Source organism: Nitrospirota bacterium, assembly GCA_016180645.1.
GTDB lineage: Bacteria > JACPQY01 > JACPQY01 > JACPQY01 > JACPQY01 > JACPAV01.
Window position 1 is genome coordinate 115,344 of the sequence record JACPAV010000003.1, and the last position, 217,045, is coordinate 332,388.

Consider the following 217,045-nt stretch of genomic DNA (forward strand, 5'->3'; position numbering starts at 1 on the left):
TCGCGCGCGGTTTCTTTCCCTTGACCGCCTCCGCGATGGCACGGATGTGCGCCGGCGTGGTTCCACAGCAGCCGCCCACCATGTTGATCAGCCCGCTCTCGGCGAATTCGGCCAGGATGGACGCCATCTGCTCCGGCGTCTGATCGTACCCTCCCAGCTCGTTCGGAAGCCCGGCGTTCGGATACGCGGTCAAATACACGCCGGCCAATCGCGACAAATCCCCAAGGTGTGGCCTCATTTCTTTCGCCCCCAGCGCGCAGTTCAGGCCCACGGAGCAGAGTTCGCCATGCGAAATGGAGATCCAGAAGGCCTCGGCGGTCTGACCCGAAAGCGTGCGCCCACTTTTGTCGACGATGGTCCCGGACACCATCAGCGGCCGGCGCTCCCCTCTCTCGTCGAACACTTGGTGGGCCGCAAAAATCGCCGCCTTGCAGTTGAGGGTGTCGAACACCGTCTCAATCAAGAGAAGATCGACCCCCCCCTCCATCAAACCGCGAATCTGCATTGCATAGGCTTCCACGAGCCGGGCGAACGTCACGGCTCTGAACCCCGGATCGTTTACGTTCGGCGACATCGAGGCCGTCCGGTTGGTCGGGCCGATCGCCCCGGCCACGAACCGCGGCCGATTCGGATCGTCCTTGGTGAACGCGTCGGCCTCCGCCCTTGCGAGTTTCGCCGCCGCCACGTTCAGCTCGTGCGCAAGAGCCTCCATGCCGTAGTCCGCGAGCGAAACGGCATTCGAGTTGAACGTATTCGTTTCGAGGATGTCCGCCCCGGCTTCGAGGTAGAGCCGGTGAATCCCGCCGATGATGGACGGCTGCGTGAGCGATAGAAGATCGTTGTTTCCCTTCAGATCCCGGCCGTGATTGGCGAATCGCGCCCCCCGGTACTGCGCCTCCGTCAGCTTGTGCGTCTGGATCATCGTTCCCATCGCGCCGTCGATGATCATGATCCGCTTCGAAAGAATCCCCCGGAGAAGATTCTCCACCGTTTCCCCGTCCCGCCCGATCACGCCGCCGACTCCGCCTGCTCCAGCACCCCGCCGGATCTCACGTCGACGACCGTCCTCTCCGCAAACGCCCGCTCCACCGGGTCCGCGAACGGCAGGGCCGATTCCACCCTCTCCGCCTCAACCTGAACGGGCCGCGTTTCGGGGTGTTTGGCCACGAACAGCGCGCAGCAGTCTTCGTAGGGAAGGATGGACGTCTCGTATGTGCCAATCTTCCTCGCCCGCTCGATGATTTCCGATTTGTCGAATCCGATGAGCGGTCGGAGGATGGGGACACTCACCGCCGATTGAATGACGCCGATCGAATCCAGTGTTTGACTCGCCACCTGCCCGAGACTCTCGCCCGTGACAAGTGCTTTCCCGTGGATCTCACCGCAGACCTTCTCCGCAATCCGGACGAACATCCGGCGCATGAGGGTGATCCGCATTGCCGGCGGCGCAGAAGCCCAGATGAGTTGCTGGAGCGGTGTGAAATTGATGATGTGGAGCCTGCGGGGACCGCCCCATTCGGAGAGGATTCGGCAAAGATCCTTCACCTTCTCCACCGCCTGAGGATTCGTGAACCCCGGCGTGTCGAAATGGATCGCGTCGATTTCAAGACCCCGCTTGAGGCCGTACCAGATCGCCACCGGACTGTCGATCCCGCCCGAAATCAACGCCAGCGCTCGGCCACTGGTTCCGACCGGCAATCCACCGGCACCATTGGGGTCGTCCACGTAGACCACGGCGCCCTTGTACCTCACTTCCACCTTCAGACAGATCGCCGGATCGTGGACATCAACACGAAGCCTCTCGAATGTCTTCAGCAAATGCTCCCCCAACAGTCGATTCATTTCCAGGGAACGCATGGGAAAGGTCTTGTCCACCCGACGCGCCTCGATCTTGAACGTCACCCGATCTTCCGGCCGGCCCTTCAGAGCATCGTCGATGATCTGCTCGGACGCAGGAACCATCTCCGCCCACGCTTTGCCCGTCCGATGCGATCCCACGGCGCTCATCAGGCCGAAGACTTTCCGCGCACGGTTGGCCGCGCCGCCGAGATGGTCAACGCGGCCATCAAGGGGTGAGACGTAGAGGCGGCGATCACCCTTTTCGAAATCCCAATCCCCGAGCGGCCGGAGCGCTTCCTTCACGTTTCCCATCAGCCTTTTCTCGAAAAAGGGCCGGTTGTCACCCTTGAGCACAAGTTCGCCCATCTTCAGAAGCAGAATCTGCATGCTGTGATCCTCACCCGCCCGGCCCGAAATGGCAAGGCGGTGGCGCCCACCACGGTAATTGCGTCATTCCCGCGAAAGCGGGAATCCAGACCCCGATTGGCCCCCCCCCCGTCCAAACCCAAGCGACGGGACATGCCAAACCCATCCCGCTGTGCTACCCTCCCCGGTCGCGATGCTCCGATATCACTTCAGACTCCTCTGGGTTTACCTGGTCTATCGGTTCCGGCCGAACCGGTCGGCGGTCACCCGGTACTCAGCGAAGGTTCGCTATCGGGACTGCGACATCAACGGCCACATGAACAACGCAGTCTACCTTTTCTACCTGGACGAGGCGCGCTTCGACCACTTCTTCCGCTCCGGACTTTTTCACCGGCTTCGCGAAGTGAAAGCGAGGCCCGTCGTGGGCCGCGTCGATATCTCCTACCGCCGCGAACTCCGCCCGCGGCAGCGTTTCACCATCGAGTCCTTCACCGAATCGATCGAAGGAAAACTGGTCTACGTGCGCCACAACTTCTACGTCGGCGCCACCCTCCACGCCTCCGCCAACGCCGGCCAACTCATCCTCCAGAACGGCAAAGTCATCGACCCCTCGTTCCTCACCGACATGATCCATCATCCCCAGTTGACACCCGCCGCCCTCTCTAAATAACCGGTGACAGTATACTCTAATTGGTCGTAATAGAGTATACTGTCACCGAATATACTTGGTCGAATGTCTTGCTCATAAGGGATGAAGGGCATCAAAGATGACCACGGAGCCTCCGACGCTAAGTTCAGGCGGCTCTGACGAAAGTGAAAACCGGCTTGGGCTTGGCTCCCCCACGGACCCTCACGACGGCGACTTTCCCCTGCTTGCGGCGTTCTCTCAGGATGCGTTGGTTGATTTCGTAGAGGAGCTTGTCGTCCTCCGGCAGGAAAACCAGGTCGGCAGCGGGTGGGATCTTGTCGAGCACTTCAGGATGGGCAAAGGCGAACAAGAGGAACTCGCGCAAGAGATCAAGATTTTTCCCAACGACTTCATCCTCTCTCATCGAGTCATCTCCCCCTCGTATCCGTTCCGGTGCCCTCGCCATGATGTCTTCATATCCTGTGTAACAGATAGGTATGCGATTGTGAAGTCTGTAGGGGTACATGCCATCGCTTGACACGCGCCGTCCTCTCTGCGTGAATCATTTTGTTTTGTGGTACTCTGACTCGGAATGATTTTCGCGCAGGTCGTTACGAGAGTGATCCGGGAGAAGCCTGTAGCGAAGGTTCTGACGAAGCTACACCGATCAACAGCCGCAGGCGGACTTCTCCAAGTGCCCTACCTCATCCCCTATGATTATTTCTTGGCCGACATGCCGGCGCTCCTGAGGGACCGTGACCAAGCACCCATCCTACAATTTCACCGCGTCTGGACGCTTGACCAACGTTGCCGATTGCAATACGCGAAGGACCCGTTTTTCTTTTCCGGGCAGCCGGATTTTTCGCAGATGCTGTGGAGCGAACCCCGTTCGTTCCCCATCACGTACACACGACCCGGAGAAGGCAGTTTTGAGGTGCAATACCCTCCCGCGATCGTGGATGCTTGCGAGTTCTGCCTCCCGGAATATAATCATTATCGAGATCAATAACGATGGCGGCTGTACGCGAGGTCAACGAAGTCGAGCAATTCAAGTTCCGGTTCCCGAAGGAAAAGAAAGTCACCCGACGGCGGGCCGAGGAATTGCGCAAGCTCTACCTGGTGAAGGGACCGCAGCAACGCTTTCCGGGTCTCTCGCCGGTAGAGACCTTAAAGCGTTTGTCGGGTCTCTTTGAGTTGGGCGGCGATGCGGTACAGGACACGCTCAACTACGAAGAAAACCCGTAGCAAACCGTCTCATGGCGGACGCTATTCTCGATACCAACATCCTGGTCGGGCTTCTCGTCAGGGACGACAGGCAACATCCCGAAGCCAGGCGGGTCATGAGCGCCTTGCCCCAAGATGCCACCCTCCTCTACTTGGACGTGGTGATGATGGAAGCGATAGGAGTTCTCCAGCGCAAGACGGAGAAGAAGCTTCAAGGTCGGCCCAAACAGGACCTGGCCGTGGCGATGGATCGGCAACTCAACGGCCTTGAAACGCAGGTTCCCACGGGTACGATTGTGCGTACGATGGCCGAGTGTGAACGGCGCTACGACGACATTGTTACCATGGTCAGGCATGAAGGCGTCCTCAATTTCGTGGACGCGTGGATCGCGATTTGGGCCCAGACGCACCAAGTGCTTTCAATCGTCAGCCTCGACCAGGATTTCGATCAGGTATCGTGGCTGACCCGGATTAAATAGGTCAGGCGACGCAATAACGGATTTCTCAAGAGCGGGTGGGTGCGCCGCCCCCTGAGTGCGAATAAGGTGCACGGTCTACGGTCGTCTCCCACGTTTCGGTCGGCGACACCCTCCACGCCTCCGCGAAAGCCGGCCAACTCATCCTTCGAAATGGAAAAGTCCTCGATCCCCTGTTCCTCAATGACATGATCCACCACCCCGATTCACTTGCCCGGGCCGACTCGCTGAAGGGTCCTTCGTCCGGCACCAAGATCGTTCCGTAAGGATTTATCCCTCTCCTGCATTCGTTTCCTTGAGACCCAAGGGCATGAGAAACACTCCCTCGCGCAGTCCTTGGCTCGATCCGCCGAGGGCTTGCATTGGAAACCGGGTTCTGGTAATCTGGACACTTCGATTCAGTTGAGTATGGAAATCAGTCATTCAGTGGAAACCCTATAAGGGTCTTTGAGTTCCCACCAGGAGAGCGACTCATCTCACTCCCTTCGTGTTTCGGGATCCGCAAAGCCAACCTGCAGGGATATTTCTATGCCGGCCCTACCCTATCGAGAGCCGGCGCAACAAGCCTTTAACTTAAGGAGGTAGAAAAGATGGGAAACAAGCTGTACATCGGAAACCTGCCCTATGACGTGAGTGAGGATGAATTGAACAGCCTCTTCAGCCAGGCCGGCAGTGTTTCCTCCGTGAAGATCATCAGTGATCGATTCACAGGCAAGTCCAGGGGCTTCGGATTCGTGGAAATGGGTAACGACGAAGAAGCGTCCAAGGCCGTCACCCAGTTCAACGGCTATACGCTGAAGCAGCGCGAGCTGAAGGTCAGCGAAGCCCGGCCCGAAACCCGTGACCGCGATGGTCGCGGCGGCGGCGGAGGTGGCGGCGGCCGAGGCGGTTTTGGCGGCGGCCGAGGCGGCTACGGCGGCGGGGGCGGAGACAGGGGAAACCGCAGATAACTCCCCCTGCCGGTCACGATCCGTTCGGGATCGGCATTTCAAGAGCGATTTCTTAGCGTCTCGGGCCGCCGAAGCGGCGGCCCGAGACGAACCATTCCCAGTACGAACGCATCTGCGCGGCGTCCGTCAATGCCGCAAACTCCTTCCAGCGTGCAACCATTTCTTTCCGGACGTGCCCGTACCCTCGGACCATGCCGCCTCCGTCGATCGCAAGCCGCGCTGCTTCCGGGGAGATCGCCGTGCACCGCTTCACGTGCCGGATGAAGTCGTCTGTGAGGCCCGTCTCCATCTCGAATCTGAAGGAGTACGGGCGCAGGGGCTTCAACCAGGTCATGGCTTTGAGGAGCATGAATCCGAGAAGCCGGCTGGTGTGCAAGCCCGTTTGGATCGACCATCCCTTGTGACCGATCATTCGATGGACCCAGCCACCGAGCCATCTCGGCAACAGCCCGTAGAATTCGTCGATCTCCGGCTTGAAGAAATCCTTGATGTCGTAGACGGAACCATCCGGAAGGCCGAAATATTCCTCGATCCGATCCAGCCGGCGGCGATCGGTCTTTAATTCCGCCACGCGGATCACGTCCTCGTAACACATCCGAGTGGCCAGCACCCGGCAGAATTCCGTGGCCACCTCTTCGGCCATCGGCGACCCTTTCTCCCGCGCTTCGCCCAGCACCTCACGTACGCGACCGAGGTAGAGCCGCACATAGTTCAACGATTGGTACTCTGCCAACTGCCGAGCCGCTTCCAGGAGAATGGGGCGCACCCCAGCTCCCGCCAGGGATTCAACCTCCGCCATGGCCGCCGTCCAGCGGGCATCCGGAGGTTCAGGCAAAGACGTCCGATTCGGCGCACCCGTGGCCCGCCTCACATCACTCCCACTGGGAATCATTCCGCCACCTACATGAAAATCCCGGAGGTTCCGGTCCACCTCGACTCCCACCCTCCGGATGGCCTCCTCGCAGGAAGAGCGGGATAGCGGCAGATACCCCGCTGCCGCCAAGGCACCCAACAAATGGGCGTTGGTCAGGCGACCCCCGAGTGCCCCAGCGTAAGCATCCAGCAATAATGCCCCGTGCGAATTCTCCTGTATGAATCCCTCGAATCGTTCAAGCGTGTAGGCATCCGATTCGAGGGAGAGCTTCTCGAACGTCGTGTAGTACCGGAAGTTGCTCGAAAGCAGATACGTCTCCGGTCCGCCGTACCCTTCTTCGAGCGCCCTGAGCAGTTCGAGAAATTCGTGGGCCACGATGAGGTGGACCCTTCCCTTTTCGGGAAATGGATTGAACCGGGCGTCCGGCCGGTCGGAGATCTCCATGTAGGACAGAGTACGCCCGGCGCGTTGCGACAGGCCCGGCAACGCCATGACATTTGGAAACAGCCCTTCGCCCAATGCAGCCATCGAAAGCCACTCGAGAAGCACCCCCGATCCAAGACCGCCAATGGAAGGAACGTAGATCCCCAAAGGAAATCGGAACGACACCGAGGGCGGGAGGCTGAATTCATTCCGGTACTGGGAGGCGGCGGTCCCCGCTCCCTCCGTCGCACCGTTCCCGGCCAACGCGCGAATGAGATGCCGTCGAAACCAAGACCGTTTGTGCTCCACCCATCCGGGGTTTTCGACCCGATCCACCTGGAAAAAGGAAGGACAAAGCCGCGCTACGTGCGCCACCTCCCCACACAGCCCGCACCCCACGCACGTCTGATCGATCCACGCGATCTTGTCCGCCCGCAGGGGATTGGGATTGTTTCGAACGGTGAGAGACGGACAGCCGTTCAAAGAGATACAGGAATGGTCGCCTGTACAGACGTCTTCATCTACACCCAACCGCCGCTCCACCCAGCGGCCACCGCCACGTACCGTATCCCCTCTCAACTTCTTGAGTTCGCGGCCCGCCTCCAAAGCGCAGGCCGCGTCGGAGATGATGACCTTCAACTCCTTGCGGCGACTTTCGAATGCCTCCTCGAAAACGTCCACGGACTTCTCCACATCATAGGGATCGATCGTTCGGATCCACTTCACTCCCATCCCCTTCAGCGTTTTTCGAATGGACAGCGGGGGCTCGCGGCGCAGCGGGCGGAGACGATGGAAGGGATTCTTCAACGGCCGTTCCTGCCGACGGGTGAAGACGACGGACGCACAACGGGCGGCGTGGATGCGTTAGGCTGATGCCCCGTCATCGCGGTGAAATGGTTGTAAAACAGGACCAGGATGCCGTCGTGATGGTTCTGAAGCGAATGGGCCACGCTGGTGGTCAACCCGCTGTGCCAAAACGTGCCATCCCCCATGAAGGAAATCGTACGCGCACCCGCAAGCTTCCCGAGCGCCCCGGCGTTTGCCAAGCCACTCCCCATCCCCGTGATTTCTGCCCGTAGATTGAAGGGGGCGACGTTCCCCAGCATGTAGCAGCCGAGGTCCGAACTGTAAATGAAGCGGGCCTCCGGATGGCGGCGCCTGAAAATCTTGACGGCCGAGAAAATCGGCCGCTCCGGGCATCCCGTGCAGAAAGTCGGCACGCGCTCCGGAACGGGGAGCGGCGACCGTACCTCCTCGGGGGGGCGCGGCTCGATGCGGAAGAACTCCGTCAACGCCCGTCGCACATGTTCCGGGTGGATCTCCCCGATTTCCGGCACCATCTCCTTGCCCACGAGCCGCGTGCGGATTCCCTTCACCTGCGCGGCCGTGCGAATGTCTTTCTCCACCAGATTCGGCATGCCCTCCTCGATGATCAGGACCCTTTCTTTCCCCTCGAGAAAGTCCCAGATTTCGTCCTCCACGAGGGGGAACAGCGCATGGAGGGATAGGACGGGACACCGGATTCCGAGATCCTCCATCGCACGCAGAACGACGTTGGTGAGGATGCCGTGCGTGATGATGCCGACCCTGCCGTTCCCATTTGAGAATCCCATCACGGGATTAAGCTGATTCCGGCGGATGAACTCCACGGCGCCCGGAAGACGGACGGTGAATTTTTCGAACTCCTGCCGCTGGGTGTAGGGCGGTAGCGGGATCTTTTCGTACAGTTCGCGGCGGATTTCCGGGCTTCGGGGGAATCGATTGCGTTCCGCCTTGACGACGCCCGTCATGTATCCCAGTCGCGCGCGCACCAGCACAATGACCGGCGTCCCCGCCGCCTCGGAGAGCTGAAAGGCCGTCTTGATGCATTCCGACACGTGTTGGAGGCTCGCGCCGGGATCGAGCAGCGGAAGGCCGAACTGGTGGGCGTACGACAGCGTCTTTTCCGCGACGATGGTATTGTTGCACCCGTAGTCCTCGCCAACGAGGATGACGGCCCCGCCCGTGACGCCGGCCGATGCCACGTGGGCGACGATGTCAGCCGCGAAATTGAGGCCGAGAACCTTGAAAGCTACCGCTCCGCGAATCCGGCTGCTGATCGAGGCCCGAAGGGCTGCCGCCGCCGAGGCTTCGTTGTTCGATTCCTCGATCACGACTCCCCGATCGGCAAGCCGCTGCTTCACGCGATGGACCACGTTGGTCACCGCCGAGGTCGGAGAGCCCGGAAAACTGGTGAAATACGAGATCCCACTTTCAAGGAGCGCCTTCACCACCACGATCGCCCCCCCCCCGAAGAATCGACCCTCCTCCTGGAACAGGAGTTTCTCAGGGGATTTGTCGAACAGGACTTCCCCTCCGACGAGGCCTCGTTTCTCCTCGAATTCCCTCAGTTCAATCGCCATCCGTTCCTCCACGGGCTGCGGCCCGAAGGTCCCTCATGCCCCACTTCCCCATTATATACCTCTGTGGTCCACAAGTACGAGAGGGTCCACCTCTCCCGGGGATATGGAAAAACTTCAGATCGAAAGAATGAATTCGCGGCCGGCCAGCCTCAGTCGATAGGCGTCGGCCTCAAAGTGAATGTGCCCGGCGAGGCGGTAATACGCCGCGCGGCTGAATCGAGCCTCAAACCGGCCTTCGCGCACCTTGCAGTAGGGGACGTGGTCGTTGGAGAAGCGGATGGTTTCGGGATGGAGGCCTTCACGGCTCCCGTCATTGAGCACCACGGTGCCGGTGCCCGACCCTGCTCCCGGGATTTCGATGTCATTCACGATGAACGCGGCATCCGCGATGGTGACGGGCACTTCGAAGAGGCCCGCCTTGACCACGGCATTTCCCTTCTCGTTTCGAGTGAGACTCTTGTAGAGGTAGCGGGAAACACCGGGATGTTTAACCGGCTCCCCTCGGACCCACCAGCGGCCGTCCGGCGATATCGCCAGGGTCAGATCGGCGTGATCGTGAATGAAGAGCGCCGGCATGATCTTCCCACCTCACGACCGTCCGAAAACGGAATACATCCAATCGCCCAGTCGGTTGAAGGAGTAGGCCGTGAGGCAGAGGAACAGGCTCGGGAAGAGAATCAGATGGGGATAGAATCGAAGGGCCGTCCACCCCTCGTTCGCCAGGACTCCCCAACTCGAATTCGGCGGGGCCAGGCCGATGCCGACAAAGCTCAGGTACGATTCCGTGATGATCGAGGCGGGAATTCGAAACGTCAACGTGACGATCAGGGTCGGCCAGGTGTTCGGGAGAATGTGACGAGTCAGAATTCCCAACATGGAGACACCGGTCGCCCGTGCCGCCTCCACGAACGGCTCGTGCTTGAGCTTGAGGACCTCACCACGGATGACGCGGGATACGGTCACACTGTTGACCAATGTGAGAGCCAGAAACACCCCGAACATATTCCGACCGAAGAACACCAACAGCAGGATGCAGATGAGCATGTCGGGCAGCGAATAGAACACATCGAGAAATCGCATCATGAGCTCGTCGATTCGGCGCCCTGAGTACCCGGATATTCCACCATAGACCATACCGAGGACGGTGGCCGCCACAGCCGATACCGTTCCCACCACCAGCGAAACCCGCGCCCCGTAGAAAATCCGGCTCATGAGATCACGACCGACGAAATCGGTCCCCATGAGATGTTTCGAGTACGGGCCCCGGAGAATGGCCTCCAGATCCTGGGAATCAAAACTGAACGGCGAAAGCACCCCGGCGAATACCGCGATCCCCACCATCAATGCGAGAAAGATGCACGGCATGACCGGAGGTCGGTTGTTCTTCACGTCCGCCCCCTCAGCCTGGGATCCACGATGGCCAGCAGGACGTCGGCGATCAGATTCGCCACGATGATCACAACGGCCAAGACCAGAGTCACACCCATGATCAGCGGATAGTCGCGGTTGGTCACCGCGGTCACGAAGAAGCGTCCCATCCCCGGAATCGCAAACATGTGCTCCACCACGAAGGAGCCGGTGATCAGAAAGGCCAGCAGAAGGCCGCTGTAGGAGACCACGGGAGTAATGGCGTTCCGGATGATGTACTGCATCACGACACGCCATTCCGGAACGCCCCGCCCCCGCGCGGCCCGGATGTAGTCTTTCAGCATCGTCTCGATGACGTTCGCTCTCGTCACGCGGGCGATGTAGGCCGTCGGCGCGGCCGCCAGCACGATCGACGGCATGACATAGTGCTTCCATGTGCCGATGAGGGCCGGCGGAAAGAGATGGAGCGTATGGGACAACAGGTACATCAACGCCGCGGCCATGACGAAAGAGGGAACTGAAAAGCCAAGGGCTGAGAAGGCGCTGACGAAACTGTCTTCGACCTTCCCGGCGCGGAGTCCGGCCAGGATGCCTCCGGCTATGCCGAAGATCAAGGCAAACACATAGGCCAACGCCCCCAATCGGGCGGAGACGGGAAACGTTTCGCGAATGATACGGGTAATGTCCCGGCCCAGATACTTGTAGGAAGGCCCCAAATCGCCCTGAGCCACTCCCTTGAGATAAAGCACGTACTGGGTCAGGAGCGGCTGGTCGAGATGGTACTTTGCCTCGACATTCTGCTTGATGGCCGGCGGCAGCACCTTGTCCCGGTCGAAGGGTCCGCCGGGGGCCACTTTCAATAGAAGGAACGTGACGGTCACGACGCCCCAGAGCGCGGGCACCGCCATCAAAATCCGCACGAGAATCGTCCGCATGGCCCCTTATTCCCTTAGCCGCCTGTACGAAAGATTCTTCACGTAGGTTACGTCCATTGCGTTCGGCAGGAACCCGCGCAGGTAGTCCTTGACCAGCATGTTCATGGTCGAGGTGAACAGCGGAATGATCGGAAGATCCTGTTGACAGAGGAGATTCTGCGCCTTGTTGTAGAGTTCCATACGAATCGATGGATCAAGTTCCTGCGCCGCCTGCTCGATCAACCGATCGAATTCGGCATTGGCCCATCCGGTCTTGTTGTTGCCGCTTCGGGCGGTGAACAGGTTCATGAAGTTATCCGGATCGGGATAGTCCGCTCCCCACCCGAGCCGGAAAAGCGGCGGGGGATCGGTATTGAGCTGGCTCAAATAGAATTTCCACTCCTGGTTGTCGAGCGTGATGTCCACGTTCAGGTGTTTCTTCCACTGGGACTGGAGGAAGGGCGCCACCAGGAGATTCTCCGGACTGGTGTTGAACACCGCTCGAATTTTTGGAAACCGCTCCCCTCCCGGATATCCGGCCTCCGCCAGCAGTTTTTGCGCCTTGGAAGGATTGAAGCCCAGCCCGATGCCGGGGTTGTAACCGAGCATTCCTTTGGGTATCCATGAGTTCGTGGGAGATTCGCCGCCCTTGAGGATTTCAGGAAGTTTGGTCTTATCAATGGCCATCGCAAAAGCTTTGCGCACCCGAACATCGCTGAAGGGAGGCTTCTTGATGTTGAAGCCGTAATAGTACCCTCGCAGAAACGGGAAGCTGACGAACTCGTCGTTCGTGCGGTAGGACGGGATGGCGTCCGGGGGCAGTTTCACCATGTCCAGGTACCCGGTTTCGTACAGGTTCAGAGCGGTGGTTTCGACTTCTACGACATAGAACGTGATTTTTTCGATCGGCGCCCGCTTGGCCCAGTACCGGGGATTCCCGCCCAGCACGAGCCGGTACTCATGACGCCATTCTTCGAGGCGGTAGGGGCCGTTGGTGACCATGTGTTCGGGTTCGGTCCACACTTCTCCGAACCGTTCGATCACGTCTTTCCGGAGCGGGAACGTCACCATGTATGTGGTAATCGCCAGGAGATAGGGGGTGGGCCTCCGGAGACGGACTTCAAGCTCGGTATCCGACAGTGCCCGAACGCCCACGGCCGACGGATCTTTCAGCTCCCCGCTGTTGTATTCGACGGCATTGACGAGATCATAGAGAAAATAGGCATATTCGGAGGCCGTTTCCGGAGCCAGAAGCCGCTTCCACGCGTACTCGAAATCGCCGGCCTTGACTGGCTGTCCGTCTGTCCATCGCGCCTCCGGGCGCAGGTGGAAGCGGTAGACGCGCCCGTCTTCCAGAATGTCCCACGATGCGGCCGCCGCGGGCACGGGATTCAGATCCGCATCAAATTCCGTGAGGCCGTCGAACAGATTCACAAGAACGCGGTGAGAGACGTTGTCCGTGGCCAGGCTGGGGTCCAGCGTCGGGGGTTCGTTGGCTAGGGCCAGCCGGATTTCGGAACGAAGATCCGATTCGCCCTGCGCGCAGCCGGAGAGGGTCAGGGCAAGAAAGCAGATCAACCCTGCCAGGCGGCCGTGAATCCGTTGGGGTCCGGCTGGGCGAGGCCCTAAGAGGGCCGGCCTCAGGGGTCGGGCGGTGGACCGCCGTCGCGTCGGGACGTACAGGATCTTGCTATCCTGCCTGCTCCCCCTGCTGTTTCTTCCGGGTGTCGACCAAGCGCTGCGCCAAATGCGTAGGCACCTCCTCGTAATGCGAGAAGCTGTAGTTGAATGCCCCGGCACCGCCGGTGATCGACGTCAACGCCCCCGCGTACGACATCACCTCCGGCATTGGCACTTGAGCTTTGATCACCCGTTCATCCCCTACTCCCTCCATACCCTGCACGCGGGCGCGGCGCGAATTCAGATCCGCCAGCACAGTACCCACGTGCTCTTCCGGAACCGTAACTTCCACCAGGACCACCGGTTCGAGCACCACCGGTGTGGCCATTTCCGCCGCCTTCTTGAACCCCATCGAACCGGCGATTCGAAAAGCCATGTCGGAAGAATCGACGTCATGATACTTGCCGTCGTATAGCGTCACGCGTATGTCCACGACGGGAAAACCCGCCAGGGGTCCCGCTTCCAACGCTTCTTGAACGCCCTTCTCCACCGACGGAATGAAATTTCTGGGAATGGCGCCACCAAAAATCTTGTCGACGAATTCGTACCCTGTCCCTCGCGGCAACGGCTCCACCTCCAACCAACACCAGCCGTATTGGCCGCGGCCGCCGGACTGGCGAACGTATTTGCCGTCCGCCTTGGCCTTCTTCTTCACGGTTTCCTTGTAGGGAATCTGAGGCGGGGCCTTGGCCACCTCCACGCCGAACTTTCGTTTCATCTTCTCCAACACCACTTCGATATGCACATCCCCCAGGCCCGACAGAATAAACTCCTTGGTCTGCTGCTCCCGGCGCAACGTGACCGTCATGTCTTCCTCCGTCAGCCGCGTGAGGGCCAAGCTCACTTTCTCCTCGTCTCCCTTGGACTTGGGCCAGATCGCGTAGGAAATAACCGGGCTCGGAAACGTGATGGAGCGAAGGAGCACCGGTTCCTTGACATCGCAGAGCGTGTCGCCTGTATGGGTGTTCTTGAGCTTTGCGACGGCAACGATCTCGCCGGGCCCGGCCGATTGCACCGAAGCTTGAGTCCTGCCCACGAAACGAAGGATGGCGCCTAGACGCTCCCGTTCCTTCTTGCGGGGGTTGAGCAGCGTCATGTCTTGCGAAACGGTGCCCGCGTAGATGCGAAAGAAGGAGAGATGGCCGATGTGTGGATCTGCAACCGTACGGAATACGATGGCGGTGGCCGGCGCTCCCGGATCGGCCTTCCGTTTGACGGGGGTCTTTCCGTCCTCTCCCGTCAGTTGGAGGTCGGGACGTTCCAGAGGCGAGGGCAGTAGATCCACCGCCGCGTCCAAGAGGGCCTGCACGCCATTCATGTTCGTTGCGCAGCCAATAAGCACGGGAAACAGCTTGCCGGCATGTACTCCCTTACGAAGGGCATTCACCAGTTGTGAGGGTTCTAGTGACTGACCGTCCAGGTACTTCTCGAGTAGCCCATCGTCCATTTCGGCGATCGACTCGATGGCCTTGTCTTTTGCCGCCTGAGCGTCCGCCTGTACCAGGCTGGGAATTGGAATTTCCTTGAGGTCCGCTTTTCCGGGCGCGGCAGTCGCCGGGTAGGCGAAGGCCTTTTGAGCCAGTACATCCACGTAGCCCGTTACGCGATTTCCCTCCCGGATGGGCAGGTGCAGCAGAACCAATCCTGGAGCCGCCAGCCCTTTCTTCAGGGCCTCGAGATCGAAGGGCGGCACTTCGCCGTCGATTTTGTTGAGAAACAGGAATCGGGGCACTTGGTTGTGTTCAAGAAGTTTCCAGATTTTCCTCGACTGGAATCTCACGCCATCACCGATCCCGAGTACAAAGATGGCCCCATCCACCACGCGAGCCGCCGCATAGGTGTCCGCCAGAAAATTGTCGTTTCCAGGAGTATCGATCATGTAGATCGTGTGCCCCTTCCATGCAAGATGCGCCGAGGAAGCCGAAACGGACACTTTGTGCTTGATGTCCTCCGGTTCGAAGTCCATCACCGTGTTTCCCTCGGGAACTTTTGCAAGCCGCGTGGTTGTGCCGCCGGCATAGAGGAGGGCCTCGCACAGCGAAGTTTTCCCCGTACCCGTCGGCGAGAAGAAACCGATCGTGCGGATCTTAGCCGTATCGCCCATTGTATAATCCTTCCATTAGTTTAGAGGACTTAGAACGAGTTGTCAATTTCCAGCCAGGGATGGTGCGGTACTCGGTGCCAGACGGTCGAGCGTGACGCGAGACCTGCCCATGCACCGAGTGCCAGCCAAGGATGGTGCGGCCCTTGTTCAATCGCCGACCAGGGATGGTCGGCTCTGAAGAACAAGGGAGACCGGCACACGCCATTTCATCGTCTGTCTTCAACCGAAGAGTTCCATAATCTCCTTCGGCTTCGCGAGATGTCGCGATTCGACCTTCACGTGGTCCCATTTTTCTGCTCCGATTTTCAGCTCAACGGCTCTGGCGATTTGCGGCAATCCCCAGACGGAACCGCCGGCGGTGAGCTTGCCCGCGCCCAAGTACTGCAGTAGCTCGACGCCCACGACGTCGACTGCAACGGGATCTGTCCCGGCCACCAAGATTCCGCCCTCGGCCAGCCGGCCCTTGTCCGGTCCTCCATCCACAAAGGCCTTTCGACCGTCCAGGATGAAAAGATCCGGCCTGACGACCAGAGCGATCTCCGCCAACCGCTCCTGGAAGCCGACGGGAAGGTGCATATGCGTTCGATTCAGCATGTCCACCAGTCCAACGCTGTTCTTGAGCGCCAGGGTGAATCCGGCTAGGAAGTGCGTGCGAAGCGTGGGTAGGCTAATGACGAAATCCACTTCGCTGAGAATACGCGGGAGCTTGAAAGGGGACAGCCAGTGGGTTTCCTCAGGCAAGATCACCGGATCCCAGGGTGAGAATTCAAGGGCGATCACATCGGCACCTGACTTCGACGCCGCCTCGAATAGTCCCGTCGCATTCATGCACTTGAGCGTATCCCGCCACACGCCGGAGCGATCGGCCATTACGATGCTTCGGATGCCTCGGTCCTTGAGCAGGAGAATCAGTTCGGAAACAAGATCCGGACTGGTTGTGGCGGGGTACGGCTTGGAAGAATTGATCGCGGGTTTGAGCAGGACGCGGTGGCCCGGCCGAAGGTGGCCAAGTCCATCGCACAGTCCGATGCATTCGGCCAGGGCCTCTCGAAGCGGCCGTGAGGACGCGCCGAGCGGCTTGCTCACGCCGGAGACCCCGACTCGTGACGGCAGCGGGCTTCGACGTTTTGGAACGAACGGTTCCGGGTGAGACTTAGCCTGCGGTTCGGGCTCCTCTCCCGGCATCGGGAAAGCCTGGTGGAGAAGGCCCGCGCCGACCCCTTTGAGGAACGCTCTCCGGTTCCACACCCCCATGATTGCGGATCATACCAGAATCATGATCCGCGATTCGAGACAGAAACCGGAAACCTCCCATGGAAGCCCACCGATCTCATCCGGCCAAATCAGCCGCGGGGAGTGTCAGGCGTCACAAACCAACGAGATGGCCAAGACACTCATGTCTGACCGCATAGCCCTTGACGACCCCTGCCGAAGGATCGTCCGAATATGAAACGGTAGGCGGACCGTACCTCCCGCCTCATATCTTGGGCGGCCAACAGAAAATTGTCCCGTGTCTACAGTTGACCCCAATATCCACCTCCCTCGAACAGCAATGGTGGAGTGGAGGGAGTCAGGCGGGGGTGGCCGGCCTAATCACGAGCAGTTCGAAAAGCCGCAGTCGAAGCAGGTTGGTTCCTTGCAGCCGCTCACGAACTCCACGTTCCGCGAGTAGCACTGGGGGCAGAGCGGTTCGTTTTCGCGAGCCGTGAGGCGTGAGTCGGTCGCTCCAGGCTCCTGCCTTCTCGCGGCACTTCCCCCATCGTGGGGGTCGTGAGGCGTGAGGACCGGAGCCGTCGCATTCGCGGTGCCATTCCCCTCCGAAGAATGACTCTTGCCGTTGGCCGCTCCGTTGTGTGAGTCCGTCGCGCCATTCTCCCGCTGGCCGGGCTGGGCGAGCTTCCCAATCTTAATGAGGTGATCTCGCAATACCTGCGAGATCGCGTGCGGGATGGAGTCGACCCGTGAAGGACCGAAGCCATACGGCTTGTCCCCTTTCACGGAGTTCAGGTGCTTGAGCAGCCGAACGGGATCGCCGCCGATCTCAAGGTACTTCGACAACAATATCCCGATAACGGCGGTAAGCCCCGAGATTTCCGTCCCCAGCGGGGGCAGATTGGTAAAAATGCGGTAAGGGCCGTTGTCATCATAGATGATGTTGACGTGAAGCGGACCATAACCGGTCGGCTTCTCGTAGTACTCGCTCGTCGTCCCGGACGCCACGCCCCGTGCCGGCTGTTTCTTCGACCCGGCCTCGGCCGACTTGTTCAGATTCAGCACCTGCTGGGCCTTGCTCCCATCGCGGTAGACCGTCAGGCCCTTACAACCGAGATCGTAGGCGAGGAGATAGGCCTTGGCCATCTGTTCCGGAGTTGTGTCGTTCGTACAGTTGATCGTTTTCGACACGGCGTTGTCGGTGCTTTTCTGGAACGCAGCCTGAATGCGGATGTGGTGTTCGAAAGACACATCGTGTGACGTGGGGAATAGGCTCTGGACGTCCTTCGGGATTTCAGGGATGCCCCGCACGGAGCCGTGGTTCTGGTTGATTTTCTCCCAGAGGTCCGTTTCGGTCAGGCCGAAGAACCCGTTCCGCGCCGCCACTTCCCGGAATGAGGGGTTGACCTCATAAAACACATCCTTCGGATCCGGCTTAGTGCCCTGTTTGACCGCGTCCAGCCCCTTCGCGTTGTACCGGGTGTACGAGATCGCGAAAAACGGCTCGATTCCACTCCCCTGCAGCCCCGCCGCGATCGCGATCGTGCCCGTTGGGGCGATCGTCGTCCGCGCGCAGTTCCGGGGCCTCCAGTCTTCTCCCCGAAAGTGGATGCTCTCCTTGTCGTGGATGGAATCCTTGAAGTTCGGGAAGACTCCGCGTTGACGCGCGAGCTCGACGGAGGCATCGAGCGACGTCTGATTGATGAAGCCCATGACTTTTTCGGCCATCTGGATGGCTTCATCGCCGTCGTATGGAATTCCAAGCCCGACCAGCATCTCCGCAAACCCCATGACACCGAGACCGATTCGGCGGTTGCCTTTCGCCATGAGCTCGATCTCCGGCGTGGGGTAGTTGTTCAGATCGATCACGTTGTCCAGGAAGTGAATCGACTCATTCACGATTTCGCTGAGCCCTTCCTCGTCCAACTGTCCGTTCCGTACGAACTTCGAGAGGGTGATGGAACCGAGGTTGCACGGTTCGTTGGGAAGAAGCGGTTGCTCGCCGCACGGGTTCGTGGCCTCGATCGGGCCGAGGGCCGGCGTGGGGTTCGAGTGTGAGTTGTTGATCCGGTCGAGAACGACATACCCCGGATCGCCGCACTTCCACGCGTAATCGATGATGAGATCGAAGAGCTCCCGCGCCTTCTCCCTGCCGGCCGGCTTCCGGGTCTTGGGATTGATGAGTTCGATCTCCTCGTCCTTGCGAACGGCATCGATGAACGCGGAATCGATGCCTACGGAGATATTGAAATTCTCCAGGATCCCTCCATTGCCCTTCATGGTGATGAACTCCCGGATATCCGGGTGGGTGTACGGCATGATCGCCATGTTCGCGCCGCGCCGGGTGCCGCCCTGCTTCACCTGCTCCGTGGCAATGTCGAAGATTTTCATGAACGACACAGGGCCCGAGGCAATCCCTTTCGTCGTCTTCACTTCGTCTTCCTTGGGACGGATCCGCCCGAAGGAGAAACCCGTGCCCCCGCCCGACTTGTGGATGAGCGCCTGGTTCTTGACCGATTCAAAAATGCCTTCAATGCTGTCCGGCACCGGTAGCACGTAGCACGCGGAAAGCTGCTGCAGAGCGCGCCCGGCGTTCATCAACGTCGGAGAGTTCGGCAGGAAAAAGAAGTTGGAAAGGAGGGCGTAGAACTTGTCGGCGGTCTCCTGGACGATCCGCCGCGCCTCGGCATCCTCTTCCACCAGGCGAAGCAGATTGTCCATGAACCGCCGGAAGTTCTTCTCCCGTTCTTCGTATTCGTGAATCCCCTGATGCAGCAGGACCATATCAACCGTGGCCCCGCACCCTCCGCTGCCATCCATGGCGCTCCGGGTACGACCAGCCGTCGTGGCGTCGCCCCCCACGTCCTTTTGAACCACCGTGTGACGGACGCCCTTCAGCCATTTCTCACGGGGGATCGAAGGCGAATGGAGAAGATCTCCGAGCGCGATGTTCCGAGCCACCCCCAGCAGCCAGGCTTCAACACTTTTCGCATCGCGCAGGTACTTGTCCCGGATGACCTTCAGTTGATTTTCCGAAAGCGGCAAGCCCTCCGGATTTCCGTCTGCCGTGGAATGAATTTGCAGTCTCCGACCTCGAGTCCTTCCCTGGGAGATCTCGAGAATCTCAGCCGTTTGAGCCATTGTCACTCCTTTCTGTCCTCCATGCGTTGGTATCGGGCCACTGGAATAGATCTAAATGTTGTGTCTTGTGAGGGCAGAATACCACATATGGTATGCCCTGTCAACCCGAATCTATTCCAGCCAATCCGTGCTATCGGTGGAACCGCATTTTCTGTCTGAGCTTCTTGTACTTATGCTTCTTGATTTTTCGCTTTCGCCATTTCTTAACACTACCCATGTGTCAACATCCTTTCTGGAACGATTTTCTGGTCAGACCGCATTCGACTGGAGCCCCCGATCCGGAAGGCTCTGCGATTTCCAAATCTTCATGTGTTCGAGGGCCCGCTCGGCGACTTCTCGACGGTTCCGGCGCCGGGCGGCCGCCGTATCCCTCATGGGAGGCATGAGCCCGTAGTTGATGTTCATCGGTTGAAAATGTTTGGGGTCCGCCGTGGTGATGTAATGGACGAGCGCCCCGATCGCGGTCGTCGGCGGGGGGACAACGGGCGGAAGGCCCTGGAGCATGCGGGCGGCGTTCGTTCCGGCCACCCAGCCCATGGCGGCCGATTCGATGTAGCCTTCCACGCCAACGAGTTGCCCCGCAATGAAAACGCCCTTTCGATCCTTCAGCTCCAGGTGCGGCTTCAGGAGGACCGGCGAATTGATGTACGTATTCCGATGCACGCTCCCAAAGCGCGCAAACTCCGCTTTTTCCAAGCCGGGTATCATGTGAAAGACTCTCTGCTGCTCAGGGTATTTCAGTTTCGTCTGGAAGCCAACCATATTGTACAAATGTCCGTACTTGTCCTCCGGCCGGAGTTGGACGACGGCGTACGGACGACGACCGGTCTTGGGATCGGTCAGACCGACCGGTTTCATCGGGCCGAACGCCAGGGTGTCCACCCCCCGGCGGGCCATTTCTTCCACCGGCAGGCAGCCCTCGAAGAACATGGGCTTCTCAAACGGTTTCAGGGCCACCGCTTCGGCCTTGAGAAGAGCGTCCACAAATCCGTAGTACCCATCCTTCTCGAATGGACAGTTCACGTAGTCCTCATTGTCCTCCTGATACCTCGACGCTTTGAAGCATTTCTCCATATCGATGGACTCCGCATCCACAATCGGAGAAATCGCATCGAAGAAATAGAGGAACTTTCCATGGGTCAGACGGATCAGGATCTCCGTCAGGCTCGGCGAGGTGAGCGGGCCGGTCGCGAAGACCGTCACGCCTTCGGGGAGCGACTGGACTTCCTCCCGGACCACCTCGATCAGCGGGTGGGACTCGATGCGTTCCGTGATCGTCTCCGCGAAAAGATTCCGGTCCACCGCCAGGGCCACTCCGGCCGGCACTTCATTTTTTGCGGCCGATTCCAGAATCAGGGATTCCAGGAGGATCATCTCCTGTTTGAGCAGTCCCGGTCCATTCTCCAATGACTTGGCCTTGAAGGAATTGGAGCAGACCAGCTCGGCCATCTTTCCGGAGGAGTGGGCAGCGGTCATGACTTTCGGGCGCATTTCGTATAGACGCACCTTCACCCCGAGCTGGGCGGCCTGCCAGGCGGCCTCGCTGCCGGCCAGCCCTGCCCCCACAACAGTCAGAGTCGTCTCACTCACGGAGTTCGGGACCTCCTCAAGATGCGAATACTTTTTCAGGTTTCCAGGACCGAACGGGTGCCGCAGACTTGGGTGGAGATGTCGGAGCAGTCTTCCCCGGAGGACCGCTTGCGGGGCGGGATGCAGATGCCACGGTCGGTTTGCTCGCCGTTCCAAGTTCGGCGGGTTTGCCCGTTCCTTGCGCCGGATTCGATGGCTGGGTTGCTCGGCTGTACGCCTCAGAGGTCGGATGCGCCCAGTCCAGAAGCTCCGTGGGAGATTTTTCACGGACCACCATCCCGAGTATGGACTTGGCGACTTCCTTCTGCGAGTGCTCCTCGCGCTGCCGCTGCTCCCCCTTGATCTGATGCAGTTCCGCCTCCATGCGGACCTCGAGATCGTGTCCTTCCTTCACGCGGGCCTTCTGCTCGATCAGGACGGCGGCCGCCCGCTTGTCCATGCGTTCCAATTCCCCATCCCAGTTCAGGATGAAATTGGACAGGCGACCCAGCAGGTTTCGGACTTCCTCTCCATTCAGCCCCTCTTCCAGGGACTCCCTTTCAAGCTCCAAGTCCCCCTCTTTCGCCGTTTTCTTTCTCGACCGAATAATAAGCGGTATCAGAGCGGCAAAAACCAGTGCTTCAGCCAGAAATATCCAGACCATCATTTCCCCCTTTCTCTTCCGTGAGCGCACCCTCCTGTTTGTTCTCCCCTTCCGCCGGTTCCACGGGAAGTGATTCCGTGTGGCGACAGTCCGGGAAGCCCGTGCAGGCCACGAACCGACCCCTCACCCCGAACCGAATGACCAATGGCTTTCCACATTTCGGATCCGGGCAATTTCGGCCGACCTCTTCAACAACCCCGCGCACGGTCCGCATTTCCACGGCCGCCCGGTCCAGGGCACGGGAGAATGGACCGTAGAATTCCCGGAGCGTCTCGACCCAATCGGCCTCCCCTTCTTCGATCTTGTCCAGTTTCTCCTCCATCTCCGCCGTGAATTGAAGATCGAGCACTTCCGGAAAACTTTCGATCAGCAATTCCGTGATGAGCTCCCCCAAGGCGCTCGGCTTGAACCGGCCCTTGTCCTTGTAAACGTAACCCCGAAGCTGAATGGTGGAAATGATGACCGCGTAGGTGGAGGGACGACCGATTCCCTTTTCCTCCAGTTCCTTGATGAGGGAGCTTTCGGAATAGCGCGGCGGGGGCTGGGTGAAATGTTGGCGATCCTCCAGGCCCAAGAGATCCAGCGTTTCTCCGACCTTCACCGTGGGAAGACGGGGATCCTCCTCGGAATCGGGGGCCTCCTCATCTTTCCCCTCGCGATAGAGCACAGTGAAGCCTTCAAATTTCACCGTCGAGCCGTTGGCCCGGAAAACGGCGCGGTGGCCCCCGCCGTTGGCCGGGCCCCTGGGAAGCTCTGCTTCAATGTCCACGCGTGTCTGATCCAGGATCGCATCGGCCATCTGTGAGGCCACGAAACGCTGCCAGACGATCTGATAAACCTTGAACTGCTCGTCGGTCAGGAAAGAGCGAAGGGCGTCGGGCGTCCGGCTCACATCGCTGGGCCGGATCGCCTCGTGCGCATCCTGTGCCGATTTCTTGTTGCGATAGGATCGGGCCTCGGCGGGAAGAAAAGACCGGTCAAACCGGGCACGAATGAAGGCGCGCGCGTCGTTCACGGCATCGGCTGAAATGCGGACGGAATCGGTTCTCATGTAGGTGATGAGGCCGGTCGGCCCTTCGTCTCCGATCGCGATGCCCTCGTACAGTTGCTGGGCGATCATCATCGTTTTCCGCGCCGGGTAATGGTACCGGCGGGCCGCCTCCCGCTGAAGCTCGCTGGTGATGAACGGCGGGGACGGGTGCCGCCGCAGCTCCTTCGTTTCCGTTTCACCCACCGTAAACGAGGCATGGGCGCTCAACTGTTCCTTGAGCGGCGCCATCTCCGCCTGAGTCATAATTCTCTCCCCGGGCTCCGGCTTGCCGTGGGCAATGCGCACGCCGTCCAGCTCTCGAAGGCGGGCCTTGAACGGCGGCGGTGATCCGGCTCTGAACTCCGCCGTGAGCGAGCCGTATTCGATGGGAACGAACTTGCGGATTTCTTTTTCGCGGTCGACGACCAGGCGAACGGCCACGGACTGGACCCGGCCGGCCGACAGCCCACGCTTCACCTTCTTCCAGAGCAACGGACTCAACTTGTAGCCCACGACGCGATCCAAAATTCGCCGGGCCTGCTGGGCATTGAACTTCTTGACGTCCAGTTCTTCGGGATGGGCGATGGCTTCTTTGACTTTCTTCGCGGTGATTTCGTGGAGGATCACCCGGTAAACGTGCTTTCTTTCTCCCTGCTCCGATTTGCGCCGGCCCCCCGCGGAGTCGGGCTTCCGGGTCTTTGGCGAGCCGGTATCGGAGCCGCCCGACGAATCGGCATGGGGATGGGTACCGCCATCGCGAACCTGTCCCGCCAAGTGCCAGGCAATGGCTTCGCCCTCGCGATCCGGGTCCGAGGCCAGATAAATTCTCTTGGCCTTCTTCGCGGCCGATCGGATCTCCTTGAGGATCTTTCCCTTTCCCCGGATGATGATGTAGTGGGGCTCGAAGTCCTTATCGACATCCACGCCGAACTTGGAGGCGGGAAGATCGATCACGTGACCCATGGAGGCCTTCACCGTGTACTTGTCGCCCAGGTACTTCTTCAGCGTTTTGGCCTTCGTCGGCGATTCGACGATCACGAGATTTTCGGACATCTTTGTATTCTCGTCGGAAACGCTTCCTGGGTCAAGTTCGCTGTTTGCGCCGCCGCGGAGGGGCCGAAAATCCGGCCAAGGGCCGCGCATCGAACGGCCCGGATACCCTAACACTCAATCAGTGGCGCCACGTTTACCCATGTGCTAACGTTCGCCGATGCGTCGGGTGCCCATCGAGAAAGCCGAGGCCGGCATGATCACCACGCAGCCCATCGTCAGCGAGAAGGGCATGGTGCTCTGCTCCAAGGGATCGCCGCTGACCGAAACCCTGATCGAGCGGCTTGGGAGACTCGGGATCAGATCCGTCGCGGTCGAGGGCGACGATCCAGTGGAAGGAACCACGGACCCGGTCCAGTCGCGTCTCGAAATCGACGAACGGTTTTCGAAGGTCGCCGATGATCCGCTGATGGCGGAGATCAAGAATCTCGTGGTCAAGATTCAACTGGGCTCCTGATCGGAACGCATGCCGATCGATCGCAAAGTTCTTCAGATCAAGATCCAGAATCTCAAGAACCTCCCTCCTCTTCCGGCCGCCATCCAGAGGGTCGGCCAGATGGTGGAGGATCCGAAAGTGACCACGCAGCAGCTTTCGGACGTTATTGCGAAGGATCAGGCGCTGGCCAGCCGCGTCCTGAGACTGGTCAATTCACCCCTGTATGGGTTTCCAGGCCGCATTTCGGAAATTTCCCATGCCATCGTGCTCCTCGGCTTCAATGTCATCAAGAGCCTCGCTTTCGGCACCTATGTTTCCGGGATCATGACCAAGGAGATCGAGGGATTGTGGGAGCATTCACTCGGTACCTCCCTTGCTGCGGGCATCCTGGCCCGCAAAGTTGGATTCCCCAAGCCCGATGAGGCCTCCGTGGCGGGACTCCTGCACGACGTCGGCAAAGCCGCGCTGAAAGTCCTGTTTCCCGCGGAGTACCGCCGCGTACTGCAAGTCGTCCAGGAAAAACAATGTTTCATCTTGGAGGCGGAGCGGGAGGTCCTGGGGGATTTCGACCACTGTCGCATGGGCGCCGAGTTGTGCCTTCGATGGAATCTTCCGGCAGGCTTGCGGGAAACGATTCTCCATCACCATGATCCGGCGCGAGTCCGGCAGGAGAAGGATCTGACGGCCATTGTTCACACGGCCGACGTACTGGCCCGCGCCTTCGGATTCGGATTCGCGGGTGACCCTTACGTTCCGGCTTTGGAAAAGAAAGCATGGGAAATGCTCAAATTGACGTGGGACGACCTTGAGAACGTTTCGAGAGACCTTCAGCAGAACCTGCACAAAGTCAAGGATTCCTTCCGGTCCTGACCTCCCTCCCGGAGATTTTCGGAGGCCCCCTGCGCCCGAGCCCGGAAAGGAGAAGGAATGTTCGACCCTTCCCCGCCGTTACCAAGCTCCGGTATATATCACCCTTGCGGTTCTCGGCTGCTTCCTGGCAGGTTGCTTCGGACAAGCGCCGGACACGGAGCTGGCCTTTCGTCTTTCCAATTCGTCCAGCGCAAAGGATGCCGACCTCCAAAGCCTGCGGGTGCGCCTGTACCGGGCCGCCGATATCCGTCCCCTGACCGAAACGACCGATCCCGCCAAGGTATGCACTTTTGCGGGCCAGGACCTCGTTCCCGACCTGCCGTTCCACGAAACGGATCTGAACTACAGCAGCCGGTCAGGCCTGCTGTTTCTCACTTTCGCGGGTGAGAAGCTCTCGCTGGTGGTCGATGCGTTCAGCATCACCAAGACGAAAGAGAAGGTCCTTGGGGCCCGGGGGATCAAGGCCGACATCAATGTTCAACTCGGTCGTCGATCCGACGCCGGCGAGATTCAACTCGTCGATCCGTTGGAAGCGAGTCGGCCGACAAATGTGCGGATTGCGGGTCGCTCCGGGCGGATCACAGCGGCTTGGGAGGCCGTTCCCGGGTCGACCGACTACCTCATTTGCATTGCACCCGCCGCGACGGGAGTGTTTCAGCCCCTCTTGGTGACGGACCATATTACCGAAATCAAGGAACTTCCCGCGAACAACCTGGGCATCGCGACCGCCATTCAGGACGGCACGAATTACCGATTGATGATGTTTGCTCACAATTCCGGCGGCCTCAGCCTTGCAGCCGAGTCTCCCGCGGAAACTCAGGACCCGGCCACGGCGGGAACAAAATACGCGGTGGAAACCTTCATGGCCACACCCCAGAAGAAGGTACCCAGCGCCGAGGCGCCCAAGCTGGTCACCGACAAGTCAGGCTATAGGGCGGAACTCGCCTGGGAAGCGGCCGAAGGCGCAACGGCGTACTGTTTGGATTCCGCGTGCTTGGAGGCGGGTGGGGCCACCTGCGATGTGAACCCCAAACTGGCGCATGCCTACTTGCCGGACACGAACGAGAAGAGCGCCGTGAGATGCGCGGGCGCCTCTTCTCTTACCCGGCGATGCCTTGGCGTGGGCATCACGGGGAACGCCACGGAATGCAAGTTCCTGTTGTACGCGGTGAACGAAGGCAACGGTGTCAGCGATCCCGAAACGATGACGCTGACGATACGCCCGTAGGCGGTGCTTTCCGGGGTCAGTTTCCTCCGCAGGAGGCAGCCGGGGGCGAGAGCCATCCGACCCGCGACGGGGCGGAGCCGACAAACGCCACTGCCTTCTCAATCTGGTTCGTGTCGACATTTCCGGCCTTGTCCTGTGCCCGGACGATGAAATAGAACTGGCTTGATCCCGTGAGGCCGGTGACTGTGTAGGATGACGCGCCTGCCGCCGTGGTGAAGGTCGGCGTGAACGAGCTCCCGCAGCAACCGCCGGACGTCGTCGCTTTGCAGACTTGGTACACGATATCGGTGGCCGGCGACACGTTGTCCGACGCGGAGGTCCATTTCAATTCCACCTGGCCGGCGCCGGACGCGGCGGCCGACGAGCAACCGCCGAAAGTGGGCGCCACCCGATCCACCGTCCATACGTAGCTCACCGGGGATGGGTCCACGCTTCCGGAGCCGTCCTTCGCGCGGCACAAGAACGTGTGCGCGCCGGAGCTGAGTTCAGCATAGTTTTGACTCGCCGGGCATTTCCTGAATGCCGTTCCGTCGAGCGCACACTCGAAGGTGGCGTTCACATCAGGGCTGGCGCACTTGAACTCAGCGTCGGGACTCTTCGTGAGCGAGGCCGGTTGGGAATCCAAGCGAGTCTCGGGAACGGCTGCGTCAACCGACTGCTTCAGGATTTCCTCCACAGACGGTCGGGCCTCTCCCTCGCCGACTTCGAGGGAAACGTCCTGTTTCTCGCTCCGCTCCGCGACCGGCTTACATCCACCGGAGGATGTTGGAGACGAGGCGAGGCAATCCGTAACCTTGACCTCCAGTTCAAGTTCTTTGTCCTTGAGACCTTTGGGGCACGTGAACGTCGCCAGCGGGCCGCCGTCCACTTCGAGCAACTTGCTCAAATCGGTCCCGTCTTCGGTCTTGAGAGTCCAGTCAAACTGGAGCTTGTCGCCCTCGGGATCGTTCGCCACGACAGTGACCAGGACTTTTTCGTCCGCCACCGGGGCCTGTGTGGAGGGCACCACCTGCATGATCGTCGGGGGCGCATTTTCCTTCCGGACTTCAACCGAAACTTCCACGGTCATCGATTGGCCCGCGGCGTCTTGAATCGTCACGGGCACCTCATAGAGATCTTCGGCCTCCGGGGCTTTCCAGGTAACGGTCACCGTCCCCTCCCCGTCTTTGATGGCCGAGCTCCCATCCGGTGTGGTCACCTCGCCTGCTTCAACCTCGGGCACGGTGAAGTCCACGGAACCTCCGTCATCGGCGACGACCACCTCGATCGTCACGGTCCCCCCGGGGGAAACGACCAGCGGTTCCACTTCAGCGGATTGCACCGTCGGAGGCACATCCTCAACCGGCACCGCCACGTCGACGACCTCCGTGGTGCCGGACTCCTCGGTCTGAACTTCAACCACTTCGCGGATCCCCCCGACCTCGGCAATTACTGAAACAAGGTCGTTCTCGGGAGCGCGTATCTCGTACTGCCCATTCTCATCCGTCGTATCGAAAGCGCCGAGGGAGGAAACAACTTCCGCTCCTTCCACGGGATCTCCCTGGGCGTCCTTGACTTCGCCCTGCACCAACGTGGCGGGATCATTGATGACGAGTTCAACCACCGCCGGCTCGCCCCCGGACGGCGGGGTGACGGACTGTGTGGCTGTCAAATCCTCGTCCAAGTCGCCATCCCGTTCATGCGCTTCCACCACGATGGAAGCTTCTTTGGGAACTTCAACCTCGAATCGGCCCTCGGCATCCGTGACCACGATAGCCGCATCGCCGGCCTCCACTTGCACACCCTTGATTCCGTTCCCTTCTTCGTCCACCACCCGGCCGACCAACGAAATTGTTTCCGTTGAGACCGTAACCTTCGGGACGCTCGCCACTTCCGAATCGCCGACCGCTACTTCCTGCGTCTGCGAGAATTCCGATCCGTCCGGGGTTCTGGCCACAACTTCCACGGTCACCGTGTCTTCACTCTTCGGCGCCAGGATCTCGTAGGTGCCGTCGAGAGCCGGCTCCACCACGTTCCCCTCAACAATGACCAGGGTCTCTTCAATCGGCTGATCTTCCGCCTTGGATTCAACCTTCCCGGTCAAGACGATTACGGGTGGAAGAACCACCTCGCCCAAATCGTGATGGGTCTCGCCATCGCCGCCGCCGACGGGAATGATGGTCGTCACTTCCGTCTCTCCCTCCAACGATTTCACGGCGAGGTCCACCGTGCCGCTTTCCGCGAGAACTTTGACTCCGCCATTGGAATCGATTTCGGCAGAGGTTCCCTCGGAGGTGACCACTTCACCTTCCGCGGGGGTCCCGTCTGCGTTCACGAGTTCGGCTTCCACTTCGACCGGTTCTTCCGTCTCCACGTCCTCCGCCGGAGCGCACCCCGATTCGGTCTTCTTGGCGGTCGCCTCGGTATCAATCAGGACTTCCTCCCTGCCTTTGCCTTTCTTATTCTTCTTTTTCTTGGCCTTTTTTTCCTTCTTCGCTTTGTGCTTCTCACCGTGGGCCGCCAGACCGGCCGTCAATTTCACCTGCTGTCCCTTGGGAACGTGGAGCTTGTATTTGCCCGAACCCTTTTCGACTTTTTCCTCCTTCAGGAATCCAGTGGCCAGCCCTTCCGCGCGTATCCACATCTCGTCCGCCGGATCGCCGTCCTCATCCACGACTCGGCCCTCCACGCAGGCTTCCTCATGCGTTTCCGCCACAACGATCCAGCCCGAGCCGGTAACGGCCACTTCCGCAAAAAGTTCGCGTTTCTCGCAGGCGCCCCGCTTGTCCCCATGTTTGAAATGGGACTCCGCGGCGTTGGGAGGAAGGACCAGGGTGTAGGAGTCCTCCGAACCCTCCTGAGAATGACAGAGTGTCACGTTTCCATCCTTCTTGCCCTTCTCTTCAGTCGATTTGTCCTCCTTGGGGTCGGACTCCACGAGGCGGGCCTCTCCGACTTTTTTCCATTCGCCCTTGCTCTCGTCGAACTCGAACTGGTCGAGATGGCGCTTTCCCCTGTCGAACTCTTCCAGATGTTTTTCCTGAATCGACTCCGGGACCTCGATGACCATCTTGGCCGGGGCTTCGGGGGTGACGACATCCTCCACTGCTTTTCCCTTCTCATCGGTCAGGTTGACGTGGACGAGAGCGACGGGCTCCAGCGCGACGGTTTTTTCCTCCTCATCGTCGGATTTCTTCTCCTTGGCCTCCATCTTCCCCGGAGAGACGTCCTGATCGACCTTGGGATCGGCCACGGCCACTTGCGCAACGACCTTCTTGGTTTCCTTACCTTTGTCATCCTTCCCTGCTCTTGCCACCGCCGCCCGGATGCCCGAAAGTGAGCTCGGGGGAAGTTTGAGGCGGACGGACCCGTTCGATGACAGCGCCGTGCCGGACGATCCGATCGAGAGGGTAGACGTCACCGGCAACAGCTTCGAGTTCACGGCCAGTCGAACCCCCTTGGAGAGACCGCCGCGAGAGATGGTTTGGTAAACCGGGGCGAAACCCGGCGTTCGGACCACCAGCTCCACATCGCCCTCTTCTGGAATGGACACGTCCGAAAACACATACTCCCCTGCGACGCCGGTACGGCCCTTCGCAGCCCGACCGGACGCACGGCGCACAATTTGAGAGGTCCCGCCGATGGCCGCTCCCTGTGAGCCGCCTCCCGCGGACATCAAAAGCACTTCGGCGCCCACGATCGGTTCTCCGGTCACGTTGTCCTTGGCTACGCCGCTGATCGTGAAACCCGATCCTTTGCTCTTGTCTTTTCCACCGGAAACAAACGTCACACCTTCACAGGACGTGATGACCGCAACCAGCGAGATCAGGCCGATCAACTTTTTCATGTAGGTCTCTCCGATCCGTTGTTTCTCCATGGTGGTCATGGCCTCCTCGGGGCCTGGATCCCCGAAAACACGGCCGCTTTCTCTATTTGGCTGGCGTCCACGTTTCCTGCCTTGTCCTTCGCCCGTACGACAAAATAGAAGGTGCTCGCTCCGCTCAAGCCGGTGACCGAGTAGGAGGTCGCCCCGGCGGAGGAGGTGTACGTCGGCGTGAATGAGCTGCCGCAGCAGCCGAACGACGTGGTGGTCTGACAGATCTGGTAGACGATTTCGTTTTGAGCGGAAACATTGTCCGTGCCCGCCGTCCACGCAAGGTCCGCCTTTCCCGCCGCCGCCGGTGTGGCCGACGATACCCCACCGAAAACGGGAGGTACCGTATCGACCGTGAACTTCACCTCCACCGGATCGGTCTTGTTCCCGGCCGGATCGGCGGCTTTCACTTTGCAGGAATGATCCCCATCTTTCAGATCGACAAACGAGAAGGGGGGCGAGCAGGGCTGGTACTCGCCGTTATCCAACTGGCACTCGTACTCGACATCCTCCTCGACTTCGGTGATGGGGAGCGAAACACCCTTGGTCGTTTTCTGGGCAGGTATGGATGGGTCGAATTTCAGCTTCGGCGGCTGGGTATCCAAGTCGACCGTGACGGTCAGAGGTTTCGGATCCTTGACGCCTGTTGGGGACACGGCTTGGACCGTGATCGTATGATCCCCGTCGGCCAACGGCTTGCCTTCGGCCAATTCCGCAAGCGTCGGTTTGGAAGAACAGGGTTTAGCGGGTCCTCCGTCGAGGGAGCACTCAAACGTCGCCTTGGGATTGTTGCTCTTGAGTTCGAGAGGCTGCGTGGCCGAGGCGACGGCTTTGGGTGGCTCTGCGGCCAACGTCGTTTCAGGAACCAGGGCCTGAGCCTCGGGTGGCCTGCCCTCGCCTTGCCCTACGTCGAGGTCCACGGTTTGCTTGTCCTTGTTTCCCTTGGGGTCCGTCACCTCAACGGTCAGTTCAAGTTCCGTCCCATCCGGGATGGAGGGCGTGACGAACGTCACGGTATCCGTCGTCGGATTTGTAAGAAGGGCCGTGTAGTCGGTTCCATCCGAATCCTTGAGAGTCCATTTGTGGGTGAGGGCGTCTGCATCCGGATCGCTTGCCGACACCGAAACCTGAACCTGCTCGCCCGGAATCGGGGCAAGGGTGCTGGGGTCCACTGCCGCGATATCCGGTGGAAGGTTTTCCGTTCGCACTTCCACGGTGGGGGTAACGTCCGTCTCGTTCCCCGACGAGTCCGTGATCGTGACGGGGATCTCGTACCAACCCGGCTCTGTCGGAGCGGTCCACTCCAGCTTGATGACACCATCCGACGGCACCGTCCCTTCCGGATTGGCTACTTTGCCCGCCACAGACTCATCCACTTCGAATTGGGCGCCGGACTTGTCATCCGCAACTACGATCTTGATTTCCAGATTCCCGCCCGGCTTGGCGGCGGGTGCGTCCGTGGAGACCGACTCCACTTGGGGTGGAGCATCTTCCACGTTCAACTGCACATCGAGGTGAGTAACGGATCCTTTTTCGCCCGTCGTGAAACCAACCTCTTCCTTGACGGATCCGAGGGCGAAAACGAGCGTCAGCTCTGAGTCCTTCGCAACGCTGATCTTGTAGCGGCCATTGGCGTCCGTCTCCGTTGATCCGCCGAGGGACGAGACCACCGAAACGCCCGCCAGCGGGATGCCGGTGGATTTCTTGGCTGCCGCTCGCGAAGGAGCCTTTGCTTTGGAGGGTTCACCGAAAGCGGGATCTCCCGTTCCCTTGGTCACGATCCCTTGGACGAAGGCCGGCCGGCCGTCGACTTGGAATTCGACTTCGACCGTTTCCTTGGCGGATTCGGAGTGTACGGTTTTCTCCAGCGTGGATTCGGACCTGGAAGCGCCGTCGCGCGTGACAGCCTCCAGCTCAAGATCGTCCTGATGGAGGACCTCGCCCTTGAAGCGGCCTTCGGAATCCGTGGTCAGGGCCTGACCGCCCTCCACCTGCACGATGGCGCCCGGTACGCCGTTGCCTTCGACGTCCACCACACGCCCAACCAACACTTGCTCCTCGGTCTTGATATTCTCGGTGGGCGCCTGTGTTTGCGTCGCGCCCTTGGTGTCAACTTGCACTTCCTGGCTGATGGGAAGGCCGGATTCCGTCACGCCCTCGATCACCAGATCGACCACCTCATCCGTCTTGGGGATCACCAAGGTGTAGTTGCCGTTCGGATCCGTCTTGACCGCATTGCCATTCGCCTCGACCACCGCATCGGAAAGAGGTTTCCCCGTGTCTCCCTCCGTCACCTTGCCGGTGATCACCGTGGGCTCCGGGATGGTCACCTCCCCCAGATCTTCGGTTACCCCCCCGGTCGTGGGCTCCACGGGAACAACCGTCGAGACTTCTTTTCCACCCACTTCGGTCACGATCCTCACCGTGTCGGTTGTCGGCGAGGCGGGCACGGAAAAAGTGCCATCCGGCTCGATGGGCGCCGAGGTCCCATCGGAGGTGACCACGGAGCCTGTGAGGGGATTCCCATTCTGATCCACGACCCGGCCTTCAATCGTCACCGGGTCGGCCACCTCGATCTCAGGGACTTTGAAGGCTTCACCGTCTTCGATCGGTTTCGAGGTATCGACGAGGACCGGAGTTTCGGACGTGGCCGGCTGGGTTTCCTGCTTGGTGCGACCGGTGGTCACTTTGACCATGTCGTCCTCGGGAACCCGGACCACGTATTCGCCGTTTTCGTCCGTGCGGGCGTGATTCACCGTATTGGTGGTCAGCCCTTCGGCGCGGACCCACGCATCCTCGACCGGCTTGCCCTCGTCATCCACAACTTTTCCTTGGAGGGGCACGGTCGGTTCCGGCGTCGCAACCAGAGTGGTGCAAGCGTGGGTGACTTGGGCTTCGATGAAAACTTTTCGTTTTTTCTCTTTTCCTTTTTTCTCTTCCACCACAATAAGGCGGGCGTCTTTCTCCTCCTGGATGAACTCGCCCGTGGCGGCGTTGTAGTGGAAGGCCATGGCGCTGCGCTCTCCTTCATCGTATTCCTTGAGCATTTTCTCCTGGAGGGAATCCGGAACAGCCAGGACCACCGATGCCGGATTCTCCTTGGTCACCGCCTGGGTCACGGCCACGTTGGTATCCGTGCGGACCTCGAAGTGGGCTTGGGCGATCGGCTGGAGCTGGAGGGAATCTTCCGCCTTCGCCTCTTTTTCTCCCTTCTCATCGCCTGGGCAGGCGCCTTCGGTATCGCCGTGATGGATGTGGGCATCCAGCGCAGAGGCCGTGACTTGCGTGGTCTTCAGAACTGAGGCATTCCCGGGTGGACGATGGCAGATGGTGATGAGTTTGACATCGAACTGTCCCGGCAGCAGGGCGGTATCTTGAGAAGGATCGCTGACCGACACATCGACGGCGATGCTTTTTGCGCCGGTCGCGAAGGCGGGATCCGCAGGAATATCGCATTTCGGGCTGCACTTGATATTGTCGGACAGTTGCAGGTGAAATGCGCCGTCCGGTGTGCGGACCTCTTTCTTCTCGTCCACCTTTTCCGAATGGGTGTACGGCTGGAGGGCCACTTCCGTGGCGTGGCTCTTGCCGCTCTTCAGTTCCTCGCGTGAAAGGTTCTTATTAATAGGGGCGAATCCGGGCGCAAAGATATTCAGAGCGGCATCGGTCCCTGCGGGAAGGTCGATTTCCGGAACCACATACTCGCCGGAGGGACCCGTCAGAACCTCGTACGTCTTCACTTCCCGACGGATGTGCGTTCGCCGCACGCCGGACGGCAGTACGCGCATCGGGCTGCAGCTCGATGGAGTCTGAGCGAGGGGGGCCAAGGCCGGGGACTCCCCTCTGGTCGGAGCGCGCGAAGGGAGGGCCGTAACAACATTCACCTGGACCGTGGCCCCCGAGATAGGCTTGCCGGTCAGATTATCCCGGACCACTCCGCTGAACATGAGGTCGGATTTCGGACCTTGGGCCTCTTGGGATGCCGACTTCAACTGAGTTGTCGTCTTGTCGGAGTCTTTGGATTCGCATGCACCGGCAAGGAGCATGAGCGCCAGGAATGCGGCGCCGCGAGGTTTCAGATCGAAACATTTCATCTTGCAAGCCTCCACATGGATAAACCCTCCTCCAATTCCGCGATTCTATCGGTCGTTGCGCTGCATGGTTTCATGGGCGGGACCCGTTGTCAATGAAACTTCCTCCCCATTTTTCTTCTTCAGGATCTCGTCGGCGACTTTCACAATAAACTTGAGTTTACCTGATGGAACTTGAAGTTGTCTGTGACGTATATCACCGCCCCCGCCCGACCGGTCCAAGGACTGGAGGACCATCCGGCGCTATGGTGATCAATGAGGCACGGGGGTGGAAAACGTGGAGGGAAGATGGCGGCCGATGGCCCTGAAAAAAACACTCCCGGCCGAGGCCGGGAGTGCTCTAAGATCCGTGGTTGCTACATTCCGGCGGCTTGGAGCGAGATGAGTCCCATCTCGCCTTGAGCGCGACCGAGCACGATGTCCTGGGACTCCTTTTTCGCTCGTTCCTCGGCGGCCTTCATGATCTCCCCCGATCTTTTCATTTCCTGGATTACCGAGTGGGACGTGGTGTAGTCTCCTTCGAGGAGGATGATCTGTTTTCCCAGCATTCTCTCCACGTTGACCACGAGGGGGCCTTGGAGATTGGCCGTCATTCCGGCTGGATTGCCGCGGGGGATGGTCACCAGGGCGAGAACCACGAGATCCTTTTCCGAACCCGGCCTGATTTCATCAAGATCATCCCTTTTGACGTTCACGTGGTAGTCCGGCCGGAACATCAGCGGATCGATGACGACGAAAGCAAGGTCGGCATTGTCCGCCGATTGCAGCCAGCGGAACGGAGTCTCTTTGTCGTGGTCCAGGAGCACGTAGCGTTTCTCGTTCGGGAAGCCGAAAAGCCCTGCGGGAAACGAGATGACCTTGTTGTCTTCGACCTCGATTGTGCCGAAGCGGGACGTCTTGATAATCATTCCGGTGTTCCTCCTTCCTTGGTTGAACTTTTCCCCGGTGTCTTTGGCCGGTCCTGGCCTTCGCCCTCGTGCCGACCGTTCCCCGTGGACGGGGCGGTCTCTTCTCCACTTCCGGGGGTTGGTGTTTTCTTCATGTCTTTCCAGATTTTCGAAATTTCTTCCAAACTCTTGGGCGCCTCCGCGGATTCGACCGTCGCTTCCTTTATCTTCTTGAAAATCTCCTCGCGATGGACGATGACGTTTTTCGGCGCTTCAATTCCCAGCCTGACCTGGGTGCCCCTGATCTCGATCACGACGAGCTTGATTTCCTCGCCTATCGTGATCCCTTCACCGACCTTCCTGGTCAAAACCAACATGGTTAGCCTTCCTTTGCTACGTAAGTTATCGGCAGGATAGAGGAAACCTTTACCGTGATCGGCCTTCCAAGGAGGAATTTTGTTCCGTTGCTCTGATTCGGCAAGACCCCCTCTTTCCGCGCGTTCGCGAGAGCCACCGCGTTCTGCTAGAGTTATCTATCATGGGTCGTTCGAGGCCTCTCCTCCTTTCGGTGGTTGTTCCCGTGTTTCGCCAAGCCGATACCGCGAGTCTGACCCTTCCGGTTCTAAGCCGCGTGTTACGATCCAGCCTTAAGGATTTCGAGATCGTTTGTGTGGACGACGGTAGCGGCGACGATACCCCCACGATGCTTCACATGGCCGCAGGAGAGGATCCTTCCATTCGTATCAAGGCGGAACGGAAACACCGTGGGCAGCACGGGGCCATTCTGGAGGGGTTGGCGGCCTCTCACGGCAAGTTCGTGGCCACGACGGATGCGGACTTGGAAGCGTCCCCCGAGTGGATCCCCGAGGCCCTGCGCCTGGCCCAGCGCGGTATTCACCTCGTGAATGGTGCCCGGAAGGGCTGGGATCGATCCTCCCTCGGCTCTCTCGCCATCCGAATTCCCCTGCGGCTGATGGGTTCGGAGCTTTGCAGGCTTACCGATCTTTCATCACCCTACAAACTCGTATCGCGCGAGCTTGCCGATGCGCTCCTCACGCTCCGCGGAGAGGATCATTTTCTCGCGCTGTTCGCGGCGCATTGGGGTCGGCCTTCTTGCGAGATTCCCCTGAAACAGAATCGAGAATACGCGGCGAGGACATCCTACGGCCTTTTCCGGCGGGCGCGCCTGTATGCAACGTTTCTCAGAGATCTTCGGCACGTCGTCCGTTGGGGGGGCCAACCCATTCCGGAGCGCCGAGCCACCGCCTAGCTCCAGCTCGCCGCGTCCGTGTACTTCAACCCGATATTGAATGAGTAAAGATTTCGACAGGGCCGCGTTGCGGAGCATCGTTCGCAGCCAAGCCTACCCACCCTACGCCGGATATCCGGGGTTCCGATCACGTCCGGAACTGCTGAAACATTTCCTTGCCTCGTGGGTTGGCGAGCGAATCTATGGGGAGTCGTTTCTCTCTTCCGCTCTGGGGGTCCATCAGAACGCCCGTGTGCTGGCGCTTGCCGAAAAGGATGCACTTCCCAGCCGATCCTTCGGATTCCCCATGGCACGGGCGACGCTCTGGGGAGCGCCGGACGAAAGAGCGGCGAAACGGGCGCTCCGGAATCTCGCTCGGCGGGCGGCGCAGGCCCGCATCCGGCATCTTTCGTGCAGGGTCGATGCCCGGGAGACCGCGTGGCGACGAGCTCTTCTTTCGCAAGGCTTCTACGCCGTGGATACGCTGGTCAGCTATGTGGCCGGTCGGACACGGCGTTCACCGCGATCGATCCGCTGGGGCGTACGAACTCGGACGGCGGATCGGCGCGACGAACCGGCGATCGTTCGGATTGCGAGATCCGCTTTTGTATGGGATCGGTTTCATTCCGATCCGCACCTCCCCGTCTCAGGGAGCAACGCCCTGTATGCCGAGTGGGCCAGGCTGTGTTGTCGAAAGGTTCTGGCCGACCACGTGAGAGTGGGGGTCCGGGGCGGCCGGGTGGCGGGATTCGTGGCTCACCGGCTTTTCTCGGATCTGGAGCGGCTGACCGGGCTGCGGATGTATGGACAGGGCCTTGGGGCGGGCCGGCCCGGATGCGGCGACGTGTACATGGCAGCGGTCACGGACGAGATCCGCGGCGTTTGGGACCACATGGACTTGATCGAGATCGAAACCCAGGCCCAGAATCATTCCCACCTTCGCCTCTTGACCCGTCTTGGATTCGCTCCCATGCGGACGAGCATGACCTATCACCGGTGGCTTTGGAGCTAGGAGAGGAGACGACTCTCCAGAGACGGATGCCTGCGCCCGGCGGCCATGTGAGGTCCAACAAGTCAATATTCAAGATTGACCCCGGTAGGCACGGTAGGGTTCGGGGGTCGTCAGGGGGCAATGGCTGCGGCCTTCCGCAGATATTTCTCATGGGCCGGCAGGTTACCGGCTTTCTCCGACAGCAGGGCAAGGTCGAGGAAGAACCACTGCCAATGGCCCTTCGTCCACCGATCCCGTGGCCATTCGATGTCCGGGGTGCGAGGGTGCCATCGCGCGTTCGAACCTTGCGGAGCCACACGGAAAGCGAATCCTAGCGGGACAAGATCGAACGATTCCAGGCCCGGCTCCAATCTGGACCAAAGCCCTTCCTTCCCCGGGATATGGTGGTGCCATCCGATTCCCGTGAAGAAGACGGGACGCTGAGGAAACTTGTCGGAAATCAGCAGCCTTAGGCGTTCCTTGGCCGGAATAGGTGTAGCGATCGAGCTTCGTTTCCATGAACGCGACCATTCCAGAACGAGTAGGCCGGAACTCAAGAGTTCCACGTCGGGTCTGCGGTTCTCAACCACCCGGACGGCCCACAACGGGAAGTAGGATAGCCCTGCGTGGGAAAAGAGGGTGGCCTTTCCCGGAAGTTCAGCCAGCAGCCGATCCGCGTAGGTCGTGGCGAAGCGGTCGTGACGGTAGCCCATGCTCGGCCGAAAGAGGACGCGCAGGGTAAGAGCCCCCGCCAGAGCGAGACCCACCCCTGCGACAATCTTCCATGCCGGCCAGCGGCGCAGAGTCTTCATCCGGCGCAGGGTCGATTTGTAGAGGACTGAGGTTCCCCAACAACACCATACGGTGACCAGCGCAGGGAAGACAAACGATTGACCGTCCGCCTCGTTGGTACCGTTGAACATTCTGACGAAAGCCATTGCGCCCGCGATCAGAATCATCCACAAGACTGGGAACGCGTGCGTACGGAGGCTCCCCAGCACACCTACCATCGCGGTCGCCGCCACGGCAAGGTGCAACGGATTGGGATAGAATTTTTCCAGGTAGTCGAGTGGATTTAGAACGGCCATCTGAGCCGGATGGGTTGCCAAGAACAGAAGTGACCGGAGTCGGGTATAGATCTCGAGATATTCGCGAATTCCCTCGAAGGTTTGCGATCGAGAAAGCAGATGGCTCACGTTCACTCCCGGCTCCTGTAGGGCTCGGACCGCCGAGGCCGCGAGAGGAGCCGCGGACACAACGAGGACTAGAATCAGAGCCATCGGGAGTCTGATCCGCCGCTCTCGGGACCTGATCCACGGGAAGAGGATCACGGGCAGCGCTGCGGCGGCCGGGGGGAAATAGGAGACGGCCAGCGAGAAGGTGGCCAGCGAGATCCAGCGCCGGCGCCATCGAGGAACGGTTGGTTCACCTGACTGAGAGATCAGGAGGGCCGACGAGACGGCGACCAGCAAGAGGTGAAAAAGCAAGGAGTTTTCCGCGACGCAGGACTGGTCAAGCGTGATGTCCCCCGAAGCGAACCATACGATCGGCAGTGAAGCCAGAGCCTGTCCCACGATGGCGGGCCGATCGACCCGCCGGCTCTCCCAGTTACGCAAGGCCATGCGGGTGACCATGAAGATGAATACCGCCGCGGTGATCACATTGAACAGTACGACTCTTGCGGCAATGTTTCCCAAGGGCATGAGCGCGAAAAATTTTCCGCACCACACATACAGGGCGTATCCGGACCCATGAAGAACCCCCCCCGTGAAGGCCCCGGCGATCATCTCGCCGCTGTCCATCCATGTTATGCCCGGGGCGGAGAGTGAAAGGTAGAAAACGAGGGCTAGGGTGTAAGGAAGAAAGGTCAGTTGCCGAACCTAGGGGAGGGTTTCGCAGCCGAAGAAGTTTTCGTCGTCGGGGGGATCGGATTCCTTGCGGAAGGTGAACCGCCACTCACGGGTGGATTCCAGTCCAGAAGCGTCGGTCGCGCGGACGCTGAGGATGTGATCTAGCGTGCGTGAGAGGCGGGCCGGATCGATCTCCATCTTCGGCTCGGTCATCTTCACTTCTTTTCCATCGAGGAAGTACGACGCCTTGATGTGGGTGAACGGCGTCTGGAAGTCGCTCACGTCGACGCGAAGCATGTTGCTATCCACGAAGTAGACCGGAACTTCATCGGGCCCGGTGACGTTCGCGTAGGCGGTGAGGCCGAAGAGACCGATTCTAGGGGGCTGGGTATCCACCTGGAAGGTGAACATGGCCGGGGTCGGATCCGCCAGCCCGGTTTGGTCGACGGCCTGAACTTCAAGAAGGTGAGTCCCTTCGAGAAGATACGGGAGTTGGATCACCGGTTCGGTCGTGACCCGCCAGACTCCACGGTCCAAACGCCAAGTGTAGTTGATCACACCGGAGCCGACCGCATAGACTTGGAGGCGGACGGGCTTTTCAGGGATGAGAGAGGCCCGGCGCGATTCCTCCGCGACAAATTGGAAGGTTGCCTCCGGTTGGCCCGTGAAGGGGTGGATGATGAAGGTTTCTGGGCCGGAGGCCGGCGTGAGGCGAGAAGAGAGAGGAGAGAGGCGGGAGGAGGCAGCAGACACACGGTCCATCCGGCGGGCGTAGGCCTTGAGGTTTTCGACGGCGCAGGGGTTGTCTCCGCCGCCGGCGCCGCCGGTGAGGAGTTGGAGGAGTTTGATCAGATCGAACGAGCCGGCGAAATTCCCGCTGCACGTCAGGTAGTCCGCCTTGCCGTTGCCGTCCAGGTCGGGGAAGCCTCCCGTGTCCGGTCCGGCGCTGATCATGTTGAAGCCCAGCCCCGCCAGTTGGATCTGCGTTTCGACCCACGCTTGGGCAGCGCCACCCATCAGATTGACCAGCACATCCGGGAAGGCGGAATCGAGCGAGGCGTAGTTGAGCGTGTAGGCCGGATCGAGCTCTTGATACCGGAACTGGACGTTCATCAGCTCGAGAGGATCGATGGCGACTTTGAGGCAGTCCACCGTTCCTCCCGCGAGGGGGTTGCACCCGGAGGTGAGGAAGGCCGCCTTGTTGGCGAAGACGCGGTTGGCTTCGGTAGCGGTTTTGAACTCCATATCGAGGGCTCCGCCCACGTCCATGCTCACGCCGAAAGCTTTCGTATCGGGATTGCCCCCGACCTGAATAAAGAAATCCGTGTAGATATTCCGGAAGGAGAAATTAATGTCCACGGGGCCGGCCGGGTAACAGCAGTTGAGCGGGTCGGAGCAGTAGGCCGCGTTCGCGGGGTTGGATGCATCTTTGCACAGGGCGGTGCAGCCGTAGGCGGCTCCCGGTTCCCCGCCGATGGCCGCGCAGACTTCCTTCGTGGCCACGTTGCCATCGCCGTAGGGCCTCCAGCGGATCTTCACGTGGCTGCCGGGGTCGGCTTGATCGTCGATCGGCGGGATGAGGTTGGCGAAGCTTTCCACTTTGAGGAACTGGGCCATATCGAGCGGCATCGGGATGGGCAGGCCGGTTTTGAGGCCGTCTTTGCTGACTTCGCACGAGACGAGGCCGGACTGCGCGATGGCACTGGTAATTTGATTGCCTACGTCCTGGCCCACCGAGCAGGCAAACCCGTCTGTATTGGTTGGAATTGTGAGGGAGCAGCACTTCGGGTAGGTGTTGGCCGCGCAACAATCTGGGAAGGGGCTGCACGTGGAGTTATCGCAGGTGCCGCCCGTCGCGCACGGGTGGGTCGGCTTGCAAAGCTTGTCCTGCACGTCAATCCGCGTTTTGATGATGTCCGGCGCGGCCTCCTGGACTTCGCAACCGAGGTCCATGATCATGGTCATGCGGTCATCGGCCGGAGCGGGCGACGGATTTTCGACTCTCAGGTGGGGATAGACCCCCAGATTGATCAGGGCATCGCCGCAGGCGAGGGTCCCATACTTGGGCGGCGCACTCTCGCCGAACTGGGCATTATAGGCCGGCGAGTTCACCTCGACCATGCCGTCGGGCGACTTTGGACTTCCACCCGGGCAAGGCGAGAGGGGGTCGGAGCCTCCGCCTTCGCAGTCGTAGCAATACCCATACCCCGCCTTGGCCGGATCATTCTGAACGCCCCACTTGCACCACGGATTCTTGATCGTGCCTGAGTAGGTGGGGCAAGCGTAGGCGGGCTCGGAGGCGAACATGCCGTTCATGTCCATGGGCAGGAACCCCGAGAATTGCTTTTGGATCGCGGACTGTAGCGCATTTTCCAGGGGAGCCTGTACGAATCCTGCCACGCAACTCCATTGCAATTCCAGCCCGAAACAGGGGTCAAAGAGGGAACCTTGCGGGTCTACCGTGAGGTTCGAGATGTCGATCGTGATGACGGGGTCGTCTCGACGCGCGTTGACGTTGTTCACGTCGACCTTGTCGGGGTTGATGACGATCGTCAACGGGAAAACGGCGAACTTGACGTTCATGGGGTTCTCGCACGTGCCGCAGATGGAGAGGGCTCCAACGTTCATCCTCGCGCGCAATTCCATCACCATATCGTAGAGAGTAATCTTGGCGTCAATATGCGGTTCGTTGGGATGGCCCGCACCGTGACTGTCTTTATAGGGTGTCATGGTCATCTTCGGCGGGCAACTGGCTGCGTCGCCGCAGTTGGTGTCCCCGTTGCAATCGTTACAATTGATGCCATCGGGGGGGGCGAGTGAAGCCGCCGAGTCAAAATAGATGACATGCCCGTCGTTGTTGCTGTCCCACGCGCAGATCCAGTCCAGATTGTCTTCACCCGGCAAGAGAGGGCACTGGTCCGCTCCTTGCATGAGGAGGCCGGACACGCCACTGGCGGGCGCGCCGCCCGGACATGGGCCTGCCATCATGCCTTTTTCCAGGAAGTCCCGCATTTCGGTGTTGTTGAGACCGGGTCCCATGAGTTGCTCGAGGATGTCGAAGGCCGGCCGCCGCAAGTCGAACAGGAGGGCGTCCTTGTTCATGACGGCTGGGGAGGCGAACGGCACGACGAGGCTGGGGACGGAGATCGACAACTTCGGCCGATAGCCGATGGACATGAGCATGATGATTCCGACGCAGGCGCCGAAGCCGAGCTTGCCCCAGGATAGTGGCGAGTGGCGAGTGGCGAGTGGCGAGTAGAGCCAGGAGAGGCGGAGGCCGTGCGGCCGAAGGCCGCGGGAGGCGGGACTCGTGAGCCCGTGAGCCCGCAAGTCCGTGAGCCGGTTTCGGAATTTGATCATAGCCCCTTCGGTTTCATTGTACTACGGGACCCGGAAGAACTCGAACTTGACGGCGCCCCGGTTTGCGCCGAGGTTTCGGACGAAGGCGAGGCCCATGTAGATTTCCTTTTCAGCCATCGCCACATCCATCACGGGGCTGGTGCCCGTGGAGCCGGGCGAATCCACCAGGAAATCCTGCCATTTCACCTTGCCGTCGTCCACGGAGCGCACCGCGACCTTGAGGGAGCCGAGCGTTTCGTCCGAGTAGGCCGCGATGGGGATCACGCTGGTGCCGGACTTTCCCGTGCGCTGGACAAGCGAGAGGTCGGCCCCGGCCCCGACCGGACTTTTCTTGCCGTCCACGATTTCATACGTCCATCCCACCTCGCCGTCGTAGAGGGCGTAGCGGAGTTGGCTGTTGAAGTCATCCCGATAGACCACATGGATTTTCTTGGGATTGAGGAGATCGAGTTTCATGGCCAGATGGCGGCCCAAGCCGCGCGTTCCCGCGGGGGCCGCGGGGATGTCGTTCTCGGGGTCGTCATCTTCCTGATTTCTCGCGGCGCCGGTATCGATGAAGGAGATGCACCAACCGGTTTCCGAGACCGTGCCTCCGTTTTCGGGATTGCAGAGGAGGGGATCGGCCACCGGCGTGCCGTTGGCTACATCTTTCACGGCCAGGCGCGGCAATCCCCCTTTGCCATCCCAGTACGCCAGATACACCACGCCGTTGTGAGCGGCGATGTTGATGTACTGGACCTCGCCGCTGGTCCCCGATTGTCCCTGCACGATCGGCCTGCCCTGTTCCACCAGCTCCGGCGCGGTGCCTCCCGGCTGGACGTATTTCACCGCCTGAACATCGGAATCCAAGTAGGCGATGTGAACGCGGCGAAGTTTCTTGTCGTCTTCCTCGATGGCGATACGGGCCCACTGGCCGACCGAGCCGGCGGTGTCGAGGTCGGAGCGGATGGACCACGGTTGACCCGGATCGCGGGTGGCGTACCGGATGTCCAGGTTGGTGCCGTCGAAATACGCGATGTGGGGCCGGCCTTGGGAATCGACGACCAGGGAGGGATAATCGCCCGCGTCGAACTGCTGGGGTGATTCACCGTCCACTATTTCGCTCGTCCACTTCTCCCCTTTTTCATCCACGTAGGCGTAGACGAGGTTCCGGTTGGATTGGTCGTAGTAGGCGATGTAGGGGTAGCCGTTGAAGAAGTCGATGGCGATCCGGCGCTGGCCGATGTCGGCCGTCAGATCGGAGACGTTCTTGTCTTTGATGGTGGGGAGGGGCGTGGGGAAGCCGGCGAAGGGGTCGGTGCGGCCGCAGCTCGCCGCGAGGATGAGAGCGGCGAGAGTGATGAGTGATGAGTGATGAGTGATGAGTTTCAAGATACCCCCCACCCTAACCCTCCCCCTCAAGGGGGGAGGGGAAATTACGGCCGAAGCCGGCGGCGGCCAGGAACGCCGCCAGCGTTGCACGTGACGCGTGACGCGTGACGCAGTACAGAGGCCGCCTCAAGGCGACCTCCTTTACTTCTTTCGCGAGCTGAGGGTGCGGCCGAGAACGAGAGCGATCAGGGCGAGGCCGAATCCGGAGAAGCCCCCGCCTGAGGCTCCAAGGACCATCACGCAGCCGCCGCCGCTCGCCTTGTTTTCCGGCACGTCCACGTTGAAGGTCTGGGACGCCGTTGTTCCATTCCCCGCGGGGTCCGAGGCCTGGACTTCCAGGACGTGATCGCCTTCGGAGGTTTCCGCAAGCTGAATGGTATCGCCCGCCGAAGCCGCCTGCCAGGCCGAGCCGTCCACCCGGTACTCGACTTTGAGTTCGGAGGCCGGGGCGACGAAGTCCGTCACGTTGAGTTGGAACCGAGGTTCGGCCACGTTCACTCGGGTCTGGCCATCCAAGCCGGAAATCTGGATGCTGGGCGGCAGGTGGTCCATCCAGAACGAGAGGGTGGCCGGCGTATCATCGATCACGCCGTTCACGTTCGTGCTGGCCACTTGAACGAGGTGATACCCTTCGAGGAGCGGCGGGAGTTCGATGGTATTGCTCTTGGTGAAGTGGTGCCAGGCGCCGCCGTCCAACCGGTAGCTGAACTGGATCTGATCCGGGCGGCTGAATCGGTCCACCGCATCCACCACGAGCGTGCTGCCGCCGTAGGGCGAGAGGCCGAAATCATCAGCCGATTTGTATTCGGCCATGAGGTCGATGGATTGCTCTTTTCGGCTGCCGAGTAGGATGAAGGTGTCGGGCGCGAGGAAATCGTAGTTCGCGGCCACCATGACCCCCGGTCTCGGTGGCGCGGCCACGGGGAAGCCTGCGGCGTTGCACATGTCTTTGATCATCGTGAGGATGTCCGCCATGTCCGCATCGGCTTCCAGCGTATCGATCACAAGGTCGCCGCAGAGGAGGCTCCAGATGTCATTGGCATTGAGGTAGTTCTCCGTGCGGCAGGCCGGGAGGACGCCGGGCGGAGCGGTGGCGGTGAGTTCAGCCGGAGTGCAGTCGTTGTCGAGGTCTTCGACCAGTTTCAGGAAGAGTGAGAACGTATCACCGGCCACGTTGGTGGAACCGACATCCGAGCCGTCAATTTTTCCATCCATGTTGGTGTCATAGATGGCCGCGACTTCGGGGTCATCCCCCGGAAGGCCGTTGAAGTCCGCCCCCTGTCCGCCGACGAAGTTCGTCGTGAGCGCGATGCCGCGGGGCGGCGTGGCGGTGGGATCACCCACGTTGAGGGCTGAACTGATATCGATGCGCGGCATGAGGTCCATCTGGAGAGCGCCGGAGAGGACGAGCGGTAGCAGTTCGGAGAGGACGCCTTCCACCTGTGCGTAGGGCGCGGAGGGGGTGGCGGGGTTGTACGTCCCAACCGGTACCAACTCAACGGCTTCGTTGTACCACAGGAAGGAGGAGACCATGGGATCCGCTTCCAAGGTGATGCGCGGGGCCATGGTGGTCACGTAGCAGCGGTCGTTCGGGGTGGTATCGGGCGGACCCTGGAGGCCCGGATTACACGAGGTATCGCGAAAGATTCCGACGCCCATGCTGAGCCGCGTGGCGAGGTCCAGGCCGAAGATTCGCTTCCAAGTGCCGGTACCGGTGGTATCGGCTTGGAGATCGAGGGTGAGATGAGGGATTCCGACGGTGAGACCGGTCTGGGCGTTGCCGTAGGGGTTGGTGGCCGGGAGGCCGATGTCGGGGCCGCCCGCCAGGATGAACGGCGTGTTGATGTATTTGGAACAGGGGGTGCCGCCGTTGCCGTCCTCGTAGCAACCGTCGGAGGGGTTCTTGAAGGTCGGTCGGATGACGAACCGCATGTTTTTGCCCGCAAGGTTGCCTTTGTTGGGGTCGACGAGGGACGGCATAAGGAGGCCGAACGTATCGGTGGAGAAGATATCGATGGGAAGCGCCCCGACGAGGTCTTTTACCAGCGCCGTATTTTTGTCGACCGACAGGCAGAGCGCGCCCGACTTGTAGGCGTTGAAGAGGATTTGTGAGAGGGCGTTCTGGTGGATACCCGCGCCGATGGAGTAGACGGGATCCGCCCCGTTCGGTGAGGTTGCGCCGAACAGTCCGACCGGGCTGGTGGTATTCCAGCTCAGGGAGGCGGGATCGTTGGCGCCCGCTCCGCAAGTCCAGACTTTCGTTGTGGGATCTTGGGTGCAGCCCGAGAGGCAGTTCGTGCCGGTGAAGCCCATGTCGAAGCCGAGACCGCCGATGAGCTGGAGGCCATCCGCTTCGTCGTCCTGCGCGGCGCTGGCGGGACTGTTGTACACGCCGTCGCCGTCCCAGTCGTCGTTGTCTTTCCCATTGGCGCCGCCCACTTCCGGCGTGCCGTCGTTATTGTCGTCGTCCGGGCCGGTGGCGATCATGCCGAAGTTGAGTTCTGCTCCCAGGTTGATCCAGGAGCCGGGCGCGAGAGGGTGTTCAATGGGAACGCCAATCGTGGTGCTGAGGTCGAGGAGGGGAAGTCCCTTCGAGAGGAAGTAGTTGATGGCGGAGTTGTAGCCCTGAGTCATGAACCGGAGCGTGTTGATTTCCAGGTAGGGCAGGAGATCGGCCATGAAGTGGGACGTGTCGCCCGAATCGCCGCTCTCGGGTTCGAGGCTGATCGTGAGGGCCGTATTGAGATCCAGTGGATCGAGGGTGAGGCCGATTTGCGTGCCGGAGGTGGTCATCGTGTTGGCCGAGGCGAACTTTCCGCCGAGGAGGCCCACGCCGGCCTTGAGATTGAGGTAGGGCAAGGTGCCCTTTCCGCCGAGGGAGAGGTAGCTGATGAACTTGTCCAGTTCGTCGTCGGCTTTTGCGGCGGCGTTGTCGTCCCCGTTGCCGCAGACATTGTCCACGCCGCAGCCGCAGAGGAGGTCTTTCCCGCAGCCGTCGGCCTTCGGGTTCGGCTTGGCCACCATGTCGAGGGTGAAGTTGTTGAGCTTGAAGACGATGTTGATGCGGTCGTCCACCGTTTTATTCGTGATGTCGGCCATCGTGTCCGCCACGCCGTCCGGACCGAGGGAGGCGGTCACCCTGACGTCAGGGGTGAAGTCCAGAGCCGTCCCGTCCCCTGCGTCCTTTGCGTCGTCCACGGCCCCGTCGTCGCAGGGGTTGCCGGCAACGCCGCCCGTGTCATAGTTGTGATCGCGGTCGTAGTAGAGTTGGGTGGCGGTGCAGGCTGGGAGATCGGCTGGGTCGTCACCGCCACCAGGGTTGCCCGCGCCTTGGCCGCAGTTTCCATCCGGGCCGCAATCGAGGACGTAGTATTTGAACTTGCAGAGGCCCGTATCGCCACTGTCTTGGCAGGCGGAAACACCCCATACGCAAGGGGGAGCGGCGCAGGTATCGCAGCCGATGTAGGTTTCGCCTGGATCCCAGTAGTGATTGGGCGTGGCGGCATTGCTATCGTGGTCGAAGCCTTTCCCCGCCACATCCCAGAAAACTTCGGTCTTCTGCCAGACCTTGTCGTTGTTGGCGTCGGTGTAGACTTCATTCGACGTGCAGGCGGCGTCGTTGTTCCGGTCGGTGGAGAAATCGCCGTCGGCGTCTTCGATGAAAAGGGCTACGCAGGCGTTCCCGATGAGAGGCACGGAGAGACAGGTATCCACAAGCGCATCCGTGCTGGAGAGGAGAGACTTGATCGCGTCTTTCGTGTTCGTGGCGGAGAGGAAATTGTTGAGAACGGTTTCGGCGTAATCGAAAACGTTGTTGTTCAGCCGGACGGAGAGCGTGTTGGGAACCGCGGGCGCTGGGGCCGCGGAAAGCCCCGGAGGAGGTGTGCCTGAGCCGCAGGATGAGGTCCCTCCCCCACCGCTGCTACAGGCAAAAATCACGAAACTTGCGGCGAAAACCGCGATCGTTTTACCACGAATTCCACCCCGCTCCGCTTCGCTTCGGGGGCGGCGAACTGAGCTGTTATTCGAACCAACGCCGATCATCTGCTCCTCCTCTCCTTATCCGATCACAGTGTGACCAGATAACGTTTCGAGTATAATTCCACGAAAATACGCGTCATGTCAACTACAAATAGCGCAAAAGCTCAGCCAAACTATTCAATTATGCGGTCGTCACATCCATGGAAAAAGCCCTGATTTCAAAGGGATGATTTTTATTATTCGGGAACTTAACAGTTCACATGCCATTGTTGTGACGAGCGTCATTTTTCACGAAAAAGGTGCGAAAGTAGTGAAAATTTTATCCGATTGTAGAACTGAGGTGTAAAGGAATTGAGCTATCGAGACAAGGTGTTTTTTTTCGGGGAGATCTGCGTCTTGGCCGCGTTGTGCGTGTGGCAATCGTGCGATGAATTCGACTCTTCCGCAACAACGTTTGCGACCGGGATCGAAGCCGCGGCCGTGCCGGAGCCGGCGTGCGAGGGGTGTCCGCGGACGCCGACGGACTTGAAAGTCACGAAGGGAAGCGGGACGCAGGTCGTTCTCGAGTTCAAGGACAACGCGAACAATGAGGATGGATTTGTTTTCGAGCGCCAGACCGACGGCGCGAGTTTTATTCCCGTCGGAAAAGCGCCGACGAACGTTTCCTGTTTGCTGGAGAACCCGACGCGGACCGGCCCGTGCTTCAGGGACAGCGATCCCGCGCTGACGACGGGCGTGACTTACACCTACCGCGCGCTGTCGTACCGGGAGTTTCTGTACTCGAACTACTCGAGCGCGATCGCGATTACGTTTCCGTAGAAGGCGCAGGCCAAATGCGTCCAACAGAATGCGTAGGGGAGGGTCTTCAGACCCTCCCGACAAGAGGGAGCATCTGAAGATGCTCCCCTACGAATCGGCATTCTGTCAGAGGCTCTAAAGCCTGCGGCTGCCAAGAGGGGGCAAAACCGCGATTACGTTCCCGTAGCCGCCGATTCTTGGGGAAGCGGCAGGGGAACCGCCGCGGCGGGGAGCGAGAGCTTTTCCGCCACATCCTCCCAATGGAGTTGCGGGATGAGCCGACGCCGAACATAGAGATCGAAGTGGCGGTAGGCGCCAAGGTGCATGAAGATTTCCTCTCTCATCCCTCCGCGCAAGCCGCGGGCCAGTCCGACGGTTCGCCAAAAAAGCTGACGCACTTTCCGTTCGCGGTGAGTGAGGAAGAAGACGGCTGTGCTCCACACCGTGCGGAGATTGTGACCGGCAAACCGTTCGCTGAACCGCTTCTTGTAGGGTGAGAGAGAGACGCGGGCGCGATCCACGAACTGTCGCATCCGGTCAAAGTACGCGCCGGGTTCGTAGATCCGCTCCAGGAGGGTGCGGTAGCCGTCGTAAAGTTGTTCCAGCGTCATCTGCTTGGGGATGATATTCGTGGCGGAGCAGTTGTTCATGAGGCTGCTTCCTTCCTCCCGGAGCCGTCCTTCCCTTTGGAGTCGCGCCCGCAGCGGAGTGCCGTGCGGAGCCTGGAGCATGCCGGCCATCACCACGGTGAGCCCGGCCTGCTGAATGAAGTCCACCTGCTCGTCGAAGATCGTCGCGTCGTCGTTGTCGAACCCGACGATCATCCCGGCCCAGACGACGATCCCGTAGGACTGGATCTTGCTGATGTGATCGACGAGGTTGCCGCCGGTGTTCTGCGTCTTGTTGGTCTCGCGCAGGCTGGCTTTTCGGGGAGTCTCGATTCCGATGAACACGCGGTGAAACCCGGCGCGGGCCATGAGGTTCATGAGCTCTTCATCGTAGGCGAGGTTGATCGTGACCTGGGTCATGAACGTCAGCGGTTTGCGGACGCGCGTTTGCAGTTCGACAATTTCCCGTAGGACGGCTTTCGCGTACTTGCGGTCGCCGATGAAATTATCGTCCGTGATGAAGAAGCTTTCGACTTGCCGGTCGGAGAGCATTTGCAGTTCGGTGATGACCTGATCCACGGGCTTTCGGCGGACCTTGTGGCCGTGGAGGACGATGATGTCGCAGAATTCGCAGTCGAACGGGCAGCCGCGGGTGGTCTGGATCGCGCCGACGCCGTAGGATTGGAGGGGCACGGTGTCCCACCGCGGAACGGGAGTGTGATCCATCGAAACGCTTTCCTTTTGCTCGTAGATGGAGCTCCACGACCCGGAGGCGTAGTCCTTCCAGAATTGGGGGAAGGTGTACTCCGCCTCCCCCAGGAAGAAGACGTCGGCGTAGGGCCGGAGTGAATCGGGATCCAGTGTGGCGTACGGTCCGCCGATGAGGACCAGTTTTCCGCGTTTGCGGAATTCGGTCGCCAGTTCGATCATGCGCGCGACCTGGAGGTTGTATCCGGTGATGCCGATGATGTCCGCATTGGTGTCAAGTGCGACCTCCTCCACGTTCTCATCGCAGCAAACCACTTCATGCTCGGGCGGCACGAGGGCGGCCAGGGTGGGGAGGGCCAGGTTCGGAAGAGAGTATCGCCGGCCCTGAAGCTGCTGGCCGTACCGCAGGCCCCAGAACGTATCGGGGCATTTCGGATTGATCAGGTATATTTTTGCCACAGGTTACCTCCGGTATATGTTCCTACTGATGTGCATATTTGCACCAGGGTAAACATTTATACCGGAATGTCAAGTCCCTGGCGTCCTTGACCGGCTTCGGGCGGGGGGATACCCTTCCTTCATGACCAGTCCCCTCATGCTTTCCGCCCAGAAACCCGGTTTAGCCAAGGCCCTGCCCTTGCGGGAACGCAAGCGGCAGCGCCTCCAGCAGGACATCTTCCGCGCGGGCATCGATCTGTTCATGCGCCGGGGCTATCAGCCGACGAGCGTGGAGGACATCTGCCAGCGCGCGGAGGTGAGCAAGCGGACGTTTTTCAACTATTTTCAGAGCAAGGATGAAATCCTCAGAAAGTACGCCGAACGCGGACTGGAGCTTGCCAAGCTCATGTTGGCCGAGCCACTTCGGAATTCAGAGATGGCGATGGATCGGATCCAGGACTTGCTCCGCGCGTTGATCGAGGAGGCGGAATCCAACCACGATTTTTATCGGGAGGTGTTTCACGATCTGCTCCGGGCGCATCTCGGCTTTTCCGCGGATGGACGCAAAGTGGAAGGTCTCACCTTCATGGACCTGATCATCCCACTGATGCGGGAGGGCCAGCGCCGGGGAGAGTTCAGCAAGCGTCAGAGGCCGGAAGTTCTTGCGGAGTCCATTTCCGGGATGTTCACCAGCGTGATTCTGAATTGGCTGAGGTCGGCTCGCCCCACCCCGCTGTTGCCGCGCTTCCGAGAGGCCATCGCCCTCTTCCTCCGCGGCGCGAGGCCCTAAATATTAGGTGACAGTATACTCTATTTGATTGAATAATAGTATACTGTCACCGATTATCCCGCTTGAGGATTTCAAACCGCTCCCCGATGACGCTCCGGAATTCCGGGGAGATTCCTTCCCAGTCGAGCACATCCACGCGAAAGGGCAGGTCCGAATCTTCGAAATCCGCGCATATCAAGGCGAGAGTTCGCTCGGGGACCCGCCCCGAGCCCACGATGGCCAGATCCAAATCGGATCGATCGTCGGCGCCATCGGCCACCCTGGACCCGAAGGCGCGAATCTCCGCCTCAGGGACGTGGCGGTTGAGAATCGCCCGAACGAGGTCCAAGTGATCAGGGCGAACATGGATCATGTCGCCCTCTTCCGCAGCAGCGCCAGCAGCTTGATCGCGTCGGCCAGGAATGCACGGGCTGCCTGGAATACTTCCGCTGCCTTCGTCTGGTCATACACGTGGCTCGTTAGGTTTCTCATTCGGAGATAGTAGAGCCACGTTTCCGCGTCCTCAAGCAGCCCTTGTTCGGATCCGGCGCGGAAGAGTTCCTTATTCGTCATCATGCCCACCCGCCCGAGGCCGTAGGCATCCAGAAAGCGCCTCAACATCTTCCAACACAATTCGAATGTGAACTCGAACCGTTGGATCACGCCGTCGCGAAGGACAACCTTCTCGGATGCGTCGTCCGCCAGTGAACTCGTCGAATACACGCGAAGGGCCTCTTCCAGGGAGGCCACGGCTTTTTCCAGGCTTGCCAGGCTGAGCTTCGCCATCCGCGCACCTTGATCTTACGTGTGCGCACTTCCTTCGGCAAGGGCTGGCGGTCGCATTCCGCCGCGGCACGGACGCCGGGTCAGGCGGACTTGATAGCGATGGGGCCTTCCAAGCTTGGAACGATGAACCGAAAACATTCCCCCCGGCTTCCGTGGATGTTTCCCCGGATCGAGCTCCGCGAACAATGATTCCGAAGGGTCGGCCCTGACTTTTCGCTTCGTTGAGCAATTGCCGCTTGAGTGTGGAGAAGGGAACCTTCCTGCCGGACGTCATGATCAGGTTTCCCATGCGCGCGACCGGCTTCTGAAAGGATCTCCAGCCAACCGGGCTTTCCGCCCGCCCGTGGCCATTGGAGTGTTGGAAACCCTTGATCGGAGTTCTCGACAGCAGGTAGTTCTTCAGAACACCTCTCTCAACGAGCGAGACCGCTTGTGCCGGAACCCCTTCCGAGTCATGAGAGTAGGCTCCGTTCAAGGTCTTGCCGTCGTAGCGTTCCCGTGTTGGGTCATCCACCACGGTCAGGAAATCGGGAAGAATTTTCTTCCCCAACCTGTCCTTGAATGTGTGTCCTTCCTCGGGCCGGCGCTGTCGTTCGCCTTCGAGCCGGTGGCCCAGCGCCTCATGGAGAAAGACACCGGCCACGTCACCGTCCAGGATGGCAGGCCCCGTATACGAAGCGATCTCTTCCGCCTCGGATCATGCGAGCAGCTCCGCGGCAAGCGCCTCCGCGTCCTGCGCCAGAGTGGGTTCATCGGGCATCTCTTGCGCCTCACGTCCGGCATGCCGTCGGAAACTGTCCAAGAGGATGCCATCCCGACTCATGGTCTTGCCGGCCAGATCGACCGTGTAGTAGGTGCCGGTAGTCTTCAGAGTTGTCCCTTCGGTGTTCACCAGGTAGTTGACGACTCGGTTCACCGGTACTTCCATCGTTGCGTCGATCACATGGGGATGCCCGGCCAATGTTCGAGTGGTTTTCTAGAGGGATGGTCGCCATGTCCCACAATGTCCAGGTATTTTCCCCGTAGTCCTCCTACGAGAATTCGTCCTCGGCGCTCACGCCGGAATTGTCAAGATCGTAGCTTCCCACGCGGACCTCAACGCCGGCCTGCCGATGGGGATGGAGCGAAGGGGGGGGGCTTGACGGCGCCATGCAAGCAAGTATATGCTTGCATGCATCATGTTCAGGGGGCTGTTCGCCAAGGAGCCGGACGTCAATGCCAAGGAGAGAATCCTGAAGGCCGCGTACGATCTTTTCCTCCGCGATGGGATTGAGACGACCCCTACCCGAAAAATCGCACAGGCTGCGAAGGTGAACGAGGTCACGTTGTTCCGGCATTTCCGCAGCAAGGACGGCCTCATCCGCGCGGTCATCGAGCGCCATGCGCCGTCCGTCGTCGCCGCCAAACTCGGGGACCTCGCGCCAACGGACGACCTCGAAGAAGATCTCTACCGGCTCACCCGCCGGATCATGGGGTTCCATACGGAGCACGCGGAGTTCTTCAGGTTCGTTTTCGTGAACCTTTCCAGGACGAAGCATCAGGACATCTTTCGAAATATCCCGACGCAATTCCTCGCGCATCAGAAGAAGTTTTTCGGCTCTCTCTGCCGCCGCCGGGGACTGGATTGCACGGCCGTCTGCATGGAGTACGTCGCCCCCATCGTCTTGCGATCGCTTCGACAGGTCTTCCTCGGAGATCCGTACCCCTTCCCGGGGGACGAGAAATTCGCCCGCACGCATGCTCGGATCTTCGCGGGGGCGCTGGGGGGCGAAAGCCGGAGTCGCAAATGACTCGCACATTCGAATGCCCGATACTATCGAGGCTAAGCCTCGATAGCGGCTATCGAGGCTTAGCCTCGATAGTGGTAGCCCTCATGTTGGGGGGCGTGGCTCAGCCGGTCAGCTCTGCCGCCGACGGCTCTCTCACCCTCGGCCAGGCCCTCGAATACGCGCGGAAGCACAGTCCGCAGCTCCGGGGCGCGGAGGCGGCCGTCGACGCGGCCCACGGCCAGCAGTGGGAAACGCTCGGCGAGTTCCTGCCCCAGATGCACTGGAACATGCAGTTCACCCGGAACAGCAAGGCGCCCCTCGGTTCGCTCGCCGGCGGAGGCGGGAGCGGCATCCGCCCCTCTTTCACGTCTCAGGAGTTCTATTCCGACAGTCTGGCCATTTCCCAGAAAGTCTTCACCTGGAAGATGGCGCCCGCTCTTCGGGCCTCGCAGGCCAATGTGCGCCGAACGGTCGAGGATCGTATGGCCGCCGAAAACGATCTCACGCATGATGCCACCACCGCGTTCTACGGCCTTCTCTATGCGCGTCAGACGGTCGTCATCGCCGAGCGCGCGGAGAGCGTCGCCCGGACCACCCATGAGACGAGCGAGAAGCTCTACAAGGAGGGAAAAGCCTCCAGCTTTGACGTGTCCCGCGCGAAAGTCCGATGGGTCAACAGCCGGACGGATGTCATTCGCGCGAGAAACGGACTTCGATTGGCCAGGGAGCGACTCGCCGTCCTGCTCGGATGGAACGACGCCGGCGCGCTCGAAATTCAGGGGTCGCTGGAACGACCGCCGGCCGCCATCGACCTTGCCGGCTCCTTGGACCGCGCCGAGAAGGACAGACCTGAGCTGGTCTCCATCCGAGCCCAGCAGACGCTTCTTCGCAGCAACGTGGAAGTTGCCCGGTCATTCCTGATCCCGAGCGTGTCGGCGGGTTTCAGCTACCAGTTCGAAGACCCGTCGCTCACTTCCAGCCCGGACTACAAGGCATGGGCCGCCACGGCCACGCTCGCGGTCCCGCTCTTCGACGGCCTCACATCGTACGGCCGTCTCTCCGCCGCGCGGGCCCAAGTGCGGAGGTCGCAGGCCGCCGAGCAGCAGATCCGCGAGGCGATCGATCTTGAGGTTCGCCAGGCTGTTCTCTCGCTTGGCGAGGCCGGCGAGCGCATCGAGGCCCAGCGGGAAAACGTCTCCACCGCGAAGGAGAACCTGAGGATCGCTCAGGAGCGATTTCGTCTGGGCCTGCTCTCGCTCCTGGATCTCAAGGACGCCGAACTGACATTAACGCAGGCGGAAACGGCGCATGCAGAAGCCCTGTTCCACTATCAACTTGCCGCGACCGATCTGGAACATGCGATGGGCGGGCCGATCGAACCGGGCCGCGAGTCCACCCCGAAAGGAGACTGATGTTGTGAAACCGGGAAAGATTGTGGCCATCCTCGTTGCCGCGGGAATCCTCGGCCTCGCCGGGTACCGCATTGTCGGACAGATCCGGAAGGGCAAAGCGCCCGCGGCGGACATGGCAGGGAAGTCCAAGGCCGTGCCCATCGCCGTCGCCACCGTGCAGAGGGTGGACATGGAGTCCATCCTCGAACTCACGGGCGACGTCCGGGGCCTGAACGAAGCACGCGTGTTTCCCAAGGTGCCGGGGAAGCTGATGCGCCGGGTGAAAGACGTGGGGGATACCGTACGGAAAGGCGAGACCCTAGTCATGGTGGACCGGGACGAGCCCGCGCTCGAATTCGCTCCGGGAGAAGTCACCTCTCCACTCGATGGAGTCATCACACGCTATTTCGTCGACCGGGGTGAGCTGGTCTCGCCCGCCACCCCGATTGCCGAGGTCGCGGAGATCTCGCCCGTGAAGGTGCTTGTTCGAGTGGGGGAGCGTGAACTCCCCCGCGTTCGCATGGGGCAGTCGGCCCGGTTCCGGGTGGACGCCTATCCCGGCCAGATCTTTCGAGGGACGGTGGCGCAGATTTCCGAGGCGCTGGGACTGGGCTCGCGCGCATCCGACGTGGAGATCCATCTCATGAACCCGGACAAGAAACTGAAGCCGGGGATGTTCGCGCGGGTGGAGCTGATCCTCGACCGCCATCCACACGCCCTGGCCGTTCCCGAGGAATCCCTGCTGGAAGTAGATGGCGAGAGTTTTGTGTACACCGTGCCCGACGGAATGGCCCGGAGGACCAGGGTGGAAATCGGTCTGCGTCAGTCGGGCCGGGTGGAAATCCTGAAGGGGCTCAGTGGGACGGAAAAAGTCGTCACCATCGGCTGGCAGAATCTGGCGGACGGCTCGGTGGTGGATGTGGTCGAAGAAGCGGAGGAGAATCAGCCTTGACTCTCCCGGATTTTGCCGTCAATCGTCCGGTGGCCGTCGCCATGCTTTATGTGGGACTGCTGGTCCTGTCGGTTGTCTCCTTCCTGCGGATGAGGATCGAACTCATGCCGGACATCACGTTCCCCACGCTCGGCCTCATCACCAGCTACCCTGGCGCAAGCGCAGAGGAGGTCGAGCAGAAGATCACCCGTCTGGTCGAATCCCAGGTCTCCATCGTGCGAGGCATGAAAGAGATCCAGTCCATTTCAAAAGAAGGGATATCGACGGTCCGCCTGAAATTCGACTGGGGGACCAACCTCGACGACGCCGCCAACGACGTGCGCGACCGGCTCGGCATTCTCAAGAACTTCCTTCCCGAAGGCGTGGACGAGCCGACGATCTTCCGGTTCGATCTGAAGGATCTTCCGGTTCTCATGATCGGCGCGCAGGCCGAGGAATCCTACCCGCGGCTGTTCCACATCCTGGACTCGGAAGTGTCCGACATGGTGAAACGCGTGCCGGGCGTGGGCAACGTCTTCGTCCGCGGCGGACTCGTTCGGCAGGTGAACGTGAATGTGGACAGGCAGCGGCTGGAAGCCCACCGGCTCACGCTCCTCGATCTCGCGCGCTCACTTCAGGCCAACAACATCACCCTCCCGGCAGGCGACATCTCCGTCGGACGCACCAACTACCTGCTCCGGGTGCCGGGCGAATTCGAATCGCTCGATCAAATCGCGCGGATTCCCGTCGGCTACGCTCAGGGTCGGACTTTGACTCTGGACGACGTGGCCGCCGTGGAAGACGGCCATTTCGACGAAAAAGAACGGGTGGAGATCAAGGGCCGTACAGGCGCGATTTTCTTCATCCAGAAGAGATCCGAGGCCAACACCGTTGAGGTGGCCGCCGCCGTGAAGGCCAAACTTCCGGAGATTCAGGCTCGATTGCCGCGGGACGTGAAGCTCCAAGTACTCATCGACAATTCGGTGAACGTCAAACGCAGCATCTACAACCTGCGCGAAGTGCTCTGGGTGGCGGTCGTGCTGATCGTCCTCGTCGTCCTGCTCTTTCTCCGGCAATGGCGGCCCGCCTTGATTGTGTGCACCTCGATCCCCGTTTCGCTCATCGACAGTTTCATGATCCAGTATTTCCTCGGCTACAGCATCAATTCGATCTCGCTCCTTGCGCTCACGATCGCGGTGGGTCTCGTGGTGGACGATGCCATCGTCGTGATGGAAAATCAGATCCGCCACCAGGATGAACTGAAGGAGCCGCCCCGAATCGCGGCCGTCAACGCGGCCAAGGAGGTCTCCCTCGCGATCGTGGCCTCCACGTTCACGTCGTGCATCGTATTTCTCCCGGTCGTCTTCGTCGGCGGCGTGGCCGGCGTGCTGTTCAAATCCCTCGCCCTGGTCATCTGCGTCACCCTCCTCCTCTCGCTGTTCGACGCGCTGACGCTCAACCCCATGCTCGGCGCCCTGCTGTTGAAAGGGGCCAAGCCGTCCACGAACGGGTTCTACGCCCGAACGGAACGCTGGTTTGTCGCTTTGGGCCAATCCTATCGATCCGCCATCGGGTGGGCGCTGGACCATCGCAAAACCGTGCTCGCGTCGGCCACGGTGCTGTTCTTCGGCAGCGCCGGGCTGGTCCGTTTTGTCGGCACCGAGTTCTTCCCCGAGTCCGATCAGGGCCAGCTACAAGCGGAATTTCAGCTCCCCGTCGGAACGCGCGTGGAAGCAACGCATGACGCGATGAACCAGTTTGAACAGGTCTACAACACTGTGGTGAAGCCCGAGTGGTCGCAGAACTACTTCTGGCGGGACGGACTCAACCCGAGGATGGGATTCGGCGGATTCATGGGCATGCGGGAGGATTCGAACATCGGTCGATTCCAGGCCGTCCTGGTGGAGAAATCGGAACGTCCCGTCGGCATGAAAGAGATCAACCAGAAGCTTCGGGAGGCCAGCGCGAGAATTCCCGGTCTCACCCGCGTCAATTTCTTCGCAGGGGATTTCATGAGCCGGATGCTGCTCGGGCGGGAGAAACCCCTGGCGGTGGACGTGTTCGGTTACGACCTCGGAAGGATGCACGACGTGGCGCGGAAGGTTGAATCCGCCCTGAAGACCACTCCAGGGATAGCCGATGCGAGCATTTCGCTCGATCTAAGGCGCCCGGAATATCACGTGGTGGTCGATCGCGCGAAGGCGGCCGCCCTCGGGATTCCCGTGAAGGACGTGGCCGATACGTTCAAGCTCGGCTTCTCCCAATCCCGCGCGAGCATCTACCGGGAGTTGGGCGAGGAGTACGACATCGTCATCCGGATGCGGGAGGAGGATCGACGCGACGAGCCGGACCTGACGGGACTGTTCGTGCGCTCGCCGGGCGGCGATCTCATCCGTCTCTCCAACCTCGCGCAATTCGAGAAGACCACGGGCCCGATCGAGATCGAACGGCAGGATCAGCAGCGGGTTATCCACGTCGAAGCCAACATCCAGGGAAGTTCCATCGGCCAGCTCGCCGCCAAGGTTCAAGAGAAGCTCGACCGCATCCCGCTGCCGCCGGGCGTGGTGGTGGCCATCGGCGGTTCGGTGAAAGAGCAGAAGGAATCCTTCCGCCTTCTGGGTCTGGCCCTCATCCTCGGCGTGCTCCTCACGTTCATGGTCATGGCGGCCCAATTCGAGTCCCTCCGGGCGCCGTTCGTGATCATGTTCTCCGTGCCCTTTGGTTTCGTCGGGGCCGTCTGGATGTTTCTCCTGACAGGCTTCCACCTGAACGTCTCAACCTTCATCGGGCTGATCATGATGGTGGGTCTGGTCGTGAAGAACGCCATCGTGTATCTGGACTACGCCATGAAGAAGGAACGCGAGGGCCTCCCTCTCCGGGAGGCGTTGATCGAGGCGGGCCGCGTGCGGCTCCGGCCGATCCTGATGACCGCATGCGCGATGATTTTCGGCCTGCTCCCCATGGCGCTGTCCACCCGCGAGGGATCCGAAACATGGCAGCCGCTCTCGCTCACCGTCATCGGCGGGCTGATCGTGTCCACCGCGGTGACCCTGATCCTGATTCCGACGCTCTATTACTCGATTTCCGGGCGGAAACGGAGATCGGCGCCCACCGCATGAGAGGTCATTCGAGCAATCTCCAGATGAGACACGCAATGACCAAGGGCCGCAGGCATAAAGCCTGCGCCTACCACTGGGGAATGCGTGCTCCGGTAGCCGCGGGCCATGTTCCATGCCGCACCGTCCATGGTGCGGCGACATATCATGGTCCCATACCCTCCGTGGCATGGGGCTTTAGCCCGCGTCTTTGCAGCGGGCTCTCGTTCTTGGCTATTGCCGCTTGGGGCGTGTTGTCTGCCCCACCCTTCACCTTCGCCCTTGATCTCGAGGAGGCCCTCCGCGAGGCCCGCAAGAATGCCGTGGAAATCGAGGAACCCCAGGCGGAACTGGAGCGGGCCAAGGCGGACGTTCGCGGCGTTCGAGCCATGTACGATTGGACGTTGTTCGGAAACTCCCGTTGGGCACAGGATCGCAGCGAACAAGCTTCGGCTTTCGCCGGCGACCGCCGGGACCAAGCCGTGGGCGAATTCGGCGCGCGTCGTCTGCTTCCCTCCGCCACGTTCTTCCAGGCGAGCGTGAAGCATCAGAGGGACTTCACGAAATTCCCGGCGATATCCGCAGTCGCGGGAGCCGACATTCCCGGCGGCGGGGGTGGCGCCACCGATTCCGCCCTTCCGACCGATGCGGCAGCGGCCGGCAACGGAGCCGGCTCGGTCTCCTCCCAAGCGCCCCCGATCCTCGATCCCTCGAAGTTCCAGACCTTCAATCCCGCCTATGGGACGCGGGCGGATTTCATCATCAAACAGCCCCTTTGGCGGAATTGGCTCGGCCGGGAGCTCCGACTACAGGAAGAAGTGGCCGGTATCGGGACGGTTCAGCCCGAGTACGATCGGCGAATCCGGTTGATTGCCGTCCAGGCCGAGACCGAGCAACTCTTCTGGGCCCTGGCGGGACTCGAGGCCCACATCGGCCTCACGCAAACGCTTCTCGACAAGTCCCGCCGCTTCGCCGATCTCATGCGCAAACGAACCGCGCTCGGGAGATCGGACGAAGTAGACGTAGCCACCGCGGACGCCGCCGTTATCGCCATGGAAGGAAATCTTCTGAACCTCGAAACGGCCGCCGACGATGTGCGGCACAGGCTGGCCATCCGCCTTGGGTCCTCGATGGATTTCGCAGACATCCGGACACCCTCTGAATCGCTAACCCGGACTCCTCTGGCCTCTCCCGCCGGTTCTTCAAAGGAGGCCAAGGATTCCGCACTGAAGACCCGGCAGGACTTGGCCTTGATCGCCGCCATGCGTCGATCGCTGGGTTCCCACACGGCCCTTGCCAATGAACAACAGAAGCCTGGAGTGTCGCTGATCGGGTCGATGGCCACGTCGGGATTGGAAGGTGACGCCGCGCCGTCCCTCGGCGATTCTGTCGACGACCCGCGGCATCTGACCTACTTCGTGGGATTGGAGTTCGAGATGAATCTGGATCGAACCGGCCCCCGCTCCAAGCGGGAATCGGTGTCCGCGCAGATTGCGGCTCTGAGCGCTCGCGCCCGCACGATTGAGCGGGATGCAAATCGCGAGATCGAACTCGCCTTCCAGGCCCTCGATTCCGCCGCCCGGAAGAAAGAGCTGGCCGAACGGCACATCCGAATCCTCGAAGAAAAAGTGCGGGCGGAGCGGGAGAAGTTCCAGCAGGCCAGGAGCGAGGAGGTCGTCGTCCTCCGCTATGAGATGGAAGTGCTCGGCGCGGAGGCCGATCGGATCACCGCCCTAAGAGAGGCGCGTGAGGCGGAAGCACGACTGCGGCTCGCCCTCCACGCCTACCCCACGGAATAGGTCATGCGTTTCGTCCAATTCACCCTCAAGCATTCGCTCCTGTTCAACCTGCTGACAGCCCTGGTCGTCGCCGTCGGACTCATCAAGACGTTCCAGATGCGGCGTGAGGCCTTCCCCGCGGTGGATTTCGACGTCGTCTTCATCCAAACGCCGTACCCGGGCGCGAGCCCCCAAGAGGTGGAACAGTATGTCACCGATCCCATCGAGGACGAAGTCGGACGCGTGGACGGCATCGAAGAACTCAACAGCTTCAGCGTCGAAGCGTTCAGCCTCATCTTCGTCCGCCTCGATCCCGATCTGAGCGAATCCGACAAGGACAAGGCCGTGACGGAAATCCAGCGGGCGGTGGACCGAGTGCGCGATCTCCCCCGGGATCTGCCCGAGCAGCCCCTCGTGAAAGAGATGAAGAGCGGCGACCAACCGATCATCGAAGTCGCCCTCTCGGGTGAGGTGCCCTACGCGCGACTTCACGAACTCTCGGACCGGTTGGCCGACCGAATCGAGGAACTTGAAGACGTGCAGGAAGTCCAGAAGCTCGGCTACCGGGAGAAGGAATTCTGGCTCGAGGTGGATCCAAAGAAGTTGGAGCACTACAACATCAGCCTCGGTTTCATTATCGGCACACTGGCGACGAGAAACGTGAGCCTCCCCGGCGGAGCGCTGAAATCCCCCGAAGGCGAATGGCTCGTCCGCACCCTGGGCGAAGTTCACCGGGCGGCCGAGATTGAGAACATCCTCCTCCGGGTGAACGACGCCGGAATCGGGATCCGGGTGAAGGACGTCGCCCGCGTCCGCGACACCTTCGAAGAAATCACCCGGGCCAACCGGACGAACGGGCACGAGTCCATCAACCTCTGGGTCCTGAAGGCCAAGGACGGGGACATCATCCGCATGGTGGACCAGGTGAAAGAGGTGGCCGACGATTTCGCGAAGACCGCCGGCGAGCCGAAACTCAAGATCGACTACATCAACGACATCAGCATCTTCGTTCGCAACCGGCTCCAGGTGCTCATCAGCAATGCTCTTTTCGGTTTGGTTCTCGTTCTGATCTGCCTTCTGATTTCCATGTCGAAGAGCATCGCCCTTGTCACCGCCTGGGGCATCCCCGTGGCCGTCCTGGGCACGATGATGATCATGGGATATACAGGACTCACGGTCAACCTCATCACCATGGTCGGCCTTGTCATCGTCGTCGGCATGCTCGTGGACGACGGCATCATCGTCGCCGAGAACATCTGGACCCACTATGAGCGGGGGGAGTCCGCCCGGGACGCGGTGGTGAACGGGACCAGCGAAGTGATCTGGCCGGTTACGTCCACGGTGCTGACCACGATCGCGGCGTTCCTGCCCCTCATGATGGTCTCAGGGATTTTCGGCAAGTTTCTCTCGAGCATGCCGAAGGTGGTCATGATCACCCTCTGCGTCAGCATGATCGAGGCCTTCGTTGCCCTGCCCTCCCACAGTTACAACATTCTGAGAGTGCGCGATTGGTGGTATCGGCGAAAGAACGCTTCTCCGGCCCTAGGCCCCGCCCCTGTAAAGCATTCGCGTGTGTTCGATACCCTCACCGAAGCCTACGGGAGCGTGCTCGCCGCATGCTTGAGGCTCCGCTACCTCCTCGTTTCCGCTCTCGTCGTTCTCCTGCTGTTCAGCCTCTGGTTCGCCCGGGAGAAGATGAAATTCATCCTGTTCCCGGCGGAGGGCATTGAGATCTTCTTCGTAAGAGCCGACTTGCCGTTGGGAACTTCACTCGAAGAAACTTCGGAAAAGTTCCGGACGCTTGAGGCCGTCGTCCAATCCCTGCCCCCCGAGGAACTGAGCAGTTTCGTGACGCACATCGGCATCCAGCAGAACGACCCGAATGATCCCTTTACGCATCGAGGGAGCTACCTCGGGCAGATGGTGGCCTTCCTCACGCCGGAAAAGGACCGGACGCGGACGGCGGATGAAATTGTGGAAGCCCTTCGGCCGAGTGCCGAGGCCACCGCAAAGCAGGAAGGATTCACCCGGCTGGTCTTCGAGCGGGCGCACACCGGCCCACCGGTCGGCAAACCCGTCGCCGTGCGCCTCAAGGGCGACGATCTGGGGATGCTCGATCGCGTCGCCGATGACGTCATGGTCCTTCTCGCGAAGACGCCCGGAGTGAGGGACGCGGACAAGAGTTACAAGCCGGGCAAGAAGGAGCTTCAGGTTATCGTCGACGAGGAGGCCGCCGCCCGTTCACTCCTCACCGTCCAGCAGATCGCGCTGCACGTGCAGGCGGCCCTCGGTGGGGCGGTCGCCACGACGATCCGGGAAGGCGGGGATCGAATCGACCTCCGCGTTCGTTACAAGGAGGAGGAGCGGAAACGGATCGCGAGCCTCTCCAAACTGTCCATTCCCAACGCCATGGGCCAATTGGTTCCGCTGGCAACCGTGGCGCGCCTCCAGCGAACCACCGGCATCAACTCCATCAGCCACCGCGACGAGAAGCGAACCATAACGGTTTCCGCCGGGATCGACGAAAAGGCCACCACCAGCGAACTCGTCAACAAGCAGATCGCGCCACTCTTGAAGGAGATGGAAGTTCGGAATCCCGGACTGATCGTGGAGGCCGGGGGCGAGTGGGAGGACACAGCGAAAAGCCTGGAGAGTCTCCGGGAAGCTTTTCTCGTCGCACTGGCGCTGATTTTCATCATCCTTGCCACTCAGTTCAAGAGCCTCACCCAGCCGTTCGTCGTGATGTCGACCATCCCTTTCGGGGTCATCGGCGTCATCTGGGCGTTTTACGCACACGACCTGCCGTTGAGCTTCATGGGTTTGATTGGAACGATTGGCCTTGCGGGGGTGGTGGTGAATGACGCCATCGTGCTCGTGAGTTTCCTCAACGACCTACGCGCGGAAGGCATGAACCCATTTGATGCCGCGGTGGCCGCGGGCAAGCGGCGCTGGCGGGCCGTCTGGCTCACGACGATAACGACCGTGGCCGGCCTTCTGCCCCTCGTCTACGGCATCGGCGGTTCCGACAAATTCCTTCGGCCTTCCGTCCTCGCCCTCGGCTACGGCCTTCTCTTCGCGACCATCCTGACGCTCTTCTTCATCCCCTGCGTCTACCTCATCCGGCTGGACGTGGGGAACCTCCTGCTGAGAGTTCTCGGACGCTCAAGGAGCTGACCATCGGCGTTTTGACACAAACACGGGTCAGTGGAACAATGAGAAACCATGGGGAGCAAGATTCGAAGCACGAATGGTTTCGAGGAAGCGTTCCGATACTACCGGAATGCCCGTGGGCTCCTCGCCCGGTGCGAGGTCAAGGACGACATCTACTCTGATATCAAGCCCGTCCAGGAGGCGTTCGGCACGGCGTGGCTGGCCATCGACAAGGCGATTAAGGCCGCTCTGTTGGAGAAGGGACTCCCTCCGAACAAGATACCCCGCTCTTGGGACGGGATTCGGGAAAACGTTGCGCGGCGACTGGCCTACCAGAACGGCAGGCTCATGAAACTTCTGAACACCGCCTACGACATGGTCCATCTCGGCGGGTACTATTGGGGGGATTTCAAGACCCCTGCGGCGGCCAAGGCCGCTTTCGACGTGGCCCGCCGCGCGATCGAAACCCTCTCCGGCCGGAAGATCGGGTAGAAGCGAAGGCGCAGAATCCGGTGGCATGGGAGCGACGTGATGACGCATGATCGCCTTTTTGGCCGGGCGGCATGGGGCTTCACCTTGGTCATTCTCACACTCGGCTCATGCGGACAGAAGGCACAAGTGCTTGAGCCCGGATTGGACGAGAATCCGGAGTGTCCGATGAAAGAGTTTTTTCCGATTGAGGACTCAGCGGGAAATCCACTGGTTCTGAAGATGATCGCGAGCGCGAGGTGCCCCCAGGGAGAAACACGTTGGTGTCACAATCACAAGGATGAAGTAGCCCAGACAGGATTGCGCCGAGGTAATGGCCCACTTTTCCATCACGTCAGTTGGGGCGACTCCATCTCCACATACTGGAACTCGCAAGGCCTTGTCATCGGATTTGGAGAAGGTTGGGAGTCTTACGGTATCGATCCAATTCGTTGGCTGGTTCTCCCCTGCTCCACACGACGGGGATCGCTGCATGAGTTCAGCTCGGGTCAGATCAACCTGTTTCCGTTCTCCGTGAACTTTAGGATGGAAATCACTGCTACGTCATCGGAAACGGTGACGATTCAAGAGATCTTCACGCAGGACCGCGAATCGACCCATGTTGAGCACTCAGGTGAACTCATCCTGAAATTGGGCAAAGGTCCGGTCAGATTCAGCGGCCAGACATTCGAGTGGTTCGGAGGGGAATTGAAAACGGACCAGCAGGTTTGGGTCGAGTTCGAAAACATTACCGGCCGTCCCTTCGATCCGCGGATCGAGACATTCTGAAGGAGCCGAAGAATCCAGGGGAACCCGGTCACTGGTGCACACTGCCTAGGTGCTCATTCGCACGAGAGGTGTCAGGCGCGAATTGTAAAGAGGCGCACGGGTTCGGCGCGGCCGCGGACCTGGGCCGGTTCGAGTTCGACGGCGCCGAAAGAGGCATCCAATGACTCGGCGACGGCGCCGGAAATCAGGAGGTCTGCGTTCCGTTCCTTGCACATGCTTTCCAATCGTGAGGCGACGTTCACGGTGTCACCCATCGCGGTGAATTCCGCCCGGGTGCGGCTGCCGATCAGGCCCACCACTGCTTCTCCCGCATGGAGGCCGATCCCCATCTTGAGGGTGGGCCGATTCTCGCGCTCACGCCGGGCGTTCGTTTCTCTGAGCGCCGCCCGGAGCGCCAGTGCGGCGCGGACGGCGTCCAACCGGTGCCACGGGTTCCGATCGGGCGCCCCGAAGATCGCGAACACCGCGTCGCCGATGAACTTGTTCACATGGCCGCCGTTCTTCTCGATTACGTCCACGCTCATCTGGAAGTGCTCGTTGATGAGTTCGACAAGCTGCTGAGGAGAAAGTTTCTCGGAGAGGGTTGTGAAACCCCTAAGATCGGTGAAGAGGACCGTGATTTCGCGCCGTTCGCCTTCCATCGCCACCCCCCCTTGCAGGGCGCGGCGCGTAAGAAAATCACCCGTAAACCGGCCGAATGTTTCCTGGAGCGACAGCTTTTCCTTGGAGTGGGTGTAGATCCTCCCGGCCTGTTGGCGTAGCGTGCGTGTCATGACGAGCGCCGCCCCGGTTCCGACCACCAACCACCCGACGATCGCCAAATCCTCCAGCCCGCGCAGGCCCAGAAACGCGTATTGAGCGGCTACGAGACCCATTCCCAATGCGCCCGAAACGACGCCCAGCCACGGCTGGTAGAGAAAGGAGGACAGGAACAGATTGAAGACCAACACATACGCGATCGGTCGAACTCCCGTGAACCAGACAAGCCCTGCCGCAAAGACCGAATTGACCAAATGCGCGCCGACCATGACCTGGAACGGGCAGGGTTTTCTGCGCTCGTGCCATCGCAGAAGGCCGTGCCCCATCGCGCCCAGAGCCGACCCGGCCGCGATTCTCCATCCCTGTTCCCTCGTCAGGAAAAGATAGGGGAATCCGAGACCCACCGTGAGCCCGACGGCCGCCAGGGAAAGATAGAGACGAAATTGCAGCGTGAGAATGGTGTGCCATCCCTCGCAGATTTCGGCCCGGAGTTCCGCGGCAATCGCGGGAGAGGCGGAGTTCGATTCGAGCGACAAGGAAAGAGGCGCTAGGAGGGCGACTGGAGGGCCGAGAGGCCGTTGGCGAATGTGGCGTACCCATAAAATGAGGCTACCGTGAACGCCGTTTCGACGAGCTCCTCGTCCGATGCCCCCTCGGCCTTCAACTTGTGCCCCATCGACCGGAGATGATTCGCATCGCCCGGCTTGGCGGCGCCTCGCGCCCATTCCACGAGACCGGCTCGTCGCGCATCGGGAATCTCCGGGGAGAGACGGCGCATTTCCCCTTCAACCTGATCTCGCGAACGCCCCAAACGGCCCAGAACCAGGATCTGAAGCTCCTTGAGATCAGGAGAGCCCAGACCCTCGGCCACGATCAATCCAAGGTAGGATTTCGTAACGGGCTGCAAGGCGCCCTGCTCCAGCATCCGCTGATACCGGCCCCACGTGGCTTCCAAGACGCCGGGCTGAAACGCCAGCGATTCAAAGAACCCCGGGCAACATCCCAAGAGCGGATGGCGGGTGATCTGCCCGAGGATGGGCTGGGCTTGGAGAGGCGGAGGCCCGTTCCCCGCATGGGAGGATTCCTTCCTGGCCTTCCGGTTCATCATGAATCGCATGACGGGAATGAGCGTCCTTCGGCCGAAACCGGAATTCGCTGCATTCACCATTCCATCGAGATCAATGTCGAGCGACGTGGCGAACCTTGTGCCGGTCCCCATGTGCGCGGCCAGCGCGATCACGGCGATGATTTCGTCGTCTTTGTATCCTGCATCCCGAACCTTGGCGGCATCCGCGCGACTGATCGTTTCAGGGGATCGGCTGAAGTGCCGGACAAAATCGAGGATGGCGCGGGTCTTCTCATCAAATTCCGCGGCCTCCATTTCCCGTTTCAGCGCATCGATCTCCCTCTCGGAGAACCCGCTCAGCCGAAGCATCATGGCCATCGCTCCCATGCAGTACGTACAACTGTGTTCCTGGGCGACAGCGTAGCAGACCAGATTCTTCAGCCGTTCCGGAAGGATCGAAGTGAAGTACAGGGCTTCCTCTTCCTTGAGCGCCGTCTCCAAGAGGTGGGTGTCATGAGCGAGAACCCGCATGGGATTCGGCACCGCCCCCGCGGCCGCCTTGATTCGCGCGAACATGCTCCGGGCCTCGGGCGACGCTTCCGAATCGGTCAATGGCTTGACTACGCTGGGCATTGTTGATTACCGTTCCGGTCCACAACCATACGACAGCCCGGATTTTTTCGCAATGGTCCGCCAACTATAGAGGCTAAGCCTCTATAGCGGCTATCGAGGCTTGGCCTCCATAGGCGTTCAGAGTTGGCTTGCCGTGTCATCCGGGTCATGCCAAGGTGAGCGCCATGAAATCCGCTCTGATGTATCTCGGTTGCGCGTTGGCGCTGGGGGTAACGCCGCTCTTTGAGAAACTCGCCTCGCGCGGCGCACCCTCGTGGATCATGATCGCCGTGCGGAGCCTGTTTGTGGGTCTTCTCTACTTCGCCGGCGCGTGGGCGTTTTCGGCGCACAAGGAGCTAGCCGGGGTGAAACCGATCCACTACCTGTGGATCGTCATCAGCGGCATCATCGGCCCGACGATCGGAATGTTCCTTTACTTCGAATTGCTCCGGAGCCAACCGACAGCGAAGGTCGTCGCCCTCACCGCCACCTATCCCGTCTTCACGGCGATCCTCGCCACGTTCGTCCTCCGCGAGCCGTTCACCGCCGTGCAGTTCCTCGGCATCGTCCTCACCTGCGCCGGCGTGGCCCTCGTCGCCCGGTAAGACTCCATAATCGGTGACAGTATATTCTATTATAGCCCATAATAGTATACGGTCACCCATTATCCCCGCTCACTTTCTCCACGTCGATTTCGTAGCGGCGGATTTCGCGGCGCATCTTGTTGTATTCCATCCCGATGATGCGGGACGCCTCTTTCACGTTGCCCTTCGCTGTCCGAAGCGCCTTCACCATGAGCGAAACGGTCAGATCCCGCACGGCATCATCATAGGGCGCCAGGGGAATATCTTTCGTGGCCGCCGCCTGCGCCCCCGTCGAAAACGGGAGCGGCTCCCCATCCGATACGGCGCTCGCATTGCGGCTGATCCAGTTTTCCAATTCGCGGATGTTCCCGCTCCAGGTGTGATTCTGGTAGCGGATCATCTCGCGCACTTCCGGCATCCATACATGCCGGTTGTACCGCATATTGAATTCCTCCAGGATAAACGAGACGAGCCAGGGGATGTCCTCCTTCCGTTCCCTGAGGGGCGGCATGTGAACGGGAATACCGTTCAGTCGGTAGAAAAGATCCTCACGAAAGGCCCCGGAGGCGATCAGTGACTTGAGGTCCCGGTTTGTCGCGGCGACAATCCGGACATCGATGGGAATCGATTCGTTCCCCCCGACCCGCTCGATGACGCGATCCTGAAGCACTCGCAGGAGTTTGACCTGAATCTCCGGGCGAAGGTCCCCAATTTCGTCCAGGAAAAGCGTCCCCAGATGGGCGCTTTCGAATTTCCCGAGCCGACGCTGGAGCGCGCCCGTAAACGCACCCTTCTCGTGACCGAACAGCTCGCTCTCCAACACGCCGGGCGCCAGGGCGCTGCAATTCACCGCCACAAACGCCTGCTTGGAACGCCGGCTGAACTTGTGAATCAACCGGGCCGCGAGTTCCTTCCCGCTCCCGCTCTCGCCCGTGACGAGCACCGGACTCTCCACCTGGCTCACGCGGGTTTTCACAAACTCTGAAATCTCCTTGAGTTTCGGGTTGCAGGTCACGAACGTGTACCGATCATCGATGTCCGCGGCGTATTTCCCGGCACTGTGCTTGATAACGGCGGAGACGAACGCCTGCGGCGACAGTTCAGAGAGCGAAGGGAGCACGAACGCGTTCGGGGCCTCGGGGACCGCGCTCCCGTCGGAACGCTCAACCACCGTCATGTCATACCGCGAGCGTGGGGAATCGTCCCTCTCCTCCAGGGTCGCGAATGAATCGACCTTGAACCACGGTGACACCTTTTTCAGCCACGCTTCGGAGGGCCGGGGACCCACCAGGGCGATAGCCGGTTTCGGCCACTTCAAGAGATCTTCTCCTCGCTCAACAGCGGGCACTCCCCCGTCCGGCGCAGTCGCGGCGGTCGGCCCAGGCTGCAACGCGGAAAGACGGTCCTGCGACTCCCCTTCGAGGAATCGCTCGTCCAGAAAACCTTTCAGCCACAAGCCGGCCAGCGTCAGGAGGAGCACGTCCGCTGAATAGGCTGCCGTCCTCCATGCCATGTTCGATGGGAGCCAGGGCTCGATCAAGGCCACCGAGACGTAGGCGAGAATCGCAAGCACGATGGCCACCGCACCGTAGAGGATTCCTTTGCGGAAACCTTCGCGGCTGAACGCCATGGAAGGCTCCATCACGCCCAGCAACCAGGCCACGCCCAGGAGCAGGATGCCCCCAAGCACGCTATCGAGCCGGACGAGACCGGAGAAGAGATCCTCCAGACGGCCGAGAGCGGAAACGAACATCGGAATTCCCAGCACCGTGGTGAGCAGCCCTGCCAGGAATAGGAGTCCAATCCAGAGCTTTTCCCGCCGATCCGAGGCGGACCGGTAGGCATGAAGCACGATGAAGGGCTCGACGGCGAAGTAGCCGATCGAGACGGTCGCATAGACAATCGCGCTCTGAAAAATATCGCTGAAATAGGCGGCATCGAGAACGCTCTCGCCGACCCGGAAATCGCGGTAGACGCTCATCGAGCGCAGGAGAACGTGGAAGAAGAACATCACGCCCGGAAGGTAGATGAGATAGACGAGCCAGGGACGCTTTTTCAGACCTGTCCGTTCCCGCGGATAGGAGAGGGAAAGGTGGAGAGAAACAGGCGGCAGGAAGAGCACCGGACCCATCCAGAGTTGGATGAGCCACGAATAGGGCATGAGTTGAACCCATTCCTGCAAGACGGTCAGCGCGGGAATGAGGGCACACCCCGTGAGGGCCAGGAGTTGGGCCACGCGGGCCTGCGGTTTCTTCCAGAGAGCCACAAAGCCCGCCACGAGGAAGACCAAGCCCGTCACGAACCCGAGCAGGGCCGGACCGAGTCTCCCGTAGGGCTGGAGCGTGAGTGGGCGCTCGATATGCACGCCCGAGTGCTCGACGGTGAACGTCACTTCCCGTCCCGCTTTGAGGGTCCGGCGAATGAGAAACAATTCCACGATCCCGTGGACATCCTTCCCATTCACGGAGACGATCGTGTCTCCTCTTTGGAATCCGGCCCGGCCCGCCGGACTCTCCGGATCCACCGAAGTCACCACGGGGCTGAGCGCCGTGTGAAATCCGGAATAAGGCGAGCGATAAAGAACGACAAGGGCCACGAAGGCGAGGAGTGTGCCTAGTACCGCCGGCACGCCCAGCCACAGGAGAGGACGCCGGTCCTTGTCCTCCAGCGTCTCGCGCCAACCCATGGTCACTCCGCGGTTCTTGGGGACACGGGTGCGAGACTGGCCCCTCCCAGGAATTCTTCCAAACTGATGATCCGCGTCTTGGGTCCCGGTTTGTAGGTAAAGGTCTCAACTTCGAATGCCTTTGCCTCTGCAAATCCTTCCAGCTTGATTTTGACCCTCTCTCCCATGGAGCCTTTCATTTCAAATCCGGTGAGGACGGGCGGATCACCCTTGACGTAGAGTTGGATGGGACCGGTCCGGGTTTCCGCCTTGGGCATGAGCAGGATCAGCCACTCGCCTTCTTTGCCCATCGCTGGGGTCACCTCGAACATTTTCTTGAAATCCCCCACCCCCGTGAGAAAGGCATAGCCCATCGGCCCGACCGCATCTGGAGCAAAGGCCCATGAAATCGCTTCATCCCGTTTCCAGTTGACGAGCCAGAGGTTCCGACCGTCAATGATGATGTCGCTCTTGTCCGGGTCTTCGTAGTCCCACCGCATCCTTGATGGGATCATGACATTGACCCGCCCCTTGCGGGTGAAGGGCACATCGGAGCGCGGCAAACGCGTTTCTTCGGAAAAACGAGCGGAGTATCCCTTGATGGAACGGTAGTAAGCCTGTACCCGATCGACGATGTCGCCCGAAGCGTGAGCCCGCGAACCCGTGAGCCCGTGAACCAGTGAACCAGTAAGAATGAGAAGGAAAGTCTGAGCGGGACGCCGGATCACGGGGTCACGGGGTCACTGGATCACGACTCACGGCCACCAAGGAGGCGAGCCGAATTCTCTGCACAGCGGATTCGTGATGCACGAGAGATGTCCGCCGGCGTTGACGCACTCCTCCAGGCTGTCCGTGACGAAACCGTCCAGCCGCTCCGAACCGGATTTCCGCCAGATGTCATCATTCACGAAACATTCGCACATCATGGCATCCGGATCGGTGGGCGTAACGTTGCGAATGTATCCGTAGCGGAAAAGCGTCCCCGCCTGCTGCTGCGCGGCCTGCGTCAAGTCGATATCCAGGTACCCGTTGCCTTTCGCGTGGTCGCCTTCGATGGACTCGTCTTCGAATCCATCAAGCCGACGATTGCCCTCCGGACCGTTCGCGTTCGTCTCCGGACAATAATTGTCTCCGGACGGATCGGGATTCTCGTAGGGATCGTAGCCGTCCTCGGAGGAATTGAAAATTCCTTTGCCGTCGGCGCCGTCCCTCCCGATATCCTCATAGGGTATCGGCAGGAGGTACCATGCGTGTTGATCGGCATTGTAGGGGCGGAAGCCGGAAAAGTACCGGCCGTCGCGCGTCTCTTTCGTCCACGACAGTTCCGAGATCAGCGGCGCCCGTGTGTTCTCGGTCCCTTCCTCGCCGGAGCCGAAGCACGTAGCGCCGGGATCCAGCACCATGCACGCCTGCTGCCGGAGCGCATATCCATAGGCCAGCCCGGATTTGACGAAAGCAAGATGGGTCAGGTGATCGATGTACCCTGCCGCTCTGGCGAGCGCCACGCCCGTGTTGATCGGCACGGTCATGTCCCCCGTGGAGACTTGGATCACCACTTTCTTCGGACCGACATCGGCGAGGGGACGCACGTTGTAGAACGGCGCGTAGTTGATGGGGTCGGCGCGCTCCATCACCGTTTGGGCCACGGAAGCCAGGAACGTCAGGTGCGATGAGTTACGGTCGGTCCCGAGCCCTTCCTGGCCTTTCTTGACCTTGAATTGAGCGCACGGCCAGCCGTATTGGCTCCGGACGTACCGGCAGGCATCCTGCGGAAGGACCACGGCCGGAAGGGTCAGACCATCCGCGGCTTCAGCGGGAACGGTGACCACAATGGTGTCGCCGGGATCGGCCGCCACACGCCCCGAGAAGTTCCCGCCTTTCACAAAATCCCACGCCGGATCATTTGGATTTGGACCGGCCGTGAATCGCCTCGCCTCGCCGGATCGCACGTTGTGAATGATCACCGTCGACCCGTCCAGAATCGGAAGCTCGCATTCCTCTTTGACGTCGCACGCGAGGTCTTTCACCTTCACCTTGCCGCCTTTGCCCCCGGTTTCGTTCACAGAAAGACCGATGACGCCGTCAAGGATCTGCCCGTCCTTCTCCACCGGACGCCCGACCACGGTCGTACCCACAATGCCGAAGTACACCCGCTTGGCCACGGAGCCGAGGCTCGTTCGGATGAGGATGTCCAGCAGCCCCCCCCCCGGAACGGTGAGCGCCGATCGGGTGACGAGCGGATCGACACCCGTCAGAATGCTGCCGATGATGCCGCCCAGGGACGTGCTCGTATAATAGATCTCGCGGTCCGGACCTCCGACGTCGCAGGTCCCGATCAGGCCGTTCGCGCCCACTTCCTCGTCCAGGTCAAAATTCCCCTCCATCATGTCCAACTTCCCGTTACGGTCGTTATCGCGGCAGAAGTTCTTGATCACGCGCGCGAACTGCATGGCATCCACGGCCGACTGACGGAAATGGTCGCGCGTCTTCTGAATATTCACATCGAAGAAGCTGTCTCCCTGGTCGCGCACGCCGTCGCCGTTCGTATCATGCGACCGCCCGTAGAAGAGGAGCGCACGGAAGAGGCCCACGCTCTTGAGCGCGTCCGACACCTCCCGGATGTGCTTGTACTGATCCCGTGGAGGCTCCAGCCCGATCATCGGGAAGATGCTCCCGTTCAGAATGGTCGTCGCCAACCCGGTGATCGCGGGCACGAGCGCGCTCACATCGATTCCCGCCACGTTGCCCAGACTTTCCGCATCGACGCCGAACGGTTCCAGAGCCTTGGCGACGTCATCCAAATTCGGGTCCCGATCCGTCGGCAAGTTTTCAAACAGGCGGAAGAGATCGAACAGCGGTCCGTGGCCGTAATAGTCCAGGCCCGCCGTGGCGATGCAATATCGCGCGAGGTAGTTTGCTTGGAATAGCGCCGTGAAGCCGGAAGCGGTGTTGCCGTGACCGTAGATGACCACGGGATACGGCGGGGGACCGCAGTTGTTTTCCCTGGTGGGTTTGGGAACGGTGATGACGAAGGGGATGCCTCGATCGCCGTCCCACGGGTCCTCCATCATGCGCGCGTCGAATTCTCCCGTCGCCGCGTTGAGCGAAAACACGCCCCGCTCGTTTTCGACGAACGAGGGTGAAATGAAACTTCCGAACACGGAGTAATCGACGTTGTGGAAGGCCGTCTGGTATTCGAGGGGAAGCGGCGCCTCGCCGATGGCGCCGGCCACCAGCGATTTCAGCGCGCCATTGAAGATATCGTTCACCAGCCCCGCGAGAAAGGAGCTCCGGAGGATGTAGGGGTTCTCATCCCGCTCGATGTCGGGCCGATCCTGGAAGCCGATGAGCTTGACGTCCCTCGCGTTGAGCGGTTCGCGCACGCTCAGATCGTAGAGGGTCAGGATTCGCGCCGGAAACATCTGCCGGAGCCGGGCGAACGGCCCTTGACCGTCCATCCCCTGCCGGATCTGGACGAGGTCGCACGAGACGCATTGCGTCGTGTAAGCCCACATGAAAGCCACTTCACTCTGGATCAAGCCAAAGCGGTCGAGGCCGTCCCACACGGGCCGCAGCGATTCGGTCTGGAAGACGTGGTTGATCGAGTCAAACGGCGATCGGATCGATTGGTCATTGAGATCGTGGATTCGAGTGGTGAGAATGACGGCGTATTTGGATTTCTCCACCAGCGGTTCCAGAGGTCTGAACAGAAGGGTGTTCGAGGAGTAGTCGAAAAACTCCCAGCGACTCCCCCTCGCCGGATCGGCCATTGGTTTTTTGCCGGATTCGAGCATCGCCTTGAGTTCAAGCGGTTTCTCCCGCCCCAAATTGAAGAGCGCGCGATTGAAGGGGTGGTACAGGAATGAGGGCCAGTTCTTGAGCGGATCGTTCGCCCAGTAGTCATCCGCGCCGCCCTTGACGTCGAACGGGAAGAACCCCTCCCCGAGGTCGACCGGCGATGCATCAAGAGTATCGATCCGGATCAGATAGACGCTGTTCGTCCGATCGGCGGGGTCCAGCGCGTTGTATCGGACCGTATTGACGTTGATCGGACCGTCGAAGGGCACGGTGATCGGCGCATACGTTCCGAAGCCGTCCAATTCATTGAGACCGCGGCGAACGCTGTTCTCCAGTTCCGTCGATGCGTCCAGCGGGAGATTGACCTTCAACCCCGTGATCGCATCCGGGTCGAAACGCGTGAGCACGTTGTTCGGAAAGGGAATCCGCGGATCGGGCTTGGCCAGCGGTTCCCACGCCACCTTCACTCCATCGCCCGTGCCACCGTTGACGTCCTTCGTGGGCCGCAGACCGGCAAGACCGACCCCGCTCCCGCCGAGGCCGTCGCAGGCGGACGTGAGGAGTGATGCGTGAAGCGTGACAAAGAGCGTGATGAGTGATGAGTGATGAGTGATGCGATGGATCAAGAATCGGGGTTTCACATCACTCATGGCACATCACCGTTCACGTCTTCCCGGGGTTTCACTTCACTCATCACACCTCACCCTTCACGTCTTCCTGGGGTTTCACATCACCCTTCACACTTCACGCTTTACGTTTCTCGATGAACGCCTTCACGCCCTCCGCCGCTTCCTGGGTCGTGGAGAGGTATTCGAACAGGCGGGATTCCAGTTCCAGTCCCTTCGAGGTCGGGAGTTCCATACTCTCCTTAACGGCCTGGAGGATGGCCGCCATGGCGGGACCGGCCTTCTGCGCCAGTTTCGCCGCAAGAGTGTCCGCCTCTTCCGCCAATTTTTCCGGCGGGACGACTTTCGTGACCAATCCCATCGCAAGGGCTTCCTGGGCGGTGACGAAATCACCGGTCAATGTCAGGTGCATCGCCCTCCCCACGCCGACGAGACGCGCAAGCCGCTGGGTGCCTCCCCAACCGGGCATGATTCCGAGGTTGATTTCCGGCAATCCCATTTTCGCCTTCTCCGATGCAATCCGGATGGAACAGGCGAGCGCAACTTCCATCCCTCCTCCCAACGCGAACCCGTTGATCGCCGCGATGGTCGGCTTCCGGCACGTTTCAATTTCTCGCGTCACCTTCTGCATCCGCTCGATGAACGCGCGGGATTTCGCCGGATCGCCGATGGGAATCTCCTTCACGTCCGCGCCCGCCACAAAGGCTTTGTCTCCCGCCCCGGTAAAGAGCCCAACCTTGACCTCCGGATCGCCCGCCAGCGTGGCGACGGCCTCATCCAATTCCCTGGCCGTGGCCTGATTGATGGCATTGAGGGCGTCGGGCCGGTTGAAGGTGATCTTGAGAACGGAGCCATTCGTTTCGGTCAGAACATTCGGCAAGAGATCCTCCTTCCGCCGAGCATTCTAGAGAGGCCGATCGGTCTTTGCAACGCAAAACCAGGCACGGCTCGGCGGCTTGACTTCACTCCGCGGAACGGTAGGATGGTCCACGAGGGCCTTGGTGCACAAATACGCGATGCTTCCGCTTGCCTTGGCTGCGTGGGGAGGATTTGCCTGCGGCGTGGAGCTGCCCGGCAACGAACAAGGCGCCAAGGGCCCTGAGGGCGAAGTGGAACACATCATCGACACCGCCCCTCCCGTCAAAATCACAACCCTCGGGGACGCGGTGAAATGGCTCGATCGCATCCCCGGTCCCATCTCACTCACCGAATCGTTCAAGAAAGAGGATGCGGACGAGGCCCTCAAGTTTTCCCTCCGCGAAGAAGCCCTCTCCATCATCGGACTAGGTCTATCGGTCGCCGCTCATCTGGATGAAAAGAACATCTTTCCCACTCCGGATGTGAAGGAGGGCGGCACAACGACGCCATCGGACGGCTGCGGAACCGACGGGAAGGCCGTTTCGCTGGGGCCATCCTGCCAAGCCTTCTATCAGAAGATATGCGCCTGCCCGGGACTCACGAAGGTCATGGCCGATTCGTGCAAGTCGATCTTGGCAGGAGGATCGGTTTGCGAGCTCGATTTGACGCTGGCGGATGAAGCCATGTGCGCAGACATTCTTGGACCAACCGGATTCGATGTCTGCCAGCTCCTCGGTGCGTCCTCCACGCCCGCCACGACTGCCGGGACCACACCCACAACCCGCAAGGCTTGGAGGTTTCCCTACAGGGCGGAAACCTCCTCCTCCGGCCCCGGCTCAGGCGGCTCACCCGCCACGGGAGCAACGCCATCCAAGTCCGCCGCCTGCCCTCAAGTGACAAACCGGTCGGACGCCGCCACCGGACTCGTGGATATCGCGATCACGGGCGGGTGCACCAACCCTCGCGGACCGATCGGGGAGACCGCATACGCCGGCACCATCACCCTCACCGGAAAATTGACGGATACCGAAGCCAATCTCCAGATTGCCGTGGCGGAACCCTTCACCCTCCAATCGAAATCGCTCACCCTGGCGGTCAGGGGTTCGGCCCATGCGCAGGGCGTGGCCGATCCGGCCGCCCAGACCGGCCGCTTGTCTACGGAGGGAGACCTGTGGGTGGATGTGGCCGGCACCGATCCCATGCCTCTCCTGGTCGGATCGCCGCAGATCGCATGGAAGACCGGGGAGACAGAAGCAAACGGGTCTCTAAGCTTCTCGCAATGGCTCGTCGACTCATCGGGGCGGGGGCGGATCGGCCCACCCGGTTGGAGGACGACCACGTTCGGCGCCGCCTACGATCACATGACTGTTCGTGTCGATCCCGCCGGCGTGTTCACCCTGGATGGAACCCTGCGGCTGTCGCAGACGGCCCAGGGAGGGAAACTCCTCCAAGCGAAGGACGAGGACGAGGTCCCGCCGGAAGGTTCGATCCAAGTCGTCATGAAGAAAGTAACGCGGAGCACGGACTGCGCGCTGGAGCCTCTCTCCGGCAAGGTCGAACTCAAGGGCGACAAGACCGCCACGGTGACCTTCAACGGCGGGGAAGATTGCGACGGAAGGGCCTTGATCGCCCTCGCGGATATTGCATCGGCGGAGGTATGCGTGATCGGCGGCCATTGCCCTGCCACGCTCTCCGAGGCCATCGCCGAGTTGGAAATCGCTCCCACGCTCGCCAAGAAGCCGACGGCGGCCACCACGGGCGCCACGGAGAAGGACCTGCTGGCGGCTCTGGCCCAGGCCACTCCCGAGGAGCTTGCCATCGACGCGAACGGAAACGGAACGACCGAGGGGGAAGACCTCCTCCGTCTGCTTCGGACCCGGATCGCCTTCGCGCCAAACGAAAGACCCGTTCCGGGCCAAACCCAAACGATCACTGAAGCGGCCCTGGAAAGACTCGCCGCCCTCGATCCGGCCCGTTTGGACGACGTCCGCTTTCTGCTTGTCGTTTACAATCTGGCCCAAACTCTGAAACCCATTACCGATTTCCTCGGCGCCATGACGGGCCTGTCTTCGGGCGGTTTGCCCGGCGCCAATACCTTCGTCAGCCCCGTGATCTCCATCGTCAGCCCGGATACCCCGTGCATCGAGGGAGGGCTCGCCCAATGCGGAAAAGATCTCGCCGGGACGGTCGCCGCCCTCGGAAATTCGATCGCCAAGCCCGGCGGCTACCGGCTGGGTCCCACCCCAATCGTCCTGGGAAGTTTCACCTTCGAGCTGGGCGGCCTCTACAACGAGGCGGCGTTCCGCACGCTCGGCGCCCTGGGTGAAGGCCTGCACTCCGCGATCTACTTCCTGGCGGCGCACGTGGACATCACCAGCCTTCTGAGCGAGGCCACGTACCTCATGGACAGTGGATTGAACTTCGATTTCGAAACGGCGGGCCAAGTGTTGACGACCATCGATCAGGTGGATGGGCTCATTCTGAAACTGCTGGGCGGTCCACTGAGTATCGCAGGAGGAGCAGACCGCCTCCGAACCGCCCGGGACAGCGCCGTGCAGGCATCGAAGTGGGTCCTGGGCGGCGGCACCGCCAAGCCGGCGCTGGTGACGGCTCTCGAAGCCGGCCGGGAGAAAGATGCCATCGTGCGGTTCGACGACGGCGGTGACGGCCTCCTGAACGGCTGTGACACCATCACCCTCAACATCCTGCCCCCAGCTTACAGCGCTCTCGCGTCCCTCCTTCTCCTTCAGACCGCGGCCGAAGGCTGCCCCACCGCGCCCCAAGGGCTGACGCTTCAGCTCCCTCGCACGCAGAATGGACGGGCCATCGACTACACAGGGCTCTTCCCGCGTCAAGCCGCCGTCCTCTCCAAGCTTCCCACCGTTCTCACCGACAAATCGAGCGGTCTGACCTCCCGCGAGGTCACCACACTCCTGTTCGATACCTTTGCCGACACGTTCGGAGACGCTTTCCAGATCTTTCCGGCCGTCCTCTTCGAGTCGGGCCTGAGCGCCCTCACCCCCGCGTCCACCGGCTCCGGCTCCACCACTCGGCTCGTCCTGGAAGCGGAGGTCAACGCGGATGCCCCGAAATGCCCCTACGGCCGTCCAACCGCCCCGGGATACACCTCAGCCTACGTCTGCCGGGACAAGCAAGGCGTGAAGGATTGGTCAGCCTCCCTCACCTTCGGCGACAGCGATCATTTTTCCGCCCAGCTCGCCAAGGACGGTCTTTTTGTAAACGAAGCGCTCCTGAACGCCGCGGGCGCGCCGGCGGACCACCTGTTCAGAGCGGCGAGAGGAGGAGGTTTCCTGCTCTACCTCCGAATGAAAGATCCCGCCTTGAAAGGACTCTTCAAGGCTTCCGACAGGCTGATCACGGAACTCACAAATACGAGCACCGGCGTGTGCAGCCGGACGATCGGCGCCGCCCCCGCCACGGGCTACGTTTCCACGGACGACCGTGTCATCAACGCTTTCGTCAACTGGGTCGAGATCCAGGCCGAAGTCTGCGGCGCCACGGGCCAGATGAGTTCGTACGCCTCTTCCCTCCTCGCCCGAGCATCCCAGTAGTGTAGAACCCCGACCTTCATGCGGCGGTGGCGGCGATCCCTCCTGGTCCTTCCCCCTGTGCGTATCCTGCGCCTCCGGCGAAAAGACGGATCGCCCGGCCCGCCCTGCGTCGATCGCCTCCGTGCGTGAATTGGGACCGCTCGAGACGACGACGGCCGTGAAGGGACGGGACGGCGGCAAGATCGAGTACGTCACCTACTTCCGTTCCACCGGCCCCTGGACGGGCGAAATCCGGCTCGTCGAGGTGGAACTCCAGTAGCGCCGGGCAAAGGACACCGACCCCGAAGCGTTCCGAAAAACTACTCCAGCTTCAAGACGGTAAGCTCGCGGAAGCGGTGGAAATCTCCGTCGTCCGTCAAGATCGAGTCGACACCGGACTCCCTGCATAGGGCGACGATCTGTGCATCAAATACCAGATTACCTCTCACTTCGTATTTCCGAATGGTCTCACCCAGAAGGCCGAGGAACCGATCACCGGGTAGAAGAACCCCTACATTCGGAGATTGGAGGAGTCTTCCGAGAGCTTCCGTCGCCTGATCGTGTGTACGCGGCTCCTTCAGAATGCCCGGGTGGGTCACCACGCGCAAGAATTCAGCCACGCAGAAGACCGGCAGGCCCCAAGGGTCGTCGCGCCCGGCCAGCTCCTTCAATTTTCCTGCGGCGAGGTCATGCTTGGGTGAGTCTTCCCAATGGGCGTACACCAGGATGTTGGTGTCAACAGCGACTATTTCCGACCCTCCATGATCTCGTAGAGGCTGTCCCGATCCGATAGATCCACCCCCGGCCTAAGTTCTCCCTTGAAGGTCAACAGCTTGAGCCGGAAGGGTTTCTGCTTCTTCGCCGGCGGGCGAAGAACCAACCGGAGGGCATCTTCGATGACGCGCGTAAGCGTCGTGCCCGCTTCCAGCGCCCGCCGCTTGGCCGCGCGCACGAGGCCGTCATCCAGATCCAGCGTCGTCCTCATGCAGATTTATGTATCATCTTTGCAGATATATGTCAATTCCGTAATGACGGTGACAGTATACTCTATTGGATGAAATAAAGTATACTGTCACCTATTATACTAGGGATTGACCGCGATGTACTTGAGGTCGGAATCCACCGTGGGGTCCAATGTGTAGCTGATATGAGGATTGCCGCCCGGATCAAGGGCGATCGAGCAGTACCGCCCGACGTTGCCGGTTGAATCCAGCCTCGTGTTCGTCCAGGCCCCCGACGTATTGGTCGAGTAGAGAAGGTCGAGATCCGTCACATCCTGGTGGCAGGCGTGGACTTTTCCGTTCGAGTCGACCTTGATGGAAGATTCCGGCGTTGTTGCGCCCGTCAGGAAGGCCATCGTCGAAACGACCCAGGAACCTGATGCATTGGTCGCATACCGCTGATCCGTATTGGCGTTGTCCCAGAACGATACGTGTGCCTTGTTGCCGGAGTCCAGTGCAATGGATGTTCCCGCGCCAGGCGCCGTATCGATCGTGGCCGCCACCCAGGCGCCCGAAGCATTGGTCGCATACTTCGGATCGGTATTGGTGACGTCGTAGTAAGCCACATAGGCCTTATTATCCGTGCCGACGGCGATACTCGCGTACGTCCCGACATTCCCCCCCGCATCGACGTTCGCCGTAATAACCCAGGATCCCGAGGCATTCGTGGCATACTCCAGATCCGCATCCGTCACATCGTAGTAGGCGATGTGGACCTTCCCGTTCGAGTCGAGTGCAAGGGATGTGTACTGTCCGAGGTCGGTGCCTGTATTGTCCACGGTGGTGGCGACCCACGAACCCGACGAATTGGTCGCGTATTTCAGGGCCGTATTGGTTGCATCGTAGTAGGAGATATGGGCCTTGTTGCTGGAATCGAGAGCCACGGAAGTATACTGGCCGACGTCGCCTCCGGTATCAACCGATTCAACCGTCCACGTTCCCGTCGTATTGTAGGCATACTTCAGGTCCCCATTGGTGACGTCATAGTAGGAGATGTGAGTCTTGCCGTTCGAGTCGACGGCGATGGCGGTGTATCGACCGGCGTTGCCCGTGACAACGGCGGCCTGGCTTACCACCATGATGCCATCCGAGGAATCGCAGCGGGAGTTCCCTACTTTGTCGAACGTTTTGACGTTGACGTAGTACGAGGTGCCTTGAGTCAGGGAGAGGGCGCCCAGACTGAACGAGGTGTTCAAACTGTTGCTCGCAAAAGCGGTGATATTTGAGGGCGAAGCACCGCTACAGGTGGTGGTTCCCACGGCGAACTCGTACCGGTCCACGCCGCTCGTATCGGAGGCCGTCGTCCAGCCGCCGGCAAGGGAGGTCGTTTTCGTCTGGATATCCTGGTCGCCGCCGATCGCATCCCGCACGGTGACGCTCCCAACACTCGTGTCGCAAGTGCGAGACGCCGCCGTTCCCGTTCCGTTATTTCCCTTCTTGTCCGTCGCCCGCATGTTGAGTGTCAGGCTCTGAGCGTCCGTGCAGGTGATCCCCGTCCAGGAACATGTCCCTCCCAGGAAAGTAGCAGTTGTCCACTCCGAATCGCACGTTCCGTCTGTGGATTTGCAGTATTCGCAGAGATCGATGCCGGAGCCGGATTCGGAGAAGTTCGCGCTCAGGTCGAACGGACTGTCCACATGAGTGACCGTCGCTGTACTCGTGACGTTGACCGTACCCGCCGACGGGGAAACCGTGTCCACGCCCCAAGCGGCCACCGCGGGCGAAAGATCCACGTTTCCGGCTCTGTCCGTCGCGCGGATCAACAGGCTGTAATTACCGGCCGCAAGGCCCTTGTCGGCGCGCGGCGATGTACAGGCCGTGTAGGCCGCTCCGTTAAAGCTGCATTCGAGCGCGGCGTCGGGCTCGTTGACCACGAATTCAAAGGAAGCCTCGGTCCCGGCCACATAACAGAACGTTCCCAAGCTGCAAGGCTGCATGGTGAGAGTCACCTCGGGTGGGCGTTTGTCGTTGAGGAAGAAGAACCGGTCGCTCTTGTTGCCGAAGGCGTCATAGACAATGAGATACAGGAGATCGTTTGCGTCGCCCTTGTTGTCGCCGAGGTCGATGGAATCGAAGGAGCCGTCGGAATTCGCCACACCCTCGGCGATCTTCTTGCGCAGGAGATCATCCTCATAGATCTTGATACTGGCCCCCGGCTCGACGGCCTTCGCCGCGCCGGAGATGGTGTCCGACTTGCCCGGCGCATTCATCGCGACCGTCACCAGGGAAGCGTCCGGCATGGGCGGACGGGTCGTGTCGATCCGCACGGTATTTCCCGGCTGGGCCACGGTGATCAAATGGAATGCGAACCCGGCCGATTTCCCGTCCGTCGCATTGGCCTCCACAATGAACACCCCCTGCTGCGATGGAGCTGTCCACTGGGTTTGGAAAGTCGGTATGGCCGGAGCGGCTTCAGTCGCGGTCGTCACGATATCGTTCTCGCGGCGCGGCGCCGAAGCCACAGCGGCGGCGGAGAGCGTTCCCCCGTTTGCCTTCCATCTTGCAAATAACGTGTCGTCTGAGTCCGGATCGGCCACCTCGGCCGTGAGAGTAATCGTTTCGCCGGGTTGGGCGGTGGGAACGCCCTTGATCTGTACCATCGGGGGTGTATTGGTCTGGCGGCCCTGGAAGTTGGCCACAAGAATCGTCACGTCCACGCTTTCCGTTGCGGACAGATCCACCCGCCTCGAATTCGAGCTGTATCCGGCGCGATTCGCCTGGATCACGTAGCTGATCGGCTGCAACCCCTTGAGGACGAAATTGCCGTTTCCGTCCGCCGTTGCTTTCTCCGAATCGGGGACGGTAGACACGATGGCGCCGCCGACACCCAATCCATCCGTGTCCACAACCTGTCCCGAGACCGTGCGGGGCTTCACTTCCGCCGGAGCATGAACCAACTGGACTTCCGCCAGCTTGGTGTCCGACTTCGCCTTGACCTCTACGCTCTCCCACTTGAACGCCTCGAAACCGGGGAACATGGCGGCGAGCGGATAGCGACCGACCGGAACATTGAGAAGAATGAAGCTGCCCTTTTCGTCCGTCTTGGCCGTAAAACTGGTTCCGGGCACAAAAACGTCCGTTCCGAGATGGTTCTTGGCATCGGACCGGAGTGCTTTCCCGGAGATGGACCCCGACTCCTCTAGTGCCTTGGCCGCCACCGCCACTACGTTCCCCGCGGCAATCACCACGCTCTGAGACACGGCGTAGGTTTGGCCGCTCCTGCCCTGCTTGCGAATGATGAGCAGGTACTCGCCCGGCGGAGCGCCCGCCAGTTGGTAATTGCCGTTCTCGTCGGAGTACGTGCAGAAGCTGGTTCCCTCAAGGCACACCTCAGCGCCCATGATCGTAGCCAAGCCGCTCGCCTGACGGACCACGCAATCGGGGTCCGGAACGGCGCAATCCGGATCGCAGGAACCGTTCGAGTATTTCTTTTCGGCAATGCAGACGTCCGGCGCGACTGACGCACAGTCCGTGCTGTCAGACAATTCGAAACAGGCCTTGAGAAGGCGTGGTAGCGGCGGGTCGTTCGTCCTATGCGGATCCAGATACTGGCCGTAGCCCGAACCGAACCGCCCCTTACTGAACTCGTCCTCCGCTCGCTGGTGCACACTCGCGAAATAGCTTGCCGCCGTATACCCGTCAAACCCCCAACTCTCGCAAATGCCGTTGGCCTGGTGCAGAACTAGAAACTCCTCCTGGCACTGATCCAAACGTCCCATAAACTCATCAATTTCATCCCAGCGAAGCCCTCCTGAGCGATACCCTTCGCTGAACGAGTCGATTTCATAAGACTCATTCCAGAGGCTGTCCACAACATAGCCACTCCGGGGATCGGGCAACCCACTGATTCGATGGGAATCCAAGTTCTTTCTCCATGTAGCCCAATCATCAAACGCGTATTCCTCGTATCCTAGATACACTGTAAACGCGGATTCCACGTCTGCTCCCCCCACTTTCACCTCGCCCAAACGGTATGCTCTCAGATAACTGTAGTAGATCCGAAGCAGGGCAAGTGAACCCGGATCGGGAAGCTTGCAATCCGGATCGAACTGCTGGCAGTTTCCATCGCAAACGTTGTCGCCGTACTTTTTCGACACCGCGCAAGGATCGAGGGACCCTTCTGCCACCGGATGGCGCGCCGGAACGGCCCGAACACCTTGCTCCGCGCCGCGTAAATCCATCCCCCGCACGCTGCCCCGGACTCCCCCGCGAACGCCCTGCTCGGCGCCCGTCAAGTCAATGGCCCGCCCCCCCTCCGCCTTCACCGATCCCTTCACGGCCCCGGTGCCCGGCGGAAGAGCGGCGGTCACCTCTCCGGCGCCGCCCGAGGACAGCTCCCCACTAACGTTTGGCAAAGTCCCCTGGTTCTTAGAGGCACTCTCCCCACCCTTGCTCTTGCCGCCGCTACAGCCGAGATTTGCCACGAGGGCAAGAAGACACGCGGCACACCAGAAGCTGCACACAACGGACAGCGGGGCACGGTGGACAATTTGAACGTTCATGGTTGGCCTCCTTTCGGCTTTGGCGCGATGCGCACACACTGTCGGCATAGACCGGGTCGAACTTAGCACGAAGAACCACAATAGTCTGTGACTCAGATCACACGTACCCCCACACTGTGGATCTTGGAGGTCACACTAATTGAACATGCCGCATGCCGGCACCCCCGCGGTCAACGAGGGAAACGCGGCGGGCGCTACGGGATGTTGTAGGCGAGGATCCGGTGGTTGCCGGAATCGACGACCCAGAGGCGGTCGCGGGCGGCATCGAAGGCCGCGCCCGTGGGGCTCGTCTGGCCGCCGGTATCGGTTTTGGCCGTGCTGGAGATCAGATCGGCCTGCCCGATTTCCGTCTTGGCTGAAAGTCCGTCTGCGAGCGAGCTGACGTCAAACAGGAGCGTCCGGTTGTTCCCCCTGTCCGCAACGAACAGCCAGTTGTTGTCCGTGTCGTATGCAAGTCCATTCGGCTGATTCATCTGGCCGGCCGAGAGGCCGCTCGCGCAGGTGCCGAAGCTGCCCTGTCCCAGGACATTCGCCGCTTCCTCCCCGTCCACAACAGTCGACACATCGTATACCACCACTCGGTTGTTGGTGGCGTCGGCCACGAAAAGAAGGGAGCCCGATCCGTTGAGGGCGAGTCGCTTCGCATCGTGGAATCGGGACCTGGAGCATTGGTTGGTATTGTTGTTGAAATTCGTCTGGCCGAGCACATTGACGGCCGCCTGACCGTCGGTGATCACGCCTCCCACGTTGAAGGTGAGGACACGGTTGTTTCCGACTCCCGCTCCGGCACCGCCTTCCACCGTGTAAAGCGTCCCGCCGCGCACGGCAACGTCCTCCGGCTGGTACATCTTGGATTGCGTCGTGCCGCTCGAAACGGTCGTCATGTCCGGCTGGCCAAGAACTTTTGCAGCGGGCTCGCCATTCGTTATGGAAGCCACGTCGTACATGAGGACGCGATTGTTGTTCGTGTCCGCCACGTAGAGCCGATTGTTTGTGGCGTCGTAGTCGATACCCTTGGGATTGTTCAGGGTCGTTGCGGTTGCGCCCGAGGCCGTCTCGCTGAAATTCCCCTGTCCAAGAACAAAATCGGCCGTTCGATCCGTGAGCAGCCTGTTCGCATTGAGGTTGAAGACGAGGATCCGGTTGTTGCTGCTGTCGCTCGCAAAGAGTCTGCCGTTGGTGAGATCCAGAGCCACATCGTTGGGACTCTCAAAGGCGCTGGCGCGGGGGTTCCCCGCCTCGTTCGCCGTGTAGATTGCCCCGGAAGCGTCAAAATGGCCGAGGAGATCGGAGGCGTTGGAGCCGGTCGTGAATGCGGCATAAACCATGACACGTTTGTTACCCGCGTCGACTACCCAGAGTTTTCCTGAGCCGGCGTCACCCACCAGCCCTGCCGGTGTGCTCATTCTGTTCGTGCCGACGGAGGCGGCCGAGTCCGTATAGTTTGCCTGGCCCAGAACGGCCGTCGCGGCCTCCGCATCCACGATCGCGTCCACGTCGAAAACCAGGACACGGTGGGCGTTCGAGCTTGCCTGAAAGAACTGTTTCGGAGCGGTCGCCACATAGGCCCCGCCCTGAACACCGCATGTGGCAGCCGACTGGCCGGCCCCTGGGCACCCGCAGGTCGTGAAGTTCGCCGCGCCAAGGACATTCGCCGCGTTCGGCCCGGGAGGCCCGCCGATGGGGAGTGCAAACACCAAGGTCCGATAGTTGTCCGATGCAAACAGTCTGCTCCCGGCGGTGTCCAGCGCGACACTCCGCGTTCCGAAGGAAAACCCGCTCTGCGTGCAGGAATCCGTATTGCTCGTGAGATCGGCCTGCCCGATCACTTTGGTCGCCGCTTCCCCGTCCGAAATGGCCGTGACGTCATACAACAGTATCCGATTGTTGGTCTTGTCCGCGGCGTACAGAATGTTTCCCGAGTAGGCCAGGCCGACCGGCATGTTCAGTCCGCAGGCGGTTACGCTCGTTCCCACGCCGTCCCCACAGCCCGCGCCGGCATTCTCGGTGTTGGCCGATCCCGTGATGAAGTTGACCTGGCCCAATACCTTGATGGCCGCCTCGCCGTTCGTAATGGACGTGACGTCGAAGATGAGGATCCGGTGATTCCCGCTGTCGGAAACGTACAGGTACTTGGTGGCCCCGTCACCGTTGTACGCCACACCCCTGGGCCTGTTCATCCGGGAAGAGGTCGTGGCGGATTCGGTCGAGTACAGGTCCGCTTGACCGAGAACGAAATCCGCAATTCGATCGGCCAGAGTTTCGTTCGAGGGTGCATCGGTTAGAGTGAAAACGAGAACCCGGTGGTACATCATGTCCGCCACGAAGAGCCGATTTCCGACCGTGTCGACGGCGATGCCGACGCTGTGATCGCCGCCATCCGTCGGATTCAGGCCCGTGCCGTCCGGATCGTTAATGCCCCCCCGCGTGTAGACCATGTTGCCGGAGCCGTCCAAGTGACCGGCTCCGTCGGCTTCGAACATCTCCATCAGCCACACGGTAATTCCGGCGGACGGAGTCTCGACGTTCCCGGCAGCGTCCGTAGCCCGGCTTCGGACATTATGATTGATCTTGGTGGCCGTGAAGGAGGCGGACCAGGAGGTCGTGCCGGTCGCCGATGAATAGGCCGCGCCACCGTTTGAAGAAGTGTCGACCTTTTGGATGCCCGATCCGGAGCCATCCGCCGCCGTGCCGGTCAGGTTGACCGTCGGGCCCGCCACCGGGAACAGGGCGCCTCCTACGGGACTGGAGATGGACGAGGAAGGAGCCTGTTTGTCGATCCTCACGAGGGCCGACTTGGCGTTTTCCTGGTTGCCCACCGCATCCCGCGAGAAGTAACGCACGTACTGCTGGCACACGGTACCCGCCGCGCAGGTAACGGTCGCACTCGTGCCCCCGGTGTCGGGCGTGCAGATGTCGGACGGGTCCTTGCAGAAGAGCGTGGTGGCGCTCCCGCCGGTGGTCCCGGAGCCGGCATCGGTCTTCGTCAGTGTCACCGTGACATCCGTATTGACCCAGGATGCCGGTGCGTCGGAGGTCGTCGCCGGCGCCAGCGTGTCGCATTTCCGGCTCAAGGCCGTACCGATTGCCACGTTCTGCGCCTGATCGATCGCGCGGAGGTTGAGGGTGAGGTTCTGGGCGTCCGTGCAGGTCAGGGCGGTCGCCGTGCAGGTGTAGGTCGGTGGAATCCCTGTGAGTCCCGCAGGTTTCCACTCGGTGTCGCAGGTGCCGTCGGCGCTGAGGCATACTTCGCACGAGGCGAGGCTCGATCCGACTTCCGTGATCGTTGCCGAGAGGTCGAAGCCGCCGTCCACGTGGGTGGCCGTGCTCGCGTTGGATGCGGTGATCGATCCGACAAGGGGCGCGGACGCATCGACCGCCCACGTGAAGGACGCAGGGAAGGGGTCCACGTTGGACGCCACATCCTTCGCACGGACATAAAAAAGGTGGGAACCGTTCGTCAGCGACGAGCTCGTGAACGGACTCGCGCAGACACCATACGCGCCCTCGTCCAATTTGCATTCGAATGCCGCGCCCGGTTCGGTGGTGTTGAATGAGAACGTCGCCGCATCCTTGGCGGAAAGACAGGTGCTTTGCCCGGCCGAGCAGGGAGTAGCCGTAATGACCGTATCCGGCGGGGTCTTGTCGTTCACGATGAAGTAGACCGGGCTGAGGTTGCCGGCTGGGTCGAAAACACCGATGAATATTTGATCGTTCTGGTCACCTTTGTTATCGCCCACTTTCACCGCGGCGAACGCACCGTCCGAGGCGGCGGTGACCGATCCCAGAAGCGTAGAGAGCAGTCCATCGGCATAGAATTTGACCATCGCGCTCGCTTCCACGCAGCCGGCCTTGCCTTCAATCGAATCGTCGGACCCCGGCGGATTCATCTTGACCGTCAGTTTGTCCGGTCGCGGCGGAAACGGCGGAGTCGTGTCCAAGGTCACCGTTTGACCTTCGGGCGCGACGGACACCGCGGTCGTCGCACGGTCGCTCATCACGCCATCGGTGACCGTCACCTCGATGATGAACACGCCCTTGGATGCGGGAGCCGTCCAGTTCACCTCCGCACTCCACGTCGAGTCAAAAGACCCGCCGCTCGATTTCCACTTGAGATACAGCTTGTCACTGTCCGCATCCGAGACGCCGGCCTTGAAGGCGACGGTCGCCCCCGGCGAAACGGAATTGGGCCCATCGATCGAAACGCTCGGGGCGGCACCGGCTTTGATGCCGGTCTCGGCCGACGAAAGCACCTGCGCGCTGGGCGCCAGGCGGATCTCGACCTGATCGAAGAGACTTTCCGTAATATCGACAAACGCCGAATTCTCCGAGAATCCCGGCCGGACGGCGCCAACGAGATAGACGCCCGGTGCGATGTTCGAGATGATGAAATTGCCGGCCGAGTCCGTCTGCACCCGCCGCGTATCCGGCACCGTGCTCACGGTTACATCCCTCACGCCCCCGCCCCCGGAAGCCGTCACCCGGCCGAAAATGCTCGCCGCCGTCGCCTTGTCCTGCGCGGCCCGCTTCAATTCAACCGCCGAAAGTTGTGTCGTTTGCTTGGACTCCACCGCCACGTCCTTCCACCGGAACGGCTCGAAACCGGGGAACATGGCTGCAAGTTTGTAGACGCCTTTTGGAACATAGATGATATTGAAGTTGCCATCGTCATCCGTCTTGGCAACGAAGTTGGTTCCGGGAATGAACACGTCGATGCCCAACTGGCTCGTGGCATCCGTCCTCTTCACCTGCCCCCTGATCGCACCGGTCTCGGCCAAAGAGAGCGATCCCAGGTCGATCTCCGTGCCGGGCGTTACCGCGGCGCTCTGCGAAAAAGCATAAACCTCTCCGGACTCGCCCTGCTTGTCACCCACGATCATGTGGTTCCCAGGCGGTACGAACGGAATGACAAACTCGCCTCTCTCGTTCGAAATCGTTTCGAGGGAGGTGCCCTCAATGCGAACGCGCGCCCCGGACACGGGTTGCTCACCCTCCGCCTGCCGACGTGGTTCGACAAGCCTGCCCTGAGCCTGCCGGAGTGCGATCCCGCGCACGCCTCCGCGAACGCCGCCCCTCACCCCCTGCTCCGCCCCACCCAAGTCGATCCCCCGCACGCCCGATGCCGTGGCCACTCCCCGCACCGCGCCCGTGTCTTTCGCCGCTGTCGCGGGATCGAACGCCACGCCGGTCACCGCCTCCTGAACCGCCTGCGCTTTGGCCTCGCTGGTCGCCGATCCCCCGGACCCCGCGGGTCCAGATTCGGACTTCTTGCCTCCGCAGCCAATGGGAATGGATAAAAGAAACAAAACAGCGAAAACTTTTCCAGCCAGACGGGTGACATCCTTCATGACTCCCTCCCTTCGCCTTGGCATAGCCTCACCCCAAGATGCATCTCGTAGAGAAGCCTAGCAAAATGCCGCTTCGTTGTCTGTATCGCAGATCACCAGCCGAGAGGGTCGGATCCGACGACCCCTCCGGCGTGTGGGGATTGGACCGGTGCGAGGTTACCCCCCCAGGCGGGTGAACTGGTTGGCGATGTACTCGGCGTTGCGCGTGGCAAACGCCATGATGGTGATCTGAGGGTTGACTCCCAGTGAGGTTGGGAAAATGCTCCCGTCGCAGATGAACACGTTCTTCATCTCGTGGACGCGACCATAGGGATCGACAACCGATTCGCGCGGATTCGATCCCATCCGGCACGTTCCCAACGGATGAAACGCGCTCATCTCCAGGTGGCCTCGCTTCACTTTCATCGCTTCCAGTTTCTTGAGATCGTCCATGGACTTGAGCACGGGCATGCCGTGGAGCGTCGTGTAGACCTCCTTCGCCCCGGCCGCAAAGAAGATGCGCGACATCTCGACGACTCCCTTCATGAGTCGGTCCGCGTCGTAACGGTTGATTTGATACCAGACGACCGGTCTCCCCCAGATGTTGTACACCGTCCCCTTCGAAGTATCCGAGACCATCACGCCGAAGGCCGCCACGTTCTTGATCTGGGCCAGCAGGTCCGCGTATTTCCGTCCTATGAACGGCAAGGATGACGACATGAGCGAAGGTGGACCGTGCGCCCCCTCCATCATGATCCCCAGGTCCTTGAACTGGTCCACGTAGTAGCTCTGGGGCACGCCATGCCAGCCGTAGATTTCCTCGTCGAATAGGGCCTGCACCCGCACGGCGGGATGGATCGTGAGGTTCTTCCCAACCTGTCCGCTCGAATTGAAGAGCCGGTTCTTCTTGAGAAAGAACGGAGTCATGATCGTTCCGCCCGCCACGATGAAGATCCGGGCCCTCACTTCAAAACGATGGGTGGGCTTGTGCGTTTCCGGATCGATGACATTCCCTTCTACGGCCGCCACGCGCCCTTCCGCGGTGCGCAGCCGCTCTGCCCGGCAATTCGCATAGACTTTCATGCCCATGACTACGCCGGCCGGGATGTAGGTGAGATGCAGGGCCATCTTCGCATCCGAAGGACAGCCAAAGCAGCAGACGCCGCATCCCCGACAATTCTCGTTCACGTTGCGCTTCAGAATGCCGTGGCTGTACCCGAGCTGCGCGGCGCCGCGACGGACCACCCGGGAATTGCGCCCGATCAGTTCCTCTTTCACGGTCGAGACGTTCTGTATCTTTTCGACCTTGGTGAAGAAGCGATCCATGGCCCGCGGCGAAACTTCGGAGATCTTGAGATTGCGCTCCCAATGTTCGAGTACCTTGTCCGGCGTTCGAAAGCACGTTCCGGAGTTGATCGTCGTCGTCCCGCCCACGGTCCGCCCGAGAGGAAGAAGCACGGGAGGGATCCCGATCGTGGCCATCCCGCCGCCGTCACGATACATGAGCCGCGTCATGTCGAACGGCTCACGGTTGAACTGCTCGCGGGTGAAATGCCCCCCCTCTTCCAGGACGATCACGTCCCGTCCGGCCTCCCGCAGTTCCTTGCCGATCACCGCGCCGCCTGCTCCCGAGCCGATGACGCAGATCTCCGTCTCAAGCCTGAGGTCCCGTGTGATGTCGCGCCCCGTGACAATCATCTTGAGCCGGGTTCCTCGTTCCTGGTTCCTGATTCCTGGGCTGAAAGCTGACCGCTGAGAGCTGATGGCTGCGCCTCGCCCAAGCACATCCGGTCGTACCCAAGCTCCCGCTCGACTTCGTCCATGCTGCAAAAACACATCCCGACCACGGCCTTGAGCATGAGAAGATAGAGGCGCCGTCCCAGCCACCGGCTGGATTCCCATGAGGAAAGGAAGGCCTCCCGGTCATCCAGGCTCATCCGTGTAAACCTGGAAAGTCGGAGCGAGAATAAGAACGGCGAGACCTCAATCAGGCGGAGGAGCGACCTCAGACCGGCCCGCTGTTCCGAAGGCATGCTGGAGAGCAATTCCTCGAATTTCGCGAGCCAGGGTTCACGAATATCCGCCACGGATATCTTCAATCGCTCCCCCTTGGGAATCGCCGCCTCGGCGAAAGCGATGATCAATCGCCGCTCGAAAGGGGAGAGGAGATCACGTCCGCTCATAGGTTCTTCAGGGAGTCGACTCGGAACATGCGCCCCGTTTACCGTGCGGCACGCAGGGAGTCAAACCGGGAGGGATCGATCCCGCTGCCTACTCTCCCGCCGCCTTCGGTTTCGCCTCGAGCTTCTCGTTCAGTTCCTTCACCTGAAGGTTGACGGCACGCAGTCGATCGGACAGGACCCGCGCGAAGCTCTTGAAGAGCTTGATTACGAGGGCGGGATCGGCGATGGCCAGCGTTTCTTCGTCCAGAGCCATCAACGTCGAATCGGCGCGCGCCGAGGCCTGCGCCGATCGCGGGAGGCCATCAATCAGAGCCATCTCCCCAAAATAGCTCCCGGCAGGAAGGGTCGCCAGGATTTGGTCCGCCCCGCCCGGCGTCCTCCGATGAATTCGCACCTCCCCCGACAGAATCAAAAACATGCAGTGTCCGGGATCTTTCTCGCGGAAAATGACCTGGTTTTGCTGGTACGGCTGAATCTTCGCGTGTTTGAGCAGCTGGAGAATTTCCGCATCGGTGAAATCGCGGAAAAGGGGAACGTTTTTCTTGAGCTTGAGGACGAGTTCTTCGGCGCCCAAGGAAGCGCAGTCGCGTCAGGCCGCGGTCGGTGGTACGGAAATGGCGATCTTCTTTTGAAGCTCGTCGACGGAAATATTCAGGTATTGGGCCGCGGCTTCGGCGCTGCCGTACAGGTCAACGTACATCTTCAAGATATCCGCCGGAGCCATCCTCTGTTCATCGCCGCCGGCGCCCTCGAACACGCCGCGCCACAGATTCTCCAGCATCACTTTCGTTTCCTTCGAGAGCGGGATCGGCTTCCGGCCTTTTTCCCGCCGAATGATCTTCACGTTCTGAAGATCGGGGTCCTGCTTCAGCGCCTCCTCAAGACTGCCAAAATACTGGATCGTCTTCTTGTAGAGATACGACCCCGCTTTGTAGATCTCCATGATTTCCACCGATTCCCGCGTGCCGATGAATTCCTTCAGATGCTTGAGGATGGATTCCTTCGTCCACTTGTACGGTCCTTTCTGGCGGCCCCCGCCCTTCATCCGAACCTCGATGCCAAGTTTTACAAAGGCGCGGCGCAGACTCCCGTATCGTTTCTTGATTTCATCGAAGAGGGCAGGATCCAAACGGCGGATCTCGCGCCAGTGCATCCCCTGGGCTTTCTCCGCAAGAGCCTGTACCTTCTGCTTGAATTCAGCCTTGGTTGAGAGATCTACCATGGCCGGCAATGCTAGCTCTTTTCAAAAGAAATGTCACCCCCCCTCAAGTTCCAACAATCGTCTCTTAATATCAAGCCCACAGGAGAACCCTCCCAAGCCATTTGCGGGGGTCAGGAGAGACGCCCGCACTTGCCACGTCTCGATGCGGCCCGGATGGCCGCGTGAGAAAGCAAGTGATGCGACCACCCGGTGACACGGCAGAAGAATCGGAAGGGGATTTGCGCCCAACGCTCTCCCCACGGCCCTGGACGCATTCGGCTTGCCGATTCTCGATGCGATCCACCCGTAGGTCCGCACCTCGCCGCGCGGCATGGATTTCAGTACGCGGTAGACCCTCCGCTGAAACGAGCTCGCCCCTGAAAGATCAAGATCGAGCGATCCGAAATCGACATGCCGGCCTCGAAAATACCGGTTGAGCAGATCCACCGTCTTGCGGAGGAGCGCGGACCCCTCCGCCGTTCCACCACAAGGACTTCCGTGTCGACTCGTTTTCAGAAATTCCACCCGCCGGATACCCTTGGGCCCCGCTTGCACTCGAAGGGCGGGAAATCCCACGGTTCGGAGAATGGTTTCGTTCACGCCGTGCAAATGACTATCTTCCCGGTGATGTCGGAAAACGCTCAAGAATGTCCTCCCAAGTCACCTCCGAGAGCGACCGGACGATCCAATCGGCCTTGTGCAACCGTGCCGGAGCATAACTGTTGGTCACGGCTAGGGACCGCATCCCGGCTTTGCGCGCCGATTCCAACCCCGGGGGAGAATCCTCCACCACCAAGCATTCGTGGGAGTGTATCTTCTTCGCCGTCATCCGATTCAACCGATCGAGAGCTTTCCGGTAACCCTCCGGATGCGGTTTCCCGCGGGCTACATCGTCCGATGCGACGATCGCCCGAAAGTGACCGTTCAGCCCTGCGCTGCGCAGAATGTGTTTCACCTCGCTCTTCAGAGCCCCCGAATAGACGGCCAGTGGCACATGACCCGCGGCGACCCGCACGAACCGGCGCACGCCGGGATAGATCTTCAGCCGGCCGTTCGCCAGGAATCCTCCATAGTGACGGGCTTTTTCCCGCGCGCACTTCAGAATTGCATCGCGGCTCCAGCCGAGCCCATGGTGGACACTGAACGCCGTGAAACATTCCCGATCATTCAGCGCGAGGTAGCGGCGGTCGTACTCCTCCCGCGTCATGGAGTAGCCGCGGATTTTCAATACGCGGTTGAACATGGCGTAGTGCGCCGGCTCCGTGTCCGCAATCACCCCGTCGCAATCGAAAATAAGGGCTCGAATCACCCCACCACCTGAAACCGGCCCGGGGGGCCGAGATTTTCTCGGCCCCGCCGTGCGGCGGGGCGTTTCGGGTGGTGGGGTCATGGTCGAGCGGGTATCCTTGACCTGTCGGATGAAAGATGCAACCGTTAACGAGGATGAAGACTCTGCTCAAGCTCCTCCTCATTCCGATCCTCCCCATCGCGGGAATTACCGCATGGATCTTTACCTCTCCCACGGCGGAGCGTTCGGGTGTGCGGCTTCTCGCCTCGGAAGGATTCAAAGCCGCCACGGCCGGGGACCTGAAGACCGCCGGCCGGTTCCTCAACACCGCCTGGCGGTTCGCACCGTTCCGTGAGAAGCGCAAGCCTCGAATCGTTCCCGTGGCCCAGCCCACCGCACTGCCGGCGTTGCGGGATCTCTTGTCCGGTAGAGCCCCCGCGGAGGAAAAAGCAGCTCCGTCGGAATCCGCTCTCGAACAGCGCGCCGCGGAGATCAAGAGCGGACAGAACAGGGCGTTGGCCGAGGGAAACTACATCTGGAGCCAGCACTGGCTGATGGCGGGCGACAGGCAGCGCGCCGCACAGCTCATCGACGAAGGGCTCCGTCTGGACCCCGAAAATGCGAATCTCCAGCAGGCCCTTGCGGAACTCGACGCCCTCCTCGGCAGGAAGTAGTATTCCCTCCCTGCTCTCCCGGCTTCGGCGTATTCTTCCCGCGGACTCTATCCTCGCCGACCCGGCGGCCCTGTCGGCGGCTTCCCTCGATGCCCTCCGAGAATTTCGAGGATTCCCCGGTTTCCGGCGTTCTATCCACACCCCCATCGCCGTGGTGCGCCCAAAGTCCACCCGCGAGGTTCAGGCCGTGCTCCGATTCTCCCGAATACACCGCGTGCCCGTAGTACCCTTCGGGGGCGGCAGCGGCCTCATGGGCGGGGCGGCCACCGTTAGGGAAGGAATCGTGCTTGACCTCCGCTCGATGAGCCACGTGCTCAAGATCGACAAGGAATCTCTCACGGCTACCGTCGAACCCGGCATCACATGGTCTTCTCTGACCTCCCACCTCTCACCTCTCGGCTTGGAAGCCGGCCACGATCCGTGGACGGTCGCGGTCGCCACCGTCGGAGGCGCGGTCTCCACCAACGGGTATGGCTATCTCGCAGGGCGATACGGTTCCGCGGGCGACCAAGTGATCGGACTGGAGACCGTCCTCGCCGACGGGACCGGCATCCGCTCGCGCCCCGCTCGAAAACGTTCCGTCGGTCCGGATCTGGATCGACTCTTCATTGGTTCGGAGGGAACGTTGGGCGTCATCACCCAATGTACGCTGGCAGTTCATCCTATCCCTGCGGTTCGAATCCCCGCCCTCTACACGTTCCCCGATTTTGAAGCCGGCTACCGAGCCGTGCTGGCCCTCTTCGCCTCCGGCCTCGTCCCGACCTCGCTCGATCTCAGCGTCGATCATTGGCCGGAAGCCTCCTCCCTTCCCGTTCACGGGCTCACGGGTTCACGGACTCACGCCGCCACGCTCCTCATCGTCTTCGACGGCCACGAATCCATTGTGTCCGCGCAGCACCAACTCGCCCGCGAACTTCTGACGACCCGCGGCGCCACCCCCGAAGTCAGCGCTGCGGCCCAGAACCAATGGGACCAACGCCATGCCATCGCCGAACTTTGGGCCTCAAGCCCCGAAGCCCGCGACGGCGCATGGCTCCGCGATCTTTCCCCACGTGCGACGTGCAACGTGCCACGTGCAACGATTCCCTCATTTGACTACCTCCACGTCTGCCTCCCCCCCTCCCGCCTCTTGGAGTTCCGCAGAGTCGCCCGCTCGCTTCTCATCACTCATCACGCATCACTTCTTCAAGAGGGCATCTGGATCCGCCCCGACTTCTACTCGATCATCATGCTTGCGGCCGGGCGTGATGCCCGCCGTACTCTCGACCGTTCCGGCGGACAGGACGTCCGCGATGGAGGGGAGAGTGCCGATGGACCGCGCGCGCCTCAACGGATGCGGAGCTCCCGCGAAGCCCTCATTCGGCTGGCCCACAAGATGGGCGGCTCGATGGAATACGTCCACGGCGTCGGCCTCCACCTGAAAAAACACATGCCCGCCGAATGGGGCGCCGGTTTGAGCATTCTCAGGGGCCTGAAAAAACAACTCGATCCCCTCAACCTCCTCAATCCTGGCAAGCTGTTCTAGCCCGCCTCTGTAGTCTGTGCTAAACTTCTTCTCGTGACGTACAAACAACTTCACGCGAAGTATCTCAAGGATGCCGACCGGCTGTCCAAGAAAGGAGATCGCGTCCAAGCCTCGGAAAAATACTGGGGGGCGGCTGCCGTCCTTCTCAAATTCATCGGAAAAGAGCGCGGGCTTCCCCACCATCATCACAGAGACCTCCAAATCATCATCAACCGGCTCTACGATCAAACGAAAGATCGCGATCTATTCGTCTATTTCGACATGGCCCAGGCCTTGCACGCTAACTTCTATGAAGATTTCTTGAGAGGGGTGTCGTTTAGGATCCATGTGGAAGGCGCGAAAGAGCTGATCGCCAGGCTTCAGAAACTGAACGGCAAGAAGTAGCGTCTTATTTGGGGAAGATCTCCTAACACCATTCCAACGCGACGTTCTGCACGCCGCGCCGGGAATCCCCGGCATCACCGACCATTTCTACCTGACCGGCGGCACACAATTTTCCGATAGCGCGACCTAAGCAGTCCACATTTCGAGGCACATGTGATCTTCGTCACAGACGAGTTTGCTCAATTGCGGTAGCTTTGGCACAATCTATGTCAACCGTGCCTAGACGTCTGGGAAGAGGAGGAGGAGGAGGAGGTGGTCAATGAACACGCGTCGCTACGGTTCAGTGGCGGGCTTTGGAGGGATCCTCGTCTTGTCGATGTGGCTCGTGGGCTGCGCCGGCAAGAAGTCGGAATCGAAGCCGGAGGCGGGAGGGGCGGGCGCCGTTCAGCAGCAGACGAAGGCGCAAGCGGTTCAAGAGGCGGTGACCGGCGTGGCGTTCGACCCGGCGGCGGCGGCGGGGGACACCGGGGCCGTTCGTGGTGCAGTCACTTCTTCGGGCGTGAGAGGGATCGATCTCGGCGGCGCGGAGCAGGGCGTTAGAGGAGGCGTCCGAGGCGGCGTAAGGGCCACACCTCGTCGCCAAGCGGAGGGTGAACAGCCCGTGGCCGGGGCGCGCGTCCGCATCGAAGGAACCTCTCTGGAAACAATCTCGAATGAGAAGGGCGAGTTTGTCATTCCGTTCGTTCCGCCTGGAAACTACATGGTCGTGGGCGACAAGCAGGGCGAGTCCGGGGAAGTCTACGCGTTCTCACAGAACGCCGCGGTAACACCCGGCGGCAGCATCGACCTCGGCTCGCTTTCTTTGGCCGAAACCGGAGCGATCAGGGGGAAGGTGAAGCGCGCCGATGCCACGAGCCAGCTCGGCATCGACGTGTTCATCCCCGGCATGAGCTTCGTCGCAAAGACGGACGACGACGGCAACTTCAATATTCTCTATATTCCCAAGGGGACCTACAAGCTCGCGGCGATGTTCCCCGGGTTCGAACCGAACCGGTGGAAAGATATCGTCGTGGAATCGAAGAAGACGACCGAGCTGCCCGCGGTTGAGCTCAAGCGCGCGGCGCAAGACAAGGCCAAGGCCGCCGGCATCTTCGGGCGCGTGACGGCCTCCGGCGGCGGCGGCGTGCGCGATGCCGTCGTGACGACGGTCCCGGACACGCAGAACGTCCGATCGGACAGCGCCGGCAACTTCATCATTTCGAACATCGCGCCGGGCGTGTATCTCGTGAAGGCCGTTCGGCCCGGTTTCACGGAGAACTCCACGTTCGTAGACCTCACCGAGAGCCTGTTCGATCAGGTCGAGATCCGGCTGGCTCCGGGCGCGCAGATCCTGGCCGGTGCGACGACGGACGTAAAGGCCGGTGCGCCACCTTCCATCAGCATCGACGGTCCCAACGCCGTAACCCCCGGTTCGACCGTCACGTTCAAGGCGGGGGTGTCGGATTCCGACGGCGACAACCTCTATCTCAAATGGAAGGCCGGCGGGGGGACGTTCGACAACACGTGGCGCGACGAAGTGAATTGGACCGCCCCCGCGTCCAAGGGCGTTTTCATCATCGAGGTGACGGTGACGGATGGTGTGCTCAGCGACAAGGCGACCACGGCGGTGTCCGTCGCTCCCGAAGGCCAGACGGTGACATTGGACACGACCCCGCCCTTCCCGCCGCGACCGGACAAGTTGGCCGTCAAGATGAGTCCGCCCGGCACGGAAGATACGATCGAGGGCCAGGCCGGCTGCGTGGAGCCGAATGCGACCGTGAAATTCTATTCGGATGGCCTCCTTTCAACTCTGCTGGTATCCGCGAAGGCCTCGGCCGACGGCTCTTTCCCGGCAGTCAAGATCGGCGACAACAAGGGCGACCAGAACGACCAGATCTTCATCGGCGTGTTCGACCCTGCCGGCAACCTCAGCCCCGTCTACTTCGTCGTGAACGACAAGACGCCACCGGATACGGTGATCACGGCGACCCCGTGCGGCGCTCAAAACTCCTGCCTCTCGGCCAAGAACACGGCCGACTTCGAGTTCAATACGGCCGAGATCGGCTCGTCCTTCGAGTGCAAGCTCGATCAGGCGGCTTTCGCCGGCTGCACGAGTCCCCACACCTTCACGGGTTTGGGGAACGGGGCGCACACCGCTTCGATCCGCGCCAAGGACGCAGCCGGCAACCTCGATCCGTTCCCGGCGTCCTTCAACTGGGGCGTGGATGCGGAGGTCCCCTCGGCAGGCGCGGTGACCGTAACGGGCCAGGCCACGGCGACGCACGTCGGACCCTCCTTCAACCTAAACGGCTCCTTCACGGAAAGCATCTCCTCGCTGACGGGCTGCGACTACTGCCTGAGCACGGATGGGGCCTGCGACTCCGAATGGGCCTTCGCCACGCTCAGCGGCTCCAAACCCACTTACACCTGCAAAGTCACCGGGCTCACCTGTACAAACGGACAGACCGTAACAGTGAACCTCCGGGCTTTTGACTCGGCCGGGAACACGTCGACGGCGACCTCTCTGGCCCGGACGTGCGATACCGCCGCCCCATCGACCGCAACCAATGCCCCTGCCGCGTGGGTGAACGCGGATACGACGGTCGCGCTCTCTCCCGCCGACACCGGCGCTGGAATGACGGGCGGCGTGGCCAAGACAACCTACTGTCTGGACGCCTTCGACCTCTGCACACCCTCCGTGGCCGGAACCTCGGCCGCCGTCACCTGCGCGGCGGCAACGATCTGCCAAACCTACGTCCGCTTCGCAGCGCAGGACGCCGCGGGCAACGCGGAGACGACCAAGTCCGTACTCGTGAGAATCGACAAGCAGGCGCCCTCCAGCACGCTCACCGCCCCGGCGGATGGAGCGCTGTACGCCGGTGGCGGCACGGTCAGCCTGTCCGGCACGGCAGCCGACGGCAGCGGGTCCGGCGTGACGCTTGTCCAGTATTCGTCAAACGGCGGTACGAACTGGTCGAACGCGACGGGGACGACGGCTTGGTCCGGTTCGTTCACGCTCAGCTCCCTTACTGCCAGTGTGAAATTCCGCGCCACCGACGCCGCGGGAAACGTCGAAACCGCGGGCTCCGGCGTCAGCGCCTGGTACAGCCAACTGGCCGCCTCGAACATGCTCGGTCAGCTTGGCTCCAACGGTACGCCGAACTACACCATCAAGGACACCAACAATCCCGACGGCACGGGACTCAATAGCCCGAAGGACGTGGCGGTGGACCCGGCCGGCGGAAGACTGTTCGTCGCGGACGGAAACAACCGCGTCCTGGTCTTCAATCTGGCCACCGGTGCCCTGGTGGACCACAAGGCGGACTTCGTTCTCTGTCAGGCCGACATGATCACGACCGCCGCCCAGACGGTCTCCGCCTCTTCGTGCAGCCCGCAAGGCCTCGCGTACGATGCAGGAGGCAATCGATTGTTCGTATCCGATTCTCAGGCCCATCGGGTCCTCGTTTTCGACGTGGCCTCGATCACGAATGGCGAAGCGGCCGTCGGCGTCATCGGCCAAACCGATTTCACCTCGAATTCATCCGGGCTCACCTCGAGTAAGCTGAACAATCCCAACAAGCTCGCGTTCGGGGGAAATCGCCTCTACGTGGCGGATAACAGCAACCACAGGGTCATGATCTTCGATGTGACCGCGATATCGAGCCCGGAAATCGCCATCAACGTCCTCGGTCAAGCGAATTTCACGACGGGTACGGACTCGGGCTGCGATCAGAACGGAATGAACTGGCCCTTCGCACTGGCGTATGACGCCACGAACGACAAGCTCTACGTCGGCACCGGCGCCTATCACAACAGAATGCTGGTCTTCGACGGCACGCCGGGCTTGGACGGCGAGAACGCCCTCAACGTGCTAGGACAGCCGGGTTTCACGACTTGCACTGTGGGCACAACCCAGGCCAAGCTCAACATAGACGGCTTCACGTTCGGGGCGGCTTTCGGCGTCTACAACACCTACAACACGCTCTTCGTGGCGGACGGGAAAAATAACCGCCTGGTCGCGTTCGACGTCCGCACCGCCGCCAGCCCCGCGCAAACCATCTGCGGCACGACGTCCACCTCCGGCATCGTCGATGGAATGAACGCCTCCTGCGTGGTCGGCCAGACACTGTTTACAACCAACACCGCCGCAACAACTCAGGGGGGAATGAACGGACCGCGGGGCGTGGCCGTCGACACGACCAATAACAAACTGTGGGTCGCCGACATGACCAACCACCGTGTGCTCATGTTCGACATCGCCGCCATCTCGGACGGGGAGAACGCCGCGGACGTCCTGGGCCACGTGACCACCGCCGAAACGGTCTCCTATCTGTCGGGAGAAGCGAACAACCCACGCGAGACGTCGTTCAACTTCCCCCAACACGTCGCGCTGGACACGGTGAACCACCGTCTGTACGTCTCGGACTTGAACAACAGCCGCGTGCTCGTCTTCAACCTGGATACGAGCAACAATCTGGCGGATCGCGTAGCCGATTTCGTCCTGGGCCAGCCCAGTCTCCTCACGGTGACGCAGGCAACCACTCAGGCCGGCATGAAGCGGCCGCAAGGATTGGCAGTTGACACCGCCGGGAACCGTCTCTTCGTGGCCGACCACGACAACGCGCGTGTCCTGGTGTACGACGTCGCCTCGATCACGAACGGCGAGATCGCCGCCAATGTGCTTGGGCAGACCATTTTCACGTCCAACACCCCGAACAACACCTCCAGCACCATGTCCGGGCCGACCGGCCTCGCCTACGATTCAGCGCGCAAATGGCTCTACGTGGCCGATGACATGGATCCGACGATGATGGCGAAGTTCAACCACCGCGTCACGGTGTACGATGTAAACGCCATCACCGATGGAGAATCCGCCATCAACGTGCTCGGGCAGGCGAACTTCACCGACCAGTACGGAAGCTGCGCCAGGGCCAGGCTCAGTGGACCCCAAGGTCTTGCCCTCAACGCAAACGGAAGTCTCCTTTTCGTGGCAGACAACAGCAATGACCGCGTGATCGTCTACGATGTGACTTCGATTACCGATGGGGAAAACGCGGAATACGTCCTGGGTCAAGCGAGCTTCGGTACGTGCACGAACGGGCTCCTCAGCGCGACCGGTCTCGACACCCCCCTGGGCGTGGCTCTGGATACGGCCGCGTCGAGGCTCTACGTGACCGACCAGCAGAACAGCCGTATCGTGATGTTCGACGTCGCCACGATCGTGAATGGCGAGGCGGCCAAGACGCCGATCGCGGGTCAGGCCGATCTCGTCACCGGCACGGAGGCCACATCACAGACCGCCTTTAATCTCCCTCGCGGCCTCGCCTTCGACTCCGGCAACATTCGGCTGTACGCCGTGGACGAGTACAACCACCGGCTCATGATCTTCAATATTCCGTGATGTACTGGGGTCAAGTCTTGAATTGATACTTCTCGGTCCGACGAGAGAGCGACGAGAAGCTACTCTTCGATCCCGTAGTTCGGGGCTTCACGGGTGATGACGATGTTGTGAACGTGGCTCTCGCGGAGCCCGGCAGAAGTAATCTTGATGAGCCGCGGCTTCTCCTGGAGGGCTTGGATGGTCTTGCATCCGAGGTAGCCCATACCGGACCGTACCCCCCCCACCAGCTGATGGATCGACGCTGAGATCGTCCCGCGATAAGGCACCCGGCCCTCAATCCCCTCCGGAACCAGCTTCGACGAACGAGGTCCCTCCGCACCGTCCCCCCCCTCGACCACCTGCCCGTAGCGATCGGCTGAACCTTCCATCATGGCGCCCAACGAGCCCATTCCCCGATAAACTTTGTAGCTCCTGCCTTGGTAGAGAATCACCTCGCCGGGACTCTCATCCGTCCCCGCAAGCAGATTCCCGACCATGACGCAGGAGGCTCCTACGGCGAGTGCCTTCGCGATATCCCCTGAATACCGGACACCGCCATCCGCGATGACCGGTACACCCTTCTTGTCCGCGGCCCGGCGGCAGGCCATGATCGCCGTCAGCTGTGGCACGCCGACTCCCGCCACCACACGCGTAGTGCAAATCGACCCGGGCCCCACACCCACCTTGATCGCATCGGCGCCGCACTTCACCAGCGCCTCGGCCCCCTCGTACGTCGCCACATTTCCGGCAATAACGGGAACCGATGAATTCCGGCTTTTCAAATCCCGCACCGTGTCCATCACCCGCTGCGAATGACCGTGCGCCGTGTCCACGGCAATGACATCGACGCCGGCCTTGATCAAAGCCTCGGCCCGTTCGATCGCGTCCGGTCCGGTCCCGATCGCCCCGCCCACACGGAGGCTGCCCTCGGCATCCTTGGTGGCGTTCGGAAACAGTTTCGCCCTCTCCAAGTCCTTCACGGTGATGAGTCCGTGCAAGCTCCCATCCTTCGCCACAATCAGAAGCTTCTCGATCTTGTGCTCCGCCAGAATTTCCTTCGCCTTCTCCGTCGTGACCCCCGGCGGCGCGGTCACCAGCTTCTTCGTCATCGCTTCGCGAATCTTGCGCGAATACTTGGTCTCGAACCGGATATCCCTCCGCGTCAGGATTCCCACCACTTTTCCGTTCTCCACGATGGGAAGTCCGGTCACTTTCTTCTGCTTCATGAGATCGAGGGCGTCCTGGATCGTCTGATCGGGACGCATGGTAACCGGGTTGCGTACGATGCCGCTCTCGAACTTCTTGGCCCTACGCACTTCCTCCGCCTGGCGCTCGATGGTCAGGTTGCGGTGAATAATCCCAATGCCCCCCTCCTGGGCCATGGCGATGGCCGTTCGGGACTCGGTCACGGTATCCATCGCCGCGCTCACGACGGGAATTCTTAGGGCGATGGTCGCCGTGAGGCGAGTGGTCAGATCGACTTCGGCAGGCAGGATATCCGATTCGGCGGGGACAAGAAGAACGTCGTCAAATGTCAGTCCTTCCTGGATTTCCATGGAAAAAGTTTATAGAGCCTGACGCAGTGTGTCAAGCCGGAGGCCGAACTGAGGCGCTGTTTGAAAGCCCCATCGCTGCCGGCGTGGGATTTCCTGGTAGTCGCACCCTTTATGGGTGCGTCCTCGGACGCAGGCTGAAGCCTGCGGCTACCGACTGAAGGCTGACCGCTGAAAGCCGTAGAGGGCACGGCGCGCCGTGCCCTTACCTCAGTGCGCCGTGATTTCCTTCTCGGGCAGTTTCGGCTGCTTTTTCGCGAGGCGCGGAAGGATGATCTTCTCCTTCTCCTTGGGAAACTCTTTCTCTTCCACAAACAGTTTCTCCTCCGCGCCGATCACGATCGCATGCTCCAAGACCTGGTCCATGTTGTCCACCAGCACCAACTCGAAGGCCTTCGTGATGTTGGTGGGAATGTCCTTCAGGTCTTTCTCGTTCTCCTTCGGCACGATCACCTTCTTGATCTGCGCCCGATGCGCCGCCAGGAGCTTCTCCTTGAGTCCGCCGATGGGCAGGACTCGACCGCGGAGAGTGATCTCGCCCGTCATGGCCACGTCCTTCCGGATCACCCGGCGGGTAAGGGCGGAGACGATCGATGTCGCCATCGTCACCCCCGCGGAAGGCCCGTCCTTCGGAACGGCTCCTTCGGGCACGTGTACGTGGATGTCCAGTTTCTGATAGAACTCCTTGTCGAGCCCGAGCCGCCCCGCGCGCGAGCGCACGTAGCTCATCGCCGCCTGGGCGCTCTCCTGCATCACCTCGCCCAACTTGCCGGTGATGATGAGCTTTCCCTTCCCCGGCATGGTCGTCACCTCGGTGGTGAGCAGCTCGCCGCCGAACTCCGTCCACGCCAGCCCGTTGCAGATGCCGATCTGGTTCTCGTCCTCGGTCATGGTCAGCTTGAACCGGGCCACCCCGAGGTACTTGGGAATGGAGGAGCCGCTCACGACGATCTTCACGCTGTCGTCTTTCTTCTTCATCACCTCTTTGGCCACCTTGCGGCAGAGCGTGGCGATCTCGCGTTCGAGATTCCGGACGCCCGCCTCACGGGTGTACTTGCGGATCACGGCGAGCGTGCCGCCGTTGGTGATCTCGATGTTCTCTTCCTTCAGCCCGTTCTCTTTCCGCTGTTTCGGAATGAGGAACTGCTTGGCGATGTGAAGCTTCTCGTCCTCCGTGTATCCGGGCATGCGCAGAACCTCGAGACGATCCTGGAGCGGCACGGGGATCCCATGGAGAATGTTCGCCGTGGTGATGAACATGACTCGCGACAAATCGTAGTCCAGATCCAAGTAGTGATCGCTGAACGCGTTGTTCTGCTCCGGATCCAGCACTTCCATCAACGCGGCCGACGGATCCCCCCGGAAGTCCATGCTCATCTTGTCGATTTCGTCGAGCAGGAACACCGGATTGGATTGGCCTGCCTTCTTCATGCCCTGCACCACTTTGCCGGGGAGCGCGCCGATGTAGGTCCGGCGATGACCTCGGATTTCCGCCTCGTCCCGCACACCACCGAGGGAAATCTTCACGAATTTTCGGCCCGTCGATCGCGCGATCGACTTGGCGAGCGACGTCTTTCCCACGCCGGGAGGGCCCACCAGGCAGAGAATCGGCCCCTTCATCTTGGGGCTTCCGGTCTGTTTCTTGACCAGATTCTGCACGGCCAGGTATTCCAGGATGCGCTCCTTGACCTTGTTCAAGCCGTAGTGGTCTTCATCGAGGATCTTTTCCGCCTCTTGAATGTCCAGCTTTTCATCCGCGTACTCTTCCCAGGGCAACGAGATGATCCAGTCCACGTAGTTCCGCACCACCGTGGCCTCGGCCGACATCGGCGACATCATTTTCAGCTTCTTGATCTCCTTGTCGACCTTCTCGCGCCCTTCCTTGGAGAGCTTCTTCTTCTTCGACTTTTCTTCCAGCTCCTCAATCTCGACGTGGAATTCGTCCTTCTGGCCGAGTTCCTTCTGAATGGCCTTGAGCTGCTCAGTGAGGTAGTACTCCTTCTGCGTCTTCTCCATCTGTTTCTTCACGCGGGCGCGGATCCGGCGCTCGGCCTGGAGGATTTCCAGTTCGGCCTGGAGAAGCCCCAGCACGTGCTCGAGCCGTTCCGTTGGATCCTCGAGATCCAGCACCTTCTGCTTGTTCTCAATCTTGAGCGTCATGTGAGCCGCCAGCGTATCCGCCAGGCGCCCCGGTTCCGTGATGGACGATACGCTCTGAAGCATCTCGGGAGAGAGCTTCCGATTCAGCTTGTGGTAGTTTTCAAAGGCGGTGAGGACGCCACGAATCAGGGCCTCGGTATCGGTCCCCGGCTGAACGGCGTCAAACACTTCCTCCACTTCAATCAGGAAATGCGGCTCGCTGGGAAGGAACTTCGCCACTTTTCCGCGGCGCTTGCCTTCCACGAGGGCCTTGATCGTCCCGTCCGGCAAACGAAGGAGTTGGAGCACCGTCGCAATGGTACCCATCTTGTGGATGTCCTCCGGCTTGGGGTCATCCGTCTTGGCGCTCCGCTGCGTGGCCAGCAGGATCTCGCGCCCCTTTTGGACGGCGTCATCCAGCGCGTTGATGGATTTCTGCCGCCCCACAAAGAGCGGCACAACCATGTAGGGGAACACCACGATGTCCCGAAGCGGGAGGAGGGGCATCACCTTTTTGTCCATGACAAACTCCTTTCTATCCAATGGAATTCCCCTACCGCAAGAACGGGACCAATCGAAGGCCCGGCCGCTCGCGGAATTTCTTGACTTTTTCGCTCCATAACTCGCTGACTGCCAATCTGACGCGTCACCAGTGCCATTCTGTCACCCAGCCCGTCAGGCGCTCTTCAGCTCGGTCTCGTAGATCAACATGGGGGCCACGCCCTTGAGGATGACATCCTCCCCCACAACACATTCCCGAACATTGGCGTGCGATGGGATATCGTACATCACATCCAGCATGACCTTTTCCAGGATGGCGCGCAACCCCCGCGCACCGCTCTTCCGCTTGATGGCTTCCCGCGCGATGGCGGCGATCGCTTCGTCCGTGAAGGACAGCTTGACCCGTTCGTATTCGAACAGCCGACGGTACTGTTTCACGAGCGCGTTTCGAGGCACCTGGAGGATGTCGACAAGCGCTTTCTCGTTGAGTTCATCCAGAGTGGCCACTACGGGCAACCGGCCGACGAATTCAGGAATCAGCCCGAACCTCAACAGATCGTCCGGCTCCACGTGTTGGAGGATTTCGCCGATGTTCATTTCCTTTCGGCTCCGCACCTCCGCGCCGAATCCAAGGCCCTTCTGATTGATCCGCCGCATGATGAGATCTTCCAATCCTACGAAGGCGCCGCCGCAGATGAAGAGCACACCGGTGGTGTCCAACCGGATGAAATCCTGCTGGGGATGTTTTCTGCCGCCGCGGGGAGGCACATTGGAGACCGTTCCTTCCAGAATCTTGAGAAGCGCCTGCTGCACGCCTTCGCCGGATACATCCCGGGTGATGGACGGGTTGTCCCCCTTCCGCGCGATCTTGTCGATTTCATCGATGTAGACGATCCCCTTCTGGGCCTTCTCGATGTCGAAGTCCGCGTTGTGAAGCAGGGCAAAGAGAATGCTCTCCACGTCTTCGCCCACGTATCCCGCTTCCGTCAGCGTCGTCGCGTCGGCGATCGTGAACGGAACGTTGAGCACCTTGGCCAGCGTTTGTGCAAGGAGCGTCTTCCCCGAGCCGGTGGGACCGATGAGCATGATATTGCTCTTCTGAAGATCGACCTCGCCCGGATGTCCGTTCTTGGTGAAAATGCGCTTGTAGTGGTTGTAGACGGCCACGGCGAGCATCTTCTTGGCGCCTTCCTGTCCCACGACGTACTCGTCGAGAACCGCCTTCAGTTCGACCGGCGTCGGCAGATACCCGCGCCCGAAACGGCGGTCTTCCTTTTCGCCCTCCGCGATGATGTCGTTGCACAGCTCGACGCATTCGTCGCAGATGTACACGCTGGGGCCCGCGATGAGCTTGCGAACCTCGTTCTGGCTCTTCCCGCAGAAAGAGCAAACCAAGAGTCCCGACGATCCGGCGCTTTTGGTTGCCATCTTATCTCCTTAGTTTACTCAAATGGCGTTTTTCCACCACTTCATCCACCAGCCCGTACTCCTTCGCCTCGCTCGCCGACATGAAGTAATCCCGGTCGGTATCCGTTTGAATCCGCTCCACCGGTTGTCCCGAGTGCTTCACCAAAATGTCATTCAGTCGTTCTCGAAGGCGCAGGATCTCCTTCGTTTGAATTTCAATGTCCTTGGCAAAGCCTGAAAATCCCCCCAGAGGTTGATGAATCAAGATCCTCGAATTGGGAAGCGCGAATCGTTTGCCTTTCGCACCGGCGCAGAGAAGGATCGCCCCCATGCTCGAAGCCTGGCCGATGCACACGGTGGCCACGCTGGGCTTGATGTATTGCATGGTGTCGTAGATCGCGAGACCGGCGGTCACCGATCCCCCGGGCGTGTTGATGTAGACGAAGACGTCTTTGTCGGGGTCTTCCGATTCGAGGAAAAGAAGCTGGGCGATGACCAGGTTGGAAAGATCGTCGACCACGGCGTTGCCGATAAAGATGATCCTTTCTTTCAAGAGCCTGGAATAGATGTCAAACGCCCGCTCGCCGCGCGGGGTTTGTTCGACAACGATGGGAACAAGCATCTCGGACATCCTGACGGTGCTACGTGGCGACCCGGCCCCGATCTGAATCAGTGGCCGGCAAAGGGGCTAGATCGCATGGACCGAACATCCCGCACCATTCGGTCGAAGGAAATCCGCACCTCGATGCGCAGACTTTGTCAATCTTCCACTCATCGTCCCCGCAGCAAAGCGTAGGGGGCGATGGGTCTGGCGTCGTGCCCTCATTCCGTCTCTCCGATCCGTCCTTGTTTGCCCGTCCACTCCATCTTCCATGAGCGAAAAGGATGCCCTTTCACTCGGCCATTATAGCATGCGCCAGCATGAGTTCAAGGATTTTCTCCTCCATGAGCGCCGCCGCGAGTTCCCTCGCCCGCCGATCGTCCTGATAGTAACGCTTGACCACTTCCAGATTGGATTGGGAAACGGCCGCAAGCCTCTGGAAGTGCGCCTCCACATCCTTCCGTTCCAACCGGAGGGCCTCCTTTTTGCCGATGAATTCCAACAGGAGCATGGCCGCGGCTTCCCGCCGGGCCGCGGTGTCGATTTCGTCCTCGCGCTCCTTCACCATCTGCTCCACCTGGGCCTGCTGGAGCCCGGAGAGGAGCATGTCGCGCGCCACATTCTGCGCAATGCGGGCCCGGTGCATGTCCAGCAGCGAGCGAGGAACGTCGACGGGATTCTTCTCCACCAGTCGAGTCGTCAGGTCCGATTTCATTTTCTGTCGTGCCCGGTCCTTCGCCCGTTCCAAGAGCCGCTCTTGAAGCTTGGCCTTCACGGGCTCCAAGCCCGTCTCGTTCAAATAGGACTGCGCAAATTCGTCGTTCAACTCCGGAAGCACTTTTTCCTTCAGCTCCTTGAGCTTGATGCGAAAATGCACCGATTTCCCGGCCACGGTCTTATCCCAGTGGTCCGCGGCAAAAGGCAGGTCGACCTCCCGCTCGTCGCCGCGATTCATGGTGACCAGTTCTTCCTCGAACCGTTTCTCGAAGAAGCCGGTGCCGACCTCCGCCTGGATGTCCTGCCCGGTGCCCCCTTTGAACGGCTTGCCATCGAGGCGCCCATCGAGGTCGATGACCACGATGTCCCCTGGCTTGGGCTTCCGGTTCTCCTCGATGACCTTCATCGTGTAGTGGGCCTTCCGGAGCCGGTCAAGTTCCTCATTCAGCTCGAAATCGGTCACTTTCGGTTCTTCCTTACGAACTTCAAGCCCTTTGTAGACCACGTCCGCAATCTGAGGTCGAATTTCAACTGAAACGTCAAAGGCGAACGCCTCACCGACCTTCAGGGCCGGTGGATCCGCCTTGGGGGGCGTGAAAGGATCGATCTTGTTCTCTTCCAGGATCGCCTTCGACACTTCGTTGACGAGGGCCCATCGGGCCTCCTCTCGAATGGCGTCCCCATAGTCGCGCTCCAAAAGATCCAAGGGAATTTTTCCCGGCCGGAACCCGGGGATCTTCAGCTCCGTTCGATAGCGCGCAAACTGTTGCTTGATCGCTTCATCCACTTTTCCGGGCGGCACCTGAATTCGGATGGTCTTCTCCGTCGCCGCCGGCGTCTCAATGGTGTATTCAAAGGAATTCATACGCGCTCTCGTTCGCTTTTAATTACCAGAATAGTGGACTGAGTCAATGCCCCTTTCAAGCCCCGCATGGGCGAGAGAGGACTTGAACCTCCACAGGTTTCCCTGCCAGCTCCTAAGGCTGGTGCGTCTGCCATTCCGCCACTCGCCCAGGATCAATCCGGACTGACGCGTGAGATCATCCGAACATCACGGGCGGATGACCCTGTGCCCTCCTTCGCCAAGCCTACGGAGGGCATCCTCCATAGCTCGCATCCTGCGAGCGACGGAGGATGGAGCTGAGCGGATTTGAACCGCTGACCTGCCGCACGCCAAGCGGCCGCTCTCCCAACTGAGCTACAGCCCCGAATTCGTGAAGCGTGAACAGTGAAGAGTGATGTGATATCCCAATCCCCTCAGAAACAGTCCAACAGCTTCTTTCCCATCACTCATCACTCGTCACTCATCACTCTCCACTCTTCACCCTTCACGCTTCACGCTTGTACCATCCTACTTCCGTTCCTTCAAGTTGTGCTTCCGTACCTTGTAGTGGACCGTCTGCCGGGGAACACCGGCCGCTTCGGCGGCCTGGGTGATGTTGCCGCCGGATCGATCGAGGAGCCGCGTAAAATACTCGATTTCAAATCGGTCCTGCGCCTCATGCCAGGGCAGTCCGAAAATCTCCAGGAAGCCGGAAAGCGACATCTTCCCCGTAACCGTTTGGGGAAGAATCGTCTCATCCAGCTCGTCCTTCTCACAAAGGATAACCGCCCGCTCGATCGCATTCTCCAGTTCGCGCACATTCCCCGGCCACGGATGATCCAGGAGGCGTTTCATCGCGCTTTCGGTGAACCGGGTCACGCTCTTGCTCAATTTCTCCGAAAACTGCTTCAGAAAGTGGTGAGCCAGAATCGGAATGTCTTCAGGACGCTCGCGCAGGGGCGGCAGTTTCAGCTCGAAAACATTGAGCCGATAGTAGAGATCCTCGCGAAAGGTTCCCTCTTTGACCGCGGCTTTGAGATCCTGGTTCGTCGCCGCGAGGACCCGCACATCGACCATCACGCTGCTACTGCTGCCCACACGCTGGATCTGCCGTTCTTCCAACACCCGGAGCAGCTTGATTTGGAAGCCCAGCGACGTATTGCCGATCTCGTCCAGGAAGATCGTTCCACCTTGTGCCTCCTCGATCAGCCCCCGCCGGGTGCGCACGGCCCCCGTGAACGCCCCTTTCTCGTGGCCGAAAAGCTCGGAGCTGAGCAATGTCTCCGTAAGGGCCCCGCAATCCACCGCAACGAATTTCCCACTCCCGCGGAGGCTGTTGAAGTGGACAGTCTTGGCCAGCAGTTCCTTGCCCGTCCCGCTTTCCCCCACAATCAAGACGTTGGCTTCCGTAGGCGCGATCTTCGCCACGTTCTTATACAGCTCCTGCATCGGCTTGGATTTTCCCAGGAGGCCGTCGAACTGAAACCTCTGGGATACGCTCTGCCGCAATTGCTCCAGATCACGCCGAAGTCGACCTTGAAGAAGGGCCCTCCTCAGACGCAACCCCACCTCGGAATCGCTCCTGAACGGCCGCGCGATGTAGTCGGCCGCACCCTGGCGCATCGCTTCCACGGCCTTCTCCGTCTCGTCGGGACCCGTTACGATCACCACGCCTCCATCGGTCTCGCGTTCCTGCAACTCCTTCATGACTTCCTGAAAGTCGGCGCCCTGCAATTGTGAATCGGCCAGATACAATTCGTACGGACCGCGATTGCGCATCAACTCATTCCAGTCCACGGCCTCGTCGCTTTCCACTTCTTCGGCTTTTAAGCTGCCGATCAGGAGAGACCGAAGAGTGGGATCGGAAACCGCCACCAACGCCCGGGTACTCATGATTTCATTCTAGCACGGTTGAGGGAGAGCCCGGAATCGAGTCCGATTCGGAGTCACCTTCATGGCTCCTCACTGAGGGACCCCGCCTCGGTGGCCAAGCGGCGATATTCCCGTGCCCTTCTGCGGTTTCCCGTTTTCTCCTCCAATCTCGCCAGCGCATCATAGACACGGCCTTTTCGAGAGCCGGCCACCTCTAGGGCGGCAAGCAGTGCCTCCCGCGCAGAGGTCCAATCGCCCGCATCCGCCCTCAAACGTCCTTTCCACATCAGGTAGTAGCCGGAACGGGGAGACGGCTTCAACATTTGGTCGACCCAGGCCTCGGCCGCCAGGGGCCGGCCGAGATGCGCGTACGCTTGGATCTGGTATCGGGCGACCTGAGATAAACGATCGGGATACAGATTGGTGAATTGAACGACCACGGGAGGGATTTTCCGCCATTCTCTCCTCTCCTGATAGAAACGGAGGAGTTCCTCCGGAAGCGAAGGAGAGGAGGGGTGGTGGCGCAGGGCCTCCAGGAGGTTGGACTCCGCCTCGGCCTGCCGCGAGGAGAATTCAGGCGTCTGCCAATATAGGCGGCCAAGCCACCAGTAGTTGCTGAACTCCTCGGGACCCCATCGGATGGCCCGCCGCGCTTCAACCTCGGCCATGTCCAAATGAAACTTCCGCTCTTCCGGACGGGGAGACAGTCGGGCGGCCTCGGAAGCATATCGGCTGAGCGACTGGCGCGCTTGGGCATTCCAAGGAAAGAAACGGAGCGCCCATTCCTGCAATGCGATGGCGCGCAGGATCCGCCCCCGGTCCGACTGCGAGCGGCCCATCTCGTATGCCCGATCTTCCAGTTGTTGTGAAATGAATTGAACCGAAAGAAGCACCACTGCCGCCAAGTAGCCGACGCAAAGAACCAAGAGCCGTGTGCGGGTCAGCGGCCGTCCTCCCACCCGAAGTCGAATCCCCAGGAGCAGATGTTTCAGGCGGGACCCTTCCTCGCTCGCAACCCGATCTTCGGAATCTTGGGATCGGCCCAAGAATGCGCAGACTGCCACGTTCAAAGCTGAAACGTTGAGGATGGCGGGAACCACCAGGTTGAAATCGACCATGCTTTGCGCGAAGACGGACGCCAGGGCGCCGCCGGCGGAAGCCAGCAGAACACGATCCCCATCATGGCGGAGGCGGCTCCTCAGATGGAAAAGGTATGCATACAGAGCCCCGATCCAGCCCAGGAGAAGGAGCAACCCTGGGACGCCCGTTTCCTCCAAGGCCTGAAGGTAGTCGTTGTGAACAAAAAAATGGTGGAGCGATTTGAAGAGGGTGAGATCCTTCAAGCGTACATGGGTGAGATGGAATGTGGCCAGTCCCGACCCCCAGAACGGGTACTCGCGACAAGCCTTCCATGCGCTTTCCCAGATAAAAAGCCGGGTCACTCCGGAGCCTTGCGCCTCCCAGATCCGCTTCAAATGCTGGGCCAGCGGCAGTCCCGAAAACAGGATGGTGAGTGCTCCGGCGGCAACGGCAGCCAGCCCCGGTTTCCAAATCCGCCGCCAAAAGTGGGGAACTCCGTAGAGCAGGGCGAACACGGCCAGTCCGGCCGCAAGACCTATCCATCCCCCAATGGATCCGGTGTAGATGGAAGCCACGAGGGCCGAGATGAGATAACCGATCCAAAGGATCTTCGTGGCACGAGCGCCGGTCGTCTCTTTTTCTCCCTGCGCGGGGGTCCGACCGCGCAGAAAGAATCCCAACGCGGAGAGAAAGCCCAGATTGACATAGGCCGCGAGGGTATTCGGCGTTATGAAGATGGAATTGACCCTCCCGGTCAACTGCGTGAGCCCCATCGAATACTGGTAGAAACCGAAAACGACAAAGATAGCGGCGGACACTATGACGGTGCCCAGGAATCGGTCAAAGGTCTCCCGTGCCTGCCACAGCATGAAGGGGAGGGTCGCGCCCGCCGCGAAGACGATGAGTTTGGTTCCCTGGTAGACGGTAAGGTAGCGATTGATGCTGTAGGCAAACGTGGCACAGGACCAGGCCGCCCACGCCAGCAGGAGCCAGGAGTGGAGTGGGATCCGAATCCCCCTGGGTTCCCGTTCCGCGGCTATGGCCACCACCGCCATGGCCGCCAAGGTGGCCATCAGGATATTGAGGACCACGCTTTCCAGAAGACTACGCGACCCGAATTCGAACGGAGAAAGAAGCAGAAAGCAGGCGTAAACCCAGGCGCACCTCATCCGAAATCGAGAAGCAGGATCGGTGGTCACCATGGGGCCGGCTCAACCATCCGGGAATCATACGGATGAAGGAGAGGGAGCCGCAAGCGGGATCGAGCGCCCCCGCGGCGCTGATACCGTAGGGGAGGGTCTTCAGACCCTCCCGTCGAGGGGGAGCATCTAAGAGCCTCTAACAGAATGCCGATTCGTAGGGGAGCATCTTCAGATGCTCCCTCTTGTCGGGAGGGTCTGAAGACCCTCCCCTACGCATTCTGTTAGAGGCTAGCGGATGGCGGGAAGGTCGGGGATCTCGTGACGCTTCTCGGCGATGATCGTTTTCCAGCCGTCGTACAGGGTGCTGAGCAGATTGACCACCTGATCGATGTGGCCGGTGGAATTCCTGATATTGGCCTCCGTGAGGTGCCGCGTCATGAAGAAGTAGAGACTTCGAAGGTTCTTGGCGATCTCGCCTCCAGCCTCCTCATTGATGGCCATGTTGAGGGCCGAAATGATGCTGATGGCCTTCGTGAGGTGCTTCCCTTTCTCAGGGATGTTCTTCTGCTCCATTTTCTCCCGGGCCATCTTGAGGTGATTCACGGCGCCCTCGTACATCATCAGGATGAGTTGACCCTGCTGGGCCGTGTTTATGGAAGCTTGCCGGTAGGCCTTGACGGGATCAAATGGCATTCACTCACCTCCTTCGCCGATTATCCAAGCTTACCATCGGTTGGAAAGCTTTCAACTTTACTTGCCGGTTGCGATTCCGGACCGGGAGGCCAGGAAGTCTCCCTGCGATTGGAAATTCGCCAGGGCCGATTCCAGCGCGGTGAATTTTTTCTGCAACCGCTCCTCGATTCCCGCGATGTAGTCCTCCTGGTCCTGCAATCTCTGATTGTAGAAGAAATTAAGGTCGCCCAGTTGATCCATTTCGCTCTGGAGGATGCCCGCCGCGGAGCCCGTCCCGTTGATGAGGTCCTTGAGAATGTCTTCAAGCCTGGAGCCGATGCCCGGCGAAGTGTTTTTCACGGTGGTAAATCCTGCGCCCGAGACCAAGCCCAAGGTCACTTCCGCCGATCCCGAGCTCAAGCTCTTGACGTCTTCATCGTAGAGAATGTTGTCCCCGTAAAGCGCGAGCCGGACGGTGCCATCGGGCTGTTCGACCACTCTCGCATTGAGGATTCCCCGACCGTCCTCGTTGATGATGTCCCGTAGGGAGTTGAGCTGCGTCTGGTTGTCGCCGGCGGTCACCGTTCCGGACACGCTGATCGTAATGCCCTTGATGTTGAAACTCATGTTGACCGTTCCACCGCTGAGCGAAACATTGTTGGCTGTCTTCGTGAAATTGTCGGATGTGAATTTGTAACCGCGGAACAATTCTCCCACGTCGGCGAAGCTGGAGGCCATCCTGCTCTGGAGATCGGCGGTATCAAAGAGGAGCAGGCCGGTCCGGTCGAACTCCAGTCCCATGTCCGGGGCATTGCGATAGTTCTTCGGCTGTCCGATGACATCGAGGCCCAGAGCGCTGATCATGGAATCGCGCATTTGGCGGACGGCCGAGTCCGACTGAAGGATCCCGGCCGTCTGGGTCTCTTCGTCGAAAGTCGTCTGCTTTTTGACAAATGTCTGCACGTTGTTGACCGCGTCCACAAGCGACTGGATGTTGTTCTGGAGCGTGGCGGTGTCGTTGTTCACCGTGAGCGTAACCGTGCCCGAGCCGAACGTGCTGATAAACTCCAAACCCACACCCGGAATGAGGGTCGAGACGGAGTTGGTGTCAAATGAGAACGCCACATTGCCGACGGAGAGCGAAAGGTCGAGGTTGTCCTGAACGACGTTTGATTCCTCACTGTCGATCGTGAGAGCATCGCCGGCATAGCCGGTAGAGACGAGCCCCAGTGCCTTGAAGTCGGTCAACGCCGCGCTCCCCGAATTAAGCGAAAACGAGATGTCTCCGAGGGCTCCACGGCTATCGTCAACGGCATCCCCCCCGCCGAGAGTCGAGCCGGTGTTCTTGGCGACGATCATGAGCCGCGCATTGTCGGTGCCCGAATTGACAACAAAGGCGTTGACGATGTCGCCGGCGTCCTGATTGATGTCCGTCGCCAATTGCGCCAGTTGGTCCTCAGGGTCGATGGTGGAGAAATCCACGGTGGACACCGACCGGGTGACGCCATTGGATTTGATTCCGAACGACAAGGTGTTGTCGCTGATCGCTCCCCCACCCAGCGTGGTCATCGAGGCCAGAATTTCACCTTGGGCCAGCTTTCGAACCTGCGTAATGGGGTACGCTCCTGTGAGCGCGTTGGAGCCAACGGAGGAGATTCGGATCTTGTTCGTGTCGCTGCTGGTGGCCGTCTTGGGGCGGGCGCCGGAAACGGTGTTCAGTTTGGCCGCGGCGGATTTGACGGCGCCGATCAGAGAGTTGAATTCCCGGAGCTTGTCGATCCGCTCGATATTCTTCTGGATCGACCGCTCGATGGGCGCAATGCGTTGATCCCGCTCGATCTGGATGAGCTGGGAAATGATCGAATTGAAATCGATGCCGGAGACGAGTCCGGTAACGGTGATTCTACCGCCCAATGCTTCCCCCAGTCCGGCGGAACTCGGAGATTCGGCCCGCGCCGGAATCGATTCTCTTCAAAACGTGTCCCTCCTTGGACATCATGGTGTCTACCCTGGAGCGCAACGCGCTCCTATCGACATGATCGGCATCCCCCGGAAAAACTTAAGAAGACTTCCTAACTTGGGCGCCTCTCCCGCTCGCTTCCGCGAGCGGGAGAGACAACCCGAAAGGACTGCGGCCTAGCCGAGCAGGGTGAGCACGCTCTGCTGGAGCAGGTTGGCCTGCGCCAGAAAGGCCATGCCGGCCTGCGTCAGGATCGACTTCGACGTGAAGTTCGCCACTTCCGACGCGAAGTCGACGTCGCGGATCTGCGAGAGCGACGCCGTCAGATTGGCATTGGTGTTCTCATCGCTCTTCTGCGCCTGGATGAACGTATCCTGCGCTCCGCCCAGGGCGCCCCGGAAGAATGAGAGCGACTTCACCGCCGCGTCCACAGACGTCAACACGCTCTTGGCCGAGGAGATGGAAGACATCGTGCCAAGTTGCAGCATGCCGGCGTTCGTGGCGGCAGCCCCCGTAACGATTCCGCCGGCCACGCGCAACGAGTTCTCCACGGAGGAGATCCCGTTACCGAAGACGAACGGAACCAGATTGTTCGCCGCCGGACCCAAGGCAAACTTGAGCCCCGACAGGGTCTGGCTCGTTGAAATCGATACGGCCGATCCGGTTCCACCGGTCGAGTTCGTGGTGGCCATGAGCGAGATGCTCCCGTACTTGGTCGTGCTCAAGACGCGCTGGACTTCGCTCTTCAAATTGGTGAACTCGATGTCGAGCCCTTTCCGGCCCGCCGAGTCAACCGTACCGTTCGTCGCCTGCAATGAGAGCGAGCGCATCTTGTTCAGGATATCCACGACTCCCGACGTGGCGGAATCCGCCATCTGGATCAGGTTGATCGCCTCGGCCGCGTTCCGCCCGGACTGGGCGAACCCGACGGCGTCCGCATTCAACCTCTGGGAGATGGCCAGCCCCGGAATGTCATCCGATGGACTGACGATTCTCAATCCCGAAGACAGTTTCTGGATGGAACTCTGAGCCGAAGAGAAATTCCGGTTCAGGTTGAGGGTCGCCAGAATGGCGCCCATGTTGGTGTTGATTCTTGTACCCATGGTATTGCCTCCTTGCCTTTTGCCGACGGGCGATCAAACCCGTCTACTCCTTGTTGCCTTGTGGCCGTCGGAACGCTGTTTCCCTCAGGTTCCGTCGACCCTGTTCCTTTTGTGTTACGGTGTGTTACCTTGAATGCCTACTTTCTGCGAGAGGGGCATCACCCCTGGTCAGATTCAGGACCTCCTTTCCAAATGAACCCCGTTAGAGGCTCTCACGAAGCTTCCGACCCCGTGCTACGCGAAAAAGGTTTGCCTCCCTCCCCGCCCCAAGCCGCAGGGCCTCTAACGGGGTGAAGTGCCTTGTACACCAGAGCTGCCGTTCCCACGATGGTTGCCAGGCATGTGGCCACGGTGGTCAAAAGCATGCCGTCCAGTAGGACATGACTCGCTCCGAGATACGCCGATTCCAAGTCAATAATCATCCTTGATCGACAAGATCGGACCGTCCCGTAGAAACTTTAGTTGTTTCAGCATCTTAGCAAACAGGCTTCGATTACCATGACAAGAATCTCCAACTTGTACGCCGGCTCACATAGGAACGCGACTCAAGTCCGCGACCGGTCCGACGATTCTCGAAGTGGGTGAATATGCCGCGGAGGCCTATCCTATTCTGGGCAATGTGGCCGGATGAAATCTCGGCCCAGTTCGAGCGTTATTTCAAGGTCGTATATTTACAGGAACACCCGAACACCTATGCCGTCGGGCCCAATCATCGATTGGACCAGCGATTCGAGGATCTCGCGCGCACAAGCCCAGACACCCCACGAATCTTCTTTCTTAACAGCTGGACCAAGTGCGACTCCCTGCTCGGCCTCGATCGAATCCACGCGCCAAAGGTGGCTTACCTCCACGACTCGCATTTCGACCTTGAATCCTTCGACTGGGATCTGGCTCAGGGCTTCTCGCACGTACTCTTGGAGAACCAGATCTCGGTCGACTACCATGTGCGCCGCGGCGCCAGAAACGTAGTGACGTGGTGCCCGCTCTATTTCAAGGGCACCCGTGCCGAGGCCCGACAATACCTCCCTTCGACGACTCGCCCGCTCGACGTGGTCTTCGTCGGAAATACCAAGGAACAGATCCACCCGGGGCGCGTGGATTTTCTCCGTGCCTTGGAACGTCGGCTGGGCGATCGAGTTCGATGTTTCTTCGGCCCCGGAAATCTTCGAGAAATCTACCCGCGCGCCAAGATCGTCATCAATGAATCCTGGCGGCCTCAGACGGGATCTACGGACGCGGCCTACGGCGTCAATTTCCGCGTATTCGAAGCGATGGCCTGCGGGGCCTTCCTCCTGACAGACTCCCCGTCCCCTTCCATGTCCGTCCTCTTCAAGGAGGGGGGTCACTTTGCGAGTTTTCGCCATGGGGATGCCGAAGATGCCGCAGACCGGATCCAATACTATTTGTCCGCAGAGGGGGAAAGAGTCCGGATGGCTACGGCCGGCTGGGAGGAAACCTGTCGTCTGCATACCGTCGACGCTCGAGCGGATTCGCTGGTCCCCCTCCTGGAGGAACTGGCCGAGAAAGGCATGGGTGTCCCGGCCATGCCGCAGGGTCACACTCTCCCCCCCATCGCGGACGTCCTGTCCGCCGAAAAGGTCGAGAATACGGCCGGCCTCACGTCCGCCCGCGTCTCCTTCCACCTCGGTCGCGCCCTTCTGCGGTCGCTCCTGGCCTGGAGACAGCAGGGAGCGAGCGAGCGGAATTTCTATTTTGTTGAGCGCCTTGAAGAAGCCCACCGGCTGCTCCGAGATGCCCTCCGCTCCCCCGAATGGGCGGGAGCAGCGACCGCACTCCTCCCCGTGATCCGTTTTGCACTGGGGGATCGACAGGGTGCGATCGCAGAGTGGACGAGCCTCATGGATTCACCTCCTTCGGCGCCCTACTGCGGCATGATTCTGGGAGTGCTCCTCGATCGGGTTGACGCGGTTGGCCGAAACGCCACACTGAAACGCCTTTCCCAGCTAGCCACCACCCGCCTGTCCAACGAGGAGAGCAGGATACTCGCCGAAATCGCCTGTCGTGCCTTCTACGCGGAAGCGGCGTGAATCCGTATTACTTTTCCGATCGCCGTCCCCGAAGCGAAGCGAAGGAGGGCGGCGTGAATCCCCATCACTTTTCCGATCGCCGTCCGTGCAGCGAAGCGGAGGGGACGGCGTGAGCGGGGTGGGACAACCCTCCAATCCACTTACCCGGCCATCCGACTATCCGTTTCTTGAACCCGGCGTCCTCATCGGTGAATTGAGCGAACAGTTCGGCAAAGCAGCCCGCAACCCTTCCCAATGGTCCGTCCTTGTCCACCAGTCCCTGAACGACGCCGAAGAGGCCGGCGGCGCTCGAATTCTTCAGCCGCTTGCCAGGATCTACCTCTTCGCCCTCGTCAGCGTGGCCATGCGGGAGAATCGCGCCCAGGATGTAGACGCCATCCTGCGCCGCTACCTCCTGGCCGCCCCGGATGACTTTCTCCTCCTGTATCTTCATACGACTCTGTGCAATTTCCTGGGCTGCGACTCGTCGGATCGGCAGCGGCTGCTCCATTCCATCGCAGACGCCCCACGGCCGGAAGCCCCCGGCTTCGACATTCGTCCGCCGCGGTGTTCCCCCCCCCGGATTTCCATTGCGATTTCAACATGGAACCGTCTGGAGTCGTTGGGGCAAGCGTTGGATGCCCTTCGCCACAACACGCGCCACCCCTACGAGGTGATCGTCTATGACAATGCCAGTACGGATGGTTCCCCGCGGGCCCTCCGCAATTGGCAGGAAAGCTTCCCCCAACTCGGAGTGATAAGTTCCTCCGGCCCCCGCGCCACATCGGAATCCTATAACCTGGCGCTTCGAGCGGCCAGAGGGGACATCGTCGGCTTTCTGGCGGACGACGTGGAAGTCGCTCCGGACTGGGATATTCAGATTTGCGATACCCTGAGCGGGCGGGCGGAAACGGGCGCCGCGCACTCTCTCGTGCTTGATTCCGCCGGCCGGATCACCTTCAGCGGCACCTACTTCGGACACCTCAGCCGCAAACACGCGTGGATCAACGGCACGGCCAATCCGCATCCGCTGGAAGGAACCCTGCTGGGGCATGCAACCCTCCCATCCGAGCCGTGGAACGCCGATGTAGGAGCGTACCTCTTCATGCGCAGGGACGTGTTCGAGCAAGTCCATGTCTTCGACACGCGCTACTCCCACTACTGGGGAGACTACGACGCCAGCTACCAAATTCGCGGCATGGGATTGGAGATCAAGATATGCCCGCAAAGCCGGATGGTGGACCTCCAAGGCCGCGCTTTGGATTCGCCCCGCGAGGACGCCGCGGACGTAACCGCTCTCGCCGACCTCTTCTACGCTCCCGAACGCGTACTCAGCGAGCTACGGGCCCCAACTTCCGCCATGCTCCGATGCTTCCGTGATCGACTCCTGTTCGAATCCAAGTGGTTCGCCTACCGAAACAAATCACGTCCAACCTAGCCAAAAAAAGCCCCCCACCACAGCGTGGCGGGGGGCCGGGGGACTATCCGCGAAATTGCGGACTAGCCGAGAAGCGTGAGGACTGACTGAGCCAGCAGATTCGCCTGCGCCAGGAAGGCCTGCGAAGCCTGCACCAGGATCGACTTGGACGTAAAGTTCGCCACTTCCGTCGCAAAGTCGACGTCTCTCACCGCTGAGAGTGAGGCCTGGAGATTGGCGTTTGAGTTCTCATCGCTCTTCTGCGCCTGGATGAGCGTATCCTGCATGCCGCCCAGCGCGCCTCGGAAGAACGAGAGCGACTTCACCGCCGCGTCCACGCTCGTCAGCACGCTCTTCGCCGAGGAGATGGACGACATCGTGCCCAGTTGCAACATTCCGGCGTTCGTGGCGGCAGCCGCCGTAACGATTCCGCCGGCCACGCGCAACGAGTTCTCCACGGAAGAGATGCCGTTACCAAACACGAACGGCACCAGGTTGTTGGCCGCCGGACCGAGCGCGAATTTGAGTCCGGGCAGCGTCTGCGCCGCGGAAATGGAGGCGATGGAGCCGGTTCCGCCGGAGGAGTTGGTCGTCGCCATCAGCGTAATCGTGCCGTACTTGGTCGTGCTCAGCACGCGCTGAACCTCGCTCTTCAGAACCCTGAACTCGATATCGAGCCCCTGCCGGCCCGCCGAATCGATGGTGCCGTTCGCCGCCGAAAGCGCGAGCGAACGGACCTTGTTCAGGATATCCACGATGCCGGCGGTAGCGGAATCGGCCATCTGGACCAGGTTGATGCCCTCGGCCGCGTTCCGGCCCGACTGCGCGTATCCCACCGCGTCTGCGTTCAACCGCTGTGAAATGGCCAGGCCGGCAATGTCGTCGGCCGGCCGCACAATGCGCAAACCGGACGACAGCTTCTCAATTGAACTCTGAGCCGAAGAGAAATTCCGGTTCAGGTTCAGGGTCGCCAGTATGGCGCCCATGTTGGTGTTGATCCTTGTGCCCATAGTAGTGTCGCCTCCTTGGAACCGCCCCTCCCAGAGCGGTTCAAATCTGACTTTTATTGAGGGAGAAACCTTCCCTCATTAAGTTTGGACAGTCAGTGAAGTTTTGAATCTACGGACCAAGCCAACGATGCTTCAGCACATGTCACCTCCTAGTTGCTCCGTTCCTTGCCTGGCCGCTTCTTAAGAAACGGCCTTAATCGACCTATCGGAAGCCTCATGGATAACTTTAATGTTATCAATAACTTAGAACACATTCTGAGGTTATCCTAAAGTTTGTTCTCAAGTTTGCCGATGTCGAATAGGGAACCTTATGAACGTTATGAACTTAAGCTTGCAGATCGCTCCAACTTTGACCCTCCAGCCCCCGCCCGATCAGTCTGAGAAGGAACGCAAAGTTCGACGGCCCCCCGATCAGGCCTCTCCCCCCTCGGAACACGAAATCCGGGAAAACGATTCCGCCGATTCCGACTTCGCGACCATTGACATGATGTTCTTCAATGCAGACGGCGTTCCCGTCGTGGTTCCCTTCCAATTCCATCCCTTGGCCGTCACCGCGGAAGAACTGAAGAATGTCAGCCTCAACAATGCCCGGGCCCGGCTCTCCGACTCCAAAATCACCCAGGATATTCGATTCGCCTACTCCATGGTCGATGGAAAACTGGCCATCTCCGGCGCGACGACGGCAGCAAGCTTTGCGCCGCAAGGTGGAGCCACGGTGGATTCGTCTCCCGGAGACGCCGTCGTTCGGCAGACGATCAGCTTCATCGACTTGAAGAGCCTCAACGACATCGCCACCACCTCCTTCCTGTTCATTCGACGACGGGTCCCCCCGATGATCCTGAACGACTCGATCCCCTCGGCGTTGAGGGCGAGGGATGCCTTGGACGAGATCGCCCGCTATCAATCCTCCAATTCCATCCAATCCAACCTCGACTCCAATTCACGGATGGTGGGTCTGCGGATGGCCGCGTTCGAAACGGTCAAGTCCCAGCTCGCCGACCTCCGGAGCCAGGTCCGCCCCCTCCTCCGGGCCGCAAGTTTCGTCGTCAACGGCGTAGGCTCCTCGGACGATTCCATCGTCAGGGGCGCTGCGGACAATTCAGCCGCGGAAGGAATACTAAACGTGGCTGTAAAACAGGTCGCGCGCCCGCATATCATCGAGTCGGACGCCGTCAGCAACGCCAACACCGTCCTCACCAGCCTCGGCGGGGGTAATCTCTACGGCAGCTTCAAGATCAACGGCTACACGATCCTCGTGGATACCCGTGACAATCCGGAAGACCGAGATACGGTCGGCGCCCCCGGATCGCCCTACGGCGTCTCACCGAACGACTTCACGACAAGCGAACGCAAGGCCATCGCGGCCCGGATGCGCACGTTGCAAGGTATCGCCGACCAAATCAACTACGGCCTCGAAGACCTGAACAAGAACGGCATCATCGACGGCCCCATTCAGATGTCGCAACTCGGCCCCAACCTCTACGGTTTCATCCGCGTGTCGGAGGATCGGATCGTCGATCCGAACGAATTCAGAACAAACTACATCGCCGACGATGACAAGCTGGAAAGCTCGCGGAACCTCGACGGGATCGTGACCACCCGTGCCGAACGTATCGGCGTAAAGGCCTCCATCCGGAACGGACGCCTTCGGCTTGAAAGTCTCGACCCCGCCCGGCGAATCACGCTGGAGAACACGTCCTCCCTCGGAGAAGGGAACATCATCCATCAGCTGGGGCTGACGTACAAGGACGCCCACCAAATCATCGAGAGCGACGAAACGGCTCTCACCTACAACAACTTCTCCTTCAAGAATTCCGTTCAGGATGAGCAGCGTTCCATCGTGGTTTCCGCCGGCACGCGCCGAAGCGAATACTCCACCACCATCACCGACTTCCAGACCGGCCTGGACCTGCTTCTCGAAGGCACTTCTCATTCGGTCAAGATCCCTGTCACCCGAACGGGCTCGCTCAATCAGGGCACCTACATACGCGGAGCCAACAGCTACACGCGCTACTCCTCGGACACCGTCAATGAGCCGATCGACGACGTGGTCCGCAACCTCATTCGATACGGGGTGATCCTTCCTACGGAGTCGGACCGGCTCTCTTATGACAATGAGACTCTGACCACGCGGTTCACGGCGAAGAACCTGTTGGAATCCGTCCGCACGTTCATTTCCACCTACAACGATACGATGCGCACAATCAATGATCTCCTCGCGGGGAACCGTGCGCTTCTGGATGATCCCACGCTCGAATCGGTTCGCACCGATCTGGTCAGGGGCGCGGAGTTTCCTGTGGGAGTGCTGGACAAGAATCAGGATGAACTCAAAGAAATCGGCCTCGAGAATTCGAAGCCGGAGAAGATGACCTTCCTCGAAACATCCGTCTTCTCCCTTCTCCAACGACTCCGGCTCGGCCCTGCCGCCGGGTCGAATGTGCCAAAGGGTGAGCGCTCGATCTTCGCCAAACTCGACTCCGTGGGGATCACCTCCCTTACGGATGATTCGCTCAAACTGGACGAACAACGTTTCCTGTTCGAAGCGAGCTACCGCCCCGACCGGATCCAGGATCTATTCATCCCCGAAAACGCACCCGGAGTCGCCGACCGACTGGATGAGATTCTGCGTCGATTCACGAAGGATGGAACGGGGGCGATCGATCTCCACCTCACCCAGTTCCAGCGAATCCTTGACAGGCCGGAGGACGCGCGACGGCTGCCCCAGGAGGCCGGACGCATCCAATCGCTCCGGCTCAAGGGCGGGATCCTCAAGGACCTCCTGGTCTAGGTATGCTCGACGCGGTCACAAGTTGCGCTTTTCCTAACGGTGGTAGCCGCACCCTTTACGGGTGCGTCTTCGGACGCGGGCATAAAAGCCCGCGGCTACCAGCCAACGCCATTTCGGGTGCGGTGGGGTTGGCAAAAAAGTTCAAATTGTGACCGCGCTTGGTATAACCATCTTTGTGCCCGACGGCCCCCATCCACAGGAGCGTGGATGGGGGCGCGTCTTAGACGATTGCCGACTACCCGAGAAGCGTGAGCACGCTTTGGGAGAGCAGGTTGGCCTGGGCCAGGAACGCCATGCTGGCCTGGCTCAGAATCGATCTCGATGTGAACGCCGCCACTTCCGTCGCGAAGTCCACGTCTCGAATCTGCGAGAGCGATGCCGTCAGGTTCGTGTTGGTGTTCTCATCGCCCTTCTGCGCCTGGATGTAGGTGTCCTGGGCAGCGCCGAGCGCCCCCCGGAAAAACGACAGCGATCGAACCGCCGCATCCACGGAGGTCATCACGCTCTTGGCCGAGGAAATCGAAGAGAACGTGCCTAGCTGGAGCATGCCGGAGTTGGTCGCGGTGCCCGTGACAATGCCACCAGCTACGCGCAACGAATTCTCCACCGAAGAGACGCCGTTTCCGAAGGACAACCCCGAGAGGACGTTCGCCGACGGTCCCAATGCGAACTTCAGCCCGGGGAGCGTCAAGCTCGTGGTGATCGACGCCAGTGAACCCGTCCCGCCGGAGGAGTTCGTCGTCGACAGCAACTGGATGCTCCCGTACTTTGTCGTGCTCAGCACACGCTGCATCTCGCTCTTGAGATTCGTGAATTCCGTGGTCAAGCCCACACGTCCCGCCGAGTCCACCGTTCCATTGGTCGACTGCAGCGCAAGGGTGCGGAGCTTGTTCAGGATATCCACAATTCCCGATGTCGCCGAATCCGCAATCTGGATCAGCGTCACGGCCTCCGCCGCATTGCGGCCGGACTGGGCAAAGCCGATCGCATCCGCGTTCAACTTCTGAGAAATCGAGAGGCCGGGAATATCGTCCGACGGCCGGACAATCCGAAGTCCGGACGACAATTTCTGAATCGAGTCTTGAGCCGCCCCGAAGTGGCGGTTCAGGTTCAGGGTCGCATTGAGCGCCCCGATGTTGGTATTGATCCTTGTGCCCATGGTGTCACCTCCTTATGATCACACGCCTTCCGACAGCTCCAGGAATGGGCGCAGACAGTTCCGAAGGTGCGGACCGCTTTCCTCCGTCGGTCCGGCACTGTGCGCCTCCCCGGCTGAACGCAATGGCGTTGGCACTTACATCTTGACGTATTCTTTTTCAGGTACGGTCGAAATCTACATCTCTGCCTCCTTTTCTATCCGAGCAACTGCAGAACGGATTGATTCAGCAGGTTGGCCTGGGCCAGGAAGGCCGTGGCCGCCTGCTGCAAAATGGATGCTTGAGTAAAATTCGCCACCTCGGATGCAAAATCGAGGTCTCTCACCTGGCTCAGCGCGGCGGTGACGTTGAATCCCATGTTCTCGTCCGCCTTCGAAGACACGCCCAGGGCGTCCTGGGTGCCCCCCAGGGCTCCCCGGAAGAAGGACAGCGAACGAATGGCGGCGTCGACGGATGTAATGACGCTTTTTGCGGCGGAGACCGAGCTGAGCGTCCCGTAGAGCAGGTTCGACGTGCCTCCGGACACCCTCATGGAGTTCTCAATGGAAGATACGCCGTTGATGAAATTGACCGGCATCATCTGATCCGCACTCGGTCCCAACGCAAATTTCACACCCGCCAGAGTCAAACTGGTGGTCAGCGCCCCGGTGGATCCGGATCCTCCCGCGGAATTGGTGGTCTTGAGAAGAACGATGTCACTGTAGCGCGTCGTATTCATGACGCGTTGGATCTCACTCTTCAAGTTTGTGAACGCCGCGCTCAGGCCCGTCCGACCCGCCGAATCGACCGTCCCATTCGCGGCCTGGAGCGAGAAAACCCGGATCTTGTTCATGATGTCGACGATATCCGCCGCGGCGCTGTCGGCGATCTGGATCACCTCGATGCCTTCGCTGGCGTTCCGTGCGGATTGCTGGAAGGCCATGGCATCGACGCGAAGTTTGACGGAAATGCCGATGTACCCCGGATCGTCCGCCGCCTTCATGATGCGGAGCCCCGAGGAGAGGTGTTCGAGCGAGTTCTGCGCGCGCTGGTTGTGCCGGTTCAGATACAGAGCTGTATCCAGCGCGGCCAAATTGGTGTTCAGACTGATCAACGCTTACCTCCCTGTAAGCTGGTCCGCCTATGGGCGGACTCCTCTCGCCCCGAATCCTTTCGGAGCGTTCTTCCATCGGGCGCGTCCTAGGTGGAGCTGGCCGCTTCCCTTTCTCCTAGCGCAATTTCAGCCCGTATCGACACCATCGGAAGGATCGGTAGAAACTTTAGGGGAGGTAGGATCCCCGCCCCGGCGCGGGGAGGGGCGGCGGCAGGGGCGAGGCATGCCTCGCCCCTACTGCTCGTTCTCTCGAATGAGACTCATGAAACGGACAAGGCGCTCATCCGTTTCCCGGAGCCTCGAGCACAGAGAGCGGGCGATATTGAGAACCAGGTGAAAGGCAAAACTGGAGTGGTTTGCGAGAAATTTCTTCAATTCGTCTTCAGGAAGGAATTCGCAAATGGTGGCTTCGGACGCAATGATGGCGGCAATGGTGGGCTGCCCGTCCAAGAACGACATCTCACCGAAAAATTCCCCGTCGCTGAGATAGGCGATGACCTCGGGACCCGACGATCCCCTCTTTTTCACCACCCCCACTCTCCCATTTCGAATGAAATAAATGCCCCCACTCATCTCTCCCTCTTCGATGATGGACTGCTTGCCCTCGAAGAAACGCTCCTGGGAAAGCTGGAGGATCTCTTCGGACTCTTCAGGCGTGAGTTTTCTGAAAATGGGGTGGTTTTGGAAGAACCCCTTTCGCTGAATCAAGAACCGGCTCCCATAATCTGAAGTAGACTCTCCACTGTTCTCGCCATCACGTCAAGCGCCGGGGCGGGATACACGCCTAGAAAGAGCACCAGGACGGCCAGAGGCGCCAGCGTGAGGATTTCCAAACGATCCACATCCGGAAGACCGGCAAATTTCGGATTCAGCGGGCCAAGAAACACCCGCTGGAGGGTCCACAACACGTAGGCCGCCGTGATCACAATGCCAAGCACACTCACCACGGTCAGCCAGCGATACGGGCCGAAGGCCCCAAGGAAGCAAAGCACCTCGCTGACAAAGCTGCTAAGCCCCGGCAGGCCCAACGCGCCGAAAAATGCGAGGCCCGAGATCGCGGCGTATAAAGGCATGCGGACCGCCAGCCCTCCAAACCCGTCCAGGTCTCGGTGGTGGGCCCGATCGTAGATCACGCCGACCAAAAGGAAGAGCATCGCCGTGACGGCTCCATGATTGAACATCTGGAGGAGGCCGCCGTTCAGTCCGTGTGCGGTGAAGGACGCCATCCCCAGGGTGGCGATACCCATGTGGCTGATACTCGAGTACGCCACCAGTTTCTTGAAATCCTTTTGGGCCATGGCGCAAAAGGCGCCGTAGATGATGTTGATCACGGCGAGGGCCGGCAGCACGTAGATCTCCTTCGAGAACCAGAAACTCTCCTCGGGAAGCATCGTGAAGTTGATCCGGTAGAGGCCGTACGTCCCCATCTTGAGGAGAACTCCGGCAAGGATGACGCTGACGGCGGTGGGCGCCTCCACGTGCGCATCGGGAAGCCAGGTATGAAACGGGAATAGGGGAATCTTGATCGCGAACCCGATGAACAGGAGAACGAAAATGAATTTCCAGAACGGCCCGTCGAAGGCGGCACGCTGGGCGATGATCTGCGTCATGTCGAAGGTGTGGGGTTGCGTGTTGAAGTAGAACGCCAGCATCGCCACGAGCATCAGCACACTCCCAAGGAGCGTGTAGAGGAAGAACTTGATGGCCGCGTATTCCTTCCGGGGCCCGCCCCAGATCCCGATGAGAAAATACATCGGCAGAAGCATCACTTCCCAGAAAACGTAGAAAAGGAAAAAGTCCAATGCGAAGAAAACGCCCAGCATGCCCGTCTCCAAAAGCAGGAATAGGGCAAAGTACCCCTTGGCGCCTTTTTGGATCGAACGGGAGGCCGGAATACAGAGCACACTGAGCAGACTGGTCAGGACGACCATCAGAATGCTCAGGCCATCCACCCCCATGAAATACTGGACATTGAAGGCGGGAATCCATGCGGCCTTCTCTACGAATTGAAGACCGGAACCATCGATTCCCGCCGCGGTGCGGTCGAACGCAGCGAAGAGCCAAACGGACAGAACAAGCGACGGTAGGGTGGCGATCTGGCTCACACCCCGGATCCATCGGATTTTTCCGGACGGAACCATGAGAACAAGGACCGCACCGGCCAGGGGCAGGAACGTGATGAGCGTGGGAAGGTGGTTTCGAATCATAGTCGGATTTGGAGCCATAGCACAAGAAAGACACCGATGAAAATGACGAAGACATAGTTTTGTACGACGCCCGACTGGACCAGCCGGAGCGCGCGTCCGAATCCGTCAAAGAGCCAAGCCGTGAGATTCACAGCGCCATCCACCCCTCGCAGGTCAACCGTTCCACTCGCGAAGGCCGTTTCCTTCGTCAAGCGCCCCGCTCCGTTGACCGCTCCGTCGATGACGTCGCGGTCGAAGGCCCCGAGTCCGTCCTTGAGATGAAGTATCGGCATGACTACCGCCCGATCGTAGGCCTCATCGACGAAAAAGCGTCCCTTGACCCATCGGACCAGTGCCGGGATCCATCGATCGGCCTGCGCCTGAACCTGCTTCCCGCGTCGGTGCACCCACCAAGCCGTCAGGATTCCCAACAGCGCGACGCCGGAACCACCGATGGCGGAGGCGACGACTCCACTCCCGGCCCCCCCGTGAGCTTCGGCGCCCGGTTCCAGGAAATCCTGCAAGAAACTGTGACCCAACCAATGGGGCAATCCGAGCCACCCACCCGCCGCCGCGCCGACCGCCAGAAACAAGAGCGGACCCAGCATCACCCAAGGGCTCTCGTGAATGTGGTGGTAGACGTGTGAGTTCCCCCTGAAGGAGCCCCCGAAAACCGAGAACATGAGCCGGAAAATGTAGAACGCTGTCAGGAAGGCGACCGCGAGCGAGGCGATCCACGTCAGCCGATCCGTCTGCCAAGCGCTCACGAGAATCTCATCCTTGCTGAAGAACCCCGAGAAGGGCGGCACGCCGGCCAGGGCAAGCGATCCGATCAGAAACACGGCAAAGGTCCAGGGCAATTTCCGAATCAGTCCCCCCATCTTCCGCATGTCCTGCCTGTCGTTTTCGTTCTCCGCGGCGTGCAGAGCATGAATCACGCTCCCCGCGGAAAGGAACAGCAGCGCTTTGAAGAAGGCATGGGTGGTGAGGTGAAACATCGCCGCACTTCTCGCATGCCCTCCCGCCGCCACGAACATGAGGCCCAGTTGACTCACGGTGGAATAGGCCAGAACCTTCTTGATGTCATTTTGTCCCACGGCGATCAGACCTGCCAGGAGGGCCGTGGCCAGACCCACGATGGCGACAAGGTGGGAGGCCGTGATGGCCACATCGTAGATCGGGGAGGCACGCACGACCAGGTACACACCGGCCGTAACCATTGTGGCGGCATGGATCAACGCGCTCACCGGCGTGGGGCCCGCCATGGCGTCCGGCAACCAGACGTAGAGCGGGATCTGGGCCGACTTCCCGGCCGCTCCGCAGAAGAGGAGCAGGCCGATGAGATTGGCGAGGAACGGAGTCGCGTACAATGCCGGCCCGCCTAGAGAGGCAAAGGAGAGGGGAGATACTCCCGCCCCGGCCTCCTGCCGCGACAGAAGGAGCACCGCCACAAGGAAACCGAAATCCCCGATTCGATTGACGATGAACGCCTTCATGCCGGCTTTCGCCTTCTGGATATCCGTGAACCAGAAGCCGATGAGAAGGTAGGAACAGAGACCCACCCCTTCCCATCCAATGAACATCATCAAGACGTTCTCACTGAGAACCAGGACGAGCATGAACGCAACGAACAAATTCAGGTAGGCGAAGTAGCGGGAGTATCCAGAGTCTCCCTTCATGTATCCAACCGAATAGACATGAATGAGAAAACTGACCCCGCTGACGACCAAGATCATCCAGGACGAAAGGGGATCGATCAGGAAGGCGAACTGAGCCGTGACCGGCCCGGCCCGCAGCCACGTGAAAAAGGAAATGATCTCCGAGGCACCGTGTGGAGCGCGCAGCACCGACTGAAACGTTCGAAGCGAAAGCAGGAATGACGCGAGCACCGCCCCCGGAGCCACCACGGAGACGAAACGGGGCCCGAGCTTCTTCCCGAACGCGCCGCAGAGGATGGCTCCCGTCAAAGGGGCAAGAACGATCCAGATTTCGGGATGCATCCCTACCCCTTCAATTCCCGAACTTCATCCGCATTGGCTGTGCGAACCTGGTGGTAGATCGCCAACGTGGCCGCGAGCACGACCACGGCTTCGGCGGCCGCGAGAAGGATGACAAAAATCGCCGCGACCTGACCTTCGAGTGGAACTCCTCGGAGCTTGGCTGCGGCCGCAAAGTTGAGCGCCGCCGAATTCAAGATCAACTCGACCCCCATGAGCACACCGACCGCGTGCTTTCGGCGGATCACGCAGAATCCCCCAAGGAGAAACAGGCCGGCCGCCACCATCATGAAATGGTGAGGAGGGATCACTCCGGTTTCCCTTCGGGGCGGAGCTCTTTGCGAACCAGTATGACGGCCCCCAAAAGCGTGATCACCATAACCAACGAGATCAGTTCGAAGGGAAAGAGATACTGTCCCACGAGGGCGTTTCCGATCTCTGCCGTTCCGGCATCGGTTTCGGGCCGGCTCCCGCCTGGAGGAAGCGCCCGGGTCACGCGCCAGAGAACGAATCCGAGGCCCGCCATCACCAAAACGGCCGGGAACGTGGTCAGCGCACTACGAGAAACCTGGACATCATAGGAATGCCGCGTGAGCATGACACCGAACAGCACCAGAATCTGGATGCCCCCAACGTAAACAAAGACCTGGACCCCCGCGAGGAATTCAGCCGACAACAGGATGTACAGGCCGGCAACACCGGCGAAGGTTCCAAAGAGAGCGAACGCAGCTCGGACGATATTCCGACTGAAGACCACGACAGTCGCCGTTCCCAGTGTAAGTGCGACAAGGGCAGAGAAAATGATCTGTTGCGCACTCATTTCGGGATTGTCCGGGTCTTATGTCCGCGCGGATTATATCGGGGGAACCCCAAACGTCAACCCACGTGGCTGACGCGCCGCGTCATTCCGGCGTGAATCCCAATCACCACTCCGATCGCCGTCCGTGTAGCGAAGCGAAGGGGACGGAGGATCGATTAAACTCAACGGGCTGATGGAGCATGCAAGCCGGCCACAACCGGAGCATCCGCGTGCTATGGGAAACATCACCTGTCCATCAGATTGCAAAGTTGCCTATTTATTCGGCACTCACGGAAATCCCGTCCAGCCAAAGTGATGCGATCAACGTCCCGGTCTGGTTATTCACAGTCTATCCACTTTTTCTGTGGAGAACTTCTTGGCTCTCCCCCATAATTTTTCCCATTCGCTCGCCTTCAATCTTGAAATGTCGAGTCCCAACCGACTTGCTTCCGATTCCATGTATTGAAAACGCTGCACAAACCGATTGACCGTTCCATGAAGCGCCGATTCGCCGTCTACTCCCCAGAATCGACCCAGATTGATGAGCGTAAAGAAAAGATCTCCCAATTCCTCCTCGACACGACGCTTTTTCCCATGCTTCAATTCATGCTCAAGCTCGCCGAACTCCTCTTTCACCTTCCTGAGAACACCGCGTGAGTCCTTCCAATCGAAACCCAGCCGGGCCGCTTTCTCCGAAACTCGTCTTGCCCTCATCAGCGCAGGCAGCGCCCTCGGAACGGAGGCCATCACAGACCGACCGTTTCCCTCCCGCGCCTTGGTGCGAGCCCACTGCTTGAGAACTTGATTCGCGGTTCGGAGCCCGGTTCGTTTGAACACGTGTGGATGACGGCGAACCAATTTGCTCGACAGCGCATCGGCCACGTCGTCCACATCAAACCATTTCTTTTCCCACGCCATTTGAGACAGGAAAAACACCTGATATAGCAGATCTCCCAACTCCTCCTTGAGGCCTTCTCTCTCTGCTCGCGACACAGCGGTATGCACACTGCGCTTCCGGCCGCCTCTGTGATCCTGTTGTCCGCGGTGACGGGAAAATTGTTCCAAACACTCGACTACCTCATAAGCTTCCTCAACCACATAGGGGCGTAAAGAGGAAAAAGTCTGTTTTCGGTCCCACGGACATCCTCCCACCGTGCGGAGTCTCCGCGAAACACGCTTCAACTCCATCCACGGATCGCGCTTCTTACGCCGCGACATTCTTCCTCCGCCAGACGAACAGAAGGACAGTCGCCGCGACGCACATGTAGGCGAAGACGTCTCCGAAACGGACGTAGAAAGTCCCCACGCCTTTGGTGCGGATTTCATTCAACAGGATTCCCTCTTTCTGGAGCGGCAACGTGCTCACGATCTTGCCGGTTGGCGCAATAAATGCCGATATCCCGGTGTTGGCGGCTCTTGCCATATCGGTCCTTGCTTCGACGGCGCGGAATGCAGCCATAGCCAGATGTTGGTAGGGCGCGCTGGTCGGACCGAACCACGCATCATTCGTTATGATGACCGCGAGGTTCGCCCCCTTGCGAAAAGCCTCTCGCGTAATCTCAGGGAATATGGATTCGTAGCAGATCAAAGGCGCCACCTTGAAGGGTTGGGCCTCCAAGAGTCTCATGTCGGTCGCCGATGAAAAGTTTCCCGCCACCGCGGATATTTTTTCGATGGGCAGCCACCGGGTGAGCGGCACGTACTCTCCGAACGGAACGAGATGCATCTTGTCGTATCGACCACCCACCTCCCCTTCGGCGGACATCACAAAGGCACTGTTGAAGAAAAATTCCATGCCTCCGGCCTGCCTGGCGCTCAGCGCCCCGAAGATCATCGTTACGCCGTGCGTGATCGCCATCTGCCTCAGGCTCAACTGGGCCTCGCCGCTCAGGTTGAAATAGTACGGCACCGAGGCTTCCGGCCAGATTACGATTTTCGCGCCGGCCGCCACCGCCTCCCGGATAAGCCGCTCGTAGATCTTGAGCGTTTCCTGTCGGTACCCGGGAGTCCATTTGACCGCCTGGTCGATGTTTCCTTGCAGAACCGCCGCTTTCACGGTCGGTCGATCGGACGCCAAAGCTTCAACGTGCCCGATGCGGACCCACCCGTACCCGTAGACCAGCGCCAGAATCACTCCGACACACAAGGCCTCCGCCCAGAGGGACCGTTTCTTCCCCGTGGCCCACCCTTGGTGTAGCAGGACGTTCACGGAAACCAGGAGAAAGGACACCCCATAGGGCCCGGTAATCTCCGAAATCTGGATCCACCGAACATGTTCGAACTGGCTGTATCCAAGGATCATCCACGGGAAGCCGCCGAGGGGCACGTAGTTCTTCACCCATTCCAAGGCCGCCCACACCACCGGGAGTGCGACCAAACGAGCCCAGGCCGGATCGTCCTTGAGAGCGGACGCGAACCAGGTGAATACACCCACGACGAGCCCCAGCCATCCCGCCAGGAGGATCAGCGCAAGGAGGGCGATTGGAATGGCCACTCCTCCGTAGAACTCGAGCGTGTAAGGGATCCAGTAGATGATCGTGCACCAGGCGGCCGTCCCGAACAGCCATCCCCATCGAAACGCCTTCGCTCTCGGCATCCGATGGGCCAGGTCGAGCAGAGGCACCAGGCAAATCCACGCGAACCCCGCGTACCCGAACTTGGGGAAGGTCAGAAAGAACAGGAGCACGAACAGCATCCCGCTGACCCATTCCCGACCCAGGCGCCCCTTCATGCGTCAGCCTTCAGTTCAATGCCCAAGGACGAACCAGCCCCGTCGCCGAACAAGAACTTCCTTTCCCGGGGGTGGGATGAGATTGACGCGGTTGTCGCCGGAGGGGATGCAGCCCATGCGCACGGGGCTTGCGCACGGAGTTAGGCCGACTTCTTATCTTTCTTCTTGTCCTTCTCGGCCTGGTCGGGCTTGGCGGGAGGGGTGCGATCCACCAGTTCGAGGAGAGCCTGCGGGCTGTTGTCGCCCTGCCGGTTATCGATCCGGAGGATTCGCGTGTAGCCGCCCGGACGGGAGGAATATCGCTTGGCCAGATCGGAGAATACTTTCGTGGTCGCCTCCTTGCTTCGGAGCGCGGAGAAGGCCAGCCGCCGGGCATGAAGGTCTCCACGTTTGCCCCACGTGATCGCTTTCTCGGCGAGCCGTCGCACTTCCTTCGCCTTGGCCACGCTGATGTGGAGACCCTCGTGGAGGAGCAGCGAGACCGTCAGATTCCGGAGCATGGCAAGACGGTGCGACGTGGGCCGTCTCAGCTTGCGATGTCCTACGCGATGCCGCATGTCCGGTCGACTTTCTAGTTCCCCGCCGCCTGCATTTCCATCGGAGAAGCGGACTCCACCATCATCTCGGTTCCGGGAATTTTCATTCCGAGCGAGAGTCCCATGCCCGAGAGGATTTCCTTGATCTCATTCAACGATTTCCGGCCGAAGTTCTTGTGCTTCAAGAGCTCCTCTTCCGTCTTCTGGACGAGTTCGCTGATATACCGGATGTTGGCCTGCTTGAGGCAGTTCGCCGACCGGACGGTGAGCTCGAGTTCATTGATGCTCTTCGAGAGGCTCATCATATATTGTGAGCTCTGGCTGTCCGTGTCATTGCCCTTCTTGGACCCAAGGTCCTTTTCTTCAAACGTAATAAAAACAGCCAACTGCTCCTTGAGGATTTTGGCCGCGTAGGCGATAGCTTCCTCCGGCTTGAGGCTGCCGTCCGTGGTCACCTCCAGGGTCAGGCGGTCATAGTCCGTCCGCTGGCCCACGCGCGCCGGTGTAACCGTAAAATTTACCTTCTCGATCGGCGTATAGATCGCATCGAGTTGGATCGTCCCGATCGCCTGAGTCTGCTTCTTCATGACCTCGGCCGGCAGGTAGCCGCGTCCCATCTGCATTTCGAGCTCCATTTCGAGTTTCCCGCCCTTATCGAGCGTGGCGATATGCTGTTCCGGGCTGAGAATTTCCACGGAGGAATCGACCTCGATCTGCTTCGCGGTGACTTCACCCGGACCCGACGCCTTGAGGCGCCCGATCTTGGTCTCCGACGTGTGCATCTTGAGTTGGATGCCCTTCAGGTTGAGCACCAAATCCGTCACGTCCTCCACCACGCCCGGGATGGTGGAAAATTCATGCAGCACGCCTTGAAGACGGATCGCGGTGATGGAAGCCCCTTGAAGGGACGAAAGCAGAACGCGCCGGAGGGAGTTCCCCAGCGTGATCCCAAACCCTTTCTCCAGGGGTTCCACGACGAATTTGCCGTACCGGTCGGTCAGCGTCTTGTCGTCCGCCACCATGCCTTTCGGCTTGATGAGTTCTGTCCAGTTCCTCTCGATCATGCTGAGCCTCCTTTGTCCGCCTCGGCGGGCCTACCGTGAATAAAATTCGACGACATGCTGCTCTTCGAAGGTTTCCGAAATGTGCTCTCTTCGGGGCAGTTCCTTCACACGTCCCACCCGCTTGTCCTTGTCGCTCTCGAGCCAGTCGGGCACCGTCTTCCGAGTGGAGAACTCCACCGCTTCCCCCCACAGGGGCATCTCGCGGCTTCCATCCCGGATCCGAATGACATCCCCTTCTCGGACGAGATAGGACGGCGCGCTGACCTTGCGATCATTGACCAGGATGTGACCGTGCGTCACCACCTGCCGCCCCTGATTTCTCGTCTTGGCGAATCCCAGACGAAAGAGCACATTGTCCAGCCTCCGCTCCAAAAGCATCAGGAGCGTTTCCCCGGTCACACCTTTCTTCCTCAGTGCGTCCCTGAAAAACTTTCGGAATTGGCGCTCCATCATTCCGTAGGACCGCTTCATCTTCTGTTTCTCCCGGAGGCGGATGCCGTAGTCCGTCGCCTTGAGCCGGGATTGCCCGTGTTGCCCGGGCGGATAGGGGCGCCTTTCGTACGAGCACTTGTCCGTGTAGCAGCGATCCCCCTTGAAGAACAGCTTCACACCCTCGCGGCGGCAGATGCGGCAAACGGATCCCGTTGTGCGTGCCATGGGCTAGACCCTCCTCCGCTTCGGCGCGCGGCAGCCGTTGTGGGGAATGGGGGTCACGTCCTTGATGTAAAGAACGTGGAGACCGGCCATCTGAAGGCCCTGGACCGCCGCTTCCCGGCCCGGGCCCGGCCCTTTGACAAGGACGGAGACTCTGCGCAGCCCGTGGTCCATGGCCTTCCGACCCGCCACTTCGGCTGCTTTGGTGGCTGCGTACGGGGTGCCTTTCTTGGTGCCGGAAAAGCCGGCCGTTCCCCCGCTCGCCCAACTGAGCACATTTCCCTGGGGATCCGTCAGGGTCACCAGAGTATTGTTGAACGTCACGTTGATGTGGGCCACGCCGGCGGGAACGTTCTTCTTCCCTTTTTTCTTCCGTCGGGGAGCCGGCGCACCCTCGGGGGCTGCCGCCTTCTCCCCGGCCTCAGCCTGGCCGGGTGCATCCGGTGAGCCGGATTTCCGGCCCGCTCCCGATGCCTTTTTTTCCGCCGCTTCCGGCCTGGACCCTTTCTCGGCCTTATCGGTCTTCTTCGGTTTTTCAGCCTTTTCTTCAGCCATGATTTCTCCGGTCGGCCGTCCCTCCCGCCTCTGCGGCAGGATTTCAGCCGAAATGTTCCCTATCCTTTCTTCGAGCCCCTCGGCTTGCCGCGTCCTGCCACGGTCTTTCGGGGACCGCGTCGAGTTCGCGCGTTGGTACGCGTTCTTTGACCGCGAACCGGCAGGCTGCGCATGTGCCGCAGGCCCCTCCAGCATCTCAAATCGATGAGCCGCTTGATGTTCATTCCCTCTTCGCGCCGCAGGTCGCCCTCCACTTTGTAGCCCGTTTCGATCATATGACGGATCCGCGCGATGTCTTCACCGCTCAACTCCCTCATCCGCTTGTTGGGATCCACCTTCGCAGCCGCCAAAATATCGGCGGAAAGTTTCGGTCCGATTCCGTAAATGTAACCCAACGCGACTTCCACGCGCTTGGCGTCAGGCAACTCCACTCCAGCGATACGAGCCATTCCGATTTACCCCTGTCGTTGTTTATGTTTTGGGTTCGAGCAAATCACCCGGAGGACATTCCGGCGTTTCACGATCTTGCATTTCTGGCAGATCTTTTTCACGGAAGCCCGGACCTTCATCTTCGGCTCCTCAAGACTGCCTTCCAATAATGCGACCCCGCGTCAAGTCATACGGGGACATATCGATGACCACCTGATCGCCCGGAAGAATCTTGATGTAATGGAGGCGCATTTTTCCGGACATGTAGGCCAGAACCTCCTGGCCGGTTTCCAATTGCACGCGAAACATGGTGTTGGGAAGCGCCTCTTTGACCGTACCCATAAGTTGAATGCCCTCAACCTTAGCCATTACCTCGGAACCTGAGTCAGAATCTCCGGCCCGTTGCTCGTGATCGCCACCGTATGTTCAAAATGGGCCGAGAGGCTACCATCTTTGGTCCGAACTGTCCAGCCGTCCGGCTCCACGCGCACCTCGCTGCCTCCCGCATTCACCATCGGTTCGATCGCCAGCACGAGACCCTCGGTCAAGGGGACACCCTTCCCGGCCTGCCCGTAGTTCGGCACCTGGGGGTCTTCGTGGAGTTGGCGCCCGATCCCGTGGCCCACGAACTCCCGCACCACCGAGTACCCTCGCTCCTCCACGTAGGCCTGGATGGTATGCGAGATGTCGAACAGTCGATTGCCCGTGCGCGCCTTCTCAATTCCCCTGTAGAGCGATTCACGCGTCGAGTCCACCAGCCGGCGGATCTCGTCCGAGACCTCGCCGATGATGTAGGTAAACGCCATGTCAGCATAGAAGCCGTTGTGGATCAGCCCACAGTCAACTCCTACGATGTCCCCGGCCGTAACTTTCTTGTTCCGATTGGGAATTCCGTGAACGACTTCGTCGTTGATCGACACGCAAAGGGAGGCCGGGTATCCCCGGTAGCCCTTGAACGCCGGCTTGGCCTTGTGCTTCACGATCCAGTTCTCCGTCTCGCGGTCCAGATCAAAAGTCGATACCCCTTCCTTGACCCACTGTCCCAGCTCTTGGAAAAGCTCGGAAAGGAGCCGGCATCCGTCTCCGATGACTTTCAACTCATCCTTTGATTTCAGATCAATCACCGGAATACCTCGAAAACGATCCCGCCTTCCCCGGACCGACCCAACCGGCGCGGACACGCGCTCCCTGCCGGCGATTTCCTGGTTTTCCATGCCGTTCCGTCAAACCCATCACGACGCGGCGGCTTCGGCCTTCGGCGCTCGCCCCGCCATGATCTCGACCAATTTCGCCTGAACCGAATCGATGGGGCCGTCGCCGTCCAACCGTCTCAAAATCCCCGAGGCTCCGTAGTATTCGGCCAGAGGCTCGGTGCTCTCCCGGTACACCTTGAGTCGTTCCCGGATCACATCTTCGCGATCGTCACTCCTCTGAATAATCTCCGCCGCGCACTTCTCGCATTCGGCTCCCTTTGCCGACGGTTTGTAGAGGATGTGGTACTCGGCTCCGCATGCCTTGCAGACACGCCGACCCGTCAGGCGCTTCACCAGAGCCTCCTCGTTCACCTCGATCAGCATGACAAAATCCAACGGCCTCCCAATACCCTTCAGCATGGAATCCAAGGCCTCCGCCTGCGCGGTGTTTCTTGGAAATCCGTCGAGGATAAAACCCTGCGCGCAGTCCGATCGCTTGAGCCGCTCTTCGATGATACCGACGACGATTCCATCCCGGACGAGTTGGCCGCGATCCATGTACATCTTGGCCTCAACGCCGAGCCTTGAACGCCGTTTGACGGCATCCCGCAACATGTCGCCCGTGGAAACCTGGGGCACGGAGTATTTGGCCGACAGCATCTTGCTTTGCGTCCCCTTCCCGGCACCCGGCGGTCCCATCATCACCAGATTCAATCCGCACCTATCCCCGACGGCCTTTCAGTCGGCGCCCTTCCAGAAAACCCTTGTACTGCCGGACCAGGAGGTGGGATTGGACCTGCTGGATGAAATCCAGAGCCACGCCCACAACGATCAGGAGGGCGGTTCCTCCGAAGTAGAACGGCACATTGAATTCCCGGGCCATGAAGGTCGGCAGAAGAGAGATCAAGGCCAGATAGGCCGCACCGCCCAGCGTAATCCGGCTCAGGACCGCGTTGATGTATTCCGCCGTCTTTCTACCCGGCCGGATCCCCGGGATGTAGCCGCCATATTTTCGGAGGTTGTCCGCCACGTCCACCGGATTGAAAATGACGCCCGTGTAGAAAAAGCAGAAGAAGACAATCATGAGAATGTAGGCGGGGGTATAGAGGAACTTCCCCGGCGCAAAGGCGCCGAAAATCATTTGCAGCGCGGGATGCTGGGAGATCTGCGCCGGGTACGCCATGAAGGCGAGCAACGCCGAGGCAAAGATCGGGGGGATCACGCCCGCCACATTGATCTTGAGCGGAAGGTGGGTGTCCTGTCCCTGAAAAACCTTTCGTCCAACCATGCGCGTAGGGTACTGCACGGGAAGTCTTCGCTGCCCCATCTCCACAAAGACAATGAATCCGATGGACCCCACGATGAGCAGGAGGACAAGCAATGCCACCAGGATTTCCATTTCCCCGGTCTGGATGAGACGGAACATGTTCGACGTGGCCGAGGGAATTCTTCCGACGATGCCGGCAAAAATGATGAGCGACACGCCGTTGCCGATTCCCCGGTGGGTAATCTGCTCGCCCAGCCACATCATGAACAATGTGCCGGCGGTCAGGGTGATCAGCGTGAGGATGCGGAAACCCCACCCGGGATGGAGCACAATCGGCTGCCCCCCCGGCGCGCTTCCGCGCTCCATTTGAAAAATCAGGAAGGTGCCCTGAACAATGCAAACCAGAATCGTGCCGTAGCGCACATACTGGTTGATTTTTCTTCGGCCTTGCTCACCCTCTTTCTTCAACGCTTCGAGTTGAGGGATGACTTGGGACAAAAGATCGGCCGCAATGGAGGCCGATATGTACGGCCACACGCCCAGGGCGAATACGGACAGACGGGAAAGGCCACCGCCGGTGAACACGTCCAGGATGCCCATCAGCCCACCGCCCTGGGCTTGGAACCAAGCCGTGAGCGCCGTGGCATCCACCCCCGGCGTCGGCACGTGGATCCCCAGCCGGTAGACCACAAGCAGACCCAGGGTCACCAAGAGCTTCTTCCCCAGCTCGGGAACCTTGGCGACGTCCAGCAGGGCTTCCTTCATCCTGAGATGACCTCCGCCTTCCCTCCGGCCTTTTCAATCGCTTCCTTTGCGGTCCGGCTGAAGGCGTGCGCCTTCACGGTCAATACCCGCTCCAACTTGCCATCACCCAGAATCTTGATCCCGGACCCGCCGCGTACCAGCCCCCATTCGGCCAGGAGTTCCGGCGTCACTTCCTTCGCCTCTCCAGGCACACGCGCAAGATCGGACAGATTCACAACCGCCGTCGTTTTGCGAAAAATATTCACGAATCCGCGCTTGGGGAGCCGACGATGGAGCGGGGTTTGACCGCCTTCAAACCGGGGATGCACGCCGCCACCGGAGCGGGATTGCTGCCCCTTGTACCCCTTGCACGCCGTGCGCCCGTGGCCGGATCCCAAGCCGCGGCCTACTCGCTTGTTTTTCGCATGGGAACCGGGGTTCCCCGTCAGGGTGTTAAGCATTTTCTTCCTTCACTTCAATCAGATGTCGGAGCTGCGCCACGATGCCCTGGGTGGACGGGTTGTCCGGCAACACGACACTCTTGTCGATGCGCGTCAGCCCCAGGCTCTTCAGCGCCCGCTGATGGCGGGGAATCGTGCCGCTGAGGCTCCGCCTAAGAGTGAGCCGTAGTCGTTTCAACTTTTCTCAGCCTTTCACGCAGTTTCGGCCGAAGGGCATACATTTCCTCGGGACTTTTCAGCTGGGTCAGAGCATCCACGGTGGCCTTGACCAGATTGTGCGAGTTGCTCGATCCCATGCTTTTGGTGAGAATGTTTTTCACTCCCACCGCCTCGAGGATGGCGCGCACGGCGCCGCCGGCGATGACGCCTGTGCCCTTCGACGCCGGCTTCAACAAAACCTTGCCCGCGCCGAAGTGGCCCAGAACTTCGTAGGGGATCGTCCCCCCCACGAGCGGGATCTTCACCATGTGCTTCTTGGCCTTTTCCAGCCCCTTCGAGATGGCGTCCGGAACTTCGTTGGCCTTGCTGAGGGCGAATCCGACGCGGCCCTGCCCGTCACCCACAACCACAATGCAGTTGAAGCTCAAGCGCTTGCCACCCTTGACCACCTTGGCCACTCGGCCGATGTGCACGATTTTTTCTATAAATTCATCCGCCACTCGTGTCCCGCTCCTTCAGCGCTAGAACTTCAACCCGGCTTCGCGCGCGGCATCCGCCAGCGCCTTCACTCGGCCGTGGTAGAGATACCCATTGCGATCAAAGACGACTTGCTTCACGCCTTTTTCCAGGGCCCGCTTCGCCAGCAGGGCGCCCACCTTTTTCGCCGCATCGACATTTCCCCCGTGCTTGGCTTTCCCCTTGAGTTCCTGCACGAGGCTGGATGCCGCTACAAGAGTTTTCGAGGTCAAATCATCCACGATCTGCCCGTAAATATGTTTGTGGCTGCGATACACGGTGAGGCGGGGCCGCTCCAAGGTACCGGACACATTCTTCCGGATCCGCCGCTTCCGTCGGGCGCGCTTGTCTTTCTTGAGGGTGTCCTGGCCCATCCTACGCCGCTTTCGCCACGGTGGCCTTGCCCACCTTGCGCCGGATGATCTCCCCGGCGTATTTGATCCCTTTTTCCTTGTACGGGTCCGCGGGGCGCGAATGTCGAATCACCGAGGCCAACTGTCCCACGTCGTGGCGGTTGGCTCCCGATACCGTAAGGGCGTTTCCCTTTTCCACTTTCACCTGGATTCCCTCCGGGATCGGAATTCGAACCGGGTGGTTGAATCCCAAGGTCAGGATCAATTCCTTCGCCTGGACTTCCGCCTTGAAACCCACGCCGCTGATTTCGAGCCCGCGACTGAAACCCTGCGAAACGCCGGTGACCATGTTGGCCAGTTGGGCCCGCGTGGTGCCGTACAACGGGGCCAATTCCTTCGACGGTGAATCCGGTCTAACCATGACATTGCCGTCCGCCACCTGTACCTGGATCCCCGCCGGGATGGTATGGTTGAGCTTTCCCTTCGGCCCCTCGACCGTGCAGACACGGCCCTGGACCGAGAGCTTTACGCCTTGGGGAATGGGGATGATTTTCTTGCCGATGCGGGACATGCCTCACCATACCTCGCATAAGTATTCGCCGCCAATCTTCTGCCGCCGCGCGTCGTCATCTGTTACGAGTCCGCGCGAGGTCGAAAAAATACCGATGCCATAGCCGCGGCGAACGCGGGGAATTTCCGCATGCCCCAGATACACCCGCCGGCCCGGCCTGCTGATCCGCCGGATCTGCTGGATGACCGATTGCTTGCCGGGCCCGTATCGCAGGAAAACCCTCAACATACCGAAACGACCATCATTGACGGCCATGAATTTCTCGATGAATTGCTCTCGCTCCAAGATTTCCGCCAGATGAACCCGCAGTTTCGAGACGGGAATCTCGACGAAGGTCCGGCGCGTGCGGACGCCGTTCTTGAGCCGCACAATCATGTCCGCTACAGGATCGCTGACCACGGCTACCAGCTCGCTTTCACCACGCCGGGAAGTTCGCCCTTCGACGCCAGCTTCCGGAAGCAAAGACGACACATGCTGAACTTCCGAATATAGGCCCGCGGACGCCCACACAAGGGACAACGGTTGTATGCCCGGACCTTGAACTTGGGCTTCATCCGGGATTTGAGTCTCAGACACTTCTTCGACATGGCAATCAACTCCTTTGGAACGGAACACCCAGTAGAGCCAGAAGCTCCCGGGTCTCGGCCGAGCTCTTCCCGGTGGTTACAAACGTCACATTCATTCCCCTGGGCTTGTCGATCCACTCGAACTTGACTTCCGGGAAGATGCCCTGTTCGCGGAGGCCGAGGGTGTAGCTGCCGCGCCCGTCGAAAGACTTGGTCGAAACGCCCTTGAAGTCCCTCACCCGCGGGAGGACAATGCTTACCAGCCGGTCCAGGAATTCGTACATGATATCCCCGCGGAGCGTGACCCGGCACCCGATGGATTGGCCTCGGCGGATGCCGAAATTCGAAATCGATTTCTTGGCACGGGTAACCACGGGTTTCTGGCCGGTGATCGCGGCCATCACCTGGGTCATGTTCTCCAGGGCTTTTGCGCCCTCAGCCTTCTTGGCCTCACCGATGCCCGAGTTGAGCACGATCTTGCTTAGCCGGGGCACGGCAAAGAGATTCTTCGCCGCCAACTGCTTCAAAAGCTTTCCGGCGACCTCCTTCGAGTAGAGCTGTTTCAATCGCGCGGTCATTTGTCCAGTGTCTCCCCGCATTTTGCGCAAAGCCTGACTTTGCCCCCATCGTCCAGCAACCGTACCCGCGTGCGGACGCCCTTCCCGCAACGCGTGCAATACAGCAGGACGTTTGAGATGTGGATGGGGGCCTCCTTCTCCACAATGCCACCCGGCTGCGTCTGACTGGGACGGGTGTGGCGTTTCACGATATTGACCCGCTCCACGACGACTCGATCCTTTTTCAGCAGCACCCGGAGAACCTTGCCGGTCTTGCCGCGGTCTTTTCCCACCTGAACGGCGACCACGTCGTCCCTTCGGACATGACCCGGCTCAAATTTGGCCATGCCTAGAGCACCTCCGGAGCAAGGGAAACGATCTTCATGAATTTGAGTCCTCGGAGCTCGCGCGCCACCGGTCCGAAGATGCGCGTGCCCAAAGGTTCATTATCCGTCCCCACGAGCACAATAGCGTTGTCGTCGAATCGAATGGTCGTCCCGTCCCTTCGCTTATGTTCTTTTCGGGTCCTCACCACCACGGCCCGGACGACTTCGCCCTTTGTAAGTTTCCGTGTGGTCTTATCCTTGTCGGTTCGTCGCGTCATGAGTTGCGGAATGGCTTCCCGCACGGAGATCGTGATGATATCCCCGATCCGCGCATAGCGCTTCTTGGCGTAGCCGACCATCCCGATGCACTGGGCCTTCCGGACACCCGTGTTGTCGGCCACCTCCAGAATGCTCCGGCGCCCGATCATGCGGCCGCTCCGCCTTCCGGCGCGGGAACTTCCCCGGCCGCGGACCCGGCCGTATCCGCCACGATTTCACCACCCTTCTGGATCACTCGCAGCACCGCCCAACGTTTTCGCTTGCTGATCGGGCGGGATTCCCGGATTTCCACGCGATCCCCCACCTTGCACTCGCTCTTTTCGTCGTGCACCAGAAAAGATTTCCGGCGGCGGAGGTACTTTCCGAACACCGTATGCATCTGCGTCCGGGTGACTTCGACGGACACGGTTTTCACCATGTTCGCGGAGACGACGACCCCTTCCAGGATGCGCCTATTTTTCTGCATGGGCCGCTTTCTCCTTTTGTCTCATGATGGTCAGAATTCTGGCTTTGTCCCGCCGCAGGAGGCGCCCTTTGGCGCTCGCCGGTCCACGGCGGCCTCGGGCTTCCAAACGGGCCTTGAGCATGTCGTTGCTGATGTCCTGGAGCTTCTTTCCCAGCTCATCACCGGTCATTTCTCTCAGCTCCCTCGATTTCAAACTCATAGCGTATCCGCCCTCGCGATGAATTTCGTCAGGACCGGCAGCTTGCTCGCCGCCAGTCGGAGCGCCGAAACGGCTTGGGCTTGACCTACGCCTTCGACCTCGAAAAGGACTTTTCCGGGTTTGATGAGGACATACCAACCTTCGATATTCCCTTTGCCTTTTCCCATACGCGTTTCGAGCGGTTTCTTGGTGAAAGGCATGTTCGGCTGCACCCGGATCCAAAGTTTGCCGCCCTTCCCCATGGCGCGAATGATAGCCACGCGACCCGCCTCGAGCTGACGATCCGTGACGTGACCGGCTTCCACGGCTTTGAGCCCGTAGGCGCCGAAGGCCAGATTCGTCCCCCCTTTGGCCACACCGCCGACCTTCTGGGTGTGGTAGAACCGGAACTTCGTCCGGCTAGGCTGCAGCATTCACGGCCTCCTTCTTGGGCGCCTGCAGCACCTCCCGCTCCAACACCTCTCCCTTGAAGATCCACACTTTCACGCCGATGACGCCATATTTCGTGTGGGCCTCGTGCACGCCGAAATCGATATCGGCCCGGAGCGTGTGGAGCGGAACGCGGCCTTCCCGATACCACTCCCGGCGGGCGATTTCAGAGCCGCCCAGCCGGCCGGCGCACATGATCTTCACCCCGAGCGCCCCGTATTGGAGCGCCGTCCCAATCGCCTTGCGCATCGCCCGGCGGTAGGAGATCCGGCTCTCGAGCTGGCGCGCCACGGATTGGGAAACCAATTGGGCGTCCGTCTCCGGACGGCGCACTTCCCTCACTTCCACTTCCACCTTAACGCCCTGCTTCTTCTCGATGATGTCCTCAATTTTCTTGCTCTCCACCCCTTTCTTCCCGATGACCATGCCGGGCCGGGAGGTGTGGACGATGACCTTGGGCGATCGCCCCGAGCGTTCCATCTCCACCTTGGAGATCCCCGCCGTGGACCACTCCCGCTGGATGATGTCGCGGATGAACAGATCCTGGTGGAGCCAGGTCGCATAGTCCTTCTCGGCATACCAGCGTGACGTCCAGTCCTTGACGATCTTGAGACGGAAACCGATCGGGTTGACTTTTTGTCCCATGCTACCTCGCTTCAGCCAGTTCAATGGAAATATGGCACATGCGCTTCCGGACCTTCCCGGCGCGCCCGAACGGCATGGGCCGAAACCGCTTCATCATCGGTCCCTCATCCACCACCGCTTTCGCCACGATCAGTTTTTCCAAGTTCATGTCCGTATGCGATTCCGCGCTCGCGACCGCGGCCTTCAGGAGTTTGAGAATGATACTGCTCGATTTTCTTTCCACGCCTCGGAGAATGGCCTCGGCCTCCTCCACCCGCTTCCCTCGAATGAGCCGGATGACGTCACGCACTTTCCGGGGCTTCAGCCGCGCGAATCTTAATTTGGCATTGGCCGCCACACGTCACCTCAACTCTTGGCCGGGGCCGCGGCAGGGGCGGCCGCTGCCGGCGCGGCTCCCGCGGCCGGCGCCGAGCCGGAGGCAGGGGCGCCCGCGGCGGCGGCGATGGACGCTTTCGACGGTACGCCATGCGTCGGTGATTTCCGGGTGGGAGCGAACTCTCCCAGCTTGTGCCCGATCATCGCCTCGGTGATGTAAACCGGATTGAACTTGTTTCCATTGTGGACCAGGAACGTGAACCCGATCATTTCGGGAACGATCATGCTGCGCCTCGACCACGTCTTGATCGGCTGCCGGGACGAGGCCCGGCCCATTTTCTCAATTTTCTCCAGCAGGTGGCCGTCCACGAAGGGTCCCTTTTTCAGCGATCTCGGCATTAGAGCCTCCGGTCCTTCACAATGTACTTGTCGGTCGACTTGTTCTTTCGGGTCTTGTACCCCTTGGCCAGCACCCCGGTCGGCGAAACCGGATGGGGATTGCCCTGGCCCGACTTGCCTTCACCACCGCCGTGCGGATGATCCACGGGGTTCATGGCCGCGCCGCGCACGTGCGGGCGCCATCCCATCCACCGCATCCGTCCCGCCTTCCCGATGGTCAGGTTCGAATGGTCGATGTTTCCAATTTGACCCACCGTGGCATAACACGCCAGGCGCACTCGGCGTATTTCTCCCGAAGGCAGCTTGATCTGCGCATAATCCCCTTCCTTCGCGAGTATCTGGGCGCCCCCCCCCGCGCTCCGCACCATCTGGCCGCCTCGGCCGGGATTCAATTCGATGTTGTGGACGATTTGACCTTCCGGGATGTTCAGCAACGGGAGCGCATTGCCGGTTTTCACGTCCGATTCGGGCCCGCTCACCACCGTGTCTCCGATCTTGAGGCCCAGGGGAGCCAGGATGTAGCGCTTCTCGCCATCCGCGTATTGAACGAGCGCCAGATCGGCGGAACGATTCGGGTCGTATTCCAACGCCACCACCTGGGCCGGCATTCCCACCTTGTCGCGACGGAAATCGATGATGCGGTAGAGCCGGCGGTGCCCCCCCCCCCGGTGACGCATGGTAATCCGGCCCTGGTTGTTGTGTCCCAGCGCCCGATGGCGGAAGTACACCAGCGACGGCTCCGGTTCCTTGTGGGTCAAGCCGGAGACATCCCGCATTTCACGGAACCGCGAGGCCGGTGAGCGGGGGCGGAGTCGTCGAAGCGGCATCGTATCAGGCCAGCGGCAGCCGCTGGCCCTCCTTCAGGGTTACGACGGCTTTCTTCCAGTTGGGCCGGCGCGACTCGAAAAACTTCATGCCCTTGGGGGAGCGGGTCCGGCCGGCCACGCCCTTGCCGCGCACGATCAGCGTGGCGACCCGGGTCACCGTGACCTTGTACAGTTTCTCGACGGCGTGTTTGATGGCCGTCTTGGTTGCATCCTTCGTCACTTCGAAAACCCACTGATTGTCACTCATCTGAAAACCCTTGGTTTTCTCGGTCACCACCTGACGGACCAGGAGATTCTGCCACCGTACTTCCTCAGGCTGAACGAGGATCTTGCTCATGACGGTTTCCCCTCCCCGTCGGCCTTGAACCAAGTCTTCAGGCTTTCCACTCCCTTCCGGGTCAACACGATCTTTTTGTGGAGAAGAATGGTGTACACATCCAGGTTCTGGGGAACCGTCAGGCGAACCTTCGGCAAGTTTCTCACGGCGCGCCTCAGCAACGGGTCCGGCGAAGCATCGATGACCAGCACGTTTTCTCCCACGCCGAGGGCCGACAGGATCACGGCCGCTTCCTTGGTCTTCCCCTTTTCCACCTTCAGCTCATCCACCACGGACAGGTTTCCGCTCTTGAATTGATGGGAGAGGGCCGAGAACAGAGCAGCGCGGTTCACTTTCTTGGGCAGGTGCCAGCCGTAGTCGCGGGGTAGCGGCCCAAATACGATGGCTCCACCCACCCAAATCGGCGATATGATGGATCCGGCCCGCGCGCGCCCCGTATGCTTCTGCTTCCAGGGCTTCTTGCCGCCGCCTTTCATGGCGCTTCGAGTTTTCGTGGAGGCGGTTCCCTGACGGAGCCGGGCCAGATGGGCGACGACGGCGGAGTGCATCAAATCTTTGCGGACACGAGCTTCGAACAACGCCGGGGGAAGATTCAAATCTCCCACGCGCTCATTTCGACTGTTGACAACCGGAACGGAGGCCATATCCGTCACCCTCAAGACGCTTTCATGATGACGAGAACTCCGTTCGGCGGTCCGGGAAGCGCACCTTTGATCAGAAGAAGCTGATCGCTTTCCTTCACCTCGACGACTTCGAGTCCCTTGATCGTGGCCTGTTTTGCGCCCATGTGCCCCGGGAATTCGCGTCCCTTGAGAACCCGACCGGGATCGGTGCCCGACCCCGCGCTCCCCGGCGCGCGGTGGAACATCGAGCCGTGCGAATCCTTGCCGCCCGTATGACCGTGACGCCGGATAACGCCCTGGAATCCCCGCCCCTTGGTCACGCCCGACACGCCGACCTTGTCTCCCTTGGCGAAAATGCCCACCGTGATTTCCTGCCCGAGTTGAAAGCCATCAATGGCGCCCACTTTGAATTCCTTCACATGACGGAACGCGCGGCCTCCACTCTTCTTGAAATGTCCGAGCATCGGCTTGGTGGCCCGATTCTCCTTCACGGCGGCGAACCCTACTTGAATGGCGCCATAACCATCCTTCTCCGGGGTTTTGATTTGCGTCACGAAACAGGGGCCGGCCTTGACCACCGTCACGGGCGTTACGGTTCCGTCCTTCTCGAAGACTCTGGTCATTCCGACTTTCGTCCCAAGGAGTCCGGAGAGCCCGCCCGCCATTTCGCCCTCATCCCTTCTTGATGCTGGCGCTCACGCCCGCCGGAAGCTCGAGCTTCGACAGGGCCTCGCCGGTCATCGATGTTCCGCTGATGATGTAGATCACGCGCTTGTGCGTGCGGATCTCAAAATGTTCGCGGGATTTCTTATTGACATGGGGCGATCGAAGAACACAAAACCGGTTGATCTTGGTGGGCAGAGGAATGGGGCCGGCCATCTGCGCGCCCGTCCGGTTCAAGGTATCCACCACGTCCTTCACCGCCTTGTCCAACAGACGGTGGTCGAAGGACTTGAGGATGATCCGGTCTTTGCTGTTCTCCACCCCGCACCTATGCCTTGAGATCCATCAGAATCGATACTCCCTACTCGTTGATCTTGGCGACCACGCCGGCGCCCACGGTTTTGCCGCCCTCGCGGATGGCGAACCGGAGACCCTCTTCCATGGCAATGGGCGTGATCAATTCGACCTTCATTTTCACGTTGTCACCCGGCAGAACCATTTCCACGCCCGCCGGCAGTTCCACGCTGCCGGTCACATCGGTGGTGCGGAAGTAGAACTGCGGGCGGTATCCCTTGAAGAAGGGCGTGTGACGACCGCCTTCCTCCTTGCTGAGAATGTAAACCTCCCCGTCGAATTTCGTGTGGGGCGTGACGCTTCCGGGTTTGGAGACCACCTGACCGCGCTCCACATCTTCTTTCTTGGTGCCTCGAAGAAGGAGACCGACGTTGTCGCCCGCCCTGCCTTCATCGAGAACCTTGCGGAACATCTCGACACCCGTGATGACGGTTTTGGACGTGGCCCGAAATCCAACGATTTCGACTTCTTCGCCCACCTTGGCCTTGCCCCGCTCCACGCGGCCCGTAACCACCGTCCCGCGGCCTGAGATGGAGAATACGTCCTCCACCGGCATCAGGAACGGTTTGTCGATGTCCCGGACGGGCTCGGGGATGATCGTGTCGATGGTCTCCATCAGTTTCAGGATGGCTGCCTCACCGATATCACTCGTGTCGCCCTCCAACGCCTTAATGGCGCTTCCGCGAACAACGGGAATCTTGTCGCCGGGGAATTCATATTTGGTGAGCAACTCCCGAACTTCCAATTCGACAAGATCCAGCAACTCCTTGTCCTCCATGGCATCGCACTTGTTGAGGAACACCACGATGTGGGGGACGCCCACCTGTCGGGCCAGAAGAATGTGCTCCCGCGTCTGGGGCATCGGGCCGTCCGGGGCGCTGACAACGAGAATGGCGCCGTCCATCTGAGCGGCGCCGGTGATCATGTTCTTGATGTAGTCCGCGTGCCCGGGGCAGTCGACGTGCGCATAGTGGCGGGTGGGGGTCTCGTATTCCGCGTGGTGGACGTTGATCGTCACGCCTCGCGCCTTTTCCTCCGGGGCGTTGTCGATTTCCTCATAGGACCTGGCCTGGGCCAACCCCTTTCGCGCGAGGACGTTCGTGATCGCGCTTGTGAGGGTCGTCTTCCCGTGATCCACGTGACCGATCGTTCCGATATTCACGTGCGGCTTCTTTCGATCGAATTTCTGTTTCGACATGTGTACCTCCTAGAGCGGACTCGCCGCCTCAAGAATGGAAGATCGAGAATCGGCGATACCCGGTTCCCGATTTTCGACAGTCGATTGTCGATTCTTTTGAAACATGTTCCTCATGATTTAGTTCTTTGTTGGGGTAGTCTTCCCCCCGGTGAGTTTTTCGAGGACGCTCGCCGGCACTCGGGAATAATGGTCGAACTGCATGGTGTAGGTCCCACGCCCTTGCGTCAGGCTCCGGAGACCCGTGGCATAACCGAACATCTGTTCGAGGGGCACATCCGCGCGGATGACGCGGATACCACCCCGGGGTTCGATTTCGCCGATTTTCCCGCGCCGCGTGTTGACGTCCCCGAGCACCTCGCCCAGGAACGATTCGGGGACCACCACTTCAAGCTTCATGATGGGCTCGAGGAGGATCGGTCCGGCGGATTTCAAGGCGTCCTTGATCGCCATGCTCCCGGCAATCTTGTAGGCTATTTCCGACGAATCGACCTCGTGATAGGAACCGTCGAGAATCGTCGCCTTTACATCCATTACGGGATATCCGCGGACCGGACCGGAATCCATGGCTTCGCGGATTCCCTTCTCGATAGCGGGCATGAACTCCCTTGGAATCGAGCCGCCCTTGATGGCATTTTCGAACTCGAACCCCTTGCCGGTTTCCTGGGGATCGGCGCGGAGGACGACGTGCCCGTACTGGCCGCGACCGCCGGTCTGACGGATGTAGCGACCTTCGCCTTCGGCTGCCCGGGTAATCGTTTCCTTGTAGGCCACCTGGGGCTTGCCGACATTGGCGGCCACTTTGAATTCACGGAGCATGCGATCGACGATGATTTCGAGATGGAGCTCTCCCATTCCGGCGATGATGAGCTGGCCGGTTTCGGGGTCCTGGCGCATCCGGAAGGACGGATCCTCCAGCGCCAGCCGTTGAAGGGAGACATCCATCCGGTCCTGATCCGCCTTGGTCTTGGGTTCGATGGCCACCGAGATGACGGGTTCCGGAAAATCCATGGCCTCCAGAACGATCGGGTGATCTTCGTCCGAAAGGGTGTCGCCCGTGATGACGTCCTTGAGACCCCCAATGGCCACGATCTCGCCGGCCGACGCCTGCTTGATGTCTTCCACTTTATTGGCGTGCACTTTCAGCAGGCGTCCGACCCGCACTCTCCGATCCCTGCGGGGATTGAAGATATTCTGTCCCGCCTCCACCACACCGGAATAAATGCGCACATAGGTGAGTTGGCCCATGTGGGGGTCGGTCACAATCTTGAAGGCGAGGGCCGCCATGGGGTCCTTCGCATCGGGCTTGCGCAGCTCTTTTTCCTTGGTATCCGGATTCGTGCCTTCGACCGGGGGCACATCGAACGGCGACGGAAGGAAATGCACAACCGCATCCAAGAGCGGCTGGATGCCCTTGTTCTTGAAGGCGGAGCCGCAAAGGACGGGCACCGCATGGAGCTTGAGCGTGGCCGCCCGAAGCGCCTTCCGGATTTCCGCGACCCCGAACGGTTTCTTTTCAAGATAAAGATCCATGAAGACTTCGTCCGACTCGGCCAGCAGTTCGAGCATTCTTGTTCGCGCCGCACTCACCTGCGACTGGAGCTCGGCCGGCACCTCCTGCAGGGTATACTTGGCCCCGAGGGTTGTGGAATCCCAAGTCCATGCTTTCTCTTCGATAAGGTCCACCACGCCTAGGAATTCGCCTTCCTTCGTGAAATGCGGAAGCTGCACGGGGATCGGTGTCATGGATAGGCGCTCTTTCATCATCGCCACCACTTGAGCGTAGTCGGCGCCGACGCGATCAAGCTTGTTGACAAAGGCGATGCGCGGCACTCCGTACTTGTCCGCCTGTCTCCAGACCGTTTCCGTCTGGGGCTCCACTCCGCCCACGCCGCAGAACACGGCAATGGCGCCGTCCAGAACCCTCAACGAGCGCTCGACCTCGATGGTGAAGTCCACGTGCCCAGGGGTGTCGATCAGGTTGATCCGATGGTTCTTCCAGTGGCAGGTGGTCGCCGCCGCCGTAATCGTGATGCCCCGTTCCTGCTCCTGCTCCATCCAATCCATCTGGGTGTTGCCTTCATCCACATTCCCCAGTTTGTACGTTACGCCGGTGTAGTAGAGGACGCGTTCCGTGGTGGTCGTCTTCCCCGCGTCGATGTGCGCCATGATTCCGATGTTCCGGGAACGATCAAGCGCGGACGGGGAGGCCTCGGGTTTGGCCGGCACGGAAACCGGAGAGGCATTGACCGTAGAGGATTCCACCGTAGACGCTCCCAGCATGATCTACCAGCGGTAGTGCGCGAAAGCGCGGTTGGCCTCGGCCATCTTGTGCATCTCTTCCTTCTTCTTCATGGCCGATCCCTTCCCCTGGCAGGCTTCCATAATCTCACCCGCAAGTCGCTCCGTCATTGTCCGCTCGGGACGGTCCTGGGCGGTCCCGATCAGCCAGCGGAGCGCGAGCGCGAGGCGCCGCTCTGAGCGTACTTCCATCGGAACCTGGTAGGTGGCGCCCCCGACGCGCCGCGGCCGGACTTCCAAGATGGGTTTCAGATTCTCGACGGCCTTCTTGAAGGACTCCACCGCGTTTTCCTTGGTTTTCTTTTCCATGAGATCGAAACACTGGTAGACGATCCGTTCCGCGAGACGCTTCTTTCCCTGGATCATGATGTAGTTCACAAACTTTCCCACCAAGTAGTCACCATGCTTGATGTCCGGTTCCGCTTCACGCCGCAAAGATTTTCCTTTTCGTGCCATGGCTTGGGTGCTCCGGTCCTATTTCGGGGCTTTCGCGCCGTACTTCGATCGGCCGCGCTTGCGTTCTTGCACGCCCTGACAGTCCAGCACGCCGCGAACGATGTGATACTTCACACCCGGCAGATCCTTCACGCGACCGCCACGCACGAGTACCACGGAGTGCTCCTGGAGGTTGTGTCCCTCCCCCGGGATGTAGGCGGTCACGACAATACCGTTCGTCAGCCGCACGCGGGCCACCTTGCGTTGTGCAGAATTCGGCTTCTTGGGCGTCATGATGTAGACGCGAACGCAAACGCCCCGCTTTTGGGGGCAACCGCCCAAGGCTGCGGTTCTTCTCTTGCTCCGGACTCGGGTCCGCCCGAAGCGAATAAGTTGCTGGAAGGTCGGCACGGTGGGCTATTCCTCCGCGATCTTTTCCGGAACCGTTCCGAACGCCAGCGGGGGCTGAACGCCCGGTACTTCCATTGGAGGCTCTGCCGGCACTTCGGCCGGGGGTTCCATGGGAACATCGATCTCCGTCTTGCGGTATTTCGGGAATCCCGTGCCCGCCGGAACGAGTCGGCCCACGATCACGTTCTCCTTCAGCCCGCGCAGGTAATCGACCTTTCCGCCGACCGCGGCATCGGTCAGAATCTTCGTCGTCTCTTGGAAGGAGGCGGCCGAGATGAAGCTGTCGGTTGAAAGCGACGCCCGGCTGATCCCCTGGAGGATGTACTCCGCCGTGGCCGGCCGGCCCGCCTGCTTGATGATGCGGGCGTTCTCCTCCTCGAACAGGAACTTGTCCACCTCCTCGCCGACGTAGAACGTCGTGTCGCCGGGAGAAGTGATCTTAACCTTCCGGAGCATGAGGCGGACGATCAATTCGATATGCTTGTCGTTGATCTTGACACCCTGTGAGTCATACACGAGCTGAATTTCGTCCACGAGATACTTGGCGAGATCCTTGACCCCTCGAACGACCAGGAGGTCATGCGGGTTGGGTGTGCCGTCCATAAGCTGATCGCCGGCCTGGACGTAGTCGCCTTCATGCACGCAGATATGTTTGCCCCGCGGGATCTGATAGTTCTTGGCCTCGCCGCGGTCTGGTGTCACGATGACCGTCCGCTTGCCCTTGAGGTCTTTGCCAAACGAAACCACGCCGTTGATTTCGGTGATGACGGCCACCTCTTTGGGGCGTCGCGCTTCCAGAAGTTCGGAGACTCGCGGCAGACCGCCGGTGATGTCCTTGGTCTTCGTGGTTTCGCGCGGGATCTTCGCGATCACGTCGCCCGACTCCACATGAGAACCTGCGTCCACCCCGATGTGGGATCCTACCGGCAGGAAGTAGCTCGTATCCTTGCTGCCGGCGTCCTGCACGATAATCCTGGGCCGCAGATCGACGTTTTTGGCCGCGACAATGATCTTGTGTGAGAGACCGGTCGCCTCGTCCACCTGCTCGCGGAGCGAAATGCCGTCATGAATATCCTGATACACGACCTTGCCGGCCATGTCCGTCAGAATGACGCTGGAATAGGGATCCCATTCCGCAATTCGCTGCCCTTTCTTTACCTTCTCTCCATCTTTGACGAGCAGGAACGCGCCGTAATTGACCGGGAACTTGTGGACAGCCCCGCCGACGCCGGTCACCTTCACATCGCCATTCCGGGTCATCGCCAGCCAGCGGTTTTCGCCTTTGAGGACGACGCGCAGCTTGTCGCCATAGGTCACGGCGCCATCCGTCGGGGATTCGATCGTGCTCTTCTCCACGTGCCGGGTGGCGGTGCCGCCGATGTGGAAGGTTCGCATGGTCAATTGCGTGCCCGGCTCGCCCACCGATTGCGCGGCCACGACTCCAACGGCCTCGCCCAAATGCACCAGGCGCCCCCGGGCGAGATCCCGCCCGTAGCACAGGGCGCAGATTCCGTGGCGGGTCTGGCAGGTCTGCGGAGACCTCACCATGACGTGCTCGACGGTTTCGCCCGCCTCGCTCAATTTCTCCACCCGGGCTTCGTCAATTTCTTCATTGGCATGGACGATGACTTCGCCGGTGACGGAGTTGATGATGTCCGTCAGGGCCACGCGGCCCAAAGAGCGCTCGCTCCGGCGGGTTTTGACCTCCCCGCCTTGAATCAAGTCCGTGACCTCGATGCCGTCCAGCGTGCCGCAGTCGTTTTCCGTCACGATGGAATCCTGGGCAACGTCCACCATGCGGCGGGTGAGGTAGCCCGCGGTGGCGGTCTTGAGGGCCGTGTCGGCCAACCCTTTGCGCGCCCCGTGGGTCGAGATGAAGTACTGGAGCATGCTGAGACCCTCGCGCAGGTTGCTCGTGATGGGCGTCGGGATGATCTCGCCCGACGGTTTGGCCATCAGGCCTCGCACTCCGGCGAGTTGCCGCATCTGCTCTTCGCTGCCGCGGGCGCCCGAATCGATCATCATAAAGAGAGGATTGAAGGCGAGCTGATGCTCCTTCTTTCCGTCTTTATTCGTGGCGTCCTCGTAGCTGATTTCACGCTTCATCTCCTCCGCGATCTGGTTCGTGATCCCGTTCCAGATGCTGATCAGCTTGTTGTATTTCTCGCCCTCGGTGATGACCCCTTCCCGGTATTGGTCTTCGGTCTCCTGGGCCTGTTCATTTCCAAACTCGATGAGCTTCTTCTTCTCGCTGGGAACAATCATGTCTTTCACGGCCACGGAAATTCCGGCCATGGTCGCGTGGTGGAACCCGAGGTCCTTCAGACGATCGCCCATGATCACGGTGGCCTTCAGCCCAACACGGCGATAGACCACATCCACCAGCCGGGCCAGTTCCTTCTTGGTCATCAGCTTGTTGATGTCCTCGAAAGCCATCTCCTCCGGCACAACATCCGCCATGATGACGCGTCCCGGCGTGGTCTGAATCAACTTTCCCTTCACGCGCACCTTGACGCGGGCGTGGAGGTCCACGGCGCCGTTGTCGTACGCCTGCCGCGCTTCGGTGAGGTCCCCAAACGACATCCCTTCGCCCCTTGCGCCGACGCGCTCGCGGGTCAAGTAGTAGAGCCCCAGCACGATATCCTGCGTGGGGTTGATGATCGGTTTCCCGTGCGCCGGAGAAAGAATGTTGTTCGTGGACATGAGGAGAACGCGGGACTCGGTCTGGGCCTCTACCGAGAGGGGAAGATGGACGGCCATCTGGTCGCCGTCGAAATCCGCGTTGAAGGCCGTGCACACCAGGGGATGGAGTTGAATGGCCTTTTGCTCCGTGAGAATGGGCTCGAACCCTTGCATGCTGAGCCTGTGCAGCGTGGGCGCGCGGTTGAGAAGGATCGGATGCTCGCGAACCACCTCATCGAGAATGTCCCAGACCACCGATTCTTCGCGCTCGACCATTTTCTTGGCGGCCTTGACGGTCGTGGCCAGGCCCCGGTCGATGAGGCGGCCGATGACGAACGGCTTGAACAGCTCGAGGGCCATGATCTTCGGGAGGCCGCACTGGTGGAGGCGCAGCTCGGGGCCGACGACGATGACCGTTCGGCCGGAGAAATCGACGCGCTTGCCCAGCAGGTTCTGACGGAAACGGCCCTGCTTCCCTTTGATGAGATCCGAGAGGGACTTCAGCGGCCGCTTGTTGCGACCGTAGACCACGCGACCCCGGCGCCCGTTCTCGAACAGCGCATCCACCGCTTCCTGCAGCATGCGTTTCTCGTTGTTCAAGATCAGTTCGGGCGTGGCATCCAAGGCCATCAGCTTCTTGAGCCGGTTGTGCCGGTTGATGACACGACGATAGAGTTCGTTCAGATCGCTTGCCGCGAAGCGCCCGCCCTCCAGGGGAACGAGGGGCCGGAGATCGGGCGGAATGACGGGAACAACCCGCAGGATCATCCATTCCGGCTTCACACCGGAACGGAGGAAGGCGTCGACAACTTTAAGCCTCTTGAGAAGCTTTTTCCGCTTGGTTTCCGTCTGGGTCTCCGACATCTGCTTGCGGAGCGAGTCCGACAGTTTCTTCTGGTCCACATCCTTGAGCAGCCTCTCCACCGCCTCGGCGCCCATCCCGGTCTCGAATTGTCCTCCGAATTTCTCCTTCGCCTCATAGTATTCGTCCCGTGTCAGAACCTGTCCCTTGTGGAGCGTCGTCTTCCGCGGATCGAGGACGATGTACGATTCGAAATAGAGAATCCGGTCGAGTTCCTTCGGGCTGAGATCGAGAATGGCACCGATGCGGGACGGGATGGAGTGCACGAACCAAATGTGGGCCACGGGAGCGGCCAACTCGATGTGGCCCATGCGCTTCCGGCGGACGTCCGCCGAAATGACTTCCACGCCGCACCGATCGCACGTCAGGCCGCGATGCTTCATCCGCTTGTACTTGCCGCACAGGCACTCGTAATCGCGCACCGGACCGAAAATCTTTGCGCAGAACAGGCCTTCCTTCTCCGGCTTGAAGGTCCGGTAGTTGATCGTCTCCGGCTTCTTGACCTCGCCGAAGGACCAGCTTCGGACTTGTTCGGGAGAGGCGAGGGAGACCTTGATGGCCCGGATGGTCTGCGGGTCCGTCGTCGGTTCAAACAGGTTGATCAGTTCGCGCATGCGTCACCTCCCGCCCGGTCTACGCTTCCTCGGACAAGAGCTCGATGTTGAGCCCGAGTCCTTGAAGTTCCTTGACGAGCACATTGAACGATTCCGGCATGCCGATATCGAACTCGGTCTGCCCCTTGACGATGGCCTGATAGACGCGGTTCCGCCCCGTGACGTCATCCGATTTGACCGTCAAAAATTCCTGGAGGGTGTGGGCCGCGCCGTACGCTTCGAGGGCCCAGACTTCCATTTCACCCAAGCGCTGGCCGCCGAAATGGGCCTTCCCACCGAGCGGCTGCTGGGTCACCAGTGAGTAACCGCCGACGCTGCGGGCGTGGATCTTGTCGTCCACGAGGTGGTGAAGCTTCATCATGTACATGATGCCGACGGTCACTTTCTGGGCGAAGGGTTCTCCCGTCCGGCCGTCGAACAGGGTCACCTGCCCTTCCACGGGAAGCCCCGAGCGCTTGAGAAGCGCCTCGATGTCCGCCTCCCCTGCTCCATCGAAGACCGGAGAGGCCAGGTGGATTCCGTCCTGCTCCCCGAGAGCAAATTCCATGATTTCCTTCTGGGTGGCTCCCTTGAGCCAATCACACACCTCCCGGTCCTCCTTGTGGATGTCCGCCAGGATGGCCCGGATGTCATCGACGGCCTTTTCCTCTCGCACGGCCGCTTCGATGCGCCTTCCGAGTTCGTGGGAGGCCCATCCGAGGTGGGTTTCCAGAATCTGTCCCACGTTCATTCGGGAGGGGACGCCGAGCGGGTTGAGCACGATGTCGATGGAGGTCCCATCCTCCATGATCGGCATGTCTTCCACCGGCGCGATGATCGAGACGACACCCTTGTTCCCATGCCGTCCGGCCATCTTGTCCCCCACCGCCAGCTTGCGCTTCACGGCCACGTACACCTTGACCAGCTTGACCACGCCGGCCTGGAGTTCGTCGCCACTCCGTATCTTTTCAATTTTCTTGTCGAACGATGAATTGACGAGATCGAGCAGCTCGTACGAGCGTTCCAGGATCTGTTGAAGCTCCTCCTGTGATTCCTCCGAGCTCAGTTCGATCTTACCCAGCAGCTCAAACGGAACTTCGTCCAGGACCTTGTCCGAGATCTTCTCACCCTTGTTCACATAGACTTGGCGCTTCTTGGGGTTCTTCAACGCGTCTTTGGCCACCTTGCCGACCAGCGACGGACGCACCTGGGACAGGGCGTTCTCCTGAATGATGCGGATTTCGTCCTGACGGTCCTGCTCCAGCTTGTTGATGTCGTCCTGCTCGATGGCCTGGGCGCGCAGATCCTTGCTCACGCCCTTGCGGGTGAAGACGCGCGCATCGATGACCGTGCCGTAGATGCCGGGCGGGACGGTGAGCGACATGTTTTTCACATCGCGCCCTTTTTCACCGAAGATCGCGCGCATGAGGCGTTCGTCGGAGGAAAGCTGGGTCTCGCTTTTCGGGGTGATCTTGCCGACCAGGATATCGCTCGGCTTCACTTCCGCGCCGATCCGGACGATGCCGCTCTCGTCGAGATTCTTGAGGAGTTCCTCGCCGACGTCCGGAATGTCCCGCGTGATTTCCTCCGGCCCGAGCTTGGTATCCCGCGCCGCGCACTCGAACTCCTCGATGTGGATGGACGTGAAATGATCTTCGCGAACCATCCGCTCGCTGATCACGATCGAGTCCTCAAAGTTGAATCCCCGCCACGGCATGAACGCCACGAGCGCGTTCTTGCCGAGCGCCAGATCGCCGCCTTCGGTGGCCATCCCGTCGGCTACCACCTGGCCGGCCACGACCTTCTGGCCGTTCAGGACGATGGACTTCTGGTTGATGCAGGTGTTCTGGTTGCTCCTCTTGAACTTCGTGAGGTTATAAATGTCCACACCCGAATCGTTGATGTCTTTCACCGGTTTCTTCGAGCGGATGACGATGCGGGAGGAATCGACGTATTCCACCACGCCGTCCCGTTTTGACATGATGGTCGAGCCGGAGTCGCGGGCCACGATGGGTTCCATGCCCGTTCCGACCAACGGCGCTTCGGGCCGGATAAGCGGCACGGCCTGCCTTTGCATGTTGCACCCCATGAGGGCCCGGTTGGCGTCGTCGTGCTCCAGAAAGGGGATGAGGCCGGCGCCCACGGAGATGAGTTGGTTGGGCGACACGTCCATGAAATGCACTTCCTCCGGTTTGACGAAGGCAAACTCGCCCTTGCTGCGCGCGGTGATCAGATCGCTCGTAAACCGGCCGTGCTTGTCGAGCGGGTTATTCGCCTGCGAGATGACGTATTGTTCCTCTTCCAGGGCGGTGAGGTACTTCACCTCCCCGGTCGTGCGGGAATCCTTGACCACCATGTACGGCGTCTCGAGGAAACCGAATTCGTTGGTCCGCGCGTACGTCGAGAGCGACACGATCAGTCCAATGTTCTGCCCTTCCGGCGTTTCGATCGGGCAGATGCGGCCGTAGTGGCTGGGATGCACGTCGCGCACTTCGAAACCGGCGCGTTCGCGCGTGAGGCCGCCGGCGCCGAGGGCGCTCAGTCGACGCTTGTGGGTCACCTCGGAGAGAGGGTTCGTCTGATCCATGAACTGCGAAAGCTGACCGGTGTAGTAGAACTCCCGGAGGCTGGCCATGACCGGCTTGATGTTGATGATGTCCCTCGGCATCAGCGTATCGATCTCCTGGCCGCTGCCGCTGAGGCGCTCCTTCACCGAGCGCGAGAGCCGCATGAGGCCCGACCGGAATTGGCCTTCGACCAGCTCGCCGACGCTTCGCACGCGGCGGTTTCCCAGGTGGTCCACATCATCCTCGCGTTCCGCGCCCATCTTGATCCGGATGAGGTGTTCCACCACTCCAAGGACGTCTTCCTTCCGGAGGGTCGTGTGTTCCACGGGCACATCCTGCCGCAGCCGCATGTTCAGCTTGTGCCGGCCCACGCGGGAGAGGTCGTAGCGCTCGGGGTTGAAAAACATATTGTGGAAGAAATCCATCGCGATTTCTTCGCTCGTCACGTCCGTGATCCGAAGTTTGCGATAAATGTCGATAATGGCCTCGCGATGGGTCTGAACCTTGTCGCTCGCGATGGTTTTTTGCATGGAGGGAATGGCCGCCATGCTGTCGACATAGATCACATGGAATTTCTCGACTCCGGCGGCGACGATCTCCTCGATTTTCTCCGACGTCAGCGCCTCATTCGTCTTGGCAAGGGTTTCCTTGGTCTTCGGATTCAGGATCTCACGCGCGGTGATCCGATCCTTCAATTCCGACGCCGTCACCGGAATCTCCATCTCTTCGAAATCCTTCTGTTTCTGAAGCTGAGGGTCGAAAAGCATCTTGACCTTGCGGCGGGCATTGGCCAGGTTTCGAGAGTCTTTGAGGTCGCCGAACATGCTCGCCCAGAACTGCTCGCGAATCTTGCGCACCAGCTTTTTTCCGTCCACCACGATCTCCTCGACGGGATAGAAGTGTTCGAGGAGGAATTCCGCCGTAAATCCCAGGGCCTTTAGGAGAACCGTGGCGGGAATCTTCCGTCGACCGTCGATGCGGACGTACAGGATGTCGTTGGAATCAAACTCAAAATCCAGCCAGGAGCCCCGGGAAGGGATCAGCCGGGCGATATACGTATTCTTGTCCCGGTCGAAAAGGCACCCCGGCGACCGGTGGAGCTGGTTGACCACCACCCGTTCCACCCCATTGATAATGAAGGTTCCGCGATCGGTGATCAGGGGGATCTCGCCGAAATATATTTCGTCCTCCTTCACCACCCGCGTGCTCTTCTGCTTCGTCTCGGGGTCGAGATCATACAGCGCAAGGCGGAACGTGACCCGCATGGGCGAGGCGAAACTGGCGCCTTTGATCCGGCATTCGTCGATGTCGTACTTCGGTTCCAGCAGCTTGTACTTCACAAACTCGATGCTGGCCGTCCGCTCGTAGTTCTCAATCGGGAAGATGCTCTTGAAGGCTTTCTGGAGACCCACGTTGCGCCGCTTCTCCGGCTCCGTCGCCGCCTGCAGAAAATCCGCATAGGACTTCCGCTGGATCTCGATCAGATCCGGAATGTCGACGAGCGGCTTGATCCGCCCGAACGACCGACGATATCTTCTCCCCTTGAGCGCCGACGACATGCGTCCTCCCCGTGCCCTTACTGAAGTTCCACCGTCGCACCGACCTCCGACAGCTTCTTCTTGATCTCCTCAGATTCCGCCTTGTTCGCGCCCTCCTTGATGGCTTTCGGCGCGCTCTCGACGAACTCCTTCGCCTCCTTGAGTCCCAGCCCCGTGATTTCGCGGACCACCTTGATCACCTGGAGCTTGTTGGCGCCCACGTTGGCCAGAACGACCTTGAAGTCGGTCTTCTCCTCCGCCTTGGCCGGGGCACCCGCACCGCCCATCGGTCCGGCCGCCATCATCGGCATCGCGGCAGTGACGCCCAGTTTTTCCTCGAGCTTCTTGATGAACTTTGAGAGTTCGATCACCGGCATTTTCTCGATGTAGTTGATTACGTCTTCTTCATTCAACTCGGCCATGGTTCCTCCTTAGGACGTCTGAGAATTTCGTTTCTGCTCCAGCGCTTTGAGAACGAGCACCAGTTTCAGCGGCACACCCTGAAGAACACTCAGAAGGTTCAAAAGGGGCGCCTTTATAACACCGACCATCTGTGAAAGCAATATTTCCCGACTCGGCAGAGCGGCGAGCACGTTCAGATCCTCCACGCTCGTCAGCCGATCGCCCACGAAAGCCCCCTTGATTTTGAACGGAGGACACTTCTTGCCGAAATCGACGAGCGCCTTGGCCAATGGGACGGGGTCTCCAATAGCCACCGCCACCGCGGTTGATCCGCTCAGATGGGGCTGAAGCCCCTTGAACGGGGTATCCCCCAGCGCCTTTTCCAAGAGCGTGTTCTTCGCGACCTGGTATTTTCCATTCACCTTGCGGATGCGGCGACGCAGCTCGACCGCCTCGGCGACCTTCATCCCCTTAAACTCAGCGAGGATGACCGCCTGGGCCGACGCGACCACGCCCTTGAAATCCTTGACGAACGTCTCTTTCTCCGTCTTGGTCACGCCCCACCACCTTCCGTGAATCTCAAATTTGAAATTTGAGATTTGAGATCTCGCGAGAGCGGGGTCACGCCGCCACCTCCAGAACCGCCACTTTCACGGCAGGGCCCATCGTGGTCGACACCGCCACGTTCCGGATGTAAATGCCTTTCACGCCGGACGGCTTTGCGCGCTGCACCGCTTCGAGGAGCGATTTGAAATTCTCCACCAATTTGTCTTTTCCGAAGGACGCCTTGCCGACCACCGCGTGCAGATTCCCCGCCTTGTCGACTTTGAACTCCACCTTGCCGGCCTTCAAATCCCGCACGGCCTTGCCCACGTCGAACGTCACCGTGCCCAGCTTGGGGTTCGGCATGAGGCCGCGAGGGCCGAGCACCTTTCCGAGTTTCCCGACTTTGGCCATGACATCGGGCGTGGCCACGACTTTGTCGAACTCGAGCCAGCCCCCATTGATCTTTTCCACCAAATCATCGAGACCGATCACATCCGCCCCGGCCTCCTGCGCCTCCTTGGCCTTGTCGCCCGCCGCGAAGGCCAGAACGCGCACCGATCGACCCGTTCCATTCGGGAGTAGAGCGGTTCCACGCACCATCTGATCCGCGTGCCTCGGGTCCACGCCCAATCGGAAAGCCACGTCCACGGTCTCATCGAACTTCACGAATTTCCTCTGGAGAATCATGTCGAAGGCGTCCGTCGCTTCGTAGCGCTTGTTGCGATCGATCCCCTCCCGGGCCTTCTCGGTCCGCTTCCCGTGGTCAGCCATCAGTTCCCCTCCACGGTAATGCCCATGCTTCTCGCCGTGCCCGCCACGGTGCGCATGGCGGACTCCACGCTGTCCGTGTTGAGGTCGGGCAGCTTCTTCTGCGCGATTTCCTTCACCTGGGCCATCGTAACCGTTCCCACTTTTTCGCGGCCCGGCTGGGCGGTTCCCTTAATAATGTTGGCAGCCTTCTTGAGAAGCTCCGAAACCGGCGGGACTTTCACAACGTAGGTGAAGCTGCGGTCCGAGTAGACCGTCACCTCCACCGGAAGAATCGTTCCCGACTCTTTCTGGGTCTTCGAGTTGAAGTCCTTCACGAACTCGCCGATGTTGACGCCGTGCTGGCCGAGGGCCGGACCGACCGGTGGGGACGGGCTCGCCTGGCCGCCCGGGATCATCAGCTTGATTTTGCGCATCTCCTTCTTGGGAGCCATCAGTCTCTCTCCACTTGGTCAATGTCCAGCTCGACCGGCGTGGGCCGGCCGAAAATGCTGAACGTCACTTTCACCGTCTTGTGGTCCACGTTGAGCTCGTCCACGATTCCCGAGAAACCGACGAACGGTCCGGCCGTGACGCGGACGTGATCGCCCTTCTCCAGCGTGGTGCCCGGCTTCATCTTCAGCGTGCCGTCTTCGATCTGTTTCGACAGATCCTCCACCTCGGAGTCCGGGATGATGGCCGGCGTCTTGTTCCCACCGACAAATCCCGTGACGCGCGGGGTGTTCCGCACCAGGTGCCAGGTCTTCTCGTTCAGGTCCATCTTCACGAGGATGTAGCCCGAAAAAACCGGCCGCTTGACCGTCTTGGGCTTGTTCCTCTTGGTTTCCGTGACTTCCTGTGAGGGGATCAGGATATTGTCGAAATACTCCTGGAGGCCACTCGCCTTCACCCGGTCCTCGAGACAGGACTTGGCCACGTTTTCATAGCCCGAGAGGGTGTGAACGAGATACCACTTCTTGTTCACAACCGCCTTGGTCACTTCCGCCTCACTCAAGGATCCACCTCATGACTCGGCTGAATACGGCATCGAGCGACGCCAGGATCACCATCACGGCGATGCACGTCGCCACCACGACGGTTGTCGAAAGCATCACCTCTTTCCGCCCGGGCCAGGTGACGCTCTTCAGCTCGATGACGACCTCGCGGAAATACTGCGTGGATTTTCGCACCGTCTCCATGATCCGGGCGGGGGAAAGAGACTGGGCCAGGGAGCCGATCTTGACCTTTTCAGCCAGACGCTCCCCGATGGGGGCCTTCTCTTCAACCTTGTCACCGCCTTCGTGAACAATCGTGTCCGCCATCATCCTCAATCCTTGTGCTTCCCATCCACATCGACCGGTTCCAAGGTCGAGCAGGCCAGGAGGGATTCGAACCCCCAACCCGCGGTTTTGGAGACCGCTGCTCTGCCAGTTAGAGCTACTGGCCTGTACGCAAGAGAATTCCATCCGCCGGTGCCAGAACCGAGCATGAGCGCCCCTCAGACCTTCGTTTCCTTATGGTTGGTATGCTTCCTGCAAAACCGGCAGTACTTCTTGAACTGCAGTTTGTCCGGCGTGGTCGTCTTGTTCTTGGACGACGTATAGTTCCGGCGCTTGCAAACTTCACAGGCCAGCGACAGTAACGCGCGCATTCGATCCCTCGCGATTCAGCGGCCGTCCGCCGGTGGACCTGCCGGCAGGCCCCAAGAGCCCACCAGCGGGATTGAACCGCTGACCTCACCCTTACCAAGGGTGTGCTCTACCAACTGAGCTAGGTGGGCGACGCTAAGAGCCGATAGCCTCTCCATTCGTCGTCCCCGGAGCAGAGCGAAGGGGGCGACCCGAAAGCGGGCGATGGGAGTCGAACCCACGACCCTCTGCTTGGAAGGCAGATGTTCTACCCCTGAACTACGCCCGCAGGATCCCAAGCGATGAGCTATGAGCAATGAGGACAAAGCGGCCCGCGCTTGAATTCCTTGGTTCGACCTCATCGCTTTGACCTCATCGCTCATGCCGGATGGGTGGAGAGGGAGGGATTTGAACCCCCGAAGGCGTACGCCAACAGATTTACAGTCTGTCCCCGTTGGCCGCTTGGGTACCTCTCCCTCATGTCGAGCGCAAACTTTTTCGTACATCCGCTTGTATCTTTCGCTTGATTCCTGATTCGAGGCGCAGGCTCGTCTATGACCTTCCGGCTTCCGCCGAGCCCGCTGTCCGCTTGAAAACGGCAGACGGGCTGGCGGAGGGATTTGAACCCCCGACCTGCTGATTACAAGTCAGCCGCTCTACCACCTGAGCTACACCAGCAAAAAAAATCATGAACGTATCCTGTCCCGCTCTAGCTTTCATTTTGCAGAGAAGGCCCTAGCAAAGACCTTGCCGTTTTTTTGGACATTCTAGTCAGAACCGCTGTTTTGTCAACTGACCTTGGCCGGTGGCGGCGAAGGTCATCCGGTGCGAGTCGAAGCCGAGTTGAAAGGACACCCCCCGCCGGGGGGTGATCCCCTACGGAGTCCCCGAATAAGTCGCGAAGGAGTTCTCGGTTTCCCAGAGGCGGACGGTGCTCACGGGGTACTGCTGAGCACTCACGAAATCGAAAATCAGCTTGGCCAGGTTCTCGGCCGTCGGATTCACGTCCATGGTAAAGTAGGGCTCGCCAAGGGCGGACAGGCTGGACACGAGCGGATCGTCCTTACGAAGAATCATCTTGTGGTCAAGTTCTCGATCGATCCATTCCTGAACCACCCGCTTGATGTCGCCGAAATCCACCACCATCCCCCGTTTATCCAGCTTGTCCGATGTCAGTTCGATTTCCACCCGGCCGTTGTGACCGTGCGGGTGCTTGCACTTCCCTTCATAATTCAAAAGACGGTGCCCGTAGCAGAAGTTGAGAATGCGGGTAACTCGAAACATTTCAGGTGCCTCCGTTGCGTTTTCGAAGGTGTAAAACCCGGTAGCCATTTTTGAACCTGTCGGTGTTCCCCAGCTCGACCGATCCCCATCGCCCCGACGCCCGAAGGGCGCTCATAAGTCCCGCCAAGTCGGATTCCCTCACGATCCGGAGCCGCTCCCAAGCCCGGACCTGCCGCTTCTCTCCACCGGATTCGAGCGTCCAGTCATATCGGTAGATCCTGAACCCGTCTCCCGGATGACGCTCCTCCCGAATGCGCAAACCGGCGAGCGTGGAGCCTACGCGGTATCGCGCGGTCCCGCGCGGTGGAGTGTGGGGATGGGTTGTACCCACGTGCAGGTCAAACACAAAGAATCCTCCAGGGCGCAGGAGCGATCCCACCGCCGCACAGAGGGGAAGCATGCTTCCGAACAGGAAGTCCAGGAGTGCGCTGAGACCCAACATGTATGCCCCGTCGAATCGCCGCCCATTCGAACGAAGCTCCAGCACATTCCCCAACTGAAAACGTGCTCGGCGCGCGAGACCGGACTCGCGGGCCTTCCGGGTCGCCAGGTCCACCATTCGCCGCGATGCGTCGATTCCCGTGACATGGTGTCCTTTCCGGGCCAGCACCAGCGCATGCGAACCCGTTCCGCAGCACAGGTCGAGCAGGGTTGCTCCGCGGGAGGCTTGCGCGGGGCGGGCCGCTCGTTCGATGAAGCGGCATTCCGCGTCGTAATCGTGCCACGCGCTATCGGCATCATAGAGGGAGGCCAAGACTCCCTGATACTTAGCCGGCAAATCCACCGCCATCAAGCCAGATGCCGGCCGCCATCGACGGGGATGACGGCCCCGGTGATGAAGTCCGACCCTTCTACAAGGAAGACGACCGTTCGCGCGATGTCTTCCGGCGACCCGATGCGCTTCAATGGCGTTGCGCGGATGATGGAACGTCGGATCTTGATTCCCCATTCATCAGGTAGGAGAACCGCACCCGGGGCCACCGCATTCACTTGAATCTCAGGCGCCAGCTCCACGGCGAGGGCCCGCGTCAATCCCACCAGCGCCGCCTTCGAGGCGAAATAGGCGGTGTAGTTCCGGTAGGGCCGTGTCACATCGGAGTCGATAATGTTGATGATCTTGCCGCCGCGCCGTTGTTTCATCCCCTTTGCCGCTTGTTGGGACAGAAAAAAAGCGCCCCGCGCATTGACGTTCATGTGCTTCTCCCAATCCGCCTCCGTCGTGTTCTCCCAGGGCCGGGGCTCATAGACCGAAGCGCAATGGATGAGGACAGATAGTCCACCCAGCTCCCGCTCGGCTTGTTGCACCACCGCGCGCGCGCCGTCGATTCGAGCCAGATCGCCCCGGACGGCCGCGGACCGCGCTCCCATCGCGCGGATCTGCCGCACGGTGTCCATCGCGTCGTTCCGGGATGAGCGATAGTGCACGGCCACACTTGCGCCACGTTCTCCGAGCACGAGAGCAATCGCCCGGCCCACGCGGCGCGCCGCGCCCGTAACCAGAACGGAACGACCGCGCAAATCCATCAATCGCGCTCCAGTGGATCCGTCACACCGGCTCCATGGAACCCCGAATGACGCTCCCGGCAGGAGGAGCATTCCCGGCAGTGGGCGTCTCCGTCTCGAAGGCAGCTCCAGGTGAGTTCAAAGGGCACGCCCAGGTCGTTTCCCATCCGCACGATCTGCGGTTTATCCATTGAAACGAAAGGCGTAATAATTCGGCAACGGTGGTTTCCGGAGCGAAGGGAAGCGGCCGCAATCAGGGTATTGAGGGATTCGAAGTACTCCGGACGGGCATCCGGGAAGGAATCCGCATCCGATCGGATGTGGCCGCCGTAGATCTCCGGTAAGGACCACTGCTCCGCCATCGACGCGGCGATGCCGTAGAACATCAGATTCCGGCGCGGGATGTAATTCGAGAAGGCTTCGTTCGGAGTTTCAACGAACGGGAGCGAGACGCGGTGGATCCGCTCAATGCCGGCCGATCGCGCAAGGGATTCCGCGGCCCGCCGTTCCGCGTTGAGGCGTGCCGGAAAGTCGAAATCCAGAACAACGGGCGTTCTCCCCTGCGCCTTCACCCAGGCCAGGAGAACGGCCGAATCCAAACCGCCTGAAAGCAGAACCAGGACTTCCGCGGCCATGATTCGCCGAAGGTACCAGACTTGCAGCGCGCGGACAACGCGGCGCCAAGGTCGGGCCGTCCACCTTGATGATGGGATCACCGCGTGGTACGTTTCTCCGCCCGTGGAGATCCTCAAGGACCGCTCGTTCCAACTGGTCACCGCGAGCAATTTTTTCTTTCATCTGACCTTCACGGCCTTTTTTCTCCTGCCTTTGTACGTTCAGTCGCTCGGCGGCGACGAGGCCGAGATCGGCATTATCATGGGATCTTTCGGGCTGACGTCCATGTTCCTGATTCCGCTCGTGGGCAATCTACTGGATCGATACGGACGGAAGCCTTTCCTGTTGCTCGGCTGCATCTTGATGGCCGTTGTTTCCCTGGCCTTCGGACTGATTCGGGACTACGACCCGTTCCTGTTTGGCGCCCTCCGAGCCTTGCAAGGGGCCAGCTTCTCCTGCGCCTTCATTGCGGCCAACGCGCTCATCGTGGATTTCGCGGAGCCCTCCGAGCGCGCCCGCGCCATTGGATATTTCGGCGTCTTTACGCTCGTCACGCACGCGATCGGGCCCATAATCGGCGAAGTTCTCCACGGAGTGATCGGCTATCGGTACGGTTTCCTTATTTCGACGGGCTGGAGCCTCGTGGGACTCCTTTTCGTGTTTCCGCTGCGAGAACCCGACCGGCCGGCCGAGGCCCGGGGCGGCGGCCATCCGCCTCGTGAATCGATCGGAATGCGGCTCCGGACGCCCCTGGCGACCGCCCTGCTGACAGGAGCCAGCTTCGTGGCCGTCCTCATCTTCGTGCCCGTACTGATGGAGACCCGGGGGTTGCGCCCCGTGAGCACTTTCTTCATTGGATACACGGCCGCGGCCACGGCGATGAGGCTTTTCTGCGGCGGCCTGTCGGATCGATGGGGGCGGCGTCCGACCATCTCGCTTTTTCTCACCGTGTTCTGTCTGAGCACGCTGGTGCTGACGTTTGCGCCGAAAATGGAGCGCGGACTCTGGCCGCTGATCATTTTCGTTTCCCTGGCCTTCGGCGCGAGCCACGGCATGCTCTATCCCACTCTCAGCGCTCTGGTGGTGGACATGATGCAAGAGAACCAGAAGGGCCGCGCCGTCGCCTACTACAGTGGCGCGTTCAATGTGGGCGCAACGCTGGCGGCGTTTGCCCTGGGACCCGTGCTGAAGGCCTACGGCTACACCATCATGTTTGTGTGCTCCACGGCCGCCGCCTTGCTGGCTCTTCTGGTCTTTCACATCCCGACCACCGTCCCGGGGGCGAAACGAGCCGATGGAACTTGACGGCGGAGCGCGGATCGCGCTCGCGGTGCTGGGAGTCCTCTGCGGCATGTTCGGCGAGATCGTGTTCACGGCCGTAGCCGATTTCATCTCGCCTTCCTTCATCAAGAGTTGGAACGCCCACGCGAGGGGGTCCATCACCCAGGAAGCGCCGGCTTGGAGGGAGAAGCGGGATCGCCGGCTGACCGGCTACACCTTTCTTTGGATGATTCCCGTCTACGCGACAGGGACCCTTCTCTATGCTCCGGTGCACAACGCGATGGACTCATGGCCGACCCTGGTTCGAGTCGTTATCACGGCTTCGTATTTCTATGCTCTCGAATTCGGATTCGGCCTTCTCTTCAAAGGCCTCCTGGGCCGATGCCCGTGGGACTATTCCTACTCGCGGTGGTCATTCCTCGGCGTCATACGATGGGACTACGCCCCCTCCTGGCTGGCGCTCGCTTTTGGCATCGACCACTTCTGGCCCAAGATTCTTCAGGCCGCCCGCGTGCTCTCCCCCATCCTCTGGCCCTGAATCGGTCGCCCGATCTCTTCGTTGACCTGACGAGTAGAGCGATATGCGTTACCTCGGCCGCCAAGCCTACGAGCCCCCCCCTTCTGATCCGGTTACCTAATATGAAGCCAACCCATGTATTTTCTTAAGTGTTGCAACGCCTCCCCCAACGTTGGTGCGGGCGAATCTCCCCGGGAAAGACTAACCACGGTGGGAACGCCCATCGTGGAGAACGGCTCGTCACGTACTTCCGGAAAGGCTCTCGAGAGGTGCTTAAAAGTCGCCTTCTCCATCTGAGCCGGATATTGTTTCTTCAGTTCATCTACCATCGCGTTAATGTGGGAATAGACAATGTCGCCGTAGGCCAGCGCCTCATCACTCGTGGGAATATAGCCTTTGTGGACGACTGCATTTCGAAATTCTCGCCATGTACGCGTCTGAGCCTTCGAGGCCCCCGACAGCTCCGGCTTCACATCTTCAATCGTCGCAGCAGCCGCTCGATTCTCCATCATGTAGACAAAGAGATAGGCCCCGAATTGCCTTTCCGATTGATTGACAACCCACTTCCAAGTCTGGTCGTATGTCTCATCCACAATGTTGTTCTTGATGGAGATCACTCGCGTGTAATATTCGTAGAACCTCTCCAGCGCCGAGGCCATGCTTGTTACGGCCTCTCGGGGATAGCCGTCCAGGAGAGCCATCGCCCCGATCTCGAATAGGACCTCAAACTTCTGCTGTTGCAGAGCCGTGACACTCCTATGGCCTCTCCCGCAGACCACAATGAACAACCCATCGTCCCTCATTTCGGCCGCCATAACCTCCGGGTCTGCTTGGAAGTTTTCACGCATGCATTGCATGCACGAGATCCGTAGTCTCATCTGCCCTCCAACTCCCTATCCCCGCGATCCAATGCGAAGTTGCGGTGCCTACGGTGTGCCAAGGACCACCTCCTCTACCCGCCGGACATGAAGTCAAAGCAGACCAAGCGCAGGCTCTCACGGCTGAGCTGCGTGGGCTTGCGGTTTGAACCTCCGGCCCCCACGCCCCCGGCGGCCCCATACTTCCCCATGAGATCCTCTATCACTCCAACCAATCCCCTCACGTCCTTTCCCCTTTGGAAGGCCTTGTGGGCGGACCGCAACTCCGCCACCTGGACGCCCAGCAAGGGCCGACTCAGGAATCGGATCACTTCGATCGTGCGCTTCCGATCCAGGTCTGGGTGGTTCGCATAGCCTTGAAGAATGGTCGCCAGAGTTTGCTGGATGGGATCCACTGAGCGCGGCGCAGACTGTAGTGCCTTCTGTTCTTCTAGGGACCTGAGAATGCTCTCGATGATCCTCTCCTGGATTTCGAAGACATTCTTGAACATGCTCGGCTCGACCACCCGTGGGGTGTCGCGGTCACAGGCGATCAGATTCCCGATAATGTACCTGTTATCCAGAATGTCATCCGTTTTCGAATCGTAGTACTTCCAGAAATTCATGACACCCGATCCCGGAACGTCCGCCTGGAAAAAGAAGAAGATCCCCTTGGCTCCCGCCTTTACGAGGCCGGAGTGGATACCATCCGGGATCGAATCCAGCATTTCCTTCCCGCCGGCCCCGATGACCCCCCTCAACTGTTGGAGCAGGAATTCGCTGCTTGCCAGTTCCGCGAATTGTTCCTCCTCCTCCATGACGGCGCCATCTTCCTCGCTGATCCGCCGAAGGGTGTTGAAATTCCGGGGATGAACGGTTTCGCCAAGAACGCTGGCATCTAAGAACCCCGCCCGATCAATGTCGGCGATTTTTCTGCTCAGTCGCTCGACCAATCCGAGCAGGCGATCCAATCCGGCGTCCGGAAACATGTTGTAGATCCAGAGAACGTCGAAATCGCTCCCAATGCGATCAATCCGACCCGCTCGCTGGACCATCCTGGTCGGGTTCCAATGGAGGTCGTAGTTGATGAGATGCCCACAGTCCTGGAGATTCTGCCCCTCGGAGAGCACGTCCGTTGAAACAAGGATATGAATTTCCCGATCCGTGCCGATCCAGTCGGGCCTGTCGTTTGCCTTGGGGGCGAATCCCTGGACGATTCGGAGCCGCTCCTTGGGGTCGGCTCCGCTGTCCATCCGGCGGATGCTCACGCCTCCGAGTGATTTCCGGAACGCCTCGGCGGCGGGATTCTCGGGGTGCCCCAAGTGGCGATACAGGTATCGTGCCGTGTCCTTGTAATGGGTGAAGATCAGGACTCTCTTCCCGAGAAAATCCGTGGAGAGCAGATCCTTGAGCCGTGAAAGCTTGGCATCGGCCTCGGGTTTGATGTCCTTGATGCGGAGCCAGATGTCGTTAAGGATTTCAACGTCGTGTTGAACGGCCCTGTGGAGCTTTCGGAGGTCGTAGAGATTCGGATCGACCGTCCCAACAGATTCAAGAACCTTGCGCGCCTCCTCATTGGCGTCAATTTCCTCCGCCCGCGATAGCGGCGTCGCATCGTCCTCCTCTTCCTCGCTCGCCACGTATCTCATCGCCTTCTCGAAGTCTGAGCTTCTGATCAGACGGCCGCCCAGGATGTATTCCTCGAACGTCTTCAGGAATGAGAGGGCGCGGCGGACGCTGATTCGAAATGCCTCAACGCTCGACTCGAACCTCTTGAGATAACGGCTCTTGAAAATGCCGACGAGCGCCTCCTCACGGCCTGCTTCCATCTCGTCCACCTGCACCCCCTCCTTCTTGTAGTCCTCCAAGTTGTAGGGGGCGAGTTTCAACTTGTCGATCCCCGAGACAATGCCCTCATAGATACCGGCATAGGTGCGTTCCAAGTCGTAGCGGACGGTCTTCAGTTTTCGCTCCGGGAAATGAATCTTTTTCCCGCGGATCGTGGCCTCCGGGTAGGCTTTCCGAATGTGCGGACGGGTTCGGCGGATGACCGCTTCTTCCAGGAGGTTGTAGAGCGCAAACGTGGCGCTGTTTGCTCGTGATTCCCGCCTGGCCCGGAGGAAATACTTGTGCAGGTCTCCGATTCCGCAGGCCGCGAAATAGCTGCGATCACCCTTCGTGACGAGGCAGAATTGATTGTACAGGTCCAGCAGGTCATTGCTGATCGGCGTGGCCGTCAGCAGGATGATCTTCTTGGGCATGCCGTCCCGGCCCCTGCCCCCGTTGGTGCCGATAATCCTCTCGAGGCTTCCATACCGTTGGGCCGTGCGATTTCGGAAATTGTGGGATTCGTCCACCAGGAGGACGTCGGCATCGCCGAAGGGAGACGGGTCGAACTCCTCCCGTCCCAACTCTTCCTGGGAGACAACCGTCGCCGAGATGCTGGCTTCCCGCAGCTCACGCTCCCACATGTCGCGCAGGCTTGCCGGGCAGATGACCAGCGCCTTCTGGCGCATGTGGTAGGCGAAGTCTTCGAGGAGCTTCTTTCCGATCCACGTTTTCCCGAGGCCGACGGAGTCCGCGACCATGACTCCGTGGTAAATCCCAAGGATCTTGCGGGCTTTCTTGACTGCGTCCTCTTGGAATTCCGCCAACTCTACCGCTGAGCGCATGCCAGTCAGCGGGGCGTCTTCCAGTTCATCCTTGAAATATTCGTAGAGCGCCTTGAGGTAGACTTGGTAAGGCGTGTATTCCTTCTGACCGAATTTCGACGCGTCGAGCAGGTCGATGAGATCGTGCTTGAAATCCCGCGCGTCCTCCCATTGTCGGTCGTACCATTGTTCCAGCTCAATGATGGCGCGGGCACCCACCTCGCTCTTGAGGAGCTGCCTGTTCTCTACGGTGATTCTCTCGCTCGGCTTCGCGTCGGAGAGCCAGGCGACGGATCGGGCGGCCTCAGTATCCTCAGCCTCTGTCTTTTCCAGAAGAACTTTGTGCGCGAGATTCAGTTCCCGGTTTGACGTAAGGCCGGGCACGGTGAAGTTGGAGGACCCGACGATGGCCACGATGGGCCGAAAGCGATCAAACAGCATCTGCTGCCCCGGTCGGTCCGAGTAGAACAGCCAACATTTGGCGTGGAGAAATCCCTCATCGTGGAGACGCACCAAGACCGATTCACGGCGTAGGTAGGCGATCAGGTCCTCGACAAGGCTTAGGGTCCTTTCCTCAAAGGGGAGGGCTTCAAGGTCCTTGCGAATCAGGCCCCGAATCGCCGCCGGATCGGGCCGGAGGCCAATCTGTTCCCCTGTGGTCGGTTCAGAGCCAAGCAGGAGTCGAAGATTGCCAAGCCCGGACAGGCCCTCTTTCACCAGGCCGAAGCCGCCGACCGTGAAATAGGCCGAGGCCACATCGAGGGATCGGCCCTTGTGCGCTTCGAGAAGCGCCTTGAGGACACCCTGCAAATGGTGTGTTTGATTGTCGATGACATAGGGTATTTTCATCACGACCCTCAATGTTTCGTGTCGACAAGATAACCCGATCGGCCCGAGCACCGGTAGCCATTTTTGTCTTTGTGGGGGTTTAGACGTCCGTTATTCTTCGTTCGACTGAACTTCTTCCCGCAGTAGGAACATTCAAACACGTAGGTGGGTCTCCCCCGTCCCCGTGCACTCGAAGACCGAATTCGAGCGCCTGAGCCGCTGCCCTCTGTGGACCGTTGGGCCGTCGGAGGCGTGAGGAAGGGACCGGAAGCGGTCAGCTCAACCGCATACCTGGGCACGAACGGAATTTGCGTCACGGTTGCTCCCTGAATCCGATCCACGCGATAGGATCTGGATTCTCCTGTTTGGTGCTTGACAGCGTAGAGAAGGAAACGACCGTCCTTGGTTCGCCGCAACGAATAAGGCTCGATGAGCCGTCGGCTGCCTTGGTATCCAAGCTCTACGCAGAGCCGGTTCGCTGCTGCGAAACGAATCGTCTCAAGCGGAACCGGTGAGTGCCAAGCCTGTGCCATGGCGGGCGGGCGCCATGGCTCGTCAATCTCGGTGACGGTGATCGGGAACGCAGGCAGTTCCTTCTTCTGTGCGCTGCCTTGCATCCATTCGAGAACCCCGGGCAGTTCCTGCCAAAACTGCTCGAAGGGCGGGAGGGTTGGCAACTGGTGTTTGAGCATGCTTTCCCAATCCGCTTGCAACTCCCGGAGGCCGGGGTGATTCGTGAGATCCACCATTGTCGGAACGGAGAAACCTTTGAAGGCGCACTTCTTCTCAAGGGCATCCATCAGGAGGTGACGGTCCGGCGCGGCTCCATTGTACCGATGCAGGTGGATGACATCGTAGAGGTCTCGCGGCCTCAGCCGATCCCTCAGCGCCCGCAACTTCTCCGCGAATACCTCCTCGAATCGATAGCAGAGTATTTCGATTCCGCCGCCCGGTCCGTCCGAATACGGATGGTGCACGGGACGCTTCGCCGCCTCCAGCACGACCACTTCATCGGCCGTCAAATCGAGCCTGATCCGCGGCAGATCGCCGCGCATCCCCAAGGGGCCTCTGAATCCGAGCCGCCCTTGTGCCGACTGACCGCCCCTGGGATTCGTGTAGATATCGAAGCGGTGCGCATCGGCAGGCAGCTCTATGCCGGTCGCCTCATAAGTCCATGTAGCGACTTCGGCAAACGTTTTCGAAAGGAATTCCTCCTTCAGGTGATCCGGATCTCTCAAGGTGAAATCCAGGTCTTCCGAGAAACGGTACGTCTCGAAAAAGCATTTCTTGAGACATGTGCCTCCCTTGAAGATCCAGCTTGAGCCAAGTGCATGGTGGTGCGCGATGCCCGCCAATAACCAACCCAGGACATAGTCCTTCTCAACGATGTTCGGGGCGAGCCCGAATTCTCTCGCGAGGTCCATGATTTCTTGCTTGTCGATCACTCCGGTTTTTCCCTTGGCCAACTTTCAGGCACCCACAGACGCCATCTGGTGATGAGCCGTTTGCCCCGAACCGCCGGGTCAAGTTGGGCGTTGCCCGTGGGCATCTTCGCCCTGCACATCTTGAGGGATTCCTTTTCGTCGGGCGCGTACCGCTCCAACAGGTAGCCGAGGCGTTTGAACACCGCACCGTTACCGAGTCGAATCGCGTAATCAATGATCCGGTTCATGTCCCTGCTCCTTAATCTCAGGTAGCTTGAGAACATGTCCGCCATGGAGCGAATTCCGCCTCCGACCTTGGGATCATCCAGCATGTCGAGAATCGTCCGCGCTTCATCTGATACGAACACCTTGACTTGCCCCCGCCAAACCGGCTTCAGCCCGAAGAGGACACCTTCAGGCACAGTCTTCAGCAGAAATGGTGTGCCTTTCAGCACCGGATTTCGTATTCGCGGACGTCGGGTTGTCATGACGACGACCGCCCGGAAAATCTGTTCCGTCAGCCCCCAATGGGCTGCCGCGCTCCACCCGCCGATGTAGCAAGGAGAATAGAGTTTCTCGGCGATCAGCCAAGGATCTTCGAGGGGAACATCGGCCGTCCTGGATTCGAGCGGTACGGGGACATAGAGCCCACGGCGAACCCGCGAGAGCCACCCCTTCTTGGCCCAGCGGGACAGCAGCTTCGCCGCTGCGGTCGAACTGAATCCAAGCGCTCGGCTGGCCTCTTTTAGAGACACAGCTCCCTTGGAGGTCCGGAGGACCTCGGCTAGTCTTTGCCTATCGAGCCTCCCGAGTCCACCCACTTCACCCTTGGCCAGTGCAGTATATCCTAAGCGCATTTATTCATACTAGAGGTGAATAGCTGCTCTGTCAATATACTCACTTTTTCCGCCTATCCGTTGGCAGCGAGAATGGGGAGCGACCTCAAACGAGTTTTGGTGGCTGCTGCCTGCCCGGTTCTTCGGAGAGCGTCTGATTGTCGATGACGTACGGGATATTCATTGGAAAATGAATAGGGCGATCACGCCGCGCGCTATTGAATCACTATCCTCAATTTGGCGATCGAAGCTCAGCATCTCCGAGACGAATTTGCTCATCCCCTGAATGTCATAATGCTCGCCACGCGCGGCCAAAGTATTGAATATGTAGCTCACCCCTGCCCGAGTCGAATTGTCGGCCCAGCTCAATTCTCTACTCTCAAGAGCAAATCCGCCGAACACGAAAATGTGCTTCATTGTGTAGTCGAGCATTGTGGGGAAGGCTTCGTCTTGAAGAAGCTGCGGCCGTGAATGCAATAGCTGGTACAAGTCAGTGGCCAGCCAACGCGCGAGTTGGCCAGCTTGCCGGGAGCAGGAAGGAACAGCCTCGCTCGGAAGCCGGTCGATACATTCCCGCACGGCTTCGCGCATCAGACCCGTAAGGAAGCTGGTGATTTCAAACGGTTTGAGCACGAGTATGCGCATCCATAACTCAATCAGCGCACCAAGCGAAACGAGGGCGTAGGCTGGCTGGTCTCTACGCTTTTCGAGGGCGAGGTCCAATAGCCTGTTCCCTGTCCACATTGCGCTTCGAAACGCCTCTGGGTTTCCGGAACGATGCAACCGACGTCTCAAGCTCGCGAAGCGTTTGGCTACACCATCTGGACTCTCCACCAACATCGCAACTGTCATGATTTGCCCGAAGCTCGTGACGAATAGATCCGTAATGCCCGCATAAGTGGAAGCGATCCACCGTTCCAAAAAGCTGTCAATGTCGTCGTGGAGGTAGTGGATTGCCGATACCGCCTCCTTCAGATCATCCTCGTTTTGAGGTCGCACAGGTATCAATTGGCGCAGCCTCTCAGCGAGGTGGATCATGGTTATTCCAACCTGATTCGGTATGCGCTCGTGCGCAAGGGCACGACCCGCCTCCGCAAGCGCGAAAACACGTTTGGATGCGATGCCGATTTGGTCCGGCCTCTTCATCATCTGAGCCAGCTTCTTCCCGATCAATCCAATACATTCCGAGAAACTGATCAGGTAGCGCATTTGGACGAAAAAGAACGCACGTTCTTCCAGCCATGCTGCCGCAGCCATCGGATCTTCATCGCACTCGAAAAGCTTGGCATTACAACCAAAGCCCAAAAGACCCATTGCCGTGGACCACATCTCGTGTTCTTCGCTTTGAATGTGAATCTGGATGAGTACCTCGATGTATATGTTGACGGCAACTCGGTCTCGCACTCCTTCCCATGTACGCGTCTCAAGTTCTCTCAGACCCACCGTAAAACACTCGTCTACCAGCGCCTCCTCCGATTGCCGAATCCAAAATGATAGCTGTTGGTAGAGGGCGTCGGTGTCGGGATGGAGCAACAGTTTTCGACGGTTTTCCGCGGGCGGTAATCGAACCTCCAAGACCCGCCTCCATGCTCGCCGCATTATTTCGTGTGGTGTAACCATTCGGATCATGGCCCATAAACAGCCCGCGAAACAGCCCGCGTAGACAACACCCGCGAGGAGGACTGAGTCGATCATGTCCTGAGGAAACCATCCTAAGAATAGGCCGCTGCTTAGAACGATCGGCGATGCTGAGAACACGGCAAGGGTGATCAGCAGCCATTTTCCTTGTCTTGCCCAAAAGTCCCTATCGGCGAGAATCCTGATGCTATCGAGGCGTCCTCCCCATACAAGCTGAAGGATTGCGACGGCAAGGCCGCCAAATGTTGCAAGTGCCAGGCCGAGATATCGTAGGGCCTCCGCAGGATTATCCATGACCCCGCATTCTCAAGACCGTATTCGAAATCCTACCATGCTCGGTGTGTACACTTGCCTTCACTTTGATCCTTCCACGATGGCGATTTCGCCATCGGTGAGGCCGTAGAGGCGACAAACAGTCCGATCAATCTCCCTCTCGATTTCCTTCGCATCTCGCTTCTTTTCGGATACTTCGGCTACCAGCCCTGCCAACCTTTCGCGGTCCCGCTCTGGGAAGGCAGGAATCGGTATTTCACCAACGTATGTGGATCGCAGTTCGTAAGCCCCGCCTTCGAGCTTGGCGGCGACCTTGTCGAGGAACCACCACGCAACTCGCGAATTAAGGACCGCCAGAAGGGTCAAATCCCCGGAAGGTACGATCCAGGTCTTGTCGTTGGACAGGAAGGGCTTCGACGTGAAAGCGAATTGCTGATAGGTTGCGATGACTTGGTATCGAATCGTCGGCCTCCCGAATTCGGCGTAGTAGTCGATGCTGTCCTGGATTTCGTACCATTTGTATGAACCCGGCTTTCTGCCGCCCGGCACCCCAGGCGTAAGGCGTTTCTTGAACGGGAGAAGGTGCTCCTTGACTGCCGGGTAGCTGTTGATGTCAATCCCGCGCCTCGTAAAGATCAAGTACAACCCCGCCCATTCGACGCGCCAGCGTTTGATGTCACGGCCCCGCAGGAAAGGCTTGATGATCTGATCGCTCTTGGGATCCGCGGCAATCAACTTCTGACGCTTCGCCCCGTCGATCACGAACGCCTCGTTGTAGCCGGTCTTGATGCCATAGTAGAATTTGTCCCCGATCACCTCCCGCAACGGCCTCCCGCCCGCCCGAATCTTCTCCAAGAGTTTCAGCACTTCCGGCCTCTGGAGGGTCCATCCCTCGTCACGAAGAGTCCGAATGAGGATGGGCACCCCCCGCGTCTCGACCGTTTCCTTCACGTTTTCGGCCTCTCCCATCGTTTCCACGGAAAGCGTTTTCACTTGATGGCCTTCCACTGGATTTTCTTTCTGGGCGATTAGAACCAATGGGTACGCCGTCGCCTCCGGGAAGAGCGGCAGATCCCGGAAATCGATGATCTTTTCGACGGACTGCTTCTTCAGATATTTTCGCAAAGCTTCTCCGTAGCCGGCCCTCAAATACTTGTTGGAGGTGATCATTCCAAACCGCCCTCCCACCCGGCACAGGCCAAGACCCCGAGAGTAGAAATACACATAGACGTCCGCAACTCCGGAGTAAACATCCTTGTAGCAGACTTCATAAAACGGTTTGTCCTGTCCCAGCCCTTCCTGCCGGACGTACGGTGGATTTCCGACTACGGCGTCGAATCCGGCGCCTTCCAAACGCTCGATGGTCTGCTGGGTCCCCGGGCGCGGGCCATAGAAGACCTCCGGGAACTCGATCTCCCAATGGAAGAACCGCTTTTCCTCAGAGGCCCGCAACGCAGCCTCCAGGAGTTTCTTGTTTTCAGGGGACAGCTTCGCCTTGTCGGGCTTCAGGGACCACTCCGGCGCCGTCCGGTCCCGAAGGAACTCCTCGACTCGATTGTGAACGACCTTCTTCTTTCCCTTTCCTGACGCAACCGGTTCATTCCCGAACCACTGGCTCGCGTACGCGTCGAACAACCTCTTGAAGGGCGCAAGATACTCTACGGCCAGATTGTATTGCTTACGAGACTCTCGCGTCTGAGCGGATGTGACATCCGGCAGCGCACCCACTTGAATCATGGCCCCGGCAGCGGCCTTGACGCCTGCGAACTGGGTGCCGCCCAGCAGATTCAACTGGCCCTTCTGGACGTCCTGGAGGTCTTTTTCAGAAACACCGATCAGCGAGTTCCCGCAACGGAGGTGATGGTCCAGGAACGACAGCGGAGCGCCAAGCGTGAAACAGTCGAGCCAGAGGGAAACCTTGGCCAATTCGACCGCCATGGGGTTGAGGTCCACTCCGTAAATGCACCGTTTCAGGACGTGCCGTTTCAGCAGATTCACGTCCGTAAGCCGCCCCCGGTCGATCGAGATGCCCCGTTCATCCATCTCGGAAAAGATCGTATTGCGCATCCGCTCCAGATAGGCGGCGACGGGATTCCACGGGAAGGCATTCAGAAAATCGAGTGTTTTGTCCGTGATGAAGTCCACGGCCTCCACAAGGAAATGTCCGGAGCCCATCGCGGGGTCGAGTACCTTGATATTGAAAAGCTCGTCCACCAGTTCTTGCCCAACGAGATCTGCCTTGCTCGCCGGCTCAGGCTTGATGCCTTGCTTCCCCAGGGCCTCCTGTTTCTTAAAGAAGGCTTGTCGCGCCTGCTGGGCTTCGCGGAGTTTCGGCCGCATGGCCTCGAATTTCTCCTTGAAAACGGGACCGATGGCGTGTTCGACGATGTATTTCACGATGTAGTCCGGCGTGTAGTAGGACCCCGTAGCCTTCCGTTCCCGTTTGTTATTCTCAAGGTAGGACTGCCCCTTCCTGACAATGCGTTCCTGTTTCTCGGCCTTCTCCTTCGCGTTGGCATCCAGTTCCTCGAAGGGAACATAGAATTCCCGGTTCTTTTCTTTGACGATCGCGAGTTTCTCGCCGGCAATCCGAAGCTTGAATTCCAGCAGACCCTCATAAATCGAACCGAGTTGGCGGACGCCGAGCGACTTGTAGTCGATGAATACAAGCTCAAGCAGCTTCGGATCGGCATCCCTCGACAGGCGGTCCAGCGCGGGGGCGAGGAACGCATCCGCCACTTTGGCGGTGTTGAGGAATCGTGCGGACTGGGCTTCCGGCGTTTCGTCGTCCTTGTCGGGCTTCGTCAGGAACAGGCCGCCGTTGTACATCGGGACATTCATTGCGGGTTCGCCCTCGTCCACGACCCTGAACAATCTCAGCAGACGATCGTACAGACCATAGGAATCCTGCCTGAAGGCTTTTCCCAGGTTCTTCGCGGATTCGTCCTCAATCTTTCCGCCTGACTCGGCGATCTCCTTCTTGAGCTTCGTCAGGCTGGATTCGAAGTATCCTCTGACTTCTCTGACCGGCAACAAATCTCTCGCCTCCGCATAGAGAAGGAAAAGAATCCGGTACAGAGGCGTGAGCGTCCCCTGAAAAATCCGGTCGAGCGTCTCTTCGGTGAACGCGGACTTGGGGTCGACCTGTTCGCGAATGGAATGGATGAATCCGGATGCCAAATGCGGAAAGACATCCTCAAATACCCGTGTCTTTAGCCGCTCTCCCAGTTCTTTCGCGTACTCCTCGCTTTCGACCACAAGACGGTCCAGGAGGGATAGGTGAACCTTCTTCCCCTCGCGTTCCATTTCCTGCTTCTCGAATGCGGATCGACGGAAGACCGCCCAGAAATACCTGAACGAATCCGCGAAATCGCCGGATCGAGGACCCGACTCGGCCAGCACCTCATCGAGGTCGATCTCGTAGTAGTTGGTCGCCCTTGAATGCGTTTTCTGGGAATAGAGCCGCCAAAGCTTCCCGTTCGTCACGATGACCCACGGCGACTCCCCCTCTTCAAGCAAGCTCACGACGACGGCGCCTGGATTCTCTTCGGGGGTCTCCTTGTCGCGCCTGTCATCCTTACCGTCCAGCGATCTCGCCCACGGATAGACGAGGCATCCCGCGAGAAGAGTCTTCGGATCGTCTGGAGAATGGAGGCGATAGTCCGCCTCTGAAACCGGGCTTCCGGAGCGCTTTCCCTCGGCGCACTTGAAGCCCAGGGCATCCAAGACCGGCACCACAAGCTCCTTCCGTAGAACCGACTCGCTCTTATTGACGAACCGGTCGGCCGCACCCTGGTAGAGAGTTCGCAGGCGCAGATAGACCGGTTTCGGATCCTCTTTCCATGCGGAAGACAAGTCGGGCAGCCGTTTGAGGAGGTAGTAGTCGGAGAAGATCGCACGGTTGTTGAAATGGTCCTCCGACCAGTCCGCGGTGGCGTAGGCTCCGAGGAGCTTGTCGTATTGGGCGAAGGCGTCGCTCTCCGTCCACGTGAAGCGTCGGAGGACTCTGAGATGAACCCTCTCGGGCTTTAGCCGATCAACCGTAAGAATCCTTGGGCGGATGCCCACCTGTTTCTGGCCGATTCCGGCGGGTTCCTGCGTGTCCGGTGGGAGGTATTTTTCCAGGATAACGAAATCGAGCCGTTCATAGTCGCTCGTCAAAACCAGCAGGTAGTTCCCGGCCCTGTTGCGGAAGGCGCGGGCCAGCGTACGCGTGTGGGAGATATTGACACTTGACAGTTCGAGCAGATACACCTGAAACAGACCACCCTCCTGACTTGCGATCAGTTCGATGTTCTTGATCGGCCGTGTGGCTCCCTCCGCGGTAATTCCCAAATTCGCAGCGGTCTGTTTTGTCCGACCCGAGGTATCGTAGCCAAGCCTGGTGAAGAGCGCGGCTACTGCATCCGGGGATGATAGCGGCTGAACGTCGTGGTGGGTCAGTTCAAGGTCAAGAACGAGTTTCGACGCTTCATTCACGCCTTGAAATATCGGCCAGTTCGACCGCTGGGTCAACTCGCACGGTCAGGAAAGAGAACCCCGGCACTCTTACCCCAAGAAATGCCGGTCCTCCGGGGTCCAGTGGGCTACCTGACGATTTCCAGCAAACGCATCACCTTGGATCGCCCCGCTTGGTGGCATCCGGCCGGTCGCGGGACGGCCAAGCCCTCCTGGCGCCGCCCTGCAAGGTGGTGACGAGAACTGCCATATGCATCACCATCAGAGCCGGGGTCGCCCCATCGAAGATGTTCGGGGCTAGGTGCCGGCCATCGCCGGTGGGGGGTTGGCAACCCCTCAGGTGGCGATTGTCGGGCGGTCAGCCGGTGAAGGAAGGCGCGGGACGGTCGCGTTCGAGGATGAAGTAGTTGGTGAAGAGCCAAGCCGGGCCGATGGCGATGCGGGCCTGGCCGAGGTAGAGATCGGCGTTTTTCGGCTCCACTTGGACCACGAAGTCGCGGATGAATTTCGTGACGTCCGCCGCCGGATTGCCCCCGCTTCCGTAGTCAAGGAAAAGGGAGTCGGCCTTCGGGGATTTCTCTCCCGCCTCCGATCCATCGCGCACGAGGTAAAACCCAAACCTCTTGGGATGATCGTCCGAGGGTTTGCAGACCCATGGATCCTCCGGCCGGCTCTGGCGGACCGGAATGTTGTATCCGAAGGGCGCCTTCTTACCTGCCTGCTCCTTGAGAAAGAACCCTTTCTTGAATTTCTGGAATCCGAGGATCCTGGCGAACATCGGCGGATTGAAGCCGCGGAACTCAAAACCCACCCATCGATCGAAGGAGGGCTTGCTCCCCGCCTCGAAAACCCGGTCCAACTCTTCGCGGCTCCTCCGCCTCAGTTCGTTCAGGTTCATCGCCACCCCCTCCTAGCTCTGGATTCCGTGCTGGCGCATTTTGTACATGAGTGTTCTCACGCTGATCTCCAGGAGCTTCGATGCACGGCTCTTATTCCCGCGGGTCATCTTGAGCGCCTTGGCGATCAGATCCTTTTCCAATATCTCCGTCGCGATCTTCAGCGACACCGTTTCCCGGATTTCCGTGATGTCCTTGTCCGGATTGTAGTCGCGAATGGCCGGTGGAAGGTGCTGCGGCCCCACGATCTTCTGCTCCGACAGCACCAGCGCGCGCTCGATCGAGTTCTCCAGCTCGCGCACGTTTCCCGGCCAGTGGTACTTCTGGAGAAATTCCATCGCCTGCGAGCTCACCTGTTTCTGCTTGTCGTTCGCCAGATGGGCGTACTTCTCCAAGAAATGATTCACGAGCATCGGGATGTCTTCTTTTCTCTCCCGCAGGGGGGGCAGTGTGAGCGGAATAACATTGAGCCGGTAGAACAGATCCTGTCGAAATCGGCCCTTCGACACATCCTCCAGCAGGACTCTCGCTGTGGCCGCGATGACACGCACGTCCACGTGAACGGGTTGGGTATCGCCCACGCGGCGGATCTCGCCTTCCTGGAGCGCCCGGAGCAACTTGACCTGAAGGTATAGAGGGATTTCTCCCACTTCATCGAGAAACAGCGTGCCTCCATGGGCCTCTTCGAACAGACCGTTTTTCGACTTCCCCGCCCCGGTGAATGCCCCTTTGACGTAGCCGAACAGTTCGCTCTCAAGCAGCGTTTCCGGGATCGCTCCGCAGTTCACGGCCACGAATGGGCGCCCCGCTCTTTCGCCCGAGTAATGGATCGCCCGGGCCACCAGTTCCTTGCCCGTGCCGCTTTCGCCGTGGAGGAGAACCGTGCTCTTGTAGTCCGCCACCTTCTTGATCACGTCGAACACCTTCTGCATTTCCGGGTTCTTCGAGACGATGTTCTGGAATCCCGACTTTGCCTTGGGGTCCGGTTTGGCCCACGGCAGATCGCGTTTGAGGCGCTCGCGCTCCTCCGCCTTTTTCAAGACGAGCACCAACTCCTCCGGGCGGAACGGCTTGGACAGGTAGTCGTAGGCGCCGTTCCGCATGGCATCGAGGGCCAGATCGTTGTTCCCGTACGCGGTCGTGATGATCACGGTCGTCTGGTATCCCTTCTCGCGGACGCGTTTGAGGAAGTCCATGCCGTCTTCCTGCGGCATGCGGAGATCGCAGAGCGTGAAATCGAACGTTTCCTCCTCCAACTGGCCGATGGCTTCCTTGACGGAGCCCGCCACCTTGACCCGATATCCCTGGGGCGTGAGCGCCTCCTGGATGAGGGTCCGATAGTTGGATTCATCATCTACGACGAGAATCTTCATGGTGAAATTCCTATGCTTTCATCAATCGCAGGTGGAACGTGCTTCCCTTCCGGAGCTCGCTCGTCGCCCAGATCGCTCCCTGCATCTGTTCCATCAGCCGCCTGCAGATGGCCAAGCCGAGGCCCGTTCCCTGAGCACCCGGCTTGGTAGTGTAGAAGGGCTGGAAGATGGCGTCAAGGTTGGATTCGGGGATGCCGGTGCCCGTGTCGGTCACCTTGAGGACGCGACTTTCCCCTTCCTCGCTCAGCGCGATTCGGAGCGCGCCGCCATGAGGCATGGCATCGGCGGCATTGAAGAAGACGTTCATCAGGACCTGCTTGAGCCGCTGGGAATCGGCCAGCACGGACGACCGCGGGCCGGAAAGCGACACATCCCACGTGATGCCTCGGAAAGCCTTCTGCCCTTGCACGAGATCGCGCGTATCGGAGACGAGTTTGCGCAGGTCCGTCTTCACCATCCGCGGCGCCGCGGGCCGCGCGAAATCGAGAAGCTGGGCAATGAGATCTTTGATGCGGTTGGCCTCGGACAGAATTTTCTCCCGGTAGTCGCGCGTTTTCCCCTCGCGCGGCAGCAGTTCGGCGAATCCGATGATGATGCCGATCGGATTGCCCACCTCGTGGGCCAGGCCGGAGGCCAGCCGCCCCGTGATGGCCAGCCGCTCCGCGCGCGCCAATTCACCGTAGAGCCGCTTCAACTCTTCCGCTGCGCGCTCCGATTCGAGTGCGATGTCTTTCTCTTCCAGTGCCTCCCTACTGAATCGATCCACCAGGGCCCGGATATTGTTTTCGATCCGGGCGGCGTCCTCGGAAATCAGCCGATCGGAATCTCCCCCTGCATCGCGCACACCTGCGGTCCCGAATGCCTGAACGGCCCACCGGCGGGCCAGGAGAACACCCGCCACGGCCACGAGGAAGAGATTGAGAAGCCCGTACATGAGAAAGATCCGGGCGACTCTGTACAATTCCGCGGGGGGGGCGAGACCTCGCAGCCGCGCGGCCATGAACACCGCGCCGGACGTCAGAGCGACCCAAAGCACGAGGCAGAAAACAACGATGAGCCCGAGCAGGAGGTGCAGGCGCGCGGGCTTCACAATCCTCCCCTCCAAGGAAACAGGAATTCATTGAACACGTCCCCGAAGAATAGGTAGGTCAGCGCCCCCAGGGCGAGAAACGGCCCGAAGGGAATGGCCGTTTTTCGGTCGGCCTTTTTCAGTATCATCAGGGCCACACCGACCAGCGATCCCATGAGGGCCCCCACGAACAGGGTCGGGAGCACGCCCTTCCACCCGAAGAAGGCCCCAATCATGGCCAGGAGCTTGACATCCCCTCCCCCGAGTCCCTCGCGCTTCGCCACTTTCGCGTATCCAAACGCCACCGCGAAGAGGAGACCCGACCCGAAGAGCGCGCCGATCACCGCGCTCTGCCAGCCGACGTCCGTCTGGACGAAGGACGATGTGAGCAGGAAGACAATCGTTCCCCCCAGGCTGATTCGGTCGGGGATGATCTGGAAGTCGACATCGATAAACGTCACCACAATAAGGGAGCAGGCGAAAACGAAATGGAGGAGAGTCGTCGACGACAGGCCGTTTTGCGCAAAGAGGCCGGCCGCGAGAAGGCCCGCCATCGCCTCAACGATCGGGTAACGGACGGGGATGTGGCGGCCGCATCGACGGCACTGCCCGCGGAGCCACAACCAGCCCAGCACCGGTACATTGTCGTAGGCGGGGATGGCCAGATGGCATCCCGGACAAAAGGACCCCGGCCAGACGATGGAAAGCCCCCGCGGAATTCGATAGATGCACACGTTTAGAAAGCTGCCGACGAAGAGGCCGAAGACGCCGGCGACCGCCTGCATCACGGGCGGTGAGGTCACTTCAGATCCTTCTTCGAGAACACCAGCGAGGCGAGCCAGACGAAAATGGATGCATAAGCCAGGCTGTACAGAAATGCGAAGGCGGTTTCCCGGGGGCCCATCAGGCCCAGGTGCGAGATGACATCGGAGCGGGCGTTCAGTTTCTCCAAATCCGGAAACACACGATACGCCGCATCCACCACGGTCTTCATCCACAGGTCTCTTGAAGGCAGGGACTCGGCGATCTGACGCACCTCGCCGATGGTGTGGCCGATCACATACAAGAAAACGGTCAGCAGGCCGCTCAGGATCGGCGTGGACACCATCGTGAAAAACAGGGCCGCCGAGGCGACCAGACCGATCTGGAAACAGATGAAGGGAACGGCCTTGAGGACCCCCCAGCGAAAGGTGTTTTCGACAAGGACGTTGACGCCTACGGTGATGATCGCCGTGACACAGGACAACGCCGACGCGGCGAGCACGGCGGCCGCATACTTGCCGACGACGAAGGCCCACCGGGGCATCGGCTTGGTCACCGCCACGTAGATGGTTCTTCGTTCCATCTCACGAGACATGCTTCCAATAATCAGAATCACGGCCAGAAAGACTCCGAGAAGTTCGGCCCCGGCCAGTCCCGCATCCAAGACGATCTTGGATTCCGCGCCAAATGTTGCGGTTCCCAGCGCCATGCCGAGACCCAGAAGGAGGAGCGCGAATACGAAAAGCCCGTAGAAGAAACGGTCCTTGACGATCTCCCGAAGATTGTAGCGAACGACGGCAGCGATCTGACGAAGGATCACCCCAATCCTCCCGCCGAGCGGAGTTCCTGAACCAGAATCTTCTCCAGATTCACCTTGCCGCCCTCCCGAAGGTCCACCACTTTCCTCAGTTCTCCCCCGATGAGGAGCATCGCGCGATCACACAGCACTTCGACATCATGCAGAATGTGCGTTGAAAAGAAGATGGTCCGGCCTTCCTTTCTCAGATCCATGAGAAGGTCGCGAACAAACACCCGACCCAAGGGGTCCAAACCCGTCATCGGCTCGTCCAGGATGACCACCTCGGCCGACGGCAGAAGGGCCTGGGCCAGTCCGATGCGCTGGAGCATTCCGCGCGAATACTTGGAGAGAGCCAGGCCCTCCCGCCCTTTCAGGCCGACGCGTTCGATGAGGGCCGGCACTCGGATTTTCAAGTCCGGCGCCGGGAGGCCGTACAGCCCCCCCATGTAGCGGAGAAACTGTTCGCCCGTCAGCGCCTGATAGAAATACGGTTGTTCGGGAAGGAAACCCACGCGCCGCAGCACATCGATACTCCCAAAGGGTCGGCCGAGAATCGTCCCCCCCCCGGATGTCGGTCGGACCAGCCCGAGGAGAATCTTGATGGCCGTCGTCTTTCCCGCTCCGTTCGGTCCGATGCATCCGATAATTTCTCCTCGGTGGACATCCAAGTTGAAATTCCGGAGTGCGGTGACTTTTCTCTGGAAGAAGCCGACCTTGTAGGTTTTCGAAACCGATTGGAATTGGATGACGGGTGGGACCACCCCGCCGCCCGTTTGGGATTTGAAATCTGAGATCTGAGATTTCAGAGGAGGTGGGGCCACGGTCAGTCCTTCAACCGAGTGTTCCGAACGTGGTGTTCGGAATCCAGGAAATACTTCCCTTCCAGCGGGTCCGGAGGGATCTCGGTCAAGATCCCTGCCTTCACCATTTCATCCAGGTTCTCCGGCCACCGCCTCCGCTCCGACTTGAACCGATTGACCCGTTTCTGAAGTTCTTCCATGTTCAACCTCGACCCATACTCTTTCATTTTCCGGGAGATTTCCTCTTTTTTCTGGGGATCCCTGGTATCGCTCCACGCCACGGCCAGATAGTCCAGCGCCATGCTCATGAATTCCTCGTTCTGGTAGACCTTTTCCGCAAGGCCGACGAAGAATTGAGGGGCATTCGGGAGCAGCGTTCCTCGCAGGAGGGCGTCGGCGGCAGGTTTGAATTCCTTCAGAAAGAAGAAGTGATTGAAGCTGAGGTAGTACCAGAGCTTCCAATTACCAGGGTGGTGCCGCAGGCCGTCCCACATGAGTTTGATCCCCTCACGGGCGTCCTTCTTGTCCCAGCCGAGCACCACACCGCCAAAGTAGTAGGCCTCTACGAGCCAAGGATCGAATCCCGTGGTCGTTCGAAGGTACCCATCCATGGGGGCAATGCGCTCCAAGAACTTTTTCTCGTCACGGCGGACAGCCAGCACGTTCCCGTAGAAGTTGATCGTTTTCACCCACCACCAATCGCCTGCGAGCGACGCGAAACCGCCCGTCAGTACGCGGCTCGTCCGCACCGCCGGGAAATCCTCGGCCGCCAGCCTCGCTTTCTCACGGGCCTGATCCAGCGCCCCGGACGATTGCCACACGATGGCGCCCGCGCCCACGAGAAAAAGCGCCGAAAAGAGAGCCTTGAAAACACGCATGCCCGTAGGGGGCATTATAGGAACGGCACAAGGGAAAAGGAAACGAAGATCGCGGGACGCGATCAGGACCGATTCAATTGGCGGAGATCATTCTCCACCATCATCCGAACCATTTCCTCAAAGGACACGTTCGGTTTCCAGCCGAGCTTCTCCCGCGCCCGCGAGGCATCGCCGATGAGATGGTCCACATCCGCCGGTCGGAACAGCTTGGGGTCCTGCACCACGTGTTTCTTCCAATCCAGGCCCACCGAAGAGAAGGCAATCTCCACGAACTCCTGCACGCTCCGCGACCGGCCCGTAGCCACCACAAAGTCCGAAGGACCAGGCTGCTGGAGCATCCTCCACATGGCGTCCACATAGTCGCCGGCAAAACCCCAATCGCGCTTCGCCTCCAGATTTCCCAGGGGCAGCTTCTCGGCCAGACCGAGCTTGATCTTTGCGACCATGTTCGTAATTTTCCTCGTGACGAACTCGATACCCCGCCGCGGCGACTCATGATTGAACAGAATACCGGACGAGGCAAAGAGATTGTAGCTCTCCCGGTAGTTGACCGTGATCCAGTGCGCATAGACTTTCGCGATTCCGTACGGACTGCGCGGATAGAAACTGGTGGTTTCCCTTTGGGGAACTTCCTTCGTGTTGCCGAACATCTCGCTCGAGGACGCCTGATAAAATTTCGTATCGGGCTTCATTCGTCGGATCGCCTCAAGCACGCGAACCGGCCCCAGCCCCGTGATCTCCGCCGTCAGGACCGGCTGGTTGAAAGAGGTCGGTACAAAGGACTGCGAACCCAGATTGTATACTTCGTCCGGTTTGTGGTTCCGAACCGCCTCGTCCAGAGAACTCTGGTCGGTCAGATCGCCCTGGACCAGCTCCAGCTTGTCCATAAAGTGCTGGATGCGATCGAATTTCTCCGTACTGGTCCGCCGGACCATGCCGAAGACCTTGTAGCCTTTCTCGAGGAGCAGTTCCGCGAGATAGGAACCGTCCTGTCCGGTAATGCCGGTGATCAAGGCTCGTTTCACCTCCCATCCTCCCTTCCGGAACGGACGTTCCATACAAGGCAGGCGGCTTGGGCGCTGTATTGATTCTTCACCGGCGATTACTCTTGAAAATGGCGGGGGCTACTCGAGCATCTCAACGGTCAGGGCGATTCCCTCACCGCCGCCGATGCAGAGGCTGGCCAATCCTCGCTTGAGCTTCCGGTCCTTCAGCGCGTGCAGCAGGGTGGACAGGATTCGTGACCCGCTGGCTCCAATCGGATGGCCGAGGGCCACGGCGCCGCCGTTGACATTCACCCGATCCAGCTTCAGACCGAGCTGCTTCGCGGCGACAATGGTCACCACGGCGAACGCTTCATTGATTTCGAATAGGTCAATGTCATCCAAATTCAGCCCGCTCCGTTTGATCGCGCTCTGGATGGCGGGAACCGGCGCCGTGGTGAACCACTTGGGCTCCTGCGCGGCGTACCCCCAATTGACGATCCGGGCCGTGGGCTTCAGCCCCAGCTCCTTGACCTTCTCTTGGGTGGCCAGGATCACAGCCGCGCCCCCATCGTTGATGCTGGAGGCGTTCCCGGCGGTCACGGTCCCGTTTTCCTGGAAGGCCGGACGAAGGGTCCCCAATTTCTTGACGTCCCCCCGGAAGGGTTCTTCATCCGTATCCACGACGAGGGTTTCCTTTCGGCTCTTGATCTCGACCGGCACGATCTCGGCCTTGAATTTTCCGCCTTCCGAGGCCTTCTGGGCCCGCGTGTAGGATTCGGCGGCGAACTTGTCCTGCTCCTCGCGCGATACTTCATACTTGGCGCTGCACGCTTCCGCGCAGGTGCCCATATGGACGTTGTTGTACGGATCCCACAGTCCATCGGAAATCATCGAATCCAAAACCTGACCGTGGCCCATTCGGAAACCGGAACGCCCCTCCTTCATCAGATAAGGCGCCTGCGTCATGCTCTCCATGCCGCCGGCCACGGCGAGATCCACCTCGCCCATCATCATGGAACGGGTCGCCAAGATGACCGCTTCAAGCCCTGAGCCGCAGACTTTGTTGATCGTCAAGGCCGGAACAGAGTCCGGGATTCCGGCCCCCAGCGCGGCCTGCCGGGCCGGGGCTTGACCCTCGCCCGCCTGGAGCACATTGCCCATGACGCAGAATTTCACGTCCGAGGGTTTCACGCCTCCGCGCTCGAGCGCGGCTTTGATGGCGGTACTCCCCAGCTTTGGTGCGGAGACCGCCGCCAATTTCCCCTGAAAACTTCCGATCGGTGTTCTTGCAGACGAGACGATATAAACTTCAGTGTTGGTTGCCATGACTTGGGGTTAACAAATCACCCTCTCGATGTCAACCGGATGACCGCCCCCCTTCCACTCCGCTCCAGGGACGATGAGCCGAAGGGTCATAGGGTCTTTGCATCGGCGAACCGGGCCGCGCCGCATTAGGAAAAAACCCTTGAAATAGTTTCTCGGAAGCGTCATGAGGGGCGGATGAACATCTTGAAATCGTTCTTTCTCCGCCGAGTGCGAGTCTTGCCGGTGCTGGCCGTCTCCCTTCTCGGGAATTCCATCCCGCGGGCTCACGCTTCCGATGCCGCCTGGTTTCAGCTCCAGCCTGATCTCGAAACCCCCAAGTACGATGGCGTGCAATTCTCCGGATCCCACTATCTCACCATGCGCGATGGTGTGAAGATCGCTTACGATCTCTACCTGCCGAAAGGCATCCAAGCCGGAGACCGGGTGCCGGCCCTGCTCTGGCAGACCCGATACCTGAGATCCGTTCAACCCCGTTGGCTCACCCGTCTGATTTTCGGCAACCAGCCCTATGACCACACCGGCCTCTACGGCAAGATTCGTAATTGGTTCGTCCCCCGAGGCTACGCGTGGATGGACACGGACGTTCGCGGCACCGGGGCTTCCACCGGTCACGGGATCTGCCCGTATTCCCCGGATGAGATTAAAGACGGGGCGGAAGTCGTCGACTGGATCGTGGCTCAACCCTGGTCGAACGGCCGCGTGGGATCTCTCGGGGTTTCCTATCCGGGGTCCGCATCCGAGATGCTCCTCATCAATCGACATCCGGCGGTCAAAGCCATCGCGCCCCTGTATGCGATGTTCGATGCCTACACAGACATCGCCTTCCCCGGGGGCATCCACGCCGTGCGTTTCACCGAGGATTGGCACCATGTCAACATCTCGTTGGACCAAAACACCCCGGAAGCCATCGCGGGTGCCTGGGTCAAGCTCTTCATCACGGGTGTCTCGCCCGCCATGGAAGACCCGGACAAGTCGATGCTCCGACAGGCCCTTCGGGATCACGAGCAAAATTACAACATCCATCGCCAGGCTCTTGGAATCACGTTTCGCGACGACGTGTCGCCGGACGACCCGCGTCCCGGAGGAACGGGAACCGAAATTCTGGCCGGCCATCCTCTCGATCCTTCCGGCAGCATCGGGTTGTTCAGCCCGCACAACTACAGGCAGGACATCGAGTCCTCCGGCGCCGCGATCTACGGTTACACCGGCTGGTTCGACGGGGCGTACACGCACTCCGCCATCAAACGCTTCTTGAACGTCCATACTCCGGGCAGCCGGATGATCATCGGTCCGTGGGGACACGGCGGCGGATGGCAATTCAACCCCTACACCGGATCACGAAAGACATCCTTCAGCCACAACGCAGAACTGCTCCGATTCTTCGACCGGTATCTGAAGGACACCCCGACCGGCATCGATGACGAACCTCCGGTGCATTACTTCACCCTGGTGGAAGAGAAGTGGAAGGCGACGGATCGCTGGCCTCCTCCGTCAACTCCTCACGTTCTCTATTTCAGGGAGAACCACGCGCTCGTAGAAGAACCGCCCGCAGAGGCCGACGCACACGATGAGTATCGGGTCGATCCCACCCACGGAACCGGGCCGGCGTCCCGGTTCCGAGTCCAGACCCTTCCGGATGCCCCTGTGGCCTATCCCGATCGCAAGGAGCAAGACCGCAAACTTCTTGTCTACCAGTCCGCGCCGTTGGGTGAGGACGTGGAAGTGACCGGCCACCCCATTGTTACGCTATACGTTGACTCCACTAAGCCGGACGGTTCTTTCTTTGTGTACTTGGAGGACGTCGATCCAGAGGGAAATGTAGCCTACGTAACCGAAGGCGAACTTCGTGCCATCCACCGCAAGTTGAGCAGCGGGAAGCCCCCCTATGCGACGGTCGTGCCCTATCGCACATTCAAGCGTGCGGACGCCATGCCGCTGGCGCCTGGAGAGGTGGCCGAATTGAAGTTCGACATCCTTCCGACTTCGTATATATTTCAGAAGGGCCACTCCATCCGGCTCGCCCTCGCCGGCGCGGACCTCAGTCACTTCGGTCCGCTCCCCGGATCCCCTCCAACCCTCCGGGTGCACCGAAGCACCCGATTTCCGTCCTACATCGAACTCCCGGTTAAGAAGATCGACCCGTTGGATTGAGGTGAACCATGTGGAATCTCAATGACGTCAAACAGATTGAGTACAAATCAGACTATTCTTTCCTGATCGTTTTTGATGACGGCACCAGTGCTGTCATCGATTTCTCGGGGTACCTGCAACGTGGACCCATTTTTGCCCCACTCAAGGATCGCGACTTCTTCCGGCAGGCAAGAATCGAAGGCGGCACTATCGCCTGGCCCAACGGGGCGGACATTGCCCCTGAAACCCTGTACGAGAAGTGCGAACAAGTTGCTGCGCTCGCGGGAAATAGCGCGCCGAAGCGCGCCAAATGAAGCCCGTCCGTAGGCACCGCGGGGACCTCTATCCGTCGAGGATCGATCTGACGGTGGTTTCTCCCACTTCCAGGCGAAACGTGGAAAAAACCTTGACGGCGGTTATTTGAAAGCCGCGGGCAGTTGGGCTAGGCTACGCCCCGCATGAACAAGGTTTACAAGAACGCGGATGAGGCCATCTTCGACGTCAAGGACGGCGCGACGATCATGGCCGGCGGATTCGGCCTCTGCGGGATCCCCGAGAACCTCATCGAGGCCGTGCGCAAGAAGGGGATCAAGAACCTCACCTGCATCAGCAATAATGCGGGCGTGGACAATTTTGGGCTGGGCATCCTGCTCGGCACGCGGCAGATCAAGAAAATGGTGTCGAGCTACGTGGGCGAGAATGAAATATTCGAGAAGCAATATCTGGATGGCTCGCTTCTTTTCGACATCACCCCGCAGGGCACACTTGCCGAGCGGATTCGGGCCGCCGGCGCGGGGCTGGGCGGGTTCTACTCGCCGACATCCGCCGGAACCGAGCTGGCGAAAGGCAAGGAAACGCGCGTGATCAATGGCAAGACATACGTTTTCGAGGAGCCGCTCCACGCCGACTTCGCCTTCGTGAAAGCGTGGAAGGGCGACACCTTCGGAAACCTCGTCTATCGGCTGACCGCGCAGAATTTCAATCCCCTCATGGCCATGGCCGCCAAGATCACGATCGCGGAGGTGGAGGATCTCGTCGAGCCGGGGCAACTCGATCCGAACTTCATCCACACGCCCGGAATTTTCGTGAAACGAATTTTCAAGGGCGGGAAATTTGAAAAGCGGATCGAGCGAAGAACCGTGAGGAAACGAGGGGCCTGATGGCGATGACGCGCGACCAGATGGCCAAGAGGGCCGGGATGGAACTTCAGAACGGGATGTACGTGAACCTCGGCATCGGCATGCCGACGCTCGTTTCAAACTACATTCCTGCCGGCGTGACCGTGTTTCTCCATTCTGAAAACGGCCTACTCGGCATCGGCCCCTACCCCTATGAGGGCGACGAAGATGCGGATCTGATCAATGCCGGGAAGGAAACCGTGACGATGCTTCCCGGTTCCGCGATCTGCGATCACGCGACAAGTTTTGCCATGATCCGCGGCGGCCACATCGACATGTGCATCCTGGGCGCGCTCGAAATCTCGGAGAAAGGCGACATCGCCAACTGGATGGTCCCCGGCAGCATGGTCAAGGGTCCCGGCGGTTCGATGGACCTTCTCTCGGGCGCCAAGAAAGTCATCGCGCTCATGACGCATGCCACGAAAGACGGGAAACCGAAAATTCTGAAAGCCTGCAAGCTCCCCCTCGGCGGCCGAGAATCGGTGGACATGATTATCACGGATCTCTGCGTCATGGAGATCACGGATTCCGGGCTCGTGCTCAAGGAGACTGCCCCCGGCGTAACGGTCGATCAGATTAAGAAGGCCACCGAACCCCCGTTCAAGACCGCGCCGGACCTGACAGAAATTCGGCTGTAGCGAGCGTTTCGGAAATCTCCTTGGGGTGCCGGTGGCCGCACCTGTGCCAATTCGAAACTTGATTTCCAGCCTTCAACCTTCCGAGGCGTCAACTGTCATGAGGACCCCGGAGGCGCGCAGATGCCGGAGACGGACGAATCTGGACGCAGATCAGGTACCGCGAACGATGGTACAAACCTTTCCAAACAGGAACAGGATGTTCATGACTTCTCGGTCGACTGAGATGACCTGAGTGATTTCGCCGTCTTCCATCGCTTCACGGACACCGCCGTCACCGATCGCCACGAGGCCGAAAATATTCATCGTGCAGGCCGATCCTCTCTTCATCTTGCCGGCGGCCGAGCCGTTGGTGGCCACCACGGGTTCCGTGTAGATGGAGACCGCAGCAACACCTGTCGGGGTAAACATCCCTGTTGTTGCCACGCAGCCCGAGAAAGCTCCCGTCAGTAGCGTTACCAGCATGGCCCCAAATGCGATTCTCCGCGCCGCGCCAATACGAGAATGCCTGCCGTACACATTCATTTTCGCCTCCTTCAGCACTTGGCTGGTTGCATGCCGACTGCTCGTAATTTGGGATATAGACCCATTGGAGGCACTTATATTAGACTATATGATGTATTGTCAAGAACATTCTGGCATTTACTCTATTGTTCCCAGCCTTGCTTAGCTTATTTTCTGTGCCATGCGAAACGCAGGCACATTCTTGCAACAGGTTGGAAGGCGCATCCGGGAACTCCGAAAACGGAGGAAGTTGAGCCAGGAGAAGTTGGCGGAGTTGGCCGGGATACATCCCACCCACATGAATCGAATCGAGGCCGGAAGAATCAACATGACCGCGGCCGTTCTCCAGGGGATCGGGAAATCGCTGGGTGTTTCAGTTGCGGAGCTGGTTGACGTTGGAGCGGAGCAGGGGGCCGCGGAGGACGACCGGATTCAAAGCTTAGCGAGACGGATCAAGCAGTTGAAAACGGAGCGGAAGAAGATCGTATACGACGTTCTCGAAGTGCTGGTACGAACCGGATAGTCACCGAGAGTTTCCCACCCCACCCCCCCCTTGCCGGTAGGGTTTGAGGGCGTTCAATCCGCAATCGAAGGCGGGGGGGGCTTCAATACTCGTCCACGTGTTCGGAGACGATGATCTTGAGCATCGTCTGATAACCGATACCCCGCCTTTGCCCCTTCACCCGCAATTTCTTGATGATGGCCGGGTCGAGGAGAATAGAGGTTGGCATCCGACGAGATTTGGGGCGAACGACCGCGGCCGATCCGGAGGAAGCGATATTCCTGCCCAGGTCCCGCCGCTCAAACTCGCGAACCTGCGCGTCGTTCGAAGTTCGACTCGATGCTTGTCTCATAAAGCCTCCTTTCGTTCCTTCGCATGGGCCTGCACGAAATCGGCCGGAGTTTGTTCTCGCGCCGGGTGAAGATCAACGCCAGCCGCCGGCCGGAATCCGTTTGACCGAGCACCAGCCCGCGCCATTCCGCATGAGTCGGATCAACAATCTTCCCGGCGAACAGGTACGCCTCCTGTCTGAAAATGGACTCGATTTCTTCCGACGTCACCCCATGTTTCAGGTTTTTCATTCGATTGCCTTCGTCCCAATCGACCTCCCCCGGCATCCCCGCAAGATCTTCCAGCCAGCGGGCCGCCTCACCGTCCGGCTCAAACTTCACCGGGTAAGTATAGCTATTAAATAGCTATGCGTCAACTTGCGCCTTCGCAACCTCGATCCGTACCCAAGGCATTTGGGAACAAGGGATTGAGATACGATCGAGCGGAGGCGAGGAGCCGAGAGGCAGACGCGGTCAAGCTCTCAGCCGTCAGCTTTCAGCCATCAGGCGGAAAAGAGCCTTGCCCAAAAGGTTTCAATCTTGAAGCTGAACGCTGACTGCTGATCGCTGAAAGCTTTCCTAGAACTTCAGCGTCTGACCCTGCCCCATGATGCTGAGCGTCGGAATCTGAAGATCGTTCAATTCCCGCTCCATCTCGGGGAGGTTGGGGGACTTGATGTGGGTGATGAGGTGCTTCACGTCCGACCGGGCCAGTTTCTCCAACTCTTTCCCGGCCATGGAAGGGGTGAGATGACCGCTGATCCGCGCCAGCTCGGCCATCTTGTTCGGGAATGAAGATTCAAGGATGACGGCTTTCAAGTGTTTCTCCTTGGCGAGTCCCGTCCAAACGTTGGTCAGCGGGCCCGTGTCGCCTGAGAAGAAGAATGAAGATTTCCCGTTCGAAACCAGAAACCCCACGGCCGCGATGGTGTGATTCACCTCGAACGCGGTCACGGTCAGATCGCCGAACTTGGTGGGTTCCTCCACGTGGATGGGCTTCAACATCATGATGGGCTTCTCGATGCTCGGGATGATGGTGAAATCGGGCCAGATGGCGTTGTTCAGCAGGTGCGCCTTGAGTTCATGGAGCACTTGCGGAATCGAAACGACCACCAGCGGCTTGGTCCTTCGGCCGATCAGGTTGTCGGCCAAAAGCGACAGATCCCGAACGTGATCGAGGTGGGGGTGCGAGATGAACACGTAGTCCACGCCCATCTGCTGCTCCAGCGTGAGCACGGAGGTCACCGTGCCGGCATCCACCAGCGCGGAGTTGTTCACCAGATAGCCCGTCAGCCGGTAGCCGGGAAGCTCCGAGCCGTAGCAGCCGAGGGCTTTGAGATCCATTCGAGGTTCGCCTATTTCGTGGTGAACACGTAAACGCCGTCCCAGGGGTCCGGCGGCGGCTGTTTCATGAGATCCTGGGATCTCTGGATATAGATGGTGGACGGCTTGTCCTCCGGCCGGTCTTTCAGGACCCGCTCGAAGGACTTGATCGCGTCTTCGAACTGTTGGGCGCGGTAGAGACCCAGAGCCTTCTGGAACTCCCCGATGAAGTCGAAGGTATGGGTCGCCCCGTCCTTCTTGCTCAGGAGTTCGTAGATCCGAATGGGTTCTTTTTTGCCTTTCACCCTCACGAAGTCGAGTTCCCGGTAGATGTAGTTGTCCTTCACCTGGGCGTAGGTCGATTCGCTGATGATGATCTGCGTGCCGTAATTCTTGTTCGTTCCTTCCAGGCGGGACCCGAGGTTCACGGCGTCGCCCATCACGGTGTAATTGAACCGCGTGTTCGATCCCATGTTTCCCACGCTCATCGGTCCCGTGTTTAACCCGATTCCGATGTTGATCTTCGGCAGGCCTTCCTTCTCCCACTGCGCCTGGAGTTCCCGGAGCTTCTGCAACATTTCGAGTGCGGTATCGCAGGCCTTCGCCGCATGGTCGGGATAGTGGATCGGAGCTCCGTAGAAGGCCATGATCGCGTCGCCCATGTATTTGTCCAGCGTGCCGGAATGTTTGAACAGGATGTCCGTCATGGGCGAGAGGTAGACGTTCAAGAGGTGCACGAGGGCCTCTGGAGTGAGTTTCTCCGAGATGCTGGTGAAATCCCGCACGTCTGAGAACAGCACCGTCATCTCCAAGCGTTCGCCGCCCAATTTCAGCATGTCCGGGTTCTCGGTCACTTTGCTGACGACCGCCGGATCGAGATACGATTGGAAGGCGCCCTTGATCTTCTTCTTTTCCTTCTCTTCGCTGACGTACCGGTAGACGGTGACGCCGAGGAAGACGATGACCATGCAGCCCATCGGGTAGGCCATGGAGATCCAGTAGCCTTGGCGGATGAAGACCTGGACGATGGCGATGTAGTAGGCCGTCAGAAGCGGAATCAGGATGACGAAGCCCCAGACGGCGGAGAGTCGCACGAGGATATTTCCGAGCACGAGGCCCGCGAGGACGATCACGCCCATGTCCATCAGGCGGTACCAGTGCGGCCGTTTCAAGTAATCGTTGTGAAGAATGTTGGAGATGACGTTGAGGTGGACCTCCGTGCCGGGGAATTTTTCGTCCAAGGGCGTCACGCGCAAGTCGTACAGACCGGTGGCCGTGGCGCCGACGATGACGGCCTTGCCTTCCACGTCCTCGCGCTTGACGCGATCCGCCACGATATCGGCGATGCTCATGTGATCGAAACTCTCCGCTTTGCCGACGTAGTTGATGAGCATGCGGCCCTCGGGGTCGACGGGGATCGTGTGCAGGGGCTCCAGCGTCCCTTTCTTATAGAGGTGCACCTTCGCCAGACCCGACTCGTCCATCTCAAGTCCGAGCGTGGCATCCATGAGCACACCCGCCATCTGGAGTCCCAGCGAGGGATAGTATTCGTCCCCCGCCCGCGCCACGAGGGTGTACCAGCGGAGCTTCCCGTCCTCAATGTCGTTGTCCATGTTGAAATGGCCGAAGAAGCGTGAGTTCTGAGAAAACAACTTGAGATTGGGAACCACGCCCTCGTAGGCGATTCCGGACTGTTTGGGTGAGCCTTGTTTGACGAGAAGCGTGGGGATGCGCGAGGCGGCCATCATGTCGAGGCTTTCTTTGAACTCGGCGGGATCCTGCGGAGATTCGGCGTCGAAGAAGTAGCCGAGCACGACGTTTTCGTATTTCTTCAGAGTGTCGGCCAGGATCACGTCGCGGTCCGCTTCCTTGGCTTTTCGGATCAGGAAGGGATCGGAAAAATACGGAACGAATTCATCGAGGATTTTGCTGGACGAATCGCGCTCGGCCCAGATCATGTCGAGCCCGATGACTTTTGCCCCGAGGGCTTCGAGTTTGTCGATCACCTGGGCCATCTTGTTCCGCGGCCAGGGGAAACGACCGATCTCTTTCAAGCTCTGTTCGTCGATAGCTGCGAGAACGGCCTCGTGGCCCACATCCACTTTCTTGCGCTGCTTGAGCCGCGTGTCGTAGGTGAGGAGTTCGAGCCTTTCGAAGAGGCCGACCTGGAAGATGTAAGCGATCAAGATCCCCAGGGTGATCATGAAGCTGACCCTGAAACCGGTGAGCTTCAAGACGTGCGCTTTGGCGAAATCAACCAATTTCTTCATTAATCGGCCATTTTATAGGACCCCTGTTTTTTTGTAAATGGCATGTAAACACCTGAGAAATCGCAATTGTGATGTATATCACAATGCGGACGCCACGCGACGTGGCACCTAGAAGAAGCCAGGCGGCAGACTTGGAAGGCGCGGGACGAGCCGGGCGACTCCGAGTGTCAAGGGCGCTGGTGGAGACCCACTACTCGTGGCACTCCAGGCAGGGTGGCTCTTCCATGTCGATCAGCTCGCCGTGTTCGGTCTTGTTCGAGTGGCACTGGCGGCAGACCATGCCCTTGGGGAGATGCTCGTCCACCTTGTGGGTCTCCTTGTACTCCAGATGGCAGCCGCCGCAATCGCTCCGAACGAGATGTTCGTACAAGGGAGGCTTGATCGAATCCTCGGGATGGCAGGTTTCGCACGTTTCTTTGGTCTGCTCGTGGCAGCCGTTGCCCATGCAGGCGGTCATCTTCGGGCGGTTCGTCGGCTCGGCCTCATGATCGTGCGTGATGGTGTAGTGACAGTCGGGACAGCGCATCTCCTCGAGCTTGATGTGGAGCTCGTGGTTCATTTTGATGTGCTTCTCGTTGTGCTCGTATTTGAGTTCTTTCTTGTTCGGGATGTCCTTGTGACAGCGGAGACAGTTGTCGTTCAGCCGCTCCGTTCGCGAGGCGAAGACCATGTGGTCGTCCGCATCAGCCATCTGCCAGGGAAATTTCGGCAGGTGCATGGCGTGGCACTCGACGCAACGCACTTCCGAGTACGGTGGATGGACCTTGGACGTACCGCCGACAAAAGAGGTTTCTCCCGTGGAGTGGCAGCTCAGGCAGTTGTGCGGGCTGCGCGCGTATTTCGCGAGCCCCCAACCGGAGGTGAGCGCGAAAACGGCTCCCGCCCCCAGGAAGATCGCGAGGTTCCTGATCGTCAGGGGAGGAATGTGGAGCGTCTTCACGCGACCGATCAGCGATTGGATTCGACGGCCCATGGCGCTCACTCGAAGAAGAACAGGTATTTTTCCACGAAGCCCGGCTTCGGCCTGGAAGCCACTTTCAGGACGGATACCACGGTGTCCTGCCAGGCGACGCCCCCTCCGGCGCGGTCGGTTTTGGCCGCCACTAGCGGCTTCACGTGAACTCCATTCCCTTCCTTCTCCCACCACACCAGCTTCGTTTCGGGGTTCGCGCTCTTGAACGCCTTGGCCCGTGCCACGTGGCCATACCCCCAGTGGCCGCAATTGTCCGATATGGCGATGACGCGGGGGTGGATGCCCTGGACCAGGAGGACTTCGCCCCGGACGATGCCCGTCCGGGAAATCACCTCCAGCACGTCGCCGCTCTCCAGACCCAACTCCTCGCCGGTGGACCGGTTGATGAGGATCGGGTTGCGGTGAACGATCTCGGAGAGCTTGAGCGAGCCCGCGGTGTGGTAATGGGTGTGGACGTTCCACTGGAAGTTTGTCAGGGCGAACTGGCTCGGTCGCATCTCCGCATACTCCGGCACCGGCTCATAGGTCGGCATGGGATTGAGTCCCATTTTCTCCAGCCGCGCGGAGTGGATTTCGAATTTTCCTGAGGGCGTGTCGAAGCCGCCTTTCCGATATTTCTGGTAGTCCGGTTTGGCGTCGGGATCTCTCCAGAATCCCTTCTTCACCAGGTATTCCAGGCCGCCCGCCTTTTCCAATCCGGCGATTCCGGCCACCTGCGCGTAGAGGTAGTCCTCGGGATCGAAGTAGAAATATTTCGTCATGGGGCCATCCAGCAGCGTCGCCAACTCGATCAGGATATCCATGACCGGCTTGGACTCGCCCAGCGGTTTGACCACCGGCTGCCGAAGGCTGACGAACGGCACCATTTCCATGGACGGCGGCGATTCCAGTTCCCATCGTTCGAGGTAGGTGGACGCAGGGAGAACGACGTCGGCCAACGCCGCGGTCTCCGTCATGTGGCTGTCGATGGCCACATGGAAGGGGATCTTGATTTCGTTCTTGAAAAGGGCATCCACGGCTTCCGTGTGGGGCGCCTCGTACAGGGGGTTTCCCATGTAGGTGAACCACACGCCGATTTGCGGTTTCTCCATCTCCGCCAGCTTTTCGAAGAGACCATAGGTCGATTCCCGGCCCGTCTGGGAATTAAGGAAGGCGCTCGCTGCGGCGGGTTTCGGCGGAACGGGCTCGGGATCGCGGAAGGCGTAGCTCCGCGGGAGGCAGAAGCCGCCGAGGGCGTCGATGCGGCCGGTGACCGCGTTGAGGAGCATGATGCAACGCTCATTCTGCACGCCGTTGACGTGCTTGCTGACGCCTCCGGAAGAGATCGTGGTGGCGTACCGGCTCCGGGCGAATTCGAGGGCGATGCGGACGATGTCCGCCGCTGCGACGCCGCTTTCCTGCTCGGCCCGCTCGGGGGTGTACGGCGCGAGGTGCTTCCGGAGCCGGTCCGGCGCCACGTTGGTCCAGTTTCTCAGAAAGGCTTCATCGTGGAGGTTCTCCCGCATGATGACGTGGGCCATCGCCAGCGCGATCAATCCGTCCGTGCCGGGGAACGGCGCAAACCATTCATCGCTCCGGCCGGCGGTCTGGCTGCATCGCACGTCGAAGCTGACGAGCTTGGCGCCGTAATGCACCTGGGAATGCCGGATCTTCGTCTGCCTTCCTTCGGTCAGCCGCTGGACGAAACTCGTGCGCAGATAGTGCGCTTCGTACGGATTGGCGCCGAAGTTGAGAATGTACTCGGTGTTGACCACGTCGGACACCTCAACAGGCGCTCCCCATGTGGCCTCCTGCGCCAGACGCTTGTTCTGGTTCGTCAGACCCACGTGAACGAGCGCGTTCGGGGAGCCGAAGGCACGGGCAAATCGTTCGGTGAACTTCTGCGTCGTAATGTCCCGGCTGCTGTACAAGAAAAACTTTTCGGGTGTCTTCGCCTCCCACAGAGCGCGGAGTTTCCCGCCGACCAGTTTGTGGGCCTCGTCCCAGGAGATCTGTTTCCATTGGCCCTCGCCCCGCTTTCCGGTGCGGACCATCGGATGAAGGATCCGTTCAGGATCGTAGAGGATGTCTTTGGCCGCGTGACCCTTGGCGCACATGCGGCCGCGCGAGTTGGGGTGATTGGGATTTCCTCCGACCTTGGCCAGCGCTCCGTCCGTCGCATACCCGATGATCCCGCACCGCGCATAGCAGTTCAGGCACGTGCTGTGGATGTTCCGGTGCGCGCGGCGCGTCGTCCGCGTGACGCTCCTCCCCCCCATCTGGAGCTCCATGGGGAGGGTGGCCTTGGGAAGCAGCGTTCCGGCGGCCGCGATGCCCGCCGCCGCGCCCGTAGTCATGAGGAACTGCCTTCGGTGGAGTTTTCTCATGTCAGTGCAGGGGTATGCTTTGACCGGCATAGACCACCGTGAGTCGCATCGCGTAAATTCCGAGGAGGACGAGAACCGAAGCCACATTCGCGGAGGCGAGCGAACCCCGAAACGGCTTCACAAAGATCAGAATCAGGGGAATCAGACTCCCAAGGAACACCTCCACGCCCAGGAACAGGAACGTGAACTTCCCGTGGAGGAGGAGCTGAGCCACGTAGTACTCCTCCGCCTTGGAGGTCAGGAGGACCAGGATGTCGTTGGAAATCAGGAAGAGGTCCACGATGATCACCGCACCGAGGAATTTCACCAGATTCAGGATCAGCCCCTTCTCGACCTCCGTTTCCTTGGGATCGCGTTTCTTGGCCGCCCAGCGGTTGTAGATCGAGGCAGCCACAACCATGAGCGCGAAGCCGGAGACCATGGCGGAGACGAGGAAGAGCGTCGGCATGAGCGCCGTGCTCCACAGGGGCCGGCCTTTTCCAAGGGCGAGAATGAATCCCGTGTAGCCGTGCACACACACTGCGAGCGGGATGCCAATGATGCCGATGAGCTTGGCCGCCTTCTGCCTCCCCGTGAAGAGCGCCCACGCGTAAAGCGTTGCATTGAGTGGATAGGAAGTCAGGAGGAAAGTGCCGTAGGTGATGGGGGACGTCATATGGAGATAGACGAAGAGGTACCAGAACCGCGTCGGCTGCTCGAGATCGATGACAAGGAAAAGAGGGGCGATGACGAGGGCCAACGGCGCCATGATGGAGCCGATCTTTGCGAGAGCCTTGTACTCGGTGCGGCCGCCGAGGACGGCGATAACGGAGATGACGAACGATCCGGCGGAGATGCCCGTGAGGTAGAAGTAGGTGGCGATTTCCTTCCCCAGGGGGATGACGTGCGGGGTGTTGAAAAGCGTTTGTGCTTCCACCCTATTCCTCCTCCCAGCCTTTGAGAGGATCGGCGGCGTCCAGATCAAGGCCGATGTAAAACACCCGGGGGTTCGTACCCATTTCCGGTTTGAGCACGCTGACCGGTTCCGTGGCCAGGATTTGGGAGATCTCGCTGTTTGGATCGTTCATGTCCCCGAAGATCCGGGCTCGACCGATGCACGTTTCCACACAGGCCGGCACAAGCCCCGCATCCACCCGATGGTCGCAGAACGTGCATTTCTGCACGTATTTCTTGAGGGGATTCACGTATCGCACGTCGTATGGGCACGAGGCCATGCAGTACTTGCAGCCGATGCACCGGTGCTGGTCGATCATCACGATCCCATCCTCCCGTTGCCAGGTCGCTTCAACGGGGCAGTTGGCCAGACAGATCGGTTTCTCGCAGTTATTGCAAAGGATGGGGACGAACGAGCGGGAGACATGCGGGTACTTCCCTTTTTCGACGACCTTCACCCATGTGCGGAATACGCCTGGCGGGACGTCGTTCTCCTCCTTGCAGGCCACCGTGCAGGACTGGCAGCCGATGCAGCGGCGGAGGTCGATGACCATCGCGTAGCGCTTCCTGCCTGCCTTTCCCGCGGCCGGACCTTTGGCGCCCTCGTGACCGACCCGGTGGGCGAGCCCTTCGCGGCCCGCAGACGCAGCCGTTCCGGGCAGTCCGCCAGCCTCTTTCTCCTTCGCAGCCATATTGACAGCCCTTCGGGATGTTCCGGGAAACGGTTCCCGGGCCCTTCAGCCGCTATTTCTCGTCTTCTTCTTCTTCTTCCTCGGCTGCGCCGGCGCCCTCTTCCTCGGGCGTGACAGCGACCTTGGTCTTCCGAGCTGCCAGCCACTCGGTGAGGGTCTTCAGCTCTTCGTCCGTGCCCTTGAATTTCTTCTTGTGGCCGACCTTCTTGGATTTATCGAAATGCGACTCGATCTTCACTTCCTTCTTCAGCCATTTGGTGAAGAACGCGGCGTCTTGTTCCGCTCCGACGTTGGAGAGATCCGGCCCCTTCTTGGCCTTGCCGGTTTTCTTGCTGATTTTTTTCTCGATGGCTTCCGCCTTGACCAAGTGGCAGTCGTTACACTTCTTCTCCAGGAAGATGTCTTTTCCTGAAGCGGCGAACGTCGCCGAAGGCAGCGCCGCCGCCAGGAACGGCGCCACGACGAACAGCGAAACAAGCCTGCGCATCATCGGGATTCCTCCTTTTCCAAATAGGCGTCCGGTCGGACGACCTCGGTATTTATGGGTGTCTCCACTCAGATCACCTTTCTGCGGGAGGGTAACAACCGTTCCCGGTGTCGCCCATGACCACGGTCAACACTTGTAAGCGTTCAGCCATCAGCCGTCAGCAATCAGCTTCAGGATCCGGAATCAGGGGACCGGCCGTCTCTCGTCCTCTTCCTCTTCCTGCGGCCCAAGCGGATGGCCGAGAGCTTAGAGCGTCTAACAGAATGCGTAGGGGAGGGTCTTCAGACCCTCCCGACAAGAGGGAGCATCTGAAGATGCTCCCCTACGAATCGGCATTCTGTTAGAGGCTCCTAGGAAACTCAGTCCTTCGGGTCCTCGAGATACTTCCGTTTGCGATGGATGACGAAGGCCCCGATCAAGAGGAACACGGTGAAGAATCCGCCTGCGATTTGGCGACGCTTCAGGACATCCTCCTGCTCTCCAATCCGGGTCGCCAGGATCCGCGCATCTTTCGTGACGGTCTCCGCAATCTCGATGACCCGGTCGAGGTCCAGGATGTGGCTGAGGTGATGGAACACGTTCCGCTGGGCGAAATGGGCCTGCTGGAGGGATCGCACGTCCCACCCTTCCGACCTCAACACGGCGATCCGATTTTCGAGTTCGACGAGCCGCGCCTCCGCATCGGTCATGGCCACCTTGATCCGCTTCGAGCGCTCATACTTGTGGCACTCGGAGCAGGTGTCTTCGTTGATCAGATCCAGGTTGGCCTTCTTGATCCTGTGCGCCTCGTGGCAGGTGATACAGACCGGACGCTTCTCCTTCTTCGTCAGCCAGTGTTTGCTTTTGACGTAGTTCTCCTGGATGGCCACGTGGCATTTGCCGCATACCGCGGGCACATCGTCGTCCGCCGGCGCGCCGATGAACTCCGACTCCTCCTCATCGTGCGCGTCCTCTTCCTCGGAGGCGGCCGGATTGCCCCCGTGGCAATCGTTGCACGCAATGGAGTTTTCGTGGTGGATGCTTTCGCGCCACTCCTTGGGCGGAATCGCAAGATCCTCGTTTTCCTCCTCCTGCTCGAGGTGGCATTTGACGCACTGGTTTTCGGGCGGAATATCCTCCGCCCACGCGGTCGCAACGAACGCCGCCGGGAGAAGGATCAGCGCCCCCAAGGCCCTTCGGAGCTGAAAGCTGATCGCTGACGGCCGATCGCTCCTCATGACAGATGCCCCCAGACCGTCAGGCCGACGAACGAAGCCAGCCCGGCGAAAACGGCAGCGAGGAACAGCGGACGCTTCAGCGGCCGCCTTTCCGGATTACGGTCGATAAACGGAAGGAGCAGGATCGCAAGTCCGGCCAGTCCCTGCGCGGCCACTCCCAGGAACTCATTGGGAATGATTTTGAGCATCTGGTAGTTCGCCAGGAAGTACCATTCCGGCTTGATGTGGGGCGGCGTAAATAGGGGATCGGCCGGCTCCATGGCATCCGGCGGGAAGCTGATCTGCGGGGTGAAGAAAACGCCGAAGAAGAGCAACGCAAGAAAGAAGTAGACCACGCGGAGGTCTTCCAGCGCGAAATGAGGGAAGAACGGAACCTTCTTCACCTGGTCCTTGGGAATGCCCGGCGGGGCGGAAATCCCGGCGCGCCGCATAAAGAAGAGGTGGGCGGCCACGATCATCGCGAAGAGCGGCGGGAGAACCGAAACGTGGAGCGCGTAGAAACGGCCGAGAGTCATCTGATCGACGCGGTCCCCCCCGCGGATCCATCGGACGATATCGTCGCCGATCACGGGCACCGATCCGGCGGAGTTCGTCGCTACTGTCGTCGCCCAGTACGAAAGCTGACTCCACGGCAGGAGGTAGCCCGAGAGGCAGGCCATGAGGCCCAATCCGAACAGGACCACGCCGCTGATCCACTGGATCTCGCGCGGTTTCTTGTAGGAGCCCATGATGAGGGTGCTCAGCATGTGGAGCATGAGGACGAGGATGAAGAGATTCGCGGCGATCGCGTGCGTTCTCCGGATGAGCCATCCGAACGAGATCTTGCCGGTGATATTCATGACGCTCTCGAACGCGAGCGACGTGTGGGGGATGTAGTACGCGAGCAGGAGAATCCCGGTGGCGAACTGAATGCCCAGCACGGTGAGGAGGACGGCCCCCATGGAGTACCAGACGCTGAGGTTCGCCGGAACCATGTAGCCCGTGAGATGAGTCTCGATGAGTTCCCGGTATTGAACGCGCTCTTCAAGCCAGTCGAGGATCTTTTTCACCATGACGTCACGCCTCGAACAACCGGACCGAGTCTTCCACGACTTCCACGCGGTAGCGTGTGAGGCCGCGGGGCGGCGGTCCGGAGATTCGGTTTCCGTTGCTGTCAAACTTTGCGGCGTGACAAGGACACAGGATCTTGCCTTCGGCCTTCTGCCAGCGGACGATGCAGCCGAGGTGGGGGCAGACGGCGCTGAAGCCCCTCCACTCGCCTCCGTGATGGACGACGAGCGTCGGTTCGCCGAAGGCCAGTCCGGTTCGCGCCCCTTCCCGCACAACCTCCTCCGCCCGGATGGGTTCACCGTCCAGGTTGGTGAGGGTGTTGTCACCCTTCGCCGAGGGTTTGGGAAAGAAGTACGCGGCCACCGGAGCGACGAATGCAAGACCCGTGATCCAGCCCACGGCTTGAGTCAAGGTGTCGAAAAACCCTCTTCGGGTCATATTTCCTCCTTACCTGGGGGTTCGACGGCGGAAGGCCATCCAGCCCACAAACAGCATCAGCACAGCCGCCGCAGCCATCAAGATGGTTTTCCCCGGGAGCTGCTTTTTCGCCGGCACATGGAACTTGTCCCGCGCCATGGCGAATTGCATCGCGGAATGGTTCCCGGGGAGCTGCGGATGGAATTCGTAGGTCAGGACGGCCTCCACGGAGAAGGGGCCGGGCGGCACGGTTTCATTGAACTGAAAGGTCTCACGGCGGGTTTCCTGCGGGCGGACGCGATTGTCGCTGATCACCTTCACGGAATTGAGAAACATATCCGTGATGCTTTCGTTTGGAATTTCGGCGCCGGAACGATCCGCCAGAATTCGCCGATACACCAGATCCCGCGCGCCCAGAAGCCGGCCTTTCTCATCCACCAAGCGGGCGGTCAGGACCAACTTGCGCGCCGGGAGGCCCGTCGGTATGGCGTGTCCGGATTCGCTGTTGGTCACATAGACGATCGCTTCCAGTCCCTGACCTTTTCTTTCAGCGAGCACGGAGATTTTCGCGGCATTTCCGACCCGGATCTGGGAGTGCCCTCCCATCACGGAATGCGAAGTGACGGTCTTGGTGCTGGGCGCCACATCGCGGTCGACGATGGTGAACCGGATGTCCTCCGGCATGTGGCAATTCTGGCATGCCGTGCCCGATCCGGGGTACGGGCCGGTGCTCCACTCTTCATAGGTATTCATGACGTGGAGGCCGTGGGCATTGATCACTTCGTGACAGCCGCCGCAAAACTCACCCTTCTTGTGCAGAGGGGAAAAGGCGTTCTTGTGACCTTTCTCCGTAAGCTCGCTCGGCTGGAATGGACCCCACTTCGTATCTCCCGGCTGGACCTTGTACCGTTGGAGGCCGGGCCCCATCGGCAGGAGATCCGTGACAGAGTGGCAGAAATCGCAGGTAACTCCCTCGCGTGCCACCGGATCCGAAAGTTTGTCGTCCCCGGTGATTTGGGTGATCGGGGCGTGGCAGGAGAGGCAGTAGCGTCGATCCTCCGGCCGGGTAACCGTGTCGAAGCTCGCGCGGAAGACCGGATCTTCGAGCGAGAGGGCGTGCATGGAGTCCTTCCATTCGGAATAGATCCCCGAATGGCATTCGCCGCATTTCTTGGCGCTCTCGAAGCGGTTGGCAGCCCACGCAGACGACGAGGCCATTTCAGAAAGAAGCAGAGCGACAGGGAGGAAGGCGATTCTCACGCGACGAGCGGCTTAGTTGTTCGCGGCCCCTTGCTGCACCCAGGCTTGCACGATGGCGGCTTTGTCGGCGCCAAGGGCCGCTCCGCCGATGTGACCGTCGCCTCCCGTACCTTTCTTGATGAGCTTGCTGTCCGCCGGAGAATCGACATTCACGAGGGCTTTGATCCCGGCGTAGTCGTTCGCAGCCACTCCGGTTACCTTGTATGAGCCGATGCCGGCCGCATGGCAATTGCAACTCGCTTGGAGCACCGGAAGAACGTCCTTGGAAAAGCTGTACTCCGTTCCGCCTGCTCCACCGCCCGCGCCGCCGCCGGTGTCGCCGGTCCCACCGCCTCCACCGCCGGATACGGCCCCGGCCTCTTCAGCGCGGCTGAAGGGGTCGCCGCACGAAGAGAGGGTGAGGAGTGAGGCGCAAGCCGTGAGCAGCAGGAAAGAAAACAGGATCGATCGAAGACCTGGAAAATTGCCGCGCATAGCCACCTCCGACTAGAATTCGATGACCGCCGCGAGGCGGACCAGATCGTTGGGTTGCTCGTTCGCCGCTTCGAGGTTGACGAAATACTCGATTCCCGTCGACAGGATCTTGTAGTCCCACCACAGGCCGACGTTGTGGCTGACCATGTCCTTCTCGTCTTTGCGGTCCTTGTCGAAGTAGAACCCTTCGATGTTGTCGAGCGAGACGAAGCCGGTGCGATATCGACAGCGCAGATCCCATGGGAGCTTGTAGTCCACCTGGAGGTAATCGCCGAAGTGATAGTAGGAGGTGATGGTGGAGTCACCTTCGACTCGCTCACTGCCCCGCACATACGCCTTGATGAAACCCGCCTTGAGGGAGAGGTTGCTAAGCGGTCCCACGGGGAGGAATCCGTATGCCGCCGCGGCGTCCAAGCCCACCAGGAACAGGCCGCTGTCGCTGAAGTACTGGTTCCAATAGAACGATCCCCACACGCTGTATTTCCCGGCGCCCAGGCGCAACCGGTCTCCCGCCCCCGCTTGCCCGGAATTTTCCGTCGTCTTGCTGATATCCACCATCTCGTTCAGTTTCCCCTCGGGACCCGGCACGACGTAGAACTCGTTGTCGATTCGGAGGCCGGGCCTGTCGGTGATGGGGTACAGGAAAGACCCGCCGTAGGTGGTCCAAAGGAAGGGGACCAGTTTCTGATCGAACCCCGTGAGCCCGCCGTAGGCGCGGTGAAAGAGCGGATCGGCGCCGAACGGCATGAAGATCTTTCCGAACTTCAGCAGCCGGTTCTTTCCCAGTTTGACGCCCACTTCGAAGAACTTAAAATCGACGATTTCCGCGGAAAAAGAGAATGGCTCGTCCTTCTTCCTCCGGCTCAGGAAAACGAAATGATGGTAATTCTTGAAGTAATCTTTGCCCTCTTCGGGGTTGCCCGTGAACTTCTCCTTCTCATAGGTGAGATCGAAGCGACCGTTGATCATGAATCCGGAGAGCTGAATTCCCGGCGCCGGCTTCCCGCTTTCGGATTCCGATTCCTCGGCCGCCAGCACCCACATGGGCATCAGGACCACCATGAGCGCCGTCGCCAGGAACAATCCGAGCCAAACCAGGATTGAGCTGACCGCTGAATGCTGAGCGCTGACCGCTCCGCTCTCACTTTGCATGGCACACCTCGCAATCGACCTCTTCATCCTCCGGGTAGAAGGCGACATCACCGTTGTGGCACGCGCCGCAGTACTTGCCGGCGTCTATGTCTTCATGCGTCATGCCCACCTTCTTCTGCATCGAGAAGAGTGAGGCATGGCAAGCATAGCACTTGAACTCCTCCTGGTGCTTCCAGTGAGGAAACTTGGCGACCTCTTCGTCGGCTTCCTCGACGCGCGTCATCGTGATCCACGCGGGATTGGCCACGAGCAACTTCCCGCCCCCAAGAACGGCGCCCGCGACGATCCCAACGGACATCAGGAATAAAATCTTTCTTCGGTCATGGTCGGATTTCATCATGCCTCCAAACTTAACCAAACGCGCTTCTTGCGATATGACGGAGGTCAATTTTAATCCCGGCGCCTCTCATCAGTTCCCGCACGCTCCCAGGGAGATCCACGCGCTTACGATCCGATATTCACCGGAAGATTCGGCCAGGATTGCGCCGCCTCCGTGGGACGTCTGACCGGAAGCCTTCATGAGAAGGTAGCTCTCCGTCGGCTTCCCGGGAGTGACGAGTCCTTTTACCATGGAGTAGTCGCCCGTTGCATCCGTGGCCAAAACAAATGCAGTCGCCCCCCCCGGCAGGCCCGGAGCGTGGCAGCCGGCGCACCTCGACCGCAGCAGGGGGTACACTTCATTCGAGAAATTGCTCTCCTCCTGGCACGTCGGAGGGGGCGAGTCCTCCTCTGTGCTTCCTCGATCGGAGAGTCCGCAGCCTGGAATCGTGAGCAGTGAGCCGCAAGTCGCGAGCCGAAAGACTGCGAAAAGGAAAGTGCGCCTCGCGGTGTCGATTCCCATCAGAATCCTTCAAACGCGAGGTTAGCGCACGCCGTGAGCCTCGTCCACTCCGATCGATCGCGCCGCGGCATGTGAGACTTCAACCGTTTGGATCAGATCGCCGGACGGGGCCGATTTGTTTCGCTCTCAACCCGCTGGTAGCATGAGCAATGGGAAATCATGAGGATTCCGAAGGGATGCCGCGTATGGGCGCCGGCCATGCTCATGTTTGCCTGCGCGGGGGGCAAGGACGGCATAGCGCCGGATAGCTCCAATCGACCGGGTGTTGATTCCGCGTCTTCCGCTTCGTCCTTGGCTTTCGCGCGCTTGGTTGCGCACTCCTCCGAAGCCACAGTAGGCGAAGAATACCGAACGCGAAACGTATCCGGAATGGTGGAAATCTTCAGCGGCGACAAACTCCGCAGCGACATCCTCGGAGGGGTTGCGCAGGCCAGTGGGCGCTCGGAAATCCCGCTGGTCACCGTGCATGTGGCCGGCACTTTGCCGGCGGAGTTTGCGGATGCGCTGTCGGCGGGGCTTGGAGGGCAACCACGGGATTATCAATACGGCCTCACTCTCGTTTTTCCAGCCATTCCGTTCGACTGGGCGGAGGTTCGCGATCACCCCGCCCTTCAGCCGCTATTTCCCTATCCCCCGTACGGGGTTACCCGGGTTGAAGTGGCCCGGGTGGAGCCGGATTCGGAGCGTCCGATGTTTTCCGGGTCGGTCTCCCTTTCGTTCAATGAGCTGATCCTCGATGCGGAGCTCGTGGCGCCCCTGCTCCCTCCTTGCGGTCCGCAACCAGCGGCCAATGGCTACCCCGGAGGCTTCCCGATCTACTGCGAACCGTACGAAGGGCGGCTTTGGGGATTGCGTGGCCGGCCATGCGGGAGCAGTGAGGACTGCACGCTGGGCCCCCCGGCACCCTGCTCAGGTTGCAGTCAGCCCTTCAGCCGGACCTTCCTCGACGAAGCGTGGGCCCTCTACGCCCAAACCGCTTTCTGCCCCCATATATGTCCTATGTTGATTGCGCCATGTCCCGAAAATCCAACGGCTGTTTGCGAGGAAGGTTACTGTCGCATCAAAGCGGAGAGAGAGAGCGGGTTGCCGCAAGTGGCCGTGTCGAAATAAGTGGATGAGTTTCTGTTTCTGTCATTCCCGTGAAAACGGGAATCCAGACTGGATGCCCGCCCCTTGCCACGGAGGGCATGGGGCCATGATATGTCGCCGCGCCCAGGACGGCGCGGCATGGACCATGGCCTGCGCGGGCATGACGACCGGATGGAAATTCCATCAGTTGTTTCGACACGATTCCTCAGCTCGACTTTTGCCATTTTTCCATGCTGTGTGAACATCGCTCAGAATCTCGCTCGGATGGGAAGGTATCTTCAGACACCGCTCAAGAACGGCAAAAGTCGAGCTTAGAGCCTCTGACGGAATGCCGATTCGTAGGGGAGCATCTTCAGATGCTCCCTCTTGTCCTTGCCTCTTCGTAGGGGAGCATCTTCAGATGCTCCCTCTTGTCGGGAGGGTCTGAAGACCCTCCCCTACTTGCTCCCTCTTGTCGGGAGGGTCTGAAGACCCTCCC

The 217,045-nt window shown here is 60.1% G+C and carries 181 protein-coding genes, 7 tRNA genes and 1 pseudogene (1 of these 189 running past the window's edge); 37 read left to right on the forward strand and 152 right to left on the reverse strand.

Annotated elements, in window-relative coordinates:
• Together metH and thiI are read right to left on the reverse strand one after the other, a co-directional pair.
• Positions 1 to 949: the start of a methionine synthase gene (gene metH / locus HYT87_02120; GenBank protein MBI2058545.1), read on the reverse strand. Its footprint begins 2,693 nt before the window's first position; the window shows 949 of its 3,642 coding nt (coding positions 1-949); the start codon lies at positions 947 to 949; the stop codon falls past the left edge of the window.
• Positions 950 to 1,008: 59 nt separating this feature from the next.
• Positions 1,009 to 2,226, reverse strand: a complete 1,218-nt coding sequence (gene thiI, locus HYT87_02125; GenBank protein MBI2058546.1) for a tRNA 4-thiouridine(8) synthase ThiI — start codon at positions 2,224 to 2,226, stop codon at positions 1,009 to 1,011.
• A 172-nt stretch (positions 2,227 to 2,398) separates the two neighbouring features.
• Between thiI and HYT87_02130 the strand changes: the two genes are divergently transcribed.
• Entirely contained in the window at positions 2,399 to 2,875 is a 477-nt protein-coding gene (locus HYT87_02130) for an acyl-CoA thioesterase (GenBank protein MBI2058547.1), read from the forward strand.
• 124 nt (positions 2,876 to 2,999) lie between these two features.
• On the opposite strand, the gene HYT87_02135 is transcribed toward HYT87_02130, so the two are convergent.
• Positions 3,000 to 3,299: a hypothetical protein gene (locus HYT87_02135; protein MBI2058548.1), complete on the reverse strand. Its 300-nt coding sequence runs from the start codon at positions 3,297 to 3,299 to the stop codon at positions 3,000 to 3,002.
• A 545-nt stretch (positions 3,300 to 3,844) separates the two neighbouring features.
• Here HYT87_02135 and HYT87_02140 point away from each other — a divergent pair.
• The 3 genes from HYT87_02140 (at position 3,845) to HYT87_02150 (ending at position 5,483) form a co-directional block, all read left to right on the forward strand.
• Positions 3,845 to 4,078, forward strand: a complete 234-nt coding sequence (locus tag HYT87_02140) for a hypothetical protein (GenBank protein ID MBI2058549.1) — start codon at positions 3,845 to 3,847, stop codon at positions 4,076 to 4,078.
• An 11-nt stretch (positions 4,079 to 4,089) separates the two neighbouring features.
• The gene (locus tag HYT87_02145; GenBank protein MBI2058550.1) at positions 4,090 to 4,536 is read left to right on the forward strand and encodes a type II toxin-antitoxin system VapC family toxin; all 447 of its coding nucleotides are present in this window, start codon (positions 4,090 to 4,092) and stop codon (positions 4,534 to 4,536) included.
• A gap of 587 nt (positions 4,537 to 5,123) precedes the next feature.
• Positions 5,124 to 5,483, forward strand: coding sequence for an RNA-binding protein (locus HYT87_02150; protein MBI2058551.1), 360 nt, complete (start codon positions 5,124 to 5,126; stop codon positions 5,481 to 5,483).
• Positions 5,484 to 5,535: 52 nt separating this feature from the next.
• Here HYT87_02150 and HYT87_02155 read toward each other — a convergent pair whose 3' ends face one another.
• The 13 genes from HYT87_02155 to topA form a co-directional block, all read right to left on the reverse strand.
• Entirely contained in the window at positions 5,536 to 7,587 is a 2,052-nt protein-coding gene (locus tag HYT87_02155) for a hypothetical protein (GenBank protein ID MBI2058552.1), read from the reverse strand.
• Positions 7,584 to 9,182 (reverse strand): indolepyruvate ferredoxin oxidoreductase subunit alpha, encoded by a 1,599-nt coding sequence (locus HYT87_02160; protein MBI2058553.1) that lies wholly within the window; start codon positions 9,180 to 9,182, stop codon positions 7,584 to 7,586. The genes HYT87_02155 and HYT87_02160 overlap by 4 nt, the downstream gene beginning before the upstream one ends.
• A 114-nt stretch (positions 9,183 to 9,296) precedes the next feature.
• Entirely contained in the window at positions 9,297 to 9,758 is a 462-nt protein-coding gene (locus HYT87_02165) for a DUF1285 domain-containing protein (GenBank protein MBI2058554.1), read from the reverse strand.
• 12 nt (positions 9,759 to 9,770) lie between these two features.
• Positions 9,771 to 10,547 (reverse strand): ABC transporter permease, encoded by a 777-nt coding sequence (locus HYT87_02170; protein ID MBI2058555.1) that lies wholly within the window; start codon positions 10,545 to 10,547, stop codon positions 9,771 to 9,773.
• A 20-nt stretch (positions 10,548 to 10,567) separates the two neighbouring features.
• Positions 10,568 to 11,485, reverse strand: a complete 918-nt coding sequence (locus HYT87_02175) for an ABC transporter permease (GenBank protein ID MBI2058556.1) — start codon at positions 11,483 to 11,485, stop codon at positions 10,568 to 10,570.
• Between the two features lie 6 nt (positions 11,486 to 11,491).
• Entirely contained in the window at positions 11,492 to 13,042 is a 1,551-nt protein-coding gene (locus HYT87_02180) for a peptide ABC transporter substrate-binding protein (protein ID MBI2058557.1), read from the reverse strand.
• 112 nt (positions 13,043 to 13,154) lie between these two features.
• Entirely contained in the window at positions 13,155 to 15,248 is a 2,094-nt protein-coding gene (fusA, locus tag HYT87_02185; GenBank protein ID MBI2058558.1) for an elongation factor G, read from the reverse strand.
• 219 nt (positions 15,249 to 15,467) lie between these two features.
• Positions 15,468 to 16,502 carry a DUF362 domain-containing protein gene (locus HYT87_02190; GenBank protein MBI2058559.1) on the reverse strand — a complete coding sequence of 345 codons (1,035 nt, stop codon included), beginning with the start codon at positions 16,500 to 16,502 and terminating at the stop codon, positions 15,468 to 15,470.
• Positions 16,503 to 16,841: 339 nt separating this feature from the next.
• Positions 16,842 to 19,505 carry an adenosylcobalamin-dependent ribonucleoside-diphosphate reductase gene (locus HYT87_02195; GenBank protein MBI2058560.1) on the reverse strand — a complete coding sequence of 888 codons (2,664 nt, stop codon included), beginning with the start codon at positions 19,503 to 19,505 and terminating at the stop codon, positions 16,842 to 16,844.
• A 226-nt stretch (positions 19,506 to 19,731) separates the two neighbouring features.
• A complete protein-coding gene (locus tag HYT87_02200; GenBank protein MBI2058561.1) occupies positions 19,732 to 19,818 on the reverse strand; it encodes an AURKAIP1/COX24 domain-containing protein in 87 nt (28 codons plus the stop codon).
• A gap of 32 nt (positions 19,819 to 19,850) precedes the next feature.
• Positions 19,851 to 21,191, reverse strand: coding sequence for a methylenetetrahydrofolate--tRNA-(uracil(54)-C(5))-methyltransferase (FADH(2)-oxidizing) TrmFO (gene trmFO, locus HYT87_02205; protein MBI2058562.1), 1,341 nt, complete (start codon positions 21,189 to 21,191; stop codon positions 19,851 to 19,853).
• Between the two features lie 16 nt (positions 21,192 to 21,207).
• On the reverse strand, positions 21,208 to 21,834 hold the full coding sequence (locus HYT87_02210; GenBank protein ID MBI2058563.1) for a hypothetical protein: 627 nt from the start codon (positions 21,832 to 21,834) through the stop codon (positions 21,208 to 21,210).
• Positions 21,812 to 23,917 carry a type I DNA topoisomerase gene (topA, locus tag HYT87_02215; GenBank protein ID MBI2058564.1) on the reverse strand — a complete coding sequence of 702 codons (2,106 nt, stop codon included), beginning with the start codon at positions 23,915 to 23,917 and terminating at the stop codon, positions 21,812 to 21,814. Before topA ends, HYT87_02210 begins: the two co-directional genes overlap by 23 nt.
• A 157-nt stretch (positions 23,918 to 24,074) precedes the next feature.
• On the opposite strand from topA, the gene HYT87_02220 reads away from it, so the two are divergent.
• Genes HYT87_02220 through HYT87_02230 form a run of 3 tightly spaced genes read left to right on the forward strand, consistent with a single transcriptional unit; the run spans position 24,075 to position 26,448 of the window.
• Positions 24,075 to 24,371 (forward strand): hypothetical protein, encoded by a 297-nt coding sequence (locus tag HYT87_02220; GenBank protein MBI2058565.1) that lies wholly within the window; start codon positions 24,075 to 24,077, stop codon positions 24,369 to 24,371.
• A 9-nt stretch (positions 24,372 to 24,380) separates the two neighbouring features.
• Entirely contained in the window at positions 24,381 to 25,220 is an 840-nt protein-coding gene (locus HYT87_02225; protein ID MBI2058566.1) for an HDOD domain-containing protein, read from the forward strand.
• On the forward strand, positions 25,156 to 26,448 hold the full coding sequence (locus HYT87_02230) for a hypothetical protein (GenBank protein MBI2058567.1): 1,293 nt from the start codon (positions 25,156 to 25,158) through the stop codon (positions 26,446 to 26,448). The genes HYT87_02225 and HYT87_02230 overlap by 65 nt, the downstream gene beginning before the upstream one ends.
• A gap of 16 nt (positions 26,449 to 26,464) precedes the next feature.
• Here the strand turns inward: HYT87_02230 and HYT87_02235 are convergent, their stop codons facing one another.
• The 4 genes from HYT87_02235 to csrA all read right to left on the reverse strand — a co-directional run bounded on the left by HYT87_02235 (position 26,465) and on the right by csrA (position 35,656).
• Positions 26,465 to 30,313, reverse strand: coding sequence for a hypothetical protein (locus HYT87_02235; GenBank protein MBI2058568.1), 3,849 nt, complete (start codon positions 30,311 to 30,313; stop codon positions 26,465 to 26,467).
• Complete coding sequence (locus tag HYT87_02240) at positions 30,310 to 34,395, reverse strand: hypothetical protein (protein MBI2058569.1); 4,086 nt, start codon at positions 34,393 to 34,395, stop codon at positions 30,310 to 30,312. Before HYT87_02240 ends, HYT87_02235 begins: the two co-directional genes overlap by 4 nt.
• Before the next feature lie 353 nt (positions 34,396 to 34,748).
• Positions 34,749 to 35,300 (reverse strand): flagellar assembly protein FliW, encoded by a 552-nt coding sequence (locus HYT87_02245; protein ID MBI2058570.1) that lies wholly within the window; start codon positions 35,298 to 35,300, stop codon positions 34,749 to 34,751.
• On the reverse strand, positions 35,297 to 35,656 hold the full coding sequence (gene csrA / locus HYT87_02250) for a carbon storage regulator CsrA (protein ID MBI2058571.1): 360 nt from the start codon (positions 35,654 to 35,656) through the stop codon (positions 35,297 to 35,299). The genes HYT87_02245 and csrA overlap by 4 nt, the downstream gene beginning before the upstream one ends.
• A 161-nt stretch (positions 35,657 to 35,817) precedes the next feature.
• On the opposite strand from csrA, the gene HYT87_02255 reads away from it, so the two are divergent.
• Together HYT87_02255 and HYT87_02260 are read left to right on the forward strand one after the other, a co-directional pair.
• Positions 35,818 to 36,549, forward strand: a complete 732-nt coding sequence (locus HYT87_02255) for a glycosyltransferase (GenBank protein MBI2058572.1) — start codon at positions 35,818 to 35,820, stop codon at positions 36,547 to 36,549.
• A gap of 40 nt (positions 36,550 to 36,589) precedes the next feature.
• The gene (locus tag HYT87_02260; GenBank protein ID MBI2058573.1) at positions 36,590 to 37,540 is read left to right on the forward strand and encodes a hypothetical protein; all 951 of its coding nucleotides are present in this window, start codon (positions 36,590 to 36,592) and stop codon (positions 37,538 to 37,540) included.
• A 110-nt stretch (positions 37,541 to 37,650) separates the two neighbouring features.
• On the opposite strand, the gene HYT87_02265 is transcribed toward HYT87_02260, so the two are convergent.
• The 4 genes from HYT87_02265 to HYT87_02280 all read right to left on the reverse strand — a co-directional run bounded on the left by HYT87_02265 (position 37,651) and on the right by HYT87_02280 (position 48,144).
• Positions 37,651 to 39,321 carry a DUF2723 domain-containing protein gene (locus tag HYT87_02265; protein MBI2058574.1) on the reverse strand — a complete coding sequence of 557 codons (1,671 nt, stop codon included), beginning with the start codon at positions 39,319 to 39,321 and terminating at the stop codon, positions 37,651 to 37,653.
• Between the two features lie 78 nt (positions 39,322 to 39,399).
• Complete coding sequence (locus HYT87_02270) at positions 39,400 to 42,729, reverse strand: hypothetical protein (GenBank protein MBI2058575.1); 3,330 nt, start codon at positions 42,727 to 42,729, stop codon at positions 39,400 to 39,402.
• Between the two features lie 21 nt (positions 42,730 to 42,750).
• Positions 42,751 to 44,100, reverse strand: coding sequence for a hypothetical protein (locus tag HYT87_02275; protein MBI2058576.1), 1,350 nt, complete (start codon positions 44,098 to 44,100; stop codon positions 42,751 to 42,753).
• Between the two features lie 141 nt (positions 44,101 to 44,241).
• Positions 44,242 to 48,144, reverse strand: coding sequence for a hypothetical protein (locus HYT87_02280; GenBank protein ID MBI2058577.1), 3,903 nt, complete (start codon positions 48,142 to 48,144; stop codon positions 44,242 to 44,244).
• A gap of 306 nt (positions 48,145 to 48,450) precedes the next feature.
• Between HYT87_02280 and HYT87_02285 the strand changes: the two genes are divergently transcribed.
• Entirely contained in the window at positions 48,451 to 48,900 is a 450-nt protein-coding gene (locus HYT87_02285; GenBank protein ID MBI2058578.1) for a hypothetical protein, read from the forward strand.
• A gap of 152 nt (positions 48,901 to 49,052) precedes the next feature.
• Here the strand turns inward: HYT87_02285 and HYT87_02290 are convergent, their stop codons facing one another.
• On the reverse strand, positions 49,053 to 50,654 hold the full coding sequence (locus HYT87_02290; GenBank protein ID MBI2058579.1) for a B12-binding domain-containing radical SAM protein: 1,602 nt from the start codon (positions 50,652 to 50,654) through the stop codon (positions 49,053 to 49,055).
• Positions 50,655 to 50,775: 121 nt separating this feature from the next.
• On the opposite strand from HYT87_02290, the gene HYT87_02295 reads away from it, so the two are divergent.
• Positions 50,776 to 51,423, forward strand: a complete 648-nt coding sequence (locus HYT87_02295; protein ID MBI2058580.1) for a TetR/AcrR family transcriptional regulator — start codon at positions 50,776 to 50,778, stop codon at positions 51,421 to 51,423.
• A 46-nt stretch (positions 51,424 to 51,469) separates the two neighbouring features.
• Here the strand turns inward: HYT87_02295 and HYT87_02300 are convergent, their stop codons facing one another.
• From HYT87_02300 to HYT87_02315, 4 genes and pseudogenes are all read right to left on the reverse strand, one after another.
• Positions 51,470 to 51,775, reverse strand: coding sequence for a nucleotidyltransferase domain-containing protein (locus HYT87_02300; GenBank protein ID MBI2058581.1), 306 nt, complete (start codon positions 51,773 to 51,775; stop codon positions 51,470 to 51,472).
• Positions 51,772 to 52,188 (reverse strand): nucleotidyltransferase substrate binding protein, encoded by a 417-nt coding sequence (locus HYT87_02305; protein ID MBI2058582.1) that lies wholly within the window; start codon positions 52,186 to 52,188, stop codon positions 51,772 to 51,774. Before HYT87_02305 ends, HYT87_02300 begins: the two co-directional genes overlap by 4 nt.
• A 391-nt stretch (positions 52,189 to 52,579) precedes the next feature.
• A pseudogene (locus HYT87_02310) lies at positions 52,580 to 52,870 on the reverse strand (TldD/PmbA family protein).
• 15 nt (positions 52,871 to 52,885) lie between these two features.
• Positions 52,886 to 53,149 (reverse strand): hypothetical protein, encoded by a 264-nt coding sequence (locus tag HYT87_02315; GenBank protein ID MBI2058583.1) that lies wholly within the window; start codon positions 53,147 to 53,149, stop codon positions 52,886 to 52,888.
• Between the two features lie 217 nt (positions 53,150 to 53,366).
• On the opposite strand from HYT87_02315, the gene HYT87_02320 reads away from it, so the two are divergent.
• The 8 genes from HYT87_02320 (at position 53,367) to HYT87_02355 (ending at position 65,559) form a co-directional block, all read left to right on the forward strand.
• On the forward strand, positions 53,367 to 53,978 hold the full coding sequence (locus HYT87_02320; protein MBI2058584.1) for a TetR/AcrR family transcriptional regulator: 612 nt from the start codon (positions 53,367 to 53,369) through the stop codon (positions 53,976 to 53,978).
• A gap of 71 nt (positions 53,979 to 54,049) precedes the next feature.
• The gene (locus HYT87_02325; GenBank protein MBI2058585.1) at positions 54,050 to 55,369 is read left to right on the forward strand and encodes a TolC family protein; all 1,320 of its coding nucleotides are present in this window, start codon (positions 54,050 to 54,052) and stop codon (positions 55,367 to 55,369) included.
• A gap of 4 nt (positions 55,370 to 55,373) precedes the next feature.
• Complete coding sequence (locus tag HYT87_02330) at positions 55,374 to 56,300, forward strand: efflux RND transporter periplasmic adaptor subunit (GenBank protein MBI2058586.1); 927 nt, start codon at positions 55,374 to 55,376, stop codon at positions 56,298 to 56,300.
• Positions 56,297 to 59,398, forward strand: coding sequence for an efflux RND transporter permease subunit (locus HYT87_02335; protein ID MBI2058587.1), 3,102 nt, complete (start codon positions 56,297 to 56,299; stop codon positions 59,396 to 59,398). Before HYT87_02330 ends, HYT87_02335 begins: the two co-directional genes overlap by 4 nt.
• Positions 59,399 to 59,604: 206 nt before the next feature.
• On the forward strand, positions 59,605 to 61,173 hold the full coding sequence (locus HYT87_02340) for a TolC family protein (protein ID MBI2058588.1): 1,569 nt from the start codon (positions 59,605 to 59,607) through the stop codon (positions 61,171 to 61,173).
• Between the two features lie 3 nt (positions 61,174 to 61,176).
• The gene (locus HYT87_02345) at positions 61,177 to 64,326 is read left to right on the forward strand and encodes an efflux RND transporter permease subunit (GenBank protein MBI2058589.1); all 3,150 of its coding nucleotides are present in this window, start codon (positions 61,177 to 61,179) and stop codon (positions 64,324 to 64,326) included.
• Between the two features lie 48 nt (positions 64,327 to 64,374).
• Positions 64,375 to 64,794 carry a DUF5618 family protein gene (locus HYT87_02350; protein ID MBI2058590.1) on the forward strand — a complete coding sequence of 140 codons (420 nt, stop codon included), beginning with the start codon at positions 64,375 to 64,377 and terminating at the stop codon, positions 64,792 to 64,794.
• A gap of 39 nt (positions 64,795 to 64,833) precedes the next feature.
• Positions 64,834 to 65,559 carry a hypothetical protein gene (locus tag HYT87_02355; GenBank protein MBI2058591.1) on the forward strand — a complete coding sequence of 242 codons (726 nt, stop codon included), beginning with the start codon at positions 64,834 to 64,836 and terminating at the stop codon, positions 65,557 to 65,559.
• 71 nt (positions 65,560 to 65,630) lie between these two features.
• On the opposite strand, the gene HYT87_02360 is transcribed toward HYT87_02355, so the two are convergent.
• Both HYT87_02360 and HYT87_02365 read right to left on the reverse strand, forming a co-directional pair.
• On the reverse strand, positions 65,631 to 66,854 hold the full coding sequence (locus HYT87_02360) for an adenylate/guanylate cyclase domain-containing protein (GenBank protein ID MBI2058592.1): 1,224 nt from the start codon (positions 66,852 to 66,854) through the stop codon (positions 65,631 to 65,633).
• 11 nt (positions 66,855 to 66,865) lie between these two features.
• Complete coding sequence (locus tag HYT87_02365; protein ID MBI2058593.1) at positions 66,866 to 68,017, reverse strand: carboxymuconolactone decarboxylase family protein; 1,152 nt, start codon at positions 68,015 to 68,017, stop codon at positions 66,866 to 66,868.
• A 164-nt stretch (positions 68,018 to 68,181) separates the two neighbouring features.
• Between HYT87_02365 and HYT87_02370 the strand changes: the two genes are divergently transcribed.
• On the forward strand, positions 68,182 to 68,601 hold the full coding sequence (locus HYT87_02370) for a DMT family transporter (GenBank protein ID MBI2058594.1): 420 nt from the start codon (positions 68,182 to 68,184) through the stop codon (positions 68,599 to 68,601).
• A 52-nt stretch (positions 68,602 to 68,653) separates the two neighbouring features.
• Here HYT87_02370 and HYT87_02375 read toward each other — a convergent pair whose 3' ends face one another.
• The 4 genes from HYT87_02375 to HYT87_02390 all read right to left on the reverse strand — a co-directional run bounded on the left by HYT87_02375 (position 68,654) and on the right by HYT87_02390 (position 76,549).
• Positions 68,654 to 71,266 carry a sigma 54-interacting transcriptional regulator gene (locus HYT87_02375; GenBank protein ID MBI2058595.1) on the reverse strand — a complete coding sequence of 871 codons (2,613 nt, stop codon included), beginning with the start codon at positions 71,264 to 71,266 and terminating at the stop codon, positions 68,654 to 68,656.
• Between the two features lie 2 nt (positions 71,267 to 71,268).
• Positions 71,269 to 71,973 (reverse strand): outer membrane lipoprotein carrier protein LolA, encoded by a 705-nt coding sequence (locus HYT87_02380; GenBank protein ID MBI2058596.1) that lies wholly within the window; start codon positions 71,971 to 71,973, stop codon positions 71,269 to 71,271.
• Positions 71,974 to 72,000: 27 nt separating this feature from the next.
• Positions 72,001 to 75,693 (reverse strand): hypothetical protein, encoded by a 3,693-nt coding sequence (locus HYT87_02385; GenBank protein MBI2058597.1) that lies wholly within the window; start codon positions 75,691 to 75,693, stop codon positions 72,001 to 72,003.
• A gap of 94 nt (positions 75,694 to 75,787) precedes the next feature.
• The gene (locus HYT87_02390) at positions 75,788 to 76,549 is read right to left on the reverse strand and encodes an enoyl-CoA hydratase/isomerase family protein (GenBank protein ID MBI2058598.1); all 762 of its coding nucleotides are present in this window, start codon (positions 76,547 to 76,549) and stop codon (positions 75,788 to 75,790) included.
• A gap of 118 nt (positions 76,550 to 76,667) precedes the next feature.
• Between HYT87_02390 and HYT87_02395 the strand changes: the two genes are divergently transcribed.
• Entirely contained in the window at positions 76,668 to 80,099 is a 3,432-nt protein-coding gene (locus HYT87_02395; GenBank protein ID MBI2058599.1) for a hypothetical protein, read from the forward strand.
• Between the two features lie 121 nt (positions 80,100 to 80,220).
• The gene (locus tag HYT87_02400; GenBank protein ID MBI2058600.1) at positions 80,221 to 80,358 is read left to right on the forward strand and encodes a hypothetical protein; all 138 of its coding nucleotides are present in this window, start codon (positions 80,221 to 80,223) and stop codon (positions 80,356 to 80,358) included.
• Positions 80,359 to 80,398: 40 nt separating this feature from the next.
• On the opposite strand, the gene HYT87_02405 is transcribed toward HYT87_02400, so the two are convergent.
• From HYT87_02405 to HYT87_02450, 10 genes are all read right to left on the reverse strand, one after another.
• Complete coding sequence (locus HYT87_02405; protein ID MBI2058601.1) at positions 80,399 to 80,800, reverse strand: PIN domain-containing protein; 402 nt, start codon at positions 80,798 to 80,800, stop codon at positions 80,399 to 80,401.
• A 23-nt stretch (positions 80,801 to 80,823) separates the two neighbouring features.
• Entirely contained in the window at positions 80,824 to 81,063 is a 240-nt protein-coding gene (locus HYT87_02410; GenBank protein MBI2058602.1) for a DUF2191 domain-containing protein, read from the reverse strand.
• A gap of 99 nt (positions 81,064 to 81,162) precedes the next feature.
• The gene (locus tag HYT87_02415) at positions 81,163 to 85,581 is read right to left on the reverse strand and encodes a carboxypeptidase-like regulatory domain-containing protein (protein MBI2058603.1); all 4,419 of its coding nucleotides are present in this window, start codon (positions 85,579 to 85,581) and stop codon (positions 81,163 to 81,165) included.
• Between the two features lie 194 nt (positions 85,582 to 85,775).
• A complete protein-coding gene (locus HYT87_02420) occupies positions 85,776 to 90,929 on the reverse strand; it encodes a carboxypeptidase-like regulatory domain-containing protein (protein MBI2058604.1) in 5,154 nt (1,717 codons plus the stop codon).
• Between the two features lie 156 nt (positions 90,930 to 91,085).
• A complete protein-coding gene (locus HYT87_02425) occupies positions 91,086 to 92,606 on the reverse strand; it encodes a GMC family oxidoreductase (protein MBI2058605.1) in 1,521 nt (506 codons plus the stop codon).
• A complete protein-coding gene (locus tag HYT87_02430) occupies positions 92,603 to 93,091 on the reverse strand; it encodes a hypothetical protein (protein ID MBI2058606.1) in 489 nt (162 codons plus the stop codon). The genes HYT87_02425 and HYT87_02430 overlap by 4 nt, the downstream gene beginning before the upstream one ends.
• An 88-nt stretch (positions 93,092 to 93,179) precedes the next feature.
• Positions 93,180 to 93,665: a cyclic nucleotide-binding domain-containing protein gene (locus tag HYT87_02435; GenBank protein ID MBI2058607.1), complete on the reverse strand. Its 486-nt coding sequence runs from the start codon at positions 93,663 to 93,665 to the stop codon at positions 93,180 to 93,182.
• A 15-nt stretch (positions 93,666 to 93,680) separates the two neighbouring features.
• Complete coding sequence (locus HYT87_02440) at positions 93,681 to 94,313, reverse strand: hypothetical protein (GenBank protein ID MBI2058608.1); 633 nt, start codon at positions 94,311 to 94,313, stop codon at positions 93,681 to 93,683.
• Between the two features lie 33 nt (positions 94,314 to 94,346).
• Positions 94,347 to 94,739, reverse strand: a complete 393-nt coding sequence (locus HYT87_02445; protein ID MBI2058609.1) for an MGMT family protein — start codon at positions 94,737 to 94,739, stop codon at positions 94,347 to 94,349.
• A 166-nt stretch (positions 94,740 to 94,905) separates the two neighbouring features.
• Positions 94,906 to 95,601 (reverse strand): HAD family phosphatase, encoded by a 696-nt coding sequence (locus HYT87_02450; protein ID MBI2058610.1) that lies wholly within the window; start codon positions 95,599 to 95,601, stop codon positions 94,906 to 94,908.
• Positions 95,602 to 95,717: 116 nt separating this feature from the next.
• Between HYT87_02450 and HYT87_02455 the strand changes: the two genes are divergently transcribed.
• From HYT87_02455 to HYT87_02470, 4 genes are all read left to right on the forward strand, one after another.
• Positions 95,718 to 96,254 carry a hypothetical protein gene (locus HYT87_02455; protein ID MBI2058611.1) on the forward strand — a complete coding sequence of 179 codons (537 nt, stop codon included), beginning with the start codon at positions 95,718 to 95,720 and terminating at the stop codon, positions 96,252 to 96,254.
• Between the two features lie 151 nt (positions 96,255 to 96,405).
• Positions 96,406 to 97,779, forward strand: coding sequence for an FAD-binding oxidoreductase (locus HYT87_02460; GenBank protein ID MBI2058612.1), 1,374 nt, complete (start codon positions 96,406 to 96,408; stop codon positions 97,777 to 97,779).
• 33 nt (positions 97,780 to 97,812) lie between these two features.
• Positions 97,813 to 98,163, forward strand: a complete 351-nt coding sequence (locus HYT87_02465) for a PaREP1 family protein (GenBank protein ID MBI2058613.1) — start codon at positions 97,813 to 97,815, stop codon at positions 98,161 to 98,163.
• A 259-nt stretch (positions 98,164 to 98,422) separates the two neighbouring features.
• Complete coding sequence (locus HYT87_02470; GenBank protein ID MBI2058614.1) at positions 98,423 to 103,543, forward strand: carboxypeptidase regulatory-like domain-containing protein; 5,121 nt, start codon at positions 98,423 to 98,425, stop codon at positions 103,541 to 103,543.
• 59 nt (positions 103,544 to 103,602) lie between these two features.
• Here the strand turns inward: HYT87_02470 and guaB are convergent, their stop codons facing one another.
• The 12 genes from guaB to HYT87_02530 all read right to left on the reverse strand — a co-directional run bounded on the left by guaB (position 103,603) and on the right by HYT87_02530 (position 119,092).
• Positions 103,603 to 105,078 carry an IMP dehydrogenase gene (gene guaB / locus HYT87_02475; protein ID MBI2058615.1) on the reverse strand — a complete coding sequence of 492 codons (1,476 nt, stop codon included), beginning with the start codon at positions 105,076 to 105,078 and terminating at the stop codon, positions 103,603 to 103,605.
• Between the two features lie 207 nt (positions 105,079 to 105,285).
• The gene (lon, locus tag HYT87_02480; protein ID MBI2058616.1) at positions 105,286 to 107,736 is read right to left on the reverse strand and encodes an endopeptidase La; all 2,451 of its coding nucleotides are present in this window, start codon (positions 107,734 to 107,736) and stop codon (positions 105,286 to 105,288) included.
• 153 nt (positions 107,737 to 107,889) lie between these two features.
• On the reverse strand, positions 107,890 to 109,143 hold the full coding sequence (clpX, locus tag HYT87_02485) for an ATP-dependent Clp protease ATP-binding subunit ClpX (protein ID MBI2058617.1): 1,254 nt from the start codon (positions 109,141 to 109,143) through the stop codon (positions 107,890 to 107,892).
• 1 nt (position 109,144) lies between these two features.
• A complete protein-coding gene (gene clpP, locus HYT87_02490) occupies positions 109,145 to 109,744 on the reverse strand; it encodes an ATP-dependent Clp endopeptidase proteolytic subunit ClpP (GenBank protein ID MBI2058618.1) in 600 nt (199 codons plus the stop codon).
• 271 nt (positions 109,745 to 110,015) lie between these two features.
• Entirely contained in the window at positions 110,016 to 111,305 is a 1,290-nt protein-coding gene (tig, locus tag HYT87_02495) for a trigger factor (GenBank protein ID MBI2058619.1), read from the reverse strand.
• A 67-nt stretch (positions 111,306 to 111,372) separates the two neighbouring features.
• A tRNA-Leu gene (locus HYT87_02500) sits at positions 111,373 to 111,453 on the reverse strand.
• A gap of 122 nt (positions 111,454 to 111,575) precedes the next feature.
• Positions 111,576 to 111,648, reverse strand: a tRNA-Ala gene (locus tag HYT87_02505).
• Between the two features lie 143 nt (positions 111,649 to 111,791).
• Positions 111,792 to 113,156, reverse strand: coding sequence for a sigma-54-dependent Fis family transcriptional regulator (locus HYT87_02510; GenBank protein MBI2058620.1), 1,365 nt, complete (start codon positions 113,154 to 113,156; stop codon positions 111,792 to 111,794).
• Positions 113,157 to 113,215: 59 nt separating this feature from the next.
• Positions 113,216 to 115,384 (reverse strand): O-antigen ligase family protein, encoded by a 2,169-nt coding sequence (locus HYT87_02515; GenBank protein ID MBI2058621.1) that lies wholly within the window; start codon positions 115,382 to 115,384, stop codon positions 113,216 to 113,218.
• Between the two features lie 261 nt (positions 115,385 to 115,645).
• Entirely contained in the window at positions 115,646 to 116,050 is a 405-nt protein-coding gene (gene fliS / locus HYT87_02520; protein MBI2058622.1) for a flagellar export chaperone FliS, read from the reverse strand.
• 57 nt (positions 116,051 to 116,107) lie between these two features.
• A complete protein-coding gene (gene fliD / locus HYT87_02525; GenBank protein ID MBI2058623.1) occupies positions 116,108 to 117,943 on the reverse strand; it encodes a flagellar filament capping protein FliD in 1,836 nt (611 codons plus the stop codon).
• Between the two features lie 222 nt (positions 117,944 to 118,165).
• Complete coding sequence (locus HYT87_02530; protein ID MBI2058624.1) at positions 118,166 to 119,092, reverse strand: hypothetical protein; 927 nt, start codon at positions 119,090 to 119,092, stop codon at positions 118,166 to 118,168.
• A 587-nt stretch (positions 119,093 to 119,679) separates the two neighbouring features.
• Here HYT87_02530 and HYT87_02535 point away from each other — a divergent pair.
• Together HYT87_02535 and HYT87_02540 are read left to right on the forward strand one after the other, a co-directional pair.
• Complete coding sequence (locus HYT87_02535) at positions 119,680 to 121,140, forward strand: glycosyltransferase (protein MBI2058625.1); 1,461 nt, start codon at positions 119,680 to 119,682, stop codon at positions 121,138 to 121,140.
• Positions 121,141 to 121,225: 85 nt separating this feature from the next.
• Entirely contained in the window at positions 121,226 to 122,557 is a 1,332-nt protein-coding gene (locus HYT87_02540) for a glycosyltransferase (protein ID MBI2058626.1), read from the forward strand.
• A gap of 62 nt (positions 122,558 to 122,619) precedes the next feature.
• Here the strand turns inward: HYT87_02540 and HYT87_02545 are convergent, their stop codons facing one another.
• Positions 122,620 to 123,546: a hypothetical protein gene (locus HYT87_02545; GenBank protein ID MBI2058627.1), complete on the reverse strand. Its 927-nt coding sequence runs from the start codon at positions 123,544 to 123,546 to the stop codon at positions 122,620 to 122,622.
• Between the two features lie 331 nt (positions 123,547 to 123,877).
• Between HYT87_02545 and fliD (HYT87_02550) the strand changes: the two genes are divergently transcribed.
• Positions 123,878 to 126,334, forward strand: coding sequence for a flagellar filament capping protein FliD (fliD, locus tag HYT87_02550; protein MBI2058628.1), 2,457 nt, complete (start codon positions 123,878 to 123,880; stop codon positions 126,332 to 126,334).
• A 235-nt stretch (positions 126,335 to 126,569) separates the two neighbouring features.
• On the opposite strand, the gene HYT87_02555 is transcribed toward fliD (HYT87_02550), so the two are convergent.
• The 62 genes from HYT87_02555 to HYT87_02860 all read right to left on the reverse strand — a co-directional run bounded on the left by HYT87_02555 (position 126,570) and on the right by HYT87_02860 (position 171,113).
• Positions 126,570 to 127,493, reverse strand: a complete 924-nt coding sequence (locus HYT87_02555) for a hypothetical protein (protein MBI2058629.1) — start codon at positions 127,491 to 127,493, stop codon at positions 126,570 to 126,572.
• Positions 127,494 to 127,687: 194 nt separating this feature from the next.
• A complete protein-coding gene (locus tag HYT87_02560; protein ID MBI2058630.1) occupies positions 127,688 to 128,584 on the reverse strand; it encodes a hypothetical protein in 897 nt (298 codons plus the stop codon).
• A 234-nt stretch (positions 128,585 to 128,818) separates the two neighbouring features.
• Entirely contained in the window at positions 128,819 to 129,292 is a 474-nt protein-coding gene (locus tag HYT87_02565; protein MBI2058631.1) for a cyclic nucleotide-binding domain-containing protein, read from the reverse strand.
• Entirely contained in the window at positions 129,289 to 130,791 is a 1,503-nt protein-coding gene (locus tag HYT87_02570) for an NADH-quinone oxidoreductase subunit M (protein ID MBI2058632.1), read from the reverse strand. Before HYT87_02570 ends, HYT87_02565 begins: the two co-directional genes overlap by 4 nt.
• The gene (nuoL, locus tag HYT87_02575) at positions 130,788 to 132,770 is read right to left on the reverse strand and encodes an NADH-quinone oxidoreductase subunit L (GenBank protein MBI2058633.1); all 1,983 of its coding nucleotides are present in this window, start codon (positions 132,768 to 132,770) and stop codon (positions 130,788 to 130,790) included. Before nuoL ends, HYT87_02570 begins: the two co-directional genes overlap by 4 nt.
• Positions 132,771 to 132,772: 2 nt before the next feature.
• Entirely contained in the window at positions 132,773 to 133,057 is a 285-nt protein-coding gene (gene nuoK / locus HYT87_02580) for an NADH-quinone oxidoreductase subunit NuoK (protein MBI2058634.1), read from the reverse strand.
• A gap of 17 nt (positions 133,058 to 133,074) precedes the next feature.
• Positions 133,075 to 133,587, reverse strand: coding sequence for an NADH-quinone oxidoreductase subunit J (locus HYT87_02585; GenBank protein MBI2058635.1), 513 nt, complete (start codon positions 133,585 to 133,587; stop codon positions 133,075 to 133,077).
• Between the two features lie 321 nt (positions 133,588 to 133,908).
• Positions 133,909 to 134,559: a nucleoside triphosphate pyrophosphohydrolase gene (gene mazG / locus HYT87_02590; GenBank protein ID MBI2058636.1), complete on the reverse strand. Its 651-nt coding sequence runs from the start codon at positions 134,557 to 134,559 to the stop codon at positions 133,909 to 133,911.
• 211 nt (positions 134,560 to 134,770) lie between these two features.
• Positions 134,771 to 136,297: an apolipoprotein N-acyltransferase gene (gene lnt / locus HYT87_02595; GenBank protein MBI2058637.1), complete on the reverse strand. Its 1,527-nt coding sequence runs from the start codon at positions 136,295 to 136,297 to the stop codon at positions 134,771 to 134,773.
• Positions 136,298 to 136,437: 140 nt separating this feature from the next.
• Positions 136,438 to 136,854, reverse strand: coding sequence for a 50S ribosomal protein L17 (gene rplQ, locus HYT87_02600; protein MBI2058638.1), 417 nt, complete (start codon positions 136,852 to 136,854; stop codon positions 136,438 to 136,440).
• A gap of 14 nt (positions 136,855 to 136,868) precedes the next feature.
• Complete coding sequence (locus tag HYT87_02605; protein MBI2058639.1) at positions 136,869 to 137,897, reverse strand: DNA-directed RNA polymerase subunit alpha; 1,029 nt, start codon at positions 137,895 to 137,897, stop codon at positions 136,869 to 136,871.
• A 30-nt stretch (positions 137,898 to 137,927) separates the two neighbouring features.
• Positions 137,928 to 138,554 carry a 30S ribosomal protein S4 gene (gene rpsD / locus HYT87_02610; protein ID MBI2058640.1) on the reverse strand — a complete coding sequence of 209 codons (627 nt, stop codon included), beginning with the start codon at positions 138,552 to 138,554 and terminating at the stop codon, positions 137,928 to 137,930.
• A 3-nt stretch (positions 138,555 to 138,557) separates the two neighbouring features.
• Complete coding sequence (rpsK, locus tag HYT87_02615; GenBank protein ID MBI2058641.1) at positions 138,558 to 139,106, reverse strand: 30S ribosomal protein S11; 549 nt, start codon at positions 139,104 to 139,106, stop codon at positions 138,558 to 138,560.
• A gap of 59 nt (positions 139,107 to 139,165) precedes the next feature.
• A complete protein-coding gene (rpsM, locus tag HYT87_02620; protein MBI2058642.1) occupies positions 139,166 to 139,555 on the reverse strand; it encodes a 30S ribosomal protein S13 in 390 nt (129 codons plus the stop codon).
• A 6-nt stretch (positions 139,556 to 139,561) separates the two neighbouring features.
• Positions 139,562 to 139,675 carry a 50S ribosomal protein L36 gene (gene rpmJ, locus HYT87_02625; GenBank protein ID MBI2058643.1) on the reverse strand — a complete coding sequence of 38 codons (114 nt, stop codon included), beginning with the start codon at positions 139,673 to 139,675 and terminating at the stop codon, positions 139,562 to 139,564.
• 10 nt (positions 139,676 to 139,685) lie between these two features.
• Positions 139,686 to 139,904 (reverse strand): translation initiation factor IF-1, encoded by a 219-nt coding sequence (gene infA, locus HYT87_02630; GenBank protein MBI2058644.1) that lies wholly within the window; start codon positions 139,902 to 139,904, stop codon positions 139,686 to 139,688.
• Positions 139,904 to 140,659 carry a type I methionyl aminopeptidase gene (gene map, locus HYT87_02635; GenBank protein MBI2058645.1) on the reverse strand — a complete coding sequence of 252 codons (756 nt, stop codon included), beginning with the start codon at positions 140,657 to 140,659 and terminating at the stop codon, positions 139,904 to 139,906. The genes infA and map overlap by 1 nt, the downstream gene beginning before the upstream one ends.
• A gap of 108 nt (positions 140,660 to 140,767) precedes the next feature.
• Positions 140,768 to 141,442, reverse strand: a complete 675-nt coding sequence (locus HYT87_02640) for an adenylate kinase (GenBank protein MBI2058646.1) — start codon at positions 141,440 to 141,442, stop codon at positions 140,768 to 140,770.
• 7 nt (positions 141,443 to 141,449) lie between these two features.
• A complete protein-coding gene (gene secY, locus HYT87_02645) occupies positions 141,450 to 142,760 on the reverse strand; it encodes a preprotein translocase subunit SecY (protein ID MBI2058647.1) in 1,311 nt (436 codons plus the stop codon).
• Positions 142,757 to 143,200: a 50S ribosomal protein L15 gene (rplO, locus tag HYT87_02650; GenBank protein MBI2058648.1), complete on the reverse strand. Its 444-nt coding sequence runs from the start codon at positions 143,198 to 143,200 to the stop codon at positions 142,757 to 142,759. Before rplO ends, secY begins: the two co-directional genes overlap by 4 nt.
• Positions 143,193 to 143,378: a 50S ribosomal protein L30 gene (rpmD, locus tag HYT87_02655; GenBank protein ID MBI2058649.1), complete on the reverse strand. Its 186-nt coding sequence runs from the start codon at positions 143,376 to 143,378 to the stop codon at positions 143,193 to 143,195. Before rpmD ends, rplO begins: the two co-directional genes overlap by 8 nt.
• Complete coding sequence (gene rpsE, locus HYT87_02660; GenBank protein MBI2058650.1) at positions 143,353 to 143,859, reverse strand: 30S ribosomal protein S5; 507 nt, start codon at positions 143,857 to 143,859, stop codon at positions 143,353 to 143,355. Before rpsE ends, rpmD begins: the two co-directional genes overlap by 26 nt.
• 21 nt (positions 143,860 to 143,880) lie before the next feature.
• Positions 143,881 to 144,249 (reverse strand): 50S ribosomal protein L18, encoded by a 369-nt coding sequence (locus HYT87_02665; protein ID MBI2058651.1) that lies wholly within the window; start codon positions 144,247 to 144,249, stop codon positions 143,881 to 143,883.
• Between the two features lies 1 nt (position 144,250).
• Positions 144,251 to 144,799 (reverse strand): 50S ribosomal protein L6, encoded by a 549-nt coding sequence (gene rplF / locus HYT87_02670; GenBank protein MBI2058652.1) that lies wholly within the window; start codon positions 144,797 to 144,799, stop codon positions 144,251 to 144,253.
• Between the two features lie 3 nt (positions 144,800 to 144,802).
• A complete protein-coding gene (rpsH, locus tag HYT87_02675) occupies positions 144,803 to 145,198 on the reverse strand; it encodes a 30S ribosomal protein S8 (GenBank protein ID MBI2058653.1) in 396 nt (131 codons plus the stop codon).
• 2 nt (positions 145,199 to 145,200) lie between these two features.
• Positions 145,201 to 145,386 (reverse strand): type Z 30S ribosomal protein S14, encoded by a 186-nt coding sequence (locus tag HYT87_02680; GenBank protein MBI2058654.1) that lies wholly within the window; start codon positions 145,384 to 145,386, stop codon positions 145,201 to 145,203.
• Positions 145,387 to 145,391: 5 nt separating this feature from the next.
• Positions 145,392 to 145,943, reverse strand: a complete 552-nt coding sequence (rplE, locus tag HYT87_02685; GenBank protein ID MBI2058655.1) for a 50S ribosomal protein L5 — start codon at positions 145,941 to 145,943, stop codon at positions 145,392 to 145,394.
• Positions 145,940 to 146,269, reverse strand: coding sequence for a 50S ribosomal protein L24 (locus tag HYT87_02690; protein MBI2058656.1), 330 nt, complete (start codon positions 146,267 to 146,269; stop codon positions 145,940 to 145,942). The genes rplE and HYT87_02690 overlap by 4 nt, the downstream gene beginning before the upstream one ends.
• 2 nt (positions 146,270 to 146,271) lie before the next feature.
• Entirely contained in the window at positions 146,272 to 146,676 is a 405-nt protein-coding gene (gene rplN / locus HYT87_02695) for a 50S ribosomal protein L14 (GenBank protein MBI2058657.1), read from the reverse strand.
• A complete protein-coding gene (gene rpsQ, locus HYT87_02700; protein MBI2058658.1) occupies positions 146,673 to 146,993 on the reverse strand; it encodes a 30S ribosomal protein S17 in 321 nt (106 codons plus the stop codon). Before rpsQ ends, rplN begins: the two co-directional genes overlap by 4 nt.
• A complete protein-coding gene (rpmC, locus tag HYT87_02705; GenBank protein MBI2058659.1) occupies positions 146,980 to 147,192 on the reverse strand; it encodes a 50S ribosomal protein L29 in 213 nt (70 codons plus the stop codon). The genes rpsQ and rpmC overlap by 14 nt, the downstream gene beginning before the upstream one ends.
• Positions 147,189 to 147,605, reverse strand: a complete 417-nt coding sequence (rplP, locus tag HYT87_02710) for a 50S ribosomal protein L16 (protein MBI2058660.1) — start codon at positions 147,603 to 147,605, stop codon at positions 147,189 to 147,191. Before rplP ends, rpmC begins: the two co-directional genes overlap by 4 nt.
• Positions 147,592 to 148,266: a 30S ribosomal protein S3 gene (rpsC, locus tag HYT87_02715; GenBank protein ID MBI2058661.1), complete on the reverse strand. Its 675-nt coding sequence runs from the start codon at positions 148,264 to 148,266 to the stop codon at positions 147,592 to 147,594. Before rpsC ends, rplP begins: the two co-directional genes overlap by 14 nt.
• A 1-nt stretch (position 148,267) precedes the next feature.
• Entirely contained in the window at positions 148,268 to 148,603 is a 336-nt protein-coding gene (gene rplV / locus HYT87_02720; GenBank protein ID MBI2058662.1) for a 50S ribosomal protein L22, read from the reverse strand.
• Between the two features lie 8 nt (positions 148,604 to 148,611).
• Positions 148,612 to 148,980, reverse strand: a complete 369-nt coding sequence (gene rpsS, locus HYT87_02725; protein MBI2058663.1) for a 30S ribosomal protein S19 — start codon at positions 148,978 to 148,980, stop codon at positions 148,612 to 148,614.
• Entirely contained in the window at positions 148,980 to 149,807 is an 828-nt protein-coding gene (rplB, locus tag HYT87_02730; protein MBI2058664.1) for a 50S ribosomal protein L2, read from the reverse strand. Before rplB ends, rpsS begins: the two co-directional genes overlap by 1 nt.
• 4 nt (positions 149,808 to 149,811) lie before the next feature.
• Complete coding sequence (rplW, locus tag HYT87_02735) at positions 149,812 to 150,144, reverse strand: 50S ribosomal protein L23 (protein ID MBI2058665.1); 333 nt, start codon at positions 150,142 to 150,144, stop codon at positions 149,812 to 149,814.
• On the reverse strand, positions 150,141 to 150,797 hold the full coding sequence (gene rplD / locus HYT87_02740) for a 50S ribosomal protein L4 (GenBank protein ID MBI2058666.1): 657 nt from the start codon (positions 150,795 to 150,797) through the stop codon (positions 150,141 to 150,143). Before rplD ends, rplW begins: the two co-directional genes overlap by 4 nt.
• 2 nt (positions 150,798 to 150,799) lie before the next feature.
• Positions 150,800 to 151,432 carry a 50S ribosomal protein L3 gene (rplC, locus tag HYT87_02745; protein MBI2058667.1) on the reverse strand — a complete coding sequence of 211 codons (633 nt, stop codon included), beginning with the start codon at positions 151,430 to 151,432 and terminating at the stop codon, positions 150,800 to 150,802.
• 7 nt (positions 151,433 to 151,439) lie between these two features.
• A complete protein-coding gene (gene rpsJ, locus HYT87_02750; GenBank protein ID MBI2058668.1) occupies positions 151,440 to 151,751 on the reverse strand; it encodes a 30S ribosomal protein S10 in 312 nt (103 codons plus the stop codon).
• Between the two features lie 40 nt (positions 151,752 to 151,791).
• A complete protein-coding gene (tuf, locus tag HYT87_02755; GenBank protein ID MBI2058669.1) occupies positions 151,792 to 152,982 on the reverse strand; it encodes an elongation factor Tu in 1,191 nt (396 codons plus the stop codon).
• A gap of 117 nt (positions 152,983 to 153,099) precedes the next feature.
• Positions 153,100 to 155,262 carry an elongation factor G gene (fusA, locus tag HYT87_02760; GenBank protein MBI2058670.1) on the reverse strand — a complete coding sequence of 721 codons (2,163 nt, stop codon included), beginning with the start codon at positions 155,260 to 155,262 and terminating at the stop codon, positions 153,100 to 153,102.
• A gap of 3 nt (positions 155,263 to 155,265) precedes the next feature.
• Complete coding sequence (gene rpsG, locus HYT87_02765) at positions 155,266 to 155,736, reverse strand: 30S ribosomal protein S7 (protein MBI2058671.1); 471 nt, start codon at positions 155,734 to 155,736, stop codon at positions 155,266 to 155,268.
• Between the two features lie 18 nt (positions 155,737 to 155,754).
• The gene (locus HYT87_02770) at positions 155,755 to 156,126 is read right to left on the reverse strand and encodes a 30S ribosomal protein S12 (GenBank protein ID MBI2058672.1); all 372 of its coding nucleotides are present in this window, start codon (positions 156,124 to 156,126) and stop codon (positions 155,755 to 155,757) included.
• A gap of 6 nt (positions 156,127 to 156,132) precedes the next feature.
• Positions 156,133 to 160,284: a DNA-directed RNA polymerase subunit beta' gene (gene rpoC / locus HYT87_02775; protein ID MBI2058673.1), complete on the reverse strand. Its 4,152-nt coding sequence runs from the start codon at positions 160,282 to 160,284 to the stop codon at positions 156,133 to 156,135.
• A gap of 19 nt (positions 160,285 to 160,303) precedes the next feature.
• The gene (gene rpoB / locus HYT87_02780; protein ID MBI2058674.1) at positions 160,304 to 164,389 is read right to left on the reverse strand and encodes a DNA-directed RNA polymerase subunit beta; all 4,086 of its coding nucleotides are present in this window, start codon (positions 164,387 to 164,389) and stop codon (positions 160,304 to 160,306) included.
• Between the two features lie 17 nt (positions 164,390 to 164,406).
• Positions 164,407 to 164,781 (reverse strand): 50S ribosomal protein L7/L12, encoded by a 375-nt coding sequence (gene rplL, locus HYT87_02785; protein MBI2058675.1) that lies wholly within the window; start codon positions 164,779 to 164,781, stop codon positions 164,407 to 164,409.
• Between the two features lie 18 nt (positions 164,782 to 164,799).
• Positions 164,800 to 165,327: a 50S ribosomal protein L10 gene (locus HYT87_02790; protein MBI2058676.1), complete on the reverse strand. Its 528-nt coding sequence runs from the start codon at positions 165,325 to 165,327 to the stop codon at positions 164,800 to 164,802.
• 64 nt (positions 165,328 to 165,391) lie between these two features.
• A complete protein-coding gene (locus tag HYT87_02795; protein MBI2058677.1) occupies positions 165,392 to 166,087 on the reverse strand; it encodes a 50S ribosomal protein L1 in 696 nt (231 codons plus the stop codon).
• Positions 166,087 to 166,518: a 50S ribosomal protein L11 gene (gene rplK, locus HYT87_02800; protein MBI2058678.1), complete on the reverse strand. Its 432-nt coding sequence runs from the start codon at positions 166,516 to 166,518 to the stop codon at positions 166,087 to 166,089. Before rplK ends, HYT87_02795 begins: the two co-directional genes overlap by 1 nt.
• A complete protein-coding gene (gene nusG, locus HYT87_02805; GenBank protein MBI2058679.1) occupies positions 166,518 to 167,048 on the reverse strand; it encodes a transcription termination/antitermination factor NusG in 531 nt (176 codons plus the stop codon). The genes rplK and nusG overlap by 1 nt, the downstream gene beginning before the upstream one ends.
• A gap of 22 nt (positions 167,049 to 167,070) precedes the next feature.
• A complete protein-coding gene (secE, locus tag HYT87_02810; protein MBI2058680.1) occupies positions 167,071 to 167,385 on the reverse strand; it encodes a preprotein translocase subunit SecE in 315 nt (104 codons plus the stop codon).
• Between the two features lie 51 nt (positions 167,386 to 167,436).
• Positions 167,437 to 167,510 (reverse strand) — tRNA-Trp (locus HYT87_02815).
• Between the two features lie 51 nt (positions 167,511 to 167,561).
• Positions 167,562 to 167,714 carry a 50S ribosomal protein L33 gene (gene rpmG / locus HYT87_02820; GenBank protein ID MBI2058681.1) on the reverse strand — a complete coding sequence of 51 codons (153 nt, stop codon included), beginning with the start codon at positions 167,712 to 167,714 and terminating at the stop codon, positions 167,562 to 167,564.
• Between the two features lie 56 nt (positions 167,715 to 167,770).
• Positions 167,771 to 167,843 (reverse strand) — tRNA-Thr (locus HYT87_02825).
• A 65-nt stretch (positions 167,844 to 167,908) separates the two neighbouring features.
• Positions 167,909 to 167,980 (reverse strand) — tRNA-Gly (locus HYT87_02830).
• A gap of 104 nt (positions 167,981 to 168,084) precedes the next feature.
• Positions 168,085 to 168,167: transfer RNA gene (locus HYT87_02835), tRNA-Tyr, on the reverse strand.
• 129 nt (positions 168,168 to 168,296) lie between these two features.
• Positions 168,297 to 168,369, reverse strand: a tRNA-Thr gene (locus tag HYT87_02840).
• Positions 168,370 to 168,567: 198 nt separating this feature from the next.
• Positions 168,568 to 168,975, reverse strand: coding sequence for a 6-carboxytetrahydropterin synthase QueD (queD, locus tag HYT87_02845; protein ID MBI2058682.1), 408 nt, complete (start codon positions 168,973 to 168,975; stop codon positions 168,568 to 168,570).
• A gap of 1 nt (position 168,976) precedes the next feature.
• Positions 168,977 to 169,729, reverse strand: coding sequence for a methyltransferase domain-containing protein (locus HYT87_02850; protein MBI2058683.1), 753 nt, complete (start codon positions 169,727 to 169,729; stop codon positions 168,977 to 168,979).
• A 35-nt stretch (positions 169,730 to 169,764) separates the two neighbouring features.
• On the reverse strand, positions 169,765 to 170,502 hold the full coding sequence (locus tag HYT87_02855; protein MBI2058684.1) for an SDR family oxidoreductase: 738 nt from the start codon (positions 170,500 to 170,502) through the stop codon (positions 169,765 to 169,767).
• Positions 170,499 to 171,113, reverse strand: coding sequence for a 7-cyano-7-deazaguanine synthase (locus tag HYT87_02860; protein MBI2058685.1), 615 nt, complete (start codon positions 171,111 to 171,113; stop codon positions 170,499 to 170,501). The genes HYT87_02855 and HYT87_02860 overlap by 4 nt, the downstream gene beginning before the upstream one ends.
• On the opposite strand from HYT87_02860, the gene HYT87_02865 reads away from it, so the two are divergent.
• Both HYT87_02865 and HYT87_02870 read left to right on the forward strand, forming a co-directional pair.
• Complete coding sequence (locus HYT87_02865; GenBank protein ID MBI2058686.1) at positions 171,112 to 172,398, forward strand: MFS transporter; 1,287 nt, start codon at positions 171,112 to 171,114, stop codon at positions 172,396 to 172,398. The two genes, HYT87_02860 and HYT87_02865, sit on opposite strands and share 2 nt — an antisense overlap.
• Positions 172,388 to 172,912, forward strand: coding sequence for a hypothetical protein (locus tag HYT87_02870; GenBank protein MBI2058687.1), 525 nt, complete (start codon positions 172,388 to 172,390; stop codon positions 172,910 to 172,912). Before HYT87_02865 ends, HYT87_02870 begins: the two co-directional genes overlap by 11 nt.
• A 92-nt stretch (positions 172,913 to 173,004) precedes the next feature.
• On the opposite strand, the gene HYT87_02875 is transcribed toward HYT87_02870, so the two are convergent.
• The 15 genes from HYT87_02875 to HYT87_02945 form a co-directional block, all read right to left on the reverse strand.
• Positions 173,005 to 173,739 carry a hypothetical protein gene (locus tag HYT87_02875; GenBank protein ID MBI2058688.1) on the reverse strand — a complete coding sequence of 245 codons (735 nt, stop codon included), beginning with the start codon at positions 173,737 to 173,739 and terminating at the stop codon, positions 173,005 to 173,007.
• 104 nt (positions 173,740 to 173,843) lie between these two features.
• A complete protein-coding gene (locus tag HYT87_02880; GenBank protein MBI2058689.1) occupies positions 173,844 to 177,248 on the reverse strand; it encodes a helicase in 3,405 nt (1,134 codons plus the stop codon).
• An 8-nt stretch (positions 177,249 to 177,256) separates the two neighbouring features.
• Positions 177,257 to 178,672: a nucleotidyl transferase AbiEii/AbiGii toxin family protein gene (locus tag HYT87_02885; protein ID MBI2058690.1), complete on the reverse strand. Its 1,416-nt coding sequence runs from the start codon at positions 178,670 to 178,672 to the stop codon at positions 177,257 to 177,259.
• A complete protein-coding gene (locus HYT87_02890; GenBank protein MBI2058691.1) occupies positions 178,669 to 179,508 on the reverse strand; it encodes a type IV toxin-antitoxin system AbiEi family antitoxin domain-containing protein in 840 nt (279 codons plus the stop codon). Before HYT87_02890 ends, HYT87_02885 begins: the two co-directional genes overlap by 4 nt.
• A 159-nt stretch (positions 179,509 to 179,667) precedes the next feature.
• Positions 179,668 to 181,419: a hypothetical protein gene (locus HYT87_02895; GenBank protein ID MBI2058692.1), complete on the reverse strand. Its 1,752-nt coding sequence runs from the start codon at positions 181,417 to 181,419 to the stop codon at positions 179,668 to 179,670.
• A 60-nt stretch (positions 181,420 to 181,479) separates the two neighbouring features.
• Positions 181,480 to 185,877: an Eco57I restriction-modification methylase domain-containing protein gene (locus HYT87_02900; protein MBI2058693.1), complete on the reverse strand. Its 4,398-nt coding sequence runs from the start codon at positions 185,875 to 185,877 to the stop codon at positions 181,480 to 181,482.
• 337 nt (positions 185,878 to 186,214) lie between these two features.
• Positions 186,215 to 186,754: a hypothetical protein gene (locus HYT87_02905; GenBank protein MBI2058694.1), complete on the reverse strand. Its 540-nt coding sequence runs from the start codon at positions 186,752 to 186,754 to the stop codon at positions 186,215 to 186,217.
• 12 nt (positions 186,755 to 186,766) lie between these two features.
• The gene (locus HYT87_02910) at positions 186,767 to 188,125 is read right to left on the reverse strand and encodes a sigma-54-dependent Fis family transcriptional regulator (GenBank protein ID MBI2058695.1); all 1,359 of its coding nucleotides are present in this window, start codon (positions 188,123 to 188,125) and stop codon (positions 186,767 to 186,769) included.
• Between the two features lie 10 nt (positions 188,126 to 188,135).
• The gene (locus tag HYT87_02915; GenBank protein MBI2058696.1) at positions 188,136 to 189,215 is read right to left on the reverse strand and encodes a hypothetical protein; all 1,080 of its coding nucleotides are present in this window, start codon (positions 189,213 to 189,215) and stop codon (positions 188,136 to 188,138) included.
• The gene (locus HYT87_02920; GenBank protein MBI2058697.1) at positions 189,212 to 189,979 is read right to left on the reverse strand and encodes a prepilin peptidase; all 768 of its coding nucleotides are present in this window, start codon (positions 189,977 to 189,979) and stop codon (positions 189,212 to 189,214) included. Before HYT87_02920 ends, HYT87_02915 begins: the two co-directional genes overlap by 4 nt.
• A gap of 14 nt (positions 189,980 to 189,993) precedes the next feature.
• Positions 189,994 to 190,776: a hypothetical protein gene (locus HYT87_02925; GenBank protein ID MBI2058698.1), complete on the reverse strand. Its 783-nt coding sequence runs from the start codon at positions 190,774 to 190,776 to the stop codon at positions 189,994 to 189,996.
• Positions 190,773 to 191,576, reverse strand: a complete 804-nt coding sequence (locus HYT87_02930; GenBank protein ID MBI2058699.1) for an ABC transporter ATP-binding protein — start codon at positions 191,574 to 191,576, stop codon at positions 190,773 to 190,775. The genes HYT87_02925 and HYT87_02930 overlap by 4 nt, the downstream gene beginning before the upstream one ends.
• Positions 191,577 to 191,578: 2 nt before the next feature.
• On the reverse strand, positions 191,579 to 192,433 hold the full coding sequence (locus HYT87_02935; protein MBI2058700.1) for a hypothetical protein: 855 nt from the start codon (positions 192,431 to 192,433) through the stop codon (positions 191,579 to 191,581).
• Positions 192,434 to 192,495: 62 nt separating this feature from the next.
• Positions 192,496 to 193,491, reverse strand: a complete 996-nt coding sequence (gmd, locus tag HYT87_02940; protein ID MBI2058701.1) for a GDP-mannose 4,6-dehydratase — start codon at positions 193,489 to 193,491, stop codon at positions 192,496 to 192,498.
• A gap of 66 nt (positions 193,492 to 193,557) precedes the next feature.
• Positions 193,558 to 194,745, reverse strand: coding sequence for an acetyl-CoA C-acetyltransferase (locus HYT87_02945; GenBank protein ID MBI2058702.1), 1,188 nt, complete (start codon positions 194,743 to 194,745; stop codon positions 193,558 to 193,560).
• Between the two features lie 174 nt (positions 194,746 to 194,919).
• On the opposite strand from HYT87_02945, the gene HYT87_02950 reads away from it, so the two are divergent.
• From HYT87_02950 to HYT87_02965, 4 genes are all read left to right on the forward strand, one after another.
• The gene (locus HYT87_02950) at positions 194,920 to 196,896 is read left to right on the forward strand and encodes a CocE/NonD family hydrolase (GenBank protein ID MBI2058703.1); all 1,977 of its coding nucleotides are present in this window, start codon (positions 194,920 to 194,922) and stop codon (positions 196,894 to 196,896) included.
• A gap of 8 nt (positions 196,897 to 196,904) precedes the next feature.
• Entirely contained in the window at positions 196,905 to 197,189 is a 285-nt protein-coding gene (locus HYT87_02955; protein MBI2058704.1) for a DUF2442 domain-containing protein, read from the forward strand.
• A 144-nt stretch (positions 197,190 to 197,333) separates the two neighbouring features.
• Positions 197,334 to 198,035: a CoA transferase subunit A gene (locus tag HYT87_02960; GenBank protein MBI2058705.1), complete on the forward strand. Its 702-nt coding sequence runs from the start codon at positions 197,334 to 197,336 to the stop codon at positions 198,033 to 198,035.
• The gene (locus tag HYT87_02965; GenBank protein MBI2058706.1) at positions 198,035 to 198,691 is read left to right on the forward strand and encodes a CoA transferase subunit B; all 657 of its coding nucleotides are present in this window, start codon (positions 198,035 to 198,037) and stop codon (positions 198,689 to 198,691) included. Before HYT87_02960 ends, HYT87_02965 begins: the two co-directional genes overlap by 1 nt.
• Before the next feature lie 150 nt (positions 198,692 to 198,841).
• On the opposite strand, the gene HYT87_02970 is transcribed toward HYT87_02965, so the two are convergent.
• Entirely contained in the window at positions 198,842 to 199,213 is a 372-nt protein-coding gene (locus HYT87_02970) for a hypothetical protein (protein MBI2058707.1), read from the reverse strand.
• 160 nt (positions 199,214 to 199,373) lie between these two features.
• Between HYT87_02970 and HYT87_02975 the strand changes: the two genes are divergently transcribed.
• Positions 199,374 to 199,715, forward strand: a complete 342-nt coding sequence (locus HYT87_02975; GenBank protein ID MBI2058708.1) for a helix-turn-helix transcriptional regulator — start codon at positions 199,374 to 199,376, stop codon at positions 199,713 to 199,715.
• A gap of 278 nt (positions 199,716 to 199,993) precedes the next feature.
• On the opposite strand, the gene HYT87_02980 is transcribed toward HYT87_02975, so the two are convergent.
• The 16 genes from HYT87_02980 to HYT87_03055 all read right to left on the reverse strand — a co-directional run bounded on the left by HYT87_02980 (position 199,994) and on the right by HYT87_03055 (position 215,478).
• Positions 199,994 to 200,365 (reverse strand): BrnT family toxin, encoded by a 372-nt coding sequence (locus HYT87_02980; protein MBI2058709.1) that lies wholly within the window; start codon positions 200,363 to 200,365, stop codon positions 199,994 to 199,996.
• A gap of 237 nt (positions 200,366 to 200,602) precedes the next feature.
• On the reverse strand, positions 200,603 to 201,367 hold the full coding sequence (locus tag HYT87_02985) for a 3',5'-cyclic-nucleotide phosphodiesterase (protein MBI2058710.1): 765 nt from the start codon (positions 201,365 to 201,367) through the stop codon (positions 200,603 to 200,605).
• 11 nt (positions 201,368 to 201,378) lie between these two features.
• Complete coding sequence (locus HYT87_02990) at positions 201,379 to 203,616, reverse strand: adenylate/guanylate cyclase domain-containing protein (GenBank protein ID MBI2058711.1); 2,238 nt, start codon at positions 203,614 to 203,616, stop codon at positions 201,379 to 201,381.
• Between the two features lie 190 nt (positions 203,617 to 203,806).
• Positions 203,807 to 204,589 carry a hypothetical protein gene (locus HYT87_02995; GenBank protein MBI2058712.1) on the reverse strand — a complete coding sequence of 261 codons (783 nt, stop codon included), beginning with the start codon at positions 204,587 to 204,589 and terminating at the stop codon, positions 203,807 to 203,809.
• Between the two features lie 5 nt (positions 204,590 to 204,594).
• Positions 204,595 to 206,955, reverse strand: coding sequence for a molybdopterin-dependent oxidoreductase (locus HYT87_03000; protein MBI2058713.1), 2,361 nt, complete (start codon positions 206,953 to 206,955; stop codon positions 204,595 to 204,597).
• Between the two features lies 1 nt (position 206,956).
• Complete coding sequence (gene nrfD, locus HYT87_03005; GenBank protein ID MBI2058714.1) at positions 206,957 to 207,871, reverse strand: polysulfide reductase NrfD; 915 nt, start codon at positions 207,869 to 207,871, stop codon at positions 206,957 to 206,959.
• 1 nt (position 207,872) lies between these two features.
• Complete coding sequence (locus HYT87_03010) at positions 207,873 to 208,580, reverse strand: 4Fe-4S dicluster domain-containing protein (GenBank protein MBI2058715.1); 708 nt, start codon at positions 208,578 to 208,580, stop codon at positions 207,873 to 207,875.
• Positions 208,581 to 208,632: 52 nt separating this feature from the next.
• The gene (locus HYT87_03015) at positions 208,633 to 209,067 is read right to left on the reverse strand and encodes a c-type cytochrome (protein MBI2058716.1); all 435 of its coding nucleotides are present in this window, start codon (positions 209,065 to 209,067) and stop codon (positions 208,633 to 208,635) included.
• A gap of 359 nt (positions 209,068 to 209,426) precedes the next feature.
• Positions 209,427 to 210,284, reverse strand: a complete 858-nt coding sequence (locus tag HYT87_03020; protein MBI2058717.1) for a hypothetical protein — start codon at positions 210,282 to 210,284, stop codon at positions 209,427 to 209,429.
• Positions 210,281 to 211,336, reverse strand: a complete 1,056-nt coding sequence (locus HYT87_03025; protein MBI2058718.1) for a cytochrome bc complex cytochrome b subunit — start codon at positions 211,334 to 211,336, stop codon at positions 210,281 to 210,283. Before HYT87_03025 ends, HYT87_03020 begins: the two co-directional genes overlap by 4 nt.
• A 4-nt stretch (positions 211,337 to 211,340) precedes the next feature.
• A complete protein-coding gene (locus HYT87_03030) occupies positions 211,341 to 211,772 on the reverse strand; it encodes a Rieske 2Fe-2S domain-containing protein (protein MBI2058719.1) in 432 nt (143 codons plus the stop codon).
• 9 nt (positions 211,773 to 211,781) lie between these two features.
• Complete coding sequence (locus HYT87_03035; GenBank protein ID MBI2058720.1) at positions 211,782 to 213,011, reverse strand: hypothetical protein; 1,230 nt, start codon at positions 213,009 to 213,011, stop codon at positions 211,782 to 211,784.
• A 12-nt stretch (positions 213,012 to 213,023) separates the two neighbouring features.
• Positions 213,024 to 213,485 carry a hypothetical protein gene (locus HYT87_03040; GenBank protein MBI2058721.1) on the reverse strand — a complete coding sequence of 154 codons (462 nt, stop codon included), beginning with the start codon at positions 213,483 to 213,485 and terminating at the stop codon, positions 213,024 to 213,026.
• A gap of 12 nt (positions 213,486 to 213,497) precedes the next feature.
• On the reverse strand, positions 213,498 to 214,637 hold the full coding sequence (locus HYT87_03045) for a hypothetical protein (protein ID MBI2058722.1): 1,140 nt from the start codon (positions 214,635 to 214,637) through the stop codon (positions 213,498 to 213,500).
• Positions 214,627 to 214,977: a hypothetical protein gene (locus HYT87_03050; protein ID MBI2058723.1), complete on the reverse strand. Its 351-nt coding sequence runs from the start codon at positions 214,975 to 214,977 to the stop codon at positions 214,627 to 214,629. The genes HYT87_03045 and HYT87_03050 overlap by 11 nt, the downstream gene beginning before the upstream one ends.
• Before the next feature lie 69 nt (positions 214,978 to 215,046).
• Positions 215,047 to 215,478, reverse strand: coding sequence for a hypothetical protein (locus tag HYT87_03055; GenBank protein MBI2058724.1), 432 nt, complete (start codon positions 215,476 to 215,478; stop codon positions 215,047 to 215,049).
• A gap of 159 nt (positions 215,479 to 215,637) precedes the next feature.
• On the opposite strand from HYT87_03055, the gene HYT87_03060 reads away from it, so the two are divergent.
• The gene (locus HYT87_03060) at positions 215,638 to 216,588 is read left to right on the forward strand and encodes a hypothetical protein (protein MBI2058725.1); all 951 of its coding nucleotides are present in this window, start codon (positions 215,638 to 215,640) and stop codon (positions 216,586 to 216,588) included.
• Positions 216,589 to 217,045: the final 457 nt, after the last annotated feature.

What these genes read in the sequence shown, in the direction of transcription:
- nuoL (MBI2058633.1), bottom strand. Translation starts at nt 132,770, where the DNA reads ATGCATCCCGAAATCTGGATCGTTCTTGCCCCTTTGACGGGAGCCATC.
- HYT87_02975 (MBI2058708.1), top strand. Translation starts at nt 199,374, where the DNA reads ATGCGAAACGCAGGCACATTCTTGCAACAGGTTGGAAGGCGCATCCGG.
- HYT87_02990 (MBI2058711.1), bottom strand. Translation starts at nt 203,616, where the DNA reads ATGAAGAAATTGGTTGATTTCGCCAAAGCGCACGTCTTGAAGCTCACC.
- HYT87_02235 (MBI2058568.1), bottom strand. Translation starts at nt 30,313, where the DNA reads ATGACCACCATGGAGAAACAACGGATCGGAGAGACCTACATGAAAAAG.
- rplN (MBI2058657.1), bottom strand. Translation starts at nt 146,676, where the DNA reads ATGATCGGGCGCCGGAGCATTCTGGAGGTGGCCGACAACACGGGTGTC.
- HYT87_02280 (MBI2058577.1), bottom strand. Translation starts at nt 48,144, where the DNA reads ATGATCGGCGTTGGTTCGAATAACAGCTCAGTTCGCCGCCCCCGAAGC.
- rplC (MBI2058667.1), bottom strand. Translation starts at nt 151,432, where the DNA reads ATGGCGGGCGGGCTCTCCGGACTCCTTGGGACGAAAGTCGGAATGACC.
- HYT87_02665 (MBI2058651.1), bottom strand. Translation starts at nt 144,249, where the DNA reads ATGGGCCAGGACACCCTCAAGAAAGACAAGCGCGCCCGACGGAAGCGG.
- tuf (MBI2058669.1), bottom strand. Translation starts at nt 152,982, where the DNA reads ATGTCGAAACAGAAATTCGATCGAAAGAAGCCGCACGTGAATATCGGA.
- HYT87_02535 (MBI2058625.1), top strand. Translation starts at nt 119,680, where the DNA reads ATGCCGCGGAGGCCTATCCTATTCTGGGCAATGTGGCCGGATGAAATC.
- HYT87_02680 (MBI2058654.1), bottom strand. Translation starts at nt 145,386, where the DNA reads ATGTCGAAGAAGTGTCTGAGACTCAAATCCCGGATGAAGCCCAAGTTC.
- HYT87_02585 (MBI2058635.1), bottom strand. Translation starts at nt 133,587, where the DNA reads ATGAGTGCGCAACAGATCATTTTCTCTGCCCTTGTCGCACTTACACTG.
- rpmC (MBI2058659.1), bottom strand. Translation starts at nt 147,192, where the DNA reads ATGAGTTTGAAATCGAGGGAGCTGAGAGAAATGACCGGTGATGAGCTG.
- HYT87_03060 (MBI2058725.1), top strand. Translation starts at nt 215,638, where the DNA reads ATGAGGATTCCGAAGGGATGCCGCGTATGGGCGCCGGCCATGCTCATG.
- lnt (MBI2058637.1), bottom strand. Translation starts at nt 136,297, where the DNA reads ATGAAGGGGCGCCTGGGTCGGGAATGGGTCAGCGGGATGCTGTTCGTG.
- clpX (MBI2058617.1), bottom strand. Translation starts at nt 109,143, where the DNA reads ATGGCAACCAAAAGCGCCGGATCGTCGGGACTCTTGGTTTGCTCTTTC.
- HYT87_02130 (MBI2058547.1), top strand. Translation starts at nt 2,399, where the DNA reads ATGCTCCGATATCACTTCAGACTCCTCTGGGTTTACCTGGTCTATCGG.
- HYT87_02420 (MBI2058604.1), bottom strand. Translation starts at nt 90,929, where the DNA reads ATGAAGGATGTCACCCGTCTGGCTGGAAAAGTTTTCGCTGTTTTGTTT.
- HYT87_02995 (MBI2058712.1), bottom strand. Translation starts at nt 204,589, where the DNA reads ATGGGCCGTCGAATCCAATCGCTGATCGGTCGCGTGAAGACGCTCCAC.
- HYT87_02515 (MBI2058621.1), bottom strand. Translation starts at nt 115,384, where the DNA reads ATGAGGTGCGCCTGGGTTTACGCCTGCTTTCTGCTTCTTTCTCCGTTC.
- HYT87_02425 (MBI2058605.1), bottom strand. Translation starts at nt 92,606, where the DNA reads ATGATTGTCACGGGGCGCGACATCACACGGGACCTCAGGCTTGAGACG.
- rpoB (MBI2058674.1), bottom strand. Translation starts at nt 164,389, where the DNA reads ATGTCGTCGGCGCTCAAGGGGAGAAGATATCGTCGGTCGTTCGGGCGG.
- HYT87_02440 (MBI2058608.1), bottom strand. Translation starts at nt 94,313, where the DNA reads ATGGTAGATCTCTCAACCAAGGCTGAATTCAAGCAGAAGGTACAGGCT.
- HYT87_02455 (MBI2058611.1), top strand. Translation starts at nt 95,718, where the DNA reads ATGCAACCGTTAACGAGGATGAAGACTCTGCTCAAGCTCCTCCTCATT.
- HYT87_02135 (MBI2058548.1), bottom strand. Translation starts at nt 3,299, where the DNA reads ATGGCGAGGGCACCGGAACGGATACGAGGGGGAGATGACTCGATGAGA.
- HYT87_02270 (MBI2058575.1), bottom strand. Translation starts at nt 42,729, where the DNA reads ATGATCAAATTCCGAAACCGGCTCACGGACTTGCGGGCTCACGGGCTC.
- HYT87_02895 (MBI2058692.1), bottom strand. Translation starts at nt 181,419, where the DNA reads ATGGATAATCCTGCGGAGGCCCTACGATATCTCGGCCTGGCACTTGCA.
- rplP (MBI2058660.1), bottom strand. Translation starts at nt 147,605, where the DNA reads ATGCTGCAGCCTAGCCGGACGAAGTTCCGGTTCTACCACACCCAGAAG.
- fliS (MBI2058622.1), bottom strand. Translation starts at nt 116,050, where the DNA reads ATGCCATTTGATCCCGTCAAGGCCTACCGGCAAGCTTCCATAAACACG.
- HYT87_02555 (MBI2058629.1), bottom strand. Translation starts at nt 127,493, where the DNA reads ATGGGCACAAGGATCAATACCAACATCGGGGCGCTCAATGCGACCCTG.
- HYT87_02945 (MBI2058702.1), bottom strand. Translation starts at nt 194,745, where the DNA reads ATGGCAACCAACACTGAAGTTTATATCGTCTCGTCTGCAAGAACACCG.
- rpsG (MBI2058671.1), bottom strand. Translation starts at nt 155,736, where the DNA reads ATGGCACGAAAAGGAAAATCTTTGCGGCGTGAAGCGGAACCGGACATC.
- HYT87_02165 (MBI2058554.1), bottom strand. Translation starts at nt 9,758, where the DNA reads ATGCCGGCGCTCTTCATTCACGATCACGCCGATCTGACCCTGGCGATA.
- guaB (MBI2058615.1), bottom strand. Translation starts at nt 105,078, where the DNA reads ATGGAAATCCAGGAAGGACTGACATTTGACGACGTTCTTCTTGTCCCC.
- rplO (MBI2058648.1), bottom strand. Translation starts at nt 143,200, where the DNA reads ATGCTTAACACCCTGACGGGGAACCCCGGTTCCCATGCGAAAAACAAG.
- HYT87_02860 (MBI2058685.1), bottom strand. Translation starts at nt 171,113, where the DNA reads ATGGCCGCGGAAGTCCTGGTTCTGCTTTCAGGCGGTTTGGATTCGGCC.
- HYT87_03050 (MBI2058723.1), bottom strand. Translation starts at nt 214,977, where the DNA reads ATGATGAAATCCGACCATGACCGAAGAAAGATTTTATTCCTGATGTCC.
- HYT87_02245 (MBI2058570.1), bottom strand. Translation starts at nt 35,300, where the DNA reads ATGATTATCAAGACGTCCCGCTTCGGCACAATCGAGGTCGAAGACAAC.
- HYT87_02150 (MBI2058551.1), top strand. Translation starts at nt 5,124, where the DNA reads ATGGGAAACAAGCTGTACATCGGAAACCTGCCCTATGACGTGAGTGAG.
- HYT87_02255 (MBI2058572.1), top strand. Translation starts at nt 35,818, where the DNA reads ATGGGTCGTTCGAGGCCTCTCCTCCTTTCGGTGGTTGTTCCCGTGTTT.
- HYT87_02370 (MBI2058594.1), top strand. Translation starts at nt 68,182, where the DNA reads ATGAAATCCGCTCTGATGTATCTCGGTTGCGCGTTGGCGCTGGGGGTA.
- HYT87_02605 (MBI2058639.1), bottom strand. Translation starts at nt 137,897, where the DNA reads ATGATCGAGAGGAACTGGACAGAACTCATCAAGCCGAAAGGCATGGTG.
- HYT87_02410 (MBI2058602.1), bottom strand. Translation starts at nt 81,063, where the DNA reads ATGAGGACGACGCTGGATCTGGATGACGGCCTCGTGCGCGCGGCCAAG.
- HYT87_02470 (MBI2058614.1), top strand. Translation starts at nt 98,423, where the DNA reads ATGAACACGCGTCGCTACGGTTCAGTGGCGGGCTTTGGAGGGATCCTC.
- HYT87_02865 (MBI2058686.1), top strand. Translation starts at nt 171,112, where the DNA reads ATGATTCGCCGAAGGTACCAGACTTGCAGCGCGCGGACAACGCGGCGC.
- HYT87_02140 (MBI2058549.1), top strand. Translation starts at nt 3,845, where the DNA reads ATGGCGGCTGTACGCGAGGTCAACGAAGTCGAGCAATTCAAGTTCCGG.
- HYT87_02920 (MBI2058697.1), bottom strand. Translation starts at nt 189,979, where the DNA reads ATGCAGGCGGTCGCCGGCGTCTTCGGCCTCTTCGTCGGCAGCTTTCTA.
- HYT87_02320 (MBI2058584.1), top strand. Translation starts at nt 53,367, where the DNA reads ATGTTCAGGGGGCTGTTCGCCAAGGAGCCGGACGTCAATGCCAAGGAG.
- HYT87_02375 (MBI2058595.1), bottom strand. Translation starts at nt 71,266, where the DNA reads ATGGGTTGGCGCGAGACGCTGGAGGACAAGGACCGGCGTCCTCTCCTG.
- HYT87_02880 (MBI2058689.1), bottom strand. Translation starts at nt 177,248, where the DNA reads ATGAAAATACCCTATGTCATCGACAATCAAACACACCATTTGCAGGGT.
- secE (MBI2058680.1), bottom strand. Translation starts at nt 167,385, where the DNA reads ATGGCGGACACGATTGTTCACGAAGGCGGTGACAAGGTTGAAGAGAAG.
- HYT87_02260 (MBI2058573.1), top strand. Translation starts at nt 36,590, where the DNA reads ATGAGTAAAGATTTCGACAGGGCCGCGTTGCGGAGCATCGTTCGCAGC.
- rplB (MBI2058664.1), bottom strand. Translation starts at nt 149,807, where the DNA reads ATGCCGCTTCGACGACTCCGCCCCCGCTCACCGGCCTCGCGGTTCCGT.
- HYT87_02145 (MBI2058550.1), top strand. Translation starts at nt 4,090, where the DNA reads ATGGCGGACGCTATTCTCGATACCAACATCCTGGTCGGGCTTCTCGTC.
- HYT87_03000 (MBI2058713.1), bottom strand. Translation starts at nt 206,955, where the DNA reads ATGAGAAAACTCCACCGAAGGCAGTTCCTCATGACTACGGGCGCGGCG.
- rplK (MBI2058678.1), bottom strand. Translation starts at nt 166,518, where the DNA reads ATGGCTCCCAAGAAGGAGATGCGCAAAATCAAGCTGATGATCCCGGGC.
- rpsK (MBI2058641.1), bottom strand. Translation starts at nt 139,106, where the DNA reads ATGGCTGAAGAAAAGGCTGAAAAACCGAAGAAGACCGATAAGGCCGAG.
- HYT87_02545 (MBI2058627.1), bottom strand. Translation starts at nt 123,546, where the DNA reads ATGGGCACAAGGATCAACACCAACATGGGCGCCATACTGGCGACCCTG.
- rplE (MBI2058655.1), bottom strand. Translation starts at nt 145,943, where the DNA reads ATGACCGCGCGATTGAAACAGCTCTACTCGAAGGAGGTCGCCGGAAAG.
- rpmJ (MBI2058643.1), bottom strand. Translation starts at nt 139,675, where the DNA reads ATGAAGGTCCGGGCTTCCGTGAAAAAGATCTGCCAGAAATGCAAGATC.
- HYT87_02985 (MBI2058710.1), bottom strand. Translation starts at nt 201,367, where the DNA reads ATGGATCTCAAAGCCCTCGGCTGCTACGGCTCGGAGCTTCCCGGCTAC.
- HYT87_02890 (MBI2058691.1), bottom strand. Translation starts at nt 179,508, where the DNA reads ATGCGCTTAGGATATACTGCACTGGCCAAGGGTGAAGTGGGTGGACTC.
- HYT87_03015 (MBI2058716.1), bottom strand. Translation starts at nt 209,067, where the DNA reads ATGCGCAGGCTTGTTTCGCTGTTCGTCGTGGCGCCGTTCCTGGCGGCG.
- HYT87_03045 (MBI2058722.1), bottom strand. Translation starts at nt 214,637, where the DNA reads ATGCAAAGTGAGAGCGGAGCGGTCAGCGCTCAGCATTCAGCGGTCAGC.
- gmd (MBI2058701.1), bottom strand. Translation starts at nt 193,491, where the DNA reads ATGGAACGTCCGTTCCGGAAGGGAGGATGGGAGGTGAAACGAGCCTTG.
- fusA (MBI2058558.1), bottom strand. Translation starts at nt 15,248, where the DNA reads ATGGGCGATACGGCTAAGATCCGCACGATCGGTTTCTTCTCGCCGACG.
- HYT87_02910 (MBI2058695.1), bottom strand. Translation starts at nt 188,125, where the DNA reads ATGAAGATTCTCGTCGTAGATGATGAATCCAACTATCGGACCCTCATC.
- rpsM (MBI2058642.1), bottom strand. Translation starts at nt 139,555, where the DNA reads ATGGCTCGTATCGCTGGAGTGGAGTTGCCTGACGCCAAGCGCGTGGAA.
- HYT87_02385 (MBI2058597.1), bottom strand. Translation starts at nt 75,693, where the DNA reads ATGAGTGATGTGAAACCCCGATTCTTGATCCATCGCATCACTCATCAC.
- topA (MBI2058564.1), bottom strand. Translation starts at nt 23,917, where the DNA reads ATGTCCGAAAATCTCGTGATCGTCGAATCGCCGACGAAGGCCAAAACG.
- HYT87_02210 (MBI2058563.1), bottom strand. Translation starts at nt 21,834, where the DNA reads ATGGTCTGGATATTTCTGGCTGAAGCACTGGTTTTTGCCGCTCTGATA.
- clpP (MBI2058618.1), bottom strand. Translation starts at nt 109,744, where the DNA reads ATGCTTGTTCCCATCGTTGTCGAACAAACCCCGCGCGGCGAGCGGGCG.
- HYT87_02175 (MBI2058556.1), bottom strand. Translation starts at nt 11,485, where the DNA reads ATGCGGACGATTCTCGTGCGGATTTTGATGGCGGTGCCCGCGCTCTGG.
- HYT87_02955 (MBI2058704.1), top strand. Translation starts at nt 196,905, where the DNA reads ATGTGGAATCTCAATGACGTCAAACAGATTGAGTACAAATCAGACTAT.
- HYT87_02905 (MBI2058694.1), bottom strand. Translation starts at nt 186,754, where the DNA reads ATGAACCTGAACGAACTGAGGCGGAGGAGCCGCGAAGAGTTGGACCGG.
- rpmG (MBI2058681.1), bottom strand. Translation starts at nt 167,714, where the DNA reads ATGCGCGCGTTACTGTCGCTGGCCTGTGAAGTTTGCAAGCGCCGGAAC.
- HYT87_02950 (MBI2058703.1), top strand. Translation starts at nt 194,920, where the DNA reads ATGAACATCTTGAAATCGTTCTTTCTCCGCCGAGTGCGAGTCTTGCCG.
- HYT87_02305 (MBI2058582.1), bottom strand. Translation starts at nt 52,188, where the DNA reads ATGGCGAAGCTCAGCCTGGCAAGCCTGGAAAAAGCCGTGGCCTCCCTG.
- HYT87_02190 (MBI2058559.1), bottom strand. Translation starts at nt 16,502, where the DNA reads ATGGGGGTGTGGAACCGGAGAGCGTTCCTCAAAGGGGTCGGCGCGGGC.
- lon (MBI2058616.1), bottom strand. Translation starts at nt 107,736, where the DNA reads ATGGACAAAAAGGTGATGCCCCTCCTCCCGCTTCGGGACATCGTGGTG.
- infA (MBI2058644.1), bottom strand. Translation starts at nt 139,904, where the DNA reads ATGGCTAAGGTTGAGGGCATTCAACTTATGGGTACGGTCAAAGAGGCG.
- HYT87_02570 (MBI2058632.1), bottom strand. Translation starts at nt 130,791, where the DNA reads ATGATTCGAAACCACCTTCCCACGCTCATCACGTTCCTGCCCCTGGCC.
- HYT87_03030 (MBI2058719.1), bottom strand. Translation starts at nt 211,772, where the DNA reads ATGACCCGAAGAGGGTTTTTCGACACCTTGACTCAAGCCGTGGGCTGG.
- HYT87_02875 (MBI2058688.1), bottom strand. Translation starts at nt 173,739, where the DNA reads ATGCGTGAAAACTTCCAAGCAGACCCGGAGGTTATGGCGGCCGAAATG.
- HYT87_02690 (MBI2058656.1), bottom strand. Translation starts at nt 146,269, where the DNA reads ATGGCCAAATTTGAGCCGGGTCATGTCCGAAGGGACGACGTGGTCGCC.
- rpsD (MBI2058640.1), bottom strand. Translation starts at nt 138,554, where the DNA reads ATGGCACGCACAACGGGATCCGTTTGCCGCATCTGCCGCCGCGAGGGT.
- rplQ (MBI2058638.1), bottom strand. Translation starts at nt 136,854, where the DNA reads ATGCGGCATCGCGTAGGACATCGCAAGCTGAGACGGCCCACGTCGCAC.
- HYT87_02170 (MBI2058555.1), bottom strand. Translation starts at nt 10,547, where the DNA reads ATGCCGTGCATCTTTCTCGCATTGATGGTGGGGATCGCGGTATTCGCC.
- HYT87_02870 (MBI2058687.1), top strand. Translation starts at nt 172,388, where the DNA reads ATGGAACTTGACGGCGGAGCGCGGATCGCGCTCGCGGTGCTGGGAGTC.
- rpsS (MBI2058663.1), bottom strand. Translation starts at nt 148,980, where the DNA reads ATGCCGAGATCGCTGAAAAAGGGACCCTTCGTGGACGGCCACCTGCTG.
- fusA (MBI2058670.1), bottom strand. Translation starts at nt 155,262, where the DNA reads ATGCTGGGAGCGTCTACGGTGGAATCCTCTACGGTCAATGCCTCTCCG.
- csrA (MBI2058571.1), bottom strand. Translation starts at nt 35,656, where the DNA reads ATGTTGGTTTTGACCAGGAAGGTCGGTGAAGGGATCACGATAGGCGAG.
- HYT87_02365 (MBI2058593.1), bottom strand. Translation starts at nt 68,017, where the DNA reads ATGCCCAGCGTAGTCAAGCCATTGACCGATTCGGAAGCGTCGCCCGAG.
- rpsQ (MBI2058658.1), bottom strand. Translation starts at nt 146,993, where the DNA reads ATGCAGAAAAATAGGCGCATCCTGGAAGGGGTCGTCGTCTCCGCGAAC.
- HYT87_02530 (MBI2058624.1), bottom strand. Translation starts at nt 119,092, where the DNA reads ATGGGTACAAGAATCAACACCAACATGGGCGCCATTCTGGCGACCCTC.
- HYT87_03040 (MBI2058721.1), bottom strand. Translation starts at nt 213,485, where the DNA reads ATGCGCGGCAATTTTCCAGGTCTTCGATCGATCCTGTTTTCTTTCCTG.
- HYT87_03055 (MBI2058724.1), bottom strand. Translation starts at nt 215,478, where the DNA reads ATGGGAATCGACACCGCGAGGCGCACTTTCCTTTTCGCAGTCTTTCGG.
- HYT87_02345 (MBI2058589.1), top strand. Translation starts at nt 61,177, where the DNA reads ATGCGTTTCGTCCAATTCACCCTCAAGCATTCGCTCCTGTTCAACCTG.
- secY (MBI2058647.1), bottom strand. Translation starts at nt 142,760, where the DNA reads ATGAAGGAAGCCCTGCTGGACGTCGCCAAGGTTCCCGAGCTGGGGAAG.
- HYT87_02965 (MBI2058706.1), top strand. Translation starts at nt 198,035, where the DNA reads ATGGCGATGACGCGCGACCAGATGGCCAAGAGGGCCGGGATGGAACTT.
- HYT87_02240 (MBI2058569.1), bottom strand. Translation starts at nt 34,395, where the DNA reads ATGAAATGTTTCGATCTGAAACCTCGCGGCGCCGCATTCCTGGCGCTC.
- HYT87_02350 (MBI2058590.1), top strand. Translation starts at nt 64,375, where the DNA reads ATGGGGAGCAAGATTCGAAGCACGAATGGTTTCGAGGAAGCGTTCCGA.
- HYT87_02160 (MBI2058553.1), bottom strand. Translation starts at nt 9,182, where the DNA reads ATGGCGATTGAACTGAGGGAATTCGAGGAGAAACGAGGCCTCGTCGGA.
- HYT87_03025 (MBI2058718.1), bottom strand. Translation starts at nt 211,336, where the DNA reads ATGGTGAAAAAGATCCTCGACTGGCTTGAAGAGCGCGTTCAATACCGG.
- HYT87_02265 (MBI2058574.1), bottom strand. Translation starts at nt 39,321, where the DNA reads ATGGACAGCGGCGAGATGATCGCCGGGGCCTTCACGGGGGGGGTTCTT.
- HYT87_02795 (MBI2058677.1), bottom strand. Translation starts at nt 166,087, where the DNA reads ATGGCTGACCACGGGAAGCGGACCGAGAAGGCCCGGGAGGGGATCGAT.
- tig (MBI2058619.1), bottom strand. Translation starts at nt 111,305, where the DNA reads ATGAATTCCTTTGAATACACCATTGAGACGCCGGCGGCGACGGAGAAG.
- rplF (MBI2058652.1), bottom strand. Translation starts at nt 144,799, where the DNA reads ATGTCCCGCATCGGCAAGAAAATCATCCCCATTCCCCAAGGCGTAAAG.
- thiI (MBI2058546.1), bottom strand. Translation starts at nt 2,226, where the DNA reads ATGCAGATTCTGCTTCTGAAGATGGGCGAACTTGTGCTCAAGGGTGAC.
- HYT87_02970 (MBI2058707.1), bottom strand. Translation starts at nt 199,213, where the DNA reads ATGAATGTGTACGGCAGGCATTCTCGTATTGGCGCGGCGCGGAGAATC.
- HYT87_02300 (MBI2058581.1), bottom strand. Translation starts at nt 51,775, where the DNA reads ATGATCCATGTTCGCCCTGATCACTTGGACCTCGTTCGGGCGATTCTC.
- HYT87_02355 (MBI2058591.1), top strand. Translation starts at nt 64,834, where the DNA reads ATGACGCATGATCGCCTTTTTGGCCGGGCGGCATGGGGCTTCACCTTG.
- HYT87_02935 (MBI2058700.1), bottom strand. Translation starts at nt 192,433, where the DNA reads ATGCGTGTTTTCAAGGCTCTCTTTTCGGCGCTTTTTCTCGTGGGCGCG.
- HYT87_02960 (MBI2058705.1), top strand. Translation starts at nt 197,334, where the DNA reads ATGAACAAGGTTTACAAGAACGCGGATGAGGCCATCTTCGACGTCAAG.
- rplW (MBI2058665.1), bottom strand. Translation starts at nt 150,144, where the DNA reads ATGAGCAAGATCCTCGTTCAGCCTGAGGAAGTACGGTGGCAGAATCTC.
- nuoK (MBI2058634.1), bottom strand. Translation starts at nt 133,057, where the DNA reads ATGATGGTGGCGGCCGGCCTGTTTCTCCTTGGGGGATTCTGCGTGATC.
- HYT87_02415 (MBI2058603.1), bottom strand. Translation starts at nt 85,581, where the DNA reads ATGAACGTTCAAATTGTCCACCGTGCCCCGCTGTCCGTTGTGTGCAGC.
- HYT87_02200 (MBI2058561.1), bottom strand. Translation starts at nt 19,818, where the DNA reads ATGGGTAGTGTTAAGAAATGGCGAAAGCGAAAAATCAAGAAGCATAAG.
- HYT87_02295 (MBI2058580.1), top strand. Translation starts at nt 50,776, where the DNA reads ATGACCAGTCCCCTCATGCTTTCCGCCCAGAAACCCGGTTTAGCCAAG.
- queD (MBI2058682.1), bottom strand. Translation starts at nt 168,975, where the DNA reads ATGTTTCGAGTTACCCGCATTCTCAACTTCTGCTACGGGCACCGTCTT.
- HYT87_03010 (MBI2058715.1), bottom strand. Translation starts at nt 208,580, where the DNA reads ATGGCTGCGAAGGAGAAAGAGGCTGGCGGACTGCCCGGAACGGCTGCG.
- HYT87_02430 (MBI2058606.1), bottom strand. Translation starts at nt 93,091, where the DNA reads ATGAGCGGACGTGATCTCCTCTCCCCTTTCGAGCGGCGATTGATCATC.
- rpoC (MBI2058673.1), bottom strand. Translation starts at nt 160,284, where the DNA reads ATGCGCGAACTGATCAACCTGTTTGAACCGACGACGGACCCGCAGACC.
- HYT87_03020 (MBI2058717.1), bottom strand. Translation starts at nt 210,284, where the DNA reads ATGAGGAGCGATCGGCCGTCAGCGATCAGCTTTCAGCTCCGAAGGGCC.
- HYT87_02225 (MBI2058566.1), top strand. Translation starts at nt 24,381, where the DNA reads ATGCCGATCGATCGCAAAGTTCTTCAGATCAAGATCCAGAATCTCAAG.
- HYT87_02220 (MBI2058565.1), top strand. Translation starts at nt 24,075, where the DNA reads ATGCGTCGGGTGCCCATCGAGAAAGCCGAGGCCGGCATGATCACCACG.
- HYT87_02510 (MBI2058620.1), bottom strand. Translation starts at nt 113,156, where the DNA reads ATGAGTACCCGGGCGTTGGTGGCGGTTTCCGATCCCACTCTTCGGTCT.
- rpsC (MBI2058661.1), bottom strand. Translation starts at nt 148,266, where the DNA reads ATGGGACAAAAAGTCAACCCGATCGGTTTCCGTCTCAAGATCGTCAAG.